Source organism: Desulfosalsimonas propionicica (genome assembly GCF_013761005.1).
GTDB lineage: Bacteria > Desulfobacterota > Desulfobacteria > Desulfobacterales > Desulfosalsimonadaceae > Desulfosalsimonas > Desulfosalsimonas propionicica.
Genome location: NZ_JACDUS010000001.1, coordinates 517109 through 747794, shown reverse-complemented (window position 1 = coordinate 747794; position 230686 = coordinate 517109). Strand labels below are relative to the sequence as shown.

Genomic DNA, 230686 nt, shown 5'->3' with positions numbered 1-230686 from the left:
CAGATATGCTCGTCAGAGGTGTGGTTTAACACAAAATCAAGCACCAGGCTGATGCCGTTGTCGTGCAGAATCCGGGCCAGGGCGGACAACTCCTCCATGGTGCCAATGTCTGCGTTGATGGCCCGGTAATCGCTGACCGCATAACCGCCGTCGCTGTTTCCGTGGGGCACGGCAAACAGCGGCATCAGATGCAGGTAGGTCAGGCCCATGGTCTTGAAATAGGCAATATGATCATGCAGACCCGCCAGGTTCCGGCTGAACAGATCCACGTAGAGAACCCCGCCGACCATCTCCTGGGACTGGAACCACCGGGGATCGGCCTGCCGCTGCCAGTCCAGTTCCTTTAAATATTCCGGCCGGTCTGCCCAGCGCCGGGAGGCCATGACCAGAATCTGCTCCAGGTGATAAAAAAAGTCATACTGCCACCCGTAAAGCTGCAGAAGCACGCGGAACAAACGTTCCCAGTGTTGTCTGAGCCTTTGTTCAAAACCTTCCCACATTTGATCATACCTGGCATCCATGGGCCCCATGGCCGCGCGCACCCGGGGCAAAAGGCGCATGAGGGTCTTTTCGGCATGACGGGAGATCCAGTCGTTGTTATCACTCATGATCTGTTCATTGAAATCCGTTTTGGTTTGCCCTGCCGGGCTGAAAACAATTTTCGTATAATGGTCAGCCTGCCGGAAGTTGTCAAGAACCAACCGTCAATATTTGTGACACCGGGTCCGGGCATGTGCAATGTTGGTGGTTACCATAAAAAAATCCACACCATAAAACAACCCGTCTTTTGAAAATGATCTTTTATTTTCATACAGTTAAACAAATTTATTTTTTTTCATACCCGGTCTGTATAAATATATATCAAACAGTATCAAGATTATGATTGACAGAATTATACTGGAGCCTTAATTTAGTTTTGGGGTTTTATTTAAAAATGAGACTTTAACAAAAATTTTGACTGCCGGGCCGGAAGCCGCTGCTTCGGGCTTTTCGCACAAAGACACCATCCAAGACAACCGGAGGAATAATGAGAACCAAACAGGAGTACATCGACGGCCTTAAAAAAATGCGGCGCAACCTGTATTTCAACGGCGGCAAAATCGACCGCGACGATGAAGTTCAGATGAATGCCTTAAACGTCATGGGCGTGACGTTTGATGAAGCCGCCAGCCCCGAGGGAAAGGATCTGTGCACGGCCACCTCCCATCTCACCGGAGAGACCATCAACCGGTTCTGCCATGTGCACCAGTCCCCTGCGGATCTGCATAAAAAGCAGGACATGACCCGGTATCTGTGCAAAAAGGTCGGCGGCTGCATCCAGCGCTGCATGGGCGTGGATGCCATCAACGCCATTAACGCGGTTTCCTTTGAGGCCGACAAGCTCAACAACGGCAACAGCGAGTACCATCAAAACTTTTTGAAATGGCTGGAAAATTTCCAGAAAAACGACCTGGTGGGCTGCTGCGCCCAGACCGACATGAAAGGCGAGCGCCTAAAGCGCCCGGCCGATCAGGCCGATCCGGACATGTACCTTCATGTCAAAGAGAAAACCAAAGACGGCATTGTTGTCAAGGGCTGCAAACTGCACATCTCCGAGGCCTCCATTGCCGACGAGATCCTGGTGGTGCCCACCCGGGCCCTGGGGCCCAATGAAAAGGACTACGCCGTGGCCTTTGCCGTCCCGGCCGACCACGAGGGCCTCATCCAGGTGGTCCACCCCCACAGCTCCCGGCCGCGGGAGGCTTACCAAAGAGGTTTTGACGGGGGATACACCGACTCCTACCTGTTGTTTGAAGACACCTTCATTCCCTGGGATCGGGTGTTTCTCTGCGGGGAAAACGATCACGGCGGCATCTGCGCCCTGCTGTTTGCCCTGTTTCACCGCCACAGCTACTCGGGCTGCAAGCCGGCCCTGGGCGATGTTTTGCTGGGCCTGGCCGCCACGGCCGCGGAATACAACGGCATTGAAAAAACCTCCCATGTGCGGGAAATGTTTGCCGAGATCATCAAGGTCACCGAGCTGGGCTATGCAGCCGGCTACACCGCCTCTGATTTTGGCAAACCCGAGGTCTACATCCCGGGCATGGGCCGGGCCCCTTACGGGCCGGGCAGCTGCATTCCCGATTCCATCTATGCCAACGTTGGCCGCTGCCTGACCGGGGAAGCCGTGTTTCACGAACAGGAAATGCTGTGCAACATCGCAGGGGGTTTTCCATCCACGTTTCCGTATGAAAGCGATATCACCAACCCGGAACTAAAGCCGATTCTGGAAAAATACCTCAAGCGCAACCCCAATATACCCGTGGACGACCAGATCAAGTTCTGGCTGTATTTCATCGAAAACACCTGCACGGGTGCAGCCGGCACCACCAACTACGGCAACTACCACGGCGGCGGATCCCCCATCATGGAGCAGATCGCCATCACCTCCCAGTATGACGTCAAGGCCCGCAAGCGCCTTGTAAAGGAACTGGCGGGAATCAAGGAAAAATAAGAGCCTCTGTTGCAGGCAAGTCCGGAGCCGGGGTTTGTTTTTGAACTCACCCCGGCCGCTTGCCTTTTTTCCTGCAAAAAGCTTTTGGGAAATGCCGCAAAAAGCGCCTGTCACAACTGATGGATCAGGGCCTGGCCCGGATACGGCACCGGGAAATACGCAATGGACTGGCTGTCCAGGCTCCCGATAAATGCGGTTTTTCGATCTTTTCCGCCAAAACAGATATTGGTGGGCCGCCGGAGCACTTCCATCCGGCGGTCTTCGGCAACCATGCAAAGCCGCCTGTCCGGATCAATATACCCGACCGCGCCCCGGGCGGGAAAGGTGACCCAGAGATTGCCGGCTTCATCCAGGGCGCATCCGTCCGGAAACCCCAGATCACAAAGCGGCTCCGGGCCGTAAGTCTGCCTGTCGCCCAGACTGCCGTCTTTTCCGATGGCAAACCGGGAAATGGCCTGCCGGGTGGTCTCGGCCACGTACAGATACTTTCCCTCCGAATCCACTGCCACCCCGTTTGCAAAATACAGGCCTTCTGCGGCAATCCTGGCCCGGTTGTTCTCGTAGACCATCACACACCCGTCCGGGGCGGGCTGCCGGAGGGATTGCTCCAGATCACCGGCCGTGGAGTTTGATACCCAGAGCCGGCCCTGCAGATCCAGAAAGGGAAAATTGGGCGCAGGCATGGCCCGCCCGTCGGCTTTGTCAAACAGGACCGTGTGGGTGCCGTCGGCAGCCAGGCACTGGACCTGCCCGTTTCCGATATTGGCAATGATGCAGTTGCCCTGTTTGTCCAGGCAGATACCGTTTGGCACGCCGCCCACATTCCCGTAAAATTGCGTTTGCCCGTCAGGGGAAATTTTTGCGCAGCAGCCCCGGGCATCTGCGGCCACCAGCCCGCCGCCGGGTTCGGCCATAACCCCCTCGGGACGGGCCAGCCCCGAGCCCAGGGTTTTGATTTCCGATATATCCATTTTTTCCATCTTATCCCTGATGCTCCCTGCGCAGCAGATCATTGACGGTTTTGACGGGATTGAACGTGATCAGCGGCACTTCCACAAACACCGTATTCCACCCGGCCATTGCCCCGTTCCACAGGCCCGGATGCTCCAGGGCCTTTAGCTCCCTGCCGTCTTTGGATTTAACGGAAATAAACACCGCCTGATCATCCACATACCGGTGCAGGTCAAAGGGCCGGTTATTGGCATCCCTGAGGCTGGCAACAATATCCACGGGATTGAAATGGGTCAGGGCCTTTGCGATTTCCTGCTGCCGGGGGGAGTCCGGATCAATCTGGGCGCTTTCCACGATCTGGATGGAAGCCCCGCCCTCTTTGTCTTTCACCCAGAACGGGCCGCCGCCGGGCTCGCCCGTGCTGGGCACCATGCCGCACACACGCAGGGGACGGTGCAGCCGATCTGTTAAAAACGCCTTTTTGCGATCTGATGAAGCATTTCTAAAATAATCCGGCAGCCGAACCCCGAGCTGGTCTTCCACGAATTCGGCGGCCTCGTCAAGATCCGGGTTCCGGGGGCTGTCTCCTGCCAACTGCTCCTGAAACCGCCGAATCTGCTTTTCCAGCTTTACCAGATATCCGGCCAGGGCTTTTTTCCAGCGAAAGGTTTCGTTTTTCAGCCGGTCAGGCACGACATTGTCAATGTTTTTGATAAAAACCAGGTCCGCATCCAGGGCATTGAGATTGTCGATTAAAGCCCCGTGGCCGCCCGGTCTGAACACAAGCCGTCCGTCTGAATCCCGGAAGGGGCGGTTTCCCATGTCCACGGCAATGGTATCAGTGGCCGGCGACTGCTGGGAGAAACCCACATCATAGGCGGCATTGTATGCCTGTTCATAGTCGCGGCGCCTGGCCCGCAGCAGGGCTTCAAATCCCGACCGGTGCTCCGGGGACACGGTTAAATGAAGCCGGCATCTGCTGTCCTGATCCTTTGCATACGCGGCCGCCTCCACCAGATGCTCCTCAAATGCGGTGCGGGCGCCGTCTGGGTATTTGTGAAACAGAATCAAGCCCTTGGGGGTTGAGGCATAATCCAGGCCCTTGTCCGTGAGCAGGTATTCAAAAATTTGGGTAAAATCCCCCTGCTTGCGCAGTTCTGCCGCATCCAGGCCGTCTTTTCCCATTTTTTGGGCCAGGTCTTCATAAAAGGCAAACTGCTGAACCTGATCCATGAAGCTGCAGGCTTCGGCATAGACGCCCCCCTCTTTTTGGCCTTTTGCACAGATCTCTGCATATTCCACGGGCGAATGGCTGTGGGAAATTTGGAGCAGGGCCTTAAACATTCGCGTGGCCGCACCGGAAGCCGGCACGAATTTCACCGCCTCCCGGCGGGAAACCGCCTTTTCAAAGGCCCGGATATATTCGTCAAGATCCTCGTCTCCCAGCCGCTTGATGCCGTCGCCCACCGTGCACGGCCGGTCCAGCTCGGCATAAGGTGCGCCTTTTTCAAAAACGGCAACCTGTTCTTCCACAACTTGCTCAGAGAGTCCATGCTCCCGGATCTGTTCCAGGTCCTTGCTGCTCCATTGCGTGCGCTTCATCAGCCACCCCCTGTGGTGTTTTTTGTCAATACCCGTACTTGATGCGCCTGTAAAAAGTCTTTTTTACAGGCAGTGTTAAGTTTTAAGTGATTAAGTGTTAAGTAAAATCAAAAAGTTGTCTCCTTAGTGGTTGATGATGATATCCGTTTTAGGACTTCCAAGGAAGTCCAAGGGCGGGGTCGGTTTTTGAAGCGACATTGAGCGTTTACGGAAAAATTCAGCAAATGCCGGAGCTAAAAAATTTCAAACTGTTTGAGGCCGACAGGCCGGGTTTTTGAAATTTTAAGCGAAGGCATTGGCTGAATCCGTAAACGGTCAGGAGCGAAAAAACTGACCCCGGCCGCAGGGCTTCCTTCCTGCAACAACAGCGGACGCGGTAAAAAGCTTTTTACGGCACCATTATACTTGGGAAAAATATACATCAAACCCTCTGAAGCGTCAAACCACAGCAAGACTCAATGCATGTTTTGGCCCATGACCGGCCGGGGAAACCCCGAAAAACGCTTCATGGCTGTGAACTTCTCAATAATGCCCGTTGTCAGGACATTATAAAAGCCTTGGGGCAACGACGGCTTGCAATTGCGGCAAACAGAAATTATGCTTGGAATGTAAAAAAATATCCACACAACTCATTTGAAAACAGGAGAACGCGCCTTGGCAGACACGGTCAAACACCCGGAAACCTATTTTTCTCAACTTGTCCCGGAGCGGGATGCGGTTTTGCAAAAACTCGAGGCCGAAGCCAAAAAGGAAGGCATCCCCATTGTGGGACCGGTGGTGGGACAGCTGCTGTTTGTCCTGGCCCGTGCCACCGACGCTGTCAATATCCTGGAACTGGGAACGGCCACCGGATATTCGGCCATCTACCTGGGCCGGGCATGCCAGCCGGCCAACGGCCGGGTCCTGAGCCTCGAAAACAATGCAGACATGGCCCAGAGAGCCCGGACCCACCTGGATCAGGCCGGGCTTTCCGAAGTGGTGACCGTCATGGAGGCAGACGGCCTTCAGGTTCTGCCGGAACTTGACGGCCTGTTTGATTTTGTATTCATGGATATTGAAAAAAAGGACTACCACGCGGCGCTTGCCAAACTGACACCCCTGGTGCGTCCCGGCGGCCTGCTGATTGCCGACAATACGGCATTTGTGGATGCAAAAAAATTCAACCAGGCCATTTACACCGATTCCGGCTGGCAAAGCGTTCAGATCCTTTCCTACCTGCCCATGCACTCAGCCCTACATGACGGGCTGTGCTTTGCCGTCCGGGCATAACAACCTTGATGTATTGATTGAAAGCGGGCCGGATCAGATAGCGCCCCGGTCTATTTCCTTGAGCCGGGCCAGAATCTTCCTGGGAGAATCGGATTGCGCCAGGCGCAGCATTTCGTTGATTCGTTTTTCCTCGATCTTGTTTTTGTTCATGACCTTTTTTTTGTAGGCATTTTTCAACACTTCCAACAGGTCATCGATGTGGCAGGGCTTTTGAAGGTATTCATAAGCCCCGCTTCGAGTGCACTCCTTGGCCGAATCAATACTGCCGTGCCCGGTAAGGATTACAATTTCCAGCCACTTATGCTCATCCTTGAGCGCCTTGAGGGTCTCTTCTCCGTTGATGCCCGGCATTTTCAAATCCACCAGGGCCACATCCACGGGAACGGCGCGGGCTACCTCCAGGGCCTTTTCACCCCGGTTGGCGGCAATGACATTGAAATCCCGAACCTCAAGCTGCTTTGTCATTGACTTGAGGAACTGTTCTTCGTCATCCACGAACAACAAATTGATTTTCCGTTCCATTCATCTAACTCCTTGATTGATGGGTCCTCTGGGTCGGCCCCATCTGTCTGCCGGTCTGCCGGTGGAAGACACAGGGCCGCTTTGTTTTTTTAATCTCTGAACAATCCTCAATTAACCCATACCCTTCAGTAAACCTCCCCGGACTTGCGGATCATGGCCCGCTGCTCGGCTTTCCGAATACGTTCTTCCTGCTCGTCTTTTCGCTTTCGGGCCCTTTCCAGCTTGGTCTTGAAATCCTCAAAATCCGCCGGCTTGAGCAGATAATCATAGGCCCCCAGCCGCATTCCCTCCACAGCGGTTTCAATGGTGCCATGCCCGGTCAGCAGGATGACTTCCACAATGGGAAATTTCTTCTTGATCTGCTGCAGGGTCTCGATGCCATCCATGCCAGGCATCTTGATATCGAGCACCACCACATCAATATCCGGTCTTTCGGTCAGCATATCCAGGCACTCCTTGCCGCTGTAGGCCTCGAAGACTTTCTGGCCGGCTTCCTGAAGCCGAAGGGAAAACATTTCCACAAAATCTTTTTCGTCGTCAACGATCAGAACTTTGGCCGGTATCTGAATCATCGTTTTTCATCTCCTTGATTTTTTGCAGGATATCGCGGCACACATCCTCATCTTCCGTGCATTCGGATCCTCCCGGTTGGCATTTGGGCAGTATCACCCGAAATGTGGTGCCTCGGCCCACTTTGCTTTCCAGGGAAATGTCGCCGCCGAGTTTGTTGACAATTCCGCGTGTTACATACAACCCCAGGCCTGTGCCCTTGTCCGGCGATTTCGTAGAGAAAAAGGGTTCAAAGATCTTGCTCATGTTCTCCCTGGGAATGCCGTCACCCGTGTCCGCAATAAAGAATTCCACCTGCTCGCCCTTGTCGTGCAGACCGATGGTGATGGTGCCCTTCCTTGAAATGGCATGCACCGCATTGGTCAACAGGTTGATAAACACCTGGCGAATCTGATAGGGATCGCTGTAAATGATGCCATCGGCTCCCGCCATTTCGCGCACGAAAGTGATCTCCTTGTCTTTGGCCTCCCGGCCCACCAACTCAAGGCTTTCTTCGATCAGATCCTTCAGCCGGGTTTCGGAAAACCGCTGGTCCTGCTGACGAACGAATCCCAGGAGCAGATGGGTAATGCGCCGTATCCTTTCAATGCCCTTTTCAATCTTGTCCAGCCCCCGCTCCAGATCTGATTTGCGGGGCACAGCCGCCATTTCCTCCTTGCCGAGCACCAGCCGCATGAACCCGGCGGATTCGCGCATCATGGCCAGGGGATTGTTGATCTCGTGGGCTACGCCCGTGGACAGGGTCCCCAGGGCGGCCAGCCGTTCGGTGGCGATCATCTGCTGCTCCATTTTGGCCCGGAATTCCTGCTCCCGCTTCTTCTCCTTGATTCTGCGCCGCCGGTCATGGGCCTGCCGGATCTTTTCCAGCAGATGATCAAACTCGATGGGCTTGGTGAGATAGTCAAACGCCCCTTTCTTGATTCCTTCCACCCCGTCCCGGGCGGATGCATGGCCCGTGAGCAGGATGACCTCGGTTTCCGGGAAACGCTCCCTGATCACCCCCAGGGTTTCAATGCCGTCCATGCCGGGCATTTTGACATCCAGCACCACCACCCGATCGGAACCGGATTCCAGCAACCCGATGCACTCTTCGCCGGTGCCGGCCTGAGCCACTTCAATACCCCGTCTGTTGAGCCGCTTGGCTGCCGTGCTCCGGAAATCAACCTCGTCATCCACCAGCAGAGCACGAATGCCTTCCTTGTCCTGTTTTTGGCCGGAATCTGTCATGATGCCTTGTCCCAATATATTATACAAGCCCCAGAATATGCCACCAGACCGCGGCCACCAAAACCAGAACGCTCAGCAGAATCGGCATGACAACCAGACCCAGCCTGGTCAGGTCAGATGATTTGAAATACCGGTAACTGTAGGCAATGGCATTGGGCGGGCACCCGATCACCAGCAGGTAAGCAAACGAACAAGCCATTCCCAGGCACAGGGCCAGTACCCTGGGATCCACGCCCTCCATCTGAGCCATGGGAATGACGATGGGCAGAATCAGGGCCGCGGCTGCCACATTGGCCATGGCATTGGTGACAATGGCCCCGAACACGCCCACCCCGATAAACATCACCAGCCAGCCCTTGCCCTGAATCAGCGGGAAAAACAGGTTGGCGAAGAACTCGCCGGCCCCGGAATAGCCCATGGCCAACCCCAGGGAAATACCACCGCCGAAAATAAACAGGGCCGTGCCCCATTCCAGGTTGTCATTGATGTCCTCCCACGTAAGACAGCGTGTCACCGCCAGCAGGGCCACGGCCAGCATACCGGTAATGGAGTAGTGTATTCCGTGAATCCCCTTGGTCAACCAGGTCAGAAACGCCAGGCCCACAATGATCAGGGTAACAATTTCATGTCGGGTCCAGGGCCCCATCTCCTCATCGAATTTGGGCAGCGCAATGGTGGGATCCGGCCGGTAGACCAGATACACCACAAAAACCGCAATGGGCACGGTTAGCATCGCCGCGGGCATGGCATAAAGAATCCAGTCGAAAAAGGTCAGCTCAATGCCGGTAAATTCCTTTAAAAAGGCAGCGGCCACCATATTGCGTCCGCCGCCCACCAGGGAACCCATTCCGCCGGCTGAACAGGCAAAGGGCAGAGACAGCATCATAAAGCGGGCGGTCCGGGTGTTGGGATCAATGCCGGCTGCCCGCATCAGCGGCAGCATGGTGACAATGCCCACGGCGCAGGCAGCAGCATCATGCATGAAGGATGACGCCAGCCCCAGTCCGATGGCAATAATAAAGGTAAACCGGGTCACGCTGGTGCCGGCCTTTTTGATGATAAACATGCCCAGCCGCCTGGTGATCCCGGCCTTGTCCAGGGCAATGGCAAAAATCAGGCAGCACATGATAAACAGGACCACCGGATGCATGTAGGGCGCCCAAGCGCCTTCGACGCCGGAAACGCCCATGATCACAAGAAACACGCCGATCAATATGGCCGTAATTTCCAGGGGGATGGGCTCCACGATGAATAAAAAGATCAGTCCCGCAAGCATGGCCAGAAATCGTTTTCCCTTTGGCGCAAGCCCGTCCACATAGTCCATGGAAACTCCCTCCAGATCCATTTTCTTCAACTGCTCATTGAGATGGACCCCCGGGTTTTCAATGGGCTGCTCCGGCCGGACTTTCAGAATATAGGCGCCCTGCTTCAGCTTTTTGGCGGCTGCGAGGGAAAAATGGCTGTCAACCGCTGCCAGAACCTGCTGACCGGGATCTCCGTTTATCCGGAACTGGGTCCCTTCCGGTCGGGGCAGCAACAACACGATGACACCGAGCAGTATGGCCATGCCCAGTTTGAATATATTGGATTTGAAAAACATATTCGGCTCCTTGTCCGCAATGGCCGGTTCATCCATTATCGATTCCGCCTGCCTTTTTCGGTGCAGCCGGGGCTGTAATTGTCATTCTGAATGCACGCAAATCTTATTTTTGATCTTTCTTATTTTTCTTGTGCACACAGGCATCCCGGATTTTGTCCAGCAACTCATCGAGTTCGCAGGGTTTGGTCAGATAATCAAAAGCTCCGTGCTCCAGTCCGGCCCGGGCCGCTGCCTGGGATCCGTGGCCGGTGAGCATGATCACCTCCATACCCTTATCCAGTTGCTTTAAAATCTGAAGAACTTCCAGACCATCCATGTCTTCCATCTTCAGATCCAGCACCACCACGTCAAAATCCCTGGAACGCACGGCCTGGAGGGCATCGGCACCGCAGTAGGCTTTTGCCACATCCATGCCCCGTTTTCCAAGACGGTTGGCCAGGACATTGACGTAACCCTCCTCGTCATCCACAAGCAAAAGATGGATACAGTCTTTCGGGATGTTTGCTGAATCAGACATGGCAGCGTATCCTGACTGTTAGATACCCCGGGTGGATACAACTTTTTCCATCCGGGCTTTTTCAATTTTTTCTTCCTGGGCGCGGCGCTTTTCCACCGCCTCCTGGACCTTCTGGCTTAACTGTTCAATATTGCAGGGTTTCATCAGATAATCAAAAGCACCGATTTTCATCCCGTCAATGGCCGACTCGATGGTGGCATGCCCGGTAAGCATGATCACTTCGATCAGGGGATAACTCTTTTTCATTTCCCTGAGGACTTCAATGCCGTCCATACCCGGCATTTTCACATCCAGGATCATCACCTCCAGATTCCGGTTCTTGCCCACCAGTTCAAGGGCTCCCTTGCCTTCGGTGGCTGTGAGGACTTTGAAACCGCGCTTCTGCAGACGCTTGGACATGGTTTCGATAAAATCGGACTCATCATCGACCAGCATCACAAATGGATTTGCCATGTGTTTCTCTCCTTGTTCATTTTTTTTCAGATGAATCTTTTCCGGCTGCCTGGATTGGAATCCATATCCGGAACCGGGTGCCCTGGTTGACAGTACTGGTGACATCAATCTTGCCGCCCATCTTCTCGATAATTCCGTAGCAAATAGACAATCCGAGTCCCGTGCCCTTGCCCACGGCCTTGGTGGTGAAAAACGGATCAAAAATCCGGTTCAGGTTGGCTTCCGGAATTCCCGGACCGTCGTCTTCTACTGTGATGACAATATGATTTTCTTCCAGCTTGCTGATCTTGGTGCTGATATTGATGGTGCCGCCGGTTTTGTCCATGGCGTCGATGGCATTGTTGATCAGGTTGAGCATTACCTGCTGCATCTCTGAAGGCGCCAGACAAACATAGGGCAGACCCGGCTGCAGCTCGGTGGCAATGATGACTTTGTTGTACCTGGCCATCTGGGCCGAAAGATCAACAATCTCCGTGATCAGATCATTGATCTGCACATCCTTTACTGTTGCATCGGTTTTGCGGGCAAAGCTGAGCAGTTTATGGGTGATTTCCTTGCAGCGCCGGCCCTGGGTGGCAATCTGCCGCAATGCCCGCCGGAATTCTTCCAGGTTTTCGCTTTGGGCAAACTCTTCTTCCTGCAGCAAGTCTTCAATCCAGCCGGCCTCCTCCACCATGATGGCCACAGGATTGTTGATTTCATGGGCAATTCCGGCTGCCAGTTCTCCCACCGATGCCAGCTTTCCGGTCTCAATCATCTGTTGATTGAGCCTGGCCTTTTCTTTATCGGCGCTCATAATTCTTCTAACCATTCGTTTCGTCAGTAAAAATGCCATGAGTCCAATACCGGCGGCGCCTACCAGAAATATGATGCCGGCAAATTGAAACATCCGGTAAATATCAGAGAAGGCATCAAACTTTTCCTGTTTGAAAATCATCAGCCAATCGCCGTTCTTTAAGCCGGCAATGGCATATATATGGGTCGTTCCGGACTCGTCCGGCAGTTCAATAACTTCGACCAGCCGGTCGCTGGCATCCATGCGCCGGATAAAATAATCATAGGTCTTTTCCCACAAAGCTTTTTCAAAAACCGGCCTTGTCTGAAACCGGCCCTCGCTGTTGAGGATAAATGCATACCCGGTCCGGCCCACGCGCAGATTTTCCACCAGCGTGTTAAAATACTGGAAGTCAATGGTGGTCCGCAGAATATAGGTCTTATCCTGCCGCTGCCAGCGCACTGTAATAATGAAGTGCGGAGTTCCGCGAAAGCCCATGAACACGTCGCTGATATAAAAATCTTTGGCAATGGCCGCCTTAAACCAGCTGGCCTCAAAATAACCCACATCCTGAAGCTCGTATGGCCCGGCATAGGCCAGCTGTTTTCCGGTTTCATCCACCACACCCAAATCCACAAACACATCCCCGTATTGCTCCTGCAGATACCGGAGCTTGGCCTGAAGGATGGAACGGTCCGTCAGCCGTTCAAGGCTGCTGCTCTGGACCAGAAACTGAATATTGGCCAGTTTTTCATCCAAAAACGTGTCAATATTCTGCTTGTGCTTCTGCACCAGCTCCTGGAGATGGGCATAGGTTTTTTCGAAATAGGAAAGATGAAATTGATACAAAAGAAAGACAATCACCACGATCATGGGTGCAAAAGACACCGTGACCATGGTGGCGATCATGTTCCGGGTCAGGTTCCTGTAATAGGCCTTTGCGTTCTGGCTGTTTTCTTTCGGTGATTCTTTGTTTGTCAAAATACGTTCCCCTGCAATGTTATGGGAGCAGTCAGCAGATATTCACCCGGCAAACAAAACCGTAAAAACGCTTTTGCCATCCCGGTACATTCAACAGATTCTGTTTTTGCTGCAATCCCGTACAGGTCCGCATATTGGGCCGCAGAACAGACAGACTGCAGCAGCACAAAGCCGGGTCCTGAAATCACAGAAAAGCAAAAGACATGCCGGAAGATGTGATTTTTGGGAAAAAACGGTCTGTCTATTGATTTTTTCCCCCAAAACCCATGAAACAAAGATTTTGCAGAAGAATCCAATACTGAAGAAAAAAGGAAGGGTGCAGGTTTCCTTTACAAGGTGTAAAAAACCATCGCTTATGAACATAAAAGCAACTATTGGGCGCGCCAAACACCAACGATCATCAAACCGCACGGCCTTTCCGGCCATTTTTGCAGCAGGTCTCCGGAGAGGCATGACAACACTGATAAACGATTTGAAATCAAAGGAGATGGCCTGTCCGCAATATTTTTGGAATTGTTCCTACTTCTTCCGGGCTCGCAGGGATATGGGCGGGGCACTGACTTCGATTACGGAATTGCGGGTACCAAAGGAATTATCACAGCTCTGCCTGTTTGCCGGGTCCAGGCACCATTTTCCATCAATCATAAACTTGTATTCATATCGGCCGGGCGGCAGCATCACGATTTTTTCCCAGAATCCTCCGGGTTTTTTCTTCATAAGATGTTTTCTGTTGTTCCAGTTGTTAAAACTTCCGCCCAGGCTTACCTCTGCAGCATCCGGAGCCGCCAGACGAAACGTCACTCTCCTTCGGCCTTTATTGGTCTTATCCATAACCCGACTCCTGCTTGATGTTATTTTTTACCGGCATTGAAAAAGCCCCGGCATTTCCGGGTCAACCGAATCCGGGGCCATCATTTTCAAGAATAAGTCCGCCGGTGATGGTAATCAAATTTTTGACGGTAAGCCGTTGCCACGACTTCTGCGGCAGCATCGGCGCTTTCCAGATAGTCGCGATTGATCACCATATCAAATTCATAAGCAGCGGCGTCTTTTTTATTGAAATTTTTCCGGAAAAATTCCTTCTGCTCCCGATCCACCCGGTCGAGTTCCTTTGCTGCTGCATCCTCTGTCACTTCCAGAATTTCTGCAATCCGCCGGACCCGGAAATCCCGGGAAGCGATAAAGCGCACAGCCAGAACCCGTTGGCGGGGCAGGATCAAATGAACCGCCCGGCCCACAAAAATCGTGGGACCTGCGTCGGCCATGGCAAACACAGCGCCGGTCAAGTAGCGCATGTAATCGCCCATGGTAAAGGATTTCTCCCCGAACAGAAGAGCGGCGAAATCACTCATGGCCCCGGGATAACGTTCATCAAAGGAATCAATGGTTTTTTCTCCGAGATGCTTGTTCTCTGCGATCTTTTCCAGAATCCCGCGGTCCACAACGCGCATCCCGCCGAGCCGCGATGACATTAGATCCGCAATTTCAAGGGCGCCCAAGCCGATTTTCCGGGAAAACGCAATGCAGTTGGTCACCCGGGCTTCAGCGTCTTTTTTCTTGATGGCCTTAAGCCGCCTGCGCTCCCATTCCAAAATCACCTCCTCTGCCTTGGCTGCGCCCCCGGGAATACGTTTCCCGTAGGTTCCGGGAATATATTTGTTATAGTGGTGGGTCATTGGCGGCCTCCTTTTTTTAACGGGCAGAACCCGCATAAGATGGTTTGTCCGGTTCTCCTCCGGAATTTTGAAAACGCAGGGTTGCTTCATACTCTCCGGTATTGTCTTTCCGGATATCAAAGCCAAGCTTCCGGGCCAGGGCCAGCATCTTGGTATTGTCCGGCAGAATCAGACCCCAGATCTTATCCGTGCCCCGGCTCCGGGCAATATCCAGGCAGCGTTTTAACAAAATTGCACCAATACCCTTTCCATGCCACTGGTCAGCCACAAGAACCGCAAATTCAGCTGTTTTTCCATCCGGCTCCCCGATTACCCGGCTGACACCAAGCATTTTTTCTATTCCTCCGGCTGTGGATATTGCCACCATGGCAATCTGCCGATCATAATCGATCTGGGTAAACCGGGCCAGCATATAGTGCGGCAGGCGCTTGATGGGGCTAAAAAACCGGTAATAAATACTCATGGGAGAAAGTTCGTTAAACATCTCCTCCAGAAGCGGGGCATCTTCGGGCCGGATGGGCCGGACTGTCAACACGCCGACGTCTTCCAGATCCAGTTGCTCTTCATACTCATTGGGATAGGGGCTGATCACCAGATGCAGGGGCGCTTTGACCTCAGCGGGACTGACGATCACCCTGGCATCAACGGCGATGATCCGGCCGTCATGAACCATCAGGGGATTGATGTCGATTTCGGAAATTTCCGCAAAATCCGTCATCAGCTGGGAAAGCCGGATAAGCAGGGCCTCGAACTGAACCAGATCCAGGGCATCAAGATTGCGATATCCCTGCAAAACCTTGTAAATTCGGGTTTCTTCCATCATTCTGCGGGCCAGAAGTCGGTTCAGGGGGGGCAATGCGATGGAACGGTCTTTGAACACCTCCGTTAATACCCCCCCTGTCCCGAACAGCACTACAGGTCCAAATTCACGGTCTTTTCTGGCACCCGCAATGATCTCATAACTTCCCTGCGGCAGCATTTTCTGCACGCTGACACCATCAAACCCTCCGGGACAGCGCTCGTCAACACGCCGGGCCATCTGTCCGAAAGCCTCGCTTACCGCTGTGGCATCGCAGAGGTTCAGCGCCACTCCGCCTACGTCACTTTTATGAACGATCCGACTGGAAGCCACCTTCAAAACCACCGGAAACCCGGTTTTTTCAGCCATGTTTGCCGCCTGCTCCGCAGTGCCGGCAAACATGGTCGGGTTGACCGGGATGCCATAGGCCGCCAGCAGATCCTTGGCCTCGATTTCCGGCATATGACCGGTCTCCCGTGCCAGCGCCGTGTCAATCAAAGCCTTTGCCTTCTGCCGGTCAAAGTCGAGCCGGTGCGGCAGTTTTTCCGGAATCTGCTGAAGCATTTCAATATTGCGGGAATAACGGTAAAGATCCATAAAAGCCCGCACCGCCCGCTCCGGAGAGTCAAAGGTCGGAATGCCGGACTTGTGAAAGACAGCCCGCCCGCCTTCCACATCACTGCCCCCGAGCCAGGCGGTAAAAACCGGATAGGATTGTTTCTTTAACTGTTCGGCCAGCACCTCGGCCACCCGGGTGGGCTCGGCAATGGCCTGAGGCGCCAGCATGATCAGCAGTCCGTTGACCTCCCTGGCGCCTGCAAGAATTTCGGCCGCCCTCGCGTATCGTTCTGCTGTGGCATCGCCCAGGATATCCACGGGATTGGCCCGGCTCCAGTGGGGCGGAAGGATCGCATCCAGCTGCCGGATGGTTTCAGGCGCCAGCGTCACCGGGAAAAATCCATAATCCCACAGGGCATCAGCAGCCATCACACCCGCCCCCCCGGCATTGGTCAGGATGGCCAGGCCGTGGCCGGCGGGTTTGGGCTGCTTTCCGATAAACTCGGCACAATCAAACAACTCCGCAAAGGTCTTGACCCGGACAATACCCGCCCTTTTAAAGGCAGCGTCATATACGGCATCTTCACCTGCCAGGGCCCCGGTGTGAGAGGCCGCTGCCGCAGCCCCGGCCCGGGTGCGGCCGGCTTTGAGGGCAATAATGGGCTTGACCCGGGATACGGAGCGGGCCGCGCTCATGAAATTGCGAATCCGGGCAAGATTTTCCACATACATGACAATGCTGCCCACCTGCGGATCATTGCCCAGATAATCGATTACATCGCCGAAGTCCACATCCAGCATGGACCCGAGGCTGACAAAATAACTAAATCCGATCCGGGACTTTTCGGCAAAATCCAGAATGGCGGTGCAAATGGCCCCGCTTTGGGAAATAAAGGCCATTTTGCCCCTTTGTGCCATACGGTTGGCAAAAGTGGCATTCATGCAATGCCGGGTGGAAATGATTCCCAGACAGTTGGGGCCCAGCACCCGAAATCCGCTGGACTGGATTTGGCTTTTGATTTCCTCTTCCATGGCAGCGCCTTTTTTTCCAGTCTCCCGGCCGCCTGCAGACAGCACCATTGCCCCGCCTGCGTTTTTTTCCATACATTGCCGGACAATTTCGGCAACTGTTTCAATGGGGGTGGCAATCATGACCAGATCCGGGGCAGCCGGCAGGTCTCCCACCGACTTGAAGGCAGGCAGGCCGGACACATGGGTATATTTGGGATTCACAGGGTATAGCCGGCCTTTGTATCCGCCGTTTACCAGGTTGTTTGTGACCATGGTGCCCACGCTGCCGCTTTTTTCACTTGCGCCGATAACGGCAATGGATCTTGGTGCAAAAATCTTATTCAGATTCAATACACTCATAACGATTCCTTCCCGCAGGTCTCTGCGGCGTGTTTGTGCCCCATACCTGGTTAGCAGCTCCCATGATCAATGCCGGCAAGTGGTCTTATGGCCCGCACAGGTCGACGCAGCCGGCAGGATTTTTCCGGATATGAGACAACCGAGTCAATGGCCTGCTTCAGGCTCCGGAAAGCATGGAAGCTTTTTTGCAGATAGACCAGCACTGGCAAATCCGGATATTTCTTTTTCAAACCCATGTAAAAATCCCACGTCCCCGCGGCATCCGGATAAAAATTGACAATCACAAGATCAAACTTGGAATAATCATTCTGATGGCAATATTGCGCTTCACTGATCCCGCATACGTCATAGCCGGCCTCACAAAGATAGCGAACCAGCAGTTTTCTGCGATACGCCTGGCTGTCGAGAATCAGTACAGATCTCATCTTAATGCCCCTGCCCCTGGGTTGTGTGTTAAACGACTTGCAGTGAGTTATAGAGAAGCAATATGCGTGCCATTTTCAGTTATAACCAAAACATGCAAAAATCACCGGCAAAACGTTGTTTTGCTTACCCTGTGGCCCGGCCGGGTGCAGGTTTTCTTTACATGATGCACGCAATTCATGCAGGCTTGTATTTTTTCCGGAAAAAGGGTCTGCCCGGACAAGGGCAAAAACCGGATATTTCGAAGGTTGAGGCTTATGCCGGTTTTGCGCGCAGAATTTTCTCCATCTCAAAAAACAGATCCTGCTCCCGGATGATACCCAGCACCTTATCTCCGGTCTTTACCAGCAGGCGCCGCACCCCATAGGTACTCATCTGAAAGGTGGCCTCCATAAGCGATGCATTGGCATCGATATCATAGGGGACAGGCGACATCACTTCTCCGATGGGCATCCGGGCATGCAGTTCAATGGCCCGCTGGAATTCGCCCTTCCAGAAAAGGGGAGAATATTGAATGCTGTCTGCAGTGGAGGGTTTGGGCGCTGAAAGATAGGCCGGCAGAATCATCTGCATCAAATCGGTAATGGACAAAATGCCAATGACCTGCATGGGCTTTTCCACAACAAGCACGGAGCGATGCCCGGTTTCCATGATCCTGGAGGTGGCCCGCGCGGCAAATGTCTTTTTGAGTTCGAAAATCGCTTCTTGCACCGTGACATCCGAGTTCAGGGTGGTATATTCATCAATGGGAATCATAACCCCTTTGACCCGATTTTCCCTGTATGCTTCGGGCATCTGCCGGCTTTGGATGGCCTCCCGGATTTTTCCGGTGAGCACTTCGATGTCACAGGGCTTGGCCAGGTAATCAAAAGCCCCCTGATCCCTTGCCTGTTTGGCTGAATCCAAGTCCCCGTAGCCGGTAAGCATGATCACAGGCAGATCCGGGTTGCGCTTTTTGATCTCCGCCAGTGTCTCATGGCCGTTCATGCCTTCCATCCGGATATCCAGGATGACCACGTCAGGATGCTGAGCCAGTTTTTCTATGGCTGCCGGACCGCTTTCAGCCATAATGGTCTCAAATCCCCGGCGCGTTAAAATTTTTTCCGTTGTTTCCCGGAACCGTTTTTCATCATCAACCATTAATACCTTGATTTTCTGGCTCATAGACGATCTCCTTTTCTCCCGGCATCATGCCGAATACCCATATATTCTATGTCCATTGCACTGACAACCATTGATATGCGTAAATCATGGCCGCCAGGGTCAACACCACCACCAGCATGGCCTGCCAGCGCCTCAATCCGCATACAATCATCAACCCCGTACCAATGAGCCACCACCGCCAAACCTCTGCGAACAGCACCAGATACGGCACCCATGCCAAAGGCAGGACAACGGCTGCAGCCCAGGCGTAAATGCCGAAAAAGCGCACGAAACCAATCCGGCTTCCCAGGATCAAACGGCTTACGACATAACCCATACCCGCTGCCAGAACCGGCATGCCCGCGGCATTGATGAAAAATATCATCAATGCCGCCATGGGCTCCTGGCAGGCATGGACCAGCAGGCTTGCACAGGCATAAAACCCGCCGGAGAGAACCAGGGCAAATACCGGCAAGAGCAAATGACCGGATTCGGCGTATTCCCGGAAAAACATCCGTGGCGCACTTACAATCCGGGCCGTCTGTGCCACATATGTCCGCAGCCCGAAAAACTGCTTTGCATGCGCCTGGCTTAGTTCCATGTCAGATCACCCCCAGCCGGATCATGACACCGGCGGCCAGCATCAGCAGGGTGAGCACGAAAAAGATGCTGCGCTCCGCCTCCCTGGTGAAATAGAGTTTTCCGTCTTCCATGCGAAAAGCCCGGTTGCGTGTTTTTTTCTGGTTGATCTGCATATTGCCTCCCTGTGTGGCAATCTCAGTAATTTGATTTTCAGTGCTAAAATCCGGCAAGATCCCCGAACCCCCTAAAACTCCAGTAGCCCAAAGTCAGAACCAGCAGGATGATATTGGCGATAACCCAGACGGGAATGCCAACCCGGAGATAATCCTTGGGTTCCAGGTAACCGCTGGCATACACGATGGCATTGGGCGGCGTGCCGATGATCAGGCAATATGCAAAGGATGATGCCACTGCCGTGGACATGGCCATAAACGGTAGAAAAGTGGTGCCCGGATGGACCAGCCCGGCCATGTTCAGTGTAATCGGCCCCACCGAGGCCGCTGCCGGGCCGTCGGCCATTAAGTTGGTTAAAATCCCGGTCAGGCCGTTTGACACGGCCAACAGCGGCAGGCCGGAATCAATGCCCAGGGGCTTGATGGCCTCTATGACGCTTCGGGCCACCCAGTACGCAGCCCCGGTTTCATCCAGGATGCGCCCGAAAATAATGGCGCCGGCATACAGCCAGACCACCCCCCAGTCCACCTTTTCCTGGTAATCGCGCCAGTTCACCACACCGGCCAGCAAATAGGCCACCGCACCGGCCATGGCAATCACACCGATGCCCAGGCGGATGGGATATATGCCCATCTGATAGAAACTCTTTTCCGTAAACCAGCCAAACACCATGACCGCAAAAATAATGATGGCCCAGATCTGCTTGCGGTTCCATCCGCCCATCCGGTCAATTTCTCCGCGCAGATGGTCCATGGCCGGAGCCAGGGAGTGGATACGCGGCTTGAAGCGCCAGTTTAAAATCAGCCAGGTTATGGGGATCATGACGATGACAAAGGGCATACAATATGTCACCCACTGAAAATAACCAATGTCGAGTCCGAACATGTCGTTTAAATAGGTCATCATGATCACGTTTCTGGCCCCGCCCGACGGCGCACCGGGCCCGCCGATGTTGCAGGCCATGGCAATTCCGATCATCAGCATTTTGGCAAGCTCGGTGTCTTCGGAAACTTCACTGGTCAGGCTATTTTGATACAGCAGGATGCCGATGGGCAGAAACATGGCCGCCAGGGCATGGTCGGAAATAAAAGATGCCAGAGGAGCAATAATAATGAAAAAAATCAGGGTAATCCATTTCACATTCGGCTTGGCCAGCTTACGAAACATCATCAGACAAACCCGCTTGTCCACCCCGGTTTTGACAAAGGCGGCGGCAAACATCAGGCTCCCCATGATAAACCACACCGCATCATCCCAGTACAGCATGGCCACTTCCTTGCGGGTGACCACTCCGGTAAACACCAGAATCAGTCCGATACAAAAAGCCACGCCGGGCAGGGGAATGCATTCAGTGAAAAAGCAGAGCACCACAAACACCGCCATGGCAATGGCGACCTTGATTTTCCAGGCTGCCTTGTCAGCTGCGGCCTTGTCTTTTCCGGTCAACGACTCGTACTGAAGATCGGTTCTCAACAGGTCAAAAGCCTGCTGCATCAACTGCCCGTATTGCGCATCGGTCAGTCGGGTTTCCACAAAATGCCTTGCTTTTTTAAAATTGGCCGCATCCGCATCCAGACCGTATTTTTTGCACCAGCCCAGATCCCGGCTCAAAAACCGCTTCCGGGAAAGCGCGCCGATGTCCAGATTTTGTTCCATCATCCGGGCGGCCAGCAGCTGCCATTGTTCGACATCCGTACTGTTTTTTTCAAAAAGCGACTGAGTCAGATGATCGACCACAACCCTGGGGCCCACACTGTATTCCGTGCCCACGTCTTTCATCCCATGGGGGGTGGGCAGAAAGAGAATCAAAAAAAACAGGACCACAGGAATGCCAAACATTTTCCAGTCCACATACTTGTCATAGCCCGTGACTTTTTTCTTTTGTTTTCGCACCGCCATATCGGCTCCTTTCATCCTCGTTGGTTTGTCTGAGGGGTTTAACCAGATCTCTCCGAATCCGCAACAGGCAGGGTAATGATAAAAGAGGTGCCCGCCCCGGGCATGCTCTGTACATCAATGCGTCCGCCCATTGATTCAACAATGTTTAAGCTAATGGGCAGACCCAGGCCCGTTCCCTTTCCGGCCTGCTTGGTCGTGAAAAAAGGAAGAAATATTTTTTCAAGCTCCTCCTGGGTCATTCCCTTGCCCGTGTCTGAAACTGTAATTCTCACCTCGTTGCCGGCCCTGCGGGCGGCCAGGGTGATTTTTCCCTCTTCTCCGATGGCGTCCACCGCATTATTGATCAGATTCTGAATCACCTGACGCATCTGGTCCCGGTCTGTAAGGATATGGGGCAACTCAGGGTCGTAATCCCTTACCAGTTCGATATTGGAAACCTTTAATTCCCGCTCCATAAACCCATCGATCACCTCGTCGATCAGATCATTCATGTGGCATTTTTCCAGTTTCGGCTCCGTGCGCCTGGAAGATTGCAGCAATTTTTCGGTGATACCCCGGGCCCGGTAAACCGCCTCTTCAATAATTGCAACCTCCTCGCGCACCTGTTCGCCGGTTTCCGGGCCGGCAGCCTGTGACCCCCCGTACTCCGGATCAAAAATGTCATTGACCACCCGGCACTGAGACAGGATAATCGCAAGGGGATTGTTGATTTCATGAGCCACACCGGCAGCCAGTTCACCAATGGAAACCAGCTTGGCGGCATGAAAAAGCTGGGACTTGAGTTCCCGCCTGGAGGCCTCGGTTTCTTCAGCCTTGCGCAGAAGCCGGGAGGTGGTCAGCCAGATGGCGGTAAACACAACCAGCACGATCAGAACCCCAGCCGCGATCATCACCCTGCGGGTCTGATACATCTTGGCATATGCAATCTCCTCCGGCTGCCCCACTATAAGCAGCCAGGGGACCTCGGTAAGTCTGGCGGACGCCACCAGGTGTTTTTTGCCCTCAAAAGAAAACTCCACCACGTCACTGGCCATTAACGCCAAAGGGTTATACGGGCTTTTGGCCAGAAGCTCGCCCTGATCCGGATCCACGATCTGGTAATTTCCCTCCATATTGATCAGTGAGCACTCCACAGCCTTTCCCTGGGCAATGGTGCGAAGAAACATATAAAACTTGTCCGGATCCAGGGTGGCGCGCATCACATAAGTGCCCGGGCCCACCGGCTGCTTGACGGCGATGGTGAAGTGAGGCTTGTTGCGGAATCCCAGGTAAATATCACTGATATAATAATTGCGCTCCGCCTTCATCAGGCTCTGATACCAATTTTCCTGACTGTAGTCTTTTCCGCGCAGATGGGGATAAGGGCCGGCATATCCGATCTGCAGACCCTGCGGATTCATAAAGCCCACATCCACAAATGCATCACTGAATTCACTCAGGTGCATGAGATAGCTGTTCATCCGCGCCTGATTGGGGGTGAGATGAAATTCACTGCGGTGAAACAGGCTCAGGATATTGGCCACCCGTTCCTGAAGAAACAGGTCAATGGTATTGCGCTGGCTTTCGGCAAGCGACATCAGATGCAACTGACTGCTTTTTTTAAGATTGACGTTGAACTGAATGTGGAAATAAACCGAAAGCAAAATCAGGGGAATCAGAAATGCAATGCAGCTGGCAGCAAAAAGACGTTTTCGAAGTTTCCTGTAATATTCCCGAAAATCTTCTTGCGCCGGGGCTTCCTTTGTTTTTTCTGTATGATTATTCAATGGTTCCTCCTGATACCGGATTTTGCCGGATACGCGGATCGCCCGGTGCGTTTGCCCATGGGTTTGACCGCTCCAGCAGGTTCCGGGCTGTCTGTATGAGCAGCGCCGTATCAGGGGCCTTTTCAACAATGGCATCAGGACCTGAAAGCTCCTGATTTCCCACGTCTTCTGCATATGGAGTATAAAGAATAACCGGAATCCGGGGGGCTTTGCCGCGGATATGGGCAATGGCCAAATCCCAGTCTATAAAGGGAAGGTTCGGATCGAGGACAATCAGATCCGGTTTCTGCTCCGCCTGGAGCAGGTGCTGCACTTCCGTGTGAACACTGGCGGCAACAACATCAAAGCCCGCAGCCGTAAATTCCCGTTTCAGAAAAAACCGGATGTGGGCATTTGCGTCGGCGATTAAAATAAGGGGATTTGGCATGATCAAAAACTTTCTGTTAACGGTTTACATCCGTTTAAGCAAAAAGAATGCCAAACATCCCGGAGAAGCGATAACTTACTGAAAAATTCATTATCTCCGGCTTTTCCAGCCGAAGCAAAAAAAGCGGCCGGCGCAAATCCCAAAACCCGGCCCCGGGAGGGTCGCCGGTTTTTTTTACAGGATGTAAAAAGAGATGTTTAAAGAAACAGAATCAGGAGCTTTTGACAGATGTTTCCAGGGAAAGGTTGTATTTTTCAATCCGCGCCTGCAGAGTGGGACGGGACATGCCCAGCAGCCTGGCAGCCCGGCTGCGGTTGCCGCCGGTGAGATTCAGGGCCTCTCCCACGACCATGCGGCCGAACTGATCCATCAAAAAATTGAACATATCCGGGTTCTCTTCAGAAGCCAGCATTGCACGGATCCAGTTCCGGCCGGCGGTTTCCAGGTCCGTGCCGCCGCCATCATTGTCATCCCGGCTTTCTCCGGCAATGGCCTGGTAGATGTTACCGGCCTGAATGGGATATCCCCGGCTGAAAATCAGGGCTTTTTTGATGGTATTGCCCAGCTCCCGGACATTTCCGGGCCAGAAGTGTTGCTCGACTCCCTGGCGGGCTTCGTCACTGATGCCCGGATTGTTGATCTGCATTTCCCTGGAAAAACGAGAAAGAAAGTAATCGATGAGAAGAGGAATGTCTTCTTTTCTCTCTTTTAGCGGCGGCATCTTAATGGTCACCACCTTAAGGCGATAATAAAGATCCTCCCGGAACCGCTCATCTTCAAGCGCCCGTTCCAGGTCCCGGTTGGTTGCGGCGATAATCCGGACATCCACGTCAATGGGGCGCTGTCCGCCGAGACGTTCAACGCTTCGCTCCTGGAGAAGGCGCAGGATTTTGGCCTGGATGGACATGGGCATATCCCCGATTTCATCAAGAAATACTGTGCCGCCGTGGGCCTGCTCAAACTTGCCCACGCGCCTGCTGGCCGCTCCTGTAAAAGCCCCTCTTTCATAGCCGAACAGCTCGCTTTCCAGCAGGGTCTCGGGAATGGCCACACAATTGATCACCAGAAAGGGCTTGCCCGCCCTCTGACTGTGCTGGTAGATGGCCCGGGCCACCAGTTCCTTCCCGGTACCGGATTCTCCCCGGATCAGGACCGTGGCATCGGTGGGCGCCACCCGGCCGATGGCCTTGTAAACTTTCTGCATGGACGGGCTTTGGCCGATAATGGCATCAGCGCCCCCGGTTTCCGGGCCGGCCCCCATCTGCACCTGCTGATGCATCATCCGCCCGGCACTCACCGCCTGCTCAATGATTTTGAGCATGTCCCCCACATCAAACGGCTTGAGAACATAATCAAAAGCCCCCTGCTTGGTGGCTTCAATGGCGGTTTCCGTGGTGCCGAAGGCGGTCATGATCACCACAGGCAGCTTGGCATCAATGGCCTGAATGCGCTGCAGGGTCTCAATGCCATCGATTCCGGGCATGCGCACATCCATGACCACCAGATCCGGCAGATGGTCTTCAACTGCCTGAATTCCGGCTTCCCCGGAGGAAGCCATCCGCACGTCATATCCTTCCTCACCCAGGAGCCGGGCAAAGCTTTGCCGCAGTTGAACATCATCGTCGACAATCAGAATTTCAGCCATTTCCATCCTCCTCCGGCACCGGCAGGGTAACGATAAAGTTTGCCCCCTGACCCTCAGCCGAGTGAATGCTGAGCTGCCCTCCGTGCTCTCGGATGATGCGCCCTGTGATAAACAACCCCAGCCCGGTTCCCTGGATCTTGGTTGTATGAAAAGGCTCGAGAATCTTCTGCCGGGCTTCATCCGGAATACCCGGGCCGGTATCCCGGATGCTGATTCTCACAGCGCAGCCGTTCCGGTCACCTACCACCTGGTTTTCTTCGATAAAAATCCGCCCTCCGTCCCCCATGGCCTCGCAGGCGTTGACAATCAGATTGACAAAAACCTCCTTCATCAATTCCGTATCAGCCTCCACAGGCGGCAGGTTTTCGGTCTGCTGCCGTATGATTTCCACATCATGGCGTTTTAGCCGGTATTCGAGCAGCTCCAGGGTCATGTCGATGATCCAGGATATATTGACCCTTTTCTTATTGAGTTTCGGCGGGCGGGAAAATTCCAGGAAATTGCGCACGATGTTATCCAAACGACGCATCTCTTCGGCCACCACCTCAAAATCCTCTTTCTGGTTGTCGGTCAAATCCAGATTTCTTTGAAGGGAAAAAAGCCGCATGTTGATCGAGGTCATGGGACTGCGGATGCTGTGGGCCACCTCAGTGGCGAGCTTGCCGACCAGCGCCATTTTCTCTGAATGCATCAGCAGTTGCTGGCTTTGCTGCAGTTCGCTGTGGGCCTTGTCCATGTCCGCAATCATGCCCCGAACCCGGTCATCGAGCAAAGCCACCTCATTGGCCGGCCCTGTATGCTCCCGGGCCTCGGGAGCCATTGCAGCAAGCCGGCGGATGGGGCCGATGACCTGGACAATGAGCAAAAAGGCCATAAAGACCCCCAGCACAACCGAAACAATCAGTCCTGCCACCACAAAGGAGCTCATGACGGCTGATTTTTCCCTTACGTTTTCCCGGAACCGCTGGATCTCCTCCTCATTTAACCGGTTATACACCCGGCACATCCGGTTTAATTCAAAAAACTGACTGCGCACATCCCAGTGCATCTGCTCGCCCTTTTCCCGGTCGCCGCTTCGATACATTTCAATGATACGGTCTTTTTTGCTCACATACTGATCATACTGGCGGCCGATCTGTTGCACCAGTTCGGCATGGGACGACGGCTGCTCCATTTTCTCGGCGACCTCGAACCATTTGCGGAAAATCTCACGGTAATGGGACAGTTCCTTTAGCCATTTGGGATCACTGTCCAAAAAATAATAGGTTGCAAAACCTTTCTGGTTGGCCAGGGCGCTTTCCATCTGCCGGGAGGCTTCCATGACCTTGAGCTGTCTGTCCACCAGTGTGTTGACCGTATCGCGGAACCCCACAGCATACCAGATGGCCATTGCACCGATCAGGAGGGTAATCAGCTCAAGCAGGGCAACGTGTGCGACAATCCGCTTGGACAAACTGATTTGCTTCCACCAGCTCACTGTATCATTCTCCTTGTGCCGGGCAGGTTGATCCGGAAATGAAAAGTTTTTTATATCACCTTCGACCAGGAGACACAAGGATTGCACCCTGGGCCGTGAGTGCATGGTATCTGTTGACCGTTCTGGCCTTGCACTTTATATTGGGCAAACCAAATGTTTCCTGCACTCTTTTTGCAGCAAACAAAGCGTTTGATCAGAAAAACACGGGCGATCCGGGAGAAAAGCAATGCAGATAAAACAATTCCGATACGGGGCTGACAACCTGGGCTATCTGGTTTACGGGGACAAAACCGCAATGGCGGTTGACGGGGGTGCACCAAAAAAGATCCTGTCTTTTGTCAAAGACCGGAACCTTGCGTTACAATATGTCACCAACACCCATTCCCACATGGATCACACCACGGGCAACCGGCAATTGCTTTCCGGGACAAACGCAGCATTTCTGGATTTTGACACCCTGATTGACCAAAAAGAAATCCAAATGGAAGGTCAATTGATCCGGGTTTTGCACACCCCCGGACACACAAAAGATTCTGTCTGCTTTTACTTTGACAGCATCCTGATTTCCGGCGACACCCTGTTTAACGGAAAAGTGGGCCGGTGTTTTACCGGAGACCACCAGCGGTTTCTGCAATCCATCAAGACCCTTTTGCAGCTGCCCGGCGACACCGCCGTGTATGCCGGCCATGACTATGTGGAGGAATACGTGGCACTTGCCAGAAGCCTGGAGCCGGACAATGCGCATCTGGCCGGATACGACCCAGACCATGTCCGGGCCACCTTAAACGAGGAGCGCCGGGTGGATCCGTTTTTGCGCTTTAATGACGAGAAAATCACCGCCATTTTAAGGGCCCGGGGTCTGCCGGCGGAAACCGAGGCGCAGCGGTGGGAGTCGCTGATGTCTCTAATGTAGAAACGTTCTATTTCGGAAAGAAGATGAGAAAGGGCTTTTTCCAAGGGTTTGAAACAGCAAAAGCCCTGTTCTTGGCAGGGCTTTTTTCTGTCTGGTGGCTGAGGGTCCAGGATTCGAACCTGGGTTAACGGGGCCAGAACCCGTCGTCTTGCCACTAGACCAACCCTCAGCAGCAAAATTGTATTAACGTAAGATAACAAAAAACCAAATGGTGTCAAGCCAAAATTGATAAGCCTGTAAAAAGTCTTTTTCACAGGCAGTGCTAAGTTTTAAGTGATTAAGTGTTAAGTAAAATCAAGAAGTTATTTTTTTATTGTTGGCGATTATATCAGTTTTAGAACTTCCAAGGAAGCCCAAGAACGGGGTCGATTTTTGAAGCGACATTGAGCGTTTACGGAAAACTCCGTAACCGCTCAGGAGCGAAAAAACTGACCCCGTTCTTGGGCTTCCTTCCTGCAAAAACAGCGGGCGCGGTAAAAAGCTTTTTACGGTACCATCTAAAATCAGACTTTTACGAAAGCATTCAATTCTATACGCGGATCACGCCGGTTTTTCAGCCTGATCACGGATAAAGGCCGCGGCTTTTTCCAGCCGTGCAATGGTTTCATCCCGGCCCAGAATCTCGATCATTTCAAATATGCCCGGGCTCACGGTTTTGCCGGACAGTGCCAGGCGCACCGGCTGGGCGATTTTGCCGAATTTCAGGTCATGGGCCTCCATGACCTTTACAAACGCGGGCTCCAAATGCTTTTCATCAAAGGTTTCCGTGTTTTTCAGCTCCGCGATCAGATCCCGGATCGGCGCGGCCACTTCGGGTTTGAAAAACTTTTTGACCCCTTTTTCCTCGTAGTTTTCCGGGGCCGAATAATAAAACACCGCAGCCTCAGCCATTTCCACAAAGGTCTTGGACCGGGGCTGCAGGGTTTGGATCACCCCGTGTAAAAACGGGTTGTCTTCGGCTGAAATCCCGTGTCCGCTCAAAAACCCAATCAGGTGAGGCGCCAGTTTTTCAGGCGGTGTGCTGCGGATATGCTCGGCATTTAACGCCAGGAGTTTTTCCGGGTTAAACACCCCGGCAGACCGGCCGATATGTTCGATATCAAATTTTTCAATAAGCTCTTCACGGGTAAAAAACTCCTGGTCTCCGTGGGACCAACCCAGGCGCACAAGGTAGTTGAGCAGGGCGTCGGGATAATAGCCCATATCCCGGTAGGCGGTCACGCTCATGGCCCCGTGCCGCTTGCTCAGCCGCGACTTGTCCGGGCCCAGCACCATGGGTACATGGCCAAAATCCGGCACCTCCGCGCCCAGGGCCCGGTAGAGCAGAATCTGCTTGGGAGTGTTGCTGATATGATCATCGCCGCGGATAATGGTGTTGATCCCCATGGAGATGTCATCGACCACCACGGCCAGGTTGTATATGGGCATGCCGTCGCTGCGGCGGATAATGAAATCATCAAGTTCGGCATTGGGAAAAACAATATGGCCCCGGATCTTGTCTTCCACCACGGTGTTTCCCATCCGGGGGGATTTAAAACGCACCACAGCCCCGGGTGTGGGCGGAAGATTTTTTTCCCGGCAGGTGCCGTCATATTTGGGCTTGCCACCGCTTTGAGCGGCCTGCTGCCGCATGGCCTCGATCTTTTCTTTGGAGCAGGTGCAGTAATAAGCACTGCCCGTGTCAATCAGGTGCTGAATATATTTTTCATATACATCCAGGCGCCGGGACTGATAAAAGGGGCCTTCATCCCAGTCAATGCCCAGCCACTCAAGGGCGTCGACAATGGCGTCCACATATTGCTGAGTGGATCTTTCCGCGTCCGTGTCCTCGAACCGGAGAACGAACCGTCCCCCGGTTTTCCGGGCGTAAAGCCAGTTAAAAAGGGCCGTGCGCGCGCCGCCGATATGCAAAAACCCCGTGGGGCTTGGCGGGAAACGGGTGATGATGGCTTCCATATACAAATCTGTCCTGTGGTTTACGGGTTACGGATTGCAAAGCTCAATAGCGTTATAAAAGAAAACTATTTAATTTAGCCGAAAATATGATAAAAATCAAGAATGGTTTTTTCCGCCCTGCAAAATCCCTTGACATGAAACAGATTTTACCCTATTGATTTTAAATGATCATTTACCGGCAGTTAATATATTTAATAAATTATTTCAAATAGTTGGGAGATTATTCAAATGGCAGTACCCAAACACAAGGTATCCAGGTCCAAGCGGGACAAGCGCAGAACCCACCAGAAAGCCCAGGCCCCGGCTTTAAGCCGTTGCACCCAGTGCGGGGAGACGGTCATGAGCCACCGGGCATGTCCGGAATGCGGCAATTACAAAGGCCGTACCGTTATTGAGACCGAAGCGTAAGGGGATCGGCGACTATGACAATCGAAGACAAGGTCAAAAAGCTCATTTCCGAAAAGCTTGAGGTGGACCCGGCTGACGTGGTACCCAAGGCATCATTAATTGATGATCTGGGGGCCGATTCCCTGGCCATCGTGGAAATGATCATGACCATGGAAGAACAGTTTGATATCGAGGTGCCCGACGAAGACGCCGAAAACTTGCGAACCGTGGAAGACGCCATCAACTACATCATTAAAAAAACCCAGTCGTAATCCCTCGGCAATATTGCCGGTTCGCCCTGTACGCACCCAAACCCAACCCAATCAAAAGGAAAACGAGGCCCAGGATGCTTCCCCTTGCCATCGGTTCTGACCACGCAGGCTACGAACTCAAGGAGATCGTAAAAAACTATTTGATTTCACTTGACTTTAAAGTCGATGACTTCGGAACGGACTCTGAACAGTCCGTGGATTATCCTGATTTCGGCGCCCGTGTGGCCGGCAAGGTGGACAGCGGCGAATATGAGCGCGCGATTCTGATCTGCGGCACCGGCATCGGCATGTCCATGGTGGCCAACCGGTTTGGCCATGTGCGCGCGGCATTGTGCAACGACCTGTTTTCCGCCATCATGAGCCGCCGTCACAACGACGCCAACATCCTGGTACTGGGCGGAAGGGTGATCGGCACTGAACTGGCCCGCGAGATTGTGCAAGCCTGGATTCAAACCCCTTTTGAGGGCGGGCGGCACAGCCAGCGGCTGGAAAAATTTTGTGGAGGAAACTGACCTTTGAGCGATATTACAGATAAGAATGCAACCGCCGATGATCTGTCCCTGAACCTGTCCATAGTCAAAAAAGCTGACCCGGAAATCGCAGAAGCCATTTCCCGGGAATATGACCGACAGAAAACCACCCTGGAGCTAATCGCCTCGGAAAACATTGTCAGCCCTGCGGTCATGAGCGCCCAGTCCAGCGTGCTGACAAACAAGTACGCCGAAGGATACCCGGACAAACGTTATTACGGCGGCTGTGAATATGTCGACATCGCTGAAACCAAGGCCATTGACCGGGCAAAGGAGCTGTTTGGCGCTGAATATGCCAACGTACAGCCCCATTCCGGCTCCCAGGCCAACATGGCCGTATTTTTCGCCCTTCTGGAACTCGGCGACACCATCCTGGCCATGGACCTTTCCCACGGCGGCCACCTGACCCACGGCGCTGCGGCCAGTTTCTCGGGGCGGTTTTACAAGTTTGCCCATTACGGTGTCACCAGGAAAGAAGGCACCATTGATTACGACCAGGTGGCGACCCTGGCTGAAAAGCACCGGCCCAAAATGATTATTGCCGGAGCCAGCGCGTATTCACGGACAATCGATTTCGAGGCTTTCGCCCGGATTGCCAAATCCGTTGGCGCCTGGTTCATGGTGGACATGGCCCACATTGCCGGGCTGGTGGCAACCGGCCATCACCCCTCGCCAGTGCCGCATGCCGACGTGGTCACATCCACCACTCACAAGACCCTGCGCGGCCCCAGGGGCGGGCTGATTCTGGCCAAAACCGATCTGGACAAGGTCTTAAACAAGGAAATTTTTCCCGGGATCCAGGGCGGACCCCTGATGCACGTGATTGCAGCCAAGGCCGTGGCCTTCAAACTGGCCGCAGGCGAGTCGTTCAAAGACTACCAGGCCGATGTGGTGGGCAACGCCCGTGCCCTTGCCTCCGTACTCCAGCAAAACGGAGTGGATCTGATTTCCGGGGGCACGGACAACCACATGATGCTCGCAGACCTGCGAAACCTTTCCATTACAGGCAAAAAAGCAGAGGAAGTCCTGGGCATGGCCGGCATTACCGTAAACAAGAACACCGTGCCCTTTGACACGGAAAGCCCCTTTGTCACCAGCGGCATCCGCATCGGCACCCCGGCGGTGACCACCCGGGGCATGAAAGAGGCGGAAATGCAAAAAATCGGGGCATTTATCCTTGACGTTCTTAAGCACCCCGATGACACAACCCGCATTGAGGGCATCCGGCAGCAAGTGCAGGAACTTTGCGCCGGGTTTCCGTTGTTTGCGCAAACCCCATAAAGGCGTGCATCGATTGTCCGCTGCCGAAATTTGTCAAAACCAGCGGTCCGGACGCCTTGCAATGAAAAGGCAAAACATTTATGACCCCAACCGGCCAGCGTCCTGCCTGGGATGATTATTTTATGGATATTGCCAATCTCGTGGCCCGGCGCTCCACCTGCCTTCGCCGGGCCGTGGGGGCGGTGCTGGTCAAGGAGCACCGGGTGCTGTCCACGGGGTACAACGGCGCGCCCGCCAAAATCAGGCACTGCGCCGAGGTGGGCTGCCTGCGTGAGAGCATGAACATCGAGTCCGGTCAGCGCCATGAATTGTGCCGCGGCATTCACGCGGAGCAAAATGCCATCATCCAGGCCGCCTATCACGGGGTGGCCATCCGCGGAGCAAGTCTTTACTGCACGAACCTGCCCTGTGCCATATGCACGAAAATGCTTATCAATGCCGGGCTCACCGAAATCTGTTACCAGGAAGGGTACGCGGATGAATTGTCCGCCGCCCTGCTCGAAGAAGCCGGGATCCGGCTGCGGCAGGTTAAAGGAGGCAGCTGATGCGATGCCCGTTTTGCGGTGAAAACGACAACAAGGTCATTGATTCACGGCTGAGCAAGGATGGAAACGCCATTCGCCGGCGGCGGGAATGTCTTTTGTGCGGGCGGCGGTTCACCACCTATGAAACCGTGGAGGAAATCCCGCTGATGATCATCAAAAAAGACAAGCGGCGGGAGGTGTTTAACCGGGACAAGGTCCGCTCCGGACTCAAACGGGCTTGCGAGAAGCGTGAAATCAGCATGAATGTCATTGAGGCCTTTATCGAAGAGCTTGAGCGCGACCTGCGGGAGGCCGAGGAAAAGGAAATCCCATCCCGGGTGATCGGAGAGAAAATCATGGCCCGCCTGCATGAACTCGACAAGGTGGCCTACGTGCGGTTTGCCTCGGTATACCAGGATTTTAAGGACGTCAACGACTTTGTCACCGAACTCAAAACCCTTCTGGACCAAAGATAACAACCATTTTGCAGCACACCAGAAAAACGGTTCCGCGGTCCATTTGCGGAGCCGTTCTTTTTTTCAAAAAATGATTATGTTTTATCTACCCAATAAGGATATTTTTGTAAAAGTCTGATTTTAGATGGTGCCGCGAATCCAATAACAGGTTTTGCCCATGGAACATCCGGATTATCATTACATGAAAACAGCCCTTGAGCTGGCTGAAAAAGGCGCCGGCCGCACGTCGCCAAATCCCATGGTCGGGGCGGTGATTGTACAGGACGGACAGATCATTGGCCGCGGGTGGCACGAAAGAGCCGGCGGCCCGCATGCCGAAGTAAACGCCATTGCCGATGCCGGCAGCCGCACCCGGGGCGCCACCATGTATGTCACCCTGGAGCCCTGCAACCACCAGGGCCGCACCCCGCCGTGCACAAGGGCCATCCTGGAGGCGGGCATCAGCCGGGTGGTCTGCGCCATGACCGATCCCAACCCGGAGGTGGCCGGCGGAGGCGACCGGTTTCTGGCTGATTGCGGGATAGACGTGGAAACCGGGATTTGCGAACCAGAGGCCCGCCGGCTCAATGAATTTTTTATCCATTACATTCAAACCCGGCGGCCCTTTGTGCTGCTCAAATGCGCAGCCACCCTGGACGGCAAAATCGCCACGCTCACCGGGGATGCCAAATGGGTCACAGGCCCGGCCGCCCGGGCCCGGGTGCACCAAATGCGCCACTGCTGCGATGCCATCCTGGTGGGAATCAACACGGTGACAGCCGACGATCCGAGCCTGACCACCCGCCTGGAAAACAGCACCGGCCGGGACCCGGTCCGGGTGATTTTGGACACACAGCTTTCCATGCCGGAAACCGCCAAAATGCTTTCTCAGCAATCCAATGCCCCCACCATGGTGGCCGCATCAGAAAACGCCGACCCCCAAAAGGCCGCCCGCCTGGAGCAGCAAGGCGCACAAATCCTGTATGTGCCGGAAAAACAGAACCGGGTGGACCTTGATTGCCTGATGGCAAAGCTCGGCCAGATGAACATCACCAGCCTGCTGGTGGAAGGCGGCAGCCGGGTTGCCGCCGCGTTTCTGCAAAATCGCCTGGTTGACAAAATCTGCTTTTTTTACGCCCCGAAGATTCTCGGGGGTGACGGCATGGGCATCTGCAGCGGGCCTGGGCCGCAGTTGATGTCCTCGGCGATTTCCGTAACAGACATGGAAACAGAGCAGATCGGAGACGACCTTCTGATTCAGGGCTATATCAAATGATTCAGGCTTGTTATTTAAAAATCCCCCCGAGCGGCAAAACATGTTTGCCATTTGCTTCAACTTGATATAAATAGAAAGTTTTAAGGTTTTAGCGTGTTAGGGTTAACACCTTTTTTAACAACAGGCAGAAAAATGTTTACCGGAATTATCGAAGGTCTGGGCACCCTGGCAAACAGCCAGCCTGCAGGAACCGGCCGGCGGCTGACCATTTCCGTCGATTTTGACCTGGACGGCACCCGCATCGGCGACAGCATTGCCGTCAACGGCGTATGCCTGACAGCGGTGGAAATTTCCGGAAACCGTTTTTCCGCGGATGTTTCCGCCGAGACCCTTTCCCGCAGCACCCTGGCCGAGGCCCGGGCCGACCAGAAAATGAACCTGGAGCGGGCCCTTCGCCTGTCCGACCGATTAGACGGCCACCTGGTATCCGGCCATATAGACGGCAGCGCACAGATCACGCATAAAAAAGACATGGGCGGGTCCATCGTATTTGGCTTTGCCGTATCCGAGCAAATCAGCCGGTATCTGATTGCCAAGGGATCAGTGGCTGTAGACGGCATAAGCCTGACAGTCAACACCTGCGCTGCAGGACGGTTTGAAATCGCGGTGATCCCCCATACGGCAAAAATCACCACCCTGGGGCTGAAAAACCCCGGCGACCGGGTCAATATTGAAACCGACCTGATTGGAAAATACGTGGAAAAATTCTTAAAGGGAGATGACCCCGACGATTCCCGGCAGGAAAAAATTGATATGACGTTTTTGGCAAAAACCGGCTTTCTTTAAACATCAGGGGATTGCAACCTGATTTCACGGGTTTTGCATCAAATAACAAATGGACACGAAATCCACCTGCCGTGTGAACCCCGGGCGGTTTTCGCGTTTCCATGAAATTTACGGAGTATAAAAATGGGACATTTATCGATTGAAGAAGCCATCAAGGAGATCCGGGACGGCAGAATGGTCATCCTGGTCGACGACGAGGACCGGGAAAACGAGGGCGATCTGACCATGGCCGCAGAGGCGGTCACGCCCGAGGCCATCAATTTCATGGCCAAATACGGCCGCGGCCTGGTCTGCCTTTCTTTAAACCCGGAAAAGGTGGAAGACCTGGGCCTTCCAATGATGGTGCAGCACAACACTTCACAGTTTGAAACCGGTTTTACGGTCTCCATTGAGGCAAAAAAAGGGGTCACCACGGGCATTTCCGCGGCAGACCGCGCCACGACCATCCAAACGGCCATTTCCGATGAAGCCGGCCCGGATGACCTGGTCATGCCCGGCCATGTATTCCCTCTTCGGGCCCGCCGGGGCGGGGTGATCGTGCGAACCGGGCAGACCGAGGGCTCGGTGGACCTGGCCCGGCTGGCCGGCATGAAACCCTCCGGGGTAATCTGTGAAATCATGGATGAAGACGGCACAATGGCCCGGATGCCGTCGCTGGAAAAATTCAGCGAAGAGCACGGCATCGGCATCTGCACCATTGCCGATTTGATCGAATACCGCATGCGCACCGAGTCCTTTGTGCGAAGCGTTGTGGAAACCGAGATTCCCACCAGTTTCGCCGGCAACTTCAGGGTCCGGGTGTATGAAAACGACGTGGATGATTTCCAGCACATCGCCCTGATAAAGGGTGACATTGACCCGGAAGCCCCCACCCTGGTACGGGTGCACTCAGAGTGCCTGACCGGTGATATTTTCGGCTCCATGCGATGTGACTGCGGCGAGCAGCTGCACAAGGCCATGGTCATGATGGAAAAGGAGGGATGCGGCGTACTGCTCTATGTTCGGCAGGAAGGCCGGGGCATCGGACTGGTCAACAAGCTCAAGGCCTACGTTCTCCAGGACCAGGGCTATGATACCGTTGAGGCCAATGAAAAGCTCGGATTCAAGGCTGACCTGCGCGATTACGGCATCGGGGCCCAGGTGCTGGCTGATCTCGGGGTGCGCAAAATGCGTTTGATCACCAACAATCCCAAGAAAATCGTGGGCCTGGAAGGCTACGGTTTAAGCGTGGTGGACCAGGTGCCCATTGAAACCGAGCCCAATGACTACAACCGTTGCTATCTGGAATGCAAACAGCTCAAGATGGGCCATTATTTAAGCGTTTCAGCAAAAGACAAAACCAAAGACCAGGGGAAAAAGGCTCATGCCTAAATTCATCGAAGCCAATCTGTTGGCCGAAGGCCGGCGCTTTGTCATTGTGGTCAGCCGTTTTAATGATTTTATCTCTGACAAACTGCTTTCCGGCGCATTGGACGCGCTGGTGCGCAGCGGCGCCAATGATGCAGACATCGAGGTTGTCAAGGTTCCCGGATCGTTTGAAATCCCCCTTATCGCCAAAAAACTGGCCGCTGGCGGCAAATATGATGCCGTTATCTGCCTGGGTGCCGTGATCCGGGGTTCCACTCCTCATTTCGACTATGTCAGCGCCGAGGTATCCAAGGGAATCGCCGCAGCCGGCATGGATACCGGGGTGCCGATTATTTTCGGCGTCATCACCACCGATACCATTGAACAGGCCATTGAACGGGCCGGCACCAAGGCCGGCAACAAGGGATGGGATGCGGCTGTTTCCGCCATTGAAATGGCCAATCTGGCCGATCTGATAAAGGCGTAACCCTTTTCTTATGAAAATTCGCCGGAAATCAAGAGAAATGGCACTTCAGGCATTGTTTTGCATGGACACCCTGGGAGACGATTCCGAGGAGATGATCCAGGAACTGTGTACGCTGCTGGAGCCCCAGGAAAAAGTGCGGCCCTTCGGACTGGAATTGGTGCGCGGGGTGGTGGCCAAAAAGGCGGAAATCGACGGCCGCCTGGCCGAAACGTCCAGCAACTGGAAACTGGCCCGGATGGATTACGTGGATCGCAACGTGATCCGCATCGCTGTTTATGAAATGCTTTTCTGCAACGACATTCCCGAAAAGGTAGCCATCAACGAAGCCATTGATATCGGCAAAAAATACGGAACAGAGAAATCCGGTGCGTTTATCAACGGAATTCTCGACAGCATCTGGCAACGATATGTCCACTGTAACTCAAAAAGGAGCCCTGAATGCGAAACAGACAAATCTTCCTGAAGCCGGAGGAAATTCCCCGGCAATGGTATAACATATTGGCGGATATCAAGATCAATCCCCCGCTTGGGCCGGACGGAAATCCCCTTTCCCCGGACCAGCTCGCTCCTGTTTTTCCCATGAACTTAATCGAGCAGGAAGTCAGCACAAAGCGGTGGATCGACATACCCGATGAGGTGATGGATGTGCTGTCCATCTGGCATCCCACACCCCTGGTGCGGGCCTACAACCTGGAAAAGGCCTTAGACACCCCGGCCCGGATCTATTTCAAAAACGAATCCGTGAGCCCGCCGGGCAGCCACAAGCCCAATACCGCCGTACCTCAGGCCTATTACAACAAGGAGTTCGGGATCAAAAAAATGACCACCGAAACCGGCGCCGGCCAGTGGGGAAGCGCCCTGTCCTTTGCCTGCTGCCAGTACGGCCTGGAATGCAAGGTCTTTATGGTGCGCATCAGCTTTGATCAAAAGCCCTACCGCAAGACCATGATGGCAGCATGGGGCGGCAACTGCGTGCCCAGCCCAAGCATGAGCACCAAGGCCGGTCGCGAAGCCCTTGAATTGAATCCCGACACCCCGGGGACCCTGGGCATTGCCATCAGCGAAGCCATCGAGGCGGCTGTGGCCGATGAAAGCGGCCAGACCCGATATTCCCTGGGCAGTGTGCTCAATCATGTCATGCTCCACCAGACCATCATCGGCCTGGAAGCCAAGCGGCAGCTGGAAAAAGTCAGTGAATATCCGGACGTGATTATCGGATGCGCCGGCGGGGGCAGCAATTTCGCAGGCCTGGCCTTTCCTTTTGCCTATGATAAGATTCATGGCAAAAATGTGGATATCTATCCGGTGGAACCGGCCGGATGTCCGACCCTGACCCAGGCGCCCTTTGTCTACGACCACGGAGACACGGCCAAGTACACCCCGCTTCTGCCCATGTACAGCCTGGGCCACACCTTTGTGCCGCCCCCGGTTCATTCCGGCGGCCTGCGCTACCACGGCATGGCCCCCACGGTGAGCCAGCTGGTGGACGAAGGTGTTTTCGAAGCCCGGTCCGTTACCCAAAGCAAAAGCTATGCCGCCGGAGTGCTGGCAGCCCGCACCGAAGGGATCATTCCCGCCCCGGAGAGCTGTCATGCCCTGGCCCTGGTGGTGGAAGAAGCCCAAAAGGCCAAAGAGGAAGGAAAAGAAAAGGTGATCCTGTTTAACTGGAGCGGACACGGGCTGCTTGACCTGGGCGCCTATGAGGCTTATTTTTCCGGTAACATCAAAGACATTGAGCTGTCCCAGAAAGATTTGCACGGATCTGAAAAAGTGTATGAGGATTATCCCAAACCCCAGCATTTAAAAAGCGTGTAGGTTATGTCCGATCCACAAAAAGACAATCTGGAGATCCGCTGCCCAAGGCTCGGCAGCATCATTCCGTTTCGCTACTGCTTAATCAGCGGTGCTGACAGCCTGCCCTGTTTCAAGATACTGGACTGCTGGTGGGAAATTTTTGACGTGGATGCTTATCTAAAGGAGAATCTTCCGGCTGAAACCTACAACAGCCTGGTCACGGAGCCGCCGAAACCCAAGGTTGCCGCTATCGTGGAAATCGCTGAACAAGCCAAAAGAAAAAAGCAAACAGGAGGTAGCCGTTGATCTTAAAAACCCTTGCCGTAGGCCCCATCATGGCCAACTGCTACATTATAGGGTGCGAGAACACCAAATCCGCAGCCGTGATTGATCCCGGAGAGGAAGCAGACCGAATCCTCAAGGAATTGGCCAAAGACAATCTGACCCTCAAATATATCATCAACACCCACGGTCATTTTGATCACGTGGGCGGCAATTATGATCTCAAAAAGGCCAGCGGTGCGGATATCGTGATTCACCCGGCAGACGAGGCCATGCTTGCCGATCTGGTCAGAACAGCCGCGGCCTTCGGCCTTTCCGCCCAAAACTCGCCGGCCCCGGACCGGACAGTGCAGGAAGGCGACACCATCTCATTTGGCGAAATCACCCTGAAGGTGCTCCACACCCCGGGTCATTCCCCTGGCGGCATCTCCCTGCACACGGACAACATGGTATTTGTGGGCGACACCCTTTTTGCCGGCTCCATCGGCCGCACCGACCTGCCCGGGGGGGACTTTCAGACCCTGATTTCCAGCATCAAAACCAAGCTGTTTCCTCTGGGCGATGACGTCAAGGTTTATACCGGCCATGAGCAGGCCACCACCATCGGCCAGGAAAAACGCGCCAACCCGTTTCTGCGGTAGATATTTCGCACCTGCTGATAAGCCAGCCTGGCGCCGGGTTTTAAAAGGCGCCAAGCTGGCACGGCTTGATCTTGATGCCAAGGGTTTCACAGGCACCGCTGATATCCATTTTGCGCAAACCCATATCCGCTGCAATGGCAAACGCCCTTTTGCACGGCAGGCGCCCGTTTTCCAGATTTTCGCCAATGGCCCGGCGCAGTGCGTCTGAAACTTCAGGCCGGGCCTTGACGATCTTTTTGTTCGGGCTGTAGCCAAACAGCCCCAGCTGGCATTTTACCAGGCGAAGCTTCATTTCATCGGCACACGCGCCAACGGCTGCCGGCAAGGTATTTAGCTGGTTTGCAATCTCAAAGGCCACGGAACAGGGCAGTTCGCCGTCTTTTGCGCGCTGTGCCGTCTGCTTGCGGAGCCGGGCGTCATCTTTTTCCATAAACCCTCTCTATTTCTATTTTCCCATATTTGACTTGAACTAAAATATCCCCTTTGTTAATCAATATCAAATATGCGGGGGTTTTCAACCCCCGATACCGGCAGCATCAGAAATAAACCGACACCAAACGGCCGCAATTCATGCCAACGACCATCAAACGAAAAACAACCCGGCAGATCCACGTGGGCAGTGTGCCGGTGGGGGGAGACGCCTCCATATCCGTGCAATCCATGACCAACACCCACACTGCGGATGTGGCTGCCACAGTGGCCCAAATCCGGGGTCTGGAAGAGGCCGGATGCGAAATTATCCGCGTGGCTGTTCCGGACATGGACGCAGCCCGGGCCATTTCCGAAATCCGCACGCAGATCACCATCCCCCTGATTGCCGATATCCACTTTGACTTCCGACTGGCGGTGGCTGCTGCTGCTGCCGGGGCCAACGCACTTCGCATCAACCCCGGCAACATCGGGGCCAAAGACAAAATCCGGGCAGTGGTGGCCGCGGCAAAAGACAGCGGGCTGTCCATCCGCGTGGGGGTCAATGCCGGATCTCTGGATAAAGACATTTATCAGACCCATGGCGGACCAACGCCTGCCGCCCTTGTGCAAAGCGCCCTGCGCCAGGTGGCCGTGCTCGCGGAAATGGATTTTCACGAAGTAAAGGTTTCTTTGAAATCCTCTGATGTGATGCAAACCATCGAGGCGTATGAACTTTTTTCCGATCAGTCTGATATCCCCCTGCACGTGGGGGTTACAGAGGCCGGCGGACTCTATGCCGGAATCGTCAAATCCGCCATGGGCATCGGCAGCATCCTGAGCCGGGGCATCGGCGACACCCTGCGGGTTTCTTTGACCCGGGATCCAACAGAAGAGGTCCGGGTGGGCTATGAGATCTTAAAAGCCCTGGACATCCGCCGTCGCGGCCCGGAAATCATCTCCTGCCCCACCTGCGGCAGATGCGAAATTGATCTGTTCTCCATTGCCGAAAGCGTGGAAAAGGCCCTTTTGTCCAGCCGGGCGCCCATCAGGGTGGCTGTCATGGGATGTGCGGTAAACGGACCCGGAGAGGCCCGGGAGGCTGATGTGGGCATTGCCGGCGGCCGGGGCACGGGCATTTTGTTTAAAAAAGGCAAAGTGGTCAAAAAATTTCCTGAAGACCGGCTGGTCCGGGAACTGCTGGCCGCAGTGCGGCAGCTGGAGGAAAACCACGAGCCATAAAACCGGCAGGTTTTGCATTGTCCCTTTTCATCTGAAACTTGATGGCGTCGTAAAAAGTCAATTTTGGGACGGCAAAGTAAAAAGTTCAAGATCAAGGCGCGCGAATCTCGAGGAATAAGGCGTACTTGTTCGTACGTCGAATGACGAGGGATGAAGCGCAACGCAGATATTGGATTTTTTACGAAGCCGTCAAACTTGAAACACTTTTCCCAGAGGTTTGAGAATGACGCAAAAAAACGACACCGCAATCCGCCCCACCCGGGCGGAAAATTATCCGGAATGGTACCAGCAGGTCATCCGGGCCTCAGACATGGCTGAACTATCCCCGGTGCGGGGCTGTATGGTAATCAAGCCGTGGGGGTACGCACTTTGGGAAAACATGGTGCGGGCCTTAGATGACATGTTTAAGGCCACGGGCGTGAGAAACGCTTATTTCCCCCTTTTTATTCCCATCTCCTTTCTGGAAAAGGAAGCCGAGCATGTGGAGGGATTTGCCAAGGAATGCGCGGTGGTCACCCACCACAAGCTGGAAAAGGACGAAAACAACCGCCTGGTGCCCGCAGGCAAACTCAACGAACCCCTGATCGTGCGGCCAACGTCTGAGACCATCATCGGCGACGCCTTTGCCCGGTGGATCAAAAGCTACCGGGATCTGCCCATGCTGCTCAATCAGTGGGCCAACGTTGTCCGGTGGGAAATGCGTACCCGGATTTTTCTGCGCACCAGCGAATTTCTCTGGCAGGAAGGCCATACCGTGCATGCCACAAAACAGGAAGCCATTGACCGCACTTATATGATGCTTAATGTATATAAACGGATGGCTGAAGAATACCTGGCCATACCGGTCATCACCGGGGAAAAATCCGTTGCGGAAAAATTTCCCGGCGCGGAGATCACCACCTGCATCGAGGCCATGATGCAGGACAAAAAGGCCCTGCAGGCGGGAACCTCCCATTTTCTCGGCCAGAACTTTGCCAGGGCCTCGGGCATCCGGTTTCAATCCGCCATGGAAACCGAAGAATACGGATGGACCACTTCCTGGGGCGTGTCCACCCGCATGATCGGCGGTCTGATCATGACCCACAGCGATGATAACGGCATAGTCCTGCCCCCTCGGGTGGCTTCTGCCCATGTGGTGCTGTTGCCGATTTTAAAGAAAAAGGAAACCAACGACAGCGTGATGGCATACACCCAGGCAATCGCCGGGCGACTGCGGCAGCAGAACTATCACGGCACGCCCCTGAGGGTGGAAATCGATGACCGCAACATCGGCGGCACCCGCAACTGGGACTGGATCAAAAAAGGCGTGCCCCTTCGTGTGGAAATCGGTCCCAAGGACATGGATGCAGACTCGGTGTTTGTTTCCAGGCGGGACCGGGAACGAAAAGACCGCTTTTCCATCCAAAAAGACGAATTTATCGGAAAAATCACGGAGATCCTTGATGAAATTCAGTCCGGATTATATGAAAAGGCGCTTTGTTTTTTAAAGGAAAACACGCGCGACATTGACGATCCAGATGAATTTAATGCGTTTTTCTCCCCGAAAAACCCGGAGGAGCCGGAAATTCACGGTGGGTTTGCCAGGTCGCACTGGTGCGGCCGCGCTGAATGTGAAAAAGCCGTCAAGGAACGGCTCAATGTCACCATCCGCTGCATTCCCTTTGACCGAAAAGAGCAATCCGGGGCCTGCATTCAGTGCGGGGAAGAAAGCCAGGGGCGGGTGGTGTTTGCAAAAGCCTATTAAAATATCCGGAAAGGTTTTGTCTCAGAAAAAATTATGATCCGCATTACCGATATACTCGATAAGCTCTACGATTATTACCCGGACGCGGATGTGGACATCATCGATCGTGCCTACATCTACTCCGCCCGAGTCCATGCCGGACAAATGCGCCTTTCCGGAGAGCCCTACCTGTCGCATCCCCTTGAAGTGGCCAGCCTGCTGGCCGACATGAAGCTGGATCCGGTGAGCATATCCGCGGGCCTGCTCCATGACGTGGTGGAAGACACCCATGCCACAATTGATGAAATTTATCACACATTCGGCAATGAAGTGGCCCATATCGTGGCCGGGGTCACCAAGATCAGCGCCCTTCCCTTCAGCACCGATCAGCAGCGACACGCGGAAAACATCCGGAAAATGATCCTGGCCATGGCCGATGACATCCGGGTGATTTTAATCAAGCTCGCTGACCGGCTCCACAACATCCGGACCCTGCATTATCACAAAAAGCCGGAAAAACAGCAGTCCATCGCCCAGGAAACCTTAGACATCTACGGCCCCATTGCCGGCCGCCTGGGCATTTACTGGCTGAAAAACGAGCTTGAGGAAACCGCGTTTTATTACGCCAATCCCGAGGAATACAGCCGAATTGACGGGCTGCTGAAAAAAAACCAGGAGGAACGCGCAAAATACGTTGCCACGGTCAAAACCCTTATTAAGGAGAAAATGTCTGAAGCCGGCATTTCGTGCCGGGTGCAGGGCCGGCACAAGCAATATTACAGCATATACCAGAAAATGGTCTCCCAGGAACTGGACTTTGAAGAGGTTTATGACATTATTGCCTTTCGCATCGTCGTGGAAAATGTCTCCCAGTGTTATGCAGCCCTGGGGCAAATCCATGCCAGGTGGAAGCCGATCCCCACGAAATTCAAGGATTATATCGCCGTTCCCAAGCCCAACATGTATCAGTCGCTGCACACCACAGTGATCGGCCCGTACGGGGAAAGAATGGAAATCCAGATCCGTTCCGAGCAGATGGATCACGTGGCCAATTTCGGCATTGCCGCGCACTGGAGCTACAAGGAGGGCAAAACCCAGGAGGATATCAATACGAAAAACACCTTTGCCTGGATTCACAATTTGGTGGAAAACCAGGAAAATTTCGGAAATCCGGAAGAATTTCTGGAAAACGTGCGAATCGATTTGTTTCCAGACGAGGTATTTGTGTTTACGCCCAACGGGGATGTGCGCTCGCTTCCAAAAGGGGCCACGCCCGTGGATTTTGCCTACATGATCCACACGGAGGTGGGCAGCGAGTGCACCGGCGCCAAGGTCAACGGACGGCTCGTACCCCTCCAGTACGAACTCAACACCGGCGATATCGTTGAAATTCTGACCACCAGGGGCCACCAGCCCAGCAAGGACTGGCTCAATTTCGTCAAAACCGTCAAGGCCAAGTCCCGTATCCGGCACTGGATCCGCAAACAGGAAAAGGAGCGCAGCCTCTCTCTGGGCCGGGAACTGTGCGAGAAGGCCTTTCGGAAATACAAACTCAATTTTTCAACCCTGGTCAAGTCCCGGGAGATGGAAAAAGTGGCAGAGGCCTTTAATTTCAAGTCCACAGAGGACCTGATCGCCAATGTGGGCATCGGAAAAATCACGCCCCTGCAGATCATCCGAAAGCTCGACCCCCAGTTTACCGAGAAAAAGGATTCAACCCTCATTGACAAGATCATGGGGCCCCGGGACCGAAAGCAGAAAGAAAAAACCGAAGGGGTGTCTGTCCACGGCCTGGATGACATTCTGATACGTTTCGGCAAATGCTGCCAGCCCGTGCCCGGAGACCCGATTACCGGGTATATCACCCACGGCGCCGGGGTGACCATTCACCGCAGCGGATGTGTCAATGCGTTGAAACTCAACCCGGACCGGCAAATCGACGTGGAATGGAATACAAACGACAATGGTGAGTTTCCGGTGTCCCTGAAGATCACCGCCTCGGACCGCATGGGGCTGCTGGCGGAAATCTCGACTGAAATCAGCAAGGCGGCCGCCAATATTTATGATGTCCGCCTTGAAAACAGAGGCAACAAGTCGATTTACGGAAAATTTACCATCATGGTAAAAGACCGCGGACACCTGGATAGCGTGATCTCCCGGCTGAAAAAAATCCAGGCCGTGCAGGAGGTCAAGCGTCTGTAAAAACAGGGTATCCGGAAAATGAGATTACGGGGCTTTGACCACCAGACCGGATTTAATGCACTGGGTGCACACGGTGATTTTTTTCACGCTGCCGTTCTGCACTGCGCGCACCCGCTGCAGGTTGGGATTAAACCGCCGTTTGGTGACATTATGGGCATGGCTGACATTACATCCCACCATGGCTTTTTTGCCGCATATACTACACATCGTAGACATATCAGAAATCTCCTTCACACAATCAGGACACAGGTTCACATAAAAATCTAATTATATGCCGCAAAAATTTGGATTTGTAAAGCATTTTTTCAGCTTTCGGATCAAGCGGAAAATCGGTCAATTAACCCCTTCCCATCCGACTTCAATGGGCGGCAGCTGCACCCAGCCATCCATGGTTGGCGTCTGTCCGGGTGCGTCGCCGGGCAGATGCCGGCTGCAGCGGTCCATGTACCTTCTGGCTTTGTCGGTATATGCCGTCACTTGCGGATACTGGGTGACCACGGTTTCAAACCGGTTCATGGCCGCCAGGTATTGTTCGGACTTAAAATAAAACTCGCCCACGTAGAATTCATGGCCTGCCAGATTCCTGCGGCATTTTTCAATCTTTTCCCCGGCGTCGCGCGCCCACTGACTGTCCGGAAACCTGGACTGAAGCCGCAGAAACACCTCAAGGGCATTGCGGGTCGGCACCTGGGTCCGGTCAATACTTCGCAGCCGCTCATAATGGCACATTCCCATCTGGTAGGTGGCATACGGGATCTGCGCATCATTGGGATGCAGCTGTTCGTACTGCTGATAAGCCTGCAGGGCCTGATCGTATTGTCCAAGATGAAAATGAGCGTCGGCAATGCGCAGCTTGGCTTCCTTGGCATGCGGGCTGTACGGATACCAATCCCGCAGCCGTTCATAGGATTTCAGGGCCTTGTCATATTTTTCCGCCTCAAATGACGCCGCCCCTTCCTCAGCGAGCTCGCCCGCTGACTTCTCCTCCTTTTTTCCGAACCACCCCGCACACCCTGACGCACACAGGGCAAGCACTAAAGCCAACACGAGAATCCGGATTCCCGGACGCTGCACAGCGCCCGGGCCCGATTCAATCTTATTTTGCCGCATGTTATATTATTCCGGTTTACACTCTGAATCTATAGAACGCTTTTGATCGTATCCTCAAGCTTGGCCTTCTGGACCATGCCAACGACCTGCTCGACGTTTTTGCCGCCCTTGAACAGAATCAATGTGGGAATGGCGCGGATACCATAATTGCTGGGCGTTGCAGGATTGTCATCCACGTTGCATTTCAGAAATTTAACCTTGCCTTCGTAGTCCTTGCTCAGTTCCTCGACCACGGGCCCGATGGCCTTGCAGGGACCGCACCACGGGGCCCAGAAATCCACGAGAACGGGGATATCCGAATTCAATACTTCCTTTTCAAAGGTCTCGTCGCTGACTTCTTTAACGTTTTCCGCCATTTTCATTCCTTCCTGAAAAAAATTTCGTGTTTGCGGTTTCTCATTAGGCTATTACGGATTAACCGTATTCACAAGTGAAAACCGCAGTCTTTATACCTACTACATGCATGCCTTCAATGTCAAGATAACCATCCAGACATTTTTTTCAAAAATTAAATAACCAGGGGGACATTTCTGCATTGCCCCGGCAGCCGTCTTTATCAGAAAATCATTGACGTGCTTTTCTTTAAAGGCTAATATTTTTAGGTTATACTTCTGAAAACAGAAGCTGTGGAATCAAGAAGAAAGGCGGGCGTGACCAAAGCATTGCGGGTCTCCTGCCGAATATATTGTCATTTTTTTTAAAAATTCAGGGACAGTAATCATGGTTGAACTCGACTTTGACAAGGGCGGCGGGCTGCTGCCGGCCATTGCCCAGGATGCGGAAACCGGCGAAGTGCTCATGCTGGCCTACATGAACCGCGCGGCATGGGAAAATACCATCAAAACCGGCGTGGCCACTTATTACAGCCGTTCCAGGGACAAACTGTGGGTCAAGGGCGAAACCTCGGGCCACACACAGCAGGTTCGGGAGCTGCGCTTTGACTGCGATGCCGACACCATCCTGCTCAAGGTGGTACAGCTTGGCGGCGCGGCCTGCCATAAAGGCTATAAATCCTGTTTTTACCGGAAAGTGGAAAATAACGAAGCTGTGATTACAGATGAACCGATATTTGATCCAGACGAGGTGTATAAAAAATGAGTGACAAACTCAAGCTCGGCATTCCCAAGGGAAGCCTGCAGAAATCGACCATTGAACTATTCCGCCGCTCCGGGTGGAAGATCAACGTCAACGGCCGGAGCTATTTTCCGGATGTCAACGACCCATACATGGAGTGCACGCTCTGCCGCGCCCAGGAAATGTCGGTGTACGTGGCAAACGGCACCCTGGATGCGGGCCTGACCGGCAAGGACTGGATTGCGGAAAACAACTCGGATATCCAGGTTGTATCAGACCTGGTCTACTCCAAGGTCAGCGCAAGGCCGGCGCGCTGGGTGGTTGCGGTTGCCAGCGATTCAGAGGTCAAATCCATCGAAGATCTTTCCGGGAAAAAAGTGGCCACCGAACTGGTGGGCTATACCCGGCGCTATTTCGCGGACAAAAATATTGACGTAAAAATCGAGTACTCCTGGGGTGCCACAGAAGCCAAGGTGGTCTCCGGACTGGCTGACGCCATCGTGGAAATCACGGAAACCGAAAGCACCATCCGCGCCCACGGGCTCAAGGTCATCCACGAGATGATGCAGACCAACACCCAGCTCATTGCCAATCACGATGCATGGAAAGATTCGGACAAAAAAAAGAAAATCGAGCAGGTGGCCCTTTTGCTCAAGGGCGCTTTGGCTGCCGAGAAACTGGTGGGCCTGAAAATGAACGCGCCCGAGGAAAAGCTCGACAGCATTGTCTCGCTTCTGCCGAGCTTAAACGCCCCCACCATTGCCAAGCTTTATCACAGCCAGTGGTACTCGGTGGAAACCGTTGTCAGCTCGGATACGGTCCGGGACCTGATCCCGGTGCTGCTGGACAACGGGGCCGAGGGCATCATCGAGTACCCATTGAACAAGGTTATCTGAGACCGGATTTGAAAATTATTTCCGCCGAATTTGAAACCAGCGCTGCAAAACCCGGGCAGTACCCGGAGGCCGTTTTGCCGGAAATCGCCTTTGCAGGCCGCTCCAACGTGGGCAAATCCAGTCTCATCAATACCCTGCTAAACCGCAGGCACCTGGTGAAAACCAGCTCCACGCCCGGCAAAACGCGCCTGATCAATTTTTTTGTCATCAACAACGCCTTTTATTTCGTTGATCTGCCCGGTTACGGATACGCCCGGGTTTCTCAAAAGGAGCGCAAAAAATGGGGCCCCATGGTGGAAACCTATCTTCGTTCCCGGTCCACCTTAAGGGCCGTGGTCCTGCTCCAGGATATCCGGCGCATGCCGGGAACTGAGGAAATCCAGCTGATAGAGTTTCTCGAACACCTCCATCTGCCGGTGCTGGTAATTCTCACCAAGGCGGACAAATTCTCAAAAAGCAAGCAGGCCGCACAGGCCCGGCAGATCCGCGGGCACCTGAAGCTAAAGGAAAACGAAACAGTGCTGTTCTCCGCCAAAACCCGCCAGGGCACAGATGAAATCCACGAAATAATCGGGGGACTGCTCATGGAAGCCCCCACAGACGGCCAGACATTATGAATTTTTCATCCAGTAACACGCAAGACGATTTTCACTCCGGTTTTGCCGCCATTACCGGCGCGCCCAACGCCGGCAAATCCACGCTGTTAAACGCCATGATCGGCGAGAAGATCTCCATTACCTCGCCCAAACCCCAGACCACGAGAAACCGCATTGCCGGCATTGTACACGGCACCGGCTATCAGATCGTATTTCTCGATACCCCCGGGGTGCACAAAAGCGATAAGCTGTTTAACCGCAAAATCGTGGACGTGGCCCTGTCTGCAATGGATGAAGTGGACCTGATCCTGATGATCGCTGATGCGTCTGATCCAAGTCCTGCATCCGAGTCTCTGCTCGTGGACAAAATTGGAGAGAAAAAACCGCTTCCTGCCGTTCTGGCCCTAAACAAAGTCGATCTGGTGGACAAGCCCCTGCTGCTTGAACAAATCCAAAAATGGGCAGCTCTGGATATATTTTCTGAAATCGTGCCCATTTCCGCCAAAACCGGGCTCCAGGTGCCGCAGTTGATGGCGGCCATGGCCGGCCATCTGCCCCCCGGCCCGCCCTATTACCCGGAAGACGCACTCACCGACGCACCCGAGCGGTTTATCGTGGCCGAGATGATCCGGGAAAAGGTTTTTGCCCACACCGGCCAGGAAATCCCCTATTCCACGGCCGTGACCATTGAACGGTTTGCCGGGGATGAAAAAAAGGATATGGTGCGAATTCATGCGGCCATCCACGTGGAGCGCGACTCCCAGAAAGGTATTGTCATCGGCAATCGCGGCCGGATGCTGAAAACCATCGGCTCAGAGGCGCGCAAAGACATTGAAAGCCTTCTGGGTACCCGGGTGTTTCTGGAACTGTTTGTCCGGGTGGAAAAAGACTGGAGCAAAAAGCCCGGGTCCATCCGCAAACTCGGTTACTAAAGATGCTTTTGTCCTTTCATCCCTGCTACGTTGGAGACGAAAACCGGCTTTGCGCCGGCCGTGATCCGGATGATGACGACAGAGCCAGGATGCGGGCTGCAGAAGCCGTAATCCTGCCCCAGGGATGCCGCAAAACCCTGTTTGATGCGGCTGTAAGCTCTTGCCCCCGGGTCTTTCCGGATTACACGGCCCGGTTTGCCTGGCCCGAGAAAACCGGCCAGAGCCGGATGTTTGCCCATTACAACGCCCCCCGCCCGGTTACTGCGGCTTTTGACTGCCTTGCCGACTTTAACCGCCAGTATAACAGTGACCCCGCCGAAGCCGGTTTTGCATTTCCTTTTGTGTTCAAGTACAACGGCTCCGGGGAAGGCGCCAATGTCTGGCTTGCCGACACCCCGAATACACTTGCCCGGCTTCTGAGTCGTTCAGCGGACTGGGAGAAAACCGGGCAATTCGGGTTTTTGCTCCAGCAATACATTGAAACCCGCGGCCGCTGCCTGCGGGTGGTGGTGGTGGGAAACACGCTGGTGTCCTACTGGCGGATCCAGCCCGACAATACCGGGTTCCAGGCATCTGCGGCACGCGGCGGCAGGATCGATCACACGGCAGACCCCGGCCGCAGGACGGCGGCCGAAGAGCAGGTTTTGCACTTATGCCGCCAGACCGACATCAACCTTGCCGGATTTGATTTAATCTTTTCGGAGAATCCGGCCCCAAACGAAGCTGACACTCCCCTTCTGCTGGAGGTCAATTATTTTTTCGGCAGAACGGGCCTGGGCGGATCTGAGGCGTTTTACCGGCTGTTGTGCGCAGAAATTGACAACTGGATTGAGCAGGCATAGAGCGGCAATGTATATTCCGGAAGAAGAAGAAATTCGCAGGGAAAAGGCAAAGGCCCGCGAGCTGCGGGCCTCTCAGTGGTGGAAGCGCAAATGCGCCAGGGGCATCTGCCATTGGTGCGGCAAGACCGTGGCCCCCGGGGACCTGACCATGGATCACGTGCTGCCCCTGGCGCGGGGGGGAAAAACCACCAAAAACAACGTGGTACCTTGCTGCAAGGAGTGCAACATCCGGAAAAAAAGCAGGATGCCCACCCATTGGGACAATCTTTGACCGACGGCAGCGCCCCTCGAAAGCTTACCGGAAGTCGCCCAGAGGCCGGTTGAACGTGTACATGGCCGGCGGCACCATAAGGTTATCAAAGGCCTCGCCGGTGTTTCCGCCCCAGGCTGAAAACGGAAGCGACACCACAAAGGTGGCGGTGCCAAAAATCAGGGAAACAAATCCCAGGGGTCTTGCGGCAAACATATCCACCACCATTGTGGCACCGCTGGGCTCCCCGGAATTGACGGAATAATCTTCCGCCATTGCCGACTGTGCCAGGGGGCCGGCCAAAAATGCCGCCACTGCCACCACTAAAACCAACCGCTTGACATAATGCATGGAAACCTCCTTATGGCCCTGAACTTGACATCCTGAATGATTGGTTTATAAAGAAAGAATCGTATATAAAGATAATATATGCCATTTTACAGGCAACAGTCAATTTTTTTGTAAAAAAATTCAGAATTGATGGTTTCGTAAAAGTCGATTTTTTCGCTCCATGATCCTTTTGCGCGCGGTTTCATTTGTCTGCTTTGTCAGACACCCCAACACAGCCCCAGGATGGATATGCTCCGGGAAATTGCAATTAAAAATTTTGCCATTATCGATGATCTTCGAATCCGTTTTGACCATGGCATGACCGTTTTAAGCGGCGAGACCGGGGCCGGCAAATCAATCATCATCCAGGCCTTAAACCTGCTGCTGGGCAGCCGGGCGGATGCTTCCATGATCCGCACCGGCGCGGAATCCGCAGAGCTTGAAGCCTTGTTTGACATGGATACCCGCGGCCCGGCCGCAGCCGCCCTGGCTGAGCAGGGTCACGAGCCCGGAGAGGAACTGGTGATCCGGCGAATATTGTCCAGAAACGACCGGCACAGGGTTTACATCAACGGCCGACTGGCCACCATGAGCCTGCTGGCCCGGGTCACGGAAAACCTGGCCGGCATTTCCGGCCAGCACGAGCACCAGCGACTGCTCCGGGAATCCGAACATCTGCGCATCCTTGACCAGCTTGCCGGCCTGGACGACCTGCAGCAGTCTCTTGCCGCCTGCTACCATGAAATCACCCCCATGATCCGAAAGCTTGAAGAACTTCAGGCAAAGCGCAAACAACAGGCCGAACGCATGGAGCTCATTTCCTTCCAGCAGCAGGAGATCGAGGCCGCAGACCTCGCCCCGGGCGAGGAAGAAGAACTCAGAGAGCAGCTGGCCCGGCTGAAAAACGCGGAAAATCTGTTTCAGACCGCCGGCCAGGGGGTGGAAGAACTCTATGACCGCGACGGTGCGGTGGCTGAGCGGTTAAAAACCCTGCAAAAAGAACTGGAAAAAGCTGCTGCCATTGACTCCCGCCTCTTCGAGCCCGCGGAAGCCGTGGCGGACGCGGCCCTGCGTTTAGAGGACACAGCAGAATTTCTTCGGCAGTACACAGACGGCATCGAATTTGACCCCGGCCGCATGGAGGAAATTGAAGCCCGCCTCGACACCATCAACAAGCTCAAGCGAAAGTACGGCGATTCCGTGGAAGAAATCCTGGAAACCCTGGCGGCGCTTGAAGACCAGCAATCTGAAATTGAAGGCGTTGAAGAGCAAATCTCCCAAACCAAATCCCGCCTGGCAGAGCTGCACCAGCGGCTGGCCGAGCTGGCCCGGCGGTTGACAGAGAAACGAAAAACCGCGGCAGAAAAGCTCGGCCGGAAAATGGATGCACAACTCAGGGCGTTGAAAATGGCCGACACCCGATTCCGGGTCGATTTCCAGCCCGCCCCGGCTCAGGCCGAGACACCGCAATGGCTGTGGGTGGACGATTTCGCGGTATCGGAAAAAGGCGCAGAACAGGCCAGATTCATGATCGCCCCCAACGTGGGCGAAGATTTAAAACCCCTTTCCAGGATCGCTTCCGGCGGTGAGCTGTCAAGAATCATTCTGGCCCTAAAGGCGCTGCTGGCTGACACGGAACCTGTTGAAACCATTGTTTTTGACGAGGTGGATGCAGGCATCGGCGGAGAAGTCGCCGAAGTGGTTGGCCGGAAGCTGGCAGACCTGGCGAACCGCAACCAGGTGATCTGTATTACCCACCTGGCCCAGATCGCCCGCTTCGGCGATCATCACTACCGGATCACAAAGACGGTGGCCGACGGCCGCACCACCACCTGCATCCAGCCGCTTGATCCGTCAGACCGCATCGAGGAAACCGCCCGGATGATCAGCGGGCAGGCCATTACCGACACCACCCGGGCCCATGCCGCGGAAATGCTCAAATCCGGCCGCCGGACCAGCGAGTCCTCCGGCTAAAATCACTCCGGACCAAAATTGATGGTTTCGTAAAAAGCTACCAATTAAAAACTTGACGCTTTTTAAGCATTTGAAGTATATTTTGTTATTTTTCGTGTGGTCCCCTGATGCTGCAGACAAATCACCGGCATCCATTTTCAGGCACAGACCCAAATACCAATGAATCCAGAAACAATCACGGGGTGGAAGCAATGACGGAATATGCAACCCTGACCATCAACGGTCAAACCATAGAGCTGCCGATCATAGAGGGAACCGAGGGCGAACGGGCCGTGGACATCCGCCGGCTGCGTGCGGAAACCGGCTATATCAGCTTTGACCCGGGGTTTGCCAACACGGGCAGCTGCAAAAGCACCATCACTTACATGGACGGGGAAAAAGGCATTTTGCGGTACCGGGGAATTCCCATCGAGGAACTGGCCGAGCATTCCTCGTTTGTAGAGACCTCCTATCTGCTGATAAACGGCGAACTGCCCACCCGCGAGCAGTTAAACCGCACCAGCGTCCAGTTAAACGACCATTCCCTGGTCCACGAGGACATGCAGAACTTTTACCAGAATTTTCCCAGGGCTTCGCATCCCATGGGGATTTTATCAGCCATGGTCAACGCCCTGAGAAGTTTTTACCCGGAACTGCTGTATACAGACGAGGGATTTGAGGAAACATTTCTGCGGCTTTTGTCCAAGGTGCGCACCATGGCGTCCATGGCCCACAAAATCTCCCGGGGCCACAAAGTGGAATATCCCCGGCCGGATTACACCTATTGCGCCAATTTCCTGCACATGATGTTCAACACCCCGGTCAAGCCCTATATCGCAAGAAAGGAACTGGTCAAGGCGCTCAATGTCTTCTGGATTCTACACGCAGACCATGAACAAAACTGCTCCACCTCGGTGGTGCGAAGCGTTGGCAGCGCCCGGACCAACATTTATGCATCGCTTTCCGCAGGGGTTTCCGCTCTCTGGGGAGCACTGCACGGCGGGGCCAACCAGGCCGTGATCCAGATGCTCACCGATATTCACGAGCAGGGGGTGTCGGTGCAGGACGTGGTCCGCCGGGCAAAGGACAAAAACGACCCGTTCCGGCTTATGGGATTCGGCCACCGGGTTTACAAGACCTATGACCCCCGGGCCAGGATCCTGAAAAAATACGTCGATGAGGTGCTCAACCGGCTCAAACTCCAGGACCCCCTGCTCGACATCGCCCTGGAACTCGAGGAAGTGGCGCTGAGCGATTCCTATTTTGTGGACTACAACCTGTATCCCAACGTGGATTTCTACAGCGGTATCCTGCTCAAGGCCATGCAGATTCCCACCAACATGTTCACGGTGATGTTTGCCATCGGCCGGCTGCCGGGCTGGATCGCCCAGTGGCAGGAAAACCTGATTGACCCGGAACAGCGCCTGACCCGGCCCAGACAGATCTATATCGGAAGCAACACCCGCCCCTACATCCCCATAGACGAACGGCAAAAGGCATAAACATGCCTGCGGCCATCCGACAGATCAGTTGCCGGATGGCCGCAGTGGCCGGCTGCTATTTTGAAAGCTTTTCACGAAGCTGTCCATATTCATGCATGGCCCCAAGGGCCCGGGCCGCCCGGTTGGGTCCGGGCAGCACAGGCGCGCCGGCTTCGTAGAGCTTTTGGATAAAATCGCTTTCCGCTGAATAATAGGAATAACCGATCCAGGGCTTTTTTGCATTGCGCATGGAATCAGCCAGCTGGCGGCTCTGATCGCTGATAAACTGCGCGGCAAGGGTTTTGGCCTCTTCCATGGACACGCCCGTTGTTTCGGCCACCATCAGCACCATGCGCCGGGGCATCATCATGTATACCATCAGGGCATCCACGTTGTTGTCCTGAAGCAAAACATTGGGAATGTCCACGAAATAATCCAGGTTCCGCTTGGTAAAGGTCAGGTCCACGGGATTGTTCATGCTGCCCGTGCTGGGAATGTATTCGGCCAGTTTTTCCCGGGTCTGGTCCTCAATGGAAGGAAGCTCCAGGCCATTTCTTGCGCATGCATCCGCGGCCACCGCACCCGGGCCGCCGGAATGGGTCTGGATGACCACCCGGTTGCCCCGGGGAAGGGCTGTTGTGCCCAGACACCAGCAAATATCAAACATTTCCTCGATGGAATGGGCCCGGATCACCCCGCTTTGCCGGAACACCCCGTCATATACCCGGTCTGCACCGGCCAGGGCCCCGGTGTGCGACAGTCCGGCCCGGCCGCCGGCCTCGGTGCCGCCCACGTAATAAGCCACAACCGGCTTGTGCGGGACAATCTTTCTGGCCGCATCAATAAATTCCCGGCCCCTCCGGATACTTTCGATATACAAAGCAATCACCCGGGTGTCCGGGCATTTTGCCAAATACTCCAGGCAGTCGACAATATCGACACTGGCCTCGTTTCCCACGCTGAACCCGGTGGAAAACCCCAGGTTATATCGGCCCAGATAATCAAACATCTGGGTGATAAAGCTGCCGCTCTGGGAGGCCATGCCGATAAATCCAGGCGGATGGTCGCAGGGCAGAAATGTGGCATTGAACTTGAAATGGGTGTTGACCGCCCCGATGCAGTTGGGCCCGAGAAAACGCATGTTGTGGCGGGCTGCGGCCTCATTTAACTGCTTTTCCAGTGCGGCGCCCTCCGGGCCCACTTCCCTGAATCCGCCGGAAACCACAATGGCATGCCCGATTCCTTTTTGCCCGCAGGCCTCCATCACCTCCGGCACCACCGGGGTGGGCAGCACAATGATGGCCAGATCCGGAGTTTCCGGGAGATCGAGCACCGACGAATATGCCTTGTGTCCCTGTACAGTCTCCTCCCTGGGGTGAACGGGATAGATGGGGCCATCATAGCCCATCTGCTTAATCGAGGATAAAATCCCGGTGCCCATGGCGGTAAACTTGTTGGAAGCCCCGAAAATGGCAATGCTTCGCGGGTTGGCAATCCGGTATAACGGAGAATCCTCAATTCGGTCAGTCATGGCTGCTTTCCTTTAACACCACGAGCGCGTCAACAGCCTTCAGGCCGCCCTCGGGTGTGATAATCAATGGGTTGATGTCAATTTCTGCGATATTTTCCTGCTCCAGTCCAATCCGGCCCAGGGCGCACAGATTTTTGGCCAGCTGATCCATGTCGGCTGAAGCCTCGCCCCGAAACGCATCAAAGACCTTTCCGGCGCGAAGCTCTGCAGCCATATCTCTGGCTTCGGCCTCGTCAAACGGGGCGATCCGGAAGGCCGTGTCGTTTATCACCTCGGTAAGAACGCCGCCCAGCCCCAGCATCACGCACGGCCCGAACTGCGGCTCCCTGTGCAGGCCCAGCACCAGTTCCCGCTTGCCGGAAACCATTTCCTGGACCAGCACGGCTTCAAAACCGGCACCCAGTTTATTGGCAATGGCATCAAAGGCATCTGCCACTCCCTGCTCGTCTGCGATATTGACAAACACCACTCCGGATTCGGTCTTGTGCATGAGTTCGGCGCCCGAGCCCTTGACAACAACCGGAAACCCGATCTGCCGGGCGGCTTCAACGGCCATGTCCCGGTCTGATGCCAGTTGCTCCCGGGTAACGGCAATGCCGCAGTCAGAGAGCAGCCGCTTTGCGTCATATTCGGAAAGGGCCCGCCGGCCGGCGGCCAGGGCCTGATCAATGATTTCCATGGCTGAATCTTCCTTGTCTTGTTTATGCGGGTTCATACAAAATCACCGGCTCTTGCTGTGGCCGTTGGATGCGCTTTTGTATTTCCAAATACCGCAGGTGGGAAATAGCCTCTCCGGTGGCAAACCATTTCTGGGCCACCGGGAAATCCGCCCAGCTTTTGGCGGTCAAATCCCAGCTCATCTGCGAGGCCACCTCAAAGGCGTTTTGGGGGCCGGCCTTGTCCAGTATCTCCAGCACCTCCTCCAGACGCCGGCTGTGATGGGCCTTTAATTCGTCAATGCGTTCAGCAAACCGCTCAAAAAGGTGCCTGTGGCCCGGCAGGGCGCAGCTGACCTCAAGATCGCGGACCTTGTCAAGACTGTCCAGATAATCGCCCAGGGGATCGTCTGTATCTGACCAGCACTGGATATTGGGGGTAATGTTGTAGAGCACGTGGTCGCCTGCAATAAAAATCTTTTTCTCCGGCTCATATAAACAGGTATGGCCCTTTGTATGGCCCGGGGTCTGGATGCAGGTAAAAGCGTAATCGCCCACGGTGAGCGGCTGGCCGTCTTCGATCAGGTTCATAAACGGCATCCAGCCGGTGCCGTACTTAAAGCCCGGGTGCTGGTTCAAGGCGTTTCTCAGCTCCTGTTCGGGAAATCCGCTCTGGCCGCCATAGGCAATCATGGGCTCAAAGCCCTGCCAGTTTTCAATGAGTTCACTGTCGGGACGGTTGAAATAAATCCGGGTATTTTCACCGGCAAGCTCGGGCACCAGCCCGAAATGATCCGCATGCAGATGGGTGATAAAAAGATCAATGGAATCCAGGGCAACGCCGATTTCATCCAGGCCCTCGAGCATGGCCCTTTTGCACACATCCCGGTTTAAACCGGTGTCAATGACAAGATTTCGGTCCCCGCCTTTGATCACATACGAATTTAAATATTTCAGCGGACTTTCGGGCAGCGGGATGTGAATACGATAAAGCCCGGGATACAACTGCTCGGCCATTTGGGGTTTCCTTTTTTGGGGTACGGAAATAAAACGAACGCTCACTCGTTTTTTTGTGAAAACCCATTTTACTCCTTAAAAAATATTTTTCAAGCCCTAAGACAAACCCGGTTTGCTGCATGCCTGCAGACCGGAAAATCCCCGGTGTCTGTAATCGGTTTCATTTCCGGCAGGACAGTTGAAAAACAGCCGGTAATCTTGATTTGTTTATTCCAGGGTCAGGGTATAGACATCCAGTTCGTCCGCATCCGGGGAAAACGGACCCAACAGCATAGCGCCGGGCTGCCCCTTGACCCGAACGTAGACCGATTCGGTCTCTGACACTGTGTTTTGGGCCGCCCAGGCGCTAAACTCCCGATCTCCCAGGGCAAGGGTCATATCCCGCACAGGATATTCCAGGATGGATTTTTCCGGGATTTCACCGGCCGGCCCGATGCCCATGGCGTCTATTGCGGCCCCGTTGCCGCCGGCACCCACAATGACGCCCGCCCATGTGCCCGCAGCCGGCCCGGCCTCAATCCACAGGCCGATTTTGGGCATGGCATGGACGTTTAACCGGTATTGCGCTGCAAGGGGTTTTAAGGGGAGGTTGGCTTTGGCTGTGATTTTGGCGCCCAGCGCCGGGTTGTCCGGAGAAAATACCTGAGCGCCGGCAAGGGGGGTGGGCAGTTTTTCCCCGAGGCCTTCCGGATCATCAGTGAGGATCATAACCGGGAACCAAGCGGCCTTCTGCGCCTGCACGGACAGGGCCAGCAATGACAGGCCCCGGAGCACAGAAGGCGTGAAATCGCCGTTATCGCCCACAATCAGCCAAAGGCCGTTTGTTTTTGCCGCAACTTCCGAAACAGCCCCGGCCCATTGCATGTTTTCCGGATCATCTTTCCAGAAATGACCCGATACCCCCAGTCCGTATCCGGATACCATCTTGTATACCGCCTGTGCTGCGGCTTCATCTTTTTTGATCATGCTGATCCAGACCGATTTGCTCATGATTTCTCCTTATTTTCCATAAATGTCCGGAGCGGTTTTGACTGTGCCGATGATGTCCCGTTACAGGCAACCGCGAGCAACCGGCGGCTCATCGGACTTTTTTGCAGAAGAGCACCACATTGGCGCCGTCTTTTCGCTGATAATCCAGATGATCGGCGAGTTCCCGGACCAGAAAAACGCCAAGGCCGCCAACGGGGCGGTCTTCAATGTCCCGGGTCAAATCGGGTTCCGCGGCTGAAAGCGGATCAAAAGGCTTTCCCTTGTCAGCAATGCGCATGCAGAAGGTCTGCCGATCGGCCATGCCGCATTGCAGATCGATGCCCCCGTCCTCACCGGTACCCGCGTAGGCGTAGTGGATCACATTGACCAGAAGTTCTTCGGCCACCAGGCTGAGCTTGCGGATCAGAGCATCTTCGAGGCCCAGTTCCCCGGCGCTTTGCTCCATGAATTGGATAAACCCATGGAGTGAATCCATGTGTGCCGGCAGTTTCAGCTGGTGGGAAAAATAGGTGTCATCATCTTTCAAGTGCAGCCTCAAGTGTGTCAAAAATATTGAAAATATTTTTAAATCCGGACATGCCGAACACTTCCTCCACCATTCCGTTCATATTGCACAAGGCCAGCTCGCCGCCGGCGGGCTTGAGTTTTTTCCCCACCACCAGGACGCTTCGAAGGCCCGCGCTGCTGATATACTCCAGGTTTTCAAAGTCGGCGATCAGGTCGGTTTCGCCTTTTTCAATCCATTTGTCGCATTCCTTTTCAAACACCGACGCGGTGCCGGCATCCATGCGGCCGGAAGGCTTGACCACGACGGCATCGTCTTGTTTAAAGCTTTCGCACTCCATTGAAAACACTCCTGATTGATGATTATTTGGGGCCGTTACCGGCCGGATTTCTTCTGGGCCTGAATCTGCTCATGGAGCTTGATCTGGGCTTCCTCCAGTGTTTTTTGCAAAGTCTGGATCAATCCATAGGCATTGCCCACGGTCATGACGATACGGTTGGCAATGGTAGCATGTCCGGGCATGGCCCGGTGCTGGTTGCCGAACTCGATGACCACATCCCCGGATCCCACAAAAACGTTAAACACATCCCGGTAGACATAATCCAGATCCGGGGCCACGTGGAACTGAACGTCCCGGGTTCCGGAACCGGGATCCGGACTTTCGTTTTCATCATTTTGGCTCATGGTGTTTGCTTCCTTCTTGGTTGCGCTTTTGAGTCAAACTTTCAGGTTGATACTCCCTGACGTCCGGCCTGGGGGTTACATCAGGTTAATGACCTTAAACTGCCCGGGCACCAGAGTCATGCCGCCGGGCGCATTGACCTGGTTCTGCAGGGAGTTGTCAAGCATGCGGGTTACCGGCATGGCCTGGGTAATGGTCTTGACGCTGCAGCGAACATTGCGCCCCGGGCCCATGATGGTCTGGGACACCAGGCCCATCAAGACCCCGGTGGTATCGCCCATGCTGGTGGGCATCGTGGACATGATGTTGTGGGCCGGCAGAAAGGTCAGCAGGTTGCGCATGTTGGTCGTTGGCGGCAGTCCCATGATTTTCATGGTCATGTTCGGATAGGGAATCGGCGTGGGCACCGGCCCGGTGGGTGTTTTGCAGGGATCGGGCATGGCAAAATCCATTCCCGGCATTGAGCAGTTGGCAAACATAAACGCCTCCTTTAGGCCATATAGATTTTTTCACCGTCGATCTTGGTTTCTTTTTTGCTGATCATCACCGTATTTCTCGAATCCATGGAATAAAGCCCGCTGGTGCGCCGGGTCAGCTGGCCGGCCTGGACCTGGTCGTTGTCCTCGGTATGCCGGATATAGCCTTTGAACTTGTCAATCACCTGCCGGGCCATGGTGTTGATCAGCCCGCTGATGAGCCGGACGGTTTTGTAACTGGCATGAACTTCGGTGCCGCTGGCCGTGATCCGGTCATAGGCAATATAGCCCTGATCGCTTTTATGCACGGCATTTTTTGAAAACGCGCTGATGTCTTTGGCAGCCATGTTGATGGCTTTTTGGGAAAACACGTTTACACTCCCGGAGGCGGATTCCAGTGTGGCATCCGAAGGAAAAACCAGCTTCATGGCCTGGCTCCGGGGCCGGTCCATGATGGCCAGGACAAAAAAGGTGCCGTTGTCATCCCTGCAGCACAAAACCGTGTCCTGCACCTCAGGTTCGATGATGCAGGAAAAGGCCTTGCGGGCCCGGACGGTTTTTCCGGAAACGGCAATGGTAAGCCCGTCTTTTCCAACAGCGGTGACCACGCCCTGCCGGACAGCCGGCGGGGGTTGGTCGGCTATCGGAATGACTTTGGATGTTTGGCTGCTCATTTTTTCTCCCATTTTTCAGCTTTTAAACGACTTTGATTGGTTCCCCAGGACAGGGCGCGGGTGGAGCCGGACCATTTGGTCTTTTCGTCATCTGCGGCATGAAAATTGGTTAAATACAAAGCCGCCCGGGAAAAATCCGAGGCCCTGAGCTTTGCATGAGAAAAGTCCGCATAAGTCAGGTCCGCGCCCGCAAAAGAGGATTGCTCCGCACAGGCGCCTTCCATCTGTGCCTGGATCATTTTGGCGTTTGAAAAATCCGAGCCGGATATCTGTGTGTATTGCAGCCCGGCCCGGGTCAGGTTGGCCTCCCGGAAACTGGCCCCGGACAGGGCGGCTTCGTAGAAATTGGCGTATTCCAGGCTGGCGCCGTCAAAAAGCGAGCCCGTGAGCGCCCCCCACATAAAACCGCTTTTGTCCAGCCGGGTCCGGGCAAAATTGCAATTGTTCAGGCTCGATTCGTGAAACTGGCACTGGGTCAGATCCAGCCCGGAAAAATCGGTTCCGTCAAAATCGGCTCCGTGGAACAAAGACAAATAAAGGGTAATACCGGAAAGGTTGTTGTCCTTAAAACCGCAGTCATGGAAAAAACTTCTTTCCACCCGGGCCCCGGAAAAATCCGCCCCTACCAGCCGGCATCCGGAAAAAGCCGTTGTGGTCAGCTCCAGTCCGCATAAAACCGCGGCTTCAAGATCGGTATGGGTAAAAAAGCAGGTCTCAAGCCTGGAGTTGGAAAAATCCGCCCCTTTCATGGACGATTCAACAAACTTGGCCGAATCCGCCGTGATCTGACAAAACCGGGCCTGATCCATCCCGCATTGGGCAAAGTTGATCTGCCGGATGTCGGCCCGGGCAAACACCGCGTTTTGCATGGAGCATTTGGCAAAGGTGGCTTCTTTGAGCCCGGCTTGTGTAAAATCACAGTTGTCAAAGCACACTTCGCTGAAAATCCCGCCGGAAAGATCCGCGCCCCGGCAGTCCATGTCCGAGAAATCCTCCTGGTAAAACACTTCTCCGTTTTTGACCTGTGCGGCCAGCTCCTCTCCGGTCATTATTCCGGCCTCCAGTGGGCAATCAAAGTGCTGTCGAGATTGCTGCCGTCAAAATCTGTATCCGTTATCGTGGCCCGCAGAAAATCCACCTGGAAAAGATTGGCCCGGGCAAGGCGGGCCCGCACCAGCCGGGCCTTGGCAAGGGAGCCGCCCATGAGATTGATTCCCTCCAGGTTCGCTCCGGTCAGGTCCGCGCTCCGGAACTGGGCGTTTCTGGCACTGGCCCCGGAAAAATCCGCACCCGAAAGATCCGCGCTTTCAAAATAGCTGTTTTCGAGATCAGCCCCGGAAAAGTCGGCCTTTTGAAGAATCATGCGCTGGAAATTGGATTGCTGCAGATTGGCCTTCCGGAAACTCAATCCCTCAAGACAGACTGCTTCAGCATCGGTTCCGGCAAAACAGCTCTGGTTAAATACAGCCCGGTCAAAGCAGACGTTTTTGAGGATCATGTTGGCAAACAAACACCGGGTCATGGCAGCCCCGGCAAAGGTGACATCGCTGAGCCGCCCGTTTAGGAAAAATGACCCGGAAAGATCCGCATCCGTGAAATCCGCACCGCGAATATCGGGTTCCAAAAACTGAATCCCGGAGACATCGGCTCCGGAAAAGCTTGCCTGATCCATGCGCACATACAGTGTCTCGGCTTCTTTCAGGCTGGCAGCGGTAAAATCCGCCCCTGTAAAATCCCCCTTGGACAAAACAGCGCTGCGGCAGTCGGCACGCGCAAAAATACATCCGGCAGCGGCGGCCGCACCCATATTGGCGCCCTGCAAATTGGCGCCGGTGAGATCCGCCCCGGTAAGATCGGCCCGGACAAGAAAGGCCCCGCTCAGGTTTGCGCCTTTTAAGCTGGCGCCGGAAAAATTGACCTGTTCGAAAAATGCCCCGGACAGATCCATTTGGTCCAGCCGCGCCCCCGAAAGATCAATGCAGGCCCAGTCTCCGCCGGCAACCGGCTTGCCGGCGGCCACGGCATCCAGAAATTCCGCCCGGACCTCTTTGACGGGTTTGCTGTGCGGCGGCAATCCCGCCTCCATGAAATGGGCGCCCATGATATAGCCGGCCCTGAACTGTTGTTCCAGCTCGCAGAGCGACTCCCGGATCTCATTGGCCGCCTCTTCCATATCCGCTGTGATCTGCGCCTCCAGATCCCGGGTCTGCTCGTTTTCCATGCCAATGGATTTCAAGCCCTGCAAATGCGCCATGGCGGCCATGGCTTCATCGGGCAGGCGGAGGGGAATTTTTTCCATAAGGGCTTCGGCATTGACCCGGGGCAGGGGCTGCGGGGGCGGGCTTGAGTCTTCTTCCGTTTCCAGAGCGCTTATCTGATCGTCGAGTTCCTGAAGCTCATTGCGGGCATCAGCCGGTATTTCCTGTCCGCTTTCCCGGGTTTCGGCCATTTGGCTTTGCAGGGTGTCGCGGACATTGGTGATCTGTTCCCGAAGTTTTTCCCGGGCCTGCTCATCCTTTTTTTGGCCCATGACCTCTGCGGCATCGGCGATTTCACCGATGCGGTCAAACGGAAAATCCTCCAGGTCCACTTTGCCGCCCTGCCCGGATGTGATCCCGGGCATAATCTCTTCGAGCTTGCGGCTAAATTCGTCCAGATCCGGATCAGAAACCTGGGCAGACCCGGGGTCGGCCGGTTCACTGATCATCTTTTGCACATCAAAAGCGTCGTCTTCGGGCATGGCGGCCGCAGCTGTGTCCGGCATACGGGTTTGGGCCATGGACTGCTCCGCCTGACGGGCGGCTTCGTCAACCTTGTCCTCCACGGTTTTGCTGCAGGCATCTTCCCGGGCGGTAATGTTTTGGGACAGGGCACTGTTGTCATCGAGCTCCACCTCGCCTTTTTCCTGAAAAATGGCCAGGGCGGTGGGATCGCCGGGGGGGATCAGGTCCCGGGTCTGAAAATAGTTGAGAAACGGATTTTCCCCGGTCATCCGCCTTTCCAGGGCCTGGTGGTAATGGGCAAGGCTGCGCTTTTCATCCCGGCGGTTTTCATATGCCAGAAGCACATCACTGATCTGGGTGGCCTCGTCATCGGCCACCTCGGTGATACCCCGGAAAACAAGCAGGCCCAGCTGTTTTCCCGGGAAAAACCAAACCGTGTCCAGGTTCAGGGGCAGCTCGCCGAAATCCGGTGTTTCCGTGCCGATGGTATGGCGGATAAAGGCACGGGCGTAAAGATCCGGCAGCGCCCCGCTGATAACGGGCATCTCCGGGTGCATGTTTCGGATTTCAAAGGATTCGCTGCCCTGAAAATATCCCTGTATCCACTGGTCCTCCGGGCTGTTGAGAAAAAAACGCCAATCCATGTCTTCCGGGTATCCGGGGTAATATTTGAGCTTGTAGTCATCTTCGTAGGTTCCCCGAAAACGCATGCGCTGGGGGCAGTCCAGAACCAGGGGTGCAATGCCGGCAGGCTCTGGCGTATCACCGGGGGAGGTGATCAGGCGGTCCGGATTTTCAATGCAGGGCAGCCGCCCGTCGTTATGCCCCATGCCGTCGGGGTTTTTGGCGTAATCCAAACCGCCGAAGGCATGGGCGTAATCCACCGGCAGGGTTGTGATCGGCTCCGGCGAGGAGGGCAGACCACCGGCTGCCCATCTGCGGGGGCCGAACACATAAAGGGATTTTTCACTCTGCCCCAGCCGGACCCGGACCTCACCGCCGGTGACAGCCCGCCCGCCGGGTGCGAAAAACGCGCCTGTGACCAGAAACTCGCCCCGGGGCTTGGGCATGCCCATCTCCGGGGTGGGGTTGTCTGCCATGGCCTCAAATGCATCCTTTAAAAAATCAACATCCAGACGGGCCTTTCCGGAGCACAGGTCAATGCCCAGCGTGGCCGAGACAACAAAGAAAAAGCGCCGGTTCTGCTCCATCACCCGATGGTTGAGTCCCGCCTGCAGGGGGCGGTATGGTTGGATAACATGCATGTTTTCTGATTTTTTCCTCTACATCCGGACGCGAAGGGTGTCAACTGCGGCCTTTAAGCTTGTCTCCTTGGCAAATTCGAGCAGTCCGCCGGCCTTGACAGACAATTTGCCGTCATTGTTATCAATGTCAATTTTTGCGGTTGTCCGCAGATCGCATTTGATGGCAATGGCCAGACCGGTCTCCACTGAAAGAGACAGGCCCTTAAACGATTCCAGCCCCAGTTTGAGTCCCTGATAGCTTGAAAGGTCTATGGCCGCGGCCTGGTGCATGGCGGCGTTTAGCGACAGTCCCTTAAAGGAGGACAGGCCGATTTTTCCCCCGGTGTAGGAGCCGATTTCTGTCTGCAGCCCCTTGGCAACGGTCAGATCCAGGGTGGCCGCCCTTTTGAAGTCAAAGGCCAGGCTCGAGGCCATTGTAAAATGAAAAGCGGTGCTGGCGGCCATGGTAAAGTCAAGAGAGGTGCTGGCGGCAAACTTCATGTCCATTGACATGGTGTTGGCCCAGTTGAAATCAAAGCTATGCACGGCATTGGGCTGTTTCTGGCTGATGCTGTAAGACAGCATGTTGCCCGTATGGGAGCACCATTTTGTCTCCTCGGTTTTTCCCTTTTCAGAAACACTGTAAAGGGTTTTTTTGCCCTTGCCGTTGTATTTTTCCTCCACGTGACGGCCGCCTACCTGGATTTCCTGAGATGATCCCTTTGTCACGGAAATCGTGCTGCCCTCGGTGTATTCGTAGGCGTCGCCGAAATGTTTTTCCACCCAGATGTTTTTCCAGCTGTCCGAGGCCTCATGGGCAAGATCAATCAATTGGTTTGTGGATCCGCCGTGCTCTTCTGACTTGACCGTGCGCCAGCCGTTCCAGTTCGGCCCGCCCGCATCCAGCAGGTCGTAGTCGTGTTCTTTGTTTAACTCCGGGCTCTGGTCCAGGTGTTCTTCCACGTAGCAGTTGCCCAGGTTATAATTCCAGTAGCCGCCAAAGTCATAAATATTGCCTTCCTGAAGGTTGACCGTATCAAGGGAGGACAGGTGTACATGCGCCTTTCGAAATACATCGCTGAAAAAGTTCGCCTGGGGCTGATGGCTGTTGTGAATATCGATCATGCCGGTGGGGTTGCATCCGCTGCCCTGGCCGAAGTTGGATTTCAAATCTTCGATCTTGGGCTCCCGGCCGTCTGAAAGCGAATCCTGCGGGTCATAGGCATGATACTCCCCGTAACGGTTCTGGGCCTCGCGCCACAAGTCCCCCGGAGAATGGATCCGGATGGCTTCATGCCGGTTTTTGTCCTCGAACTCGATGTAATTGTTGCCCCCCAGCAGGTTGCCGCGCCCGGTCTGAATCATCGACTTGGTCTGGTTGCGCTCGTTTACCGGGCTGATCGCCTGGGGGGTGGGCACGGCCCCGGCAATGACCGGCCGGTCCGGATCCCCTTCGATAAAGGTCAAAAGCACCTCGGTGCCCTTGTGCAGGGGAAAGTGCATTCCCTGGTTGGAGCCGGCATAGGGCTGCATCATTCGAATCCAGGCCGATGCCTTGCCGCCGCTTCGGCCGCTTCGGTCAAAGGGCAGAATCACCTTGTAGCGGCCCTCGGCATCGAGCTCCGCATAAGTGCCGTCGCCGGCCGCATCAATGCGTGCGTTTAGCGTACCGTAAAAACGGGGTTTTTCGGCTTTGCGCTCCGGGCGGAACTGAACCGATGCCGGCAGGGCCGTGACCCGGTTGACGTATGCGGGGCTGGTTTCCTGCTCCGAAAGCTGCCCGGGCAGGCCCGCGAGCATAAATGATGCCTGGTTTCCCTGGTGGGAAACTTCCACGGTCAGATAGTCCTGGTTGAATGCCGCACGGAAATGCTTGTCCAGATGAAAGGTGTAGCCGGGTCTTAGAAACGGGATGGTGGTGTCTCCGAAAAACGTCTGCATCCAACACTGATAGGACTCGGCCCGGATACGGGTCAGCCGGCCGGCCTGCTCCGGGCTTGTGAAGTGATCCCCGTAAAAATAGACCTGGCCGTGGCCTTCTTCAAACACATCCGCGGATCCTTCCAGCGGCAGCTCCGGGCGGCCGAAGTTATGATCCCTGAGATGGACGGATTTGGGCACCATTTTCTGGCGGCAGAAAAAATTCTTGATGACCTCCTCCCGGTACAAGGTATCCAGGCCGCTTGGCGGGGAATAGTAAATGCTCCGGCCTTCTGCCATGTATGTGTGGGCCATGCGGGTATCGGTGATGATCAGTTTTTCGCCGGAAGCGGTCTGCTCAAAGTAATAATACATGCCCTCGCGCTCCATTAGGCGCCGGACAAAGTGCATATGGGTCTCGCGGTACTGGCACACATATTCCCATTTCCGATAGGTGCCTTCCAGTCGGATATCAAAATCATCATTCATCAGGCCCCCGGAGCGAAGGACCTGCCCGATGATTTCCGGCACGCTTTTGTCGAGAAAAACCTGGTTAAAAGGTGTCTGGGTCAGCCACCAGATTCTGGGCACCAGGCGTGCCTTGTAAAAGCACATGGCCCCGACCTGGTGGAGCTGCTCAAACTCCGAGACAATCCCGTTAAAGCAGATATTGCCTTCCTCGCGCAGAAACGTGAGCCGGGCCGGGTTCTGGATGATTTCGTTTAAATCCAGCTCTATATCCGCCGACACAAGCTGGATGTCAAACTCATAGATCCTCGACAGCCCCTCGGTGCCGCTAAAGCGCACCACTCCGAAAATGTCTCCGGGAATACCAAGTGAAACAAAAGAAAACCGTTTTTCATTGGCCGCCATTGGGTTTTTCTCCTTGTCCCCGCCCTTCCCGGGCAGAGTCGCTTGTCACCGGGTGGAATGCTTTCCGGCCCCCGGCCGGGGCCGGAAAGCGGTTTTGCTTATGCAAATGCAATCTCAAACTCTCCCTGTTCGCCGGTAGTCAACGAAATGGTGCCGGGCAGTTCACCGTCTTCGCCCATGCCCTGCAAAAGCGTCTGGGAAATCTGCGGCATGACCTTGCCCTGAAGGATGTAGTCGATGTTTCGGGCACCGGTTTCCACCTCGGCGCAGCGGGCGGTAATCTGCTCGACCACATCATCGCCGTAGGTAAGTTTGATCTTGTTGTTCTGCTGCATGGTCTTTTGCAGCCTGGCCAGCTTCAGCCCCACCACCCGGGCCATGGCCCCGGGATTAAGGCTGTAATAGGGCACCACGGTCATCCGGGCCAGAAGCGCGGGCTTGAAATGCTTGGACAGCAGGGGGCGAACCGCCCCCATCACCGCGTCCATGGGCGGAATATCTTCTTCGCCATGGGTCATTTCCTGGATCACATCCGTGGCCAGGTTGCTGGTGAGGATGATCACGGTATTTTTGAAATTGATGTCCTTGCCCTCGCCGTCAGACAGGGTACCTTTGTCAAAGACCTGATAAAAAAGGTTCATCACGTCCGGGTGGGCCTTTTCCACCTCGTCGAGCAGCACCACGGAATAGGGGTTCTGGCGCACGGCTTCGGACAGCATCCCGCCTTCGCCGTAGCCCACGTAGCCCGGAGGCGATCCGATCAGGCGGCTGGTAGAGTGCCGTTCCTGGAATTCGCTCATGTTGATGGTGATGATATTGTGCTCCCCGCCGAACAAAAGATCGGCCACGCCCAGGCCGGTTTCGGTTTTGCCCACTCCGCTGGGACCCACAAGAAGAAACACGCCCAGGGGCTGGTCCGGATTTTTAATACCCGACTTGGCGGCCTTGATGACTTCTCCGATGGCGTCAATGGCGTGATCCTGACCCTTGATGCGCTCGCCGAGACGCTCTTCAATGTTTAAGATGGTCTGTACCTGATCGCGCTGGATCTTGCCCAGGGGGATGCCGGTCCAGTCCGAAACCACCTTTCCCACCACGTCCGGGCAAACCTCGATGCGCACCATGGGATCGTCTTTCTGGATTCCGGCAAGTGCTTTTGCGGCTTCGGCCAGTTGGACGTTGAGCGCTTCCTTTTCTCCGTTGCCCGATCCCTCCATGGCCTGGATCTGATTGCGGATATCGACGACCGCGGCGGCCTGGTTTTTTTCCTGCTGCCAGCGCGCCGTGATGCGTTCAATCTGCCGGTCCCGGTCTTCCATGGCCGCAAGCAGCTGCTCGTATCGCTCCGCCTCGACTTCAATACCGTTGTCCCGGTCCCGGTCAAGGGCCCGTTTTTCGCGTTCCAGGGCCTGGCGGGCCCGTTCGGCGTCGGTTAAAACCGGCGGCTTGGCCGAAAGGTTAATCTTGATGCGTGCACAGCTCGTATCCAGCAGATCAATGGCCTTATCCGGCAGAAACCGGCCGCTGATGTAGCGGTCAGCGTACTCGGCGGCCGCAACAATGGCGTCGTCTCTGACAATGACATTGTGGGAGGCCTCATAATTGTCCTTAAGCCCCCGCAGAATAAGGGTTGCAACCGATACATCCGGCTCTGCCAGCTTAATGAGCTGAAAGCGCCGGGCCAGGGCCGGGTCTTTTTCAAAGTATTTCTTGTATTCGCTCCAGGTGGTGGCGGCACAGGTTTTGATCTCGCCCCGGGCCAGGGCGGGTTTGAGAAGGTTGGCGGCATCCGAGCTGCCGGCCGAACCGCCTGCGCCGATCAGGGTATGGGCTTCGTCGATAAACAAAATAATGGGTTTTTCCGAGGCCTTGATCTCGCTTAAAACCCCCTTTAGCCGGTTTTCAAACTCGCCTTTCATGCCGGCGCCCGCCTCCAGTGCCCCCATATCCAGGCCCAAAAGGGTTACGTTTTGCAGCATTTCCGGCACGTCGTCTTCGGTGATCCGAAGGGCCAGGCCTTCAATCACAGCAGTTTTGCCCACCCCCGGCTCGCCCACCAGGATGGGATTGTTTTTCCTGCGGCGGGCCAGCACGTCAATGATTTGGTGAATCTCTTCCTCGCGGCCGAATACCGGGTCAATATCCCCGGCTGCGGCCTTGGCGGTAAAATCCTGGCAGTACTTGGCCAGATACCCCTCTGCCCCCGGCGCCCCGGATGCGTCCCCGGCTTCCCCACCTTCCTGCGGCGTCTGCTGCTGCTCCGAGGAACCCTCGGTGATTTTCCAGAAACTGCCCTGCAGGGTCTCGCGGTTGATTTTTTTGAGCAGATCCACAAACGGGCCGCTGCCAAAGTATGTGGGCCGGGTCAAAAAAGCCGTGAGAATCGCGCCGGTACGCACACGCCTGGCGCCCAGGTCAATGGAGGTGATCATCCAGGCCTTTTCAAACAGCTCCACCAGCAGGGGCGAAAATGTGGGTTTTCCCGGGTTGCCGGCCTTCTGGTCCTCCAGTGCGTCGGTTAACGCTGAGCTGACCCGGGCCGGGTCGATTTCAAAATATCGCAGAATCACCTGGATATCACCGGAGGTGTCTTCCAGGCTCTTGAGCAGAAACTGCTCCACGGTGATCTCGTAATTGGTCCGGGATACGCACAGGCCCACGGCATTGTGCAAGACGTTGGTGCTCTGGTCGTTTAGTTTTGAAAACAGGGATTTGATATCATGGTCCATTTCAGTCTCCGTGGTTTGTCTTTTTTTCAGCCAAGGGCCGTTTGCAGCCCGTATGCAGCATTGGGCTCCGGCTCCCACGGGTCGCAGTCCGGGCTGAGCAGCCAGGTGTGGTAGCCCAGCCGGCACCACTGCGGCCCGCCAAGTGTTGTGGTATGAATCTGATCCTTGTGAACAATAAACCGAATGTCCACGCTCAACGGGTGATCCAGGTATGCGTTGACAACCCGGGTCAGCCGGTCAAACTCTCCGGTTCCCGGCGACATGTCGTGAAACCGCGCCGAATCCAGTGGACCGCACCGGATGCGGATTTTGCTGTTGTAGTCAAGAATCCGGGCACCAATGTGGCTGTCGCCGCCCAGCTCGCAACCCTGGCGGCCCAGTTCGCAGCGCTGGTCCGGGTCAATAGCCACCCAGTGGGCTACGCATTGATCGATTTCAACTCCGGGAAGCCGGAAAAAGTCGGCGACCAGGGTTTTGAGTCCGAGCGCGGAGCGAGTCCCGCCCATAAACAATCCGGCATAGCACAGCAGGGCATCGCTTTCCGGAAGGCGGCGACGGATTTCGGGCTCGGTGCGCCCGATGAGGCTGTAGAGACGCTCAAGGCTGACCGGGTCTTTTTCGTCCACGATCTTGACCGGAAGGCGGTACTTGCTCCAGGATTCGTAAAAGAGTTTGAAAATCCGGTCATTGAAGATGTCTAAAAAATCTCGTTTGACGCTTTCTTCTTCAAAGGCCTCGTCAATGATTTCCTCGGTGTAATAGGTGGGCAGCGGCGAGGCCGGGCCGTATAATCCCAGGAAATTGGCCGTGATTTCAAAACAGTCGTGCTCTTGTGTGGAAATATCGCGAATAGCGGCCACGTCCACGTCAGAAAAACCCAGGGACACGGGCGGGCGTATTCTGACGCAGCTGCGCAGAAATTCGGAAAAATCCCCCCCGTTTTCACCGGCACGCCGCAGCAGGCGAATGACCTGAAAATAGCCGAACTGCTTCGGACGGGCCAAAAGGCGACTTTTCAATGTATCCGGGTCTTTCCGATGCGTATGGGCCATTGGGTCCTCTCGCCGCTTAAACCGTCGGTTACGGTCAGGCGGGTGTAACTGTTGATGGCTGCGTATTCGGCGAAAAATCGGTCCAGCAAGGCGGAAAACAGCAGAAAATCCCCCCTGGAGGCAAAGTTTGCCGCATTCATTTTGATTTCAATCTCAAAACCCCGGATCACGCCCCCCCGGATCACCCGGTTGCCCGGACTGCAGGAAACTTGGCTGATGGCCTGAATGCGCTTGAGATTGGCCTGCACCACGCTTTGGTCCTGCATGGCGGCAAACACGTATAAGCGAAGCAATGTCTGCAGGCTGTCGGCGTCCATTATAGAATGCAGGTTCACCGACAGATGCGACAACAGATTCCACAGCAGGTTGCGGTCGAGCGGCGGGTGGGCCATTTTTGTGGGGTAACCGATGTTTTTAAAGGTGCACAGCTCAGGAGAAGTACTGGTGGCCCTGCAGATATCTCCGGCCTGGAGCGCTGCCGGCCGGTCGCCGTTGGTACAAAGCAGGTCAATGGACAATGTCTCCGCCCGGACCCGGTTTTCTTCCGGATAACCCACGCCGATAAACATTTCCGGGGCCCTGGCGTGGATGGAAATGCGCCTGCGGATAAAATAACTGCCCCGGTCTCCGTCGGCTTCCCGGAAATGTTCAAACGGGGCATATTCACGTTTTTGCACGGTTCCCTGGACAATTCCGGTGACTTTTTCCACGGAAAATACGCTGTAGTGATGCCGGTCCTTGCCTGCGGGGATGATCCGGTATTCGCTGTTCCTGTGGTCCAGGGAGATGGGCACGGCGTCATGGGCAAACAGGTTGACCGCGGGCACCACAAACAGGGCAAACCGCTCAGCCTTCAGATCCCGCGGGATTTCGGCATGGCGCTCCAGTTCGAACTCCACTGCAAACCGGTCTCCCGATCCCCGCTCCTGCCAGCTCTCCCAACCGTACAAATCGAAAAACAAAAACTGCTCTGGAAGGATAAAGTATTCCTGCAGCAGGCGGAAAACCGACAGGGACTGGCCCGGATACGGCACCAGAGCGGTTTGATCCTCTTCTATGGCGTTTTTCAGATGGTCCCGGCCCGCAACCGTGACCGCCCGGCCGTCTCTTTCGGGCACAAAGCGGATGTTGACCGTGTGCCGGTCTATCAGGGCATAAAGATCCGCAGCTTCCCCGATGGCCCCGGGCAGGTGCAGCCGGAGCTTTTCCGGCCGCCACTGATCAAGGGTCAGTCCCGAAAGCCGAAAGTGGATGCGCAGTACCGGATTCTGCCCGATTTTCTCCTCCTGGTCCACGGCGGTGATCCTCAGAGGATGAATCTCTGTGTCCCCGCAGGTCCGGAACGTGCAGGGCTGATCTTTTACCGGCACAGAGTCTATTTCGGTTTGCGCGGGGATGGTAAAGCTTTGCATCAGACCGGGTTTGGGTTCAAAGGCCATCATGACTGCTGCGGGAATCGGCTGCAGGTAGTGGGGAAACACCAGCTGCATCAGCCCCTGGATGATTTCCGGGAAATCGTCGTCAAGCTTTTCCCTGAGCATACCGGTCATAAAGGCTGTTGCCTCAAGCAGCCGCTCCACATCCGGATCCTGGGACGTGCCGGTCAGCATGGGCGCAAGGGCGGGATGGGCCCGGGCAAATTCAACCGCCAGTTCCCTCAGGTGCTGTAGTTCCTCCTGGTAATATTTCTGGGTCATAAAACCTTTCAGCCTGTTGGTATAAACGCTTTTCAGAGACCGGCAAGTCAGATCAGATCGATTTTTCCTTCCGGATCCACCACGGTTTCAAAGGAGATGTCCATATCCGAATTGGGCAGCCGGAGTTTGCCCTCGATCTTGAACTTGAGTTTCAGCACCTTGTCATCTTTGGGCAGCACTTCGATCCGGGTCCGGGTCAGCCGGGGCTCATATTTCTCCAGGACTGTTTCGATGTGGCCGGAGAGCTGCTCATAGGTCATGTCGTCAAAGGAGCGGATCATGTTGGTGAAATCCGGCAGTCCCAGGTCATCTGCAATCATGGCGCTTCCCTGGCGGGTGTTGAGCAGGGCCTTTAAATGCCCGAGAACGGACGCCAGAATCAGTTCCGCATTCCATACCCCCCTGCGGTCCGGATCCTGTTCATACGCGCGCAGCCGCTCAAGCAGCCTGAGACCTTCCATGCCGGCCGACCTTTTTTCTTTTTATTCCGGGAAAAAACAGCCCCTGGAGACGAACGCACAGGTTCGTCTCCAGGAGACATACCATCCTTAATCGAGAGGACCATTATTGCATTTTGCTTTCTTCCGTCCTCCGTCCTCCGCCTTCTGACTTCTGACTTCTGTCTTCCGGCCTCCGGCTTATGCCTTGGGCGCTTTCCAGTCGTCTTCTGACTCAATGCCGTCGGGCTCATAAGTCCAGATGATCTTGGAATAAGTGAACTGCAAAACTTCCATGTCCTGGTAGGGCTTGTTTTCCTCCAGAAATGTCATGGGCTTGTAGGCCCGTGTGGAAACCAGAATGGCGCCTTCGAGTTTGGTGGTAAAATAGTGTTCTTCCTGGCCCTTTTCGTTGATCCGGTAATACTGGATCTCCACCGTCTTGAACTGCTCGCCGCTGCAACAGGCCTGGTAGAGCTTCGGGGTGGCCTTGTCAAAATGCTTGGTCACCTTCAGGGGATGATGGATCCGCTGGCCCGTGGGCATGCCGGTATGCGTATCCTTGGGAATTTCGATCTCGTGATCAATGGCATAGAGCAAAATCATGTCTTCCCGCCCGCCCTGGCTGCAGTCGCCGTCAATTTTGCCCTGGTTGTTGCCCTCCAGGGTCATGTAACTTGTCATTGCCATAATGCTCTCTCCTTGGTTCTGGTGAAAGGGTTATCGGTTTGCGGGCAGGCCTTATTCCTTATCCAGCTTGCCCACCAGCGAAAGCGTAAAGCTGGCGCCCATGTATTTGAAGTGAGGCATCACCTTCAGCGAAACCGTGTACCAGCCCGGGTCGCCGGCCACGTCTTCGACGCTGATCTGGGCCCGGCGCAGGGGGCGGCGGGAACGCACCCCGGCCGCGGGGCTTTCCTGGTCGGCCACGTACTGGCGGATCCACTTGTTGAGCTCGTCTTCCAGGTCTCCGCGCTGTTTCCAGGTACCGATGTTTTCGCGCTGAATGACCTTGATGTAATGCGACAGCCGGTTGATAACAAACATGTAGGGAAGCTGCATGCCCAGCTTGTAATTGGTCTCGGCTTCCTTGCCCTCAGGGCTGTTGCCGAAAGACTTGGCCTTCTGGCAGGAATTGGCGGAGAAAAACGAGGCATTGTTGCTGCCCTTGCGCATGGTCAGCCCGATAAAACCCTCTTCTGCCAGTTCGTATTCCCGCCGCTCAGACAACAGCACCTGGGTGGGGATCTTGCTTTGAATCGCGCCCATGGACTCGTAGTTATACACCGGCAGATCATCCACTGACCCGCCGCCCTGGGGTCCGATGACATTGGCGCACCAGCGGTATTTGGCAAAGCTGTCGGTCAGCCGGGAAGCAAAGGCAAAGGCCGTGTTGCCCCAGAGAAAACTGGAACTCCCGCCGGAGACGTCCTCGCTGAAATTAAAGGATTTGGCCGGCACCGTGTCTTCGCCGTAGGGCAGGCGAAGCAGGAACTTGGGCAGGGTAAGTCCCACGTAGCGGGCATCCTCGGATTCCCTGAAGGCTCTCCACTTGGCGTACTGGGGCCCTTCAAAAAGTGAGGATACATCCTTGAGATTGGGCAGTTCCTCAAAGGACTCAATGCCGAAAAATGAAGAGCCGGCCGCGGCAATAAAGGGGGCATGCGACATGGCCGAAACACTGGCGATATTCTGGAGCAGCTTCATGTCCTGGGGCCCGGGCCCGAAATCATAATTGCCGATGATGGCGCCGTAGGGCTCTCCGCCGAACTGGCCGTATTCCTTGGTGTAAACGGTTTGGTAAAGACCGGACTGGGGGATTTCCGGGGCGTCTTCAAAGTCGTCGAGCAAGTCCTGTTTGCTGGCGTTTAAAATCGAGACTTTAATGTTTTCCCGAAAATCCGTATTGTCCACCAGGTATTTGAGCGAGCGCCAGGCCGATTCCAGCTTCTGGAATTCCTCATTGTGGAGAATCTCGTTGACCTGGGCGGAGAGCTTCTGATCCAGGTCTGCAATCATTTCATCCACAATGGCCTTGCTGATCTTCTCACCCTCGCGCTCGGGTTTGAGCAGCTCGTCAATAAAGGCCTGAACCCCGGTCCGGGTAATGGAGTAGGACTCGTCGGAAGGCGAAATCTTTGTTGCCCCGAGGATTTCATCGAGCAGTGAGCCCTCCTGGCCCGACGCCTCCTGGTCTTGCTGTTGTTCCTTTTTTTCTTCAGCCATAATGCGCTCCTTATTCTTCTAATCCGAGTTCTTTGAGCAGGCGCTGCCGGGTGCCGTCGTCTGCAACGATTTCCTGGAGTTTTTTGCGAAACGCGGGCGTGTTGCCCAGCGGGCCCTTCAACGCGGTCAGCGCTTCGCGCAGCTGCTTGAGCTGGGCCAGTTCGGGGACTTTTTCAACGATTTGATCCGGGTCAAAGTCCTTGATGCTTTCAAATTTCATGTTCACGGCCATTTCTCCGCCTTCTTCGGCATCGGCGCCTTCTTTGGCCAGTTTGTTGGGCACGCCGAAGGTCAGTTCCAGATTCTGGGCCTTTAACACATCGTTGAAATTGTTTTTGTCCACATTGATGGGTTCGCGGTCCTCGAGCATCCGGTCGTCTTCTTTTGATGTGAAATCGCCCATCACCATGACCTTCAGGGGCAGCTCCACTTCTTCCTTTGCATCCCCGGTTGCCGACTTGTAGGTGATGTTGACACGTTCCTTGGGGGCCACGGATCCTTCTTTCGCCATAATACTCCCTCCCTTTTGTTATGTTGGATAAGCTTGATGGTGCCGTAAAAAGTCCAATATCTGCGTTACGCGCAATTTCTCAGAATTTCACGTACGAATAACTACGCTGCATTCTCCGAAATTGCGCAAGCCCTGATCTTGAACTTTTTACGGCACCATCTGAAATCAGACTTTTTACGGTGCCATCAAGCTTTTGTCATGCTTTGTTTCCTGTGTTGACAAGTGCGGTCAAATGCCGGAAATCTTGAATGCCGCTGCCGGATTGATCCGCGCAATCCGGTCAAACACCGCCCCGGCCCGGTCCCGGAGCCGCTCCCGGGCGCAGTCCCTGAACCCGGCATAAACCAGTTGAAGTCCCTGCAGGGCAAGTCCTGGCTCCCAGGATTCTATCCCGTGGAGGTCAATCTCGGCTTCCAGGGCTTCGAGCTGGGGCAAAGCCAGTTCCGCCCTGCCGGCATTGATCAGCACCCGGCACAGGCTGATGCGAAACAGCAGGGCATCCCGGCCGGAACTACAGGATGCCAGCTGCTCCTGGAGCAGTTCCACGGCCGCGACCGTTTTTTTGCTTTTCACCAACTCACCGGCCTGCGCCTCTATTTCGGGGTGCCGGCTGCCGGTTTCCGGTCCGGCCTGCCCTGCCGGACCTGAGAGCACCTCCTGTTGAGCGGTATCCGCACCGGTAATCGAATTGAGCCATTGCCGGGTCTGGCTGTCGCAAAACGGGGTGCCGTCTGAAAATGCCAGATTTTCAAGGCCGGGCAACCGTTTGACAAACATGGCCGTCTCCCGGCAGATCATCTCCTGCGCCGGTTCATATTTTGCACCAAGGGCTTCCAGGCCCCGGGCTGCCATGCGGTTTAAATCCAGCCAGAACAGGTGCTCCCGGAGGCGGGCTTCGGCTGCGGCCACAGCGTTTTGACAGTCCCCGGCCGCAAGCTGATCCTCCAGTGCACTTTTAACCGCCGGGTCCGGCGGCGGCAGGGGGGTCTTGTTTTCCTCCTGGACAAGGGGCAGCGCGTCAACGGTCAGCCAGGCGTAAATCCGGTTTAACCGGTAAGCCATGGGGTTGGCGTCATTGATTTTGAGATAATACCGGGCCAGCCGGCCCAGCGTGTCCAGGGATGCGTTCAGGGCCTTTTTTGCATCCCTGTCAGATTCCGGAGCCTGGGTCATTGCCGGGGGAGCCGGCGGTGCGGGCGCTGGTTCAGCAGGCTTCGGAGCCTTTTGTTGGGCTTGTTTTTCCTCAGGCGGCCCTCCGGCATCCCGGACCTTTTCTTTTGCGGCCTCCTGATCGGTGTCGCCGCCACCGGCTTCGGCTGCGGCCCCGGCGGTTTGGGGTTGGGCTTCGGCTTCGGGTTGCGCCTCGGCTTCGATTTCGGGTTCGGGTTGGGGCTCGGGCTCGGGCTGCCGGGCCTCCACCGGAATTTTATCCACATGCTGAATTAACGGGCGCAGCATCGGTGCGTCATCTGCTTTTTCAGCAAGCAGGCCGTCGAGATCCGACAGGGTCTTTTTGATGTCATCAACGGCCTCGGCGGGCTGAGCCGGGGATTGATAATCGTTGATAAATTTTTCCGCACGGTCATACCACCATTTCAGGGCGTTAATGCGCCCCTTTTTGCGCTTTTTGGGCGGAAACAGGGTGTCCCAATAGTTTTCCACCAGGTCTTTTAGCACCTGCGTGCCCTGCTGCAGACCTTCGAACTGCCGGGTTTTGATCAGGGCCTCGGCCATGTAGGCGGCCACAAGAAGATTCTTGGATTTCTCAGCCAGAAGCACGGCACCCAGCTCAAGGACCCGGTCCCAGTCCACCTGGCCGGCCTGTTCCGAGACAACAGAAAGTTTGTCGATTTCATTCTGAATCTCTTCGAACTCCGGCAGATAGGTGGTATCCTCGCCTGTCGGGGCCTCTTGACGGATCGGGGTTTTTCCCAGGGATAATATGTCCATGCCTGCTCTCTGCGACTGATTTGTCTGAAAAAACACTTTTGTATGTTATCGGACAATCCGCCTGAATTTTTAGTGACGGGTTTTGCCCACTGAAGCCTTTAAAAAATCCGCCGCCCCCAGGGGGCGGTAATACAGGTACAGGGCCGTGCGCCCTCCCGTGTTTCGAAAAAATGCGCTGCCCGGCCCCAGGTCCACGGCTTCCCGGATTGCGGTCATCCAGGAGAAAAAAACCTCTTTTTCAGCGCAGTCCGGTATACTGCCGGCTTCATCCGGAAAAAAGCAAAGCATTTTCTCCCGGATAAATCGGTTTTTTCCGGCCGCCAGATTCTGCTGTACGATTTTTCGGATGGCTGCCATACTCCCGGGTTCAGCGCATCCGGGCTGTACGGCAAAGTCCGGCTGCGGGATCCGGCCGAATGCATTTTTAAAGTCAGCAAATGCGTCAAACCGTTGTTCCAAAAAATCCGCCATGGCCTGCCAAGGGGCCATGCACCAGACAGGCAGCATTTGCCAGGCCCCCCGGGCCCTTTTGGGCAGCACCCCCTTCATTGCACACAAAACCGGAGCGGGCCGGCCTTCTGCATCGGTGCTGGCGGCTATGATGCCGCAGGCAAGGTGCACGGCATTTGCAGACATGATCCAAAACCGGGCGCTTGTCCCGGAATTTTTTTCAAACCCGGAAATCCCGGCATTTTGCCACCATCTGTCCAGCCACTGGACAAAGGCGTAAACCATGGGCTCATCAGCGTTGATCCGGATATAATCTTTAAAAGCGGGATGCTTTCCCCAAAATGAGCGTGTCCATTGCATTGCCCGCGCTACCTTTTCGCGATAATGGTTTCAGGCACCTTCCGGGGCACGTCTGTCAACAGCCGGATCACCGGGTCGGCGCCCCGGATTTCGTAAGCCACCCGAATACTTGAAATATCCCAGTTTTTCAGCAGCCGGGATTGCTCTGGAAAATCTTTGGGGGTGAAAGTTCTTACCCCGTCCCGAAAATCCCGCAGAAACCGGGCAAAACCCATTTCACCAGAATAACGGTATGTCAGCTTTGTATCCGGCAGCAGGATGGTCAGTTCCACGTCGCCGCACTGGTTCATCTGCCATGTAAACAACCGGGTTTCGCGAAAATTGTAATTTTTGAGCCGCGTCTGACCGTCTGCACAGGACAGGTTCAGCATCACCGCATACGGGCTTTTCTCCGCCCCTTCATTGACCTGCACCGGCAAGGTGCTGATCTGCACCTTGTATTCGGGTTCGACTTCCACGGTGCCTTCGGCCCCCTGGTCCAGAAACAGAAAAAAATCATTTTTAAAAGCCATGGACCGGTTCAGGCCGGTGGCAGCATAAAAACCTTCTTTTCCCTGCTCCACAAAGGGTTTGGCCGGCCCGTCAAGAAACTTCCAGACCGCGCCGTCGGGCCGCTTGAAAATGGCGTAGGGAACCCGGCCGGGATCCATGCCCCGGGTGTTGGCCAACACCATGGACTCCCATTTTTTCTGCACCACGCCCTGGGCCTGCCGGACGGCGAAATCGGCCATGTAATCCAGGGGCCCTTCAAGCAGCGCCCCGGCAACCGAGGGATCCTTGCTTGCCGCCAGACGCAGGAGCAAACCCGAAAATTCATCCTGGGCGGCATGAAACTCGGATTTTTGCCCCGAAGCCCCGTTTCCGGGGGAGAAAAAATCACCGGCCATCTCAAAAGCGGTTTGAATCCGGTTTGCAGCCGGCTGCAGCTTTTCCAGGGCTTCGAGATAGTTGTGCCACTGCTCAGCGGCAGCCAGCTGTTTTTCCCTTTTTCGGGCCGCCTCGGGCGAAGTCACCGAAAGGGTTTTACCCGCTGCCGCAGATCCCTTGTCCCGAATCCGGTCGACCAGGGAGGCCTGCTCCTGCCGGGATTCGGTACGGGTATTTCGCACTTTTTCGATTTCCAGGACAGTGGCTGCCCAGGCCGGCGGATCATCTATGACCCGGAGCTGTTCGGCCATCTCGGATAACAGCCGGAAATAGGGGTTGTCCGGGGTGCTCATGGATTGGGCCAGTTTCCTGCGCTGCACCCCGGATACGGCAAAATCCGGGGCCCGGGAAAAGCTGAGCGCAAAATTGGCCCATGCCTGCAGATAGTCGTTTTCATAACGCTGCCAAAAGGCCTTTTCAGCGGTTTCAAGCCCGTCGCCCGGATCCAGAATCTGCCGGATCTGACCGATAAATTCATGAATGCGCTCTTTGCCCTGCCGGGTGTAGGCCGCGGGCACATAGGCGGCAATGGACTCGTGGCCGTCGTTTTCAGTCTGACCTGTAAATTCTACCCAGTAACGATCCATGGAAACAGGCGACACATGCGGCATTTTTTTTGCGGTGAGCCAGTTGAGCTCCACCCCTGAACCGTTTTCCCCCGGAGCCCTGATTTTCAGCAGGTCTGAAAAAAGCCCGCCAAGGGTTTTGACCTTTCGGGCCATGGCCTGCCGGTTGTCTGCAAGTTCCAGGTACTTGTAATAGTTGCGGGCGAACTGCAGGGCGATGTCGTTTAAGACAGTTTCATCCATGACCAGCCAGATCTCCGAGGCGACGTCCGTGAGCACGGATTCGGAGTCAGGCCTGCGGCCTTCCAGGTAATCGTTGAGCACTCGTATGCGGCCCGCCATGTGGGCCGCATAGTCGGCGACAACCGCATTCGGGGTATTGGTATCAAATTGATTGATGTTTTTTTCCAGCTGCTTGTCCATGGGCGTTAAGAAGTGATCCCGGAAGCTTTGCACATAACGATCCACGAACCGGTTTTCCACTTCCAGGCTGTGATCCAGGCCAAAGCGGGGAATGCGCCATTTGCGGTTAAATTCGCGAATCTCGCCGAGCTGCCGGCCATAGGCATCCAGCATCAGCACGTCGGTTGCCGCATCACCGGTAAAATCCGGAGGCGCCTGGGCGTGCCGGGCGATTTCTTTTACAGCCTCCGTGTTTTTGATGTAAGACAGGCTGACCATACCCAGAAGACAAAGGCACAAAAGCGCCCAGGCCGTCAGGCCGAACCGCCTGGTGAGCCGCCGCCATTTGAGGTATTCCAGAATCGGCCGGAAAAGGTGGCGGTCTGCGGGCAGGATGCGCTTGAAAAAATCCCTGAGAAAAATGCCGTTGCGGGCCTGTGCCGGCTCCGGGCACGCAATGCCGAACTGCTCGACAAACTCCGAGCAGGGTTCTCCGGTCTGTGTGCCGCTGGAATAGTAAACACCCGTGAGCATGGGGGTTTCCTGGTAGGGGTTTTCCTGAAACGCGCCTTCGGCAAAGGCTTTTAAACCAGCATGCAGCTTTTCGAACTCATCCGGGAACATGAGCACGCCGGGATCGGGCCGGGTGGCGTGCTGGATGATCAGCAGCCGAAAGTCCTTTAACCGCTCGCACACATGACGATGAGCGGAATCCAGAAAGTCCTCCCAGTACTGTCCGGCCTCCGGGCTGCTAAAGCCCATTGCCTGGTTAAGACGGTCTTCGGGCAGAAGCCGGCTGAAAGGGTTGAAGCCGTGGACCCGGTCGGTTTTGGTCACCATGAGATAAACCGGGAATCTGGCCCCGCACACCCGCATGAGCTGATCAATTCGTTTGCGCAGATTCAGTCCGTTTTCCCGCAGGGTGTCTGCGTCCTGGGTCAAAAGCTGATCTGCACCCACAGTGAGAATCAATCCGTTTAACGGCTCTTTTTTCCGGTACCTGGCCAGCAGGCCCAGAAAGCGTTCCCATTCCTCCCGGTCCGGCTCCTGGTCAATGGGGATGGAGTATCGCCCGGCCGTGTCCAGGACAATGGCTTCGTCAAAAAACCACCAGTCAAAATTCCGGGTGCCCCCAATGCCGGTGTTGACTTCAGCCACCGGGGAATTTGCCTTGGCGTTTTTAATGGCCGTTGTCTTGCCGGTGCCCGACTCTCCCATCACCATAAACCAGGGCAGCACATAAAGCGGGTTGCCGGCTTTCTTCAGGTTGGACTGGCGCAGCAGGTCCACGGATTTTTTCCATTTGTCCTGCAGTTCCTGCAGCTGGCGGCGTTCATGCAAAGGCGCCTGGCCGATGGCTTCATCATCCTGGGCAATGATCTGCTTGACGAACTTGCGTTCCCGGCGCTGGAGAAAGTATCTTTTGAGAAAGAAAAAACCGAGCACGAGACCTAAAATGCCGGCTCCCATGGCCACGCCCACCCACCACGGCCATTGTTTGGCAATGACCAGAAATGCAATGCCCGCGGCCAGGGCCAGTAGCAGCAGCGTGTATAAAAAGTATTTCAAAATTTTACGAATCATGGTCCCGGATCCGATTTTTGCAGTTAAAACAATTTTTCCACAAGGCGGCCGAGGCTTTCATAGTAGAAAACATAGGCGCCGATCACGGCAACCGGCGGCAGTGCGAAAAACAACACGGCCTGCCACAACCCCTGTCTGCCGGAAAAACTTTTCCCCGCCCCGGCCCTGTCCTGGTAGGCCTCAGGAAACAACGATTCAGGCAGGTTCATCTCCTGGTCTTCGGAAAAATATTTCAGCAGATTCTCCACCTTGATCTCGGAGAGCTGCATCTGATCGTCATCCGTGTAATACCGGCCCTTGTAGCCCAGCGCCAGGCAGTAGGTGAAGACCTCCCGGATTTCCCGGTCGGTTTCCTTGAGTTTTTCAAGCCGGCTGAAAAATTCCTGCCCGGCCATGGTGGTCTGGAAAAACTTGAGCTGCAGCTGGTTTTGCTGCCATTGCCCCTTTTCCGGCCAGTCCGAGCACATGATCTGTTCATCCACCCAGGCGCAGACCGGGAAACAGGCCTTTTTCCAGTCCGAGCTGGAGATTTTGGCCTGCTGGGCGTAACGGCCCGAGCGTTTTAAAAGTGCGTCATAGTCGGCCTGCACAGTCTGGAAATCCGTCTGGCCGCCGCTGCCGCAGTCCACCCGGTACAGGGTATAGGCAATAATCTCCATAAAGCAGTCAATCAGCCGGACCGCCGTCGGGTTCGGCTTCCGGGCCGGGCTTGCGGAATGGTTTGATTCGTTCATGGCCGTCACTCCGAAAATTGGAATTGATTGGCAAACCGGAGAACAGCAGCCGGTCAGGACTGCTTCTGCAGGACAACGAGTTCCGCGTACAGGTCATCCGGGGGATTTTCCCAGTAAATCTGAATATTTTGACTGCGTTCAACATAACGCCAAAGCCCGTCGGACCGATCAAGCCGGAAATACTGGGAATCTGACCGTCTGGGAAGACCCGGCGGCGGAATTTTTGTCTGCTCCAAAGCAATGCCCGGCAGTGCCCTGGAAATCAAAGTTGGCATATGATCCACGGAGCAGATCTTGACAATATTGGTAAGTGCTTTTTTCAGGGCTGATTCCTTTGTTTTGCTGCGGATCACCAGGTAAAATTCGTTTCTCCGGTCAAGGGCTTCGGGCGGGATTTCCGCCCTGAAACCGATATCATCCTTTTCCAGACGAATAATGTGTTCCGGGCCGATGATGATGTCGTTTAACAGCTCGGTGATCAGGGTAGTGGCATCGGAAAAACAGCGCGTCAAATCGTTGTGGTCATATGCGGGCATCAGCTTGACGTCATTGGCGGTCTCGCCAAGGGCGTTGATCCGGTCGGAAAAGGAGCTTAGCTCTCCGACAATCTGCCGGAAAAGAGCATATACCTGCCAGGGATGCACGCTTGGTGCCTCAAGCAGGTGAAACAGAGCCGGGGCATACCGGTTTAAAGACCGCAGGGCCAGCAAATAAACCATGTATTCGGTGTCAAAACTGGAGGTCTGCATCTCCTTGGGGCTTTTGTATTCCTGGAGCTGTCGGCAGCGGGAGGCGATCTGATCCCGGACAGATTTGATCATTTGAAAAAGGCCGGCAGAACCGGTGACCGAAAGACACGGCGGCACAAACTGTTTTGACAGCAGGATATCTTCACCTTCCCGCCAAAGCTGGGCAATGGGGATAAGGGTGTAATCGTCTAAATCCGTGATTTCATTTTCCCAAAAAATACGCAGCAGAAACTGGAGCTTCCGAACACTTGCCCGGGGGCCGGCCGTGTAGATGTCTCCCACCTCCCCGGCCTCCCTGAAGGCCACCAGCCTGGCGGCAGCACTGCTCAACGCGTCGCTGTTCTCCAGAACCGCCACATTGGCGGCGTTGGGATCGAGTTTTCTCAGGCCGAGATACACCGTAAAAGGCTTGTCCGCCTCCACCCATGCATGGTCAAAGGACCTGGACTGAAGCAGGCTGTTTCCGGGAAATTCCACCCAGGTGCCGTCCTGAAAAATCAGATCCGCCCGGTTGATTTCCATGGTCTGGTTTTTCAGTGCGTCCTTGTTGATCCGGTTTTCGATAATGCCCCAGAAATGCGGGGTGAGTTGTTCTTTCAGAGGAAGCAGCAAAGACTGCTGGTATTGATCAAACTGCTGAAAATGATGGGGCTGTAAAAACAGGCCCTGGTGCCAGTATAACGGACTTTGTGACTTCATGAAGCGTCCCTGCTTGTATGCATCTGGTTGGCGTCAAGCTCAATGTTGATATGCAGATCTGCGGGTTCAACCTTGATTTTTTTTCTGATCAATCCTTCTTCGGTTCGTTTGACGGGAATACGCAGGACCGCACTGCACAATTCCGGCCGGCTGTTGAAATAACCGGCCACCAGCCCGATCCAACGGGCCTCTTTGACCCGGTCAAGGACCAGGGTCTTTTTTGTACCCGGGGAAATCACAAATCGCTGAAGATCTTCCAGGTTTTTCAATGAAACGGTTTTTCGCTCGTCGGGGTCATAGAGGTTTAGCAGGCGTTTGATGCCGTCCGGGCTTTGAATATAATTTTTGAAATCTGAGGCTTCGCTTAACTGGTAGGCCATCAGGATCAAGGTATGGGGGGAATTGTTGTATTCGTTGAGCTCCGGCGAGGCCTGGTAAGTGATTTGAAACGCGCCGGCTTTGAAATCCCAGTTGACCTCCGGGGGCGGGTCGGTCCTTTTGGCCCCGCATGCAAAGCAAAGCATCAGCAGGCCGGCCAGAAAAAAAAAGCATCGCCCAAAACTGCCGGTTGAATATTTATGGCAACAATAACTGTCCATCAAATCCCATTGCGCACGATTATGTAATCTAAATTTCAGGCATTTCGCCATTCACCGGAAATAGCTTCGCAAAAATTCCATAATACCTTTTGTTTGTAAAGAAAAAGTTTACATTTCCTTCATCAAAACGGGGTTATAAAATAGTATCGGTCGGGCAAACAAAATCTTAAGGAAAAATTTTCATTCCTGTTCGGTCTCTGGTTTGTATCGCAGCAAAAGCAGCGTCAAATCGTCGGACTGGGTGGCACCTGCGGCAAACCGGGTTACTGCGTCATGGATGGAATCCACGCCCCGGCCCGCCGAAAGCGAATTGATACCCCGGGCGGCCTCGATTAACCGTTTTTCTGAAAACAGTTCCTGTGCGGGGTTAAAGGCCTCGGTAATTCCGTCGGTGTAAATCAAAAGCGTATCCCCCGGATGCAGGGTCATGGTATTTGAATGGTAATCAATACCCGGCATGGCACCCATGACCAGATCCCCGGTTGAGGCGACAAACTCCGGCTGCTGCTCCCGGCGGATGACCAGCGGCGGGTTGTGGCCGGCATTGACATAACGGATTTCGCCGCTGGCAATGTCCATCACGCCGCAAAAAAGGGTCACAAACATATTGGAGGTGTTGTCCTCGGCCAACTGGTTGTTGACCCGCTCAACGATTTTTGTCAAATCAGCGCCGGCAGCAGCATTGGCCTTAAACAGGGTCATGGTGATGATCATAAAAAGCGAGGCCGGTACCCCCTTATCCGAGACATCACCCACCATGAAAAACAGTTCGTTTTTGTTTTCATCCAGCAGATAATAATCGTATAAGTCACCGCCCACTTCCTTGGCCGGCACCAGTTTTGCGCACAAATCGATCTTGTCCAGATCCGGGAAAGCCGGGTAAATGCGGGGCACGATGCTCATCTGGATTTCCCGGGCCCCCCGCAGTTCGCCTTCGATCATATTTTTTTCAGAGCGGGTTTTGAGTTCAGAGATAAGATTGGTGACAATAAAGAAAAAAATACCCAGGCCTGTGGTGTTTGCCACGATCATGGGAACGGTGATGGCCCGGACAATGGAAACCGCCTCGTCATAGGGGCGGCTTAGCAAAAGCACCAGCCCCATGTGCAAAAGCTCCATTCCCGCAGCAAAACCGGCTGCCGCATAAACAGAGGGGATCTTTTTTTTGTGCAGCAGAAACACGACTCCGCCCAGAAAACCCGCGATAATCGTTGCCGCGGTACAGGGCACCACAGTGAACCCCCCCACGAAAAACCGGTGAAACCCGCCGATGAGTCCGGCTGCGACGCCAACCACCGGACCGGCCAGAAGACCGGCAATGGCCGGGCCAAGATCGCGAATATTGGCGATGCCCCCAAGAATTTCCATGCCGCCGATGGTGCCGTAGATGGAAAACAGCCCGCAGACCAGGACCAGGATAAGCCGGTTTTGCCGGGTAAAGCGCTGTTCCAGGATTTCATTGAAAAACCGGGTCCGGGTCAGAATATAGGCAAAGACCATAATGACGCAGACGTTCGGGAAAAGAGCGGTTATTAACTCAATCATACGCATATGCCTTTTTGCCGCAGAAGATTAATGTTTGATGGCACCGTAAAAGTCCAATATCTGCGTTACGCGCGATTTCTCAGAATTTCACGTACGGCTAAGCACGCTGCATTCTTCGAAATCGCGCAAGCCTTGATCTTGAACTTTTTACGGCGCCATCTGAAAATCGACTTTTTACGAGAGCATCAATGTTTGGCCGAAAGCTTGCTCTTTAAATAATCGCCGACCCGAAAAATCTGTGTGAGGGTGATGGCAATCACGGTTGACAGGGTCAGCGAGGAGCTGAACATGGGTTTTAACCAGGCCGGAATATAGTTATAAAGGTCCGGCAGAATATCGGCGCTTAAGCCGAAGATAATGGCTGCGCCGATGACAAATATTTTTTGGGTATCCATTTCCACGGTCAGCAAAATCTGAATGCCTGCGGTGATCATATAGCATGTGACAAAAATCAGAACCGCGCCCATCACCGGTTTTGGCATCACGGAGAAAACAGCTGTGATTTTGGGCAGGCACGCAAAGAGGACAAACAGGCCGCCGGCAAAAAGCCCGATTTTCCGACTGGTGGTGCCCGTGGCCGCGGAAACCCCGATATTGCTCGAACTGGTGCTGATGCCCACCCCGCCCAGTATACCCGCAAGGGTGGTGCCGATACCGCCGGCCAGAAGCCCGTTGCTAATGCCGGTCATATCCGGTTGTTTCCATTGATCATCGCTGATTTTCTGGCAGGTGATCATGTCGCCGATGGCTTTCAGGCTCGTGCACAACGCAGCGATGATAAAGGGAAAAACCAGGTTTGGATCAAACTGCCAGGCGTTTTCCAGCAGGCCGGGCAGTTTGAAGCTCCGGGCGGCAGCCACCTTGTTAATGTCATAAATTGTCATTACGTCCGCTGTATAGGCCACCAGATAACCGATGACCAGCCCGATAAATACGCAATAGACCCGAACTCTGCCGGTGCCCCAGACACTGAGGCCGATCATGACCGCCAGGGTGGTGGCCCCGACCATGATATCCGGGATTTCGTAAAGGGCCTCGGCGGTTTTGATGCCCATGAAATTGGCCACTCCCAGGGGGATGAGTGCAATGCCCACCATCATGACCACAACCCCGGTCACCTCTGCGGGAAAAAGAAATCGCAGCCGCTTTACAAGGCGGGAAAAAAAAGACTCAAACAAGCCGGCCATTACAAACATGCCCGCCATCATCGACACCCCCCCGGCCCAGGCTGCCTGCATGGAAGCGGCAAAATAGGGCACCCCGGCCAGATAAGGACAGAGGTGACCCATCCCGATCCGTCCCCGGAGGCTTTGCAGCATGGTGGTTATCCCGATGGCGATCATGGTCATGCTCACCACCCGCTGGACCTCCAGCTGCGATCCCCCGACTTCACCGACCACAACAACCGGCAGGATCAGGGTGCTGGACATGACAAAGGTGTGCTGGATGCCGGAAAGCAGACAGATCAGAAAAGAAGGGCTGTCATCGCGCCCGTATATCAGATAGCTCGGTCTGGCCATGGATTACCTCATCCAGATGGGTTTGGGCGGGAAAAAATCCGCAGCCACTATATAGCGCTCGCCGTTTACGGTTACAGCCCGCAGATAGGCCAGCTTTTTGGAAGGGTTGACATCACCCGGCCTGGGACGCCGATAGGAGACCCAGGCGCTTTGCTTTTCCCTGATGCGGCTGATCATTTTTTTGATAATATCGTATTTGAGCAGGTTGCGGCCTTCAAGATAGGGAAACGCGGGATCCACAACAGCCGTGCCGTCATCCCTGAACACGAGAATATAGGAATCCCGAAAGGAAAAAGGGCCGGCATCACTGCGGAAAGCATCAAAGGCGGCTTCTTTTTTCTCCTCAATCAGTTCAACCGCATCATCGACCATTTCAATAATAAACTCTTTTTCCGTGCGGATATTGTAGACGCCGGAGCCAACGAAAACCTCCCGGCCGTCGGGCATGACCGCTTTTTTGGCATATCCGCTTTTCCACGTGGGAATAAACTCCCCGGGCCGCGTCCACATATAATGCACCCAGCCGCCGCCGTTTTCCGCCTTTTCAATGAGAAGGCGGATCAACGGGCGGCCGTTGACATCTTTCATGTCATAAAGATCCTGGCCGACCAGCTGATCCTGCACGGGATGAAAAATATTGACGCCTTCCATGGTATAGATAAACAGGTAGATTTCGCCCTGAAACCAGCGGGAACCCTTTTGAGCAAACGCGTCAAAGGCCTTTTCCCCTTTCTCTTCAAGGACCCGGGCCGCGTTGTTGACCATGGAGACCACCCGTTTGGTTCGCTTGTAATAGTAGGTGGTCTCTTCTGCTTCCGCGCCTGCGGAAATTTCGGGCAGGACAAGCAGGAAGGCGAGCAGCGGCAGAATGATGTATAGCCTCACGATTACTACCGGCATCCGGATTGCGAACTTTTTTGCAGTCATCGGATCGGATGGCTGCTGAAGGCTTTTTCTTAGCATAAACGGCTCATTGCCGAAAGATCCTGGTGCAGGTGAATTATGATGGCGCCACCTGAAGTCAGACTTTTTACGGTGCCATCAATTATCGTTTAAAAAAGGGGCAAAAACCCGCCGGGCACCTTGCTGCCATTTTTCCACCATTGCCGGAAAAATGAATTGCCGAGTGTAGTTATCATTTAACAATACGACATTCAAGCATTTTCGCCGGCACCAGACCAACAGCCCCCGGTTGACATGCCAGGGGTTTTGGATATAGTTATGTTGATTGTACCATATCCTTAACCCATTAAAGAAAGCTGTGGACAATGCCCACTGATAAAGAAATTCTTGAATATCACAACAAGCCCCGTCCCGGTAAAATCGAGGTGGTGCCCACAAAGCCCTGCATGTCCCAGGGCGATCTCTGCCTTGCTTATACACCGGGCGTGGGTCTGCCATGTGTCAAAATCCAGAAAAACCCGGATCTGTCCTATGATTACACGGACAAGGCCAACCTGGTGGGCGTGATCACAAACGGCACCGCCGTGCTGGGACTGGGCAATATCGGGGCCCTTGCCGGAAAACCGGTCATGGAGGGCAAGGCGGTATTGTTCAAGCGCTTTGCCGACCTGGACGTGTTTGACATCGAGATCAAAACCGAGGATCCGGACGAATTTATCCAAACCGTCCGGCTGCTGGAGCCCACGTTCGGGGGCATCAACCTCGAGGACATCAAGGCCCCGGACTGTTTTTACATCGAAGACACCCTGCGCCGGGAGATGAACATCCCGGTTTTCCACGACGACCAGCACGGAACCGCTATTATTTCCGGAGCTGCGCTGATCAACGCCTGCCGCCTGACCGGCCGGGAGCCCGAAGATCTGCAAGTGGTGGTCAACGGCGCGGGTGCGGCCGCCATTGCCACAGCGCGGATGTATGTATCCCTGGGCGTCAAAAAGGAAAACATTATTTTTGTGGATTCCCGGGGCGTAATTTACCAGGGCCGCAAGCAGGGCATGAATCCCTACAAGGAGGAATTTGCCGCTGCCACGGACAAGCGCACCCTGGCCGATGCGGCGCAGGGCGCCGATGTTTTGCTGGGCCTTTCGGTGGAAGGCGCCTTTACAACGGATTTGCTGCGGCTGTTAAACAAAAATCCCATCATTTTTGCCCTTGCCAACCCGGAGCCGGAAATCGGTTATTACGAGGCCAAAGCGGTACGGCCGGATGCCATTATTGCCACGGGCAGATCCGACTATCCCAACCAGGTCAACAATGTGCTGGGATTTCCCTATATTTTCCGGGGCGCCCTGGATGTGCGCGCATCGGCCATCAACGAGGAAATGAAGCTGGCCGCGATACATGCCCTGGCCAAACTGCCCCGGGAGGATGTGCCCGACTCGGTGATCCGGGCCTACGGGGGCACGGCCCTGACCTTCGGACCCGACTATATCATCCCCAAGCCCCTGGATTCCAGGGTGCTTTTGAAAATCACCCCGGCTGTGGCCCGGGCCGCTGTTGAAACCGGGGTGGCGCGCACGGAGATCAGCGATCCAGGCGCCTATATCCAGGCTTTGGAGGCCCGCCTGGGACCGGAACGCGAAATCATGCGCAAGATCATCACCCGGGCCCAGCAGAACCCCAAGCGGATCGTGCTGCCCGAAGGCGACCATCCCGTGATCTTAAGAGCCGCTCATCACGCCGCCAGCGAAGGCATCGCCCGGCCCATTCTGCTGGGCAGTCACGAGGAGATAAAGGACCTGGCCCGGCAGCTCCACGTGCCATTGGACGGCATTGAAATCATCGACCCGGCTCAAAGCCCCCTGTTTGACCAGTATACAGGCAAACTGCACATGATGCGGGCGCGCAAGGGATGGGGACCGGCTGAAACCCGCCATCAGCTGAAAAACCGGTTCGTGTTCGGGGCCATGATGGTCCATGAAGGCATGGTTGACGGTCAGGTCCACGGCATCAGCCGATCCTATCCGGACGCCATCCGGCCGGTGCTCCAGGTCATCTCCCGGCGACCCGGTGTCAGCAAGGTGTCCGGGGTTTATCTGATGGTCTTCCGGGATCGGATACTGATGTTTGCCGATGCTACGGTCAACATCAACCCTTCATCCGAAGATCTGGCCGAAATCGCACTGCTGACCGCGGAAATGGCGCGGTTTTTCGACATCAACCCCAGAATCGCCATGCTTTCGTTTTCCAACTTCGGCGACACGCGTCACCCGGATGCCCAGCGGGTGGAAAAAGCCGTGGAAATCGCCATGAAACGCGACCCTTCCCTGACCATTGACGGCGAAATGCAGGCGGATACGGCACTGGTCTCCGAAATCTTAAACCAGCACTACCCGTTCAACCGCCTGGGCGCGCCGGCCAATGTGCTGATATTCCCGGAGCTGGCATCCGGCAACATCGCCTACAAGCTCATGCAGCGGCTGGGCGGGGCCAAGGCCGTGGGCCCCCTTTTGATGGGCATCAGCAGACCGTTTAACGTGGTCCAGCGCGACACGGACATGGAAAACGTGGTCAACGTCATGGCCATTACCGTGGCCCAGGCCCAGGAATTTGAGCGCAAGCAGCAGAAAAAGCCATCGGTCTTCGGCCATGCCGACCCGGCATAAACAGGTTGAAGTGGCCGTGGCCATGCCGGTGTTCGGCACCTACACCTACCAGGTGCCGCCGGCCCTGGAAGGCCTGGTGGAAGCCGGCAAACGCGTGCTTGTGCCCTTTGGCTCCCGTCGAATCACGGGCTATGTGCTGGGAGATGACAGCCGGGACACCGCGGATAACCTAAAGCCCGTAGACGATGTCATAGATGACGACACCCCGCTGTTTCCGGCTGAAATGATTCCGTTTTTCCGCTGGATTGCCGACTATTACATCCATCCCATCGGCGAGGTCATCTCAGACGCCCTTCCCGGGGGCATCAACCCATCGGAATACGCGGTGTTTTCGCCCACTGCCCGGGGCCGTCGGGCCCTGGAGGAAAACACCCTGGACACTGCCGAGAAAAAAGTCCTGGCCCGGCTTACTGAAAAGGCCTGCAGATGGGCGGCGCTGTGCAAAAATACCGGTGAAGACATTCCCCGCAGCCTTTTGGAAAAAATGCGCCGGCAGGGACTGATTGAAAAACAGCACCAGCTCAAGCGGCAGACCGTGCGCACCAAGACCGAGCGCTGTGCCGCCCTGGCGGATACATCTGCGGACGAATCCGGCCTGTCTGAACCCAAAGCCAAAATTATCCAACATCTGCGCACCAATGGCCAAAGCCCGGTGGCGGCCCTGAAAAAAATCGTCCCCACGGCTGCCGCACACGTGCGCGACCTGGCCAAAAAAGAAATTGTCTGCATTGTGGAACAGGAGGTCTACCGGGACCCGTTTGGCGATCCCGTGACCCCGGACACCCCGCCCCGGCTCACCGCCGAACAGCAGCGTGTGGTGCGCGAGGCCGCAGAGGCGGTCACATCCGGATTCCGCACCTATTTGCTGGCGGGAGTGACCGGATCAGGCAAAACCGAGGTCTACATGCACATTGCCGCCCATGCCCTGGAACACAATCGCACGGCCCTGGTCCTGGTGCCGGAAATCGCCCTGATCTCGGAAATCGAGCGCCGGTTCCGGGCCCGGTTCGGCGCCCGGGTGGCGGTGCTGCACTCCGGGCTGTCCGCCGGCGAGCGCTTTGACCAGTGGATGCGCATTGCCCGGGGCGAAGCCCCGGTTGTCATCGGCGCCAGATCTGCGGTATTTGCGCCCTTGACCCAACCCGGGGTCATTATCGTGGACGAAGAGCACGACACCTCGTATAAGCAGGAAGGCCGGCTGCACTACAACGCCCGGGACATGGCCGTGGTCCGCGCCAAGCTGGCAAACGGGGCTGTGGTGCTCGGATCGGCCACCCCCTCGGTGCAGTCGGTGTATAATGTGGCCGCCGGAAAATTCCGCGAACTTAACCTCACCCGGCGCATCCACCGCCAGGCCATGCCCGAGGTGGCGGTGGTGGATCTGCGGCAACACAAGGGGCTGAAGGGCGCGCGCCGGTTTATCACCCCGCCCCTGGAAGAAGAGATCCGGGCCACTCTTGGCCGAAATGAGCAGGTGCTCTTGTTTTTAAACCGCCGGGGCTTTGCCAGCTACCCGGTGTGCGCCCAGTGCGGCGAGGCCCTGAAATGCCGGCACTGCGATATCACCCTGACGCTTCACAAAAAAGCCAACATTTACAAATGCCACATGTGCGGCTATTTCCGGGCCGCTGTCTCCAAGTGCGACACCTGCGGGTCGGCTTCGATCAAGCAGCTGGGAACCGGCACGGAAAAACTTGAGGACGCGGTGGCCACGCTTTTCCCGGAAGCCCGGGTGGCGCGAATGGACAAGGACACCATCAACCGCAAAGGCGCTTTGCTCAAAATTCTCAAAGACCTGCGGGAGCAGAAAATCGACATTCTGGTGGGCACCCAGATGGTGGCCAAGGGCCATGATTTTCCCAACATCACTTTGGTGGGCATCATCTGTGCGGACCTATCCCTGTCGTTTCCGGATTTCCGGGCCGGGGAGATGACCTTCCAGGTCCTGGCCCAGGTGGCCGGCCGGGCCGGCCGGGGCACAGCCCCCGGAAAAGTGGTGCTCCAGACGTACAGTCCGGATCATTTTGCCATCAGGGCAGCCCGGATTCAGGATTTTATGTCTTTTTACAACCAGGAAATCAAATTCAGAAAAGCCCTGCAATACCCGCCCTTTGCCCGCATGACCCAGCTGAAAATCTCCGGCCGGGACAAAACCAAAGCCCGCCAGCAGGCAGAAGACCTTGGCCGCCTGTGCCAGCAGATCCAAAACAGCGGTGATCCGAACTTAAAGCAGGTCCAGGTCCTCGGCCCCATTGAGTCCCCGGTCACCCGCATCGCCGGCCGCTACCGCTGGCAGATCCTCCTAAAGGCCCCGGAAGCCGGGGCTGTCCGAAAAATGCTCAATCTTTTGCGCACCCAAAACCCTTCGGCCTTCCCGGGCCGAGAAATCCACACCGCCATTGACGTGGATCCCTTTTTCATGATGTAGGCCCGCCGGGCCCGCCCCACAACCGGCAAAGAAAAGAATCGCCTGCCGCATTAAACATCTGCCCAAACGCACCGAAAGGTAAACACAGAACCGGTGACGGGTTTGGAAAAATTCCCGTGAGCCGGTGGCGCGTTTCATCCTAAACAACATTGTTGCTTAGAAACAATGTTTACAAGCAAACCCGGGAGGTAGCAATGAGATCAATCCGGAAAATGAGCCTGAATGCCAAAATTGTCGCCATATCCGTGGTTCCCGTGCTTGTGGTGGCCCTTGTTTTATGGGTTGTCAGCAGCCAGTCCCTGGAAAAAAGCATTTACAGTGAAAAAAAGGAAAAAACCGGAGAACTGGCGGAAGTGGGGCTTTCAGTTCTGAAAAACTTTCATGAAAAGCAGGAGTCGGGCCAAATGTCGCGCCAGGAGGCGCAGGCGCGCGCAAAGGAAACCGTGCGCGCCATCCGTTACGGCCCGAAAATGAAGGATTACTTCTGGATCCAGGATTTCACCCCGCGCATTGTCATGCATCCGTTCAGCCCGGACCTGGAAGGAAAGAATGTTTCTGATATCACGGACCCGGACGGACGCAACCTTTTTGTTGAATTCGCCAAAACGGCAAAACAGGAAGGCGCCGGCCACGTACCCTACAAGTGGCAGTACTATGACAACGAAGGACAGATCGAGCCGAAACTGTCCTATGTGGCGGAATTTAAACCCTGGGACTGGATCATCGGCACGGGCGTCTACGTTGAAAGCATTCAAAAAGACATAGCGGCCCAGACAAGGCTGCTGATGTTGATTTCCCTGGCCCTTGCCGGTATATCCATTGCAGTTGCCTTTTTCTTCAGCCGCCGGACCAGCCGGGCGCTGGCCGGAATCGTCGAAGGCCTGGGCAAAAGCTCCGAGCAGGTGGCCTCCGCCTCCGGCCAGATTGCCTCTTCAAGCCAGTCCCAGGCTGAAGGCTCAAGCGAGCAGGCTTCAAGCCTTGAACAGACCTCTGCGTCCCTGGAGCAGATCGCCTCACAGACCCGGCAAAACGCGGACAATGCCGAAATGGCCGACGGGGCGGTCAAGGAAACGGCATCCGCGGTGGACTCCGGCGTTGCCTCCATGCAGCGCATGAACACGGCCATAAACGAAATAAAAGAGTCTTCCAACGAGACCTCAAAAATCATCAAAACCATTGACGATATCGCATTTCAGACCAATCTGCTGGCATTGAACGCCGCTGTTGAGGCCGCCAGGGCCGGGGAGGCGGGCAAGGGCTTTGCGGTTGTGGCCGAAGAGGTCAGAAACCTGGCCCAGCGAAGCGCCGAAGCCGCCAGCAACACTTCCCGGCTCATTGAGCAGTCCCAGCAAAACGCGGGCAACGGCGTGAACGTGGCAGAGGAAGTGGCCGCGCAGCTCAATTCCATCAAGGACAGTTCGGGCAAGGTCAACACCCTTATCGGCGAGATCGCCGCAGCATCAAAGGAGCAGTCCCAGGGAATCGAGCAGGTCAACACCGGGGTTTCGGAAATGGACAAGGTGGTTCAGCAAAACGCGGCCAATTCCGAGCAGTCGGCCAGTGCAGCCCAAGAGCTTTCCTCCCAGGCCGCAGAACTCGAGCAGATGGTGGCCCAACTGCAGGCCGTGGTGGGCGGCAAAAGCACCCGATGATTGGAGTTTAACGCACCAGCCCCGGTCGCATGCGGTCTTCAAGGGATTTGCGCCAGGTTTCAAGGGCGGCCGTATCGCTTGTGCGCGGGATCTGCGGGAGCATGTCACCAAAGCGGATCCGCACGCGGGACAGCGGTTTGGGCACAAAAAACCGGTCCCAGGAGTTAAAGATCCATTTGGCATCGGCTTCCACATACACGGGCACCAGCCGCGCCCCGCTGTCCATGGCGATTTTGACGGCCCCGTTTTTCACCACCCCGGCCGGGCCCCTGGGGCCGTCTAAAATATGGGCCCCGAGCCGGTTTTCCTGCAGATGCCGGATCATCTGCGACATGGCCGTGCGCCCGCCCCTGGAAGAAGATCCGCGCACCGTGTGCCATCCCGTGTAATTGGCCACCGCTGCAATCATCTCCCCGTCCCGGCTCCGGCTGATCATCAGCCCGGGCCGGTATTTCGCATAGGCTTTAAAGGGACGGATCAGGGAGAAAAACTGCTGGTGCCAGACGCATAGCAGTACCTTCCCGCCGGCCTCAACATGCTGCTGCCAGGGCGCTTCATTGATCACCCGCAGCCGCAAACAGGCCGAATATACCCGGATGAACCGGTAGACCAGGTATGCAAAGCGTTTTGAATAAAGCAGTTTTTTGGTATTCATGGTTATAGCCGTTCCTTTCCAATGCCTTTGCAGGCATGCAGGGTTTCTGCCGCGGTTTTTGCTTTCATGTTCCGGCCATACCCGCTTTTGCCCAAGGCGTCAAGGGTTGTGCCGGCTCTGGTCACTTCCCGATGGGCGGCATCCTGCATCAGCTTTGGCCCAAAAAAGAAGAAATCATTTCGAATCTATTGCATTGTGGCATCATTGCCGGTAAGCTTATTTATTGTCCGCTGTTTGTCAGGAAGGAAGCCCTGCGGCCGGGGTCAGTTTTTTCGCTCCTGACCGTTTACGGATTCATCAAATGGCTTCGCTAAAATTTCAAAAACTCGGCCTGTCGGCCTCAAACAGTTTGAAATTTTTTTAGCTTCGGCATTTGCTGAATTTTTCCGTAAACGCTCAATGTCGCTTACAAACCGACCCCGCCCTTGGACTTCCTTGGAGGTGTTCCCACGGGCCGCAGCCCAGGACCGAGCTATAACAGTAACTTTTCCTGAAGTTACTTCCAAGACTTGGATGTGTTGCTCCGGATTCCTTGGTGTGAAAATTTGCACACAGTCGGCCATGATGCCGGCCCGGGGGTGGTTTGCGAGTCGCATTGAGCGCGCAAGCGGTCAGCAGGGAGCAAACCGCCACCGGGTCGGCATCATGCGAAAATTATAGAACCAAGCACGAACAGCAACTTTTTTGAAGTTAGAAGCGCATCCTGCATCCTGACTCCGGCCCCTGGCCCCACCTGCTGTGACACTGCCATAAGAATTTGAAACGCCTAATTTGGGAATCAAATTTTCTTGACAATAGACGACCGGTCTACTAATATGCATGGGCATGAAATCCCAGACCCGAAAAACAATCCTGACTCAGGGAGCCCGGCTGGTGTATGAAAAAGGGTTCAATCACACGGGCATCGGCGAAATCCTCAAGGCCGCCAACGTCCCCAAGGGCTCATTTTATCATTATTTTGCCAGCAAGGAGGACTTCGGCCTGGCCCTGATCGATCACATGGCCGCCTGGGCGGCGTCGGTGGGCGATGCGGCCCTACACGACCCGGACGCCTCCCCTCTCACCCGGCTGCGCAACTATTTTCAGGCCTATGCAGACAGGCTTGAAAATAACGGTTTTCATGGCGGCTGCCCGGTGGGCAACCTCTGCCAGGAAATGAGCGATCAAAACGAGCGGTTCCGGCAGCGGCTGGAATCCATTCTGGAACAGATGCGCGAAAAAATCGGCCAATGTCTCCAACAAGCCCGGCAGTCCGGTGAAGTGAGCCCGGGTATAGACATTGACACAACCGCCGGTTTTATCCTCAGCGCATGGCAGGGCACCCTGCTGCAGGCCAAGGCCTTAAAAAGCGCCGCCCCGTTGGCGGCCTTCAGACAGATGGTATTTGACCATTTGCTGAAATCCGGCCCGCCCTGTCACCGCCAATCATAAGCAAAAGGAGGGAAACCCATGGGAAAATGGCATAAAACCGGATGCGTGCTGTGCGCCCAGAACTGCGGGCTGGAACTGCTGGTGGAAAATGGCCGCATCGTGCGCGCCCGGCCGGACAGGGACAACCCCCGCAGCCGGGGCTATGTGTGCCGCAAAGGGCTGAACATCGCCTATCACCAGTATCCCAAAGACCGCGTCACCGAGCCCTTAAAAAAGGTCAACGGCCGGTTTGAGCCCGTCACCTGGGATCAGGCCATTGGCGAAATCGCTGAAAAAATGCAGGCCATCTCCGAAAAGCACGGTCCCCAAAGCCTTGCCTACATGGGCGGAAGCGCCCAGGGCGGCCACATGGAGGCCACCTTCGGCCTGACCTGGCTGCGGGCCATGGGTTCGCAGTATTATTATTCATCCGCCGGCCAGGAATTTTCTGACGCATGGTGGCTTTTCGGCCGGATACTGGGCAAGCAATACAACCTGGCCATCCCGGATGAGCATGCAACCGAGATGCTCGTGGCCTGGGGATGGAACGGCATGGCAAGCCACCAGATGCCCCGGGCCAGAAAGACCCTGACGGAAATTTCCCGGGATCCGGATAAAATACTTGTGGCCGTGGATCCCCGCAAAAGTGAAACCGCTGCTGCCGCAAACATTCATCTGCCGGTAAGACCCGGGGCCGATGCCCTGCTGATAAAGGCCATGATCGCCATTATCGTAAGCAATGGCTGGGAAAAATCCGATTATATCCGCAATCACGTGGAAGGCTGGGACCGGATCCGGCCCTGGTTTGAAAATTTTGATGACAAAGCGGCGATTTCCGCATGTGAGCTGGAATTTGAGCCGGTATATGAGCTGTGCCGCCTCATGGTAACGAAAAAATGGTGCGTGCACCCGGACCTGGGGCTTTACATGGGCCGGAAAAACGTTTTGAGCCTTTATTTTCTCATGATCCTGGAGGCGGTGTGCGGCAACTTCATGGTCCGGGGCGGAAACGTGATCCCGGGATTTGTCGTGCCCATGGGGTTTCATGCAGATGAAAGAAACCCCAAAACCTGGCGCACGGCCGCAACCAACATGCCCCCTGCGGCCGCCGGCTCCTTTCCTCCGGCGGTGATGCCCGAGGAAATCCTGTCCGATCAGCCCAAGCGGCTGCGCTGCGTGTATGTCAGCGCGGTCAATCCCCTGCGTTCCTATCCCGATACCCATGCCTATGAAAAGGCCTTTTCCAGCCTGGACCTGCTGGTGGTAAACGACATTGTCATGAGCGAAACCGCCCGGTTTGCCCATTATGTCCTGCCCTGCCGGAGCTTTTACGAATCCTGGGACACCACCTTTTTCCCCAACACCTTTCCGGAGGTTTTTTTGCAGCTGCGGCGGCCGGTGGTTCAGCCCCCGGGATCATGCCTGGAGTCCTCCCAGATTTCCACCATGATCGCCGACCGGATGGGCCTGATCCCGCAAATACCGGATTCGCTTTACCAGGCCGCCGCGTGCACCCGGTTGGATTTCGGCGCCCGGCTTATGGAGTGGGCGAACGAAGAGCCTGCGGCCATGGCCGCCATGCCCTTTGTGCTGGCCAAAACTTTGGGCCGTCAGTGGGATTCCGCGGCCCTGGCCGCCGTCTGGGGCCTTTTGATGACCGCGCCCAAAGCATTCCGGAAAAACGCCGCACGGGCGGGATTTGAACCGGGCGCCGACCAGGGGGACCGGATCTTTCAGGCACTGCTCGACCACCCTGAAGGCTTATGGGCGGGGATCGCAGACCCGGATGAAAACATGAACCTCCTCAAAACCGAATCCGGCAAACTGGAAATTTTTGTGCCTGAACTGGAAAATCCGGCAAAGGCCCTGGCGCCTGAAGCGGAAAAAGCAGAACTTCGCATGCCGCCGGACTTTCCCCTGATTCTGCACGCGGGCCGGCATTTTGACTGCAACGCCAACACCCTCATACGAAACCCCGAATGGAACATAGGCAAACGCGACTGCACCGTGGCAGTGCATCCCGATGAAGCACAGGCACTGGGCCTGGAAGACGGCCGGCTGGTGGAAGTCACCACAGCGGCGGGCTCGGCCCGGGGGCCACTGCAGATCAGCAAACAGGTGCGGCCGGGCATGGTGATCATCCCCCACGGTTTCGGCCTTCAGTATGGGGATGAAACCCATGGGATCAACGTCAACGAGCTGACGCAAAACACCCACCGCAGCGACCTGGGCACCCCGATCCACAGGTTTGTGACCTGCAGACTGACCGCGGTCTAATGATGATAGCCTGTAAAAAGTCTTTTTTACTTGCAGTGTTAAATTTGAAGTGATTAAGTGTTAAGTAAAATCAAGAGGTTATTCTTTTTATTCGTTGTCGGTTATAGAAGTTTCTGAACTTTACGGTGCAATCAATGATGATGGTTTCGTAAAAAGCTTTTTACCGCGTCCGCTGTTGTTGCAGGAAGGAAGTTTATAGATGGCGCTGTAAAAAGTTCAAGATCAAGGCTTGCGCGATTCCGAAGAATGCAGCGTACTTATCCGTACGTGAAATTCTGAGGAATTGCGCATAACGCAGATATTGGACTTTTAACGGCGCCATCAATGATGGGGGGAAATCATGTCGCTTGTATCCCTTGTGGAGTGCAGCAGTTACGATAAAGTGACAATCCGGAGGGCCATTGAAGACAGCCTTTCTTTGATCCGGTTTTCACCCGCGGATTTCAAAGGCGCCCGGGTGGCTGTAAAGCCAAACCTGCTTACCGTGGCAGACGATAACAGCGGAGTGATCACCCATCCGGAGTTTTTCCGGGCCGCGGTCAAAATTGTCAAGGACAACGGCGGCATCCCGGTGCTGGTGGAATCACCGGCCGTACATTCCCTGGACCGGGTGATCAGGAAAACCAGCTACAAGGCAGTGCTCGAACAGGAAGGGATTTTGACCGCGGATCCTTCAGACGTACAGACCCTGCATTTTGACGGCGCCCGGCGATATCCGCACATTGATATCGCCAGGGCCTATTTTGACGCGGACTTGATCCTGTGCCTGCCCAAATTCAAAACCCATGGCATCACCGGCATTACCGGCGCGGTCAAGCTGTTGTTCGGGGCCATGGCCGGCATGGAAAAATCCAAGATGCACCTGCGCCTGCCCCGGCATTCGGATTTTGCCGATTTTCTCCTCGACCTTTACGGCGCCATGAATTTTGGATTTGATCCGCCCAAACCCCTGATTCACGTCATGGACGCGGTCTGCGCCCTGGAAGGCGAGGGCCCGGGCCGGGGCGGCCGGCCCAGGCAGCTAAACACGGTGATTGCCGGCACAGACGGCATTGCCGTGGACTATGCGGGAACCCGGGTGGCGGGCCTGGATTTCAGAAACATTCCCACCATTGCCAAGGGTTTTGACAGGGGCTGGGGCGCAAAATCGGCCAAAGGCATTGACCTTGTGGGCGAACCCCCGGAAAACCTGCAGGTTGCCGACTTTGTGCCGGCAACCGGAGACTCGCTGTTTTCAAATGCATTTCGATGGCCGTTAAACACCCGTACCTTTAAAAACCTGTGCGTGGAGCGGCCCGTGCCAAGAGCGGATTTGTGCACCGGCTGTCTTGAGTGCATGAAAATTTGCCCGGCCGGCGCCATCAGCCCGCCCCAAGGCAAAAAAAGGGCCGTTCCGGCATACGATTATGGCACCTGCATCCGCTGCTACTGCTGCGTGGAAATCTGCCCGGAAGGGGCCCTGGAAAAAAAGCCGGGCCGGCTTCAGTGGATGTTTGACCGAATGGGCAGATGATTCCGTGTCTATGGTGTTTATGTCACCACCACCGCCTGACTTTGCCCCCTGCCCAAAAACTATACAAGCCCGGATACGTCCCTGTCTTCGAGCTGCACAAGCCATTGGGCCAGCACCATACCGATCATGGCAAGGCACTCCATGTCCAGATACTGCGCTGCCCCCCGTTGAAACAACAGGGTGGTGTCTGCGGGAAAATCCTCGTCCGCGTCATTGTATAACAGGCAGACCGGCACTTGCGGCAGCGCCTGAAACCGATAAGACAAATCACAGGAAATCCCCGAATCCCAGGATTGTCCCCCCAGGCGTGTGCAGGCATTCTCAAGGGCGCTGATCTGCCCGGAAAACGCCTTGGATATGGGTTTTTCAGCGGTATTGCCAAATCCTGTCACATAGGGAGCGGCATCCCTGAAATCCTTGTATGTCACAAGATCGCTGTCCGTGCCCGGATCTTTCGGGCACAGCAGCAGATATTTGCACAAAATCACGCTCACCGCGTGAGACGGGGCATTTCCCCGGGGATCGGCGATCCTGTCAGGGGAAATGGTGTAGATTTTGCCGAAAAAGGGAATTTCAATGGCATTGTTTTCCACCCGCACACCCAGAATTTCGGGCCTGCCGGTCAAATCCAGGGCAGCCACCGCTGCGAGATAATCATTTAAAATTTTACCAAAAATGGGGGCTTCTGAGGCCATGTCACCTTCCTGTATTTTCCTGAATTGTTTCTCCAGCTTGGCTCAAACACTTTGCCGCGCCATGGTCTTTGCACGTATCTTCAGCTCCGCCGGCATCATTTCGCCTTTGCCTGATCCTGTTCCATCTTTGTCCCGTAAACCGCGTAATAAGCCACCGGCACCACCAGAAGGGTAAACAGGGTGGAGGCAATAAGCCCGAAAATCAGGGCCCAGGCCAGCCCGGAAAATATCGGGTCAAGGGTTATGGGCCAGGCACCCAGCGCCGTTGTGGCGGCTGTCAGGACAATGGGGCGCAGGCGGATGGCTCCGCTCTGGACGATGGCTTCCCTTACCGGCATTTGCTCTGCCAGAGAATCGCGGATAAAATCAATGAGCACCACGGAATTGCGAATGACAATACCGCCCAGGGCGATCATACCGATCATGCTCGTGGCGGTAAAAAACACCAGGTCCTGATATCCGCCCACCTCGCCGCCGGCAACCAGATTCAGCAGCCAGAACCCCGGCATGATCCCGATCAGGGTCAGGGGGATGGCCATCATGATCAGCACAGGCATGAGAAAGGAATTGGTCTGGATGATCATGAGAATATAGATTCCGGCCAGGGCTACGGCAAAGGCAATCCCCAGGTCCCGGAACACCCGCAGGGTGATTTTCCATTCCCCCTCACCGGCCCACTGCGCCCGGATTCCTTCCGGAAGCGGGTTTTCGGCAAGCCGGGCCTGCATGTCGATAATGCCCTCGGCGGGCGCACGGCCTGCCATTTCTGCAGTCACATAAACCACTGGATCGAGATTCTTGTGATAAATGGTCTGCTCGTTGGGTATCCGGCGGATCTCCACAATTTCGGCAAGCGGCACCATATGCCCGGAAGCGGTATCCATGGGTATTCGGGTGAGATCCGAGAGATTGCTTCGGGCCTGGCGGGGCAGAATCATTTTTACATGCAGGGGCTGGCGCTCGTCTTCGTCGTGAACCCGGGCCGGTGTCGTACCGCTTACAGCCATCTGCAGGGTCTGAATAATCTCCCGGGTGGACACCCCGTGCAGGGCGGCCTTTTCCCGGTCCACCACAAAATCATACCGGTCGTGTACAGATTCGGTCATGTCATCGACATCCACCACAAAAGGCTCCTCGCGCATGAGCTGCTTCATGGGTTCGGCCGCGGCAATCAGCTCCTCATACGACTTGTCCGGACTCCCGTAGAGTTCGGCCACTATGGTGGCCAAAACCGGAGGGCCCGGCGGGACCTCCACCACCTGTATGGCCGCGTTGTTTTTTTCAGCAATCTTCATGAGGTCTTTTCGCAGGCGCAGGACAATGGCATGGCTTTGCATCTCGCGTCGGCCCTTTAATACCAGGTCAACACGGATATCTGCCTGGTGGGAGCCCTGGCGCAGATAATAATGACGCACCATGGCATTGAAATCCATGGGCGAATGGGTTCCCACGTAAGCCGTATAATGGGTGACCTCGGGCACGCCGCGCAGGTATTTTTCAAAATCGCGCACCACCGCATCCGTGCTTTCCAGGGTGGTGCCCTCGGGCATGTCAATGACGATCTGAAATTCGTTCTTGTTGTCAAAGGGCAGCATTTTGAGCGGAACCATCCGGAAAACCACCAAAAGCATCGACACTACAAGCAGAACAAGAATTGCGGTCAACAGCAGCCATCGCCGGATCCGGGATTCAAGAAACGGGGTGACCAGCTTCCGGTAAAACGTAAAAATCCATTCAGGGGGGCCCCTGGTTATGTGCTCTTCGGGGTCGGCTGTTTTTTGGCTTCCGGCAGCCGGGTGGTTGCGCAAAAGCCTGTAGGTCATCCAGGGAACGACGGTTAACGCGGCCAGGGTGGAAAATATAACGGTTAAGGGTACGTTAAGCGACATCGGAGCCATGTAAGGGCCCATCATGCCGGTGATGAAAAAAAGAGGGGCAAAGGCAATAATAATGGCCACTGTTGATATGAGCACCGGCGGCAGCACCTCCTGGACGGCAAACAGCGTGGCCTTAAACGGGTTTCGCTTTCCCATGAAAATGTGGCGCTGGATGTTGTCCACGTTGGTGATGGGATCATCAACCACCAGGCCAAGAGACAGAATCAGGGCAAACAGGGTGACCCGGTTGATGGTATAGCCGAGCAGGTAATTGCAAAACAGTGCCAGGCTGAAGCTGATGGGAACGGCCACGGCCACCACCAGTGCCTCGCGCCGCCCCAGGGCAAAGGCCAGCAGCACCACTACCGTGGCAATGGCGAAAAACAGGGAATTGAGCAGGCTGTTGACTTTCTCCTGTGCGGTGTATCCGTAATCCCGGGTGACTTCAATATGGACGTCATCGGGAATGACGCTTTTTTTGAGCTCCCCGAGCTCGGCCATGATACTGCGGGAAACATTGACTGCATTGGTTCCGGATTTTTTCGCAAGGGCCAGGGTAACGGATTGATGGGTAAGGGGCCGGTCCTGGAGATCGTGGGCTTCCCGGTAGCGGTGAGATTGGCCGATGCGGGTATAACATGTGGATTCGGCCGGGCCGTCTGTTATCTTTGCAATATTGCTGAGATAAACCGGACGGCCGTTGTCCACCCCCACAACCAGGTCCAGGACCTCCCGGGTTGAACGAAGAAACGAATTGGTGGTCACCGTGAAATTCTGGTTGTGCCGGTCGATATTACCTGCGGCAGAAGCCACATCCGCCCCCTGAAGCGCCCGGCTGACCTGCATCAAAGAAACATTATACCCGGTCATTTTTCCGGGAAGCAGCTCAACGCGGATTTCGCGCTGACAGCCGCCGACAATGTGGGTCCGGGAAATGTTTTTCAGTTTCGAAAGCCGCCAGAGGACTTCCTCGCCGATGCGCCTGAGCTCATGATCGTCGTAGCGTTCGGAATGCAGGCAGAGATTGACAATGGGCACATCATCGATGTCAACGGGCTTAATGGTCCAGCCCCTGACCAGCGGCGGCACCTGGTCGCTGTGCATGGTGATTTGATCATGGAGCTTGACCAGGGATTCAACCTGATTTTCGCCCACGTAGAACCGCACGGTGACAATGGCCATTCCCCGCCTGGAGATGGAATAAACGTATTCCACCCCGTCGATCTGCCAGAGAAGCTGTTCCAGGGGGGTGGCCACCAGTTTTTCAACTTCCCCGGGACCGGCGCCCGGTGCCTGGACATAAATATCGGCCAGGGGAACCACAATCTGGGGATCTTCTTCCCGGGGGGTAAGAAAGATGGCCGCCGCGCCCAGGCAAAGGGCGATCACCAGGATGATAATCGCGGGTGTGCCGGAAAGAAACGGCCTGACAATACCCGGAATCAGCCCTTTGGGTGGGTGCCCGTTATCGGCCATTGTTTCCCGGCTCCTGTGTGAGCACGGTTTCATGGCCGCTTAGCCCGGAAAGCACCTCCACTTGGTCGCCATAAACCTTTCCGGTTTTGATGTAACGCCGTTGCCAGCCGTCTTTGGTTTTCACCGAAACCAGCTCCAGCTGCCCGACCCGGCGCACAGCATTTTGCGGAATCAGGATGGCTTGGATTTCCATATAAGGAACCAGCAATTTACCGTACATCCCGGGATAAACCCCCTGGACTTCGGGCAGGCCCGCCTTGACCCGAAAGGTCCGGGTCCGGGGATCAACAGAGGGAACGATTTCATCAATCACCGCCTCCACCGTCGTGCCGGCGGCAGACAGCCGGACATTGCGAACGTCTCCGGGCCGGACCGCATCCATCAGTCCTTCGCGCACATTGGCCTCCAGCTGCAGTCCGCCTGCGGCGTGGACAATCAGCACCGGCTTTCCGGGCGCTGCCATGTCTCCGGGGTCAACCAGGCGCTTTAAGATGCGGCCATCTGCCGGCGCGCGGATCCCGGTGTAGCCCAGGGCAATTTCAGCCTCATGGACCATTTCTTTGGCCAGTTTCACCCCGGATTTTGCACCGGAAAAGGCTTTGCGGGAGCGCTCCAGGGCTGCTTTTGCCCGGAGAAATCCGGCCTGGGCCGCTTCCAGATCCTGTTTTGTAGCAGCCCCGGATTGGTAAAAATTTTTTATCCGGTTGTAATCCGATTCTGCCCGGGAAAAGGCGGCTTGCGCTGAGTTCACCGCCTGGGCGGCCTCCCCGCGGCGGGAAATGGCCGTCTGCAGCTGCTGCCGGGCCTGGGAAAGCCGGGAGTCAAGACGGTCGTCGTCTATTCTGACCAGCAGATCACCTTTTTTCACGTGATCGCCCGCCTTCACCCGGACTTCCATCACCGGACCCGCCACCCGGGGTTCGATGCGGGCCTGGTTTTTGGCAGCCACCGTGCCCACGGCCTCATACCACTCGGTCACAGTGGTGAGCGAGGCTTGGGCGGTGGCGGCTTCCGCAACGGCGGCGGTTTTTTTGGGGGCGACTATGCCGGGCCCGATCTTATCACCGGATAAAAGCCAGATCAGCAGGACCACCCCTGCTGCTGCCAGACCTGCGCCCATACTCATGTAAATGTGTTTTTTCTTCATTGCGGCTGCATCTGCAAAAAAGGTTTAGTTTCCTGATTGGCCCACAGACCCATGGCCCGGGCCGCCTCTGCCCTTGCCTTGATCTTGTCATACCTGGCCGCAGCGGCCCGGATACGGGCCCGGCGCCGGTCAAGCTCGGCCTGCAGGTATCGGGTGATGGTCACCGCCCCGCCCTGATAATGCTCCCGGACAAGACGGAACGATTCTTCTGCGCTTTGCACACTTTGCTTTGCCGCCTCATGGCGGGCTGCGGCATCCTCAAGGTTGAACCAGGCGCGCCTGACATCGTGCTGCACTTGAAGCAGGGTTTTTCTGTCTGCGGCAAGAAGCTCTTTTATCCGGGCCCTTGCCCTGGAAATCCGGGCCGGGCGTGAAAAACCGGTAAACAGGTCCCAGTTGAGCACAACAGCTGCGGTCCAGTTTTCCCGATCCAGGTCATATTCCATGTCCGGATCATCCACATAATACCTGGCCATCAAATCAAGGCTGGGCAGGTAAGACGCCTTTGCAGCGGCCAGTGCATATCTGGATTTCACCACTTGCTGACGAATCCGGGCCAGTTCGGGCCGGCTTTGCAGGGCCTGTTCAAAACCGGCTGCATAGGATGCCGGCAGCTCCGGGATGCCGGCATCCGCACCCGCAAAAACCTTATCACCGTCTGTAAGCGCGGAAGCTTCCAGCCCCATGAGATTGGCCAGGGCGGCAGCGGTGAGTTTGGACCGATTCCGGCCGGAGATGAGTTGCTCCCGGGCCCGCGCCAACCGGGCCTGCATGGAGAGAATATCGGATTTGAGCACGGCACCGCCCTCATAGCGGACCTGCAGGCTCTGGAGCTGCCGGGACACGGTGTCCACTGATTGGCGGGCAATCCGGACAAAATCCCGGGCAGCCAAAACATTGTAAAACGCGCGAATCACCTCGGCCACGAGGTTATTTTGCACCTCTGCCCGGTCAAACTGTGAAATGTCCACATCAATGCGGGCCATCTGCAGCTCCAGGTAGTCGCTGCCGCCATTAAACAGATTCATCTGTGCGTTGAGCCCGGATTCAAAATTTTCAAACCAGCCCGGGTCATTGAAATTTGCATCAGGCGGCAGCATGCGCTGATCGATCTTTTTGAAAAGATAGGCGGACGGGGCATCACCCTGCATGTATTCAGTGTAAACAGAGGCTTTGGGCCAGAACGCCGTTTCTGCCAGCGACAGCATGGCCCGGCTCTGCTCGGTTCGCCAGACGGCCTGCACCAGGTCGGGATTGTTGTTTAGGGCGGTTTCAAGGGCGAAAGAAAGCGTTAACGGAAATTCAACCGCGCCGGACAAATCCCGGCGATGCGTTTTTTCTGCCGCTTTTTGTCCCAACAGCCCGGGGTTTTCCCAGTCGGCATATTCAGAGACAACACCCTGGTAGGAATAAGAACTGAAAAACCCGCACCCGGGTAAAAAAAGGCAGCTCAAAACGATAAGAAGAAAAAACGTCTTTTCCATTCCAACCCTATACCCAAATTCAAATGGGCTGTCAAACCGCAATCCAACCTCAAACACGCTTAAATCCCAACAGTTTGCTGTTTGATTTTTGCTGCAGCAGGGCTATAATGCAGTATTATGCGATTACATGCAAAACAGAGTCAGAAGAAAGCCCCGATGATGCGCCTTTTGGCCATATCACTTTTATCGGCCCTGCTGCTTGCCGCCTGTGAAAATCCCCCACAAAACCATACACGGCAGCCCCTGCAGGAAAACCCGCCCGGAAAAACCGTGATTCTCGTGCATGGTTATGCAAAAGACGCCGATGACATGCAACGCCTTGCCGGCTTTCTTGAAAAGCGCGGATACAAAGCCATTGCCGTTGATCTGCCCCTTACCTTTGATCACGTGCATGAGGCGGCGGGAGTTTTTGCCAATCAGGTGGAAGAAATTTTATCCAAACTGCCGGACAACGCATCTGTGGCCATGGCCGGACACAGCACCGGCGGCCTGGTGATCCGTTATTTTCTGGCCCACAGCCCGGATTCCAAACGGGTGAGCCACGCCGTGCTCATTGCCACGCCCAACCAGGGAAGCGCGCTTGCCGATATTGCCGGAGATGTTTCAGATCTGCTGGTGGAAACATTTGCCACCCTCGACTCCCTTCAGCCGGAAAACATCCCTGAACTGGGCCTGGCAGATCCCGATGAAACCAGAATCGGCGCCATTGCCGGAAACAAAAGCACCCTTGCCCTCGGCCGGCTCCTGGAAAAGGAAAACGACGGCCGGGTTGAAGTAGAATCTGTCTGCTATCCCGGGCTCGACGATTTTGTTGTGGTGCCCTATCATCACAATCAGATCCATCACACAAAGAAAACCGCTGAACTGGTGATCCGGTTTCTGGAAACCGGGTCATTTGACAAACAGCCCGATCCGGACACCGGCTCCATAAACTGATTACGGCTTTGCTGATATGAAACTCTATCGTGTCATTGTATGGCTGCTTCGCGTTTTCAGCCGCCTTTATTTCATCGAAGTCCGCAGCCAGCACCCGGAGCGGATTCCCGACTCCGGCCCGTTGATTCTGGCGGCCAATCACCCCGCATCCGTACTCGATGCCATCCTGCTGGCCGTTCAAACCCGGCGCCAGATCCATTTTCTGGTGCGAAGCAGCCTGTTTCAAAACCGGTTCGTGAGCGGCCTGCTCTATCGGCTCGGGGCGATTCCGGTGTATCGTTCCCACGAAACCCGGGATTCCGGAAAACGCAACATGGTCGCGTTTGACAAGGTTTACGAACTGTTTGAAAGGGGTGGCTGCCTGGGGCTGTTTCCCGAAGGAAAAAATTCCCCGCCCGGACAGGTGGCCGAGCTGCGCACGGGCGGGGCCAGAATGGCCCTTGGCGCAGAGGAACGCAACAACTACCGGCTTGGGTTGACCATCGTGGCTGTGGGCCTTAATTACGAGCACAGGGAATTGTTCATGTCATCTGCGCTGCTGCGCTTCGGCCCGCCTGTGCGGGTGTCGGATTACGCCCGCATGCACAAAATTGATCCGGAAACCGCAGTTCGGCGGCTGACCGCGGATCTGCAGGAATCGCTGCGGCAGCAGACCCTGCACGTGGAAGACCAGCAGGTGGACCAACTGGCCAAAGACCTGGCAGAAGCCCTGGATTACAGACTCGAACCCCTTGCCGCAGATGAGGACACATCCGACACCCAACAGGCAAAACCCCGCTCCCGGATCAAACAATGGGTGTGGAAACTGCTGGAATGGTACAGACCCGATCCGGCCGCAGGCGCCGACCCCTTTGAAACCCGCGAAAAAACCCGCAAGCAGATCAGCACGATTCTGTTAAGAGCTGCCGTACGCAATTCTTCGGCCATTGCTCCGCTCCGGCGCCAGGTGGACCGCTACCAGGACCATCTGCGTCAGGCGGAGCTGAGCCATGCCGTAAAAAGACTGCTCAACAAGCCGGTTCACCAGCGGCTCATCCGTCTGCAAATGACGTTTTACGCCATCGCCATGGCCCCGGTGGCCTTGTTTGGCCTGGTACACAACATTGTGCCGTACATGCTGACAAAATACACCGCCCGCCTTGTCCGGCAGGAACCCATCCGGGCATTTGCCTATTTCGGAGTGGGATTTCTGGCATTTACGGTCACGTATGCCGGCTTCGGGTTCTGGCTGTGGTATTTTGCCGGCATGACCTGGAAATGGACGCTTGCCTACCTGGCCCTGCTGCCGCCGGCCGGATTTGCCGCCCTGCACTACAGGCGCAATATTCTCGTATACCGCGACAGGATTCTGGTGCGCTCTTTTTTTTGGAACCAGGAGGAACTGCTCAGGCTCCTTCGCCGGGAGCGCCAGGAGGTGATCAATCGTTTCAGGGAACTGGAAGCCGGCCTGCGCACAGATCCCCAGCAAAATCCGTCTGCCGGGGACACGGAAACATGATTGGTTCCATCTTTGGAAAAGCCCCCTGCGGCAGTCATGATTGTCTCGTAAAAAGTCGGTTTTCAGATGGCGCCGTAAAAAGTTCAAGATCAAGGCTTGCGCGATTTCGAAGAATGCAGCGTACTTAGCCGTACGTGAAATTCTGAAAAATCGCGCGTAACGCAGATATTGAACTTTTTATGGTGCTATCAGTCATGAAAAACAGAAAAAGGATCGATGAAGCCATGGAAAAAAAACAGATACAGACAAACGCATTTGGAACAGCCCCACAGACGGTCACCCGCGTGGGCCTGGGCGGAGAAGGCGTGCTCAGAACCACCGGCCGGTTTGAAGAGGCCGGCGAAGTCATTGATGCCGCTTATTTACAAGGCATCACTTACTTTGACAGTGCCCGGGTTTATTCAGACTCTGAGCTTTATTACGGCAGGAAGTGGAAATCAGACCCAAAACAGCGAAGCCGTGTCTTTCAGACCAGCAAGTCCGCATCCAGGGACAAAAAGGGCGCGCAAAAAGATCTCGAAGAAAGTCTGAAACGGCTTGAAACCCATTATCTGGATCTCTGGCAGGTCCATGACGTGCGCACCATGCAGGATCTGGAAACCATTGAAGGTCCGGGCGGCGCACTTGAAGCGTTTCTGGAAGCCAGACAGCAGGGAAAAGTGCGCTTTATCGGAGTGACCGGCCACCACGACCCGGATGTGCTCACCCGGGCGGTACGGCAATGGCCCGTGGATTCGGTGATGATGCCGGTCAATCCGGTTGAGGAGATCCTTGGCGGTTTTCTGACCCAAACACTTCCGGCAGCCCTGGAGAAAAAAATCGCCGTCATCGCCATGAAGATACTGGGCGGGGGCCATTATGTTGCCCCGCACCTGGGTGTGACTCCTGAATTGCTGTTGCGCTACGCCCTTGGCAAAGCAATAACGGTTGCCATAGTGGGTTGTTCAGGCATCACCGAAGTCAAAACCTTAGTTGATGCAGGATGCAACGCACAACCCCTTGAAAAGATCGAATTGGAAAAACTTCTCGCCCCTTTCAGGGAAAATGCCCGGCAGCTGGCATTTTATCGCGGGGTGATATAAAACCTTCGCACATGCAATTACTGATGCATGCATAAAAAATCTGATTATAGATGGCCTTATAGATGGCGCTGTAAAAAATTCAAGATCAAGGCTTGCGCAATTTCGAAGAATGCAGCGTACTTATCCGTACGTGAAATTCTGAGAAATTGCGCGTAACGCAGATATTGAATTTTTTACAGCGCCATCAGCTACTCTGTTCCCACAAAAAAGGGCCGGAAACTGCCTTCCGGGCGTTTTAAGGCATCGTCTATCATGCCCAGCAGACGGGTTTTATCCCGGGGCAGTTCGCCGGAAAGATTGACATAATTGGTGTAGTGATCGCTTCGAAGGCTTGTGGCCGCCTCCAGATTTTCCAGAAGCAGCCGGGTTTCGCTGAGCACTTCGTGCGGGCCGGCCATGACAAAGTCGCCTTTCTCCACTTTGCGCAAAAGGGGCGTACCTTCCTTGGGCACAAAGGTGCGCAGCCGCACATACTGCGGGGCGATTTCATTTAAAGCAGAAGCTGTTTCCAGGGCATGCTGCCGGCTCAACGCCCTTGCCCCGATTCCCAACATGACATAGGAGCTGTTTTCAATGCCGGCTTTTTTCAGCAGCCGGCCGGCGCGGATTTGCTCTTCACGGGTGGCCCCTTTCCGGATATCTGCCAGCACCGCATCGCTTCCGCTTTCAAGCCCCACGTGAATCCGGCTCAGGCCGGCCGCGGCAAGGCGCCGGAGATTTTTTTCCCCTTTTTCCAAAATATAGCGGGAGGATCCGTACACGGTCATGCGCCGGACCTCGGGAAAAATCCGGGATGCGGCACGGAATATGACTTCAAGGGTGTCGGTGGGTGCGGCAATCGTATTTCCCGCAGGAAAAAAAATCGTTTGGATGCGGCTGCCATACTGTGCCCTTGCGGCCTCCAGGTCTTCGATGACCTCGGCGGCCGGCCGGACCCGGTATTTCGGGCCTTTTTTGTAGACCATGCAAAAGGTGCACCGGTTGTGGGGGCAGCCCGCGGTGGCCTGGATCAGCAGGCTGCCCGCTTCGGACGGCGGCCTGTATATGGGTCCTTCATAGCGCATCCCATTCTCCCCGCAAAAATTTCAAGACAATCATCAAGGTTTAACCCTCATTGTCTCACCTTTATCATTTGCGAAAGGCAAAAATCAAGGCTGCCGCTCCCCCCCTCTTTGACACTGCTGTTTGCAGGTTTAATTTTATCAATAACAGGCAAAACGGACAAAACCCGTTGAAAATCCATCATTTGACGGATTGCAACCCGCATGCGAAAACAAAGGGGATACGCAAATGAAAGATACCGGAAGTTTCCATAAAAAGATGCAGGAGCATATTGACTGCTATGCCCAGACCGACTACCTGACCGAACTGGGCCGGATCCGGGAAGAGTCTGACATTGAGCAGGCCGCATTAAACTGGCTGGCCTTGTCGGTTCTCCACGGTCTGGACCGGAACGTGGAAAAAATCAAACTGACCAAATCCGCTGACGGCTCCGTGGAAATGACAGCAAAATACCGGGAGGCAAAGCTGCCCGCACCGCCTGCCCAACTGGCCGACAAAATCATCGAAATCATGCGAAACATCACCCACATCGAAACGGATAAGGGCGAACTGCCCTTGTCTCTGGGGGTGCGCGACAGCAATGTGGACCTAAAGATCAAGATGAAAAAAAAGGATGACAAGGAAAAAATCACCCTGAAATTTCCCGAAACCCGGTAACACAAAAGCCGTGCCCATGTCTTTTTTTCACACACATGGGCACGGCTGCCCATAAGGACAGTTTTTCCCATCGCAGCACATAGGCCGCGAAAAAATCCTCGTGGGTTTCTAAGTCCATGATGGTAAGCGTCAGCCGGGAGCCGGCACCGGCTCAAAATTGACGCAGGCGACCGGGTATGGACCCTGTTTAACGGCTATGCCGTGGTGCTGTATGCGGATTGATCCATGAAAACGGTTTTTCTTCCCCCGCAGGGCCGGACCAGAGCCGGCAGGCAGCCTTGTTTGCGTTTTGCGCACACGGCGGTTAAATTTGAAATCAGCACGGAGTTTCCGCAGCCACTTGAAACCCGCTACAGCCTGTTAAGAACTTTTTACAGGCCTATAAAAAATATTTAAGGAGGATTTTCAAATGAAAAAGATTGCATTTATCGCAGCTGGTGTTTTCTTTCTTGTATGCATGACCGCCAATGCCCAGATGGATTCGCAGCAAAGCATGAAACCGGGCATGATGCGCGGCGGCATGATGCAAGGCGCCATGGGCGCAATGCATGGCGGAATGATGAGTTCCAGTCCGATGCAAAGCTCCATGATCATGGTCAATCTGCTTCCTGAAATGCAAAAGCAGCTTTCGCTTTCCGAAAACCAGACCGATGAGCTGATCGGAATGCGCTCAGCGTTTAAGAAACAACAGGTGGATTACCAGGCGAAGATGACAAAGCACAACAGGAAACTGCAAGACCTGATAGACAGCAGTGCACCTGTCGACGAGGTACGAAAACAGATGAAGGCATGCGCTGATATAAGAATTGATATGCATTCAGACGCCTATGAAACCGAGCAGAAAATGAAGGCGGTACTCACAGATGAGCAGCAAGAACAGCTGGAGGTCATCATGGCTGAGCATGACGACATGATTCAAAAGGCAAAACCCAAAAGCCGCAGCAAGAAAATGCAATAGGCGGCATTTTCACCCCGAAAAATTCTTTTCCGGAAAAGAACCATGCCCCTGGCACGCAAAAACCGTTTTCCATGACAGGGGCATGGTCTGCCGGAGCCCGATACAGCCTAATCCAAAAACCCGAAAATACAATTTCCCGCCGCCGGCCCGCCCCATTTTCTTATCAGCAGCCATGATGCATTGCGATATGACTGCGGTCTTTCAGACACATATCCCGGAAAAGCATTCACTTTCCAACTTGAAATCCCCTGGCGCGGCCTTATCTTTTTTATTACGCCTTTCTGTTCGGAGTGGCCTGAATTTTTGGCACGCCTAACGTATCCAAACAGATTCAGGCGGACAAACAATTTTGGAGGTGCTGAAATGAAAACAAAAAACATGATTTTAACAATGGTTGTTTTTGTCTCCGTACTTGTCCTGCTGGTTGCCGCCGGTCCTTCGCCGGCCGGAGAGTACAAAGCGCTTCAGGGCACAGACAGCGTTGACACGATATTTGATTTCAGGGAAGGCGATCCCGCAGGCGCGCTGGTTCATTTATCCCTGGCCCATAAGACCTTCACCGACAAAGCCATTCAGAACGTATCAGAAAAGCCCCGGTTTGTTGTGGTATTTATGGGCGGTGCCGTCAAGCTGCTGTCCTCGGATAGAAGCGCATTTACACAGGAACAGAGAAAAACTCTTGCAAAGATGGACAATGTCATCTCAAAAATGGTCAAGGACGGAATCAAACTTGAGGTCTGCCTTTATGCGGTTGACTTCTTTGGCGTGGATCCGGAATCCATATCCCCGGAAATCGACGTTGTTCCCAATGGCTGGATTTCCTCCATCGGATACCAGACCAACGGATACGCACTGGTTCCCATATATTGAATCACGCATATACTACAATGCCGGTTAATGGCAATTGGCCATTAACCGGCCCTGCCTGTCTGCCCCAATCACTCCGCAATCCCTTTACAACCACAGATCCCCGCCCGACCGCCCGGCACCGGCAAGCCTTTGGCTGTTTACAGATGGCAGGATAAAGGCTATAGGACTTGTTTTGTCCTGAAACGGAAAAATACAGCAAAACCCAAAACCTTTTGAGAAAAGACCGAAATCCAAAGGATGATGCCTTCGTAAAAAGTCTGATTTCAGATGGTGCCGCAAACCGTTCAAGATCAAGGCTTGCGCAATTTCGAAGAATGCAGAGTAGTTAGCCGTACGTGAAATTCTGATAAATTGCGCGTAACGCAGATATTGGACTTTTCCGACGCCATCAAAGGATAAATCCTGAAAAAGCAGCCAATGGCCAGCCCTTACGCAATACGAAAGCTTATCAACAAAATTTATGCAACCCGGTTTTTCTGGTCCGGGCTCACGCGTTACCGCGTGATCGGATGGCTGATTGAGCGGATATTTTTTAAAAACGACGATGTTGTGTTTCTGCCCAAAGACTCTGTATTTGCCATCAATGAAACCATTGCCCCGCCCGAAAGCCTTGCGGTGCCTTCCGGGGTGGTGGAGCATTTCATAAGGGCAGCCGGCGTGATATGGATCATGGATTTTTGTATCTGCCGGGACTCGGAAGGGTGCAAAGATTATCCGGTTGAATACGGCTGCATTTTTCTTGGCGCGGCCGCTGGCGGGATCAACCCGGCTTTCGGCCGGCGGGCCACCGCGGAAGAAGCCATCGCCCATGCCCGCAAATGCCGCGAAGCCGGCCTGGTGCAAATGATCGGGCGCAACCGCATTGATACGCTCTGGTTAAATATCGGCCCGCCCGGCAAACTCATGACCATCTGCAACTGCTGCCCCTGCTGCTGCCTCTGGCAGACGCTGCCCTACATGCACCCGGATATCAGCAGGAAAATATCCCGCATGCCGGGCATTCAAATGGAAGTGAACGACAACTGCACCGGCTGCGGCATTTGCACAAACGGCACCTGCTTTGTAAAGGCAATTCACATGGAAAACGGCTGCGCGGTCATTGATCAGAGCCAGTGCCGGGGCTGCGGCCGCTGCGCATCTGTCTGCCCCCGCCATGCCGTGTCCATGGTTGTCAAAAACCCCGCATTTATCCAAAACGCCATTCGCCAGATATCCAGATCAGTGGATGTCAGCTGAGAAATTCGCCCTGGTGCGGAACAAATCCTGTTTCAAGCAAAGAGGCAAGCGGCGGAAACAAGGGCTCGGGCAAATCAGACCAGTCAAACCACTGCCAGGCTGCACAGCGGGCGGGCTCACAAATTTGTGCCTCACCGCTTCCGCTTCGGGCGGTTACAAAAAGGGTGACATAATGCTTGCCCGCTTCCGGAAACACGTCGCTGGTATACGGCCCGCGGGTAATGGAATGGATGTCAAGCCCGGTTTCCTCCTTTACCTCCCGCGCAGCGCAAGCCTCCACGGTTTCCCCATACTCCAGGTGTCCGCCGGGAAGCGCCCAGGTGCCGGCCCCGTGGGCGCCCCTGCGCCTGCCGAGCAGAACAAGACCGTTTCGAAGCACGATCACCCCGACGCCCACCATGGGCATGTTTGGTTTCATCAACCGCCTTTTTGCTATCCTCATAAAAATCGCTTATTCACATAAAAACCTGCTGACATCCCCGGCTGTTTCGCCCGGCAGCTCCTCCATGGGCACATGCCCCGCCCCGGGATAAGTGATAACCTGAAGATCGGAGACATCGTTTTTCCATTTCTCAACATGGGCCGGCGGCACCCAGCGATCCCTTTCCCCCCACATCAGCAGCACGGGCACGGAAATCTGCTTTATTTTTTCACCCGGATCAAACCCGCGAGCCTTTTCATTCATGGCCCGGAAAATCGCCACCATTGCCGTGCGGTTGCCGGGCCTGAGCAGCAGCTCATGGTAGCGGTCCACCACGGATTCAGACACCAGATCGGGATTTCCGTATGCACTTCGCACATTTGCGGCAATCATAAACCTGGGCGCCCAAACCCGGGCGATGCCGCCCACCACCGGCAGACTCACCCGCTTTATCACATCCGGAGGCTCCTGCGGGTAACCGGCAGGCGCAATCAGGATCAGCTTTTTGACCTTATCCGGATGCTGCACTGCATAATTCCAGGCCATGAACCCGCCAAGGGAGTTGCCCGCCAAATAAAACCGGTCAAGGGCCATGGCATCCACAAATGTCTCCAGAAAATCCAGCAGCCCCTGCTCGGTGTGGGCAAATCCGGGCACCGGACCTGTCAGACCGTTTCCGGGCAAATCCACCCGTATGATCCGAAAACTCTCCCGCAGCGCGTCTGCCCAGCCGTCCCAGGTGTGAAGCGATGCCATGGCGCCATGAAGCAGCAGCAGGGGCGGCCCGTTTCCCTCCTCCCGGAAGTGAACCCTTGCCCCGTTTATCTCCAAAAACCGGGAGTTCTCATTGGCATATTTCTTTTCCAGCTCACCAATCGGGATGGAGCGGAATCCCGGTTTGGAGAACCCCTTGAAAACCGCTGAGCAGAGCACTATCGACTTTTTAACAGGATCCATGTCAAAACCCAAAGCTCACTCGCAGTCCGTAAGAAAGGGTTTCATTGGCCGGCTCATAGACCCGACCGACAGGCACCCCCTGGAATCTCAGTGTAGCGAGATCAGAGTCATCAATATCCCAGTAGGTGATGTAGGGCTCGATTACCATGGAATAACGGTCTGAAAATTTTCTGGTAAAATCGGCTGAAAACCTGAGCCCGTAGCCATCACCAAAATCCTGGCTCACGGAAGGATCATTAAAGCCCGGACTGACATCGCTCAGATGGGACTTTACCCGGCCGGTCCAGAAAATATCGTATTCTGCGGACAAACCCAAAGTCCATTGATCTGACAAACGACTCAGGGTCTGAACACCAATCGGGGAATACCAGTACTGAATTTCCCTTTCATAGCCGCCGATCCCATCGATTTCATCGTTCCAGTACCGATAACCGATCCCCACAAACGGGGTGATCAAATGGTTTCCCTTTACAAAAAAATCATAACCCAGCAATTCCCGGGCCTGAAATATCCAGTCATCCGTGTCCGCTTTTACCGAATCTCCGCCCCATGTGCCGCCATCATAATCCATCTCGCCGGCGAGCAATTCAACACTGAGAATGGACATCAAAGGGGCTTTGCCGTCGCTGATGCCGTGATAGGCAATCTCTCCGGAAACCCCGTACATGAAACCATCGATCTCAATGTCAATGGAATCTTCCTCATAACTGACATATCTCATATCAGGTCCAATCTTAAAGCTGTAGGCATTCACCAGGGCTTTTGCCTGGGTCGCTGTTCCTTTAGCCCATGAAATATTGACAAACACAAAAAGGAAGAAAATCAACAATAAAAAACTTTTCAGAAACACCTTCATTTTTTTCTCCTTTCCACTTTTTGCGGATGCGGGTTGCAATGCATGGGTATGCATTTTTGAGGAAAAACAAGGCGCATATATTGACATACAACTGAATCGGTCCGGAATGTCAACAGCAAATGGGATAGGATCAAAAATACACGCTTCTCCCTTATCCGAACACAACTCCCGGCTTATTTTTTCACCTATGCCGCAATCACGTCATTGGGCGGCAAAAGATTGCTCAGCACCCGGGCACGGCGCATAAAAAACCGGGTCGCCGCTTTTGCGGAAGCCCGGTGACTGTTTTGCCCATAACGTTCCAGAGCAATAAAACATTGATGCCTAACCTGCCTGTTCCGGACGCTTATAGCCTGGCATGTGGTATTTGGGATCGTTGAGCTGTTTGGAGCAGAAGGCGCAGATGACATCCTCGACTTCCCCGGCAATGCCGGCGATCGGGTGGATATGACAGCTTTCCAGCATTTTAAACATACTCTCGCTCACACCACAGCAAATCACCGTGGAAACTTCAAGCTGGCGAAGCAGCTTGATCCGCTCGGACAGTGCCAGTTTATTGATAAAAATTTCCTTCCGGTCCATCTCGTTTTCCTTCTCAATATCTATGATCAAAAGCCGTTCGCACGAGTCCAGGACCGGCGAAATGCGCTTGTGAAAAATCGGCAAGGCCAGACGAATCATTTGCTGTCCTGATTGTTAAAGGGTTTTAAAAATCAGTGGCAGCCGCAGGATGATGCCAATTGACAGGTATGGATTGCTTCTGCCATTTTCCACCATTTGGGATTCAGGCCAACGGGCAGCCGCTGTTCCATCTCTCCGAAATGGAAATGATTTCCGGAAAAGACCTGATCGTAGAGAAGCGATGCACCTGCGGCATGATAAAGTTCCGGCAATATATCCGGCACCCTTTCAGATCCATGATTTCCAACGCCTGTACAATCCACAACCAGATGATAACCGGTTGCAAGGTCAGACGGCTGCCAGCAGGCCGCGGCCCTGTCCGCCAGGCATTCAAAGCCCGGTGAGCGGTAAAGCCGAATCCGGGCGGGCCCCTGTTTTTCGCAATGCATCAACATGCACACCAGTGTGTCAAACAAAGGATATCCTACGGTTATGCCCGGCACATCCCGTTCGATTCTTTCTTTATCACTGCTGCTGAACGCAATCAGCCGGTCAAAACTTTCAAATGAAAAGGTGTTAAAGCAGTGATCCCTGTCGGTGCACAAGGAAAAGGCAGCGACATTGAAAAGATCGTCAGGGATATTCTTGCGCGCTTCAAAAGCCGGCGAATGTGTTTTGTCAAATGCCGTGCTTTGCACCAGTTCCCGCTCCCGGGCAGCGAACAGGGAAAACAGCGAATGTTCCGGATAGGGATAGCATTTGATGACAAATGCGGCGGAAAGGATCTCCCTGTTGTCCACAACCCGGAGATCCACCCCGGTCAACGCGAGAAGATAGACGCCGGGAGCATGGTTAACCCAAAAATACCAGGCCGGATGATCGCACCACACCTGGCTGACCCCGCTTATCCCCAGTTCACTTTTCAGATCCTCAAACCAGGAGGTGACCACCAGGGCGCTTTCCATTTTATTGCGGAAAAAAGCTTCAAGATCGATTTTCGTATCCTCCGTTTTTTAAAAACAGTTCCCTGACAATTTCATTTTTGGATCGGCCCTCTGTTTCAATGTTGTGCTTTCTGGCGGTTTCAATGAGAATATCATCCGGGTAAGCCAGGGTCAGGGCATAACTGGATTCATAGGATTCAAAAAACTTATCGAATTCGGCTTCGTGCCTTGCCTCTTCGGCACCCTGAACAAATCCCCGCAAAACCCGCCCGGTCAGTTGGGAGATATAGCGGGTCAGAAAATCCCGTCTGTCCTGGTCCACCATCAGGATTGCACCTTTTGTTTTTGATTCAGGGGCCACCGGTCGAAAAACTCATTATGGACCAGGATGATGCTCAAAAACAACAGCACCCATACCAGGGGGGTATCCCCCGGTTGGGCAAAACCTTGTACCTTGGCCAGAAAAAAAGTGGCCAGCGGTGAAAAATAGAATAAGTAGATCAGCATCCCCCCGGCAACTGCAATCACGCTCCGGGCGGCAGCCCTGGCCCAAAGGCTTGAGAAATTGGGAAAATTATTGAAGTAATGCCTGAGAATAAAGGCGGCCAGAATAAAGAAACCGGCAACTTCAGCAGCATGAATCATCCGCCAGTCCGGTCCGTCCGTGTATTGCCCGCCCATAAACGCCTCATCCCAGACCACGGTAAATATCTGCAGCAGAATGTAGAGGAAAACAAAGCCCAACACCAGGGTTCCGACAAATGTGACAATGCCTTTGACAAATGTTGAATGGCCGTTTTTTTCAAGCTTTTTCCACGGGTATCCCTCCCACAGCAGATCTGAGAAAACGATCCAGACAAGACTGCTCAGGACTAGGCCCAGGCTGAAAAAGGCACTGCCGGTTCCGGCGAATCCTTCCCACCAGGGCGCCACACCTGCCTTGTCCTGGGCAGGGTAAAAAAGATGACACACATGCGGATGAAAGAGGAAAATGTAAATGAGGGTGGTAAAAAACAAAATGGCGATGAACTTGGATCCCGTCCGTGTGGACCGGCTGGTTTTCTGCCAGGGCCATTGATTGAATCCGAGATTCCAGAAAAGCGCCAGCCACAGGAAGGCGGCACAGAAGTATACGATGGCGGTGGAGGCATTTTCACGTGCCACAAAGGGTTCAGCGCCGATGCCCCCGCTGGCGACAATGGATTCCGGGCTGAAATAGGCAACAGCGAATTTGCCGATAATGCCCCAGAAAATCAGGTAATGGCCTACATACATCAGGACGACTGCTGCAATGGTTAAGGCGATGCCCTTAACAACGGATGAGTGTGAAAATTTTTCATCATAGATTCCCGGCACGTCAAATACGTTTGTCAAAAGGACGATGCCGCACAGAAAAGAAGCGATAAGGGCAAAGCCGTACATGGGGGTGTAGAGTTTCATCACGGCGCTGGGATTCATGAAAATATACCAGAGAAACCAGACAATACAAAAAATGCCGATTAAATTTGCAAGTCCTTTAAGATAAGGAAAACTGCCTGCTGAGGCCTCAAGGGATCGGGAGTTTTCCGTGGGTGGGTCACCCCGGGTAAATCCCGGGGGCTTATCATTTGCTACCGCGTGGTTTGACATGGCGTCCTCCCTGGATGCGGATGATCGGAAGGGAAAAGACGGAGACTTCTCCGCCCGCCTTTTCCCTGTTTGTTAAACGCTGTTGGTGGCCCCGGCCGGCATGTCAGTTAAAATGTGACGTAATCCCCGTTGGTGAGAAACACGTTGCTGGCCTTGGCAACAGTCGAATATTTCTTATACTCCTTATACTTGTCGGTGCCCTTGACGACCGGAACACCGGAAGCCGCCGCCTTTTCGGCCCAGATCCATCCCGTGCAGTGGTTGCACCCCAGCTTTTGAATCTGAAATGCGTTGACGCCCTTGATAATGTCGTCAAATTTCGGCTCCCAGGTTTCAAACAGGCTGATATGAAGCCCGCCATAACAGCCGTAAGGCTGGTAGTCCTTGAAGTTTTTGCGCGCGTAGGAAAAAAGCGAAAGAATCCCGGGGTGGCAGCAGCCCGTGACAGTCACAATTCCCTTGTCTTTGACGTTGAAGTAAAGCACGTTTTCTCCCCGCACCCGCAGCAGGATGGGCACATCAAAGTTGCGGATGGCCACCCCGGGCATGAGCCGATAGATGCCCTCCTTGTTTTCACCGGCCGGATCGCACATCACAAGCTTGCCGGTGTGCGGCACATCGTTTTTGCAGATATGAACCATTTCTCCGGTATCTTTGTTTTTGGCCTTGTGATGGGCCTTGTCTTTCAGAAGGGCCATGTCCTCCGGGTAATAGGTCTTGGGCACATATAAGGTAACGTCTGGTTTGTGCTTCAGGCTGGACTCGATGCCCCAGTAATGATCCAGATGCCAGTGGGACAACACCATAAACTCAATGTCGCCGTTTTCAAGCATCTTGCCCACATTGCTTTTTTCCTCATAGATGTAATCCATCCACTCGTTGTTCCAGCCGGTATCCAGCAAAAATTTGCGCTCATTGCCCTCCAGGGTGGTGACCGTGATCAGGGCGCTGTAACCCCCGGCATTGTCCCATTCCCATGGAATGGTGTACTGGTTGGTCATGGCGCCGCCATAATCCATGATGTTTTTTTTGAAAACATCATTGTCAAACCAGCTGGTCTCAGTGAGAACGTCAATCCGGAGGTCTTTGATGGCTCCGATATCGACTTTTTTGGCAGCTTCAGCTTTTCGGGGAAGCATAACGTTGCCGGCCATGGATGCAGCCAGCCCGGAGGCGGCTATGGATTTCAGGAAGGTGCGTCGTTTCATAACTTCTCCTTTTTATTGATTATATGTTTTAATCAAAAATAAACCCACGTCCCGCTATCCTGCTTCTTTTTCCAGGCCCTGGCGCAGATCGTAGAGCAGGTCGATGATCATTTCGCTTTCTGCATTGCTCAGATCGAGTCCATAGCCGTGCATGATGTTGACCACCAGGTGCCAGTCATCCCGGGTCCGGCCGGGCTTTTCCGGGTCTGCAATCGAATCGTGGCAGGACAGGCAGTTTTGGGAATACACACCAAAGGCTTCCTGGTGGGATGCTTTCTTTTTGGCCGCCGAACCGGCGTTGCTGAGGGGGGTCAGTAAAAAAACACCGGCCAGAAAAAACAACACGAATATACAGCTGCAGATTTTCATCACGGAAGATTGCTTTTTCATCGCATTGGCTCCTTTGAAAAGGTTGACATAAAAACAAAGTTTTATATAATAAACGGTGATTACCCCATCACCCTGAAAAAGACCTGCTCGCTGCCCGGACGCTGGTGTGTTGAGAAATAAAGAAAAGACAAAGGAGTCGGAGGTCCACAGGAATTGTGCCTGCTTGCAGATCCGGCTGAAAAAATAATAAAGCAAAATTGGTGCCATTTGCAGCCTGCAACCTCTTTAAACCATAACCTATTTATTTTATAAACTATTTAGTGTTATCTTAGCTTTTTGCCCGATGAAATAAAAATTGAATAGGGAACCATTTGCACCCATCTCTCCGGGTTGAATCCGCAAATTGCACCCGGCCCATACGGACGGGAGTTCTGGAAAAAATGGACAGACACGGATCTTCGATGCCGACACGACTCCGGAATGAACCGGAAAAGTCAAAACCGGCTCTTTTCCCCTGAGAGGAGGGACTGTTAATGGCAACCCGCAATGATGCCTTTTTGTTTGAATGCCCAACCATACTGGACAGCATCAACGATGGAGTGTTCACTGTGGATCTGGGCTCGCGGATCATGACATTCAATCGTGCGGCCGAACTGATCACCGGAATCAACCGGACGGAAGCCATCGGGAGGTTCTGCTACGAGGTTTTCCGGGCCAATATTTGTGAAACCGGATGCTTTGTGCAAGAAACATTGAAAACGAAAAAGCCGATTTTCAATCAGCCGATTCATATTATCCGCGCTGACAAAAAATGCATTCCCATCAGCATCACCACCTCTCTTCTCAAAGACGGCAGCGGTCGTGTTATCGGCGCTGTTGAAACCTTTCGGGACTTGTCGGCTGAAAAAGAACTGCGCCAGGAGTTGCGCAAACAGCATTCATTTGACGATATTGTCAGCAAAAACAGCCAAATGCTCAAATTGTTCGGCATTCTGCCGCAAATCGCGGAAAGTGCCAGCACGGTCCTGATCGAGGGAGCCAGCGGTACCGGCAAAGAACTCGTGGCTCGCGCCATCCACAACCACGGGCTGACCCACAACGGCCCTTTTATTGCCATCAACTGCGGCGCTTTGCCGGATACCCTGATCGAATCCGAACTGTTCGGTTATAAGGCAGGTGCGTTTACCGATGCCAGGAAAGACAAGCCGGGCCGGTTTGCAATGGCCCGGGACGGCACGATTTTTCTCGATGAAATCGGTGATGTTTCCCCGGCCTTCCAGGTTCGACTGCTTCGGGTCCTGGAAACCAAAGGCTATGAGCCCCTCGGTTCAAATGAAACCATCCGGACCAATGCCCGCGTGGTTGTCGCCAGCAACAGGGATTTAAAGGAGTTGGTACTGCAACAGCAATTCCGGGAAGACCTCTACTTCCGCATCAATGTCATCCGGCTGAAACTGCCGTGTCTGGCTGAACGCAAAGAGGATATCCCCCTGCTGGCTGATCACTTTATCGAAAAGTTAAACCATCTTGCCGGAAGACAAATCGCGGGCATTTCCCGGGAAGCCCTGGCCACTTTGCTGCTATACGACTGGCCGGGCAATATCCGGGAACTTGAAAACGCCATTGAGCATGCCTTTGTTTTATGCCAGGAACAAGTTATTCAGCCCGGTCATTTGCCGGATCACCTTATACCGAACGTAAAAAGCAAAACCATCCCCGCGGCAATGACATTGAGGGAACTTGAGAAGCGGGCCATTGAGGAAGCATTAACCCGCAATCACTGGAAAAAGCTGGCCACAGCCCGTGAACTCGGCATTGACAAAAATACCCTCCGCCGTAAGATTCTGCACTTTGACATCCGGGCGCAACATCACTCTTGACCGGCACTCTTCATCTGCTTCGCATGTTTGTTTTTTCCCAACTCCCGGATCACAGCCCGCGATGATTTTCCGGCCGCAGCGCGGCCATGTCCTGTTTTGCCAAAACCCCGCTGACCAGTGCCAGCATCCGGCCCTTGTCCTTTTGCAGTTCTCCGCTCACCGGCAGATAGTTTGAGGCATGGGCGCCGATAAACTTCAGGTTGTCGATGGTGATGTTTTCCATCATGATCTTCATTTCTTCTATGGTCTCAAGCGGGCCGGGCAGTTCAAACGTCTGGTTTTCCACCTTTTGATACAAAGGGGTGTTTGGCACCGGCGTGTAGGTCAGGGCGGCCAGGTAGCGGGGCTTCATCTGGTTGGTGATTTCTGCTGTGGCCTCTGCGTGCCGCCGGCTTGCATCGCCCCGGCCGGCAATGCCCAGCAATACCATGGAAGAAAGATTGATATCCGCCTCCACAAGGTCCTGCCCGGCCCGGAGCATTTCTGCGGCGGTCACCCCTTTTTTGATATCCGCCAGAACCCGTTCATCTCCGGATTCCACCCCGAGATAGGCCTTGGTCAGCCCCGCTGCCCGCAGGGCGGTCAGTTCGCTCATGTCTTTTTCAAGTATGCTGCCTGGCCCGGCATAGGTGCCCACGTGGCGGATAGACGGAAATTTGGCGTAAAGGGTGTTTAAAATTTCAAGCAGCACTCCTGTGTCCATTGCCAGGGCGTCGCCGTCGCACAAAAACACCTTTTCAAGGTCGCTGTAATAATCTTTGGCCATTTGGATATCCGCCTTGATATCGGCCAGCGACCGGATCCGGTATCTGCGGTCCTTGTACATGCCGCAAAAGGTGCAGCGGTTATGGGAGCAGCCGATGGTGCATTGCAAAAGATAGCTGTTGGCTTCGCTAAACGGGCGGTAAATCTGTCCTTCATATCTCATGTCATCTCCGAAAAAAATTATCCAGCCGGCTTTGACCGCCGGTGGTTATGGGTTGGTCAAATATGATGGCACCGTAAAAAGTCTGATTTCAGATGGTGCCGTAAAAAGTTCAAAAAAACAGTTTCATGAATCCAAATGGATGTCAACCCGGGCTGTGCCGGGATTTACCGGATCAGGGTTGTGTAAAAAACCAAATGGTTGTATCCATTTTATTTGTTTATTATGGACAAACCAAGGCGCCGGCTCAAAAGCGACTTTTTACGCGTCCATCAATCTTTACCAATGCATACAGACCCAAGGAGACACACAAATGGAATACCCCCAGCGCAACCTGGCCCTTGACCTGGTGAGAACAACCGAAGCCGCAGCCCTGTCATCGGCCCGCTGGCTGGGCAGAGGCGAGAAGGAATCCGGGGACAAAGCCGCAGTGGAGGCCATGCGGCTGTCATTTGGGGCCATTGACATCAACGGCACGGTTATTATCGGCGAAGGGGAAAAAGACAACGCCCCCATGCTGTTTAACGGCGAAAACCTGGGCACCGGATCCGGGCCCCGGGTGGATGTGGCCGTTGATCCGGTGGAAGGCACCAATCTTCTGGCATACGGCCGGCCCAATGCCATTTCCGTTGTGGGGGTCTCACCTGCGGGCACCATGCTTGATCCCGGGCCCAGCTATTACATGGAAAAACTGGCGGTTTCAGCAGCGGCCAGAAACGCCGTGGACCTCAATGCACCGGTTGACACAAATCTGGCACACATCGCAAAAGCCCTGGGAAAAGACATTGCCGACCTTGTGGTGTTTGTCTTAGACAAGCCCCGGCACGCGGATCTGATCCAGGCCATCAGAGAAGCCGGCGCCCGCATTCAGCTTCACTCAGACGGTGATGTGGCCGGTTCCCTGATGGCCATTGACCCCAATTCTGAAGTGGATGTGATGATGGGCACAGGCGGCACGCCCGAAGGGGTTTTGTCGGCCTGCGCGATCCGCGCCATTGGCGGGGAGATGCTCTGCCGCCTCAATCCCCAGAAAGACAAGGAGAAAAAGGCCCTGGCCGAAGCCGGAACAGATCTGTCCCGAATATTTTCCGTCAAGGATCTGGTGAAAAGCGATGACGTGTTTTTTGCCGGCACCGGTATTTCAGGCGGAAGTTTTCTATCAGGGGTGAGATATACCGGAAACGGCGCCACAACGCATTCCCTTGTCATGCGGGGCAAAACCGGCACCATCCGCTACATCGACTCCCACCACAACTGGAACAAACTGATGCGCTTCAGTGCCGTGAAATACGATTGATTTTTCTTCCCTGATGTCTTTGAATCATGAACAGGACGGAAACCGCGGCGTCAAACGCGTCTTCAGAATGGATTGCATGGGATGCCGGTTTTGGCTGCTCCGGCTCCGCCGATTTGAAATACGGATTTGGGCCTGATCTCCTCAGTCCCCCCTAAGGTCCCCTTCACGGGTTTATTCACAATCGGTTGTCACGCAATTCCGGCCGGCTGATTTGCTTTTGTACAAAAGTTCATCTGCTCTTTTTATAAGGCTTTCAATGTCATCGCCTTGGCCGACGAGCGTAGCGCCTACAGAAACTGTGACCTGTAAAATTTTGCCGTCATGATTGATGTATGACTTTTCCACAAGGTTACGCACTTTGTTGCCAATAGTGACGAGGCCTTGCCCGTTTATGTTGCGTATAACACCAATAAACTCTTCGCCTCCCCAGCGCCCGTACATGTCAAAGGGCCTGGAATTGGCCGTAAAATTATTTGCTGTAAATTGAAGGACCTTGTCACCCAGATCATGGCCATATGTATCATTGAACGCTTTGAAATGATCAATATCAATAAAAAGTACACCAAAGGAAAGGTTAAATCGTTTTTTCTCCTCCAGTCTGTTATTTATTTCGCTTTCAATATATCTCCTGTTTGCCAGTTGCGTAAGATTGTCCAGAAGGGCCAGCTTTTCAAGCTCCTTTATCCTCAATTTATTGGTTTCATGATTGCTGATATCTGTAAACAATTCTATCCCGCCGATAATATTGCCGTCTTTGTCGGCCAATGTGCTCACGCGCACAGAGACCGGTATTCTGTGACCGTTTTTGTGATGCATGTATACTTCAGCATCACGAAGCTTTCCGGCAACCATGCTCGCTGCAAGAGGGCAGCCCGCTATGCATAGGTTGTTAAAGTCGTCATCAAGATGGGTAAGTATATTGTCGGAACAGGATCTGCCGACAACTTCAGAAGCGGCAAATCCGGAAATCTTTTCCGCGCCTTTATTCCAGTATGTAATCACCCTGTCCCGATCCACCAGATATAAACCGTCATGGAGGTTTTCAATAATCTTTTCATATGAATCATTTTCTAGTTTCATCGGCTTTTTTGCAGCATCCTTTTTGTTTGCTGTGTATTTCACGGCAGAGTCGGTCCTTATTGACTGTTTTTTAGGGTATCATATATTTGAGTGATTCAAAGATTTTAATCATGATATTTTAAAACAGTGGACCAATCCCCAAATATCGCTTTGCTCCCTGTGATGGATTGAGCAGACACCTTGACGCTGAATCAAATCCGGATAAAATTTGATAGTATCCGGAAAAACCCTTGCCGGCACGGGCGATGATTGACAGGGAGGCGCTTTTGGATGACCAGCAGTTTGCAAGGCTTCTGGCGTTTCTGAATTATTCATGGAACGGCTACCGAAAGGTCCGCAAAGGGGTCAAAAAACGTGTGGCCCGGCACATGCAGGAACTGAAATGCCGGAACATGGACGAGTATCTGGCGCGGCTGCAAGCCCACCCGGGCCACCGGGCCGAATGCAGGCGGCAGATGACTGTTTCCATTTCCCGGTTTTTCCGGGATCTGCGGCTGTGGGAAATTCTGGAAGCCCGCGTTCTGCCCGAGCTTGCAGCACAGCACCCGGAAACGGTAAAAGTCTGGTCCGCCGGATGCGCCGGGGGCGAGGAAGTCTACAGCTTCCGGATATTGTGGGAGACATTTACCGAAAAATACAGCACCCCGCCCCGGCTGAAATTAATCGCCACAGATCTTGCGCCCCAATATCTGGAGCGCGCGAAAAAAGGCATATACCCCAACGGCGCCCTGCGGGATGCAGATGCAGCAAGGCGAAGCGACTGGTTTTTCAATTTCAAAAAAGACCGCTATATTATCAGGCCCTGGCTGAAAAACACAATCGACTGGCGGGTGCAGGACCTGCTCACAGATCCGCCGCCGGCACAAGACCTGGACCTGGTGTTTCTGAGAAACAGCCTGCTGACCTATTATCTGCCGGATCTGTCCGCAAAACCCCTGCAGCGGGTTATAGAATCGCTAAAGCCCAACGGATTTCTGGTGATCGGGGCAAAAGAACAGATCCCGGAGCCCGCCCGGAGTCATCTGATGTCCTATGACCGCTATGTTTTCCGGAAAACATAACCGGTTCTATTACCATGCTCCCGGAAGTCTGCATAAAAAGGTTTGTTCGGGACTGTCCGGGACTTCACAAACGCCTGATAATCTGTTTAATTGAATTTACTTTCACAATATCTGATGCTCTCGTAAAAGGTCCCAAAACTGATATAACCGCTAAATGATAAGAAAACAACCTCTTGATTTTACTTAACACTTAATCACTGCCTGTAAAAAAACTTTTTATAGGCCCATCATCTCTGCCGACCAAAAATCATCCTAAAAACTTGCAAAGCGCCTGTTATATGCCCGAAGACATATCTGAGCACCGCAAAAACAACAAAACATTTGATAGCAATGGCCCCATTGACGTGATCTGCGCTATTATAGAAAAAAACGGGCAGGTTCTGGCCGCCCGGCGCGGCGCCGCAATGACAATGCTGCTTAAATGGGAGCTTACCGGCGGAAAAATCAATCCTGGAGAAACCGCAGAAGAATGCGTAATGCGGGAAATCAAGGAAGAACTGGGCATCGCAATTCAAATCAAAACCATGCTGCCGCCGTCAAGCCATTCTTGCCCGGATCTCCATGTCCGGGAATTTGTTCCTTTTGACCCGGCAGACCCGGCCCCATTGCGCAGCGCCATCCGCCGTGCACGGCATGCGCAGCCGCAATCGGCTGTTTTTTTTGCCGGCAATGCTTACAAGAGGTAGAATGGCCGTATGTTGACACATTTCCATAACAAGGAATAATTGCAGTAAATATTGTTTAGGGTATTGACCGTCAAAGCCGATGAATACAGAACTCCATACACAGAAGCGGGCGCGGTTGGGTTTTGTTGAATATGCGCATCCGCCGGATGCCCCGCAGCCGCGTCCTTATTCGTTTAAAAACCTGGGGTCTGAATGGCGGCTGACTGTTTCTGTGGCAAGGCTGATTGCTTCAAGAAAATCCCTCCTCTCCGAGGCGCCGGGAAGTGCCACGGTTTATCTGATCCCCGGATGGAAAGCCCCGGAGGCGACCATGGCGCCATTGCGCAGATACCTTGCCAGGCTCGGATACGACGCGCGTCATTGGGGATTCGGCACGAATAAGGGCGATCCTGAGCGCGACTGTGCATTGTTTTCAGATAAGGTGATTTCACATACGCCGCCCGGAGAAAAGGCGGCGTTGATCGGATGGAGCCTCGGCGGCGTGATTGCAAGAGAAACCGCACGGGCAGTTCCAGAGGTTGTTTCCGTGGTCATTACATACGGCACGCCGGTTATTGGCGGGCCGGCCTACACCCCTGCGGCCAGGGCATGGGGGGCAGCGGAGTGCCGGCGGCTCAGTGCAGAGATTGCGAAACTGGACGCAGAAAATCCGATTCAGGTGCCGATCGCGGCGATATTTTCGCGTAAAGACGGCATGGTGTCATGGCCGGCCTGCATCGACCGGACAAGCCCGAAGGCGCGCCATTTCGAAGTCAGGGCGCCGCATCTCGCCATGGGTTTTGATCCGGATGTCTGGCGCATCGCGGCCGACCAGTTGAATCGGTTTGCTTCAAGCTGACAAGCCGCGCCACTGACACCGTCCTCCTGAAAATCCACCAGCGACTGAAAAATTTACTTGACTCATTCATTGAATAAACTAAAATTGTCGACAATCGACAAAATGCAAACCTTATTCAAACCTAAATTGAGCGATTTTCAAGTTTGCCGCAGATACAAGGAAGATGCAGACGAGCTATAGTGGACTATGCGAGGCTGCATCTGACGCAGTAGATGCGGCAGAATTGGAAATCCCGCAGGGTTTCAGATTTTTAAATACAAATTGGTATAATCCTTTACAAAATCCTGCTTTTAAAAATCTGAAACGCTCAATTTAGGTCAAAGGAGTCTTACCGTGGAAACAAAACGCAATCATTTCGACGTGATCGTGGTTGGTTCCGGGCCCGGCGGCGCCACTGTGGCCAAAGAACTGGCAGCCAGAAACCAATCGGTTTTGATCCTGGAACGGGGGGATAACTGGCGGGTCATGGGCACCAACTGGCAGGCAATCTTCACGGGCGGCATTCCCGGCCGAAGCCTGCTGGTGACCAACAACATGCTGTCCATGGTGCGCGGAATCACCACCGGCGGCAGTTCCATGCTGTATTACGGCACGGCATTTGATCCGCCGGTAGAAATGCTTAAATCCCACGGCATAGACATCAGCGCCGAGGTTGACGAAGTCCGGGCGGAGCTGCCCACCCAGCCTCTGAAAGACGAGCTGGTGGGGCCCATGGCCAGGCACATCATGAACAGCGCCAGGGAACTGGGCTATGACTGGCACAAGCTGCCCAAGTTTATCTACCAGGACAAGTGCCGGGCCGGCTGCTGGCGCTGCAATTACGGCTGTCCTTACGGCGCCAAGTGGAACGCCCGGATGTTTGTGGATGACGCATGCGAAAACGGCGCCACCCTTGTCAACAGGGCAAGGGTATCCCGGGTTATCACGGAAAACAATAAAGCCGCGGGCGTGGAATACACCCGGTGGGGAAAATCCCATACTGCATATGCGCCCAGGGTGGTTTTGTCCGCCGGCGGCATCGGTTCTCCCGCCATTCTCAGAAAAAGCGGCATTGCCGGGGCGGGTTACGATTTCTTTTACGATCCCCTGATCGCGGTCATGGGCACGGCAAGCGACATCAAAGGCGGCAAAGAGATTCCCATGGCCACGGGGGCTCTGATGGAAGAAGACGGCTATGTCATGACCGACATGGTGGTGCCCCGCAGTCTTTACATGCTGTTTGCAGCCGAGGTGTTCCGGTTCCACAAGCTGCTGTCCCACGGCAAGACCCTTCAGATCATGATCAAGGCCAAAGACAGCCTCGGCGGCCGAATCACGGACAAAGAAGGCGTGCGCAAAAAACTGGCGGACAACGACAGGCGCAAACTGCTGCACGGTTATGACCGGGCGAAACATATCCTGAAAAACGCGGGCGCGAAAAATATTTTCAAAAGCTGGTATATCGCCGCGCATCCCGGCGGCACAGTCAAGGTGGGCGACATCATCGACGCCAACCTGGAAACCGAATACGAAAACCTGTATGTCTGCGACTGTTCCGTAATCCCCGAAGCCTGGGGCCTGCCGCCCACGTTTACCCTTATTTCCCTGGGAAAACGCCTTGCCAGGCATATCAGCCAATAAGGAGGCCCTAATGACAAAGCCCACGGAGAATAACGGGCGCGCGGCAGCTGCCGCCCTGTTGTCCGAAATACTGCGCACGCGGGAAGTCCGGACCATTATCGCCGATGCCGTGCCGGAAGTGCTCAACCTCTGGGCCGGAGACCGGTTCACCCGGAAACACATCGCCAAGGCATTGGCCCGCAACATTCAAAAGGGACTGGCCCGGCCCGGAGACGATCAGAAGCGCAAGGAGCTGGCAGAACTGTTTTCGGATCCGCGTCATCTGGACACCCTTACGGATATGCTGCCGGGGGTGCTGGACACGGCAGGCCAAATCGCCGCAAAAACCGGGGAAACCCTGGCCGAACTGCCCCCGGATCAACGGGAAAAGACCCTTTCGGCCATCCTGTCGGCCGTTTCCAGCGGCCGGTCTGCGACGGTGATCACCACCTGGGCAAAAGTGCTGGCCGAGGTTCAGTCCGAATCACCCGATTTCCTGGCCCGGAGCCTTGAACCGGGCATCCGGAAATGGATCGAGGACACCGACTTCGGCGAACTCAAGGAGTTCCTTGACGCCGCGGCCGGTTCCGCGGGGCCGCTGGCCGCCATGGTCAACGACCTGCTCTGGCGGTATCCCGCAAAAGTGGTGCTGCTCGTCTCGTTTCTGCCCTCCCTGGCCAATATGCTGCTGGAAGCGGTCAACGAAAGCCTCGGCCGGTTTAACCGGCTTCCGCCGGACCTGGTCGCGGATGTGGTGCTTTCCTGCTTCCGGGAGATGGACGGCGAAAAAATCGGGCGCACCATCAACGAACTCGCCGAGCTCGGGAGAAAAATCCATACCGGCAGCGCCCTGACCGGCGACGGGGGAGTGACGGGATTTTCCCGGGACCTTCATGATTTTCTGACAACGGTGGTCACCGCGGTTGGCGGCAAAACCCTGTTTCAGGCAAAAACCGCCCTGGCCGGCGGCAGGGAAACACTGGCCGCGTCACTGACCGACACGCTCGAGGCCAATCCCGACCTGGTGTACGAATCCCTGCGCAGCCGCCACGCCGGCTGGAATGCCGCCATTAAAACAAGGGCTCGCAATGCCGCCATGCTGGCAGACATGCCGGCAGAGGAATTCACAAACGCGTATTGCCAGAGCCTGTCCCAGCTGGATGCCGGCGAAGCCGCAGAAATCGTTAACCTCGTCTTTCTGCTGATAAACCGCATCCGGGACCTGAACCCGGCGGTGCTGCCCTCGGTTGCGGCCCAGATCGTAAACGGCCTGGACCTGTCTGAAATCGAAGATGCTGTCGAAGGCATGACCCGGGATATCGGGGATATCATCAAACCCCTGGGCCGGGCTGTCCTGCCCCATCTGATACAGACCGGCTGCCAATGGCTCATGCCCGAAGGCGATGAGACGGACGAAAGTGCAGCGGCAGCACGTGATGCCATACTTTCCTTTCTTTACCCGCAGGAGGTGCCCTCATGATAACCCCCTTCCGGGAAGCCGCCGCCCGTATCTATAACCCGCATGCAGCGGAATGGTTCGCCGGCGGCGGGCAGATCGCCGGCTATACCTGCTCTTTCATGCCGCCGGAAATCTTTCACGCCGCCGGGATCCTGCCCTACCGGCTCCGGGGCATTGAAACCGAAACCATGGAGATCGGGGATGCCTATTACGGCCCGTATGTCTGTACATTTCCCAAATGCCTGCTGCAGCTTGCCGGCCAGGGAAAATACGGATTTTTAAGCGGCGCGGTAATCTCCACGGGATGCGACGCCATGCGCCGCCTGGACGAATGCTGGCGCATGGCCGGAAAAGATTACCCGGATGCGCTGCCTGAATTTTTCCATTACTTTGACGTGCCCCACAAAACCGAGCCCCACGCCCTGGCCTGGTTCAAGGACGAAATCCGCCGGCTGATCACGGCGGTAAGCAACCATTACGGTGTGCTCATCACAGACGAGAATCTCAAGTCGGCCATTTCTTGCTATAACCGCGGCCGGGAGCTGCTGCTGGAGATGGAATCCCTTCGCGCGGCAGAAGATGTGGTGATTTCCGGCACTGATGCGTTCACCGTGGCAGTGGCCGGCACTGTCATGCCCCGGCAGCGCTTCAACGAGCACCTGGAAGCATTAGTGCATGAGCTCAGGGCCGCTGCGCCGGAACCCGCAAACGGACGCAAGCGCATCCTGGTCACCGGCAGCATCAACGATGACACGGACCTGGTCGGGCTGATAGAGGACGCCGGCGCAGTTGTGGTGGCGGATAATATCTGCTTTGGCATCCGCAGCGCGGCCGACATGGTGCGCACGGACGGCGATCCCGTGGATGCGCTGGCCGGGGGGTATCTGTCCAATTCGGTCTGTCCGCGGATGTTCGGGGCCTATGATCAGCGTTTTGCCAACCTTCGCGAAAAAGCCGCGCGCACCGGCGCCGAAGGGGTGATTCTCCAGAACATCCGGTTCTGCGACATGCACGGGTCGGAAAACAGTCTGATCGAAAAGGACTTCGAGGCCATGGGCATTCCCTGCCTGAAGCTGGAGCGCGAATACGGGCCGCTGACCGAAACCGGCAGAATGAAAATGCGCATCGAGGCATTTCTGGAACAGCTATCATAGTGCCCGAACGAAAACCAGGATTTTTTGTTAAGATCAAGGAAGGCGAAAATTTTAACCGCAGGCATACTGAAGTATTCTGAGGATTAAAATTTGAGCCTGACACAGATATTGGCGAAAAAGACGGTTTTCGTTCAGGCACTATCATAACCCGGGAGGCAAGGCATGAGACCTGAAATATACCAATACAATTATGACTGGATGCTCTGGCGCGCCATTCAGGCCGCCGGAAAACTGGCGGACGGCTCGGAAAAAGAGACCCGGAAAATGATGAGCTACATTCCCTATTTCAGGAAAACCGCGGAAGTGTTCATCAACATGGGCAAGCCGGGCATTTCCTACCTGAAACGGATCGAGCAATACCTGGACAATATTGTTACCGCCCACGAGAAGGGCAAAAAGATCGTCATGACCACGTTCTGCTTTTCGCCTTCCATCTTCTATGCCATGGATATCGTGCCCGTTACCCTGGAGGTAATGACCGTGCTCGGCTCGGCACTTTGGAAACGGGGCACAACGGACTACATGGACTATTGCGTGGAGCTGGGATTTACCGAGACCTCGTGTTCGTCCCAGCGCGGCTGCCTGGGCGCATACCTGGCCGGCCTGGGCGAAGAGATCGATCTTATCGTCACCAACACTGCCGGGGTCTGCGACACCAATGCCAACGCATTCGCGTTTGCCCAGAAATACCTGGACAAGCCATTCTATTCGCTGAACTATCCGTCGGGCCTGACCGACAACCCCGCCAATCAATACCACCGGGACGACTTCAGGGAGCTGATCAGGTTTCTGGAATCCCATACAGGGACCACGCTTGACCCGGACCGGCTGCGGGCGGTGCTGGATGAAACCGCAAGACAGGAGGCCATTGTCGCCGAAATCGAGGAACTCCAGCGGCTGGTGCCCAACCCCCTGCCCGTGACATACAACTTCGTCATCTACGGCGGCCGGTTTTTCTTTGCCGGTATGCCCGAATACACCGAACTGCTGACCGACATGGCCGAAGTGGTCAGGGACAACGCGCAAAACGGCCGGTCCGGCATCACCTCGGGCATTGAAAAAAAACGGGCGTTTTTCTTTTACATTGATCATTACACCCTGAACCTGAGTCTCTGGGACTGGCTGGACCGTCACGGAATCAGCCACATCGGAAGCATTCTCAGCCGTTCGTTCAAAGACGACCAGCCCTACATGAAAGGCATGGAAGACGCGGCCTACAGCATCGACACCACCGACCTGGACACCATGATCGACAGCATCGCGATGATCAATTCCCGCATGCCCATGGTGCGCTCCATCCGCGGCCCCTACGACCGGCCCAACATGTGGAAGGAAGAGTCCCTGGCCCTGGCCAGGATCTATAAGGCCGACTGTCTGATTTACAACGGCACGCCGGGATGCCGGAACACCTGGTCCAATGTCAAGCTGCTTGCCGGCGATCTGGAAAAGGCGGGGTATCCCACCCACATCATGTACGGGGATGCATTTGACGAACGGGTGGAGTCCTGGGAATCCACGGCGGCAAGACTGGAAGAATTCTTCACCATCAGGGGGTTATTATGAGCATGGTTGCGGGATGCGATGTGGGCTCGCTCACATCCAAGGCCGTCATCATGAATAACGGCCGGATCAAAAGCTGGGCGCTCCGGCGCTCGGCAGGCAAACCGGAACAATCGGCATCAGCGGTCATGGCAGCAGCCCTGGAAAAGGGGGGGCTTTCCATGGCCGATATTTCATACTGCGTGGGCACCGGCTACGGCCGGAAACAGATTTCCTTTGTTGACAAGGCGGTCTCGGAGATCGCCTGCCACGGCAAAGGCGCGCGGTGGCTCGTGCCAACGGCCACCACCGTCATTGATATCGGGGGACAGGACTGCAAGGCCCTGCGGCTGGACAAAAACGGCGAGGTCCTCAAGTTCGTGGCCAACGACAAGTGCGCATCCGGCACCGGGCGGTTTCTGGAAGTCATGGCCCGCCTGCTTCAGATCTCCTTAGAAGAAATGGGCAAACTCTCCGCCCGCGCCAGTGCTCCCGTGACACTGGCCTCCACCTGCACGGTCTGGGCCCAGGCCGACATCATCCGGTTTCTGAACTCCGGCCGCAAGGTGCCGGATATCGGGGCCGGGGTGAACAACGCCATGGCAAAACGGGCGGCCATCCTGGCCAACAGCGTGGGCGTGGAACCCGACATCTGCATGACCGGCGGGGTGGCCAAAAACATCGGTGTTGTCAGCGATCTTGAAAAACTCCTGGGCCGGAAGATCAAGCGGGCCAGAAAAGCCGACCCGCAGATCGCCGGCGCCATCGGCGCGGCCCTGTTTGCCGCGGAAAACCGCAGATGAGAGTAACCGTCCGATATCGTTTCAATCAACGCATCAGGAGGTCCGGCATATGATTACAGCGGGATGCGACATCGGGTCCCTTTCGGCAAAAGCCGTTATCATGGACGACAACACCATTGCGGGGTGGGCCGTTATCCCGGCCGGCATATCGCCCGCTGATTCGGCCGCGCAAGTGCTGACCATGGCCCTTGAGACAGCCGGGAGAAGAAGGCAGGACATTGCCGCCATCGTTGCCACGGGCTATGGCAAGGAGATGATTGCCTTTGCCGATCACCGGGAATCGGAAATCCTGTGTCACGCAAAAGGCGCGGTCTGGAGCCGGCCGGAAACCCGGACCGTCATCGATATCGGCGGACAGGACGCCAAGGCCATCCGCATCGATGATACCGGCGCGGTCACCCGGTACCTGTACAACGACAAGTGCGCCTCGGGCACGGGACGGTTTCTGGAGGTCATGGCCGAGGCCCTGGGCGTTGCCCTTGAAGACATGGGCACCCTTTCCGAACAAGCAGCCGAAAAGGTGGTGATCTCAAACCAGTGCGTGATTTTCGCAGAAACCGAGGTGGTGTCCCTGATCAACGACGGCAGGGAAGTGCCCGACATCATCAGGGGGCTTCACAACGCCATGGCCGGCCGGGTGGCCGCCATGGCCCTGAGTATCGGCGTGGAAGACGCCATTGTCATGACCGGCGGGGTGGCCAAGAACCCGGGCCTGTTTGCAGCCCTTGCCGCGGCCCTGAAAAAACCGCTGATCGCCCTTGACGGCATCGATCCGCAGATCAACGGCGCGCTGGGCGCGGCCCTGATCGCCGGTCAAAAGAGATGAGGCAGCCAAATCATGCAGCTCTTTGACACCATTATCGCGGATACGCAGCAGCTCATCGCTAAATGGTCTGATCAGCAAGCCGGCGGCGGAATTCCCGTCCGAACCGTCCGGGCATTGGATTGTCCTTCATGGCCGCCAGCCGGAGACCGGGACATCGTGTTTCAATCCGATACCAGGGTGGAGCTGGGCAGCCCGAAAGACGAATCCGTGTGCTTTCTGGCGTGGACGGCCGATGCCGGCCGGGTTCATGACGGCCGGATCACGCTTGTGGGCCCGGACATAACGGAAGCCGCCGACGTCCGCCTGCCCTTCGGCAAGGTGGTGCTGGTTCACGGCGCCGGGTTTACCGAAGAAAACGGCTATGAGCGATTCCGGGAAATGGATCTTAGCCGCTTTGATGTCTCTCTGAAAGGCTACATGATTCGGGCGGTCTCCCAGTACATGCGCGAATGGAGCCGGATCAGCCGCAAGGCGGCAGAAAACGGCCTGAATTTCAATGTTCTGGGCAGCGCCATGCTCGAAAAACTCTATGCACACGACTATGTCAATGCCGCGGAAATCATCTTTGTCACGGCCTCCCCGGATCATGTCCGGCAGCTCAAACCCATGGCCGACCGGTTCATGCAGTATATCAACGCCATGACAAAGATGCACCAGGAAATGGATTTTGACTGCGACAGCTGCGAATATCAGGAAGTCTGCGACGAAGCCGAAGAGCTTCGGGGCATGCGGGAAAAATTAATGGCGCAAAAGGATTGACCCGGATGACAGAAACAAGCCAATCGCCGGTTATCATCGCCGTCTGCGGCAAGGGCGGCGTGGGGAAAACCAGCATCAGCGCACTGCTGACGCGTATGCTTTTAAAGGACTCGGCAAAGCGCATCCTTGCCATTGATGCGGACCCGGCCATCGGCCTTTCCTACCCTCTCGGGGTGCCTGTACACAAAACCGTGGACGAAATCCGCAACGCGTTTATCGCAGACGTTGAAAAAGGAAAGACCGCAGGCAAGGAAGAACTGATCCGGCGACTGGATTACGAAATGCTCAATGCCATGGCGGAGACCGAAAACATGGCATTTCTCGCCATTGGAAGACCGGAAGGCGACGGATGCTACTGCCAGGTAAACAGCCTGCTGCGGGACATCATCAAGGGCATCGCGCGGAATTTCCATATGGTGGTCATTGACGGGGAAGCCGGCGTGGAACAGATCGACCGGCGCGTCATGGACATGGTGACCCACCTTTTGCTCGTATCCGATGCATCAGCCAAGGGCAGGAATGTGGCGGCCACCATTGACCAGGTGGCAAAAAACAAACCCGGCCTGAAAAAAACCGGGGTTTTCTTTAACCGGCTGCAGGACGCGGCGGAAGCAGACGCCCTTTATGCGCAGACCCGGCTTTCCGCGATCGGATGGATGGGGGAAAACGCGCTTATCCGGGATCTGGACAGGGACGGAAAGCCGTTTCCGGATATTGCCGACAGGCGGATACCGTTTCCGGAAGAAGCGGTTTACCGGTTTTTAACAAATTAGTACCCTGGTAAGGCAACATTAATGCAGATCACCCCGGCCTATTTTGAAAACCTTGTGCAGTCGCCCTGCAGCGACCTGCTGGCAAAGGCCATGGAAAACGGCAGAATTCCCGTGGGCTATACGTGCAGCTACGTCCCGGAGGTGCTGCTCTCAGTGGGCGATCTGGTGCCGGTCCGGGTCCATGCACCCGGGGTATACGGCACTGAAATGGCAGATATCTACCTGTCCGGTGTGACCTGCTCCTATATTCGCAGCCTTCTGGAATTCGCACTGGACGACCAATACGAATTTCTTGAAGGATGGGTGTTTGCGGCGAGCTGCGATCACCTGCGCCGGCTTTGCGACAACCTGGATTACCTGTTGCAGCCGGACTTCATTCATATACTGGATGTGCCCCACCGCATCGGCGATGCCGCGCTGGCCTGGTACACCGACGAACTCGGGGAACTGACAAGGAAGCTGGCCGGCCATTTTCATGCAGACTTCAGTGAAACGGCCCTGGCCCATGCCATCCGGGACCACAATGAATTCGCTGCCCTGGTCTCCGAAATCGGCGATCTGAGAAAAGCACCTCATCCGCCGATTTCCGGGTCGGAATTTCACGCCCTCATGATGGCCGCACAAACATCGCCCAAAACACTATTAATGGATCCCGTGCGCCGATTCAGGGACGCCCTTTCTCAAAAGGCGTTGTATCGCGATTACCGCGCCAGGCTGCTGGTCGCCGGCGGGCAGATCAATGAGCCCGCGTATATCCAGGCCATTGAATCGGTGGGCGGTCTTGTTGTCGCAGATCATTTCTGCACCGGTTCCATACCCGGGCTCACGCCCATCTCCATGAACGGTTCGCCCCTGGACGCCATTGCTGCCCATTATCTGGGCAGGACGGCCTGCCCCCGGATGATGGAAAATTTCAACGACCGCGTGGATGCCATTCTGGCAGGCGCATCCGCATACAACGCGGACGGCGTGATTCTCGAACACATCAAGTTCTGCGACATATGGGGGATTGAGGCCGCCGCCATGGCCGGGCGGATCAAGGCCGCGGGCATACCGGTTCTCAACCTTGAACGAGAATACAGCGCAACCGGCGAAGGCCAGCTCAAAACCCGGGTTCAGGCATTTATAGAAAGTATGGGAAAATAAAAACAAATATGAAACAAGCAATTGGATATTACTGGACGGACTATCGCTTCAGACTGATGACATGGCGGCACATACTGGTGCTGATGTTAAAAGTCGGCCCGGTGAAAATGCTCCGGCTGCTTTTTCAATACCCCTGGATGGTTACGCTGCTCAAGGCAAACCGGTTACATAAAAAATTATGCACAGGCCGCCCCCCGGCCTACCATAAAGCCACCGCCATGGTGATCAACGGTGCCGTTGCCGGCTATACCAATATGCTCGGCCCGGTTTTGCGTTATCCGGACCGGGTCATCATCAACCAGGACATGGTCCCGCCGGAAATATTTCATGCCATGGGGCTGGCGCCCTTCATGGCCGAGCTAAACGGCATCATGCTCCCCATGATCGATCCCCATGTGATGGAGGATTATATTGATGCCTCGGAAAATCAGGGGATTCCGCCGGATATCTGCAGCCTTCCCAAGAGCACCATGGGACTTTTCATGAAGGGGGAGGTGCCGCCGGCAAAGGCCATTGTCACCTCGAACCTGCCGTGCGACGGGGGAATGAGTTCGTACACGGTGATGGAGAACCTGCTGCAACTTCCCACCTTCCGGCTGGACATCCCCTTTGATGTGAACACGCCAAAAGCCCTGGTTTATTTTCGTGAAGAGCTAAAGCGCATGATTCAATGGCTGGAAGCCCATACACCCGGCCGCATGGACTGGGACCGGCTCCGGGAAATCTGCGAGGAACGCAACCGGATGGTGGAAGCGGAACTGGAATTGTGGGAAATGCTCCGGGTCCGCCCGGCGCCGCTGGCCGCTGAGGCGATGTATCTCACCCATCTGTGGTATTTCAACCTCTTTCCCGGCCACCCGGACGCGACCCGGACGATCCGACGCATCGTGGACCTCGGCCGAAAAAACCTTGAAGCGGAACCCCCCGTGGTCAGGCCGGAAAAATACCGGGCGCTGCTGTGGAACCCGCCGCTGCTGCATTTCATCGATCTGTTCAACTGGGCGGAAAAGGCATACGGCGTCTCGCTGATCATGGACAGCATGAGCTTCAACCGGCTGCCCTACATTGACACCACCACCACCCGGGACACCATGCTCGAGGGCATCGGCCGCAACATCATGAACGGCCCCATGGCCCGGCATACCCGGGGCCCGGCCGACAATTACCTCGACGACATTTTTTACATCCACAAGCATTTTGGCATTGATATGCTGTGGGTGGCCGGCCACATCGGGTGCAAAAACACCCAGGCCATGAACGGCATATTGCGGGAAAAATGCCGGGAGGCCGGTCTTCGCCTGCTGATCATCAACTACGATCTGTCCGATCCCCGGGTCGTATCCCGGGAGGCCATCATTGAACAGGTCAATCATTTCATGGAAAACATTATGCAGGCAAAACGACAGGATATTTAACCCTTTACAGGAGATCCCCATGGCACATCGATACGCTGCCGGCTGCGACGTGGGCTCCACCACCGGAAAAGCCGTCATCCTGGAGGAAAACAAAATTGTCGCCACGGCCATCGTCCCTTCGGAACTCGACCCCGAGGAAACCGCCACCATTGTTTTGAACAAGGCCTGCCAGCAGGTGCCCGCGCTGGGGGGCATTTCAGACCTGAGCGGCCTTGTGGGCACCGGTTACGGCAGAAACGAAATCCCTTTTGCCGATGAAAACATATCGGAAATCAGTTGTCACGCACTGGGCGTGCATTTCTGCGATCCGTCGGTCCGCACCATCGTGGATATCGGCGGCCAGGATGTAAAGGGGATATCTCTCAACCCGGACGGCGCTGTACTGGATTTTGTCATGAACGATAAATGCGCCGCAGGCACGGGACGGTTTCTGGAAATGATGAGCCGGACCTTTCGGATGAGCCTGTCGGAATTTTCGGATATTTCCCTGAAAGCGCAGCGGGTGGTGCCGATAACCGCCCAGTGCAGCGTGTTTGCTGAAACCGAAGTCATCAGTCTTCTGGCCAAAAAGACACCTCCGGCGGACATCGCCGCCGGCATTCAGGCGGCGGTGGCCAAAAGAAGCTTCATTCTATTAAAAAAAGTCGGTATAATACCGAATGTGGCCGTCACCGGGGGGTGCTCGAAAAACAAAGGACTGCTGCAGGCGCTGGGGAAAAAGCTGCGGATGCCGGTGACGCCGCTGTCGGTTGATCCCCAGCTAATGGGCGCGCTCGGGGCAGCGGTGGCCGCACAGCGAAAGAACGCCGGCCAGCCGGTGCAAACGGCATAAGGCCGCTTATCAAATGAATTTTCAACGTTTAACGGGCAGAGAGGGAAGCAGACCATGGATTTCAGCGTATCCAGCGGCCTTGCCGAACAGATTGCCGCCTACCTCGAGGACAGAATCATTCGCCTGGAGATAAAACCCGGCCAGCGGATCCGGGAAGCGGCTGTGGCCGAAGAGCTGGGCGTAAGCAGAAGCCCGGTGCGGGAAGCATTGCGTATTCTTGAAAACAACCTGGTGGTGGAGCTCATCCCGCGCCGCGGCGCACGGGTAACGGTGATTTCAGAAACATTTATTTGTGACCTCTGCGACGTGCTGGCCGAACTGCTGGGGCTTGTCGGCAGCAAATGCCCGGTAAACGGCATTGATGAAGAACTGGCTGTTATCGACGAGGCGGCCAAAAGAAGCTGGACCTGCGCAAACAACGGCGATCTGGACGGGTACTACACGGCCGTATTGGACTTCTGCATGGCGTGCCTGAAAGCCGCCAAAAATCAGCTGCTCGAGCAGATGATCACGGAACTGCTGCCCAATCTCCGGCGGATCATCTACGCCTCTTTCCTGGCAATGGGCGATACCATCAAAACAAACGCCGACACCGTAATCACCGGCAACAATTACGTGCAGCAGCGAAACCCTGAAATGGCGGAAAAGACCGTTCGCGATTACATTATGCGGATGCGGGCTTTTGCCCTTGAAAACAATGCCGCAGCGATCCTGTTCGACGACCATCTGAGCAGACATTGAGACTCCCTTGTTTTGACGAATAACAACCGCCAGAACCCGGCGCCGCCAATGAACTTTCCGCAAAGCGCCTCAAGCCTTTCCGGCATCCGGTTTACTGGCTGTTCATTCCGGATGATACAGGCCTGGCTGGCAATTTTGGGGGCAGGCCGGGTAGCGGGCATCAAGGCAGTTTGTATTTTCCGATCCGGTCGTTATGCAGGCTGCCCAGGTAAAGATATCCCCCGTATTGCCGGGCGGAGGTGATTTCCTGCAGGTGTCTGCCGGTTGGGTCATGCAGGCTTTGGGTGATCTCTCCCTGTTGATTTAGCGCCAGAACCAGTCCGTATGGCTTTGGCGAAGGCCACACAGCCCTGGGCAGTTTGGCCAGTTGCGCCTTTAAAAAAGGGTGCGGATGAATTGCGTCCAGGATTTTGTTTCTGACCGTAAAAAGCGCCAGCCAGAATGTTCCCTTTTGGTTGCCTGAAATATTATCCGGAAATCCCGGCAGATTATCCATGAAGATTTCCTGCGTTCCGGCCCGCGGGCCTTTTAACCAGTAGCGGATGATCCGGTAGCGGTAGGTCTCATTTATCAAAACAAAGTCTTGGTTTTGGGACAAGGCCACACCATTGGCAAAATAAAGATCATCAAGCAAACAATAATCCTGGTCCGCTTTTCCATGTGCCGACACCTTTCTTTCAGACCGGCATTGGGGTCTAATCCGGATTGCCTTTCAGCCCGATTTCTTCTGCCACCGGTTTCATGCCTTCAATGGTTTCGGCAATCACCCCGGAGAGGTCCATTTCGAGCCACTGGCAGCCCTGTTCGATAATCTCCCGGTTCACCCCGGCGGCAAACCGCTTGTCCTTCCACTTCTTTTTGACCGACTTGGCTTTCATGTCCAGGATGCTTTTGGAGGGGCGCACAAGGGCGGCTGCCGCCACCAGCCCGGTCAGTTCGTCAATGGTATAAAGGGTTTTTTCAAGAAGCGTCTCCGGCTGGATCTCATTTACAATGCCGTAGCCGTGGCTGACCACCGCCCGGATATATTCTTCCGGCCAGCCCTCTGCGCGGAGAATCTCCTCTGTTTTACGGCAGTGCTGGTCCGGGTACTGTTCATAATCCAGGTCATGCACCAAACCGATGATCCCCCACTGATCCGGGTCTTTTCCGAATTTTTCCGCAAAATGCCGCATGACCGATTCAACGGCCAGTGCATGGGCAATCAGGCCGCTGCTGTGGTTGTATCGTGTCAGCAGTTCCCATGCACTGTCTCTTGACGGCAGAGATGAACTCATAACTTGTCCTCCATTGTCAGTGGATCCATACGCCGGACCGACCACGCATCTGATTCGGCCGCATACCGAAGGATAAAAACACGGCCCTGCCCGGTTTTGACCTTAAAATAATTGACCACCGGCTTATCTGCGGCCAGACCGCCTTCATACCAGCGGTCCAGGATTTCGGATATTTCCCGCCGCCTCCCCTGGCAGGTAAAGGCCAGGGGTCTTTCACAGGCCTTGTATCCGCTGTGGCATTCGACCGCCGCCGGGTGGAAAATTCTGTCTTCAACGGAATCGTTTTCAGCCATGGATAACATTGCACTCATATTTTATTTACAGTTTAAATCTTTGATACCATAGTATACAATACAATTTTATGGCACCAAACCGTAACGTTTCAGAAATTGCATGAACCTGAGCCTTTCAAAACAGCCGATGACCTTACCGGACTATTACACCACCCATTGCAGAGAGTACCACGAAAAGACATTTCACATTGACCCGTCCCCTTTTCTTTTGCCGTTTGCAGAAAACCTGCAGCCCGGCGCCCATGTGCTCGATATTGGATGCGGTTCCGGACGCGATCTTTTGTGGCTGACAAAAAAAGGACTTCAGGCAACCGGATTTGAATCCTCTAATGGCTTGGCAGCGCTTGCCAGACAAAACAGCGGCTGCAAAGTAATTATAGGTGATTTTGAAACCTATGATTTTTCAACGCTTCAGGCAGACGCCCTGCTGCTTTCCGGCGCCCTGGTCCACCTGCCGCAAAACCGTCTGGAGCCAGTTTTCAAAAATATCCTCCAATCCCTGCGCGCCCGCACAGAGGCGACAGTTTATCTGTCCCTCAAACAGGGGCAGGGATCATTTACAGACCAGCAGAACCGCACTTTTTACCTCTGGCAGGACAAAGACATCCGCCAGGTTTTCAAGAACACCGGTCTCAAGGCAATCCATTTTTCGCGCACGCCATCCCTTCTGGGAACCGGCGAAGCATGGCTCGGTTATGTGCTGAAAAAAGAGGCGGTAAAATGACCGGCGGCCGGGACAATAAGGACAATAACGCGATTGTTTACGGTAAACTGGTGCGGGACCGGATTCCGGAAATCATTGAGAGCCACGGAAAAAAACCATTTATCCGCCGGGTGGAAGGCAGGGAACGAATCTCTGCCATCAGTGAAAAAATCCTTGAAGAAGCCATTGAACTCTACAGCGAACTAAACAGCGGCAACAGGGACGAAATCCTCAAAGAATCTGCTGATGTTTTCGAAATTGTCCTTGCAGCCCTTCAGACCCAGGGCTTTACCCTGGATGATCTGCTGCACCGGGCCCAATCCCGGAGGCGCCAGCGGGGAGGGTTTGAAAAGGGGCTTTTTCTTAATCAGGTCAACGGAGGGGAACTTTGTGAGATTGAATTTCAAAAATTTCCCATGTTTGTTTTCAACCCCTACGCCAACGGCAAACTGATACATACCATCCGCACTGAGCTGGCCCAAAGCAGATCTGCATGGATCGCATCAGCCTTTTATTCCCCGGGTGCAGCCAATCTTTTGATTTCCGAGTTTTCAAAATTTCTGGAAACCGGCGGGAGCATGAAAATCATGCTTTCAACCATGGGCAACATCACGCGGCCGGAATATCTGGAACATCTTGCAGCCCAAGTGCCGGAAGAAAGCCTGAAGATATTCCACCCCCCGGATATTGCCTTTGACAAAGAGCCGCCCCATTTTCACGTAAAAACATGGCTTTTTCAACACTGCGACGGCCAGGGGGCCATGATCATAGGCTCATCCAACTTCACAATGGGCGGCATGGTAAACAACATAGAATGGAATTATTTTTCCCCGCGTGAGGTAAACGTTTCATACGATAACCAGACTCCGCCGTTTCAGGCTGCAGTGGCAGAGTTTGAACGAATGTGGAAAGACATGGCCGTTCCGGTTTCCCGGGAATTTATAAACGGCTACAAACAACGCTTTAGCAAAAATCAAAACTGGGGCCTGAAGCCTGAAAATAATACAGAGATCTTTGACCCCGAACATGCCTATGGCCGAAGCGATTTTACTGTTTCCCCCAATGACGCACAAAAAGAAGCCCTTGAGAATCTGGCTGCCCAAAGAAACCTCGGGGTCTCCAGGGCAGCGGTGGTGGCAGCAACAGGGATCGGAAAAACCTATCTTGCTGCATTTGACTTTAAACAAAGCCAGTGCAAAACCCTTTTGTTTGTGGCCCACCGGGAAGACATTCTTGCCGGTGCCCTGGAAACCTTCAGAAATGTCATGAATGACCCGGACTTTGGCGTAATCTACGGAAGAGGCAATACAAATATCGGCGATGGCAAAGCGGTTTTTGCCATGATCCAGACCCTGAGCCGAAACAGCCGCCTGGACAATTTTTCCCCGGAACAATTTGAATATATTGTTATTGATGAATTTCACCACGCTGAAGCAGACGGCTACCAGAGGGCACTGTCCCATTTCCGGCCTGGGTTTCTTCTGGGCCTGACCGCCACACCCGAGCGCATGGATGGAAGAGATGTCCTGGCCCATTGCGATTACAATGTTGCCTATGAAATACGGATACTGGAGGCGGTCGACAGGGGCTGGCTGGTGCCTTTCCAGTATTTTGCCGTTTATGATCAAACCGACTATGAACAGATTTCCTGGCGTGGCACCGATTATGACCAGGAAGCTTTAGACATTGCCCTGAAAGATGATACCCGCACTGCCATTGTGGCCGGCAATCTTAAAAAATACCTGCCTGCAACCGGCAAAATAAAGGCGCTGGCATTTTGCAGCTCAATCAGCCACGCCCGGTATACTGCTGAAAAGCTCACAGAAAACCACCATATTCCGGCAGCTGCACTCTGGGGAGAGGCAACAGATACACAGCGCCATGATGCAATAGCACGGCTCCAGGATGAACATGATCCCCTAAATGTTATATGCACTGCAAGCCTGTTTAATGAGGGCACTGATATCCCGGGCCTGACACACGTGCTTTTTTTGCGCCCAACGCAGTCGTTTACCCTGTTTCTCCAGCAGCTCGGGCGGGGTTTGCGCAAATATCCGGGAAAAGAGTTTCTGGTCGTATTGGATTTTGTGGGCAACTTCAAAAAAGCACACACAGCACCCCTTGCCCTTGCCGGATATACTTCCATAGCGCAGCTTGCAGCAAGCCCGGATGCAAAGCCCGGAAAAATGTTAACCCAAAACCTTCCCCAGGGCTGCTATGTCAGTGCTGAGCTTGAAGTCCAGAGGCTCTGGGATGCCCGGATAAAACAGATTTTTCAACGGGAAATGTCTGTTGAAGACCGCCTGAAGATGATTTACCAGGATATTAAGGCAGACCTTGGCAAAATCGATCTGCAGCTGCGTGATATGCTGCATAATGCCTATGACATCGACCCTTATGTTTTCCTGAAAAAATTCGGCAACTGGCTCCGGGCAAAAAAATTCTGCGAAAATGGCAATATCACTGAATTTGAAAAAAGCCTGATCAACACCCCTGGCGAATATCTGCTTTCCCATATCGAATCGGGCCTCAATCCGGTAAAATCCTATAAAATGGTTGTGCTCCTGTCTCTTTTGGAACTGGAGGGAACCCGCTGGAAAACAGATGATATCGCCAGCAAGTTTTTATCCCATTATTTGAATCACCCAAACCAGATTTCAGATTATGATGCACTGGCCAAATCTTCTGACCCTGAAAATTTTCGCCTTTCTTCAGTATCCTCCCACCTCAAAAGAATGCCTCTGGACAAACTGAGCAACGCCCCGGAGGATTGTTTTGTGCTGGACCGGGAAAACGATACTTTCAGCCTGAAGCCGGAATATGAGCCCTACTGGACTCAGGAAGCATTCAGAAACCTTGTAAAAGACCGGGCTGAATTTGTTCTGGCACGTTATTTCATGCGGGCCAGGCTCCAGCAGGTTATATTTTTCCACCCGTCCATCTGCACCCACGGTTTTAAGGTGAATCAGAAATTCATCAACGCGTTTTTTGAAGACAATCCGCCTGAACCCGGAGAAAACCGTGAGATTAAAATCGTTGCAGATGAAAAAACATTTAATGCGCATGTATCCAGGAATACGGGTGAAAATGAATACCGGATTTCCTACAAGGAAGAAAGCCAGATAGCCAGGTTTTTCCAAAGAGTTTTCACCCCTGCCCCGGAAACCGGACAAAAGGCTTTTACCCTGATCGCGGAAAAGAAAAAACTGCGGCTTGAACTGCCCCAAAAAAGCGCAGACCTTCGTGGCGTGGTTGTGGACATTCCATACACAAAAAACCCGGATACAGGAATAACGGCCAAATTCCGTAAGCTTTTGAAGGAAAATCCCGGGCAGTCACAGTGGGAGCTTGCTTTTGAAAAACCAGGATATGATGGATTAATGGAAATTGAAATCGTGGTCGGAAATGCGTTCAAAGCCTATACAGGCACCAAATTCAAAGACAAAACACGATTTCCGGCACGAATCAAGGCTGCAGCCACAGCCCTTTTAAAAGAAGGGTTTCGCGGGGAATTTCATGTAGCGGCAAAAGGAAAACGTGTTGTGATCAGCAAAGCATAGGTTATAAACGCGCTAAAGCCCAACGGATTCCTTGTGATCACGGCAAAAGAGCAGATCCCGAAATCCACCCGGAATCATTTGATGTGCTATGACCGCTATGTTTTCCGGAAAAGCTTAGCCGGTTCTATCACCATGCCCCCGGAATTCTTCCGGAAAGGGTTCGTCCGGAACTTTACAAACACCGGAGAATCTGCGAGATTGAATTTACTTTCGCAATGGCTGCCGACCAAAAATCACCCTAAAGATTTGCAAAGCGCCTGTCACATGCCTGAAGACATATCTGAACGCCGCAAAAACAGCAAGGCAGTTGATAGCAATGGCCCCATTGAGGTCACCTGCGCAATTATAGAAAAAAACGGGCAGGTTTTGGCGGCCCAGCGCGGCCCGGCCATGGCAATGCCGTTTAAATGGGAGTTTCCCGGAGGAAAAATCAATCCAGGCGAAACTCCGGAAAACTGTATCATCCGGGAGATCAAGGAAGAACTGGGCGTTGAGATCCAAATTAAAACCATGCTGCCGCCATCAAGCCATTCTTATCCGGATCTTTATATCCGGCTTCATCCCTTTGTTTGCCGGATAACCCATGGCCGCATTAAACCCGCAGAACACCATGCCGTTCAATGGACCGCCCATGACCGGTTATTGGCCCTGGAATGGGCAGAAGCAGATGTGGCTGTGGTCAAATCCTACCTGAATTATCGCATTGGAAAACAAGGGATATAATGCGCATCAACAACAAGCATAGCTGCCTGAGAGAATCCGCCCGATGACATCAAAGCCTGCTTTCGGCATGTATGACGCGCTTATCGACAAACATCTCCAGGATGTCCTGCGGCAATACCCGGAACTGCGACCCGTGCTCGGAAAGCTGGATGCAGAAGAGCAGCCCGCGCGGTATGCCGATTTTGTCGCAAAAGTTTTAGAACAGGTGCTGCGGGAAGAATCGGATCCGGAAAACCGGCTTGCCCTGTGCAATTTAATTCTTGAGCAGCTTTCAAACAGCCCTGATGCAGACACGAAAAAACTGGTTTCAACAAAAAAATCCCTTCTCCTTGAAATCACCCCGCCGCATTACGGCACATCCCACATGCCCCGGCCGCATACGCCTGTTTCAGAAAGCAGTCTTTTTACCGGATCGCCTTCAGATCCCCAGCTCGTGCACGAACTGGCCGCTGAAATGCGCTCTGCCGATGGCGTGGACATTCTGGTATCTTTTATCAAGTGGTCCGGCCTGCGCCTGCTGATACCCGCATTTGAAGATTTGCGGGACCGCAATATCCCTGTCCGCCTGATCACCACATCCTACATGGGGGCCTCGGATGCGCCGGCAATCGAATGGCTTGCAGCACTGCCCAATGTCAATGTGCGCGTATCCTACGATACCGAGCGCACCCGGCTCCACGCCAAGGCCTATCATTTCAGGCGCGATTCGGGTTTTTCCAGCGCCTATATTGGTTCGGCCAACATGTCCCATGCCGCCATCACCAGCGGCCTGGAATGGAACCTGAAAGTGACTGCACAGGACATGGCGCATATCCTTGAAAAATTCACCGCCGAGTTTGAAACCTACTGGCACAGCCGGGAATTTGTTCCTTTTGACCCGGAAGATCCCGCCCCCTTGCGCAGCGCCATCCGCCGCGCACGGCATGCGCAGCCGCAATCGGCTGTTTTTTTCGATCTCCGGCCCCATCCTTTCCAGGAACGCATTTTGGAAACCCTGGAAACAGAGCGTGAAGTGCGGGGCCTTACCCGCAATCTCGTGGTGGCCGCCACCGGCACCGGCAAAACTGTTATCGCCGCATTTGACTTTCAGCGCTTTTATGAACGGAAAAAAAGACAGGCGCGATTGCTTTTTGTCGCCCACCGCGTGGAGATTTTAACCAAGGCGCAGGAAACTTTCAGAAATGTTTTACGGGATGCCGGTTTTGGCGATGTCCTGGGCGGCACCTACCAGGCAGAACGGTTTGATCATTTGTTCTGCACCGTGAGCATGCTCACCTCCAGGCGGTTATGGAACCAAGTGGGACCCGGATTTTATGATTTTATCATTATCGACGAGGCTCACCACGGCACTGCATCGAGCTATCGCCCGGTTTTTGAAGAATTTTCCCCTGAAATTATTCTGGGCCTTACCGCCACACCGGAACGAATGGACGGCGGCAATGTACTGGCGGATTTTGACAACCGGTTTACAGCAGAAATCCGCCTGCCTGAAGCATTGGAAGAAAAGCTTCTCTGCCCGTTTCACTACTTTGGCGTGACTGATCCGGTCTCGCTTTCAGATGACCGGTTCTGGAAAAACGGCCAATACGATACACATGAACTGGAAAAAGTTTATACCGGCAATCATATCCAAGCCCGCCAGCGCCTTGATGCCATCCTATCCGCCCTACATCGCTATGAGCCGGACATGGAAGGGGTAAAAGGCATCGGCTTTTGCGTTTCCATCGAGCACGCGGAGTATATGGCGGAAATGTTTCACAAGCACGGCCTTGCCTCCGCAGCCTATGTCTCCGGCAATCATCCCGGCCATTACGAACCTTTGCTGAACCAGCTAAAATCCGGCCAGCTTAAGTTTTTGTTTACCGTGGACAAACTCAGCGAAGGGGTGGATTTGCCGGATATCAACATTGTTTTGTTTTTGCGCCCCACCCGGAGTCTGACCGTATTCTTGCAGCAGCTCGGCCGGGGCCTGCGCCATAGTCCAGGCAAGGATTGCCTTACCGTGCTCGATTTTGTGGGCCAGGCGCACCGCAAATACCGCATTGACACCAAGATTAAAGCGCTTTTGCCCAAACATCGCTTTTCCATTGACCGGGAAGTAGAGCAGGATTTTCCCCACCTCCCGCCCGGCTGCGCCATCCAGCTCGACCGCCTTTCCCGGCGCCATGTTCTGGAAAATATCCGGGAGAATTTAAAAAACCTGGCCGTGCAGGTGCCGGAGCGCCTCCGCGCATTTTCCCATGAAACCGGCCAGCCCCTGACCTTTGGCAATTTTATCCGCCACCATGATTATGAACCGGAGCGCCTACTGATCCGGGAAACCTGGTCGACCTGGAAGGCAAAAGCCAGGCTGACAGAATTTCCGTCAGACCCGGATATAACGCGCATGAAAAACGCCCTGATTCGCCTTGCATTGACCAACGGCCCCGCTGAGATTGCCCGGCTGCAAGAAATTGTGGGGCTTTTGAAAACTCAACAGGTGGATCGGGCAATATCGGCAGCCGGCAACACAGCCATTATGATCCACTACCGGATATGGGCGGAAAGAGGAAACACCCTGGGCATGAACTCCCTGCGGGAATCCTTTGACAGGCTTTCCAGAAACCCGGCAACGCTTTCGGATATAGAAGAAATACTGGCATGGGCTGAATCCGAAACACCGGTTGCCGGCATCCGGCCGGATCTGCCCCTTTTGCCTGCCCCCTGGAGCTTCATGCCCAATACGGATTCAAAGACATTCTGGCTGCCCTGGGCCAGGCAACCTTTGAAACAGCCGGTCAAAGGGGTGTCGGCATCGTTCATCTGCCGGATATAAAAGCCTACGGTGTCATGATCACCTTTCAGAAAACCGAAAAGGAATTTTCACCGTCCACCATGTATGCTGATTTTCCGATCAGCCGGGAGCTTCTGCATTGGGAATCCCAGTCCAATACCCGGCAGAATTCAAAAACCGGCCAAAACCTCATCCATCATATCCAACGCGGATATACGATTTTAATCTTTGTCCGCAGCCATAAGAAGCAAAATAACTGCACGGTTCCATTCACCTACCTTGGCCCTGCAGCCTGCCAAAGCTATCAGAGCGAACGTCCTATACAGATGGTCTGGAAACTTCAACACCAGATGCCGGTGGAAATGTTTGAGGATAACCGTAAAGGGGGATAGGCAGGATATCATCGCGCTCTAAAAGGGCATTTTCATGCGCCGGCGAAAACGGAGCGCAACAGATTTCTTGTCCGGGCGAAAGGCCTGGCTCTGCTGGGTTATTCGTAATGAGTCCACATGCGGATGATCTTTACCCTCTTTTCATTATCGATGATCTGGTAAACTAACCGATGCTGAATATTGATACGTCGTGAATATGCACCGGCTAAATCACCCAAAAGCTTTTCATACGGGGGCGGCGTTTGATAGGGATTATCACAAAGGATTTGTATTAATTCTTCCGCTTTGGATCTGAGCCCGGATGCTGATAATTTTTTCGCATCTTTTTGAGCCTGCTTCGTGAAAATGATTCGCCAACTCACCAATCAATTTCCTCAGTACAATCCTCAACCGGGGTCGCCAGGCCTTCACGAATGGACTCACGCATACCGGGAATATTTAAAAGATACATGGTCTCCTGAATGGAACGCCAGTCATCTTCTGAAATCAGAACCGCATTTCCCCGTTTCCCGGTGATCACAACTGGTTCATGCGATTTGGATGCTTGGTCGATAAGGCGGTACAATTTGGACCGCGCCTCTGTTGCCGATAAAGTAGGCATATTTCACCTTATTATTTTTTATAATAATGTACGGCATGGCGTACGTATTGTCAAGGCCATATTATAGCAGATCAAATTTTTACCCCACACCTGAAAACCAAATAGTCGCCGCCCTTCAGAAATGCCGATTCATTTAACTTCCGTTGCGGGACCATATTTGTTTTGGCAAACCCTCGTCTTTTTTAACGAGCTTGCTTTTTTATAATGGGTACGCCCTCCAGGCTGTCGAGAACCTCCATCAGCCGGGTTTTGCAGGCATGTTTCTCTCTCAGTTTCTGCAGATATTTTTGCCTTTGCTTCTGCCACTTCATTATTGTCAACGCCCGGCCGGTCATATTTTCTCTCCGGCAGCCGGTCGAACCAATACAGGACACGTTCCGGATCTGCTTCAAGCAGGGCGATTTCAATGAGCTCGGCCGCCATGGGAAAACGCTGTTTTCGTTCTGTTTTCGGGACCTCAAGACCAGCCTATGCCTTTTTATTTTTGATACTATCTTTTAAAAATTGAATTCACAACTTCTTTAGCCTTTTGGTCGGCAGCCGGAAAGGCGTGGAAAAAGCCTGTGTTGTCATAACCGCTGGTTCCGATCATTTTATCAGTTTCATTATCATAGACCGTCACATTTAATGAGGAAAGATACATGATCATATCCCACCTCTAGTTATCTGAACACTCAACGTAAATATCCATATGATCAGGTTTTTCTGATAAAGGCCCGCTCCAGGTTGCAATCCCCAGATCTGAGATGGCTTTTTGAACCGCCAACCGCATTTCGGCAGAGGATGTGTCTGCTTCGACAACATATGCAGTTTCTGCTGAAAATATCGGCCCGGAGTCTGTAATTGTCGGCGGTTTCATACTTGCACAGCCTGACAGGGCTATCACTATAAACCCGATAACTGCAAATTGAAGCTTTATTTTCATCTTTGCTCCCGTTCTTGTTCTGATTTATCCCTGTGAATTTTATGCAGTAAATTAAACTGACCCTAAGTCATACCCCAAAAAACACATTTTGCGCCGAAAAATCTGACAGGCTGCCCTTCCATGCATGATAGATTTCCATCAATCTCGGCGAAAGCAACAACTGCTTGATTTTTATTAGAATTTTAATAGTTTTTTTCAAGCGTAGAATAAAGTGACTCTGTAATCTTCGTGCTCACATATCTTCCGTAATTGGGAGAAACTTCAGAAATAAAAGGCTCGGTCACATCCGGATCATATTGAGTGAAAACAAATCCGCCAATCAAAGGGATAATGCCTACTTCCAACCATCCTATCTCTGTCCAGGTCCGGTCTATTTCAGCCTGGCGGAAAGTGTATGTCAAATGTATTTCAGAATGTTCAGATTTCTTTAAATCCGGATATGAAATATCAACCATGGTTGCAATATCGGCTTGGTAGCCATACCCCCATATAGCGGGAGCGAAAATAAGAAATCCGGGAAAATTTACAAAGAAATTACTGGCATTCCCATCGTATTCAGGCAAAATACTTATTTGTACAATAGCTTCAACCTCTGATCCATGGGAGGAATGGGAATAAGGATAAATAACTCTGTCAAAATTGCCTGATCCTCTCAGAGCAGAAACTACCGAAAAAAGATAGCCACTATTGACCGGATCATTCATTTGGGCGCCAACAACTCCGATAGTAACCGTTTCCTGAGGTGGACTCACAGGGTGTGTGAAATTTTCATTTAAATTCGTAATCCGCAAATTATGCGAACAACCTGTGAAAAGTATTAACATTACGAATAAAGCGAATAATTTTTTCATTTACTGTCTCCATAGAATCTTTATTATTTGGTCAAAAAACAGGGCCTTTCCATTTTCCAATCAAAACCTGGAAGCAATGGCTATTTGTACATGATTGGTCGACTCAATCCTGAACGATTAGGCACTCCCCTGTGTTTCAAAAAGCTTCCTCATAGGTCACTCCGAAAATCGTGTCCGCCAGCCACTTTTTAAAATCCGGATTATCGCTGAATTGTTTGAACAATTCCGTGTGGTCGGAGAGCATTTCAATGACCACTTTTTCCAGCGCCCGGTCGTGCTCCAGGCGAGCCGCAGACTTGCTGCTGTTCTTCATGGCATTCTGATATGCCTGATCCGCCGCAACCTTGGCGGGAATGTCTTCTGTAATCACCTTGCGGATGCGATCTTCGTCCTCCCAGTCGATGTTTCCAAAGCGGTCGTTGAATGCCTTTATGATGTTGCTCAGCGCGTCGAGTTCAGGTTCGGGCTTGCGACCACCCCCGCTTGTGGGTACGGGGGCGATTTCAGAATCCTCGTCTGGCAGCGTAAGTTTCATTGTTTCCTGTTTTTCTGCTCGATAGCTTTCCATGTCAATGGACTCGAGGATGCCTTTTGACAAGTCCTCTTCCACGGGAGCGGGCAACTTCGGGGTTAAAAAATCAAGAAATATTGACAGCTTCTCCCACTCGGCATTCGTGTATGGCAAAACAGAGGCCAGGAACTGATACGTCCGGCCAAATGCCTTGGCTTTGCCCTTAAAATCCACCTGTTCATCTTCAACCAGATCCTCATTATACACCCCGACACAGGCATCGAGTATCGGGTCCAGCTTGTCGCGGTCCTCGCCGCCGAGAAAAAGCCTGACCAGTTGATCAACCTGCTCGTCACTGTAGACCTGATAGCCATCCAACGTCGCCTTGAGGTCGTGCAGCTTATTCGGATCCGTCTCTTCGCTGAGCACCGTCGTGCGGTAGTAATCGGAAAATGCCCTGGTGATCGTGTCCGCGTCATTCATGAAGTCCAGCACAAAGGTATCGGTCTTTTGCGGGTGCGCCCGGTTCAGGCGCGACAGCGTCTGCACCGCCTTGATACCGGAGAGCACCTTGTCGACATACATCGTGTGCAGCAGCGGCTCGTCGTAGCCGGTCTGGAACTTGTCGGCCACGATCAGGAAACGGTACGGATCTTTGCCGGAAATCCCTTTCACTTCCTCCGCCTTGAAATACGCCTCGATCTTGCTGCTCGGGAATCCGTTCAGGGAGGCCTCGGTGATCTTCTTGCCGTCCTGCTCAAAGTCGGAAAAAGCCACGATGGCGTGGTACGGGCTTTTTCGCTCCTTGAGGTACGCCGATACTGCCTCAAAGTACTGGATCGCCCGCTTGATGCTGCTGCAGATGATCATGGCCCGCGCCCGCCCCCCGATCTTTCGACGTGCAATCACCTGCTCATGGAAGTGGTCGACCATGATCTCGGCCTTGGTCCGGATGGCGTGATCGTGCGACTCAACATACCGACGCAGCTTTTTACCGGCCTTCTTTATGTCGAACTCCGGGTCGTCCTCCACGGTCTTGGCCAGGCGATACCAACTGTTTACCGGCGTGTAGTGCTCCAGCACATCCAAAATAAAACCTTCCTGGATCGCCTGCTTCATGGTGTAGCTGTGAAACGGCCGGTGCGGTATCTTGCCGCCCACCGGCTTGTCCGGGATACCGAAGATCTCCAAAGTTTTGTTCTTGGGCGTGGCCGTGAAGGCGAAGTAGCTGGCATTGGTCAGCATCTTCCGTGACTCCATGATTTCGTTGATCATGTCCTCCAGAGTTTCTTCTTCAGATGGTGCGGCCTTGTACTCGGCCCGCTCCTCTGCTGCCATGAACCACTCATCGTTATTATCCGGCTCGGTTTTGGATTCTTTCCGGTCGGCCAGCGCCATGTGCATCTTCGCCGAAGTCTTGCCGCCCTGGCTGGAATGGGCCTCGTCGATAATGATGGCAAACCGCTTCCCGCGATGCTCATCGTCGATCTCGTCCAAAATAAACGGAAATGTCTGCACCGTGGAGATGATGATTTTCTTACCAGCCTTGAGAAAAGCGCTGAGCTGCTGCGTCTTGCTGACCGAGTCACCCGTCACCGCTCCGATCACCGAAGACACCTGGGCGAACTGCTTGATCGTGCTCCGAATCTGCTTGTCCAGCACCCGCCGGTCGGTGATGACCACCACGGAATCAAAAATCGCCTTGCCCCCGTGCTCCAGGCCGATCAACTGGTGGGCCAGCCATGCGATTGAGTTGCTTTTGCCGCTGCCCGCAGAGTGTTGAATGAGGTATTTTTTGCCCGCTCCCTCGGCCTCAGCGTCGGCCAGGAGCTTTCGCACCACGTCGAGCTGGTGATAGCGGGGAAATATCTGCTTGGGGGGCTTCTTTCGGCCGCGCTCGTCTTTCTCCTCAACCACCTCGGCGTAGTTTTCCAGGATGTCGGTCAGCCCGGGCTTGGTGAGAATCCGCTTCCAGAGGTAATCCGTCTTCAGTCCAATCGAATTCGGCGGGTTTCCGGCCCCATTGTCCCATCCCTGGTTAAAAGGAAGGAACCACGAGTCCTTACCCTTGAGATGCGTGCACATCCGTACCTCGTGGTCGTCCACGGCGAAATGCACCATGCAGCGGCCGAACTTAAACAGCGGCTCGTTCGGGCTTCGGTCCCGCTTGTATTGCCGCACAGCGTCAGCGACCGTCTGCTTGGTCAGCGAGTTCTTCAACTCGAAAGTGGCCACCGGCAGGCCATTGATAAACAGCCCCAGGTCCAGGGCAAGCTGCATCTCGTCCTGGCTGTAGCGGAGCTGCCGGATCACGCTGAAGATGTTCGCCGCGTGCAGCTCCGCCGCCCTGGTGTTACTCGGCGTCGGCGTGCCGTAGAACAGCTCCAGGCTGATCGGGCCGTGCTTAACACCCTTGCGCAAGACGTCAATCACGCCGCGTTTGGCAATCTCCGCATCCAGGCGATGGAGAAACTGCGTTCGCTTCGGGCAGTCCTGATCCATGGCCAGGGCCTCAGCCGTCTTCGGCTGGGTGGCCTCCAAAAACATCCGCAGCATGGTCAGGTCGACCACGTGCTCGCGGCTGTAGTCGTCGTTTGTGCCCTGAACATAGCCCGCCTCGTCCACGAGGGATTCGACAATCAGCGTTTCCAGGCCTTTTTCGCTTGTGTCGGTCGGATTCATAAATCCTCCAGCAAATGGGCGATCTCCTGCGGAGACGGCAGTTGCCCTTGCAACGATTTCGGCAAAGTCCTGGTGATTTCATAGGTCGCCACGCCCATGGGCTTTCGGGCGTCGTGCAGGGCATATTCCACAATCGTGCGATTCTTCTCCTTGCAGAGAATGATGCCGATGGAGGGGTTTTCATCCGCCTGGCGGACCTGCCTGTCCAGCGCCGTCAGATAGAACTGCATCTTACCGACGAACTCCGGCAGAAATTCACCGATTTTCAGCTCAATAGCCACAAGACAACGCAGGCGCCGGTGAAACAGGAGAAGATCGATGAAAAACTCTTTCCCTTCCACTTCCAGCCGGTACTGACTGCCCATGAAGGCGAACATGCCGCCCATGCTTCGCAGGAAATCCTCGATCCGGGCGATGAGGGATCGTTCCAGCTCACGCTCGCTGTGATCTTCACCCAGCTCCAGAAAATCAAAGGTGTACTCGTCCCTTACCGCCAGTTTGGCCTGAGCGCGCAACTCCGGCGTCAGCGCCCGGTCAAAATTGGTCTGGCCCAAAAGCGATTTTTCATAGCTCTGGTTGTCGATCTGGTGGAGGAGGACGTTTTTCGACCAGCCGAACTTGCGGGTCATGCGAAGATAAAATTCCCGTTCCAGGGGGTCCTTGCATTTGCTCATGATGACAAGATTATGCGCCCAGGCGATTTCTCCAACCAGCGGTTGGAGTCTTTCGTTGCCATGGTACTCCGAATAGAACTGGCGCATATACCAGAGGTTTTGGACTGAAAAACCGCTCACACCGGGGAATTCCTGCCGCAGATCGGCGGATAACCGCTTTACCACAGATTTGCCCCAGCCCTCGGTCTCCTGGCGCTCTGCGATCATCCGCCCGATGTCCCAGTACAAACCCACCAGTTCCTTGTTGACCGCCTTGAGGGCTTCATACTGGGCGGAGCGGATGCGCTCCTTGATTTCGGTCAGCAGGCGCGGGTAATCCCCCTGTTTGCCGAGACTGTTTCCGTTAGGGTTATCAGTCGGGTCCATTGACGCGCTCCTCATCATCAATCACGGCATCAGCGATGTCTTCTTCCAGTGGTTCAAGAGATTCAACCGTCTCTTCCAGGTCTTCACTGCCCGGCGTCGGGGCCAGATGCCGCACATCCACCTTGCCGGTGACCACGTCGGCAATCAGGCGAGTTCGGTATTCGCGGATGAGGCCGATTTCGCGTTGAGCCTTGGCGATAGATTTATCCACGAGAGCTGACTCCCGTTCAATCAACATTGTTATCTGCACTTGCTCCTCGATTGGTGGCAACGGCAAAGGAAGACGGCTTAGTATTCCGGTATTCAAGCTCTGCATGGTTGCACCTACCGACATTAGCGAGAGGTACTCGGCAACCCACCAACCATTAAGCGCTGCAATGAGGAAGTCATGGTTGATCATATTGGGGATTAGTCTTGCCCGAATGCTTCCCGTTCCGATCAGACAACCAGCCTCCTCTTTCCGGACTAAGGCGCAGCGCCCGAGTTCACCTCTGCGCGAGAAAACGATGTCTCCCTCTATTAAGGCATATTCTCGTAGCCGATGGAACGTTGCACCGTCAACGGCGCAATTCACATCAAGTGTAATGCGTCCCCCCGACATGTGTACAGGATTAACCAGCGGCGTGCCGCCGGGAATGTAGTCCGATTGATGCAATATGCTACCGAACGGACCTGTTTTAAATGTAGTGACGAGCCTCCCAAGCGTCGTTGCTTCCCAATGCTCTGGGATATCCCCTATCCATTCGGTGCCTGAGGGTTTAAGGGGCACGTCGGGATCAAGACCACGGGTCACGGCCCGGTTGATGATGGCTTGCTTCTGCTCGTTCAACACCTCGATCAGCCGCCGCCGATTTCGGATGAAGCGGCGGACGTGCCGGTCAAGTCCACTAAGAAATCCAACGATCAGTTCTTGCTCGTCGAGCGGCGGCAGGCATGAATAGATCATCTTGAAGTGTTGCGGGCGCAGGCTCCATTGGTCTGAAGTAATGCCATACGACCAACGTTCCGCTTCCTTGGCGAAGCCGGGCGTTCTCAACAGATAATGGAAGTATTCTGATCTGAGCTCGCCCCGCAACCGTTGCACGATATAGGCTGGACTGACGATCCCTCGATACTTTGATGCTCCCACCGCGCCCTGCCAAGCGCGCATCTTGTTGTAGGCTATGTCGCCAGGGAGGACGAGTTTGTACTTGGACTTGTCGAGATTTGAGGAATCCTTCTTCGAGGAGTCAGCCAAAAGATCTTCTTGGCGGATGATGCCTCTGCCGATCGTGACCGAAAGCAATTGCTCATCTAAATGCCCTTGTTCCTTGACCTCTTCGAAGATGGCCCGATGTGGCAGACATTCCCAATGTTTCGGCACCCGCCCCAGCCACGGCAGGCCGGAGTCCTTGTATTCGGGGTAGGGCTTCAGTACATCACTCATGCCTTCTGACCTCCGACTATTTCCTCAAGCAGCCCCTCGCCTTCTTCCTGCAATTTAAGCAGGTCGGCCTTGATCTCATCCAGCGGCCGCAGCTCCGGCGGCTTGTAGAAGTGTCGGGTAAAGGAAATCTCATAGCCCAGCTTCGTGGCGGTTCCGTCGATCCAGGCGTCAGGTACGTGGGGCAGGACTTCACGGCTGAAAAAGGCCTCGATCCCGCCTTCCTCCAAAAGCGGCACCTGTTCGCTGTCCCTCAGTTCGGAGTCGGGTTCGTATTCCAGGACGAGCCCGGGGTCGCCAACGGGATTGGCGTACAGGCCGTGGAGCGGATCGACTTCAGCCTTGCCGAGCTTGTGGACCTTCTTGATCACCGGTGGCGCGTCCTCCACCCGCCAGCTCACGGCATTGAGAATGCTCTTCTGCTCGGCGGCGGAGAGCTTGATGCCCCCCTTCTCCAGCGCATCGGCCACGGCGTCGCGGAAGCGGTTGTGGTCGGTGAAAAGGCCCTCTCCCACCTCGGCCCGCAGGGCACGGGCAGCGTCATACAGCTTTTTGTCCCGCTTCCAGGTGTCGGGCTTGAGCAGCTTCTTGCGCTTCTTCTCCGGAATGGCTTTTCGCCTGGGCGTGTCGCTGTCCTCGTCCACCCCGGAGTCCTCATCACTGTTGCCGCCCCAGTCACGGAGGGTCTTCTCCACCTGCTTGCGCACGGAGGAGAAGTTGTCAAAGATCGCGTCACCGAATTCCTCGTGCAGGGCCTGGCGGATGTCCTCGTCGCCCGAGGCGTACCTTAGGGACCGAATCGCTCGGCGAGTCAACTGGCTGTGCAGGCGCAAGGGCCGCTCAACGCGAATCTTCCAATAGCCAAAGGCCTCATTCGAAAAAATTTTCGATTGCTCTGTTTCCTCAAAGGCCAAAAACATCTCGCAGATCCGTTTGATCTGCTCCTCGGAAAGCTCGCTGTTCTTTGCGCCCATGTTCTTGCGCAGGGGCTGGTAAATCTGCGTGGCGTCGATGAGCTGGACCTTGCCTTTGCGGTTCTCCGGCTTGGCGTTGGTGAGCACCCAGATGTAGGTGGCAATGCCGGTGTTGTAAAACATGTTCAGCGGCAGCGCGATGATGGCTTCCAACCAGTCGTTCTCAATAATCCAGCGACGGATGTTGGATTCACCCGAACCCGCGTCACCGGTGAACAGGGACGAGCCGTTGTGGACCTCGGCGATACGGCTGCCAAGGGGGCTTTTGCCCGTTGGATCGACCATTTTGGTCAGCTTGTTGACCAAAAACAGGAGCTGGCCGTCACTGGAACGCGTGATCAGTGAAAGCTCGTCACCGTCATGCTGAACGATAAAGCGGTGGTCAGACATATCCTTCTTGCCGCCCATGCGCTCAAGGTCCATTTTCCAGCTCTTGCCGTACGGCGGATTGGATAGCATGAAGTCAAACTCGCCCGAGGGAAAAGCGTCGCGGGAGAGAGTGGAGCCGAACTTCATGTTTTCCGCGCCAGCCCCCTCACCCTTGAGCAGCAGGTCGGCCTTGCTGATGGCATAGGTCTCGGGGTTGACCTCCTGGCCGAACAGGTGGATGGAGACGTCTTTGCCCCGGCTATTGGCAAGATCTCGAAGGGTATCTTCAGCCACGGTCAGCATGCCACCGGTGCCGCAGGCGCCGTCGTAGACCCGGTATGTAGCGGACTGAATATGGTCGGCAATAGGCCAGAAAATCAGATTGGCCATCAGCCGGACAACGTCGCGGGGCGTAAAGTGTTCGCCGGCTTCCTCGTTGTTTTCCTCGTTGAAGCGGCGGATCAGCTCCTCGAAGATGGTGCCCATGGCGTGGTTGTCCAGGCCGGGCAGGCGGATGGAGCCCCCGGCGTCGCGGACGGGATGGGGGCTTAAGTTGATGTCCGGGTCGAGAAATTTTTCAATAAGGGGGCCGAGTGCGTCGGCATCGATCAGTGTGGAAATCTGATTGCGGAATTTAAACTTGTCAAGGATCTCCTGGACATTGGGTGAAAAGCCGTCCAGGTAGGCCTCAAAGTCGGCCTTGAGCTGCTGCTGCTTAGCGCGGGCCTGGAGGTCGCGGAGGGTAAACGGCGAGTCATTATAAAAAGCGTGATTGGCGTCCGGACCAGCCGCCTTGGACAAAGCGCCAACCTTGTTGGCAACGCCCGCCTTGTCAAGCTGTTCGCTCATCTTGAGCACATCCTGCTTAGTGGCCTCCAGGCAGGCATCAAGACGGCGGATCACCGTCATGGGCAAAATCACATCACGGTACTTGCCCCGTACGTAAACATCCCGCAGAACGTCATCCGCGATGCCCCAGATAAAATTGGCAATCCAATTCAGTTGCCCGTTTTCCATTCAAACTCCCGTCATTTGCATTTTCATGTGTATATTATTGGCCGAAGGTGAAAATCACCGGTTTTATCCGGCGAATTTTTCTGGTTAGAATTGAGCAAGGTGCCCCCGAATTCCTTCTCCAGATTTTCCGTGAAGAATGTCACCGAGCATTTGTGCATGATCTGGATTGAATTTAGTCAATATATGCTTTATTTACCTAAGCTATGCACAACCGGCCCATCACGACCAATGCTCTCAAATTTGTAAAATTTTGCTCCTCCTTCTAAGCTTCTAAATTTCTTTATCATTAAGTCGAACAAGCGCTGTTCACAAGTGGAGATGAAAAATTGTCGCCTACCCGGGGACGTACTCACAAGGCCTCTTATGAGTTCCACAAAACCAAACGCATTGAGATCATCAAAATGAGTAACCGGATCATCCATTAGGATCGGCGCAAAGCCGGACCAGGTCTGGGTCAGTCTGCCTGCGAGAAACATACTGAGCATGAGTATCTGTTTCTGTGAGTCGCTGAAATAGTCGGCAGGCTTGACTTTCTCGCTTTCCCATCCAACCGCGACACGGATCTCCTTTCCTTTAGCATCAAGGGCAATGTCGCCGAATCCGTACACAGTGCGAAGTCGCTTCTGGATTAACGTTGTAAGAGGGCCAAGCGTCTCAACATGATTGGCGACAGCACGGGAACTCTGCCTATCAAGCACCTCTCTTACTCTCTCAAACCAGTTCTTAATCTTTGATAATTTAGAGGTTTCTTCTCTGAGAACGCTCTCCTGGTTTGTCAGTGATTTGACTTGAGACTCGAGTTCCGACCGTATCGCAGTTCGTTGAGCGGCATCCAGTGATAGCTCGAGCGTCGAACAGCGTCTCTGGATCGCATGCAGCTGATCAACGCGCTCCTCTGTTAGTTTTATCTTCTCGCTAATGGCTTCAGGGGTGAGTGCATCACGATCAAGTACAGCCGCTGCCCGCTCAACGAAGTCTCCCATATCCTCTTCCAACCGTTCTTTTTCTTGATATAGAGTGCCAATTTTTTTTCTGGCCTGACTGATCTTTGTTTTAATCATACTCAAATCATTCGTGAGTGCATCCTTCTGAGGAGAGAAATGACCAATGCGTTTGATAGCCTCTGCTTCAAGCGATGCGGCCTGTTTGCTCTCCGCCGCCAGTTCCTGAGAGGTCATTTCAAGGGATAGATCCAATTCATCAGCTTTAACATGGAGGTCATCGAGCTGTTTTTCCAGAGACGCAATAGTTGCCGTTGCCTGCTTCCGAATTCCTTCCTTCTCCACACGATTCTGCTCTAATTCCTTCATGCGTTTGGTGCTACTATCCAACTCGGATTCGAGCCGAGTGAGATCGGCCCGTGAACGGTCAAACGCCTGCTTCTCCTGTGTAGTTTTGCGTGATATAGCGTCTGCGAGATCTTCGTTCACTGAAAGCCCCGTACTTACCACCCTGCTCTCGAATAGGACCAAAGATTGACGTGCATCCGCAAGCTTTTTTTCATTTTCCTGTAGTTCTTTGGTCTTGTATGAGTATTTCGTGGTGGCCGTCGCAAGGGATGTTTTGTCCTTTTTCAGGTCATTTCGGAGTTCGTCACAGCGTTTCGAGAGCTCGTCTACAAAAGCAGGCCTTGCTTCCTTTTGAGCGTGAATTCGTTGGATCAACGTCCTCTTTGATTTATGATCAGTGCCACATGTGGGACAGATCCCGTTTGATACGTGGGCCTCCAGTTTATCAAGTAATTGAGAAATTTCAGCTCGGTTTGCCGAAAACTCTTTATATTTTTCCTCGCACGTGGCAAGTTCCTGCTCCTTTTCAGTCATTCCAGATTTGAGCTCGTCAATATCGGCATTGACGCTTCGTAGGGTTGATTGCGCCTTAGCAATAGATTCCTTAAGACTGATTATGAATCCCCGATTCTCCCGCCATGCCGGAAGACCATCTTGAATTTCCGATAAAGCTTGTATTTTTTGAGAATGGTCTCGAATCGTTTCGTTATGCTTGGCAATTTGAGTTCGCAGATTTTCTGCGACAGTCAACAACGGCTGAAGCTCAGTATCAATCTTCTCTATTTCCCCAGATATTCGATTCAGCTCCTCGTGCCAATGACGGAGCGAGCTATCAGTCTTCCGATAAATCTGTTGGAGGCGGTCAAGCTTTGTCAAACACTGCTGACGTGACTTTGCGCGCGCCAAAATGGTGCGTTCTTGTTCTAAATTGGTTGAAAGTTTATCCAATGCCTCTTTTTGTTGCTCTTGCTCATTTTTTCTCTCTTTGAGTGCCTCCTCGAGCTTTGCAATCTGAGCCACGGTTTCTTGATGTGCGTGTTTGTTCTTATCGTATTTTGCCAAGTCGGATTCTATCACCTGAAGGCGTCGAAGACTGTTTTGGGCATTTTTGAGGGCCGATTCAGCCATGGCTCGCCATTCACGGGCATTCTCTGCAGTTGGTTGGGTTTCATCAATTTCCATATCAGTAAGGCGTGGCAGTTCCTTGATCAGTTCGACGACAATCTTGGAGATTTGCCTCTCACCTTCAACCTCCCCCCGAATTTGCGGCAATTCCTGTAGCCGCAAATTTACCTGGCTCACTTCCTCCTTAAGATCGTCTATCTGTTGTTTTTTCTGGGTAATTAGTTTTTCCAGCTTTCCCAATACCGCTTCTGCTTTTGCCAATCCTGAGGCATAATCATCTAGGGCCAGCATCCGTGATACCAGATCGGAAGAAAGTGTGGAATTTTGCTCAAATTCAACCATTAGTTCCGGGTCGGTTTGACTAAAAAGGTGTGTCGCTCGAAAGAGACGTTCGAGGTGCTCGATCCGCGCTTTTTTGGGGCCCCACTGGGCTGCAGTCAGAAATTGCAATGTGCTCGCTCGATCATGCTCCTCCCCATCAATTAATGTAGCACCCCATTCGGCAACCCTTCGTGCCACTGAATGATCTGCGCTCCCTTGGCTCAGGTAGCCTGAAACCAAACCGTCACTGGTTGTTGAGGCCAAATGACGGGCGATATTGATGAAGCGCTTTTGACTGATTCGCTGACGGCAAAGACGCCCTATTCTCCCTGTACATAAGTAGTCAATTGCATCAAAAAAGGACGTCTTCCCAAGACCATTAGGTCCATAAAGAACAACAATATCCGCGTCCACATCGAATACTTGCTTTTTTTTGTATGCTCGAAAGGCTTCAATCTCAACTGTCCTGACTCGCATGCGCTCTACAGGTTGAACTTGCTGCTGCATAACTGGTTCTGCCCCGTAATTAATTTGGGGTAGTGTTTCCTTTTTAGCAAGAAGTTGTTCAACAATATGGGATGCGGAATACTCTCTGGGAACCACTATCTGGCGCGATAGTACAGCGCTTACATTCAGGTCCTGCAGAAGCGTCTGTGCAGAGGGTGGTCGCACGAGCATGCCCACCTGATCTTCTGGGAAAGGGAGGAAAGGGAGCCGAAGCAGTTCTCGCTCAAGTTCATCTGGGGAGTGCGATAAATTGATAACGTATTTTCGGCAAAAATATACATCTGTCTCCAATGAACCAAAAAATGCATCACTCGCAGGCTTCGGCTCTGACCGGCAGATAACGAAAGACAGGTTGCGATTTCTCCAATAAGTATGTTTCTCCCGGTAGAGCTTCTTGAAGGTATCATACGCGCGGGCAAACGATGATTCGGAAGTGCCATTGATAATCGCAAATGCCGCTGAATCAGAAGAAGTTTCCAGCAATAGCAGGGGATAGTCATCATCTGGTGAGGCAGTCAATTTAGTACCCTTTTCGAGAATACGATCTTCGAGTACTTTTTTGAGTCTGTCATATGATTTGACGATGTCCTGGTAAGACTGCATCAAGCTGCTCCTTTAAGGTATGAGTATCGGAGAGAGCGCGGCAACTATTAATCAGTGTCTGGAAGTCGAGAAATGCCAAGCCGCTTTCACCATCAATTTCATCAATTCTCCAAAACTCTTCCGGTACTGGGGGGACGTTATGACGATCACGAGCTATTATCAGGACCGGATCTGGGCTTTGTTGTCGGACTAAACGGTCATAATGGAGGCGACAATCCTGATATGTATCACCGCGAATTGCAACAACTTGCACAAATCCATTATCTGTTTGTATCGAGCAGTGAAGCATGGCGCCTGAAATTTCTAAACTGTAAGCAAGGCCGATTGCAGTTAGCGAATGGAGTAAGTGCTCCAAGGCGTCGGCCTCAGGTTCTGACCACAAATCAGCATTATCGCGGCGGTTCAAATCTCGCGACACCATGCCGTTTGAATAAGAACACGTAGCCCAGTTGACTTGGTCCAAGGACATCGGTCCATTTATTGCGCGAATCCCGGCTATAATGAAGGGCTCAATTTCTTCAGCCGAAATTTTAAGAGGGCGCCCCGAAAGCATGGTTGCCGATAGATGACGCATAATATCAAGAGAATCATTGATCCATTTGACTGCAGCTGGAACTGGACCGTTACAAAGTCTTGGATCACTGGTGTCGCGAGTTGCATAAACGCCAGCCGTTGGTAACGGATAAGTTCTATCGGTTGCGTCATATCCCGCGAAACGAGGGACTCTGACGCTAAAGACATGAATGCATTCTCCCATTTCCCTGAAGACAACATCTTTGCAGCGTTCAAGTATATCGCTACCTCTGAGCGAGCTAGGTTGTGTGCATACCGTGGGCCGGCGACAATTGCATTCAAACTGCGCGGTAGGCGATAATACACACGCCGAAAATCCTCCTAGCCCAGTGCGAACCGGCTCTCGGGAAACCGCAGTGTTTGCATGAATGATTGTAGCCTTGTCTCTATGGATGAATGCATACGATGTATCTGTTAAAAACTGGTATGTGTTGTTGAGAAATGAGGAGTGGTTTGGCCCTGTGTTGTGTTGAATAACGAAAACCCAATCCAGGTCGGATGGTGTTTTAATCTCGTTAAGCTGCGAAAGGAATTCACGCCAAACAGTAGATCCAGCCACGGCAGCAACCCAGTCGAAACATATAAAAGTCACGATCCTGCACGGATAGTCACTCGGTTCGTATCGACCCTCAAAGACGTAAATGGTGCTGCCACGAAACATATCGCTGCAAGGGACATTCATTTCCGGCCAGGCAGGCCGGACCTTCGGCTGCACCCACTTTCCAATCGTACCGCCGTAGGCCTTGACCCATATCACAGCGCAATTTACCCATTGGTCATTCGGGACCGTGTCCGGCGCGTTCGACTCGCTGACTACAGCGCCAAGCATGTTACACAAATCTGCATATTCGGACTTCGAGATCCCGTGAACGCCGGCAATTATGATGCTCTCATTGGGCCAGTCAGTTTCTGAAATCCGATCATTAATGGTCGATACACCCTTAACTCCCGGCACTGCATATTCAGGAAATAACGTGAAGTTGGCACCCCGCCCACCGAAGCTGCCTTGCGAGATATCCAGAGTGTGATTAATCGCATTCAGCTGTTCATTGACAGCGGTATAAGACCATCTGAACGGCTCTTTAGGAGAGGAACCAGGGGTTGAGTGAAACTGGATAAAAGGCTGCATCATTACTATCCGCATTTCATCCTGTGGTATGCGAATATCAATTTTTATTTGTTCAACATTTATCACTATTATCCCTCAACGCCCGGCATAAGGCGCGGCGGCTTTTTGCCGACGCTCTTAATGTCGTTGTTGGCGCATAATTTATAAGTTTGACCCCAATATGCACAAAAATTAGAAAGGTGGGGGCTCTATCTCATGTGATTGTGCAATATCCCTTAAGTAAATAATGGATGCTGCTATAACAGTAATTGTCCATTCCGTAGTGGCAGCAGTAGCGCTTCCGCCAGTGGTTCCGCCATGAGCTACACCCTGTCCAGCACCTCTGAAGCGGTATGGTGATAAAATTCCGTTTACTATTGTGGGAGGAATAGCCTCACCGTTAGCGTCAGTAATATATTTTATTATTTTTTCAAAATCTTTTTGTTTTGTTGGGAACAAGGCCTTTGTGGCCGCCTCCATAGCAGAAACAGCTTCTTTAATTGCATTCGGAAAATCGGGTTGTGGTACCTTTTCAAAAAACAATTTTGCTTTTGTAAAATGTCGACGTGCTTCATTTAATTTTGGATCTTGTAGTATCCTGTAAGCTTTGGAACTGATTTTCTGCGAATGGTACCGGCCTGGCCGATAAAACTCACCATCCTTCATTCTATAAACGATTGATTCCTCAGCGAGAAGTTGGTTGACATCTTTTTCAAAATCAATGCGCACTGCCTCTATTTCAAGTATCGTCCCTGGATTTCCGTTGAAGTCATATTCGATTTCTTCCTTCAGTAACCTATCGTATACCCGTTCACAAAAAATATAAACTTTCGTCCATGCAAGTTTCTGGAGAATATCGTATGAAAGATCAGATGATTCATCATCGCTGTAGGATTGCTTGATTCTATGAAGTCGAAGCAGTTCTTCAGCGATTCGATACCACCCCTCAGATCGATTAAGCTCTACAGTTCTTCTGAGTACAAACCATAATGCGGTTCTAGCTGATTCAGGGAAATCTGAGTCGATTAAAGATTTGTTCTCAAAACCGAAGCGGCCTGGGAAAAGAATTTTTTCAGTATCTGACATAGACATAATCCCATCTTTTTGTGTTCAGAAATGGGGAAGAGCCAACGTTGGAAGCCAGGAGCAGCCAGGGCTTCCACTGACTTGATTAAAGTTGTTTGATGTTCAATTTACCTCGGCTTATCAAAAAAACGCCGGCCCTGGCTGTCACCTGGGCTGACTGGTTATATCTATCTAGTTTTCTGGTATCTAAGGGTGCGCCAGGGTTTAATACCAACCTGATCTTCAATATATTTGACAACTCTATTGTTTGATATAATAGCCAACCGGAAAATAAAGGCTTTGCTATCTTTCACATGTGTTTTTGTTACTTTTTTTGCTGACTGAACCCTATGTGCAATACTCCCCCTTAGCTCGATAAGTTCTTCAAGCTTCTTTTTGGAATTTTCAATAGACATAGCAGGCCAATACCAGGTTCTTGAAATAGATTTATAACCGATTAAATTAGAAAATAGAGCATCAATGTTTTTAGGACTTGGTGTATTGAATGCCCCTTGAACAGTGTATTTTTCTAGTATTTTATTTTTATGGTCTTGCATTACTGTCTTCCATCCCATGTTTGCTAAGCTCCAAACATCACTGTTACTTTTTTTAATTTCTTTAGCAGCATTCGAAAGTACATGGTCTGGAAAAACTTGTGGTTGCTTTGATTTTGAAAGCATGAAATAGAATGAGTTATCTGCAAGGTCTTCAATATAGGCTTCCCAGCATGCAAGAAGCAAAACAACAGCACTTTTATTAAGCACCTGGACATTATGTTTGTATCCGGGTCCACTTCCTGAAATTTCACCATGAATTTCAAGAATTCTATCGATTTCCTGAAAATTCGTTTTAAGTGAATCTATATGAGGTGGCTTTTTTGCTCTTCTTCGCATTTTATTTTTGAGTGCCATATTTATGACTTAAGATCTTATTTTATTTTTGGATATAATCTCTGCAATCACACGCTTGTCGCGTGGATCGCCTCGTTATACTGATGATATATCGATTCCATTTTCTCTTGCATGCCGAACCTTTGGATCCCTAATTTCATATTAGAGCGATTACGAACCGGTCTACGGATGGCTACCGGAAAATCCGGGCTTCCACCACCAGCTCGAGCGATACACAGTCAAATTATCACCTAAAAAGTTCCACGATCGGCTCTGCCACTTATTCTCCCAATTAGGCCCGTACTTCGCATTGTCGTTAAGCTTGTTGTAGACACGCGCGGTTATGAACGTTTGATATGGCGCCTCACGGAGGGAGCTGAGCTTTGCGGCCAAATTGGGTGCACGCTCGATCCATACTAGGTCGTTCTCGCCTCGCACGCCTCCGCGGACCGATAATACGGTGCCCGTATCGATCCCGATGCCATGATCTATCGAGAAGGATGCGTTCTTAATGGAATTGTACTTCCTTTCGAACTTCGGTTTGATTAGATAATGCACCACATACTTGATCTGCTGAGCACATTTTGCGGCATTACTGTTCTTGAAATCGCCATGGAAGATTCCCATAACCCGGTCACCATCAAAGCTCCTTATTGCGCCGCCATTCTGCTGAATTACTTTTGAACCAGACGCCAAGAAACACTTGATCAATTTCGCCGCGACTCGGCGATCTAACTCTTTGGCCATTTTCGATGATTGAGCGAGATCCGCGTACAAGAACGTGGCCTCAATCTCAACCGCACCCCCACCAAGTGCGACTTCCGTAGTTTTTGGCACTTTCGTTCCGCGCCTAGTCTTCCATGGCGTATCGATAATATCTTGGATCTGGTGGTTGACCTCTTGGTATTTGCCCATTGCTATCCCACTTGGTACATGCTGTAGATCGATAGAAACCATGGAATTGCGGCGATGAATACGCTTAGAAGCGATAGCTTGATCCATCTGAACTTCTTGACCGCGATTACCGCGTTCACATGGCATTGGCTTATCAAGTCTTCGGCGTATCCGGCCTCATCTACTGCCTGCACCGCATCTCGAAATTCACGTTCGGTCCGATTGGCAATACCGCCAAAGAAGACAAGCGAATTTCGAGGGCCGTCAGTGCGCGGGAAAGTCGCCAAGGCAAGGAAGACAAGGCTTGCTGTGAGCGGAATCACCGATAGAAGCCCCCAAATCACTTGCCATGTGTTCCAGCCACATGTATCTGAAGCCACCGCCGCCAGAGCTCCCAACATGGCGGTGTCAAGTGGGAGCACTAACGTCACACGAGTGTCGGCGGCGCGAACCCAAGTTAATAATCGGTCGAGTTCGCGTTCCATTTGGTCGATCGTCTGCATTGCACCTCACCTAAGACGCGCTCTAACGTTGCCCCTAAGCCGCGCGAGGTACGGGCGTCGGCTTGAGGGGCTGGTTGTGCGAACTGTGCCGTTGATTAGGCATACGCAAGACGGCCTTTCGGTTGAGGAATAGGCCTGCCGAGTCTTGTAGCAGTTTCGATCCACTCATCGATAATTTGTTCCGCATTGCTTAGGGCCTCTTGGTAGGTTTTCCCGTCCGCCATGCATCCTGGGAGTTCCGGCACCTCGGCCACAAATGAATTGTCCTCAGAGCTCCAAAAAATGATGATTTCGTATTTTTTTTCCAGGGAGCATAAAGTCTCGAACGAGACATTCGCATTTGATCTTCGCATCAAAATGTGCTCGGACAGCTTTTCCAGTTTGCTCATAATCGTATCCTATCATTTCCATTCAATTGGGCCAAGTTGCTCTTTACATCTCTCGCACAACGATGAGTAGACGCCTGAAGAGGCGTAAAATAAAACGCCCTTTTGACATGAATATTGGCATATCCTTTAGTTTCCGCAGTTATGGCGCTGCGTTCTGCAATATCCGGGTGAAGTAAAGGATGTTTGTTTTTGTTGTTTTTGGTGATATGGGCCTCGCTGGTGATTTTTGGGTTCAAGCCTGGTGCGGGCATGGGGTGACTGTATTTTTGACTGCGTTTCCGCTTTTTTCGGGTGTGGTGTGCAATGCATTATACGGCTTTTGGAAAAAGCAGGGTGAATTGATTTATATACACCTTAAAGCGGCAGGGATGTCAAGGGCAAATGGGATATGTTTTAAAACCAAGGAATTGGATGGTCAATACCGGCCGTAAATTTTGGTGAGGTTGAGCTGGCGGGTGGCCTCTTCGGCGGTGAGCTGGTTTGGGGTGAGGCGCCAGAGCCAGTTGTTTTTTTGTGTGGCCGGGTGATTGATCCGGGCCTCCTGGCCCAGGGCGAGGATATCCTGGATCGGGAGAATGCAGAGGCGGGCCGGAGACATCATGGCCGCGCGCACCAGCAGGCGGGCAAAGGCGGCGGGGGTGAGATTTGCGCCAAAATAGGCAGAGGCGCGTTTTTGGGCGATTTCTGTGGCCTCGTTTTCAAACCAGCCCGCGGCGGTGTTGGTATCATGGGTGCCGGTGTAGACCAGGCCGGCCGGGTCCACATTGTGGGGGGCGTTGGGGTTGTGGGAGGGATCATCTGTGAACCCGAACACGAGCACGCGCATGCCGGGCAGATCGTATTGGGCCATGACTTCGCGCACGTCTGCGGTGATATGGCCCAGGTCCTCGGCCACCAGGCAGAGAGAAGAAATGCGTTGGTACAGGGCCTTAAAAAAAGAATGCACCGGCACTGGATGCCATTTACCGTTTAAGGCACTGGTATCTGCTGCGGGCACCTCCCAGGCGGCCACCAGGCCCCGGAAATGGTCGATGCGCAGGATGTCAAACAGATCCAGATTGTGGGAGATGCGGGAAATCCACCAGTCAAAGCCCTGCTTTTCATGGGTCTGCCAGTCATAGACCGGATGGCCCCAGAGCTGGCCGGTGTCGCTGAAATAATCCGGAGGCACGCCCGAGACCACCACGGGCTGAAAATCCGGGTCCAGCTTGAACAGTTCGGGCCGGCACCAGACATCTGCGGAATGCAGGGGCACGTAAATGGGCATGTCTCCCATGATGCCGATTTCGTGCTGAGCGCAGAAATCCCGCAACTCTGTCCACTGGCGGTAAAACAGGTACTGCAGAAAGCAGATCCAGGCAATGGGTTCAGCCATCTGCCGGGATGCGGCCGCCAGGGCGTCGGGCTGGCGACGGACCAGACCCGGAGGCCACTGCTGCCAGAAGCGGTCCCTGTACTGGCGGGTGAGCACGGTAAACAGGGCATAGTCGTCGAGCCAGTGGGCGTGTGTCCGGCAGAATGCCTCAAAATCCGGCTCTTTGCGGTGGAGTTCAAATGCCCTGGCAAAAAGGTCCTTTCTGACCTCCCAGGCCGCGTCATAGGCGATTTTGCCCGGGGATGCGGTGATCTCCGTGATGCCATCGATATCGGCTTTGCCGATAAAGCCGTGTTCGGCCATCTGCTCCGGGCTGATGAGAAGCGGGTTAAAGGCAAAGGCCGAAGGGCTGTGATACGGGGAATGGCCGTGTTCGGCCACTGTGGGGGTCACGGGCAGGATCTGCCATACGTGCTGGCCTGCGGCGTGCAGAAACTCAACAAACTCCCGGGCCGCAGGGCCCAGGTCGCCGATGCCATACTTTGATGCAAGGCTCTGGACGGGCAGCAGAATGCCGCTTGAACGGATTTTGATCATGTTGATTCCTCCATGGCCGGGTTCTGATACAGCACTGCCACGCAGTCGCCGGGCAGTTCAATGCCGGCTGCGGTGATTTGCGGATCTTTTTCCGGACAAAGCCTGATCTCCATCCGGTCTGCCCCGGAGAGGGGCACAAGCTGTGTCTGACCAGACAGATTGCAGGCCACTGTCAGAGCTCCCCGGGTCATGACCAGCCAGCCGGCAGCGTCGTCTGCTGCGGCCTGCACCCGGCCCATGCGGCCGTCTGCGGCATCGGGCAGGTTTTTGCGCAGCGCAATCAACTGCCTGTACCACTCCAGGATCTCTGCATGGGACGATTTTTCTTTTTCCGCCCAGTTTAACACGCAGCGGGCAAAGGTGTCACTGGCCTGGGGATCCGGGATCTGATCCGGGTCCCAGCCGAATGCGGCAAATTCTTTGCAACGGCCCTTTTTGACCGCCTCGCCCAGGTCCGCATCCGGGTGATTGGTGAAATACTGAAACGGTGTGGACGCCGCCCATTCCTCGCCCTGAAACAGCATGGGGACAAACGGGGACAGCAGCATGATGGCTGCGCCGGTTTTCAGGCGGCCCGGGCTGATCAGGTGGCTTAACCGCTCGCCCAGGGCCCGGTTGCCCACCTGGTCGTGGTTCTGCAGGTATCCCAGAAACCGGTGCCCGGAAAGGCCGTGCACAGGCCGGCCGTGATAACGCCGGCGGAAGGCGGAAAACCGGTTGTCATACACAAACACCCGGGTCAGGGCCCGGGCAATATCTGAAATTCTGCCGAAATCCGAATAATAGCCGCCCTTTTCACCGGTGAGCACGGCATGGAGGGCATGGTGGAAGTCATCGCTCCACTGGGCGTCCATGCCATGGCCGCCGGCCGCCGTGGGCCGGACAGTGCGGGGGTCGTTTAGATCGCTTTCTGCAATCAGGATCTTGTGCCGGCCGGTCTCTGCCTGGATTTGATCGGCGGTCTGACGGAGATCTTCGAGAAAATGAATGGCCGAAAGGTCGAAAAACGCGTGGACCGCGTCAATACGCAGGCCGTCCACATGGTAGTCGCGCAGCCACATGGCCGCGTTGTCGCAGAAAAACCGGCGCACCTCATGGCTTTCTGCGCCGTCGAGGTTCACGGCCCGGCCCCAGGGCGACTGGTAGTGATCCGTGAAATACGGCCCGAACCAGTCCAGGTAATTGCCGGCCGGGCCCAGGTGGTTGTAGACCACATCCAGGATCACGGCCAGTCCTTTGGCGTGGCAGGCGCTGACCAGGCGCTTGAATCCGTCCGGGCCGCCGTAGGCCTCGTGGGGGGCAAACAGGTTAACCCCGTCATATCCCCAGCCCCGGGTGCCGGAAAATCCGTTTATTGGCATGATTTCCACGTGGGTGATGCCCAGGTCCAGCAGATGGTCCAGGTATGGGATCACGCCGTCAAACGTGCCCTGTTGGGAAAAGGTGCCAACATGGAGTTCATAAATCATAGCAGATGACAGGGGCCGGGGCTGAAAATGCGCATCATCCCAGGCAAAGGGGCTGTGATCCAGTATTTGGGACGGGCCGTCAATGCCTTTGGGCTGGCGCATGGAGCGGGGATCGGGCACCGGGTCTTTGCCGTTGACCGAAAGGGCGTAGCCGGTGCCCGGAGAAATCGCCTCTGCCAGGCGCCACCACCCTTCGGAGGTTTTTGCAAAGGGAACGGTCCGGCCGCTGATGCGGGCTTCCAGGCTTTGGGCAAAGGGTGCCCAGACTTCAAGGCGGCTCATGAAACAGTTCCTTTTCCATGCTCCGGCCCGGTTTTGACCAGCAGGGCCACGGGAAACCGGTTTAAAATGGACTCCAGGAAAAAATCCGGGCCGGTGAAAGTTTCGTTTGTCAGGATGTTTTTCCATTCGCCTTCGGGCAGATCAATCCGGGTGTCAGCCCAATGGCCGGCAAAATTCATGACCCTTCGCGGGACGATCACTGCGGCCTGGTTTGCCCGCAGATAAGCCAGGGCGTGGTCCGGGTGCCGGCCGGCCAGAGCCATTGGCTGGTATGGGGCCTTTGGGGAAAACAGGTGCGGGTGCTGCCGGCGAAAGTGCAGCACCCGGGAGATCAGAAAGAGCTTGGGCAGGCCGGAGTCCATTTCTGCCATGACCTGTTTTGGGGTCATGTCTGCCAGTGCGTCCAGCATCGCCCGGCGCCGTGCAAAATCCACGGGCCTGCGGTTGTCCGGGTCCACCAGGCTCAAGTCCCACAGCTCGGTGCCCTGGTATAAGTCGGGCACGCCCGGGACCGTGAGCTTGAGAAGGGTCTGGGCCAGGGAATTGATCCGGCCCGGAAAAATGAGCGGGTCCACAAAGGCTTGAAAATCAGACACAAAAAAAGAATCGGCCAGCAGGTTTTGGGCAAAATCCAGCAGGGCCTGCTCATAGGCCTCATCGGGCTGCTCCCAGCAGGTGAACTCCCGGGCCTCCCGGGCGGCTTTTTGGATAAAGGCACAGACCCGGGCCGGATCAATGGGCCAGGCCCCGACCAGGGTCTGGTAGAGCAGGTATTCGATGTTGGCATCCGGCAGGTGCTGGTTTTTGTACATGGCATTGTGGGCGGCCCAGCGGCGCACGGCAGCCGCCCACTGGTCCGGGATTTCGGATAACAACGCCAGGCGGGCGCGCACGTCCTCGCTTCGCTTGGTGTCATGGGTGGCGGTGGCCAGCATGGCTGCCGGGCATTTTTCCTGCCGGGCAATCATGGCCTGATGAAAGGCCTCAGCAGACAGGCCGAACGTGTCCGGGTCCCCGCCCACCTCGTTTAGGCAGATCAGCCGGTGATACCGGTAAAAGGCCGTGTCCTCAATGCCCTTGGCCGTGACCGGGCCGGATACCTGCTGAAACAAAAGCATCCAGTCGGCTTCGGCATCGCCTGCCACCCGGCCGCAGCAAAGCGCTGCCAAAAAGTCAAAAAGCCGGGGATCGGTGTTCGGCTGCCGGGATTTGGCTTCGGCTGCGGCACGGGCGATGATTTGCGCGTCTGCGGGCCGTGCCGGGGTGTTTTTGCGCACATAGGTGCGGTAGACCGGCATGCAGGCCAGCATCTGCCGGATCGCCCGGGCAAGCTCTTTGCGGGCATGATCCCGGAAACAGCGGTGGTTTTCGCAGATGCCCGCCAGCCGGTGGGTCAGCCGGGAAATTTCGGCGCCCAGCAGATCTTCCATGACCTTATGCTTGCACGTATGCGCGAGGTCTGGGTAGCTGATTTTGCGGCTGGTGAATTTTTCATAAATCCCGGTGAAAGCGGTTTTGTTTGCAGCATCCACAAACAGGCCGGTAACAAGGTTTAAAAAATCATACCCAGTGGTGCCCGCAGCCGGCCATGAACCGGGCAGGTCCTCTCCGGGATGCAGGATTTTTTCCACAACCATCCAGGCCCCGGGGGCGGCGGCTTCAAGCCGGTTGAGGTATTGTTCCGGGTCCTTTAACCCGTCGGGATGATCAATGCGAACCCCCTGGATCACGCCCCGGTCCAGCCAGTCCAGAATCCGGACGTGGGTGGCTTCAAACACGGCCGGGTCTTCCACGCAAACCCCGGCCAGTGAGTTGATGGCAAAAAACCGGCGGTAGTTGATGTCTTCGGATGCAGCGCGCCAGCAGGCCAGGCGGTAGTGCTGGTTTTCCAGGAGGCTGTCTAACGCGTTGACGTTGGTGTTGAAATGATCGGCCAGAACCGCGCTTTGGCAGGCCGGGTCTGCATGGTCTGCGATATTTTCTGCAGAACCCGGCCGCAGGGGCAGCACGTGATCGTGATATTGACACACAAGGCCATGTTCCGGGCAAACCGCCACCCGGATTTTTCCGGCTTCCAGGACCCGGCCGTACTGGTCTTCCAGGATGGGCAGCAGGATTTTGCCGGCCAGGCGGTTTTCCGGGGGTTCCCAATCAATATCAAAATATCCGGCATAAGCGCTGGCCGGACCGTTTTTGAGCACGTCCCACCACCATTTGTTGGCGGCCGGGTGGGATACGGCCATGTGGTTGGGCACGATGTCTGCGACCTGGCCCAGGCCGTTGTTTTCCAGGGCTTTGCAGAAACGCTTGTGGCCCTCTTCGCCGCCGAGTTCGGCATTGACCCCGGCGGGGTCAGTGATGTCATAGCCGTGGGTGGAGCCGGGGGCGGCCTGGAGATACGGGGAGGCATACACGTGGCTAATGCCCAGGGCGCTTAAATAATCTGTGATCTGCGCGGCATGGTCAAAGGTAAAACCGGGGTGGAACTGGAGGCGATAGGTGGCCTGCGGGACGTGTTTTTCTATTTGCGCCGTCATTGCGCGTTGGGCTCCTTTTCCTCAACCTGGAACAGCACCACAGAGCGGGCCTCCACCCGGATTTCGCCGCCGGGTTCGATCCGGCTTTCCTCTTCCACAAAACCGCCGGCTGCGGTGTCGATTATCCGGAACCAGCCGCTGCCCCATTTTTCCCCGGGCAGGTTCACGTCCAGGGCTTCGTGATAGGCGTTTAAAATAATGTAGAAACTTTCATCCGTTACCGGATCGGCCTTGATATAGGGGTTGGGAATGGTCTGGCCGTTTAAAAACACCCCCAGGGTTTGGGCCGAGTTGTCGGCCCACTCCTCCTCGGCTTTCTGTTTGCCGTCCATGTTAAACCAGGCAACGTCCTTGACCTCACTGCCGTGGATGGGCCGGCCCTGGAACCAGCGGCGGCGGCGGAACACCGGGTGATCCCGGCGGTATTCGATCAATTTCCGGCAGAATTCCTGCAGATCCGAATCCGCGTTTTCCCAGTCATACCAGGAAATCTCGTTGTCCTGGCAATAGGCGTTGTTGTTGCCCTGCTGGGTGCGGCCCATTTCATCTCCGCCCAAAAGCATGGGCACGCCCTGGGACAAAAACAATGTGGTCAAAAAATTGCGCTGCTGACGGGCCCGCAGCGCCAGGACATCCGGGTCGTCTGTGGGCCCTTCGGCCCCGCAGTTCCAGGAGCGGTTGTGGTCCTCGCCGTCGTTGTTGTCCTCGCCGTTGGCCTGGTTGTGCTTTTCATTGTAGGAGACCAGATCGTTTAAGGTAAATCCGTCATGGGCGGTGATAAAGTTGACGCTGGCATAGGGCAGCCTGGAGGTGTTTTCATAAAGATCCGAGCTGCCGGTGAAACGGGAGGCCAGCTTTTCCAGCACCTGGTCCTGGCCGCGCCAGTAGTCGCGCATACAGTCGCGGTATTTGCCGTTCCACTCCGACCAAAGGGGAGGAAACTTGCCCACCTGATATCCTCCCTCCCCCACATCCCATGGCTCGGCAATGAGCTTGACCTGGCTGATCACCGGATCCTGCTGGATGATGTCAAAAAACGATGACAGCCGGTCCACGTCGTGCAGCTCCCGAGCCAGGGCAGAGGCCAGATCAAAGCGGAATCCGTCCACGTGCATCTGCTCGATCCAGTAACGCAGCGAGTCCATGAGCAGCTGCAGGGCGTGGGGGTGGCGCATGTTTAAGGTATTGCCGCAGCCGGTGTAGTCCATGTAATAGCGGGCATCGTCTGTGAGCCGGTAGTAATAGGCGTTGTCAATTCCCTTAAAGCAGAGCATGGGCCCTTCGTGATTGCCTTCTGCGGTGTGGTTGTAGACCACATCAATGATTACCTCGATGCCGGCCTGGTGAAAGGCCATGACCATCTGCTTGAACTCGGAGACCACCCCGCCGGGGCGGCGGTCTGCGGCATACTGGTCGTGCGGGGCAAAATAGCAAATGGAGTTATACCCCCAGTAGTTGGAAAGCCCGTTGTCCGCGAGCTGCTTGTCGTGGATGAACTTGTGCACCGGCATCAGTTCCACGGCCGTGATGCCCAAATCCTGAAAATACTCAATGGCCGCCGGGTGGGCCAGGCCGGCATAGGTACCGCGCAGATTTTCCGGGATATCCGGGTGCTGCATGGTAAAGCCCCTGACATGGGTTTCATAAATGATGGATTCATGCCAGGGAAGATGCAGGCGGCGGTCGCCGGTCCAGTCAAAATGGGGCTGGTGAACCACGCACTTGGGGACAAAGGGCGCGCTGTCAACATCGCTTTTCACGTCCGAACCGTCTGCAAATGGATAGGGAAACACAGCCTCATCCCATTGGACATGGCCGGCAAGGGCCTTGGCATAGGGATCAAGCAGAAGCTTTGCCGGGTTGCAGCGATGGCCGTTTTCCGGCTCCCAGGGACCGTGGACCCGGTAGCCGTACTCCTGGCCGGGCTCTGCTGCGGGAAGATATCCGTGCCAGCAGAATCCCGTGACCTCGGGCAGATCCACCCGGGTCTCGCCGCCGTTATCGTCAAACAGGCAGAGCTCCACCCGGTCAGCGATTTCTGAGAAAATGGAGAAATTGGTGCCGGCCCCATCATAAACGGCACCCAGGGGAAACGGTGTTCCGGGCCAGATTTTCATGGTTTATGCAATCCTTTTGCTTTTATGCGGGTTTGACCTCGTATGATCCCGTGACAATCAGATCCGCCTTGTCTTTTATGGAAGCCACGGCCCGGTGCTCCTGCTCCAGGACGGTCATGCGCCAGTCATCGACCTTTTCCTTGCCGCGCACAAGCTGGGCCTTTTTGGTCTCGTGATAGGTAAGATCGATGAAAACCCGAACATGGACGTTTTTGGCGGCAATGGCGTACAGGCCGTCAAGCACCAGCATGTCCATCTGTGAAAAATCCGTGGTCAGCGTGTCCACCTGGCCGGTGATCAGGTCGATACAAGGCATCTGTGCGGTGCGGCCGCGCCTGAAATCCTCCAGGCTCTGGTGGATGCGGGCCCAGTCGTACTCATTTAGCCCAATGGCTTCTGCCCCGTGGGCCTTGCGCCAGTCGTTGCGGTCTTTGGGCAGGGTGAGGTAATAATTGTCCGAATGCACCAGCTTGGCGGCAAAGCCCCTGTCTTTCAGTTCCCGGCCCAGGCAATGGGCCAGTTCGGACTTGCCCGATCCGGACTCCCCGGAGATGGCAATGATGGTTCCGGGCTGGCGGTTGTCCAGGATGTAATCTGCAATCCGGGCGGCTGCCTGCTTATGTTTTTCCTCGATTAACAAGACGTCTCCGAGCATGGGGCAAATCCTTGGTTGAGGGTTCAAGGTTCAATGTTCAAAGTTGATAAGCCTGTAAAAAATCTTTTTACCGGCAGTGTTAAGTAAAATTAAAAAGTTATTTTTTGGGTGAAGGGTCGGGGTGACGGCTGCTCCCGGGGCTTATAAAGGAAATTCGGTTTTGACGCCGCAGGAGACATGGTGTGTCTTTCCTTTCACTTCCACGGGGATAACCCCGCCTTCAGATCCTTCTATTGTGAGAATAACCTTGTTTTTTGTGATTTCAAACGCATAGCGGTGTTTTTGAAACCAGAGGCCGAAGGTGATTTTTTCCCATCGCCCGGGCAGAGCCGGATCAATGGCCAGGATGTCTTTGTCCGTGCGCAGGCCGCCGTAGAGGCTCATGGCCATGAGCACTGTGGCGGCCATCACCCCGGTGTGAATGCCCTCTTTGGTGGTGCCGCCCTGAATGTCAATGTAATCGCTTGAAAGCGCCTCCTGGTAAAACTGCCAGGCAATGTCTTTGCGGCCTAGGCGCCGGGCCAGGGCTGCGTGCACCACCCGGCTCAGGGTGGACCCGTGGGAAGTGCGGGCCATGTAATAATCGAAATTTTTCTCCAGAAGATTGTCCAAAGACCCATAGCCCATGGATGCCAGCATTTTTTTGACCGCATCTTCGCCCAGGGTGAAAAACGCCATGAGCACGTCGGCCTGCTTGGCTGCCTTGTAGGCGTCCGGGTTTTTGCCCTCTTTTTTCAAAATCCGGTCCATGCGGTGGATATCGCCGTAAATGCTGCGGTAATGATCCCAGTCCAGCTCCTTTAAGGAGAAATACCCGTCAAATTGGGCGATCAGGCCGTCGCGCATCACAATGTTGAGTTTTTGCGCCATCTGCGCCCATTTTTCTATCTCATCCACGGACAGGCGGATTTTTTCACAAAGGGTGTCTCCGGCCTCGCCGCCCAGGTACCGGTAAATCTCTGCAGCCCGGGTCAGGACCCAGTGGACCATGAGGTTGGTGTAGGCATTGTCTGTGAGCCCGCCCTTGTCTTTGTCCGGGTATTTTTCGTGAAATTCGTCCGGGCCCATGACTTCGTGGATTCGGTAGCGGCTGAGAGCGTTGTCCCACCGGGCTTTGGAGGCCCAGAACCGACAGATCTCAAAAAACATTTCAGCCCCGAAGTTTTCCAAAAACGCCAGATCATGGGTGATGTGGAAATACTGCCAGGTATTGAAGGCCACGGCCAGAGACACGTGCCGCTGCAGGCTGCTGTTATCCGGGCCCCATTGGCCGGTCATGGGATTTAAGTGCACGGTCTGGGTCTGCTCGGTGCCGGTGCGGCCGCTTTGCCAGGGAAACATGGCCCCGGAAAATCCGTGCTCGCGGGCATAGGCGCGGGCGGCATCCAGCCGGCGGTAGCGGTACATGAGAAGGGACCTGGCAATATCGGCAAAATGCAGGTCATAAAAGGGCATTACAAACAGCTCGTCCCAGAAAATATGGCCCCGGTAGGCCTCGCCATGCAGGCCCCGGGCGGGCATGCCCGCATCAAGGCCGGTGTTGTGGGGTGATGCCGTGACCAAAAGATGATACATATGCAGGCGCAGCATTTTCTGGGAAAACCGGTCCCCGGATACGCGGATATCCATTTCCTTCCACAGGCGGGACCATGCATGGATGCTTGCCGATTTGAGCGCATCAAAGGAAGTTGTGTTTTCCAGGGCGGCAAACACGCGCGTGGCCGGGCTTTCTGTGCTGCCATCGGCCGAGGTGCAGAAGGCGGCCAGTTTTTCCATGCACACGGGCTGATTTTTCCGGGCAGGAACCGAAAACCGCAACTCTCCCCGGCCCTCTGCCAGTTTGACCTCCGAATGGATTTTTTCGCCGCAGACCACAGCCGCCCTAGTGCCGGCGGCAATCTCAATGTCTGACTCGGCGGTGCGCACCCGCACCAGGAGGGTATCTTCGCCTGCGGTCTGTTCCACGGGCGTGAGGTGCTGCTGCTCCAGATCCCGGTAGCGCTCCACTCCGTCATTGATGACGTCCCCGTTGACGGCAGCGGAAAAGGTGATGGTTTCATCGTAGTTGATGGGGGTGAGGCTATAGCGAAGGCCGCAGACATGGGGATCGGCCATGCTGATGATTCGCTCGGACACGATCCGGGTTCTGCGCCCCATGGCATCGGCCACGGTCATATCCCGGTGCAGGATTCCGGTTTGAAAATCCAGGCGCCGGCAGATGGATTCGATTTTGACCGCGTTGATGTCCATCCACGGCCCGGAGCCGATGCGGAAATTAACCGGCAGCCAGTTCGGACAATTGACAAAGTCCTCGTTTTCAATGTCTTTACCGCTCACCGTTGATGTCAGACAATTGAAAACCCCGGCCATGTAGGTGCCCGGGTAGTTGATTTCCCCGGCTGCGGATTCCTCCATGGCCCCCCGGGTGGCAAAATACCCGTTTCCAGCGGTCAGCAAGGTCTCCCGGGTTTTTTCCAGGGACGGATCATAATCGTGGAACGTCACAGACCACAGATCTTCCGGCAGGCCGGTTTCAAACCAGGTCCGGATATCAGCCGGTGAGATTTCACCCATATCCCGGACCACCCGGTCGGCCCCGTTTTTGAGCAGTACTGCGGGATCGGTTTCCCGGGCCACGCCGATGACCATGCCGAAACCGCCGTTTCTGCCCGCCTGCACCCCGGACACGGCATCTTCCACCACCACTGCATCAACGGGCGCCACGCCGAGCCGTTGGCAGGCGGTAATAAAAATATCCGGGGCCGGCTTTCCCTTCAGACCCAGCTCGGCAGACACCACCCCGTCAACGCGCACCTCGAACAAATCAAGCAGTCCCGCGGCCTCAAGCACCTGCCGGCAGTTTTTGCTCGATGAGGCCACCCCGAGACGGGTCCCGGATTGTTTCAGTTTCTTTATCAACGTCACTGTGGTGTCAAACACCTCCACCCCGCCGGCGCGGACCAGGTCGTTGAACCGTTCATTTTTTTTGTTGCCCAGCCCGCAGACGGTCCGGTCTCCGGGCGGATCATCGGGATCGCCGAAGGCAAGGGATATGCCCCTGGATTCCAGAAAGGAACTGACCCCGTCATACCGGGGCTTGCCATCCACGTAGGTCAGGTAATCTTTATCCGTAAACGGGGAAAAATCTTTGTCCTGCTCCTTTAAAAACGCGTCAAACACGTCCTTCCACGCCCGGCCGTGAACCGCTGCAGTCCGCGTAATCACCCCGTCGAGATCCAGCACCACCCCCTGCGGGCCCAAACCTTGATTTTTGTCTTCCATTTCCCCTCCATTCAATAGAGGAGCCAAACCCTTATTTTTGCTCTTGACCCGGACAAAGAACAATCATAAGGGTTTGACCCCTGAGCCGGCAAGATCCTGCTGTCAATAATAACAGTTGATTGATTTTTTGCATGAACAAGGGCAGGACCTCTCCCATTTAATCGTTTGACATTAAAAGCAGGGCGTTATTATTATAATACAAAGATCATCGAACATGCCCGATACAGAAGCTGCACCGGGTGTAACTGGCTATTTATCAGAATACAAGAAGAACGGAGGAAATTTCATGGCCATTATCACCATTTCCCGCGGATGCTTCAGCCACGGCAAGGAAGTTGCGGAAAAAACAGCGGAAATTCTTGGCTACAAAATCCTGAGCCGGGAGACCCTGATCGAAGAAGCCAACCAGCGCTACAATGTTCCTGAAAAGGAACTGATCCAGTCCATTCACGATGCGCCATCGGTTCTTGAGCGCTTTACGCGGGGCAAGGAAAAATACCTCTCCTATATCCAGGCGGTTTTACTGGAACACGCAAAAGACGACAACATCGTCTATCACGGCCACGGCTCTCACATCCTGCTGCCTGACATCTCCCACGTATTAAACATCCGTATCATAGCCGATCTTGCCGACCGAATTGACTTTATGCGGGAGAAACACAATATCAGCGAAAAAGAGGCCATCAGCTATATTAACGAAGAAGACAACACCCGGGCGCGATGGGCCCATTACTTGTACAAGGTGGATCTGACAAACCCGCACAGCTATGCTATGACCATCCGGATCAAACGGATGAAAGTTACCGACGCAGCCGAAACCATCTGCCACGCCGCCCGGCGAAAAACTTTTGTCGCAACCCCGGATTCAAGAAAAGCCATCGGGGATCTGGCGCTGAGCTCCCGGGTGAAAGCAGCCATTGAAAATTACTGCAAGCCCGATTTAAAAGTATCGGTAAACGCCACCAGCGGAATTGTCTATATCAAGGCCGAAACCCAGAATGTCCGCAAAAGCGGTTACACCAGCTTTAAAACCGAAGAATATCTCAGGGAAAAAACCAAAAAGGAAATCACCGATGAAATTGGTACGGCAATAAACGGCATACCAGGCATTGAAAACGTGCTCTATGACATAGAGCCCCCTTCCTATACTTAGGCCGGGACCAACGGGATTTTCCCACATGAGCCCACCTGCAGCAGGAGATAAAAAAGCCGGAACGCTGGGCACCTTTTCCGGGGTTTTTACGCCGAGCATCCTGACAATTCTCGGCATTATCCTGTTTCTGCGCCTGGGCTACGTGGTGGGCAGCGCAGGCCTGATCCGGGCCCTTGTCATCATTGCCCTGGCCAATCTCATCTCGGTGCTCACCTCCCTTTCCCTGGCGGCCATCTCCACTAGCCTCAATGTCAAGGGCGGGGGAGACTATTACCTGATTTCCCGGACCCTGGGCCTGGAATTCGGCGGTGCCATCGGCATTGTCCTGTTTCTGGCCCAGTCGGTCTCCATTGCCTTCTACAGCATTGGCTTTGGGGAGGTGCTGGCTGCACTGCTGCCTTTTGCAACAAGGGCGCACGCCCAGATCATTGCCGCAGCCGCGGTGGTGCTGCTGTTTGTCTTCGCCTGGCTGGGGGCGGACTGGGCCGCGCGCTTGCAGTCGGTGATCATGGTGGTGCTGTTTGCCGCGATCCTTTCCTTTTTTGTCGGCGGCATTCTGCGCTGGGATACGGCGGTGTTGACACAGAATCTGGCCACCCCGGAAAACGGCCCGCCCTTCTGGGTGATTTTTGCCATTTTTTTCCCCGCTGTCACCGGATTCACACAAGGAGTCAGCATGTCCGGGGATCTGAAAGACCCGGGCAAAAGTCTTCCCAACGGCACGTTTGCCGCAGTGGGGCTTTCCATTGTCATCTACCTGGCCGCCGCGGTTGTTTTTGCCGGCAGCCTGCCCGGAGATATCCTGGCAACGGATTACAACGCCATGAAGCGGGTTGCCGCCATTGACGCCCTAGTGCTGGCCGGGGTGATTTCCGCGACCCTGTCTTCGGGGATGGCATCGTTTATGGGCGCTCCGCGGATTCTCCAGTCACTTTCCAAAGACCGGATTTTTCCAATTCTGCTCCCGTTTGCCAAGGGCTCCGGGCCGGCTGACAATCCCAGGCGCGCGGTTCTGCTTTCTGCAGCCATCGCTTTTGCCACCATCGCCCTGGGCAACCTCAATGTGGTGGCCCCTGTGGTGTCCATGTTTTTTCTGATTTCCTACGGGCTGCTCAACTATGCCACCTTTTTCGAGGCGCGAGCCGCAAGCCCGTCGTTTCGGCCCACGTTCAGGCTCTACGACAAGCACCTGAGCCTGGCCGGCGGCCTGGCCTGCCTGGGGGCAATGCTGGCCATTGACCTGACCGCGGGCATCGTGGCCCTTGCGTTTTTGTCTGCCATCTACCAGTACCTCACCCGCACCGCAGGCCCGGCACGCTGGGCTGACAGCAGAAGGTCCTACCGGTTCCAGCAGATCCGCAACCACCTGATCCGGGCCGCTGAAGACCCGGAACATCCCCGGAACTGGCGGCCGGCCCTGCTGATTTTCTCAGATGACCCGGACCGGCGCAAACCCCTGCTGCAAATGGCCGACTGGATCCAGGGTGACAGCGGATTTGCCAGCATGGTGAAAATCCTGCAAACCGAAGGACCGGAGGCCGAAAAACAGCGCCAGGAAACTGAAAAACAGCTTCTGGAAGACATCCGGGAGCTGGAAGTGGACGTATTTCCCCTGGTGCTCACCGGCTCCAATTTCCGACTCACCATGGAAACACTTATCCAGGCCTACGGCATCGGCCCGCTGCGCGCCAACACCATGATCACCAACTGGCTGGACATGAGCCAATCCAGCCCGTCCGCCCATCGAACCAAACGCTTCGGCCTCTACCTGCAGGCCGCCTTTGCCCGGGGATGCAATATCCTGCTGTTTTCAGCGGAAAAGACCCAATGGGAAAGGCTGCTGAAAATTCCGCCGGAAAAGCGGCGCATGGACGTGTGGTGGCGCGGGGATGCCACCAGCCGGCTGATGATTTTGTTTGCCCACATGATCCGCCAGAACCCGGGATGGGAAAAATCCAAAATCCGGGTGCTGGATGTGAGCGAAGACGCCCTGGCAACCGGCAAAACCGTTTCAGACATCCATGAAACCCTGACCGAAATCCGCATCGAGGCCGAGCCGGAAATCGTGGCCCGGGCCGACAGCGATGCTGTGGCTGCTTACAGCAAGGATGCAAGCATCGTGTTTCTGCCGTTTCAACTCAGGCAGCAGCAGCCCGTGGACCTGTTTGACAGCCCGCTTTCGGATCTGCTTTCCCGGCTGCCGGTTTCCGCAGCCATGCTTGCGGCAAAAGACATTGACCTGGCAGCCGAACCCGAGGCCGGGACAGCCGGCGATATAGCAGCGGTTTTAGACAGGCTTACAGACATCCGCAAAAAAGGCAAAGCAGCCGAGCAGGAAGCCCAAGAGGCCTCATCCGCGGCAGAGGAAAAAATGGATGCCTGGCGCCGGGCCATTGAATCCGGCGATGATCCTGAAAACATCCGGCAGTTTTACAACGACTCGGTGGAGGCCAAAAACCGGGCAGTGGAATCCGGCCGCAAAGCCGCAAAGCTGGCTGCCGTGTGCGAACATCTCACGGAAACCGCCCAACGGCTGGGCGCTGATATGAGCGAGGAAACAGAAGACCGGCCGGATGCGAAAAAAACCCGGGATGTGCCCGGGGACCCGTCAACCCCCAAAGCCGGAGACAAAAAGGATGCAGACCAAAAAGACCGAAAAAACTGATCCGGACCCAACCAGGGGCGCAGGCCCTGACATGGCCGCGGCCCTGGATTCTTTCCGGGGGCAGAAGCATGCCGTGGTGCTCCAGGAATTTCCGGATCCTGATGCCATTGCCTGCGGGTTTGCCCACCAGATCATCAGCAGAGAATTTGATATCCAGGCGGATATCTATTACTGCGGCCGCATCAGCCATCAGCAAAACATTGCCCTGGTCAAACTCATGGGCATTGAACTGATCCGATGCGAGGGGTCAATAGATCTCAAGTCCTATGACGGAGCGGTTTTTCTCGACAACCAGGGAACAACGGCCGGCCCCCTGCTCGATTCCCTGGAAAAGGCCGGCGTTTCACCGCTGATCATCGTGGATCACCATGAGCCGCAGGATCGGCTAAAGGCGCAGTTCAAGGATATCCGCCCCAAAATCGGGGCGGCCTCCTCCATTTATGCGCAATACCTGGAAAACGGCATCATGGAGATGAACACCTCGGACAAAAACCACATTCTCATGGCCACCGCCCTGACCCACGGCATTATCACGGATACAACCGGGTTTATCAACGCCCGGGAACAAGATTTTCATGCAGCGGCATTTTTATCTGCATATCAGGACCGGGACCTGCTTTCCCGGATCATGAACCAGGCCCGGTCCAGGCAGACCATGAAGGTGATTCACAAGGCCCTGGGCAGCCGGGAAATCGTCCAGAATTTCTGCTTTGCCGGCGTTGGCTACCTGCGCGCAGAAGACCGGGACGCCATCCCCCAGGCCGCGGATTTTCTGCTCACAGAGGAAAACGTACACACTGCCATTGTCTACGGCATTGTCACCGGGGACAGCTGGGAGGAAGCCGTGATCGGCTCCATGCGCACAAACCGGATCACCATTGACCCGGACCAGTTTATCAAGGAAGTGTTCGGAAAAGATGCCAGCGGCAAGTATTTCGGGGGCGGAAAAATGTCTGCCGGCGGATTTCACATCCCCGTGGGATTTCTTTCCGGCAGCGGGGACCAGGATTTCCAGCAGCACAAGTGGAACGTGTTCAACGAACAGATCAAGCAGAAAATCTTTGATAAAATCGGGGTCAAGGCAGACGAAAAAAAAGAGGAATAGCCGGCGGCAAAGCTATCCCCGCATGACCACGTATACCAGGTAGGCCGCATACAGCACCAGCAGTACCGCCCCCTCCCAGCGGTCCAGGCTGCGGCGCCGGCCGGAAAACATGGTGGCAAAAAGAATCAGGCTGGCCACCACCACCATGCCGATGTCCAGGTTGGCCCCCCGGTGAAAGGGAAGCGGCTTGATCACCGAACTGATGCCCAGCACGAAAAAAATATTGAAAATATTGGAGCCCACCACGTTGCCCACGGCGATTTCCACATTTTTGCGCCAGGCGGCCATGGCCGAGGTGGCCAGTTCGGGAAGGGAAGTGCCCACTGCCACGATGGTCAGGCCGACCATCTCCTGGCTCATGCCAAAGGAGAGGGCAATATCTGCGGCACCGTCCACGATCCATTTGCCGCCCAGGGCCAGGCCCGCCAGTCCGGCGGCCACAAGGCCCATGGACGCGCCAATGCTTCGCTGCTGCATGGGAAGGTCCCGGCCGTTGGCAGAGATATTTCCGGCAATGCTGGCCGAGTAATACAGAAAAATGGCAAAAAACAGCAGAAACACCAACCCGTCGGAACGCGACACGTCCGAATAGGCCCAGCCGTCTAACAGCCGGTCATTGGCGGCGATCCAAAGCACGGCCGCCGCCAGCAGGCTGAAGGGAATTTCCCGCCACACCGTGCCCCGGGACACGGCCAGGGGATAGATCAGCGCGGAGACGCCCAGGATCAAAAGGATATTGGCGATGTTGCTGCCCAGAACATTGCCGATGGCAATACCGGCATTGCCCTGAAGGCTTGCGGTGACATTGACAAACAGCTCAGGGGCGGAAGTGCCGAAAGACACGATGGTCAGACCGATCACCAGATCCGAGATCCTGTATCTCCGGGCAATGGAACCGGCACCTTCCACCAGGAATTCCGCCCCCTTGATCAGGAGCAAAAGACCGATTACAAGAAGCACAACAGGCAATATATACGACATTCGCCACCTTTTTCCGGAAACCGGTTACCATAAGCTGACCATTTTTTGGCACTACCGCAGAATAACCCGAACCGGATATAAAATCAAACAAGAGTTGCCGAGCATTTGGTTGAAGCGGCCGTAAAGCTTGGATGTGAATTTGAAGATTTTCAAGAGAGGAAAACCGGGCAGGAAAAAAACACATCATCGTGGTCCGGGAGTTTCCCGGCCCGGACGCTGTTGCCTGCGGCTTTGGCCACCATATCATCTGCCGGCGTTTTGCTATTGACGCTGATATATGTTATTATAACAAAATAATTCATAATCGTGTTACGCGCAATTTCTCTTCATTTTTTCCCACAAGGTGGAAAGATGATTGTTTTTTTAAAATATCTGAAATTCTTGCTGCCGGTAATAACTGCGGCCCTGATTTTCTTCGGCTGCTACCCCAGGCCCGTGGGTCCGCCCGGGCCTGAAGGAAAACCGCTGGCCTGGACTGAAATGAATTTTGAGCAACGCAAAGCCCACATGCGCCGGAAGGTGCTTCCCCCGGCGTCCGAACTGTTTGAATCCTGGCGGCCCGGGCGCTATGCAGACGCGAACTGCACCCTGTGCCACGGACCGGACGCCCGGAAACAAAAATTCAGCATGCCCACAAAGCATCTACCCCGGCTCAGCGGCGCCCTTCTGCTCGGGCCGGAGTTTGCCCAACATCCGGAGACCACCCGACTTAAGCTGAACCGGCTTGTGCCCCTGATGACCGATGCCCTGGGGGTGAAACCCTTCAGCATCATCACCCGGCGCGGATTCGGCTGCTATTCCTGTCATCTGGGTCCGGACGGTCCCGTGTTCGGCAACTGAGCCGGAAATTTTATACCACCCGGCAATGGCGCCGGCACCTCCAAAACCGGATATAAAATCAAATCAGTTAGTGGATGACACAGCTATATTCGTTCAGGCACTATATCAGCAGATGCGGGGAAGCTGACCGCCGATGAGCATATCCACGATGCGCCGGCCGCCGATGGCGGTTTCCATGACCACCCGGCCGGGGTGGTCGGCCGTGACCTGGCCGATAATGCAGGCATCAGCGCCAAGGGGGTCCTGCCTGAGCACGGCAAGCACGGCATCGGCACAGGCTCTGTCAACAATGGCGATGAGCTTTCCCTCGTTTGCCGCATACAAAGGATCAATGCCAAGAAGTTCGCACAGGCCGGATACGGATTTGCGAACCGGAAGGCTTGATTCATTGATCTGAATGCCCGCGCCCGAGGCAAGGGCAATTTCATTTAAAACCGTTGCCACCCCGCCCCGGGTGGGGTCCCGCAGCACCCGGATGCCGTCCGGGGCGGCGGAAAGCATGCGCGCTACAAGGCCATTTAACGCGGCGCTGTCGCTTTTCACGTCCGCATCAAAGGTCAGCCCCTCCCGCTGGTTTAAGATGGTCATGCCGTGATCCGCCATGGTGCCGCTTAAAAGAACACAATCCCCGGCCCGGGCATTGGCGGCGTTAATTTCAAGATCCCCGACAATCCAGCCCACGCCCGAGGTATTGATAAACAGCTTGTCCGCCGCCCCCCGGGGCACCACCTTGGTGTCGCCGGCAACAATGCTGACCCCGGCCTGCCGGGCGGCAGCGGCCATTGAGGCGATGATCGCTTCCAGATCGCGGATTGCAAAGCCTTCCTCGATGATCAGCCCGGCACTTAAATACAAGGGCACTGCCCCACTCATGGCAATGTCGTTGACCGTGCCGTTGACCGCCAGATCCCCGATATTGCCCCCGGGGAAAAACAGGGGATCCACCACAAAGGAATCCGTGGAAAACGCCATGCGCCCTTTTTGGGACTCGATCACGGCGCTGTCGTCGAGCCGGGACAGCACGTCATTGTCAAATGCCGGCAGCATGATCTTTTCCGTGAGCTCATGGGAAAGCAGGCCTCCGCTGCCGTGGTCCAGCACAATGGTATCGTTTTTCATCTACCCAACCCGTCTGATTATCGGTTGTATTTCCAGTATGCCGCACATGTTCCCTCGCTTGAAACCATGCAAGGCCCCAGCGGGTCGGCCGGGGTGCAGGCGGTGCCGTAAAGCCGGCAGTCAGGGGGCAGGCATCTTCCGGTGAGCACTTCGCCGCAGGCGCACCCGGCCGGGGCTGCGGCCGGGCGGGGATCTATGGAAAACCGCCGGGCCGCATCAAAGGCGGCAAATTCTTCCCGGATGGACAGGCCGCTTTTGGCAATTTCCCCCAAACCCCGCCAGCGGGCATTCGCGGTTTTAAAGACCCGGTCCATGACCTTTTGCGCCCGGGGATTGCCCTGCCAGGACACAGCCCGGCCATAGGCGTTTTCCAGGCCCGGGGTATTCGAAGAAATCATTTCTGTCAGTTCCTGGATGCCCATGAGCATATCTGCGGGCTCAAATCCGGCAATGACGCATGGAATCCGGTGTTTTTCAAAAAATGACGCATAAGCCTGCCCGCCGATGATCACCGAAACATGGCCGGGGAGCAAAAACCCGTGGATTTCAACACCGGAAAGCCCCATCAGGGCTTCAAGTGCCGGGGGCACCAGTTTGTGGGCGCAGTACACGCTGTAATTGCTTAGGTTTTCCGCATGGGCGGCCAGAATCGAGGCGGCAATGGTGGGCGCGGTGGTCTCAAATCCCACACCGGCAAACACCACCTGCCGGTCCGGGTTGGCCCGGGCCAGCGCCAGGGCGTCCATGGTGGAATACACCATCCGGATGTCTTTTCCCCGGGCTTTTTCTTTCTCAAGAGAAGAGCCGGTGGCCGGCACGCGCATGAGATCCCCGAAGGTGGCCAGAATTGTATCCGGCATGTTGGCGATTTCTATAAACGCATCCAGTTCTGCCTGGTCTGTGACGCAGACCGGGCATCCCGGCCCGGAAATCAAAGACAGGGACCGGGGAAGCAGAGTGCGGATGCCGTGGCGGAATATGGACACCGTGTGGGTGCCGCAGACCTCCATGATCCGCATGTCTTCTGTGCACATTGATGTAATCTGTCCGGCAAGACTGGCGCAGAGTTTGCCGTCCCTGTACTGTTCCGTGTGTTCCATGGCGACCTATCGCATTTTTGCCGCGGCGCAAACAGCCTGGCCCAGGCTGATGCCCCCGTCGTTTGCCGGCACAAGGCTGTGAGTATAAACCGAAAAACCCATGAATTCAAGATTTGCCGCCATGATGCTAAGCAGGTAGGCATTTTGAAACACCCCGCCGGTGAGCACCACCCGGCTGAAGCCCTGACGGGCCCGGATCTGATCGCAGATTTGCGAAAACAAATAAACCAGGGTGGAATGAAACCGGCGGCTGATTTCTGCTGCCGATCGGCCGGCCTGCACGTCATCAACAACCGCTTGGATCAGGGGCCGGAGTTCAATGGCGCCGTGGGTGTCTGCCGGCAGGGCATAAGGATAGCACGCCTTTTGGTCCAGCAGGCCGGGATTTGGACCGGCTGCGGCTTCCAGCTTTATGGCGGCCTGGCCCTCGAATTCCACGGACCCGGAATGGATGCCGGCAATTGCGGCCACGGCATCAAAAAGCCGGCCCATGCTTGAGGTCAGGGGAGAATTGACCTGTTTTTCAATCATGCGGGAAATCACGGCCCGTTCTTCCGGATCCCGGCTGCGGACGCATTCCAGTTCCAGGTTCACCCACTGGTTTCCAAATGCCTGATGCAGCCACCCGGCGGCCATGCGCCGCGGGTCGGCAACTGCGGCATTGCCGCCGGGCATGGGCACATATTGGAGGTGAGCTGCGCGGACAAATACGGCGGCATCTGCCACCAGCACCTCACCGCCCCAGATCCGGCCGTCTGTGCCGTAGCCGGTGCCGTCAAAAGCCAGGCCGATGACCGTGTCCGAAATCCGGTTTTCCGCCATGCAGGACACCACATGGGCATGGTGATGCTGGACTGCCACGTGTTTGACTGCCGATTGAACCAGGGCATAGCGGGTGCTCATGTAATCCGGGTGCATGTCATGGGCCACCACCTCCGGGGTGATGTCGAAAAGACCCCGGATATGATCGATGGTGGATTGGAAAAAATCAAAAGCCTCGGGATTTTCCAGGTCCCCGATATGCTGGCTTAAAAACGCGTTTTTATTCTTTGTCAGGCACACCGTATTTTTCAGCTCCGCCCCGCAGGCCAGGATTTGCGGGCACCGGAAATTCAAAGCCAGGGGAGCCGGGGCATATCCCCGGGACCGGCGGATGACGCGCTGTGTGCCGGCCACATGGCGCACAATGGAATCATCTGCCCGAACACAGATACCCCGGTCATGGATAAGAAAAAAGTCAGCGATACGGCAAAGAGCAGAAAATGCCCGCTCATTGTCCAGGACAATGGGCTCTTTGGCTGCATTTCCGCTGGTCATCACCAGGGCGGCAAACCCGTGATCCAGCAAAAGGTGGTGCAGGGGCGTATATGGCAGCATCACGCCGAAACAGGGATTGTCCGGAGCCACAGCATCGCAGAGAACATCAGGCGCTTTTTTTTCCACCAGGACAATGGGCCGCCGGCTGGAGGTGAGCAAATCCGCTTCTTCCGGGCGGATCCGGGCAAATGTCCGGACCTGTTCAAGACCCGGGGCCATTACGGCAAAGGGTTTTTCCGCCCTGCCCTTTTTCCGCCGCAGCCCGGCCACGGCATCCCAGTTTGCTGCATCCGCAGCCAGGTGAAAGCCGCCCAGGCCTTTTATGGCCACAATAGCGCCGGCTTTGAGCTGGTCTGCGGCATGGGCAATGGGATCTGCGCACGGGATTTTTTGGCCCGTGCTGCCGCAAACCACCGCCCTAGGCCCGCACGCCGGGCAGGCATTGGGCTGGGCATGAAACCGCCGGCTGGAGGGATCATGGTATTCGGCCCGGCACTGATCGCACATTTCAAAGGGCTTCATGGTGGTATACGGCCGGTCATAGGGAAGATCATAGACGATGGTGTAGCGGGGCCCGCAGTTGGTGCAGTTGATAAACGGATACCTGTAGCGGCGGTCCCGGGGGTCATGCATCTCCCGCAGGCAGTCGGCGCAAACAGCCGTGTCCGGGCAGACAAATGTGTTGACCGAAGCCATGCCCCGGTCTGTTTGGCCGATGGTAAAATCCGAAAACCCGGCAGGCGGGCTCTGGTGTTCAGTGATTTCCGTGATCCGGGCCATGGGCGGCCCCTGGCCGCCCATGGCCCGGCAGAACCCGGCCACCTTCTCCGGCCGGCCTTCCACATGCACCCGGACCCCGAAACCTGTATTGATAACAGATCCTTTCAGATCATGGGCGGCTGCCAGCTGATAGATATAGGGACGGAACCCCACGCCCTGGACAATGCCTTTGATATCCAGTCTGAGCGCGGAAACCACCGGAGTCATGTAAACACCTGCTTCATGAGCTCCAGGGATTCTTCGGCCGCATCCGCGTCTAACCGGCTGATGGCATAGCCGGCATGAACAATCACGTAATCACCCACGCAGACGTCTTCCACCAGCATCAGGCTGGCTTCGCGCCGCACTCCGTCCACATCAATGACGGCCGTATCACCGTCAACAGCAACGATTTTCGAAGGAATGGCAAGGCACATGGGCGTTTTTTCTCAATTACTGAAGGTTTTAATAACATTGCCGTCCGCATCACGGATGGTCATTTCCATTGCGACACCGCCGTCCAGGCTGTGTGTGGCGCAGGAGACTCATGGATCATAGGCGCGCACCGCCATTTCCACCTTATTTAAGATGCCCTCGTCCACGTGGCCGTCTTTAATCAGGGATCTTGCGGCCTGATCCACGCTCATGTTGATGGGACCCAGGTTGTGGGTGGTGCCCACGATCATGTTGGCCCGGGTGATAAGGCCGTTGTCATCCGTGGAATAATCATGGATCAGGGTTCCCCGGGGGGCTTCCACGCAGCCAACGCCGCGGCCGGCTTTGGGTTCGGCCTCCGCGCGCACGTTTGGATCGGTAATCTCCGGATCTTCGAGCATTTCAATGGCGTGTTCGCAGGCATAGACCTCCTCGATTAACCGGGCATAATGGTACAGCAGCGTGGCCTGGGCCGGCCGGCCAAAAAGCTGCCGGAATTCCTCGAGTTCCTCCTGGGCCGCAGGAGTGGCCATGTGGTCGGCCACGTTGATCCGGGCCAGGGTGTTGGAGCGGTAAATGCCTTTGGGGTTGTCAATGTCCAGGGAGAAACCCTCTTTCCAGGATTTGGCATAGGGAAATTTTCCATAGGACCAGGAGGGGACGTGTTCGCCCAGATAATCCGTGTAATCCTGGACGTCAAAGTCGGTATAGGAGCCGTCGGCCTTCATGAGCCGGATTTTTCCGTCATAAAGATTCAGAGCCCCGGCACTGTCCACCGTGCCGATAAACCCGGTATTGATCACCCCGAGACTCTGGATCGCATCCATGTATTTGGGGAAAATATCCTTTTTGGCAAAATCAATGGTGAAACGGGCGAAATCATAGATCTCGCGCATGCCCTCCAGCATCAACTTGCGGTCTTCTTCGGTCATGGCCTTGGCAAACCCGCCTGTGACCGCAGCAACAGGGTGAATGGCCTTGCCGGCGAATTTCTCAATCATCATCTTGGCCTTGTAGCGCATCTGCACCACTTTTTTGGCCAGATCCGGGTTGGCCTTTGCCACGCCGATGACGTTTCGCACGGCGTAATCCGCATCCGGGCCGATCACAAAGTCGGCCGCTGCCAGGAAAAAGAAGTGCAAAAGCTTGTCCTCGGCCTGGGCAATGGTCTGGATGAGCTCCCGCAGTTTTTGGCCCGCCGGCGGGGGTTTTACGCCAAAGCAGCGATCCACTGCCTTGTTGGCGGCCACGTGATGGTGCCAGGGGCAGATCCCGCAGATCCGGGTTACAATCCTGGGCAGTTCTTCTGCGGGTTTTCCCTCAACGAATTTTTCAAAACCCCGGATGGACTGAAAATGAACCTTGGAATCCGCCACGTTGCCGGCATCGTCCAACTCAATGGCAATGGAGGCATGGCCCTCGATCCGGGTGATAGGCGAAATTTTGATGGTGCGTGTTTCGGTCATAAAACCTCCTTTTATCTGCGGGCCGGTTTCAGCATTCCGTGCCCGCCGGAAAACCGGAGCATGGAAACGGTTTCCGGAAGCGATGCCGGGTCAATACCGTTTGACGCCAGGGCGTTTAACATATCCAGCCGCTGGTTGCCCCCGGGCTGCACAGGGCCGTAGCATCCCCGGCACGGCACCCGGGCGGAAATACACCGGGGCACAACCCCGTCGCCGCCGCAGCCGGCGCGGGTCACCGGGCCCATGCACAAAATCCCCTGCTCCAGCAGACAGCGCATTTGGTCCAGGGGCTCATCTGCACCTTTGTATTGCGGGGCCTGCAAGAATCGCCGCAGCTTGCCGATCTTGCCCTTGCCCTCCCGTTTGGTGGGGCAGGTGTCGCAAACGCTTTTTGTCGGAAGCTCCGGGGTCTTTCCCTCCAGAAACGCAGCCAGGGCGCCAAACACCTGGTCGGGATGGGGCGGGCATCCGGGCAGGTAAATGTCCACATTGATTTTTTCATCCAGGGCGGATACATTTTCCAGCAGGGGCGGCACGCCGTCTGCGGGAACGGCATCGCAGGGATCGGTGGTCTCGGTGGAATAATAACGCGTAAACAATTCGTCATTGGACCAGGAATTGGCCAGGGCCGGGATTCCGCCATGGGTGGCGCAGGTGCCCAGGGCAATAATGGCCCCGCATTTTTTGCGCATTTCCAGGGCCACCTCAAGATGTTCTTCGTTTTTGATACTCCCGCTGATAATGCCCAGATCGGCTTCGGGAAAGCTCAGGTGTGCCCCGTCTCCCATCTGGCCGTAATACTTGTGATCCATGAGCGCTGGCAGATGCACAAACTCCACGAGATCCAGCACGGTCAGCAGCCGCTCGCCCATATCCACAATGGCGATCTCGCACCCGGAACAGGCATTGAGCCAGTCGCTTGCCACTTTTGCTGCCATATGATTTTCCTCTCAAACACGTTTGGATATTGTTTTGAAGCACTTTACCCCTTGATGTTCACCGGCTTTTTGCCCAGTTCCTTGCGGTTGTCCCGGGCGGCTTTCTTTTTTTTGTCCGCCGCCTCCCGCATTTCGGCCAGGGCCCCGGATGCATAGCCCGGGTTTTGCCGTTGGTCAAGCTCCTCCACGGCATTGCCCCGGGCGTCTGCCAGCACAGCCCGGCCCAGGGGGGTGCGGGTGATCACCGTGGTCCAGCCCTCGGGCGCGCCGATGCCGCCAAAGGAAATATCGGCAAATTCAGCTGAATAATCCGGGCAGTACCGGCAGGCCACGCGCTTCATGAACTCCAGGTCTTCCAGGGCAATCGAGCGGATTTCGCCATTGTCCAGGTGGATTAAAAGCGAATCCTTGATATTGATTTTTTTGACATTGTCCCAGGCAAAACCATGGGTATCCGCCAGTTTTTTCCGGCTCTCCGGATCAAAGGTGAAGTTGCCCGAGCAAAACAGCCCCAGGCAGTACTGGATTGAATCCGAAGGCACGATACCCAGCACCTCCATGCGGCGGTAAGCCTTGATCTGGCAGGGGGTGCCCACCAGGGCGACCCGTCGGAGGCCCTTTTTCATCATGGGCGCAAACTCCTCAATGGAGGAATAGGTGACGTACCGGTCGCTTAGATGCTTCATGCCGTGGGATGTGTCAAAATAAAATCCTGCGGCGTCTTCTATCTCCTCCCGGGTTACGGCCAGGCTGGGCCGGCGCATGAAAGGCCCGGCCGGCTTGGTGACAATGGCACCGTCAATGCGGCCGTTGTCAAAAAGATGCAGCAGCAATGCCGTTACCACCCCGCCGTCTGTTCCTCTTTCCCGCACCGCAGTGTCGGCGGACCGGACCACGCTGGTTTCAATGATGCGGCCGTTCGGTGCGCTCCAGGCCACCTTGCGCCGGGTTTCTTCCTCGAACTCCTCGATTTCCGGGCAAATACAATAACACAGCCCGCATTCGATGCATTTTTCCATATCCCCGTAGCGGGGCTTACCATCTTGGTCCAGCTCCAGGGCGCCGAAATTCACGGCTGTGCAAAAGGTGACGCATCCGCCGCACCGGTGGCACAATCCCGGTTTCTGAACCTGCTGAACCAGGTCAAAAAAAGTTTCCATATCCCCTCCTGTGGACTATAGGCCCCATTCGGCCGGACAAATCTATTTAACAGGCAAAGGTCTCAATTGGCCGCCTGCTGCAGGGCGCCGGCTTCACAGGGCCCCATGGCCCGGATCTTTTGGGTAAATTCCGTGACCACTTCAGCAAATCGCGGGGCCTCGGCCGAAGACACCCAGTCAATGGCAAAACGCCCGGGATCAATGCCCGAATCTTCCAGGACCGCCTTGATAACGGTGCTTCGGGCCAGTGCTTTTTCATTACCTTCCAGGTAATGGCATTCCCCGGGGTGTCACCCCATGACAATGACGCCGTCAGCCCCGCTGCAAAGGGCCTCCACCACCACTTCCGGGTGCACCATGCCCGAGCACATCACCCGGATGGCCCGGAGGTTTGGCGGATACTGAATGCGCATGACCCCGGCCAGGTCCCCGCCGGCATAAGCGCACCAATTGCACAGAAAACCGATAATTTTCGGCTCAAATGATTCAGACATGGCTCTGTCTCCCGTTATTGCATTTATCCGTTTTAATTGCGCAGATCCAGTGCCGCACGCACCTGGGCCCGGAGTTGATTATTGGTAAAGCTGTAAACCTGGATGCCCTGCTTTGGACATGTTGCCTCGCAAAGCCCGCAGCCCTTGCACAGGGCCGCTTCCGTGCTGACCTTTTTGACGCTTCTGCCGTCTATGGTTTCCTCAGTGAGGGAGATGGCGTCATAGGGGCACACATCCAGGCATACGGCACATCCGTCGCACTGCTCGGTGACATAGGACTTGACCGCATCCAGATACATCCGGTTTCTGGAAAGAATCACCCCGGCCCGGGACACCGCGGCACGGGCCTGGGAAACCGAACCTTCTATCATTTTCGGATACGCGGCCATACCGGCCATAAACAGCCCGTCCACCGCCAGATCCACGGGCCGAAGCTTGGGATGGGCCTCATTTAAAAACCCGTCCTGGTTGGTGTCGCACCGGAACAGGCTCAGCAGGTCAGAGATCTCATTGGCCTCAATGGCTGCGGCCAGAACCAGGTAATCGGTGTCAATGGCCACGGGCAGACCCAGGATGGGGTCTGTGACCCGGATTTTTAAGCCCGCATCCTCCTGATAGACCTCTGGATCGTTGTCTTTTGGGTCATAGCGGATAAATTTGACCCCGAGTTTTCTGGCCTTTGTATAAAAATCCTCCTTGGCGCCGTAGGTGCGGATATCCCGGTAGAGCACATAGACGTTCATATCCGGGTTCTGCTCCTTTAGCTCAATGGCGGACTTGGCTGTGTGGGTGCAGCAGATACGGCTGCAGTAATTGCGTTTTTCGTTCCGGGAACCCACACACTGGATAAACACCGCAGTATTGGCCTGCTTGACCCGGCCGGCATGATCGGCCAGTTCCCGGTCAAATTCCAGGTGGGTCATCACCCGGCTGTCTGTTCCGTACAGGTATTGCTCGGGAACGGTTTCCCGGCCGCCGGTGGCCAGAATGGCTGCGCCGTATTCAATGTGCTCGGTTTTGCCGTCTGCTTCCACATCACTTGAAAAACTGCCCACAATTCCATTAACAGTGGTCAGGCGGGCGTTTTTCAACACCCGGATTCGCTGGTTGGCCTCCACATTCCGGATCATTTCGCGCAGGGCCGGGCCAACATCCTCACCTTTTGCGGTTTTGCGGATGTTTAACGCGTTTCCGCCCAACTGACCGGTTTTTTCCACCAACACAGTTTCATATCCCTGCTCAGCCAGGCCCAGGGCTGCGCTCAGGCCGGCCGGGCCGCCGCCCACCACCAAAGCTTTTTGGGTCACCTCCACCTCAAGCTTGTCCAGGGGCTGTACCATGCGGGCCTTGGCCACGGCCATGCGCACCTGGTCCATTGCCTTCTGCGTGGCTTTTTCCGGCTCCTGCTGGTGCACCCAGGCATTGTGGTTGCGGATGTTGGCCATTTCCAGCAGATACCCGTTTAATCCCGCCTCCTTTAGGGTGTCCTGAAACAGGGGCTCATGGGTCCTGGGAGAACAGGCCGCCACAACAATCCGGTTTAATTCGTTTTCCGCCACGGCCTTGGCCATCATGTGCTGGGTATCCGTGGAGCAGGAAAACATGTTGTTTTCCACAAACACCACGTTGGAAAGGCTTTTGGTGTATTCCACCACCGCCTCCACGTCAACAGTGCTGGAAATGTTGACCCCGCAGGAGCAGACAAACACGCCGATGCGCGGTTCCTTGCCGGCGATGTTTGTTTCAGCCGGGTATTTCTTTTCCCGGGTCAGGGTGTTTTTGGATGAGACCAGGCCCCGGGCGGCTTCTGCAGCAGCGGATGAGGCCTGGGCCACAGCCGTGGGGATATTCATTGGCCCGCCAAAGGCGCCGCCGATAAAAATCCCCTCCCGGGTACTGGCAGCCGGTTTAAAGCTCGAAGTTTGGGCGAATTGATAATGGTTGAGTGAAATTCCGGTTTTTTCAGCCAGCCGGCGGGCATCATCAGAGGCTTCCATGCCCACGGAAAGCACGGCCATGTCAAAATCTTCCTTCATTGTCCGGCCGTCTTCGGTGACATAACGCATGGTCACCCCGGAATTGCCCGGGCCTGGATCAATGGTGTGGGGACGGGCCCGGACAAACCGGACATTGTGCTCCAGGGCATACTGGTGATAGCGCTCAAACTCCTTGCCGTGTGCGCGCAGATCCATCATGAAAATGGTCTGCTCGCCGCCGCCGGCAATGTGGGTATCGGTGATAATGGCCTGTTTCATGGCATACATGCAGCAGACACTGGAGCAATACCCGTTTTCACATTGATTGGTGTTGCGCGATCCCACACACTGGATCCAAGCGATGGATTTCGGCTCCCTACCGTCCGAGCGCTTCTCCAGATGTCCCTGAAACGGCCCCCCGGCCGAAAGCATCCGCTCATATTCCATGCTGGTGACCACATCCGGGATTTTTCCGTATCCGTAAAAATCCAGCCCGGACGGATCATAGGATTCAAAACCCGGCGACAGAATCAGGGAACCCACGCTGAAATCCAGGATTTCCTCCTTGTCCTCGAAATTGACGGCCCCGGTGGGACAGAATTTTTCGCATGCCCGGCATTTGCCCTTGGTAAAATAAAGGCAGTTGACCGGATCAATGACATACTTGAGCGGAACGGTCTGCCCGTAAGGGATGTAGGCGGCCTTGCGCTTGGCAATGCCCATGTTGAATTCATCATCGACTTTTTTGGGACAGCGCTGGGCACAGATGCCGCAGGCAATGCACTTGTCCATGTCGATGTAGCGGGGATTCTTTTTTACGGTGACTGTGAAGTTGCCGGCCTGACCGGCCACGTCCACGATTTCGGATAAGGTCAGAAGTTCAATATTCAAGTGCCGACCGCACTCAACCAGTTTCGGTGAAAGAATTCACATGGCGCAGTCATTGGTTGGAAAAGTTTTGTCGAGCCGGGCCATGTTGCCGCCAATGCCCGGGCTTTTTTCCAGCAGGTAGACGAAATAGCCGGACTCGGCCAGGTCCAGGGCCGACTGAATTCCGGCGATGCCGCCGCCCACAACCATCACGGATCCCACGGGTTTGTCTGACATGGGCACCTCTTTGTCAATATCTGGTTTTTGGTAACGGGTTTTCCCCGCACCGGCAGAAGCTCCGGACTGCCGGTCTGTCAACTCTTGAATGACCCCGGCCGAAACCTGTCTGGCCCGGAGAAATTCGGCCAGTTCCGATCGGGAAATCACATACCGTTTGCCCACCCCGGGCTTTGCCGAAAGCTTGCCGCTCCTGATCCAGTTGCGGACCGTGTTGCGGTGTACACCCAGAAGGCTGGCCAGCCGGCTTGGACGGATTTCGATCATAACGGCTCCTTTTCAATGATATCCATGATATGCTGGCACATTTCCGGCACCGCGCCCATCACAGACGCGGAAATGCCGGGAGCAATCTCATCCGGAATATATTCGGGCTGGACCACCAGCACACGGACTTCCACGTTGGTTCCAGTGCTGAGTTCCGTGAGCATATTGGTGGTTGGAAACTGGTGCAGGGAAAAATCGCTGGTTTTTTCCGGGGTGATCCCATCCACGGCAATCTCTGAAATCTCGCCGGGAGCCCGGCCTTCCTGCCGGGAGGCATCAATGATGAGAATCCGGCGGGGCTTGTTTTCCGCAAGCAGAATATCAAAAAGCAGGTCTCTCACCGCGGTACCGGCGTCCATGCACCCCACACTTTCCGGAAGCTGATGGTGCTGCCGGAGGTGCTCAATGACTTTCGGACCAAATCCGTCATCACCGAAAAGCGGATTGCCGCATCCGAAAATCAGACACGGCCTGGAATGAATAAGCTCAATGCCCATGGCCTTTTCCTGTGCAATTATGATGGCGCCGTAAAAGTCCAATATCTGCGTTACGCGCAATTTCTCAGAATTTCACGTACGGCTAAGTACGCTGCATTCTTCGAACTTGCGCAAGCCTTGATCTTGAACTGTTTACGGCACCATCTGAAATCAGACTTTTTACGGCGCCATCAATTATGCAAAATGTGCAAAGTGTGCATTTACTCAAAACCCTTGCACAGAAAATTTCCCGTGTCAATAACATTGTTTTAAAAAATAATATCTGTTCGGAAAGCGGATGAAATGCTCTCCATGATCCCATAACGCCTTGTAAATCGGCAAAAAATATGTTTTCCATATAAATGACAGAGAAAAAGGTGCCCCGCCCCTTAAAACAACCAAAAGGAGCCGGCAAATGAACCGGAACACATTGATCCTGATCATTGTCCTGATTTCGGTCTGCATTGCGCATACGGGAAAAATCAGCGCACAAACATCTTTGTATCCGGGTTCAGAGGCTTCTGTTTTTGAATCCAGGACCGGCGATTCGGATTTGCAGACCATGGATTCCATGTTTTCGCTTTATCAGCCGTATCTTGAAAACATTTCAGCCTACAAACCCATGTATTTTCTGGCCGGGGTGGATCCTGAAGAAAGCAAATTCCAGATCAGCCTGAAATACCGGTTTTTCAATCCCAAGAAACAAATTGCGCAAAAACACCCCTGGGCCCGGCAGTTTTTTCTCGGCTATACCCAGACCTCTTTCTGGGATCTGGGCTCGGCCTCCCAGCCGTTTAAGGATACCAGCTACAAGCCCGAGATTTTCTTTTTTTCCCCCAATCTGCTTGGAGACCAAAACGGCATTCCCCGGCTGTTTGTCCAGACCGGATTTCAGCACGAATCCAACGGCCGCGGCGGGCTTGAGTCGCGCAGCACCAATTACGCCTACATCCGCCCGGTTTTTATCTGGTTTCATGAAAAAACCCGGCTGGGAGTCCAGGTGGCGCCGAAGCTGTGGGTTTACGCCGGAAACGATGATGATACCAACAGGGACCTGTACCGCTACCGGGGCTATTTTGACCTTGAAATCAAGGCCGGCCGGGCAGAAGGTCTGGTGCTGGGCTCGCATTTCAGGTGGGCGGAACAAGGCGCGTCCGTGCAGCTTGATGCAACATACCCGCTTCATCGCCTTTTGCCCGTGGATATTGATGTTTACCTCCAGGCCCAGTACGTCAATGCCCTGGCCGAAAGCCTGCTGGACTACCGGGAACGAAACCGGGCCGTGCGCATCGGCATTTCCATTGTCCGATAGGCCGGGGGGTTTGCATTCTTTTTATTTGGCGGTTACAATACCAATTATATATTCCGGGTCAATGCACAACAAAATGAACACGTAAAAAATCTGAAAGAGAGTATAATGGAAAGACTTGACGCGATTTTCTCCCCCAAATCCGTTGCCGTGCTGGGCGCCTCATCAACTCCCGGCAAAGTGGGCCATGACATTTTTGCCAATATCTTAAGGGGCGAATATACCGGGACCCTCTACCCGGTCAACCCCAAGGCCCGATCCATTCTTTGCGTGCGGTGCTACGAATCCATCACGGAAATCCCGGATCCGGTGGACATGGCCATGATCATCCTGCCGCCAAAACTGGCTCTTCAGGCCGTACGCGACTGTGTGGAAAAAGGGGTCAGGGGCATTGTCATTGTGTCGGCCGGGTTCAAGGAAGTCGGGGGCGAGGGCGCGCAGATCGAAACGGAAATTGCCGATGTCTGCCGTCGGGCCGATATTCCCCTGGTGGGCCCCAACTGCCTGGGGGTCATCAATCCCCACCCGGATGTGCGGTTAAACGCCAGCTTCTCCACCCACTTGCCCGAATACGGCAACATCTCGTTTATTTCCCAGAGCGGGGCGCTTTGCACGGCCGTGCTTGACTTTGCCATGTCCCGGGGATACGGATTTTCCAAATTTATCTCCATCGGCAACAAGGCGGACGTGGATGAATTCGACCTGCTGCAGTACTATCACAAGGACCCGGAAACCCGGGTGATGATGGTCTACATGGAAGAACTGCGCATGCGGGAAAATTTTGTGGACAAGCTCAAGCACATCACCTCGGATCACCGCCCCACGCCGATTCTGGTGATCAAGTCCGGCAAGACCGCCTCAGGGGCAAAGGCCGCGTCTTCGCACACCGGCTCGCTGGCGGGATCAGAGGCCGTTTACAACGCCATTTTTGATGAAGCCGGCATCATGCGGGTGGACACCGTGGATGAACTGTTTGACTACGCGGGCGTGTTTTCCGCAAACCGGCTGCCCGCGGGAAACCGCACCGCCATTATCACCAACGCCGGCGGTCCCGGCATCATTGCCACGGACATGACCGAGGTATCCGGCCTGAAACTGGCGCAATTCTCTGATGAAACCGATGCAGCCCTGCGCGAGCACCTGCCGCCCACGGCCAACTTCAGCAACCCCGTGGACGTCATCGGCGACGCGCCGAGCAAACGCTACGAGCACGCCCTGGATGCGGTGATCAAAGACCATGGCGTGGACTGCGTGCTCATGATTTTAACCCCCCAGTCCATGACCGATGCCATCGGAACGGCCAAAGCCATTGTCAAAACCTATAAAAATACGGACAAGCCCATTATCTGCTGCTTTATGGGGGTGGTGGACGTATCTGCCGGCGTACAGTACCTGCAGGAACACCATGTGCCGGTCTATTCCTTTCCGGAAAACGCAGCCCGGGCCATGGGCAGACTCTATGAGGCCACCCGCTGGCTGACACGAACCATCCTGCCCCAGTATGATCTGACCTTTGACCGGGAGCGGGCCCGGCAGATCGTGGACGAATGCCTGAAAAGCGGCAAAACCGTGCTGGGCGAGCACGACGGCGCCCGCCTGCTGCAGTGTTACGGTTTTCCCACCCTGCCCGTGGAAATTGTCGGGTCTGAACAGGAAGCCGGCCAGGCAGCGGATAAAATGGGCTATCCCGTGGTCATGAAAGTGGTGTCCCCCCAGATTCTGCACAAAATGGACGCAAAGGCCGTGGTTTTAAACATTGAAACCACCCAGGAAGCGCAGCAGGCATATACGGATATCGTCAGCAACGCCAAAGCCTACCTTCCGGATGCGGAAATCCAGGGGGTGATGGTCACCAAAATGGCGCCCAAAGGTGAAGAAGTCATCCTCGGCGTCAACCGGCACCCGGGCTTTGGTCATCTGCTGATGTTTGGATTCGGCGGCATTTACGTGGAGCTGTTTAAAAACGTTTCCTTCCGGCTGGCGCCCATCGGCCGCAATAACGCCCGGCGGATGATCCGAAGCGTACGGGGATATCAGATCCTCACCGGCTACCGGGGCAAAGCCCGGGCCGACATTGAAACCATTGAAAAGCTGCTGGTGGGCCTGTCCGGCCTGGTCACAGACTGCCCCCAGGTAAAGGAACTGGACATCAACCCCCTGCTCGTGCATGAAGAGGGCAAGGGCGCCACAGTGGCCGATATCATCATTACCCTGGAACAGGAATGATCAATTGGTCACTCGCATCTTTCACACCGCACCGGGCAGGCCGAAAGGCTCTGTCCCTGGCGGGAATTGTCCCGGTAGACGGTTACGCCCTTGAGCTGCATGGCAGCGGCCTGATCAAAAAGCCGGCGGATGTCTGAGATGGTGGCATCCGCCGGAAAATTGACAGTTTTGGAAACCGCGTTGTCCGTATGCTTCTGAAAGGCCTCCTGGATTTTGAGGTGCCACTCAGGGGCGACATTCCAGGCGGTCTGAAAAATCTCTTTTGGCGGGGTCTGCCCCTTGTCCAGGCAGGCCTGATACAGGGGATGGACCTGTTCGATAACCTTGTCGACCACCTTGCGCTGCAGCTCAAATGCAAATACCGGCTCGATCCCGGAGCTGACCCCGGCAATCAGGCTGATGGTGCCGGTGGGTGCGATGGTTGTCACGGCCGCGTTCCTGCGCCGCATAACGCCTTTTTCCGGAAACACGCTGTGTCCGAATGCAGGGAAGCTGCCCCGGGTTTCTGCCAGTCGGGCCGAAGCCGCGGCAGCGGTCTGCTGAATACAGCCCATGATCTGTTCGGCCAGGTCCAGGGCTTTTTGGCTCTGGTAGGGCACGCCCATTGCGATCAGCGCATCGGCAAACCCCATAACCCCCAGGCCGATCTTTCGGTTGGTGCGGCTCCATTCCTCGATTCGCCGCAGGGGGTAGCGGTTGACCTCTATCACATTGTCCAGAAAATGCACGGCCAGGGTCACGATCCGCTCCAGGCCCTCATAATCAATTCCCTGATCAGAGACAAACCGGGTCAGGTTCACCGAGCCCAGGGTGCAGGATTCAAACGGCAGAAGGGGCTGCTCTCCGCAGGGATTGGTGGCCTCGATACGGCCAAGCCCGGGTGTGGGATTTTCCCGGTTGATCCGGTCGATAAACAAAACTCCCGGATCTCCGCATTCCCATGCGCTTTCAGCGATCATGTCCATGATTTTCCGGGCGGGTTTTTCCCCCACCACCGCCCCGGTGCGCGAATGAATCAGGGGATAATGCCCCCCTCTTTCCAGGCTGTCCAAAAACCGCTCATCCACGGCCACGGACAGGTTGAAATTCTGCAGCCCCTGCTGCCGGGTCTTGGCCCGGATAAACTCCTCGATATCCGGATGGGAAACATGGAGCACGGCCATGTTGGCCCCGGGTCTGACCTGGTTGCGGTCAATGATATAGGTGGCCGAGTCAAACAGCTCGATAAAGGAAACCGGCCCTCCCGAAGCGCCGAATGCGGGAAAAATGGTATCGCCCCGGGGTCTGATCCGGGAAAAGGAAAACCCGGTGCCGCCCCCGCTCTGGTGGATCAGGGCCGTGTCCTTAAGGGTCTGAAAAATGGATTCCAGGTTATCGTCCACCGGCAGTACAAAACAGGCCGCCAGCTGTCCCATGGGCCGGCCGGCGTTAATCAGGCAGGGCGTGTTGGGCAGAAAGGCCAGAGATGTCATGGCCGCTTCAAAGGCGCCGGCTGTTTTGCGCACGGATGCGCCCGGGTCAAACATCCGGTCCGCCTCGGCCACAGCCCGGGCCACCCGGTGAAACAGCTGCTCCGGGGTTTCAATGATATTGCCCTGGTTGTCCCGGGCAAGATAGCGCTTTTCCATCACGGCCCGGGCCACCGGGGTTAATTCCAGATCCGGCATATCCTGATTCCTGACAATATTTTTACTGATATCATTTTCATCATATCAAGTCACTGGCGGCCCCGTGGGCTTCTGCCCGCCTTTGTGGGCCCGATCTCCCAGAAGCATGGCCAGATGTTCCCGCAATTCCTGGATGGTAAACGGCTTTTGGAGAAACGCGGCTTTTTGCCTGGGCATATCGGTCTTTTCCAGTACATTTCCGGAATAACCGGACATATAGAGAACTTTCATTTCCGGATGCCGGGTCCTGATCCGTCTGAAAACCTCCGGGCCTTTCAGACCGGGCATGACCACGTCTGTTAACAGCAGATGGAGGGGCTCTTCCAGAGCTTGGGCCTTTTCAACAGCATCGGATCCATCCCGGGTTTCAACCACCCGGCAGCCCTGATCCTTTAAAATTCTTATCGCAAGCTCCCGCACCGACGGATCATCCTCGACAACCAGCACGGTAACCGGAGCGTTGAGTCCCCTGGATTCTGTTTCTTCTTGGGGCCCGGCCGCATCAGAAGCCCGGGCCGTTTCCACCAAAGGCAGATAAATCAAAAACCGTGTGCCCTGCCCGGGCTGGCTGGAAACCCGGACTTTTCCCCCGTACTGCCCCACGATACCGTAAACCGTGGAAAGTCCGAGCCCTGAGCCGTTCTCCCTGGACTTGGTGGAAAAAAATGGCTCAAAAACCCTGTCCAGGGTATCGCGGTCCATACCCTCGCCGGTGTCTTCCACGGTAATCAGAAGATAAGAACCCGGCCGGAGTTCCCCGATTTCGGCTTCTTCATTGTCTTTTTCAATCCGGGCCGCCCTGGTGGCAATAAAAAGCCGGCCCCCGGAGGGCATGGCGTCTCTGGCATTGACCGCCAGGTTCATCAGGATCTGCTCGATCTGGGAGGCATGGGCTTTGACATAACCCGCCCCGGCACCAAGGCTGACCTGAATTTCGATGTCCTCGCCGATAAGTCTGACCAGCATGGGTTCAATGCCGCCAATGACCCGTTCAACGTCGATGATCTCCATTTCCGGCATTTGCCTTCTGCTGAATGCCAGTATCTGGCCGATCAGATCCCTGCCCCTGTCCGCTGCATTGTATATTTCCCTTACCGGGCCCTGCATGTCATGGGTTTCCGGCAGGTCCTGGAGCATCATCTCTGAATAGCCCAGAATGACAAAAAGCAAATTATTAAAATCATGGGCAATGCCGCCGGCAAGACGCCCCACCGCCTCCATTCGCCGGCTCTGGTGAAGCTGCTTTTCAAGCCTGCCGTGTTTTTCCTCTGCCTTTTTTCTTTTGGTAATATCGGAAATAAAGCCTTCAATGATTTCAAGGCCGTTATCCGTCTGCCCGGTTGCCACCCCCCGTTCCCAAACCCACCGAATATCACCGGAGGCCGACACAATCCGGTATTCAACCTCAAAGTGACGATTCCGGGCAAGGCACTGCTGCACCGTCTGCCAGACATAGTCAGCGTCTTCCGGGTGGATGAGTTCCCCGTAGGCAATGCCGCCTTCTCCGGTCAGATGCCCGGATTCATATCCGGTCAAAGCAAAGCATCCCTGGCTGACAAATTCCATGGTCCATTTTTTTTCATTTCTGCACCTGTAAGCCATGCCCGGCAAATTCTGCAGCAATGTGCTCATCCGGCGCCTTGAAACCAGCAGTTCCTCATATTCCCGCAGCAGCGCGCGGACTTCATTCTCCGGGGCTATGCTGTTTTCCAGAATCCATTCCAGACGGGACAACTCATCAGACATGATCATGTTTTTCCGTATGTCACACGTTGTGCCGGCTGCCCGGCAGGCAAAAACCCATGGCAGCGGAGCCTTATTAAAAGGTTGTCATCATTAATTGCATAGCATATTATAATCGATACATACAATACCGCAAGCACTGCATCTTTTTTCAGCCGGTGCCCATGACAGACGCATGACACGATTTCATTGAAACCATGACAACAATCAAAAAAACAGGCCGGGTCACTGACCTGTCAGCGCAGCTGCAATGATCCGGCGGCTTCTGAAAATTTTAACAATTACCGCGGCAGCCGCCGCCGTTCTGGCGGCTGCTGCTGTCATTGCCGCACAGGTGTTTCTCGGCACAGACACCGCCGGGGCCATGATCCGAAAGTATGTCAACGCTGCCATTCCCGGCAAAGTTCACTGGGAAAGCCAGGAAGTTTCAGTGCTTACGGGCAGTGTCCGGGTGCGGGGAATCGAAATCCTGGACCCGGACGCCCGGCCGGTGATCACGGCTGAAGAAGTGTTTGTGGACATGGGTCTGACAAAACTTTTTTCCGGCCTGATACTGGTGGAAACAGCCACTGTCCGCAACCCCGGCATCTTTGCAGAAACCGGGGCGGACCAAAGACTCAATATTGTCAGCGCATTTGTCTCCCCCGGGGACAAAGCCGCCCCGGAAACCCCTCCGGAAAAAACCGGTGCCCGGCAATGGAATGTCCGCATCAATGAACTGGCTGCACAAGACGGAACCTTTCGCCTGCAAACCCGGGAGCCGGACCAGCCGCCGGATGTTTTTTTCGAAAATTTCACCATTTCTGCCCGGGATGCCGACATTGCCGGACAATCCGGGAGCCTGCGGTTTTCCATCCGGGACGGACGGATCAACACCGCGGGTATTAATGCGCCCATTAACCGGTTTGTCCTGGAAGCCACCCTTTCAGAAGACCTGCTCGACCCCCTGGAACTGGAGTTGCAGTCGGCAAAATCGCAGATTTCAGTATCCGGAAGCGTTGCCGGGCTTTTTTCCGAGCCCGTCCCAAAACTGCAAATACAGGCCCTGGCCGATCTTTCGGAAATCCGGGAGATCCTGGGCCTTGATCCTGAATTTTCCGGCCAAATCAGGCTTTCTGCGCAAGCTAAGGGAAAAATCCGCAATCCCGATGTTTTGCTTGAGCTGGATTCAGACGGCTGCCGCCTGCCCGGCGTGGACCTGGGAAAAATTGCCGTCAGGGCGGAGATGCGCGACCGGCAGGTGGATATCAGCCGTCTTGAAACCGGTATTTACCAAGGCCTTGTGAGTGCTTCCGGCACCTTAAACCTCAAAAAGGCTTTTCCCCGGGGATTGACAACTCCACCCTTTGAACCCGGGGCCATGACCGCAGACCTGGCCGTCACGGTTTCAGATCTCTTGCTTTCGGCCATACCGGGCATGAATTCTTTTCAGGGCAATGTTTCCGGCCGGATCGACCTTAACAGCACGGCCATATTGCCAAAAAACCTGATTGCCGACATGGACGCACAGCTTAAGGCCGGCGGGATTGCCTTTAACAGCCACACTACTGGCCCTGACGTTAAAATCTCGGCCCGGGGCCGCATGAAAAAAGGCGTTGTTCATCTTCGGAGCATGAAGGCAGAATCCGCGGACTTTTCCCTGGAAGGCTCCGGCGCCTATGACATTTTCCAAAACAGCCTGGATTTTCAGACCCGTGCCGAGATTTCCGGGCCGGGCCGGCTTGCAGCGCAATTCGGCGTGGATGGCGTAACAGGAAAAAGCGTCACACTGGCGGCAGACATTTCCGGGCATGCGGCCCGGCCCGCTGTTGACGCCGAAATAACCGCCCATGGTCCGGGTTTCATGGATGCGGCCGTTGACCGCATAGAGGCAAAAGCGGAGTTTTCCCAAGGCCGCCTGGAATTGTCCAGGATGCAGGTGGAAAGCCTTTCTTCAAGGGCGGAGATTACCGGCCGTATCCAGCTTTTGGACCCGGAAACATTTCTGCCCGAGCCGGATCCGGCATTGGATCTTTCCGTGCGCACAAACCAAGTACAGATCAGCGGCTTTTTCCCGCAGGTTTCGGGGCTGGCGCAGGTATCGGCAGATATCAGCGGAAGCCTGAAAAACCCGGAAGGCCGTATTACCGCATCAGCCCGGGATATTCAAACCCCTGTGCAGGACCTGCACGCAATTGAGCTTCAATCAGAAATCCAGGGCCGGCAGATCAACATAGCGCCTCTTGAAATTTTTGTCACACCGCAGCAGTCCCTGCAGGCCCGGGGCCGGATCTCCATGAACCGCAAATACGAACTGCAGATCGGCTCCGATGCCATAGATCTTGCAGCCCTGAACCTGCTGTCGGATATGGATATCCAGGGCAAAGCCCAAATTTCCGCCCAAGGTGCAGGCACCCTGGATGCACCCGGCATGGATGCCCGGATCAGCCTCTCGGATCTGACTGCGGAAGGCAGGAAAATCCCGGACATGGAGATAAGCGCCGGGCTGACCGATTCAAAGGCAAGCTTCAACATATCCGAACCCTTTGCCTTAAAGGGGCGCTACGCGCTTTCCACCCGGGATTTTTCGGCTCAGGCACAATTTTCCGGAACACGGCTGGCACCCTTTTTCAGACTGGCCGGTATGGACGGTTTTTCCGGAGCTGTCACCGGCAGCCTGCGGGCAGAGGGAAACGCGGCAGATATTGAAAACGCGCGCGCAGATCTAAATTTGTCCGATATTGAACTGATTTTCCATGAAAAACAAATCCTTTCCGCCGCAGGTCTTACCGCCTCACTTGAAAACAGGCAAATAACCCTGCCGGAAAACCGCATCACCCTGTTTCAGGAAGGTTTCCTGACAATCCGGGGCACCGGCGGGCTGGACCGGAACATGCGCATCACTGCGCAAGGCGTTCTGCCGGCAAAGGTTGCCACGCAACTCTACCCTGAGTTCGAGGCGCCCGAGGGACAGGCCCGGCTTTCGGCTGAAATCAGCGGCAGCATTGGTGATCCGGAAATTTTTGCGGAAATCAATCTACAGGACGCGGGCTTTGCCATTTCGCAAACAGCACAGCGTGTGCATTCGCTAAACGGCCGCATCCGGCTGACACAAAATGCCCTTACAGTCTCCGGACTCTCAGGCCGGATCAACCAGGGCGAGTTTTCCGTGAACGCAACAGCCGAGCTTGACAACTACGCACCTATCAGGACAAACGTGGACATCCGGGCCCGGGCGCTGCCCGTGGAAGTGCCCGGCACCCTGGACCTGAAGCTCAATGCGGATCTCAACTTTTCCGGCACCCCGGATCAGGCGGCCCTGACCGGCGATGTGGTGCTGCTGGAAGGCATCTATTACAAAGACTTCAACCTCAGCCTGCTTCATGCAGCAGGCGAACTGGGCAAGCGAAGACGCCAAAGTCCGGTCCGCAGCCGGATGCCGGATATGGACGCAGCTTTTGTCAAAAACCTCTCCTTTGACATCTCCCTTGGGCACAGAAACCCCTTTATGGTGGACAACAACGTGGCCCTGCTCACCGTGCGCCCCCAGCTTTCCCTGGGCGGGAGCCTGAAAAATCCTGTTCTCACGGGCCGGGCCGAGGTCACGCAGGGTACAGTGTCTTACCGCAACACCGAGTTTGACGTTCAAAAAGGCGTGATCGACTTTGTGGACCCCTACCGGATCGAACCGGAGGTGGATATTCGGGCCGAAGCCGAGGTCAGACAGTGGATCATTGTCCTGACAATCACGGGAACACCTGAGAATCTCGACTTTGCACTTTCCTCCACTCCGCCAGAGGAAGACGAGGATATCATTTCCCTGCTGGCCACCGGCAGAACCACCCGGGAAATCGGCAGTGGCTCCGGGGGTGCGGCCTCACCGGATCAAATGCTGGCCCGTCTGGTCACCGGCCCCCTGGAAAACCGCTTAAGGCGGGGCACCGGCCTGGACATAGTGGAGGTGGAATACAGACGAAACGCTACAGAAGCCGAGGAAAGCGAACAAATGCAGGTGACGCTGGGAAAGGAGCTTTCCCGGCGCCTGACTGTCAAATACGGGGTGGAGCGCAAAAGCGGCGAACTGGTGCAGCAGAGCACCGGAATCTACAAGCTTCTGGAAAACCTTTCGGTGAATGCCTTCCAGGACACTGAAGGTGATTTTGGCGGAGAAATGCGCTATCGACTGGAGTTCCGATAAGGGTGAAAAAATGGCAATGACACAATTTTTCCGCCAATGTTTTCCTTTTTTCTTTATATGCGGCATTTGCGTCCTGGCCATCTGGATGACGGAATCATCGGCGTTTTGCGCGCAGCCGGCTGCTCTGCCCGAGCCGGTGGTGGATGCGGTGAAAATTGAACTCACCGGAGACCCGGAAGATGCGCAACAACTCTCCGGCATCGCCCGGGGCATAATCGCCGTTAAGGCGGGAAAGCCGCTTTCAGACCAGCGCCTGTCCCGATCCATAGAATCGCTCAAGCGCTCCGGGCTTTTTGCCGCCGTGGATATCCCGGACCCGGACTGGACAGCCGATCCCATGGAAGTGGTCTTCCGGCTGACCCCGCGTGAACGCATTCAAAACATCCGGATCAAGGGGGGCTTTCCCCTGCTGGAGCGCGAGATCCGAAACGCCATGACCATTGCCGAAGGAGACCCCTGCGTGCCGGAAGATCTCCCGGACCAGGAATCCCGGGTGGAATCTTTGTTTGCCAGAGAGGGTTATATCCGGCCCAAAGCTTCTGTTTCGGTGGAAAAGGATCCGGACAGCAATCATTGCATACTGGATCTGACAATTGACAAGGGACCGTTTTACCACGTGGAAGCAGTCCGTTTTGACGGAAACCAGGCATTTTCATCCGCCCGGCTCAAGATGCGGCTTTCCACCTGGCAGTCTTCCCTGCTGCTTGGCGGGCCGTCGCGGTTTGTGGACGATAAGCTCCGGGACGATATCAAAGCCCTGAAACAGTTTTACCACGGCAAGGGTTTTGCCGAAGCCGAAATTGACGCCGAAGTGAAAAAAAAACAGAAAAACGGCAATGTGCGGGTGCGGTTTACTATCCATGAGGGCCCGTTGTACGAGGTTTCGTTTAAGGGCCATCAGGCCTTCTGGAACATGACCCTGAAAAAGGACCTGGTGCTTTTCACAGAGGGCAACAAAAACGGCATGGGCCTGCGCAAAAGCGTCCGGAACATCAAAAAACGCTACAGGGCCCGCGGATATCCGGAGGTGCAAATCCGGACTGAAGAAAACCAAATCCGGCAAACCCAACCGCCGGTCAAACCCATTGTCTTTGAGATCACCGAAGGCCCTTTTCACATGGTGGATTCTGTTTCCGTTTCCGGAAACCGCCAATTTTCAGACCAGCGCATACAAAACCAGATGCTGACGGCACTGCCGGGACTGCTTTATTCCGGCGCCTACTCAGAAGATGTGCTCAGGGAGGACCTGCGCGCGATCATTGCCCTGTACACGGAGGCCGGCTACAGAAACGCGCAAATCGATTACAGCGCGGACACCCGCAAGGCCCCGGACAAACCAGACACCATCCTTGTATCGGTGAAGATCAAAATTGATGAAGGCCCGGCGACCATGGTCAAGCGAGTCAAGGTGGAAGACAGGGGCCTTATTGGCAGCGACCGGGCCGTGGACCTGCTGGAGATGAAGCCCGGCACACCGTTTCGGCAGTATCTGGTCAAGGAGGATCAAACCGCTCTGGCAGAGGCGGTTTCCGAGCAGGGGTATCCCCATGTAACGGTTGAACCCAAGATTTCAATCAACGAGGACAAAACCGGGGCAGACATTGCCTACACCATTGATCCGGGGCCTGCGACAAAAATGGGTGAAACCTTTTTTGCAGGCGATTTTCACACCCGGCGCCGGATCCTGGCCCGGGAAATGACCATCAGCCAAGGCGAGCCCTTTTCCCTGTCCGATCTGCTGGCCTCCCAGCGCAACATCCGCAGCTTAAACGCCGTGGATACCGCCCGTTTCAAAACCTTCGGCCTGGAGGAAAAGGCGGAGCAGATCCACATGATCGCCGAAATCCAGGAGGTCAAACCCTATTTTGCGGAACTGGCCCTGGGATATGACACGCGCCGGCAGTTCTATACCAATGCTGCGGCCGGAAACCGCAACCTTCTGGGATTAAACAAAATCCTGCGAGCTGAACTGGAACTTTCCCAAATCGGCTACCGGGCCGACCTGGACCTGACCGAACCCCGGTTTTTCGGCACCCGGATTTCCGCGGGAGCCAGCCTGTACACGGAGGAAACAGAGGAATTCAACAAAGATTTCGGCACCCGGATGTACGGCGCATCCCTTGGATTTTCCAAGGCCCTGACACCAAATTTAAACGCCGGGCTCAACTTTCGCTACGAATCCCGGGAGCAGTACAGAACCGATGACCAGCCCATACCTGAAGACGAAACCGAAGAATACAGATCCCGCTCCATTGTCACGGCCTCGCCCAACCTTCTCTACAACACCACAGACTCGTTTCTGCGCCCCACCCGGGGGGTGCGGATCTCAGCATCCGTGGATGCATCCCGGGGCATTGACAACGACCTGGACAACTTCTTCAAATACCGGCTGGATGCGCGCTGGTATTATTCCCCGGCAAACCGGCTGACCCTTGCGGTCCACGGGCGCATGGGCCATATAGACCCTTACGGGGACAATGACCGGGTCCCGGAGGATCAATTGTTTTTCCTGGGCGGAACCGCTGACGTGCGGGGATTTTCCGAAAACAAGCTGCGCATTGACGAAAACAGCGACCCGGTGGGCGGCCGCACAGCAATCCTGGGCAGTGCAGAGGCGCGCCTTGCTCTGGGGTTAAACCTGGAAGCCGCGGTTTTCTTTGACACCGGTGTTGTGCAAAACCCTCTTTCAGATGCCGGAGATGATGATTTCCGCTCCTCTGCCGGCCTGGGATTGCGCTATATCACCCCTATCGGCCCCGTGGGCGCCATGTACGGCTGGAAGCTCGACCGCCGTGAAGGCGAAAGCCCGGGCGCGTTTCATTTTGCCATTGGATATACATTTTAATACAGGAGAAGGCCTTATGCAGTCAAAGCAGGAGTTTGGCGGCAGCAATCTTCAAAAATTTTATTTCCCAGGCTTCACCCTGGTTTTTGTGCTGGGCGCGGCTGTCTTTCTTGTGATGCTGGCAGCCGGCATCACCGGCCCGGCCCGGACCGCGGCAAAGGCGGTACCCGTGGCCACACTGCTGGTGCTGGTCATCGGCGACATGGACGGCTTTGTCCGGATCTGCCTTGCCGGGGCCCTGTTGGGATCAGTGGCCGGCGACATCCTGCTGGACCTGCCCTATGATGCCTTGTTTGTCTTCGGACTGGCCGCGTTTCTGGCCGGACACCTGTTTTACACCCTGCTGTTTTTCCGGTATGCCCGGCTGCCCGGCGGGTTTGAAACCGCCGTGACCGGGGCCATGATGATTTTTGCCGCGATCATGATATGGTTGTTTTCCGGCATTGAACCGGCCCTTTTCAAGCCCGTGGTGCTCTACATTGTGGTGATTGTGGCCATGAGCATTGGCGCGCTTCTGGTGCCGGCCGCAGACCGGCTCCTGTTTTACGGGGCTTTAATCTTTATCGCCTCGGACGTGGTGCTTGCAGTCAACAAGTTTCTGATCCCCATCCCGGCCGGCCGGATCATCAACATCACCCTGTATTTCAGCGCCCAGTACATCATCATCACCGCCGCCCGGGCCATATGGAAACCATCCCGGCGCGTCAAATAAAAAAACAAATCTAGTCCGGCAAAGAGATCAGGTCCATGAGTTCGTCCCTGGAAAAGGTCTTGAGCAGGCCCGGATCATCTTCTGCAATCACGTCGGCCATGAGGTTTTTCTTCCGGTCAATGATGGCTGAAATCTTTTCTTCCAGGGTTCCTTCAGTAACCAGCTTAAACACCTGCACCCCCCGGTTCTGACCAATTCTGTGGACCCGGTCCGTGGCCTGATCCTCCTTGGCGGCATTCCACCACCGGTCGTAATGAATCACCACGGATCCGCCGGTGAGGTCAATTCCGCTGCCGCCGGCCCTGAGACTGCCCACAAACACCCGGCAGTCGGGATCATTGTTAAACCGATCGATCTGCTGTCCCCGGTCCCGGGTCTGTCCGGTAATACCGGCCGATTCCACGCCAATGGATTGAAGGTGAGAGGCGATCATGCGGATCATGGGCAGAAACTGACTGAAAACCACCACCTTTTGACCGTTTGCAAGGCAGGCATCCAGCAGTTCCACAAAAAGCTCCCATTTTCCGGAATCCATGACCTCCTGATCCGTTTTGAAGCTTTTGGGGACCGACCGCCGGTCCACTGAAGCCGGATGATTGCAGATCTGCTTTAACAAAGAAAGCAGGGCGAAAATATGAATGTAGGGAATATCAGCATCTCCGCGCGCCAACTGTTGTTGCAGCTTTTTGCCCCGGCCTGCCACCGCATCCCGGTAAAGCCGCACCTGGGTATCTGTGAGACGGCAGTACCGGATGTCCTCTATTTTTTCCGGAAGTTCGTGGAGCACCGCATCCTTTGTCCGGCGAAGGGTAAAAGGCCGAATCAGCCGCTGCAGTTCCTTGCGCCGGTGTCTGCCCGCGTTTTCATAGCGGCGGGCAAATTCCTGGTCTGTTCCCAGGTATCCGGGCAGCACCAGATCCAGAAGGGCCTTTAAATCCGTGAGCCGGTTTTCCACCGGCGTGCCCGTGACCGCAATTTTCAGATCCGCCCGGATCGCGTGTGCTGCGGCATGGGATTTGGTGTCCGGGTTTTTGATCAAATGGGCTTCGTCAAATGCCGCCGCAGCAAACCCGATGCCCTGCAAAACCGCCGCATCCCGCAACAATATACCGTAGGAAGTAATCATCACCATGCCCGGAACCGAAAGGTCGGCCATCTCCCGGCCGGCACCATAGTACACCGAGGCCTGCAGGCCCGGGGCATGCTCCCGGATTTTGCGCTCCCAATGAGAGATCACCGTGGTGGGGCACACCACCAGACAGGGCACCGGATTTTGCCGGTTTTCCGCAAGCCATGCCATTAGCGCCATGACCTGGTGGGTTTTGCCCAGGCCCATTTCATCGCACAAAAGCCCGCCCATGCGGTTTTCCGCCAGAAACCCCAGCCACTGAAGTCCGTTTTCCTGGTAACCGCGCAGACCGGTGGCCATTCCAGACGGCCGGGTGACGGGGGTTGCCGGCTGCATATCCAGGATTGCCGAAAGGCTTTTGGAAGGTGCATCCCCCTGGGGCCGGACCCGGAGATTTCCGCCGGATGCGGCCTGGATCCGCAAAAGATCCATCCGCGACAATTGCAGGGTTTTTCTGCCGTCTCCAAGCTGAGCGGAAACCGGGCTTCCCGGCAGCTTTACAACCGGCCCCAGGTCCAGATCCCGGATTTCCACCCATCCGTCGTCCACGGGAAGATATTTCTTCCCAGCCCTGCGGGCTTCATAAATATCGGCCAGCCGGACGGTCACACTTTCCCCAAACCCATAGGATACAGCCAGCCAGCACCAGTCCCTGTCCACGGCCTCGGCCGTAATCTCCATGTGTTCCCATTTCCGGTGCAGCCTGAGCCGTTTTGCGCTGGGATCAATGATATTGGGAGGTGAAAAAATATCTCCCATTTTATCGATGAGTTCCGGCACCCGTTCGGGTTTGATCCTTTTTGTGTACTGCCGGCCAAAGACCGGGCCGAACTTGTCGGTTGCCTTCCATGTGGCCAGCACATTTTTGTCCGGGATATAAACCGCATCCCCGTACCAGTATTTTTTCAGGCGGCTGCGTTCAATGGCCTCAGTGGCGCCGTCCGGCAAATGCAACAGCAGATAGAGGGTCAGGCGCAGATAATTGTTCTCATCCGCCGAAACCTTGACAATGGATTCCAGGGATTCGGGCCGTACCACCTGGCCGGTGCCGGGAAAAATACCCTGGATCTGCTTTTGCACGCGCATCACCCCTTTTCTGGGAACAACAATGCGAAGCGCCCGGCTTCGGTCTGTACAGGCGATGATATAACGGCCGGTTTCCTGTTCCAGTTCAGTGACCAAACCCGGCCCTGCATCCGCAGACACGTTTCGAAAATGATAAAGCAGGCGAAACCAGAAACTCTGCTCAAGGGCCTGCCGGCGGCTGATCACCTCCTGCAGCGCCATGAGCCGCTCGGTTTCCGTAAGGGTCAACCGGGCCAGCATATCCATGACCCGGCCCCGGTGAAAGGGATTGTCCTTTTGGGGCCAAAGATTGGTGCGTTCCAGGAGCAGCTGCTTTTCCAGGGCCGCCTTTTCGGAGTCTTCCGGATCGGGTGAAAATGAAGCCAGAAGCTCTGCGTCCGGACCCCATACCCGGATTTCACCGGTATCAGAAACTTTTTCCGGACTGATTTTCAGGGATTGGGAACTCACCGGGCAAACCTGGTGAAGGGCTGCTGCGGTCTCATACCACGGGGTTTTCCGGAAAAGGGTATCCAGCCAGGACCGGGAACCCGAATCCGGGACCTTTCGCAGTCCTTCTGACAACTGTTTGATATGCGGACATCTTGATTTTCGTTTATTGCCGGTGGGGGCTTTGCAACTGCAGCTTAACGTATGATATCCGGTTTTGGGATCCATGAGAAAAACCGCCGTCCCCGGATCCGGATCATTATTTTCCGGCACCAGGGCAAGGGCGTTTCTGTGGTGTTCCAGCCGGTGTGCGGGCAGATATGCAAACAAATCTTCAGCGGTCATGTCAATGTTCTCCCGGCTGTTTTTCCGGGATAGCCGGCTGTCTGAATTTGCGCAGGGTCAGCACCACGTTGGCGGTGAAAATCAGCAAGGCACCCAGCCAGCCCGCCGGCGACAGGGCCGGATCCGCGGCCACCACCGGGCCGAGCACCGCAGCCAGCAGAATCCGGGTGGAGGACAAAATCCCGCCTTCCACGGCCGTGACATATTTAAACCCCAGGGTCAGCAGGTACTGGCCCCCCACGCCGAGCACCGAGCAGAGGGTCAGGTAATACAACTGTTTGGCGTCGGGCACGGAAATCTCCCGGAAAAACATGGCATAGATGATCACCGATCCCAGGCCGAACATATAAAACAAAATCGTGTCTGAATCATGGTGCAGCCGGCTGATGTTGAGATAAATAATGGCAAAAGACGCGCTGATGCCCGAAGCCAATCCCCATAGGCTTTCCAACCGCAAATCCAGCTTTCCCGGCGACAGAATCAGCCAGATGCCGGCAAAGGCCACCACTACCATGGCCGCTGCCACGTGATCCCGCTGGTGTTTGAGCAGTATCCAGGAAAACAGGGCCAGAAAAACCGGATAGGTCATATTTAAAATATTGCCTTCCGCCAGGGAGGTCACGGAAACCGCCTGGTAGAAGCAGTACACCGCCAGGCAGTTAAACACCGTGCGCCCCACCAGCAAATGCAGCCGGACAGGCCGGGGGCCCTTTCGCCGGACCGCCAGCAGGGCACAGATCACAAAAAAACCCAGCAGAAACCGGGCAAACACGAAATACGAGGCCGCGATCACCACCTCCTGCTGCGCCCAACGAATCACGGCCGTGGCCAGGTAAAAGAAAAAAGCCGAGGCCAGAACGCTCAAACTGCCCGTCAACTGCAGGGCCCGGGAGGCCTGACGCCGGTCATAGGGCCCATCAGCAGAAGTCTCGCGGGACTTGTTTTCTGGATTATTTCTGGGAGAATACGGTTTCATGGCCTTTTAAAACAAACATCCCTTTGTTGAAATTTTCCTTAAAAGCCATTATCATTGACACATGAAGACGAAAAAATAAAGATTTGATAGAATTGTGAAAAAGTTTTTCAAAACGACCATAGAACCGGACCGGCGGAGAAAAAAATACGCTTATGAAATTTGCGGTACTCAGCGACACCCACGACAATATCGAAAACGTCGGCAAGGCCATAGACATTATCGGCAAGCAGCAGGCTGAGGCCATCATTCACTGCGGAGACATTATTGCCCCGTTTATGCTAAAGCAATTTCAGCAGGTGCAGATACCCCTTCATTGCGTATTTGGCAACAATGACGGGGACAAATATCTGCTCACAAAAACCGCGGCAGCCTCAAACGGCCTGATCACGCTTTACGGACTACTCGGGGAAATCGATTTTCAGGGTTTTTTTGTCGGCTTCACCCATGAGCCCCAAATGGCTGAGGGTTTGGCCGCCACAGGCAAATACGATCTGGTGTGTTTTGGTCACACCCACATGCCCCGGCAGGAACAGATGGGAAAAACCATTCTGCTCAACCCGGGTGATGTGATGGGAAAAGAGGGCAATCCCGGTTTCTGCATGGTGGATACGCACCGGCATTCCATAACCCGACTGACCATCTCCTGAAGGGCGCCGCCATGAAAACGGATTGCCTGCGGGCTGCCTGCGCTGCCGCGCTTTTTTTTCTGATCTGTACCGGTACGGCCTTTGGTGCGGCTTTCCGCTATGAGATACAAATGATGGCAGATGCCCAAACACCGGTCATGAACCGGGTGGGCTATGAACAGATCCATGTTGTCAGGTCCGGGGAAACCCTGCTCGATATTGCCCGGAACCATGAGCTTGGATACAATGAACTGGCGCTTGTGTATCCGGACATGGACCCCTGGCTGCCACCCCGGGGAAAGGAAATTTTGATTCCCCGGACCTGGGTGCTGCCGCCCACCCGATACCAGCAAGTGGTGGTCAATATCCCGGAAATGCGGCTTTACCGTTTTTTTCCGGAGCACAAACTGGTCAAAACCTATCCTGTGGGTATCGGCAGGCAGGGGGCGGCCACACCAAAGGGAGACACCCGGGTTGTCTCCAGGATAAAAAGTCCGGAATGGACCGTGCCCGAGGGCTCCAGACAAAAAGTGGGCCGTGCCGTGGTGCCGCCGGGACCGGACAACCCCCTGGGAGACTACTGGATCGGCCTGGCTGACGGGCAGATCGGAATTCACGGCACCAACTTTGCCTGGGGTATCGGCAGAAGGGTCAGCCACGGATGCATCCGGATGTATCCGGAGCATGTTGAGATCTTTTTCAATGAAGTGGCTGTGGGCGACCGGGTGGAAATCCTCTATGCGCCGGTTAAGGTGGGAATTCAGCATGATAAAATTTTTCTGGAGGTCCACCCGGATATTCATGATATAATCCCGGACATGCATGCTCATGCCGAAGCCCTGTTAAGGCAAAGGGGCTTGTTTTCAGGCATTGACCAGCAGCGGATGCAACGTGTGGTGACAGCCCGGAGCGGCGTACCCGAAGCCGTGGGCAGTATCACCGATCTGAACCAACCATAAAAAAAGGAGGTAGCAAATGACAAAAAGCAACCGGAAAAAGACTGTCTGGACCCTGATGGCCGCATTTATCGCAGTGGCCGCCCTCATGGTGTCGGGCTGTGCCACCACGGCCCAGTTCAATGAACTCCAGGAGCAGGTCAACGCCAACACGGCAAAGATTGATCAGGCGGTGGGAGACGCCGAGGAAGCCAAGGCAGCAGCCGGCCAGTCCTCCGCGGATGCCGAGAAGTATGCCAACGAAGCCAAGATGGCTGCTGACGAGGCCGAGCAGGCAGCCCAGAAGTGTGAAGCCATTTTCAACCAGAAAATGCAGAAGTAGTTTTTTCACAAAAACCCCCGGCAAGCACACCCCTGCGGGTGAGCTGCCGGGGGCTGTTTTTTTCTTATCATCTTTGATGGCACCATCATCTTTGGGCGGCGGCCAATTTTTCCCGCAGATAGGCTGCGGTCAAGGATTCCGCCGAGGACGCCACCATCTCAGGGGTGCCCCGGGCCACCACTTTTCCCCCCATTTCCCCGCCGCCGGGGCCCATGTCAATGACACAATCGGCCGCGGCAATCAAATCCATGTCATGCTCGATCACCACCACTGTATCGCCCCGGTCCGCCATCTGCTGAAGTGCGGACACAAGCTTTGCCACATCCGCCATGTGCAGGCCGGTGGTGGGCTCGTCGAGCACGTAAAATCCGCCGCCGGCCGACCTTGTGGTGAGTTCTGCCGCCAGTTTCATACGCTGGGCCTCGCCGCCGGACAAAGTGGGACTGGGCTGGCCCAGTTTCACGTAGCCCAGGCCGATATCGGATAAAAACTGCAACGAACCCAACAGCTTCGGAAACGCGCTGAAAAAATCCAGGGCCTCATCAACGGTCATGTCCAGCACACCGGCAATGGAGCGATCCTTGAACCGCACGGCCAGGGTTTCGGGGTTGTACCGCCGCCCTCCACAAACATCGCACGGGATATGCACAACCGGCAAAAGCGGCATTTCCACCCGGTGCCGGCCCTGACCGCCGCAGGCCTCGCAGCGCCCCCCGGACACGTTAAAGGAAAACCGGCCGGCAGTATAACCCCGGGCGCGGGCCTCCGGGGTCATGGCAAAAATCCGCCGGATTTCATCCATGATCCCCACGTAGGTGGCCGGAACCGATCTGGGAGTCCGGCCAATGGGCGATTCATCCACTTCTTTGGCGCTTTTGATCCATTCCATCCCGGAAAGCCCGGCCGCGGTCTTTGGCAGGGGCCGGCCGGCCAGGGCCGCCCTGACGGCCCGGAAAGTGACATCCCTTACCAGGGTGGACTTGCCCGATCCGCTCACCCCGGTGACACACACCAGCCGGCCCAGGGGAAAATCCACGGATACATTGGACAGGTTGTGACAGCTGGCCCCGGATACGGTCAGGCAGGGGCAGTTTTCAAGACTTCTGCGCCGCCACAAATCTTCGGCAGCACTGGCACCGAGCCATTGTCCGGTGACAGAGGCGCGGTTTTTTTCCAGGGATTTGGGGGTTCCCGCAGCCACCACCCGACCGCCGTCAACACCGGCACCCGGGCCAAGGTCAATGACATGGTCTGCCGCCCGGATCACCGGCTCCTCGTGCTCCACCACGACCACGGTGTTGCCCCGGTCCCGGAGCTCGCAAAGGGCGGAAACCAGGGCCTGCGCGTTTTTGGGATGAAGCCCCACAGTGGGTTCATCAAGCACATAGCAGACCCCGCGCAGATTGGAGGAAATCTCGGCTGCGATCCGCACCCGCTGGGCCTCGCCCGTGGAAAGGGTGTTGGAGGGCCGGTCCAGTGTCAGGTAACCCACGCCCAGATTCTCCAGCAGCTGCAGTCGGGCGTTGATCTCCGGCAGCACCCGCTGGCTGACCTCTGCTGAGACCGCGTCAAGCCCATGGAGCCATTTCCGGACGCCGGATATGGTCATGGCGGCAACTTCGCCGATATTGCTGTTGTTGATTTTCACGGCCAGGGCTTCGGGCCGCAGCCGGGTGCCGGAGCAGGCCGGGCAAACAGGCACGTCTGTATCAGGTTCGGAATCACCGGTTTTCACCCGGCCCGTGCCCTGGCAGACCTGGCAGGCCCCGAACTGCTGGCTCCAGGTAAACAGCCGGGGATCGGCCTGGGGCAGTCCGGCCCCGCACTCGGGACAGGCCCGGCGGGTTGAAAAGAAGTGATCCCGGCCCCGGGATTTTTGATCTGCCGCGGTGACAATAACTGCCCCGGCCCCGGCCTCCAAACCGGTTTTCACCCCGGTGCGGATCTGTTCCGGCCGCTTCCGGTCCACCATCACCTCGGCTGTCATTGCCTCCACGTCATGGATACCATAGCGGTCCAGCTTGGGCGGGGCTGCGGACTCATAAAATTTTCCGTCAATTCGCACAAATGCAAAACCGTCTGCTAAAGCCCGGGCAATCACGTCTGCATGATAGCCCTTGCGCTTGCGTACCAGGGGGGCCAGAATTCTGATTTTTGCACCATCAAACCGCCGCAGGATCTGGCGGGTGATTTCCGCGGCATCCGCTGTCTGGCCGGCCACCCCGCAGCCGGGACAAAATGGCGACCCAAGGGCGGAAAACAGCAGGCGCAGGTAATGATACACCTCAGAGGCGGTGCCGGCCGTGGACATGGCCCCGGCCCGGGAAATTTTCTGCTCCAGGGCCACGGTGGGCGGAAGCGATTCCACCCGGTCCACGTCCGGCCGGGAAAGGGGCTGCATGTACTGGCGTGCGTAAACCGGCAAACAGTCCAGAAACCGCTCCCTTCCCTCTGAATACAAAACATCAAAGGCAAGGGTGGATTTGCCCGAACCGCTCACCCCGGTGACGCACACCAGCCGGTTTTTGGGAATTTCCACGGAAATATCGGCCAGATTATGCTCCCGGGCGCCGCGGATGGAAATGCTTTTGCCAAAAACCGCTTTGCCTCGCCGGCCGGCGGATTCGGGAATTTCTGAGACATCCGGTGCAATGTTTTGCATGGCCCGGGCCGTGAGGGTGTCAAGGCCGGCGATATGCTCCGGCGTGCCCTGGCCCGTGATGCGACCTCCATCATCTCCGCCCGCAGGTCCCATGTCAATGATCCAGTCCGCAGACCGGGCCAGGTCCATGTCATGCTCGATGACCATCACTGAATGGCCCTGGTTTGCAAGCTGCTGCAGACAGCCCGCCAGATCGGCCACGTTGTCCGGGTGAAGGCCGGTTGTGGGCTCATCGAGCAAAAACAGGAGGTTTTCCGCGTGCCGGGCCCGGGCCAGATGCCTTGCCAGTTTCAGGCGCTGGGCCTCGCCGCCGGAAAGGGTAGGAGCGGACTGGGACAATGACAAATATCCCAGACCGATGTCGATCATGGGCACAAGTGCATCCACCACGGCCGGCCGGTCAGAAAACAGCTCAGCCACGTCCCGGGCCGGCAGAGACAGCACATCAGCAATATGATAGCCCCGGAAATGCACATCAAGCACGTAAGGCCGGAATCGCCGGCCATCGCATCCCGGACACCTCACATACACGTCCGGCAGAAACTGCAGCTCCACCCGCTCATATCCCGCGCCCTGGCAGTGGGGGCATGCCCCGGCCGGGGTGTTAAAGGAAAAAGCCGACTTTGTCAGCCCCATCTGTTTGGCCGCCCGGGTGCCGGCAAATGCAGTGCGGATGGGATCAAGCACGCCCATGTAGGTGGCCGCATTCATCCGTGTGTTTCTGGAAAGCGGGGACTGGTCCACCAGCACGGCATCGGAAACATGGTGATGGCCGGCAATCCCGTTGCACGCGCCCGGCTCCATGATTTCCAGTCCCTTTTGCCGCCGGAGATTGCGGTACACCACGTGATCCACCAGCGTGGACTTGCCCGACCCACTCACCCCCGTGACACACACCAGAAGTCCCAGGGGAATTTCAAGATCAATGTTTTTGAGGTTGTGCTCCCGAGCCCCGGTGATGTGCAGCTTTTTTGCCCCGGGTGGCCGCCGGTGTTCCGGCCGGGGAATCTGCAGGTCACCCCGGAAATATGCGGCTGTTTTCGAATTTTTGCGTTTGAGCAACCCGGCCGGGGTTCCCTGGTGCACCACATGGCCGCCCTGGATGCCCGGGCCGGGGCCCAGATCAATGATCCGGTCCGCGCCCCTGATAAACGCCGCATCATGCTCCACCACCACAACGGCGTTTCCGGCAGCGGCCAGCTTTGACAGCACTCCGGCCAGGCGCTGCTTGTCACCAGGATGAAGCCCCACCGAAGGCTCATCCAGCACATACAGGGTGCTGGTCAAAGACGCTCCCAGAGCCGTAGCCAGTGTCACCCGCTG

193 protein-coding genes, 1 tRNA gene and 1 pseudogene (2 of these 195 cut by a window edge) are annotated in these 230686 nt (G+C 54.9%); 77 read left to right on the top strand and 118 right to left on the bottom strand.

All coding sequences use genetic code 11. The features are described from left to right. Positions 1-608, bottom strand: partial view of an alpha-amylase family glycosyl hydrolase gene (locus HNR65_RS03225; protein ID WP_181549984.1) — the 5' end (the start) only. It extends 1351 nt beyond the left edge of the window; 608 of the gene's 1959 nt are visible here — the first part of the coding sequence; its start codon is at positions 606-608; its stop codon lies off the left edge, out of view. Between the two features lie 419 nt (positions 609-1027). Between HNR65_RS03225 and HNR65_RS03220 the strand changes: the two genes are divergently transcribed. Next, positions 1028-2494: a 4-hydroxyphenylacetate 3-hydroxylase family protein gene (locus HNR65_RS03220; protein WP_181549983.1), complete on the top strand. Its 1467-nt coding sequence runs from the start codon at positions 1028-1030 to the stop codon at positions 2492-2494. Between the two features lie 110 nt (positions 2495-2604). On the opposite strand, the gene HNR65_RS03215 is transcribed toward HNR65_RS03220, so the two are convergent. From HNR65_RS03215 to HNR65_RS03205, 3 genes are all read right to left on the bottom strand, one after another. After that, positions 2605-3465: an SMP-30/gluconolactonase/LRE family protein gene (locus HNR65_RS03215; RefSeq protein WP_181549982.1), complete on the bottom strand. Its 861-nt coding sequence runs from the start codon at positions 3463-3465 to the stop codon at positions 2605-2607. Between the two features lie 10 nt (positions 3466-3475). Continuing rightward, positions 3476-5047 carry a DUF4301 family protein gene (locus HNR65_RS03210; protein ID WP_181549981.1) on the bottom strand — a complete coding sequence of 524 codons (1572 nt, stop codon included), beginning with the start codon at positions 5045-5047 and terminating at the stop codon, positions 3476-3478. A gap of 233 nt (positions 5048-5280) precedes the next feature. Further along, on the bottom strand, positions 5281-5469 hold the full coding sequence (locus HNR65_RS03205; RefSeq protein WP_181549980.1) for a hypothetical protein: 189 nt from the start codon (positions 5467-5469) through the stop codon (positions 5281-5283). 232 nt (positions 5470-5701) lie between these two features. On the opposite strand from HNR65_RS03205, the gene HNR65_RS03200 reads away from it, so the two are divergent. Further along, positions 5702-6316, top strand: coding sequence for an O-methyltransferase (locus HNR65_RS03200; protein ID WP_181549979.1), 615 nt, complete (start codon positions 5702-5704; stop codon positions 6314-6316). 33 nt (positions 6317-6349) lie between these two features. On the opposite strand, the gene HNR65_RS03195 is transcribed toward HNR65_RS03200, so the two are convergent. The 19 genes from HNR65_RS03195 to HNR65_RS03110 all read right to left on the bottom strand — a co-directional run bounded on the left by HNR65_RS03195 (position 6350) and on the right by HNR65_RS03110 (position 26901). Next, positions 6350-6838 (bottom strand): response regulator, encoded by a 489-nt coding sequence (locus HNR65_RS03195; protein WP_181549978.1) that lies wholly within the window; start codon positions 6836-6838, stop codon positions 6350-6352. A 125-nt stretch (positions 6839-6963) separates the two neighbouring features. Beyond that, complete coding sequence (locus HNR65_RS03190) at positions 6964-7410, bottom strand: response regulator (protein ID WP_181549977.1); 447 nt, start codon at positions 7408-7410, stop codon at positions 6964-6966. Beyond that, positions 7376-8635, bottom strand: coding sequence for a sensor histidine kinase (locus HNR65_RS03185; protein WP_232364623.1), 1260 nt, complete (start codon positions 8633-8635; stop codon positions 7376-7378). Before HNR65_RS03185 ends, HNR65_RS03190 begins: the two co-directional genes overlap by 35 nt. Before the next feature lie 19 nt (positions 8636-8654). Further along, a complete protein-coding gene (locus tag HNR65_RS03180; RefSeq protein ID WP_181550075.1) occupies positions 8655-10235 on the bottom strand; it encodes an SLC13 family permease in 1581 nt (526 codons plus the stop codon). Positions 10236-10338: 103 nt separating this feature from the next. After that, the gene (locus HNR65_RS03175) at positions 10339-10752 is read right to left on the bottom strand and encodes a response regulator (protein WP_181549976.1); all 414 of its coding nucleotides are present in this window, start codon (positions 10750-10752) and stop codon (positions 10339-10341) included. 18 nt (positions 10753-10770) lie between these two features. Beyond that, on the bottom strand, positions 10771-11205 hold the full coding sequence (locus tag HNR65_RS03170; protein ID WP_181549975.1) for a response regulator: 435 nt from the start codon (positions 11203-11205) through the stop codon (positions 10771-10773). Positions 11206-11221: 16 nt separating this feature from the next. Further along, complete coding sequence (locus HNR65_RS03165) at positions 11222-12961, bottom strand: sensor histidine kinase (protein ID WP_232364622.1); 1740 nt, start codon at positions 12959-12961, stop codon at positions 11222-11224. Between the two features lie 519 nt (positions 12962-13480). Beyond that, complete coding sequence (locus HNR65_RS03160) at positions 13481-13792, bottom strand: glycogen-binding domain-containing protein (RefSeq protein WP_181549974.1); 312 nt, start codon at positions 13790-13792, stop codon at positions 13481-13483. Between the two features lie 86 nt (positions 13793-13878). Further along, complete coding sequence (locus tag HNR65_RS03155) at positions 13879-14637, bottom strand: cytidylate kinase-like family protein (protein ID WP_181549973.1); 759 nt, start codon at positions 14635-14637, stop codon at positions 13879-13881. 16 nt (positions 14638-14653) lie between these two features. Further along, positions 14654-17365, bottom strand: coding sequence for a bifunctional acetate--CoA ligase family protein/GNAT family N-acetyltransferase (locus HNR65_RS03150; RefSeq protein WP_181549972.1), 2712 nt, complete (start codon positions 17363-17365; stop codon positions 14654-14656). A 50-nt stretch (positions 17366-17415) separates the two neighbouring features. Continuing rightward, positions 17416-17790 (bottom strand): DNA-binding transcriptional response regulator, encoded by a 375-nt coding sequence (locus HNR65_RS03145; RefSeq protein WP_181549971.1) that lies wholly within the window; start codon positions 17788-17790, stop codon positions 17416-17418. Positions 17791-18043: 253 nt separating this feature from the next. After that, entirely contained in the window at positions 18044-18952 is a 909-nt protein-coding gene (locus tag HNR65_RS03140) for a response regulator (protein WP_181549970.1), read from the bottom strand. Positions 18953-18998: 46 nt separating this feature from the next. Further along, positions 18999-19532 (bottom strand): YIP1 family protein, encoded by a 534-nt coding sequence (locus tag HNR65_RS03135; protein ID WP_181549969.1) that lies wholly within the window; start codon positions 19530-19532, stop codon positions 18999-19001. Between the two features lies 1 nt (position 19533). Next, positions 19534-19686 carry a hypothetical protein gene (locus HNR65_RS03130; RefSeq protein WP_181549968.1) on the bottom strand — a complete coding sequence of 51 codons (153 nt, stop codon included), beginning with the start codon at positions 19684-19686 and terminating at the stop codon, positions 19534-19536. Between the two features lie 43 nt (positions 19687-19729). Continuing rightward, positions 19730-21586, bottom strand: a complete 1857-nt coding sequence (locus HNR65_RS03125; protein ID WP_181549967.1) for an SLC13 family permease — start codon at positions 21584-21586, stop codon at positions 19730-19732. 38 nt (positions 21587-21624) lie between these two features. After that, the gene (locus HNR65_RS03120) at positions 21625-23352 is read right to left on the bottom strand and encodes a sensor histidine kinase (RefSeq protein WP_232364621.1); all 1728 of its coding nucleotides are present in this window, start codon (positions 23350-23352) and stop codon (positions 21625-21627) included. Continuing rightward, a complete protein-coding gene (locus HNR65_RS17950) occupies positions 23345-23779 on the bottom strand; it encodes a response regulator (RefSeq protein ID WP_232364620.1) in 435 nt (144 codons plus the stop codon). Before HNR65_RS17950 ends, HNR65_RS03120 begins: the two co-directional genes overlap by 8 nt. A gap of 211 nt (positions 23780-23990) precedes the next feature. Continuing rightward, a complete protein-coding gene (locus HNR65_RS03115) occupies positions 23991-25424 on the bottom strand; it encodes a sigma-54-dependent transcriptional regulator (protein ID WP_181549965.1) in 1434 nt (477 codons plus the stop codon). Beyond that, positions 25417-26901: an ATP-binding protein gene (locus HNR65_RS03110; RefSeq protein ID WP_181549964.1), complete on the bottom strand. Its 1485-nt coding sequence runs from the start codon at positions 26899-26901 to the stop codon at positions 25417-25419. Before HNR65_RS03110 ends, HNR65_RS03115 begins: the two co-directional genes overlap by 8 nt. Positions 26902-27127: 226 nt before the next feature. Here HNR65_RS03110 and HNR65_RS03105 point away from each other — a divergent pair, with 226 nt between their 5' ends. Beyond that, positions 27128-27814, top strand: coding sequence for a hydroxyacylglutathione hydrolase family protein (locus tag HNR65_RS03105; protein ID WP_181549963.1), 687 nt, complete (start codon positions 27128-27130; stop codon positions 27812-27814). Positions 27815-27909: 95 nt separating this feature from the next. Here the strand turns inward: HNR65_RS03105 and HNR65_RS03100 are convergent. Beyond that, positions 27910-27983, bottom strand: a tRNA-Gln gene (locus HNR65_RS03100). A 371-nt stretch (positions 27984-28354) separates the two neighbouring features. After that, positions 28355-29770 (bottom strand): glutamate--tRNA ligase, encoded by a 1416-nt coding sequence (gene gltX / locus HNR65_RS03095; protein WP_181549962.1) that lies wholly within the window; start codon positions 29768-29770, stop codon positions 28355-28357. Between the two features lie 228 nt (positions 29771-29998). Between gltX and rpmF the strand changes: the two genes are divergently transcribed. The 14 genes from rpmF to HNR65_RS03025 all read left to right on the top strand — a co-directional run bounded on the left by rpmF (position 29999) and on the right by HNR65_RS03025 (position 39832). Further along, positions 29999-30178 (top strand): 50S ribosomal protein L32, encoded by a 180-nt coding sequence (gene rpmF, locus HNR65_RS03090; protein WP_181549961.1) that lies wholly within the window; start codon positions 29999-30001, stop codon positions 30176-30178. Between the two features lie 14 nt (positions 30179-30192). After that, positions 30193-30429, top strand: coding sequence for an acyl carrier protein (locus HNR65_RS03085; protein ID WP_181549960.1), 237 nt, complete (start codon positions 30193-30195; stop codon positions 30427-30429). 74 nt (positions 30430-30503) lie between these two features. Then, entirely contained in the window at positions 30504-30941 is a 438-nt protein-coding gene (rpiB, locus tag HNR65_RS03080; protein WP_181549959.1) for a ribose 5-phosphate isomerase B, read from the top strand. 48 nt (positions 30942-30989) lie between these two features. After that, a complete protein-coding gene (glyA, locus tag HNR65_RS03075) occupies positions 30990-32240 on the top strand; it encodes a serine hydroxymethyltransferase (protein WP_332309008.1) in 1251 nt (416 codons plus the stop codon). Positions 32241-32320: 80 nt separating this feature from the next. Next, positions 32321-32785, top strand: a complete 465-nt coding sequence (locus HNR65_RS03070; protein ID WP_181549958.1) for a deoxycytidylate deaminase — start codon at positions 32321-32323, stop codon at positions 32783-32785. After that, complete coding sequence (gene nrdR, locus HNR65_RS03065; RefSeq protein ID WP_181549957.1) at positions 32785-33240, top strand: transcriptional regulator NrdR; 456 nt, start codon at positions 32785-32787, stop codon at positions 33238-33240. The genes HNR65_RS03070 and nrdR overlap by 1 nt, the downstream gene beginning before the upstream one ends. Positions 33241-33397: 157 nt before the next feature. Beyond that, positions 33398-34495, top strand: coding sequence for a bifunctional diaminohydroxyphosphoribosylaminopyrimidine deaminase/5-amino-6-(5-phosphoribosylamino)uracil reductase RibD (ribD, locus tag HNR65_RS03060; protein ID WP_181549956.1), 1098 nt, complete (start codon positions 33398-33400; stop codon positions 34493-34495). Between the two features lie 132 nt (positions 34496-34627). Further along, positions 34628-35281 carry a riboflavin synthase gene (locus HNR65_RS03055; protein ID WP_181549955.1) on the top strand — a complete coding sequence of 218 codons (654 nt, stop codon included), beginning with the start codon at positions 34628-34630 and terminating at the stop codon, positions 35279-35281. A gap of 123 nt (positions 35282-35404) precedes the next feature. Further along, complete coding sequence (locus HNR65_RS03050) at positions 35405-36652, top strand: bifunctional 3,4-dihydroxy-2-butanone-4-phosphate synthase/GTP cyclohydrolase II (protein ID WP_181549954.1); 1248 nt, start codon at positions 35405-35407, stop codon at positions 36650-36652. After that, positions 36645-37115, top strand: coding sequence for a 6,7-dimethyl-8-ribityllumazine synthase (ribH, locus tag HNR65_RS03045; RefSeq protein ID WP_181549953.1), 471 nt, complete (start codon positions 36645-36647; stop codon positions 37113-37115). The genes HNR65_RS03050 and ribH overlap by 8 nt, the downstream gene beginning before the upstream one ends. A 10-nt stretch (positions 37116-37125) precedes the next feature. Continuing rightward, positions 37126-37578, top strand: coding sequence for a transcription antitermination factor NusB (gene nusB, locus HNR65_RS03040; protein WP_181549952.1), 453 nt, complete (start codon positions 37126-37128; stop codon positions 37576-37578). Next, positions 37554-38930: a TrpB-like pyridoxal phosphate-dependent enzyme gene (locus tag HNR65_RS03035; RefSeq protein ID WP_181549951.1), complete on the top strand. Its 1377-nt coding sequence runs from the start codon at positions 37554-37556 to the stop codon at positions 38928-38930. Before nusB ends, HNR65_RS03035 begins: the two co-directional genes overlap by 25 nt. A gap of 3 nt (positions 38931-38933) precedes the next feature. Further along, positions 38934-39215: a hypothetical protein gene (locus HNR65_RS03030; RefSeq protein WP_181549950.1), complete on the top strand. Its 282-nt coding sequence runs from the start codon at positions 38934-38936 to the stop codon at positions 39213-39215. Next, positions 39212-39832 (top strand): MBL fold metallo-hydrolase, encoded by a 621-nt coding sequence (locus tag HNR65_RS03025; protein WP_181549949.1) that lies wholly within the window; start codon positions 39212-39214, stop codon positions 39830-39832. Before HNR65_RS03030 ends, HNR65_RS03025 begins: the two co-directional genes overlap by 4 nt. Positions 39833-39872: 40 nt before the next feature. On the opposite strand, the gene HNR65_RS03020 is transcribed toward HNR65_RS03025, so the two are convergent. Continuing rightward, complete coding sequence (locus HNR65_RS03020) at positions 39873-40262, bottom strand: hypothetical protein (RefSeq protein WP_181549948.1); 390 nt, start codon at positions 40260-40262, stop codon at positions 39873-39875. 140 nt (positions 40263-40402) lie between these two features. Between HNR65_RS03020 and ispG the strand changes: the two genes are divergently transcribed. The 3 genes from ispG to HNR65_RS03005 all read left to right on the top strand — a co-directional run bounded on the left by ispG (position 40403) and on the right by HNR65_RS03005 (position 45407). Next, entirely contained in the window at positions 40403-41482 is a 1080-nt protein-coding gene (gene ispG, locus HNR65_RS03015; RefSeq protein WP_181549947.1) for a flavodoxin-dependent (E)-4-hydroxy-3-methylbut-2-enyl-diphosphate synthase, read from the top strand. Positions 41483-41705: 223 nt separating this feature from the next. Continuing rightward, entirely contained in the window at positions 41706-43226 is a 1521-nt protein-coding gene (gene proS / locus HNR65_RS03010; protein WP_181549946.1) for a proline--tRNA ligase, read from the top strand. Between the two features lie 33 nt (positions 43227-43259). Then, positions 43260-45407 carry a RelA/SpoT family protein gene (locus tag HNR65_RS03005; protein WP_181549945.1) on the top strand — a complete coding sequence of 716 codons (2148 nt, stop codon included), beginning with the start codon at positions 43260-43262 and terminating at the stop codon, positions 45405-45407. Positions 45408-45431: 24 nt separating this feature from the next. Here HNR65_RS03005 and rpmB read toward each other — a convergent pair whose 3' ends face one another. The 3 genes from rpmB to trxA all read right to left on the bottom strand — a co-directional run bounded on the left by rpmB (position 45432) and on the right by trxA (position 46873). Beyond that, entirely contained in the window at positions 45432-45623 is a 192-nt protein-coding gene (gene rpmB / locus HNR65_RS03000; RefSeq protein WP_181549944.1) for a 50S ribosomal protein L28, read from the bottom strand. A 117-nt stretch (positions 45624-45740) separates the two neighbouring features. Next, the gene (locus HNR65_RS02995; RefSeq protein WP_181549943.1) at positions 45741-46517 is read right to left on the bottom strand and encodes an outer membrane protein assembly factor BamD; all 777 of its coding nucleotides are present in this window, start codon (positions 46515-46517) and stop codon (positions 45741-45743) included. 29 nt (positions 46518-46546) lie between these two features. After that, complete coding sequence (trxA, locus tag HNR65_RS02990) at positions 46547-46873, bottom strand: thioredoxin (RefSeq protein ID WP_181549942.1); 327 nt, start codon at positions 46871-46873, stop codon at positions 46547-46549. Positions 46874-47237: 364 nt separating this feature from the next. Between trxA and hisI the strand changes: the two genes are divergently transcribed. From hisI to HNR65_RS02960, 6 genes are read left to right on the top strand one after another with little or no spacing between them, the layout of a single operon-like run. Continuing rightward, a complete protein-coding gene (gene hisI, locus HNR65_RS02985; protein ID WP_181549941.1) occupies positions 47238-47615 on the top strand; it encodes a phosphoribosyl-AMP cyclohydrolase in 378 nt (125 codons plus the stop codon). Continuing rightward, positions 47612-48487 carry an ATP phosphoribosyltransferase gene (gene hisG / locus HNR65_RS02980; protein WP_181549940.1) on the top strand — a complete coding sequence of 292 codons (876 nt, stop codon included), beginning with the start codon at positions 47612-47614 and terminating at the stop codon, positions 48485-48487. Before hisI ends, hisG begins: the two co-directional genes overlap by 4 nt. Before the next feature lie 8 nt (positions 48488-48495). Beyond that, positions 48496-49104, top strand: coding sequence for a ribosome biogenesis GTP-binding protein YihA/YsxC (gene yihA / locus HNR65_RS02975; RefSeq protein WP_181549939.1), 609 nt, complete (start codon positions 48496-48498; stop codon positions 49102-49104). Continuing rightward, positions 49101-50015 (top strand): GTPase Era, encoded by a 915-nt coding sequence (gene era, locus HNR65_RS02970; RefSeq protein WP_181549938.1) that lies wholly within the window; start codon positions 49101-49103, stop codon positions 50013-50015. Before yihA ends, era begins: the two co-directional genes overlap by 4 nt. Positions 50016-50017: 2 nt before the next feature. Further along, positions 50018-50857, top strand: a complete 840-nt coding sequence (locus HNR65_RS02965; RefSeq protein ID WP_181549937.1) for an ATP-grasp domain-containing protein — start codon at positions 50018-50020, stop codon at positions 50855-50857. A gap of 7 nt (positions 50858-50864) precedes the next feature. Then, on the top strand, positions 50865-51128 hold the full coding sequence (locus HNR65_RS02960) for an HNH endonuclease (RefSeq protein WP_181549936.1): 264 nt from the start codon (positions 50865-50867) through the stop codon (positions 51126-51128). A gap of 24 nt (positions 51129-51152) precedes the next feature. Here the strand turns inward: HNR65_RS02960 and HNR65_RS02955 are convergent, their stop codons facing one another. Beyond that, complete coding sequence (locus HNR65_RS02955) at positions 51153-51458, bottom strand: hypothetical protein (protein WP_181549935.1); 306 nt, start codon at positions 51456-51458, stop codon at positions 51153-51155. A 228-nt stretch (positions 51459-51686) separates the two neighbouring features. On the opposite strand from HNR65_RS02955, the gene recN reads away from it, so the two are divergent. Continuing rightward, on the top strand, positions 51687-53411 hold the full coding sequence (gene recN, locus HNR65_RS02950) for a DNA repair protein RecN (RefSeq protein ID WP_181549934.1): 1725 nt from the start codon (positions 51687-51689) through the stop codon (positions 53409-53411). Between the two features lie 191 nt (positions 53412-53602). Further along, entirely contained in the window at positions 53603-54892 is a 1290-nt protein-coding gene (locus HNR65_RS02945) for a citrate synthase (protein WP_181549933.1), read from the top strand. Positions 54893-54947: 55 nt separating this feature from the next. Here the strand turns inward: HNR65_RS02945 and HNR65_RS02940 are convergent, their stop codons facing one another. The 28 genes from HNR65_RS02940 to HNR65_RS02805 all read right to left on the bottom strand — a co-directional run bounded on the left by HNR65_RS02940 (position 54948) and on the right by HNR65_RS02805 (position 89784). After that, the gene (locus HNR65_RS02940; RefSeq protein WP_181549932.1) at positions 54948-56402 is read right to left on the bottom strand and encodes an acetate--CoA ligase family protein; all 1455 of its coding nucleotides are present in this window, start codon (positions 56400-56402) and stop codon (positions 54948-54950) included. Further along, positions 56395-57117, bottom strand: a complete 723-nt coding sequence (locus tag HNR65_RS02935; protein WP_232364617.1) for an acetate--CoA ligase family protein — start codon at positions 57115-57117, stop codon at positions 56395-56397. The genes HNR65_RS02940 and HNR65_RS02935 overlap by 8 nt, the downstream gene beginning before the upstream one ends. After that, positions 57104-58075, bottom strand: a complete 972-nt coding sequence (locus HNR65_RS02930) for an MBL fold metallo-hydrolase (protein ID WP_181549931.1) — start codon at positions 58073-58075, stop codon at positions 57104-57106. The genes HNR65_RS02935 and HNR65_RS02930 overlap by 14 nt, the downstream gene beginning before the upstream one ends. A 207-nt stretch (positions 58076-58282) precedes the next feature. Continuing rightward, positions 58283-59065: a hypothetical protein gene (locus HNR65_RS02925; RefSeq protein ID WP_181549930.1), complete on the bottom strand. Its 783-nt coding sequence runs from the start codon at positions 59063-59065 to the stop codon at positions 58283-58285. An 88-nt stretch (positions 59066-59153) separates the two neighbouring features. Further along, on the bottom strand, positions 59154-59591 hold the full coding sequence (locus HNR65_RS02920; RefSeq protein ID WP_181549929.1) for an ATP-binding protein: 438 nt from the start codon (positions 59589-59591) through the stop codon (positions 59154-59156). Further along, positions 59581-59910 carry an STAS domain-containing protein gene (locus HNR65_RS02915; RefSeq protein WP_181549928.1) on the bottom strand — a complete coding sequence of 110 codons (330 nt, stop codon included), beginning with the start codon at positions 59908-59910 and terminating at the stop codon, positions 59581-59583. The genes HNR65_RS02920 and HNR65_RS02915 overlap by 11 nt, the downstream gene beginning before the upstream one ends. A gap of 35 nt (positions 59911-59945) precedes the next feature. Further along, positions 59946-60254 carry a hypothetical protein gene (locus HNR65_RS02910; protein WP_181549927.1) on the bottom strand — a complete coding sequence of 103 codons (309 nt, stop codon included), beginning with the start codon at positions 60252-60254 and terminating at the stop codon, positions 59946-59948. A 75-nt stretch (positions 60255-60329) separates the two neighbouring features. Continuing rightward, entirely contained in the window at positions 60330-60731 is a 402-nt protein-coding gene (locus HNR65_RS02905; protein ID WP_181549926.1) for a DUF4150 domain-containing protein, read from the bottom strand. Between the two features lie 11 nt (positions 60732-60742). Then, the gene (locus HNR65_RS02900; RefSeq protein ID WP_181549925.1) at positions 60743-61402 is read right to left on the bottom strand and encodes a DUF3540 domain-containing protein; all 660 of its coding nucleotides are present in this window, start codon (positions 61400-61402) and stop codon (positions 60743-60745) included. After that, positions 61399-62451 carry a pentapeptide repeat-containing protein gene (locus HNR65_RS02895; RefSeq protein WP_181549924.1) on the bottom strand — a complete coding sequence of 351 codons (1053 nt, stop codon included), beginning with the start codon at positions 62449-62451 and terminating at the stop codon, positions 61399-61401. Before HNR65_RS02895 ends, HNR65_RS02900 begins: the two co-directional genes overlap by 4 nt. Then, entirely contained in the window at positions 62451-65390 is a 2940-nt protein-coding gene (locus HNR65_RS02890; RefSeq protein ID WP_181549923.1) for a DUF2169 family type VI secretion system accessory protein, read from the bottom strand. The genes HNR65_RS02895 and HNR65_RS02890 overlap by 1 nt, the downstream gene beginning before the upstream one ends. Positions 65391-65408: 18 nt before the next feature. After that, positions 65409-68162: a type VI secretion system Vgr family protein gene (locus tag HNR65_RS02885; protein WP_181549922.1), complete on the bottom strand. Its 2754-nt coding sequence runs from the start codon at positions 68160-68162 to the stop codon at positions 65409-65411. A 98-nt stretch (positions 68163-68260) separates the two neighbouring features. After that, positions 68261-70891 carry a type VI secretion system ATPase TssH gene (gene tssH, locus HNR65_RS02880; protein WP_181549921.1) on the bottom strand — a complete coding sequence of 877 codons (2631 nt, stop codon included), beginning with the start codon at positions 70889-70891 and terminating at the stop codon, positions 68261-68263. Positions 70892-70917: 26 nt separating this feature from the next. After that, positions 70918-71943, bottom strand: a complete 1026-nt coding sequence (gene tssG, locus HNR65_RS02875) for a type VI secretion system baseplate subunit TssG (protein ID WP_181549920.1) — start codon at positions 71941-71943, stop codon at positions 70918-70920. Beyond that, positions 71907-73640 carry a type VI secretion system baseplate subunit TssF gene (gene tssF, locus HNR65_RS02870; RefSeq protein ID WP_181549919.1) on the bottom strand — a complete coding sequence of 578 codons (1734 nt, stop codon included), beginning with the start codon at positions 73638-73640 and terminating at the stop codon, positions 71907-71909. The genes tssG and tssF overlap by 37 nt, the downstream gene beginning before the upstream one ends. Before the next feature lie 47 nt (positions 73641-73687). Next, the gene (tssE, locus tag HNR65_RS02865; protein ID WP_181549918.1) at positions 73688-74101 is read right to left on the bottom strand and encodes a type VI secretion system baseplate subunit TssE; all 414 of its coding nucleotides are present in this window, start codon (positions 74099-74101) and stop codon (positions 73688-73690) included. 177 nt (positions 74102-74278) lie between these two features. Beyond that, positions 74279-74767, bottom strand: coding sequence for an Hcp family type VI secretion system effector (locus HNR65_RS02860; RefSeq protein WP_181549917.1), 489 nt, complete (start codon positions 74765-74767; stop codon positions 74279-74281). Between the two features lie 51 nt (positions 74768-74818). Next, positions 74819-76303, bottom strand: a complete 1485-nt coding sequence (gene tssC / locus HNR65_RS02855) for a type VI secretion system contractile sheath large subunit (RefSeq protein WP_181549916.1) — start codon at positions 76301-76303, stop codon at positions 74819-74821. A 10-nt stretch (positions 76304-76313) separates the two neighbouring features. Then, entirely contained in the window at positions 76314-76814 is a 501-nt protein-coding gene (gene tssB / locus HNR65_RS02850; protein ID WP_181549915.1) for a type VI secretion system contractile sheath small subunit, read from the bottom strand. Between the two features lie 228 nt (positions 76815-77042). Next, on the bottom strand, positions 77043-78764 hold the full coding sequence (gene tssA / locus HNR65_RS02845; RefSeq protein WP_181549914.1) for a type VI secretion system protein TssA: 1722 nt from the start codon (positions 78762-78764) through the stop codon (positions 77043-77045). A 69-nt stretch (positions 78765-78833) separates the two neighbouring features. Continuing rightward, positions 78834-79574 carry a TagF domain-containing protein gene (locus tag HNR65_RS02840; protein ID WP_181549913.1) on the bottom strand — a complete coding sequence of 247 codons (741 nt, stop codon included), beginning with the start codon at positions 79572-79574 and terminating at the stop codon, positions 78834-78836. Positions 79575-79582: 8 nt separating this feature from the next. Then, complete coding sequence (locus HNR65_RS02835; protein ID WP_181549912.1) at positions 79583-83053, bottom strand: type VI secretion protein IcmF/TssM N-terminal domain-containing protein; 3471 nt, start codon at positions 83051-83053, stop codon at positions 79583-79585. 23 nt (positions 83054-83076) lie between these two features. Next, positions 83077-83787, bottom strand: coding sequence for a DotU family type IV/VI secretion system protein (locus HNR65_RS02830; RefSeq protein ID WP_181549911.1), 711 nt, complete (start codon positions 83785-83787; stop codon positions 83077-83079). Positions 83788-83840: 53 nt separating this feature from the next. After that, the gene (gene tssK, locus HNR65_RS02825; RefSeq protein WP_181549910.1) at positions 83841-85235 is read right to left on the bottom strand and encodes a type VI secretion system baseplate subunit TssK; all 1395 of its coding nucleotides are present in this window, start codon (positions 85233-85235) and stop codon (positions 83841-83843) included. After that, entirely contained in the window at positions 85232-85759 is a 528-nt protein-coding gene (locus tag HNR65_RS02820; RefSeq protein WP_181549909.1) for a type VI secretion lipoprotein TssJ, read from the bottom strand. The genes tssK and HNR65_RS02820 overlap by 4 nt, the downstream gene beginning before the upstream one ends. A gap of 255 nt (positions 85760-86014) precedes the next feature. Next, positions 86015-87379 carry a PP2C family protein-serine/threonine phosphatase gene (locus HNR65_RS02815; RefSeq protein ID WP_220128261.1) on the bottom strand — a complete coding sequence of 455 codons (1365 nt, stop codon included), beginning with the start codon at positions 87377-87379 and terminating at the stop codon, positions 86015-86017. 185 nt (positions 87380-87564) lie between these two features. Then, the gene (locus HNR65_RS02810; protein WP_181549908.1) at positions 87565-88899 is read right to left on the bottom strand and encodes a uracil-xanthine permease family protein; all 1335 of its coding nucleotides are present in this window, start codon (positions 88897-88899) and stop codon (positions 87565-87567) included. Between the two features lie 3 nt (positions 88900-88902). Beyond that, positions 88903-89784 (bottom strand): cache domain-containing protein, encoded by an 882-nt coding sequence (locus tag HNR65_RS02805; protein ID WP_181549907.1) that lies wholly within the window; start codon positions 89782-89784, stop codon positions 88903-88905. A 383-nt stretch (positions 89785-90167) separates the two neighbouring features. On the opposite strand from HNR65_RS02805, the gene HNR65_RS02800 reads away from it, so the two are divergent. From HNR65_RS02800 to HNR65_RS02790, 3 genes are all read left to right on the top strand, one after another. Then, entirely contained in the window at positions 90168-92468 is a 2301-nt protein-coding gene (locus HNR65_RS02800; protein ID WP_181549906.1) for an NADP-dependent malic enzyme, read from the top strand. Next, positions 92452-94896 carry a replication restart helicase PriA gene (priA, locus tag HNR65_RS02795; RefSeq protein ID WP_181549905.1) on the top strand — a complete coding sequence of 815 codons (2445 nt, stop codon included), beginning with the start codon at positions 92452-92454 and terminating at the stop codon, positions 94894-94896. Before HNR65_RS02800 ends, priA begins: the two co-directional genes overlap by 17 nt. 194 nt (positions 94897-95090) lie before the next feature. Continuing rightward, on the top strand, positions 95091-96548 hold the full coding sequence (locus HNR65_RS02790) for a methyl-accepting chemotaxis protein (RefSeq protein WP_181549904.1): 1458 nt from the start codon (positions 95091-95093) through the stop codon (positions 96546-96548). A 7-nt stretch (positions 96549-96555) separates the two neighbouring features. On the opposite strand, the gene HNR65_RS02785 is transcribed toward HNR65_RS02790, so the two are convergent. Further along, positions 96556-97203 carry a lysophospholipid acyltransferase family protein gene (locus HNR65_RS02785; protein WP_181549903.1) on the bottom strand — a complete coding sequence of 216 codons (648 nt, stop codon included), beginning with the start codon at positions 97201-97203 and terminating at the stop codon, positions 96556-96558. Between the two features lie 35 nt (positions 97204-97238). On the opposite strand from HNR65_RS02785, the gene HNR65_RS02780 reads away from it, so the two are divergent. The 4 genes from HNR65_RS02780 (at position 97239) to HNR65_RS02765 (ending at position 102403) form a co-directional block, all read left to right on the top strand. Then, the gene (locus tag HNR65_RS02780) at positions 97239-97517 is read left to right on the top strand and encodes a hypothetical protein (RefSeq protein ID WP_181549902.1); all 279 of its coding nucleotides are present in this window, start codon (positions 97239-97241) and stop codon (positions 97515-97517) included. A 511-nt stretch (positions 97518-98028) separates the two neighbouring features. Then, positions 98029-98634 carry a TetR/AcrR family transcriptional regulator gene (locus HNR65_RS02775; protein ID WP_181549901.1) on the top strand — a complete coding sequence of 202 codons (606 nt, stop codon included), beginning with the start codon at positions 98029-98031 and terminating at the stop codon, positions 98632-98634. Between the two features lie 18 nt (positions 98635-98652). Beyond that, positions 98653-100890 (top strand): molybdopterin-containing oxidoreductase family protein, encoded by a 2238-nt coding sequence (locus HNR65_RS02770; protein WP_181549900.1) that lies wholly within the window; start codon positions 98653-98655, stop codon positions 100888-100890. A gap of 340 nt (positions 100891-101230) precedes the next feature. Beyond that, positions 101231-102403 carry a DUF362 domain-containing protein gene (locus HNR65_RS02765; RefSeq protein WP_181549899.1) on the top strand — a complete coding sequence of 391 codons (1173 nt, stop codon included), beginning with the start codon at positions 101231-101233 and terminating at the stop codon, positions 102401-102403. 59 nt (positions 102404-102462) lie between these two features. Here the strand turns inward: HNR65_RS02765 and HNR65_RS02760 are convergent, their stop codons facing one another. The 4 genes from HNR65_RS02760 to HNR65_RS02745 form a co-directional block, all read right to left on the bottom strand. Further along, positions 102463-103098 carry a DUF3786 domain-containing protein gene (locus HNR65_RS02760; RefSeq protein WP_181549898.1) on the bottom strand — a complete coding sequence of 212 codons (636 nt, stop codon included), beginning with the start codon at positions 103096-103098 and terminating at the stop codon, positions 102463-102465. A 95-nt stretch (positions 103099-103193) separates the two neighbouring features. Next, positions 103194-106451 (bottom strand): efflux RND transporter permease subunit, encoded by a 3258-nt coding sequence (locus HNR65_RS02755; protein ID WP_181549897.1) that lies wholly within the window; start codon positions 106449-106451, stop codon positions 103194-103196. Continuing rightward, positions 106441-107598, bottom strand: coding sequence for an efflux RND transporter periplasmic adaptor subunit (locus HNR65_RS02750; RefSeq protein ID WP_181549896.1), 1158 nt, complete (start codon positions 107596-107598; stop codon positions 106441-106443). The genes HNR65_RS02755 and HNR65_RS02750 overlap by 11 nt, the downstream gene beginning before the upstream one ends. Next, complete coding sequence (locus tag HNR65_RS02745; RefSeq protein ID WP_181549895.1) at positions 107595-109082, bottom strand: TolC family protein; 1488 nt, start codon at positions 109080-109082, stop codon at positions 107595-107597. The genes HNR65_RS02750 and HNR65_RS02745 overlap by 4 nt, the downstream gene beginning before the upstream one ends. A 156-nt stretch (positions 109083-109238) precedes the next feature. Here HNR65_RS02745 and HNR65_RS02740 point away from each other — a divergent pair, with 156 nt between their 5' ends. The 3 genes from HNR65_RS02740 (at position 109239) to HNR65_RS02730 (ending at position 112598) form a co-directional block, all read left to right on the top strand. Then, positions 109239-110018 (top strand): alpha/beta fold hydrolase, encoded by a 780-nt coding sequence (locus tag HNR65_RS02740; protein WP_220128260.1) that lies wholly within the window; start codon positions 109239-109241, stop codon positions 110016-110018. A 16-nt stretch (positions 110019-110034) separates the two neighbouring features. Beyond that, the gene (locus tag HNR65_RS02735; RefSeq protein WP_181549894.1) at positions 110035-111516 is read left to right on the top strand and encodes a 1-acyl-sn-glycerol-3-phosphate acyltransferase; all 1482 of its coding nucleotides are present in this window, start codon (positions 110035-110037) and stop codon (positions 111514-111516) included. 194 nt (positions 111517-111710) lie between these two features. Then, positions 111711-112598: an aldo/keto reductase gene (locus HNR65_RS02730; protein WP_232364616.1), complete on the top strand. Its 888-nt coding sequence runs from the start codon at positions 111711-111713 to the stop codon at positions 112596-112598. Positions 112599-112786: 188 nt separating this feature from the next. Here HNR65_RS02730 and HNR65_RS02725 read toward each other — a convergent pair whose 3' ends face one another. Further along, positions 112787-113662 carry a radical SAM protein gene (locus HNR65_RS02725; RefSeq protein ID WP_181549893.1) on the bottom strand — a complete coding sequence of 292 codons (876 nt, stop codon included), beginning with the start codon at positions 113660-113662 and terminating at the stop codon, positions 112787-112789. A 226-nt stretch (positions 113663-113888) separates the two neighbouring features. Here HNR65_RS02725 and HNR65_RS02720 point away from each other — a divergent pair, with 226 nt between their 5' ends. From HNR65_RS02720 to HNR65_RS02705, 4 genes are all read left to right on the top strand, one after another. Continuing rightward, complete coding sequence (locus HNR65_RS02720; protein WP_181549892.1) at positions 113889-114317, top strand: hypothetical protein; 429 nt, start codon at positions 113889-113891, stop codon at positions 114315-114317. 409 nt (positions 114318-114726) lie between these two features. Then, positions 114727-115275 carry a Spy/CpxP family protein refolding chaperone gene (locus HNR65_RS02715; RefSeq protein ID WP_181549891.1) on the top strand — a complete coding sequence of 183 codons (549 nt, stop codon included), beginning with the start codon at positions 114727-114729 and terminating at the stop codon, positions 115273-115275. 363 nt (positions 115276-115638) lie between these two features. Then, the gene (locus HNR65_RS02710; RefSeq protein WP_220128259.1) at positions 115639-116145 is read left to right on the top strand and encodes a DsrE family protein; all 507 of its coding nucleotides are present in this window, start codon (positions 115639-115641) and stop codon (positions 116143-116145) included. 417 nt (positions 116146-116562) lie between these two features. Next, positions 116563-117381: a 4Fe-4S binding protein gene (locus HNR65_RS02705; protein WP_181549890.1), complete on the top strand. Its 819-nt coding sequence runs from the start codon at positions 116563-116565 to the stop codon at positions 117379-117381. Here the strand turns inward: HNR65_RS02705 and HNR65_RS02700 are convergent. The 9 genes from HNR65_RS02700 to HNR65_RS02660 all read right to left on the bottom strand — a co-directional run bounded on the left by HNR65_RS02700 (position 117374) and on the right by HNR65_RS02660 (position 124407). Continuing rightward, positions 117374-117799 carry a nucleotide triphosphate diphosphatase NUDT15 gene (locus HNR65_RS02700; protein ID WP_220128258.1) on the bottom strand — a complete coding sequence of 142 codons (426 nt, stop codon included), beginning with the start codon at positions 117797-117799 and terminating at the stop codon, positions 117374-117376. The genes HNR65_RS02705 and HNR65_RS02700 overlap by 8 nt on opposite strands. 33 nt (positions 117800-117832) lie before the next feature. Further along, positions 117833-118759, bottom strand: a complete 927-nt coding sequence (locus HNR65_RS02695) for an alpha/beta fold hydrolase (protein WP_181549889.1) — start codon at positions 118757-118759, stop codon at positions 117833-117835. Between the two features lies 1 nt (position 118760). Continuing rightward, complete coding sequence (locus HNR65_RS02690) at positions 118761-119480, bottom strand: autotransporter outer membrane beta-barrel domain-containing protein (RefSeq protein WP_181549888.1); 720 nt, start codon at positions 119478-119480, stop codon at positions 118761-118763. A 459-nt stretch (positions 119481-119939) separates the two neighbouring features. Further along, positions 119940-120296 carry a NifB/NifX family molybdenum-iron cluster-binding protein gene (locus HNR65_RS02685; protein WP_181549887.1) on the bottom strand — a complete coding sequence of 119 codons (357 nt, stop codon included), beginning with the start codon at positions 120294-120296 and terminating at the stop codon, positions 119940-119942. Positions 120297-120328: 32 nt separating this feature from the next. After that, positions 120329-121201: a hypothetical protein gene (locus HNR65_RS02680; protein ID WP_181549886.1), complete on the bottom strand. Its 873-nt coding sequence runs from the start codon at positions 121199-121201 to the stop codon at positions 120329-120331. A gap of 19 nt (positions 121202-121220) precedes the next feature. Next, positions 121221-121505, bottom strand: a complete 285-nt coding sequence (locus HNR65_RS02675) for a hypothetical protein (protein WP_181549885.1) — start codon at positions 121503-121505, stop codon at positions 121221-121223. After that, entirely contained in the window at positions 121505-122809 is a 1305-nt protein-coding gene (locus HNR65_RS02670) for a hypothetical protein (RefSeq protein ID WP_181549884.1), read from the bottom strand. The genes HNR65_RS02675 and HNR65_RS02670 overlap by 1 nt, the downstream gene beginning before the upstream one ends. 107 nt (positions 122810-122916) lie before the next feature. Beyond that, complete coding sequence (locus tag HNR65_RS02665) at positions 122917-124017, bottom strand: MBL fold metallo-hydrolase (RefSeq protein WP_181549883.1); 1101 nt, start codon at positions 124015-124017, stop codon at positions 122917-122919. Between the two features lie 54 nt (positions 124018-124071). Further along, positions 124072-124407 (bottom strand): c-type cytochrome, encoded by a 336-nt coding sequence (locus tag HNR65_RS02660; protein ID WP_181549882.1) that lies wholly within the window; start codon positions 124405-124407, stop codon positions 124072-124074. Positions 124408-124880: 473 nt separating this feature from the next. Here HNR65_RS02660 and HNR65_RS02655 point away from each other — a divergent pair, with 473 nt between their 5' ends. Next, entirely contained in the window at positions 124881-126227 is a 1347-nt protein-coding gene (locus tag HNR65_RS02655; protein ID WP_181549881.1) for a sigma-54 interaction domain-containing protein, read from the top strand. 49 nt (positions 126228-126276) lie between these two features. Here HNR65_RS02655 and HNR65_RS02650 read toward each other — a convergent pair whose 3' ends face one another. Next, positions 126277-127155, bottom strand: a complete 879-nt coding sequence (locus tag HNR65_RS02650; protein ID WP_181549880.1) for a radical SAM protein — start codon at positions 127153-127155, stop codon at positions 126277-126279. 310 nt (positions 127156-127465) lie between these two features. Here HNR65_RS02650 and glpX point away from each other — a divergent pair, with 310 nt between their 5' ends. Beyond that, the gene (gene glpX, locus HNR65_RS02645) at positions 127466-128449 is read left to right on the top strand and encodes a class II fructose-bisphosphatase (protein WP_181549879.1); all 984 of its coding nucleotides are present in this window, start codon (positions 127466-127468) and stop codon (positions 128447-128449) included. Between the two features lie 171 nt (positions 128450-128620). On the opposite strand, the gene HNR65_RS02640 is transcribed toward glpX, so the two are convergent. Beyond that, a complete protein-coding gene (locus HNR65_RS02640; protein WP_332309007.1) occupies positions 128621-129571 on the bottom strand; it encodes a sensor domain-containing diguanylate cyclase in 951 nt (316 codons plus the stop codon). Between the two features lie 188 nt (positions 129572-129759). Here HNR65_RS02640 and HNR65_RS02635 point away from each other — a divergent pair, with 188 nt between their 5' ends. The 15 genes from HNR65_RS02635 (at position 129760) to HNR65_RS02565 (ending at position 145160) form a co-directional block, all read left to right on the top strand. Then, entirely contained in the window at positions 129760-130590 is an 831-nt protein-coding gene (locus tag HNR65_RS02635) for a CheR family methyltransferase (protein WP_181549878.1), read from the top strand. A gap of 278 nt (positions 130591-130868) precedes the next feature. Next, on the top strand, positions 130869-131276 hold the full coding sequence (locus tag HNR65_RS02630) for an NUDIX domain-containing protein (RefSeq protein ID WP_181549877.1): 408 nt from the start codon (positions 130869-130871) through the stop codon (positions 131274-131276). 115 nt (positions 131277-131391) lie between these two features. After that, complete coding sequence (locus tag HNR65_RS02625; protein ID WP_181549876.1) at positions 131392-132114, top strand: alpha/beta hydrolase; 723 nt, start codon at positions 131392-131394, stop codon at positions 132112-132114. A 333-nt stretch (positions 132115-132447) separates the two neighbouring features. Further along, positions 132448-133734 carry a GMC family oxidoreductase N-terminal domain-containing protein gene (locus HNR65_RS02620; RefSeq protein WP_181549875.1) on the top strand — a complete coding sequence of 429 codons (1287 nt, stop codon included), beginning with the start codon at positions 132448-132450 and terminating at the stop codon, positions 133732-133734. Between the two features lie 10 nt (positions 133735-133744). Beyond that, positions 133745-135193, top strand: a complete 1449-nt coding sequence (locus tag HNR65_RS02615) for a hypothetical protein (RefSeq protein WP_181549874.1) — start codon at positions 133745-133747, stop codon at positions 135191-135193. Then, positions 135190-136326: a 2-hydroxyacyl-CoA dehydratase subunit D gene (locus tag HNR65_RS02610; RefSeq protein WP_181549873.1), complete on the top strand. Its 1137-nt coding sequence runs from the start codon at positions 135190-135192 to the stop codon at positions 136324-136326. Before HNR65_RS02615 ends, HNR65_RS02610 begins: the two co-directional genes overlap by 4 nt. A 162-nt stretch (positions 136327-136488) precedes the next feature. Continuing rightward, complete coding sequence (locus HNR65_RS02605) at positions 136489-137889, top strand: 2-hydroxyacyl-CoA dehydratase subunit D (RefSeq protein WP_181549872.1); 1401 nt, start codon at positions 136489-136491, stop codon at positions 137887-137889. Further along, complete coding sequence (locus HNR65_RS02600; RefSeq protein WP_181549871.1) at positions 137886-138668, top strand: acyl-CoA dehydratase activase; 783 nt, start codon at positions 137886-137888, stop codon at positions 138666-138668. The genes HNR65_RS02605 and HNR65_RS02600 overlap by 4 nt, the downstream gene beginning before the upstream one ends. 49 nt (positions 138669-138717) lie before the next feature. Next, positions 138718-139494, top strand: coding sequence for an acyl-CoA dehydratase activase (locus tag HNR65_RS02595; RefSeq protein WP_181549870.1), 777 nt, complete (start codon positions 138718-138720; stop codon positions 139492-139494). Positions 139495-139506: 12 nt separating this feature from the next. Continuing rightward, the gene (locus HNR65_RS02590; protein WP_181549869.1) at positions 139507-140253 is read left to right on the top strand and encodes a hypothetical protein; all 747 of its coding nucleotides are present in this window, start codon (positions 139507-139509) and stop codon (positions 140251-140253) included. A gap of 5 nt (positions 140254-140258) precedes the next feature. Next, on the top strand, positions 140259-141026 hold the full coding sequence (locus HNR65_RS02585) for a nucleotide-binding protein (protein ID WP_181549868.1): 768 nt from the start codon (positions 140259-140261) through the stop codon (positions 141024-141026). A gap of 21 nt (positions 141027-141047) precedes the next feature. Continuing rightward, the gene (locus tag HNR65_RS02580; RefSeq protein ID WP_181549867.1) at positions 141048-142172 is read left to right on the top strand and encodes a 2-hydroxyacyl-CoA dehydratase subunit D; all 1125 of its coding nucleotides are present in this window, start codon (positions 141048-141050) and stop codon (positions 142170-142172) included. 8 nt (positions 142173-142180) lie between these two features. Beyond that, the gene (locus HNR65_RS02575; RefSeq protein WP_232364615.1) at positions 142181-143587 is read left to right on the top strand and encodes a 2-hydroxyacyl-CoA dehydratase subunit D; all 1407 of its coding nucleotides are present in this window, start codon (positions 142181-142183) and stop codon (positions 143585-143587) included. 19 nt (positions 143588-143606) lie between these two features. Continuing rightward, positions 143607-144419, top strand: coding sequence for an acyl-CoA dehydratase activase (locus HNR65_RS02570; protein ID WP_181549866.1), 813 nt, complete (start codon positions 143607-143609; stop codon positions 144417-144419). A gap of 54 nt (positions 144420-144473) precedes the next feature. Beyond that, positions 144474-145160, top strand: a complete 687-nt coding sequence (locus tag HNR65_RS02565) for a GntR family transcriptional regulator (protein WP_181549865.1) — start codon at positions 144474-144476, stop codon at positions 145158-145160. Between the two features lie 160 nt (positions 145161-145320). On the opposite strand, the gene HNR65_RS02560 is transcribed toward HNR65_RS02565, so the two are convergent. The 3 genes from HNR65_RS02560 to HNR65_RS02550 form a co-directional block, all read right to left on the bottom strand. Further along, positions 145321-145794, bottom strand: a complete 474-nt coding sequence (locus HNR65_RS02560) for a hypothetical protein (protein ID WP_220128257.1) — start codon at positions 145792-145794, stop codon at positions 145321-145323. 61 nt (positions 145795-145855) lie between these two features. Then, a complete protein-coding gene (locus tag HNR65_RS02555) occupies positions 145856-146437 on the bottom strand; it encodes an HDIG domain-containing metalloprotein (protein ID WP_181549864.1) in 582 nt (193 codons plus the stop codon). Continuing rightward, positions 146434-146748, bottom strand: coding sequence for a hypothetical protein (locus HNR65_RS02550; protein ID WP_181549863.1), 315 nt, complete (start codon positions 146746-146748; stop codon positions 146434-146436). The genes HNR65_RS02555 and HNR65_RS02550 overlap by 4 nt, the downstream gene beginning before the upstream one ends. Before the next feature lie 82 nt (positions 146749-146830). On the opposite strand from HNR65_RS02550, the gene HNR65_RS02545 reads away from it, so the two are divergent. The 5 genes from HNR65_RS02545 to HNR65_RS17785 all read left to right on the top strand — a co-directional run bounded on the left by HNR65_RS02545 (position 146831) and on the right by HNR65_RS17785 (position 154881). Next, positions 146831-147454: a class I SAM-dependent methyltransferase gene (locus tag HNR65_RS02545; RefSeq protein WP_181549862.1), complete on the top strand. Its 624-nt coding sequence runs from the start codon at positions 146831-146833 to the stop codon at positions 147452-147454. Then, positions 147451-150993, top strand: coding sequence for a DEAD/DEAH box helicase family protein (locus HNR65_RS02540; protein ID WP_181549861.1), 3543 nt, complete (start codon positions 147451-147453; stop codon positions 150991-150993). The genes HNR65_RS02545 and HNR65_RS02540 overlap by 4 nt, the downstream gene beginning before the upstream one ends. A 264-nt stretch (positions 150994-151257) precedes the next feature. Then, positions 151258-151716 (top strand): (deoxy)nucleoside triphosphate pyrophosphohydrolase, encoded by a 459-nt coding sequence (locus tag HNR65_RS02535; protein WP_181549860.1) that lies wholly within the window; start codon positions 151258-151260, stop codon positions 151714-151716. A gap of 43 nt (positions 151717-151759) precedes the next feature. Beyond that, positions 151760-154531, top strand: coding sequence for a DEAD/DEAH box helicase (locus HNR65_RS02530; RefSeq protein ID WP_220128256.1), 2772 nt, complete (start codon positions 151760-151762; stop codon positions 154529-154531). Further along, the gene (locus tag HNR65_RS17785) at positions 154420-154881 is read left to right on the top strand and encodes a DUF3427 domain-containing protein (RefSeq protein ID WP_220128277.1); all 462 of its coding nucleotides are present in this window, start codon (positions 154420-154422) and stop codon (positions 154879-154881) included. The genes HNR65_RS02530 and HNR65_RS17785 overlap by 112 nt, the downstream gene beginning before the upstream one ends. A gap of 98 nt (positions 154882-154979) precedes the next feature. On the opposite strand, the gene HNR65_RS02525 is transcribed toward HNR65_RS17785, so the two are convergent. The 17 genes from HNR65_RS02525 to HNR65_RS02445 form a co-directional block, all read right to left on the bottom strand. Further along, positions 154980-155243, bottom strand: a complete 264-nt coding sequence (locus HNR65_RS02525) for a Txe/YoeB family addiction module toxin (protein WP_181549859.1) — start codon at positions 155241-155243, stop codon at positions 154980-154982. Beyond that, the gene (locus tag HNR65_RS02520; protein ID WP_181549858.1) at positions 155240-155482 is read right to left on the bottom strand and encodes a type II toxin-antitoxin system Phd/YefM family antitoxin; all 243 of its coding nucleotides are present in this window, start codon (positions 155480-155482) and stop codon (positions 155240-155242) included. The genes HNR65_RS02525 and HNR65_RS02520 overlap by 4 nt, the downstream gene beginning before the upstream one ends. 129 nt (positions 155483-155611) lie before the next feature. Next, complete coding sequence (locus HNR65_RS02515; RefSeq protein WP_181549857.1) at positions 155612-155905, bottom strand: hypothetical protein; 294 nt, start codon at positions 155903-155905, stop codon at positions 155612-155614. A gap of 67 nt (positions 155906-155972) precedes the next feature. Then, positions 155973-156125, bottom strand: a complete 153-nt coding sequence (locus tag HNR65_RS02510; protein WP_181549856.1) for a hypothetical protein — start codon at positions 156123-156125, stop codon at positions 155973-155975. 15 nt (positions 156126-156140) lie between these two features. Next, positions 156141-156407 (bottom strand): hypothetical protein, encoded by a 267-nt coding sequence (locus HNR65_RS02505; RefSeq protein WP_181549855.1) that lies wholly within the window; start codon positions 156405-156407, stop codon positions 156141-156143. Positions 156408-156589: 182 nt separating this feature from the next. Continuing rightward, positions 156590-157258 (bottom strand): hypothetical protein, encoded by a 669-nt coding sequence (locus tag HNR65_RS02500; RefSeq protein WP_181549854.1) that lies wholly within the window; start codon positions 157256-157258, stop codon positions 156590-156592. 136 nt (positions 157259-157394) lie between these two features. After that, positions 157395-160451 (bottom strand): type I restriction endonuclease subunit R, encoded by a 3057-nt coding sequence (locus tag HNR65_RS02495; protein WP_181549853.1) that lies wholly within the window; start codon positions 160449-160451, stop codon positions 157395-157397. Further along, complete coding sequence (locus tag HNR65_RS02490; protein WP_181549852.1) at positions 160448-161491, bottom strand: PDDEXK nuclease domain-containing protein; 1044 nt, start codon at positions 161489-161491, stop codon at positions 160448-160450. Before HNR65_RS02490 ends, HNR65_RS02495 begins: the two co-directional genes overlap by 4 nt. Continuing rightward, positions 161478-162917: a restriction endonuclease subunit S gene (locus tag HNR65_RS02485; protein WP_181549851.1), complete on the bottom strand. Its 1440-nt coding sequence runs from the start codon at positions 162915-162917 to the stop codon at positions 161478-161480. Before HNR65_RS02485 ends, HNR65_RS02490 begins: the two co-directional genes overlap by 14 nt. After that, the gene (locus tag HNR65_RS02480; protein ID WP_181549850.1) at positions 162914-165274 is read right to left on the bottom strand and encodes a type I restriction-modification system subunit M; all 2361 of its coding nucleotides are present in this window, start codon (positions 165272-165274) and stop codon (positions 162914-162916) included. Before HNR65_RS02480 ends, HNR65_RS02485 begins: the two co-directional genes overlap by 4 nt. Before the next feature lie 188 nt (positions 165275-165462). Further along, positions 165463-169119, bottom strand: coding sequence for an AAA family ATPase (locus HNR65_RS02475; RefSeq protein WP_181549849.1), 3657 nt, complete (start codon positions 169117-169119; stop codon positions 165463-165465). Beyond that, positions 169085-170887 carry a hypothetical protein gene (locus HNR65_RS02470; protein WP_181549848.1) on the bottom strand — a complete coding sequence of 601 codons (1803 nt, stop codon included), beginning with the start codon at positions 170885-170887 and terminating at the stop codon, positions 169085-169087. Before HNR65_RS02470 ends, HNR65_RS02475 begins: the two co-directional genes overlap by 35 nt. Before the next feature lie 105 nt (positions 170888-170992). Continuing rightward, complete coding sequence (locus HNR65_RS02465) at positions 170993-171886, bottom strand: hypothetical protein (RefSeq protein ID WP_181549847.1); 894 nt, start codon at positions 171884-171886, stop codon at positions 170993-170995. 167 nt (positions 171887-172053) lie between these two features. Next, a complete protein-coding gene (locus tag HNR65_RS02460) occupies positions 172054-172776 on the bottom strand; it encodes a HEPN domain-containing protein (RefSeq protein ID WP_181549846.1) in 723 nt (240 codons plus the stop codon). A gap of 162 nt (positions 172777-172938) precedes the next feature. Then, positions 172939-173670, bottom strand: coding sequence for an adenylate/guanylate cyclase domain-containing protein (locus tag HNR65_RS02455; protein WP_181549845.1), 732 nt, complete (start codon positions 173668-173670; stop codon positions 172939-172941). A 2-nt stretch (positions 173671-173672) separates the two neighbouring features. After that, a complete protein-coding gene (locus HNR65_RS02450) occupies positions 173673-174152 on the bottom strand; it encodes a Pycsar system effector family protein (protein ID WP_181549844.1) in 480 nt (159 codons plus the stop codon). A gap of 95 nt (positions 174153-174247) precedes the next feature. After that, positions 174248-174541 (bottom strand): type II toxin-antitoxin system HicB family antitoxin, encoded by a 294-nt coding sequence (locus tag HNR65_RS02445; RefSeq protein WP_232364613.1) that lies wholly within the window; start codon positions 174539-174541, stop codon positions 174248-174250. 179 nt (positions 174542-174720) lie between these two features. Between HNR65_RS02445 and HNR65_RS02440 the strand changes: the two genes are divergently transcribed. Beyond that, positions 174721-174972: a hypothetical protein gene (locus HNR65_RS02440; protein ID WP_181549843.1), complete on the top strand. Its 252-nt coding sequence runs from the start codon at positions 174721-174723 to the stop codon at positions 174970-174972. Here HNR65_RS02440 and malQ read toward each other — a convergent pair. The 6 genes from malQ to HNR65_RS02410 all read right to left on the bottom strand — a co-directional run bounded on the left by malQ (position 174957) and on the right by HNR65_RS02410 (position 186795). Further along, a complete protein-coding gene (malQ, locus tag HNR65_RS02435; protein WP_181549842.1) occupies positions 174957-176453 on the bottom strand; it encodes a 4-alpha-glucanotransferase in 1497 nt (498 codons plus the stop codon). The two genes, HNR65_RS02440 and malQ, sit on opposite strands and share 16 nt — an antisense overlap. After that, a complete protein-coding gene (gene treZ, locus HNR65_RS02430; protein WP_181549841.1) occupies positions 176450-178204 on the bottom strand; it encodes a malto-oligosyltrehalose trehalohydrolase in 1755 nt (584 codons plus the stop codon). Before treZ ends, malQ begins: the two co-directional genes overlap by 4 nt. Further along, positions 178201-180741: a malto-oligosyltrehalose synthase gene (treY, locus tag HNR65_RS02425; protein WP_181549840.1), complete on the bottom strand. Its 2541-nt coding sequence runs from the start codon at positions 180739-180741 to the stop codon at positions 178201-178203. Before treY ends, treZ begins: the two co-directional genes overlap by 4 nt. Further along, positions 180738-182858 (bottom strand): glycogen debranching protein GlgX, encoded by a 2121-nt coding sequence (gene glgX, locus HNR65_RS02420; protein WP_181549839.1) that lies wholly within the window; start codon positions 182856-182858, stop codon positions 180738-180740. Before glgX ends, treY begins: the two co-directional genes overlap by 4 nt. 22 nt (positions 182859-182880) lie before the next feature. Next, positions 182881-183513, bottom strand: a complete 633-nt coding sequence (locus HNR65_RS02415; protein ID WP_181549838.1) for a uridine kinase family protein — start codon at positions 183511-183513, stop codon at positions 182881-182883. 141 nt (positions 183514-183654) lie between these two features. After that, positions 183655-186795: a beta-phosphoglucomutase family hydrolase gene (locus HNR65_RS02410; RefSeq protein WP_181549837.1), complete on the bottom strand. Its 3141-nt coding sequence runs from the start codon at positions 186793-186795 to the stop codon at positions 183655-183657. Between the two features lie 286 nt (positions 186796-187081). Here HNR65_RS02410 and HNR65_RS02405 point away from each other — a divergent pair, with 286 nt between their 5' ends. The 3 genes from HNR65_RS02405 to HNR65_RS02395 are packed head-to-tail and all read left to right on the top strand — an operon-like array spanning position 187082 to position 191718. Next, positions 187082-187948 carry a cytidylate kinase-like family protein gene (locus HNR65_RS02405; RefSeq protein ID WP_181549836.1) on the top strand — a complete coding sequence of 289 codons (867 nt, stop codon included), beginning with the start codon at positions 187082-187084 and terminating at the stop codon, positions 187946-187948. Positions 187949-187973: 25 nt separating this feature from the next. Beyond that, positions 187974-190613: an amino acid permease gene (locus tag HNR65_RS02400; RefSeq protein WP_181549835.1), complete on the top strand. Its 2640-nt coding sequence runs from the start codon at positions 187974-187976 to the stop codon at positions 190611-190613. Beyond that, positions 190585-191718: a DHH family phosphoesterase gene (locus tag HNR65_RS02395; protein WP_181549834.1), complete on the top strand. Its 1134-nt coding sequence runs from the start codon at positions 190585-190587 to the stop codon at positions 191716-191718. The genes HNR65_RS02400 and HNR65_RS02395 overlap by 29 nt, the downstream gene beginning before the upstream one ends. A gap of 12 nt (positions 191719-191730) precedes the next feature. Here HNR65_RS02395 and HNR65_RS02390 read toward each other — a convergent pair whose 3' ends face one another. Continuing rightward, complete coding sequence (locus HNR65_RS02390; RefSeq protein WP_181549833.1) at positions 191731-192699, bottom strand: calcium/sodium antiporter; 969 nt, start codon at positions 192697-192699, stop codon at positions 191731-191733. 351 nt (positions 192700-193050) lie between these two features. On the opposite strand from HNR65_RS02390, the gene HNR65_RS02385 reads away from it, so the two are divergent. Next, complete coding sequence (locus HNR65_RS02385; RefSeq protein WP_181549832.1) at positions 193051-193539, top strand: hypothetical protein; 489 nt, start codon at positions 193051-193053, stop codon at positions 193537-193539. Positions 193540-193644: 105 nt separating this feature from the next. On the opposite strand, the gene hypE is transcribed toward HNR65_RS02385, so the two are convergent. From hypE to HNR65_RS02325, 11 genes and pseudogenes are all read right to left on the bottom strand, one after another. Continuing rightward, complete coding sequence (gene hypE, locus HNR65_RS02380) at positions 193645-194658, bottom strand: hydrogenase expression/formation protein HypE (protein WP_181549831.1); 1014 nt, start codon at positions 194656-194658, stop codon at positions 193645-193647. Positions 194659-194675: 17 nt separating this feature from the next. Continuing rightward, a complete protein-coding gene (hypD, locus tag HNR65_RS02375; RefSeq protein WP_181549830.1) occupies positions 194676-195758 on the bottom strand; it encodes a hydrogenase formation protein HypD in 1083 nt (360 codons plus the stop codon). A gap of 6 nt (positions 195759-195764) precedes the next feature. Then, positions 195765-198062 (bottom strand): carbamoyltransferase HypF, encoded by a 2298-nt coding sequence (gene hypF / locus HNR65_RS02370; protein ID WP_181549829.1) that lies wholly within the window; start codon positions 198060-198062, stop codon positions 195765-195767. After that, on the bottom strand, positions 198059-198271 hold the full coding sequence (locus HNR65_RS02365) for a HypC/HybG/HupF family hydrogenase formation chaperone (protein WP_181549828.1): 213 nt from the start codon (positions 198269-198271) through the stop codon (positions 198059-198061). The genes hypF and HNR65_RS02365 overlap by 4 nt, the downstream gene beginning before the upstream one ends. Positions 198272-198379: 108 nt before the next feature. Next, positions 198380-199735 carry a Ni/Fe hydrogenase subunit alpha gene (locus HNR65_RS02360; protein WP_220128254.1) on the bottom strand — a complete coding sequence of 452 codons (1356 nt, stop codon included), beginning with the start codon at positions 199733-199735 and terminating at the stop codon, positions 198380-198382. A gap of 11 nt (positions 199736-199746) precedes the next feature. Further along, positions 199747-200673 (bottom strand): NADH-quinone oxidoreductase subunit B family protein, encoded by a 927-nt coding sequence (locus tag HNR65_RS02355; RefSeq protein WP_181549826.1) that lies wholly within the window; start codon positions 200671-200673, stop codon positions 199747-199749. 44 nt (positions 200674-200717) lie between these two features. Next, positions 200718-201833 carry a Coenzyme F420 hydrogenase/dehydrogenase, beta subunit C-terminal domain gene (locus HNR65_RS02350; protein WP_181549825.1) on the bottom strand — a complete coding sequence of 372 codons (1116 nt, stop codon included), beginning with the start codon at positions 201831-201833 and terminating at the stop codon, positions 200718-200720. A gap of 62 nt (positions 201834-201895) precedes the next feature. Then, a complete protein-coding gene (locus HNR65_RS17780; RefSeq protein ID WP_220128253.1) occupies positions 201896-202327 on the bottom strand; it encodes a hydrogenase iron-sulfur subunit in 432 nt (143 codons plus the stop codon). Between the two features lie 32 nt (positions 202328-202359). Next, a complete protein-coding gene (locus tag HNR65_RS02335) occupies positions 202360-205410 on the bottom strand; it encodes an FAD-dependent oxidoreductase (RefSeq protein WP_181550061.1) in 3051 nt (1016 codons plus the stop codon). A gap of 120 nt (positions 205411-205530) precedes the next feature. Further along, a pseudogene (locus HNR65_RS18100) lies at positions 205531-205677 on the bottom strand (helix-turn-helix domain-containing protein); the annotation flags it as partial. Further along, positions 205674-206174, bottom strand: coding sequence for a hydrogenase maturation protease (locus tag HNR65_RS02325; RefSeq protein ID WP_181549823.1), 501 nt, complete (start codon positions 206172-206174; stop codon positions 205674-205676). The pseudogene HNR65_RS18100 and the gene HNR65_RS02325, both read right to left, overlap by 4 nt. A 394-nt stretch (positions 206175-206568) precedes the next feature. On the opposite strand from HNR65_RS02325, the gene HNR65_RS02320 reads away from it, so the two are divergent. After that, the gene (locus HNR65_RS02320; RefSeq protein WP_181549822.1) at positions 206569-207465 is read left to right on the top strand and encodes a phospholipase A; all 897 of its coding nucleotides are present in this window, start codon (positions 206569-206571) and stop codon (positions 207463-207465) included. A gap of 105 nt (positions 207466-207570) precedes the next feature. Beyond that, positions 207571-209688: an acetate--CoA ligase alpha subunit gene (gene acs / locus HNR65_RS02315; protein ID WP_181549821.1), complete on the top strand. Its 2118-nt coding sequence runs from the start codon at positions 207571-207573 to the stop codon at positions 209686-209688. Between the two features lie 8 nt (positions 209689-209696). On the opposite strand, the gene HNR65_RS02310 is transcribed toward acs, so the two are convergent. Both HNR65_RS02310 and HNR65_RS02305 read right to left on the bottom strand, forming a co-directional pair. Further along, positions 209697-211355, bottom strand: a complete 1659-nt coding sequence (locus HNR65_RS02310; protein ID WP_181549820.1) for an adenosylcobalamin-dependent ribonucleoside-diphosphate reductase — start codon at positions 211353-211355, stop codon at positions 209697-209699. 45 nt (positions 211356-211400) lie between these two features. Next, the gene (locus tag HNR65_RS02305) at positions 211401-213101 is read right to left on the bottom strand and encodes a PAS domain-containing hybrid sensor histidine kinase/response regulator (protein ID WP_181549819.1); all 1701 of its coding nucleotides are present in this window, start codon (positions 213099-213101) and stop codon (positions 211401-211403) included. 247 nt (positions 213102-213348) lie between these two features. On the opposite strand from HNR65_RS02305, the gene HNR65_RS02300 reads away from it, so the two are divergent. The 3 genes from HNR65_RS02300 to HNR65_RS02290 all read left to right on the top strand — a co-directional run bounded on the left by HNR65_RS02300 (position 213349) and on the right by HNR65_RS02290 (position 220832). Then, the gene (locus HNR65_RS02300; protein ID WP_181549818.1) at positions 213349-217275 is read left to right on the top strand and encodes a translocation/assembly module TamB domain-containing protein; all 3927 of its coding nucleotides are present in this window, start codon (positions 213349-213351) and stop codon (positions 217273-217275) included. An 85-nt stretch (positions 217276-217360) separates the two neighbouring features. Then, entirely contained in the window at positions 217361-220120 is a 2760-nt protein-coding gene (gene bamA, locus HNR65_RS02295; protein WP_181549817.1) for an outer membrane protein assembly factor BamA, read from the top strand. A 16-nt stretch (positions 220121-220136) separates the two neighbouring features. Further along, positions 220137-220832, top strand: a complete 696-nt coding sequence (locus tag HNR65_RS02290; RefSeq protein ID WP_181549816.1) for a lysoplasmalogenase — start codon at positions 220137-220139, stop codon at positions 220830-220832. Positions 220833-220842: 10 nt separating this feature from the next. Here the strand turns inward: HNR65_RS02290 and HNR65_RS02285 are convergent, their stop codons facing one another. Both HNR65_RS02285 and HNR65_RS02280 read right to left on the bottom strand, forming a co-directional pair. Then, the gene (locus HNR65_RS02285) at positions 220843-223821 is read right to left on the bottom strand and encodes a DEAD/DEAH box helicase (protein ID WP_181549815.1); all 2979 of its coding nucleotides are present in this window, start codon (positions 223819-223821) and stop codon (positions 220843-220845) included. A 1-nt stretch (position 223822) separates the two neighbouring features. Then, positions 223823-224797, bottom strand: coding sequence for a DMT family transporter (locus HNR65_RS02280; protein WP_181549814.1), 975 nt, complete (start codon positions 224795-224797; stop codon positions 223823-223825). A gap of 152 nt (positions 224798-224949) precedes the next feature. Here HNR65_RS02280 and HNR65_RS02275 point away from each other — a divergent pair, with 152 nt between their 5' ends. The 3 genes from HNR65_RS02275 to HNR65_RS02265 are packed head-to-tail and all read left to right on the top strand — an operon-like array spanning position 224950 to position 226701. Continuing rightward, positions 224950-225444, top strand: coding sequence for a YfcE family phosphodiesterase (locus tag HNR65_RS02275; protein WP_181549813.1), 495 nt, complete (start codon positions 224950-224952; stop codon positions 225442-225444). An 11-nt stretch (positions 225445-225455) separates the two neighbouring features. Then, positions 225456-226382: a L,D-transpeptidase family protein gene (locus HNR65_RS02270; protein WP_181549812.1), complete on the top strand. Its 927-nt coding sequence runs from the start codon at positions 225456-225458 to the stop codon at positions 226380-226382. 16 nt (positions 226383-226398) lie between these two features. Then, entirely contained in the window at positions 226399-226701 is a 303-nt protein-coding gene (locus HNR65_RS02265; protein WP_181549811.1) for an Lpp/OprI family alanine-zipper lipoprotein, read from the top strand. An 85-nt stretch (positions 226702-226786) separates the two neighbouring features. On the opposite strand, the gene uvrA is transcribed toward HNR65_RS02265, so the two are convergent. Beyond that, positions 226787-230686 carry the 3' portion of an excinuclease ABC subunit UvrA gene (uvrA, locus tag HNR65_RS02260; RefSeq protein ID WP_181549810.1) on the bottom strand. Its footprint extends 1410 nt past the window's final position, so 3900 of the gene's 5310 nt are visible here — the last part of the coding sequence; its start codon lies off the right edge, out of view; the stop codon is at positions 226787-226789.

Excerpts from the sequence above, each read along its gene's own strand:
- HNR65_RS02905 (WP_181549926.1), bottom strand. The coding sequence starts at position 60,731 with ATGTTTGCCAACTGCTCAATGCCGGGAATGGATTTTGCCATGCCCGAT.
- HNR65_RS02570 (WP_181549866.1), top strand. The coding sequence starts at position 143,607 with ATGGCACATCGATACGCTGCCGGCTGCGACGTGGGCTCCACCACCGGA.
- HNR65_RS03050 (WP_181549954.1), top strand. The coding sequence starts at position 35,405 with ATGGGACATTTATCGATTGAAGAAGCCATCAAGGAGATCCGGGACGGC.
- treY (WP_181549840.1), bottom strand. The coding sequence starts at position 180,741 with ATGACGGCGCAAATAGAAAAACACGTCCCGCAGGCCACCTATCGCCTC.
- HNR65_RS02475 (WP_181549849.1), bottom strand. The coding sequence starts at position 169,119 with ATGCAGTCTTACCAGGACATCGTCAAATCATATGACAGACTCAAAAAA.
- HNR65_RS02575 (WP_232364615.1), top strand. The coding sequence starts at position 142,181 with ATGAAACAAGCAATTGGATATTACTGGACGGACTATCGCTTCAGACTG.
- HNR65_RS02925 (WP_181549930.1), bottom strand. The coding sequence starts at position 59,065 with ATGAGCAAATCGGTCTGGATCAGCATGATCAAAAAAGATGAAGCCGCA.
- HNR65_RS02775 (WP_181549901.1), top strand. The coding sequence starts at position 98,029 with ATGAAATCCCAGACCCGAAAAACAATCCTGACTCAGGGAGCCCGGCTG.
- HNR65_RS02515 (WP_181549857.1), bottom strand. The coding sequence starts at position 155,905 with ATGGCGGCCGAGCTCATTGAAATCGCCCTGCTTGAAGCAGATCCGGAA.
- HNR65_RS03070 (WP_181549958.1), top strand. The coding sequence starts at position 32,321 with ATGACCCCAACCGGCCAGCGTCCTGCCTGGGATGATTATTTTATGGAT.
- hisI (WP_181549941.1), top strand. The coding sequence starts at position 47,238 with ATGGTTGAACTCGACTTTGACAAGGGCGGCGGGCTGCTGCCGGCCATT.
- HNR65_RS02495 (WP_181549853.1), bottom strand. The coding sequence starts at position 160,451 with ATGAATCCGACCGACACAAGCGAAAAAGGCCTGGAAACGCTGATTGTC.
- HNR65_RS02730 (WP_232364616.1), top strand. The coding sequence starts at position 111,711 with ATGAAAAACAGAAAAAGGATCGATGAAGCCATGGAAAAAAAACAGATA.
- HNR65_RS02505 (WP_181549855.1), bottom strand. The coding sequence starts at position 156,407 with ATGAAAATAAAGCTTCAATTTGCAGTTATCGGGTTTATAGTGATAGCC.
- HNR65_RS02830 (WP_181549911.1), bottom strand. The coding sequence starts at position 83,787 with ATGAACGAATCAAACCATTCCGCAAGCCCGGCCCGGAAGCCGAACCCG.
- HNR65_RS03170 (WP_181549975.1), bottom strand. The coding sequence starts at position 11,205 with ATGGCAAATCCATTTGTGATGCTGGTCGATGATGAGTCCGATTTTATC.
- HNR65_RS02400 (WP_181549835.1), top strand. The coding sequence starts at position 187,974 with ATGAGCCCACCTGCAGCAGGAGATAAAAAAGCCGGAACGCTGGGCACC.
- proS (WP_181549946.1), top strand. The coding sequence starts at position 41,706 with ATGACGCAAAAAAACGACACCGCAATCCGCCCCACCCGGGCGGAAAAT.
- nrdR (WP_181549957.1), top strand. The coding sequence starts at position 32,785 with ATGCGATGCCCGTTTTGCGGTGAAAACGACAACAAGGTCATTGATTCA.
- HNR65_RS02265 (WP_181549811.1), top strand. The coding sequence starts at position 226,399 with ATGACAAAAAGCAACCGGAAAAAGACTGTCTGGACCCTGATGGCCGCA.
- HNR65_RS02415 (WP_181549838.1), bottom strand. The coding sequence starts at position 183,513 with ATGCTCGGAGACGTCTTGTTAATCGAGGAAAAACATAAGCAGGCAGCC.
- HNR65_RS02445 (WP_232364613.1), bottom strand. The coding sequence starts at position 174,541 with ATGAGCAAACTGGAAAAGCTGTCCGAGCACATTTTGATGCGAAGATCA.
- HNR65_RS02405 (WP_181549836.1), top strand. The coding sequence starts at position 187,082 with ATGGCCATTATCACCATTTCCCGCGGATGCTTCAGCCACGGCAAGGAA.
- HNR65_RS02285 (WP_181549815.1), bottom strand. The coding sequence starts at position 223,821 with ATGACCGCTGAAGATTTGTTTGCATATCTGCCCGCACACCGGCTGGAA.
- HNR65_RS02585 (WP_181549868.1), top strand. The coding sequence starts at position 140,259 with ATGACAGAAACAAGCCAATCGCCGGTTATCATCGCCGTCTGCGGCAAG.
- HNR65_RS02895 (WP_181549924.1), bottom strand. The coding sequence starts at position 62,451 with ATGACCGGAGAGGAGCTGGCCGCACAGGTCAAAAACGGAGAAGTGTTT.
- HNR65_RS02310 (WP_181549820.1), bottom strand. The coding sequence starts at position 211,355 with ATGCCGGATCTGGAATTAACCCCGGTGGCCCGGGCCGTGATGGAAAAG.
- HNR65_RS02395 (WP_181549834.1), top strand. The coding sequence starts at position 190,585 with ATGCAGACCAAAAAGACCGAAAAAACTGATCCGGACCCAACCAGGGGC.
- HNR65_RS02680 (WP_181549886.1), bottom strand. The coding sequence starts at position 121,201 with ATGGAAAGCGCCCTGGTGGTCACCTCCTGGTTTGAGGATCTGAAAAGT.
- HNR65_RS02630 (WP_181549877.1), top strand. The coding sequence starts at position 130,869 with ATGCCCGAAGACATATCTGAGCACCGCAAAAACAACAAAACATTTGAT.
- era (WP_181549938.1), top strand. The coding sequence starts at position 49,101 with ATGAATTTTTCATCCAGTAACACGCAAGACGATTTTCACTCCGGTTTT.
- HNR65_RS02965 (WP_181549937.1), top strand. The coding sequence starts at position 50,018 with ATGCTTTTGTCCTTTCATCCCTGCTACGTTGGAGACGAAAACCGGCTT.
- HNR65_RS02735 (WP_181549894.1), top strand. The coding sequence starts at position 110,035 with ATGAAACTCTATCGTGTCATTGTATGGCTGCTTCGCGTTTTCAGCCGC.
- HNR65_RS02530 (WP_220128256.1), top strand. The coding sequence starts at position 151,760 with ATGACATCAAAGCCTGCTTTCGGCATGTATGACGCGCTTATCGACAAA.
- HNR65_RS02360 (WP_220128254.1), bottom strand. The coding sequence starts at position 199,735 with ATGACCGAAACACGCACCATCAAAATTTCGCCTATCACCCGGATCGAG.
- HNR65_RS03215 (WP_181549982.1), bottom strand. The coding sequence starts at position 3,465 with ATGGATATATCGGAAATCAAAACCCTGGGCTCGGGGCTGGCCCGTCCC.
- HNR65_RS02700 (WP_220128258.1), bottom strand. The coding sequence starts at position 117,799 with ATGAAACCAAACATGCCCATGGTGGGCGTCGGGGTGATCGTGCTTCGA.
- HNR65_RS03035 (WP_181549951.1), top strand. The coding sequence starts at position 37,554 with ATGCGAAACAGACAAATCTTCCTGAAGCCGGAGGAAATTCCCCGGCAA.
- HNR65_RS02600 (WP_181549871.1), top strand. The coding sequence starts at position 137,886 with ATGAGCATGGTTGCGGGATGCGATGTGGGCTCGCTCACATCCAAGGCC.
- HNR65_RS02710 (WP_220128259.1), top strand. The coding sequence starts at position 115,639 with ATGAAAACAAAAAACATGATTTTAACAATGGTTGTTTTTGTCTCCGTA.
- HNR65_RS02770 (WP_181549900.1), top strand. The coding sequence starts at position 98,653 with ATGGGAAAATGGCATAAAACCGGATGCGTGCTGTGCGCCCAGAACTGC.
- HNR65_RS03130 (WP_181549968.1), bottom strand. The coding sequence starts at position 19,686 with ATGCAGATCAACCAGAAAAAAACACGCAACCGGGCTTTTCGCATGGAA.
- HNR65_RS02510 (WP_181549856.1), bottom strand. The coding sequence starts at position 156,125 with ATGTATCTTTCCTCATTAAATGTGACGGTCTATGATAATGAAACTGAT.
- HNR65_RS02300 (WP_181549818.1), top strand. The coding sequence starts at position 213,349 with ATGATCCGGCGGCTTCTGAAAATTTTAACAATTACCGCGGCAGCCGCC.
- HNR65_RS02800 (WP_181549906.1), top strand. The coding sequence starts at position 90,168 with ATGCCCACTGATAAAGAAATTCTTGAATATCACAACAAGCCCCGTCCC.
- HNR65_RS02440 (WP_181549843.1), top strand. The coding sequence starts at position 174,721 with ATGTTTGTTTTTGTTGTTTTTGGTGATATGGGCCTCGCTGGTGATTTT.
- hypD (WP_181549830.1), bottom strand. The coding sequence starts at position 195,758 with ATGGAACACACGGAACAGTACAGGGACGGCAAACTCTGCGCCAGTCTT.
- HNR65_RS02935 (WP_232364617.1), bottom strand. The coding sequence starts at position 57,117 with ATGAACCCGCATAAACAAGACAAGGAAGATTCAGCCATGGAAATCATT.
- ribD (WP_181549956.1), top strand. The coding sequence starts at position 33,398 with ATGGAACATCCGGATTATCATTACATGAAAACAGCCCTTGAGCTGGCT.
- HNR65_RS02910 (WP_181549927.1), bottom strand. The coding sequence starts at position 60,254 with ATGAGCCAAAATGATGAAAACGAAAGTCCGGATCCCGGTTCCGGAACC.
- HNR65_RS02995 (WP_181549943.1), bottom strand. The coding sequence starts at position 46,517 with ATGCGGCAAAATAAGATTGAATCGGGCCCGGGCGCTGTGCAGCGTCCG.
- HNR65_RS02815 (WP_220128261.1), bottom strand. The coding sequence starts at position 87,379 with ATGATTGAGTTAATAACCGCTCTTTTCCCGAACGTCTGCGTCATTATG.
- HNR65_RS02410 (WP_181549837.1), bottom strand. The coding sequence starts at position 186,795 with ATGGAAGACAAAAATCAAGGTTTGGGCCCGCAGGGGGTGGTGCTGGAT.
- HNR65_RS02780 (WP_181549902.1), top strand. The coding sequence starts at position 97,239 with ATGCAGGGTTTCTGCCGCGGTTTTTGCTTTCATGTTCCGGCCATACCC.
- rpiB (WP_181549959.1), top strand. The coding sequence starts at position 30,504 with ATGCTTCCCCTTGCCATCGGTTCTGACCACGCAGGCTACGAACTCAAG.
- HNR65_RS03125 (WP_181549967.1), bottom strand. The coding sequence starts at position 21,586 with ATGGCGGTGCGAAAACAAAAGAAAAAAGTCACGGGCTATGACAAGTAT.
- trxA (WP_181549942.1), bottom strand. The coding sequence starts at position 46,873 with ATGGCGGAAAACGTTAAAGAAGTCAGCGACGAGACCTTTGAAAAGGAA.
- HNR65_RS02695 (WP_181549889.1), bottom strand. The coding sequence starts at position 118,759 with ATGGATCCTGTTAAAAAGTCGATAGTGCTCTGCTCAGCGGTTTTCAAG.
- HNR65_RS02605 (WP_181549872.1), top strand. The coding sequence starts at position 136,489 with ATGAGACCTGAAATATACCAATACAATTATGACTGGATGCTCTGGCGC.
- HNR65_RS02650 (WP_181549880.1), bottom strand. The coding sequence starts at position 127,155 with ATGAGATATGAAGGACAGATTTACCGCCCGTTTAGCGAAGCCAACAGC.
- tssK (WP_181549910.1), bottom strand. The coding sequence starts at position 85,235 with ATGAAGTCACAAAGTCCGTTATACTGGCACCAGGGCCTGTTTTTACAG.
- HNR65_RS02460 (WP_181549846.1), bottom strand. The coding sequence starts at position 172,776 with ATGGCACTCAAAAATAAAATGCGAAGAAGAGCAAAAAAGCCACCTCAT.
- HNR65_RS02455 (WP_181549845.1), bottom strand. The coding sequence starts at position 173,670 with ATGGGCAAATACCAAGAGGTCAACCACCAGATCCAAGATATTATCGAT.
- HNR65_RS03115 (WP_181549965.1), bottom strand. The coding sequence starts at position 25,424 with ATGGCTGAAATTCTGATTGTCGACGATGATGTTCAACTGCGGCAAAGC.
- HNR65_RS02610 (WP_181549873.1), top strand. The coding sequence starts at position 135,190 with ATGATAACCCCCTTCCGGGAAGCCGCCGCCCGTATCTATAACCCGCAT.
- hypF (WP_181549829.1), bottom strand. The coding sequence starts at position 198,062 with ATGACTCCGGTGGTTTCCGCGCTCAGACTGGATATCAAAGGCATTGTC.
- HNR65_RS02790 (WP_181549904.1), top strand. The coding sequence starts at position 95,091 with ATGAGATCAATCCGGAAAATGAGCCTGAATGCCAAAATTGTCGCCATA.
- HNR65_RS03030 (WP_181549950.1), top strand. The coding sequence starts at position 38,934 with ATGTCCGATCCACAAAAAGACAATCTGGAGATCCGCTGCCCAAGGCTC.
- HNR65_RS02270 (WP_181549812.1), top strand. The coding sequence starts at position 225,456 with ATGAAAACGGATTGCCTGCGGGCTGCCTGCGCTGCCGCGCTTTTTTTT.
- HNR65_RS02755 (WP_181549897.1), bottom strand. The coding sequence starts at position 106,451 with ATGGCCGATAACGGGCACCCACCCAAAGGGCTGATTCCGGGTATTGTC.
- HNR65_RS02660 (WP_181549882.1), bottom strand. The coding sequence starts at position 124,407 with ATGAAAAAGCAATCTTCCGTGATGAAAATCTGCAGCTGTATATTCGTG.
- HNR65_RS02555 (WP_181549864.1), bottom strand. The coding sequence starts at position 146,437 with ATGAGTTCATCTCTGCCGTCAAGAGACAGTGCATGGGAACTGCTGACA.
- HNR65_RS02535 (WP_181549860.1), top strand. The coding sequence starts at position 151,258 with ATGCCTGAAGACATATCTGAACGCCGCAAAAACAGCAAGGCAGTTGAT.
- rpmB (WP_181549944.1), bottom strand. The coding sequence starts at position 45,623 with ATGTCTACGATGTGTAGTATATGCGGCAAAAAAGCCATGGTGGGATGT.
- HNR65_RS02365 (WP_181549828.1), bottom strand. The coding sequence starts at position 198,271 with ATGTGCCTTGCCATTCCTTCGAAAATCGTTGCTGTTGACGGTGATACG.
- malQ (WP_181549842.1), bottom strand. The coding sequence starts at position 176,453 with ATGATCAAAATCCGTTCAAGCGGCATTCTGCTGCCCGTCCAGAGCCTT.
- HNR65_RS03155 (WP_181549973.1), bottom strand. The coding sequence starts at position 14,637 with ATGACCCACCACTATAACAAATATATTCCCGGAACCTACGGGAAACGT.
- HNR65_RS02350 (WP_181549825.1), bottom strand. The coding sequence starts at position 201,833 with ATGGAAACTTTTTTTGACCTGGTTCAGCAGGTTCAGAAACCGGGATTG.
- ribH (WP_181549953.1), top strand. The coding sequence starts at position 36,645 with ATGCCTAAATTCATCGAAGCCAATCTGTTGGCCGAAGGCCGGCGCTTT.
- HNR65_RS02540 (WP_181549861.1), top strand. The coding sequence starts at position 147,451 with ATGACCGGCGGCCGGGACAATAAGGACAATAACGCGATTGTTTACGGT.
- HNR65_RS02675 (WP_181549885.1), bottom strand. The coding sequence starts at position 121,505 with ATGGTGGACCAGGACAGACGGGATTTTCTGACCCGCTATATCTCCCAA.
- HNR65_RS03175 (WP_181549976.1), bottom strand. The coding sequence starts at position 10,752 with ATGTCTGATTCAGCAAACATCCCGAAAGACTGTATCCATCTTTTGCTT.
- HNR65_RS02280 (WP_181549814.1), bottom strand. The coding sequence starts at position 224,797 with ATGAAACCGTATTCTCCCAGAAATAATCCAGAAAACAAGTCCCGCGAG.
- HNR65_RS03140 (WP_181549970.1), bottom strand. The coding sequence starts at position 18,952 with ATGAGCCAGAAAATCAAGGTATTAATGGTTGATGATGAAAAACGGTTC.
- bamA (WP_181549817.1), top strand. The coding sequence starts at position 217,361 with ATGACGGAATCATCGGCGTTTTGCGCGCAGCCGGCTGCTCTGCCCGAG.
- HNR65_RS02565 (WP_181549865.1), top strand. The coding sequence starts at position 144,474 with ATGGATTTCAGCGTATCCAGCGGCCTTGCCGAACAGATTGCCGCCTAC.
- HNR65_RS02945 (WP_181549933.1), top strand. The coding sequence starts at position 53,603 with ATGACGGAATATGCAACCCTGACCATCAACGGTCAAACCATAGAGCTG.
- HNR65_RS03205 (WP_181549980.1), bottom strand. The coding sequence starts at position 5,469 with ATGTATATTTTTCCCAAGTATAATGGTGCCGTAAAAAGCTTTTTACCG.
- priA (WP_181549905.1), top strand. The coding sequence starts at position 92,452 with ATGCCGACCCGGCATAAACAGGTTGAAGTGGCCGTGGCCATGCCGGTG.
- HNR65_RS03185 (WP_232364623.1), bottom strand. The coding sequence starts at position 8,635 with ATGACAGATTCCGGCCAAAAACAGGACAAGGAAGGCATTCGTGCTCTG.
- HNR65_RS02900 (WP_181549925.1), bottom strand. The coding sequence starts at position 61,402 with ATGAGCAGCCAAACATCCAAAGTCATTCCGATAGCCGACCAACCCCCG.
- HNR65_RS02480 (WP_181549850.1), bottom strand. The coding sequence starts at position 165,274 with ATGGAAAACGGGCAACTGAATTGGATTGCCAATTTTATCTGGGGCATC.
- glpX (WP_181549879.1), top strand. The coding sequence starts at position 127,466 with ATGGAATACCCCCAGCGCAACCTGGCCCTTGACCTGGTGAGAACAACC.
- HNR65_RS02745 (WP_181549895.1), bottom strand. The coding sequence starts at position 109,082 with ATGGAAAAGACGTTTTTTCTTCTTATCGTTTTGAGCTGCCTTTTTTTA.
- hisG (WP_181549940.1), top strand. The coding sequence starts at position 47,612 with ATGAGTGACAAACTCAAGCTCGGCATTCCCAAGGGAAGCCTGCAGAAA.
- HNR65_RS02725 (WP_181549893.1), bottom strand. The coding sequence starts at position 113,662 with ATGCGCTATGAAGGACCCATATACAGGCCGCCGTCCGAAGCGGGCAGC.
- HNR65_RS02390 (WP_181549833.1), bottom strand. The coding sequence starts at position 192,699 with ATGTCGTATATATTGCCTGTTGTGCTTCTTGTAATCGGTCTTTTGCTC.
- tssA (WP_181549914.1), bottom strand. The coding sequence starts at position 78,764 with ATGGACATATTATCCCTGGGAAAAACCCCGATCCGTCAAGAGGCCCCG.
- glgX (WP_181549839.1), bottom strand. The coding sequence starts at position 182,858 with ATGAAAATCTGGCCCGGAACACCGTTTCCCCTGGGTGCCGTTTATGAT.
- HNR65_RS02705 (WP_181549890.1), top strand. The coding sequence starts at position 116,563 with ATGGCCAGCCCTTACGCAATACGAAAGCTTATCAACAAAATTTATGCA.
- HNR65_RS03195 (WP_181549978.1), bottom strand. The coding sequence starts at position 6,838 with ATGGAACGGAAAATCAATTTGTTGTTCGTGGATGACGAAGAACAGTTC.
- HNR65_RS02785 (WP_181549903.1), bottom strand. The coding sequence starts at position 97,203 with ATGAATACCAAAAAACTGCTTTATTCAAAACGCTTTGCATACCTGGTC.
- HNR65_RS03085 (WP_181549960.1), top strand. The coding sequence starts at position 30,193 with ATGACAATCGAAGACAAGGTCAAAAAGCTCATTTCCGAAAAGCTTGAG.
- HNR65_RS02810 (WP_181549908.1), bottom strand. The coding sequence starts at position 88,899 with ATGGCCAGACCGAGCTATCTGATATACGGGCGCGATGACAGCCCTTCT.
- HNR65_RS02520 (WP_181549858.1), bottom strand. The coding sequence starts at position 155,482 with ATGCCTACTTTATCGGCAACAGAGGCGCGGTCCAAATTGTACCGCCTT.
- HNR65_RS03160 (WP_181549974.1), bottom strand. The coding sequence starts at position 13,792 with ATGGATAAGACCAATAAAGGCCGAAGGAGAGTGACGTTTCGTCTGGCG.
- hypE (WP_181549831.1), bottom strand. The coding sequence starts at position 194,658 with ATGAAAAACGATACCATTGTGCTGGACCACGGCAGCGGAGGCCTGCTT.
- HNR65_RS02500 (WP_181549854.1), bottom strand. The coding sequence starts at position 157,258 with ATGAAAAAATTATTCGCTTTATTCGTAATGTTAATACTTTTCACAGGT.
- HNR65_RS03005 (WP_181549945.1), top strand. The coding sequence starts at position 43,260 with ATGATCCGCATTACCGATATACTCGATAAGCTCTACGATTATTACCCG.
- HNR65_RS02275 (WP_181549813.1), top strand. The coding sequence starts at position 224,950 with ATGAAATTTGCGGTACTCAGCGACACCCACGACAATATCGAAAACGTC.
- HNR65_RS03210 (WP_181549981.1), bottom strand. The coding sequence starts at position 5,047 with ATGAAGCGCACGCAATGGAGCAGCAAGGACCTGGAACAGATCCGGGAG.
- HNR65_RS03105 (WP_181549963.1), top strand. The coding sequence starts at position 27,128 with ATGCAGATAAAACAATTCCGATACGGGGCTGACAACCTGGGCTATCTG.
- HNR65_RS02615 (WP_181549874.1), top strand. The coding sequence starts at position 133,745 with ATGACAAAGCCCACGGAGAATAACGGGCGCGCGGCAGCTGCCGCCCTG.
- tssF (WP_181549919.1), bottom strand. The coding sequence starts at position 73,640 with ATGACCCAGAAATATTACCAGGAGGAACTACAGCACCTGAGGGAACTG.
- nusB (WP_181549952.1), top strand. The coding sequence starts at position 37,126 with ATGAAAATTCGCCGGAAATCAAGAGAAATGGCACTTCAGGCATTGTTT.
- treZ (WP_181549841.1), bottom strand. The coding sequence starts at position 178,204 with ATGAGCCGCCTTGAAGTCTGGGCACCCTTTGCCCAAAGCCTGGAAGCC.
- HNR65_RS02940 (WP_181549932.1), bottom strand. The coding sequence starts at position 56,402 with ATGACTGACCGAATTGAGGATTCTCCGTTATACCGGATTGCCAACCCG.
- tssE (WP_181549918.1), bottom strand. The coding sequence starts at position 74,101 with ATGGAAGGTCTCAGGCTGCTTGAGCGGCTGCGCGCGTATGAACAGGAT.
- HNR65_RS03180 (WP_181550075.1), bottom strand. The coding sequence starts at position 10,235 with ATGTTTTTCAAATCCAATATATTCAAACTGGGCATGGCCATACTGCTC.
- HNR65_RS02835 (WP_181549912.1), bottom strand. The coding sequence starts at position 83,053 with ATGATTCGTAAAATTTTGAAATACTTTTTATACACGCTGCTGCTACTG.
- HNR65_RS02290 (WP_181549816.1), top strand. The coding sequence starts at position 220,137 with ATGCAGTCAAAGCAGGAGTTTGGCGGCAGCAATCTTCAAAAATTTTAT.
- HNR65_RS02840 (WP_181549913.1), bottom strand. The coding sequence starts at position 79,574 with ATGCAATGGACACGCTCATTTTGGGGAAAGCATCCCGCTTTTAAAGAT.
- HNR65_RS02860 (WP_181549917.1), bottom strand. The coding sequence starts at position 74,767 with ATGGCAATGACAAGTTACATGACCCTGGAGGGCAACAACCAGGGCAAA.
- tssC (WP_181549916.1), bottom strand. The coding sequence starts at position 76,303 with ATGGCTGAAGAAAAAAAGGAACAACAGCAAGACCAGGAGGCGTCGGGC.
- HNR65_RS02550 (WP_181549863.1), bottom strand. The coding sequence starts at position 146,748 with ATGAGTGCAATGTTATCCATGGCTGAAAACGATTCCGTTGAAGACAGA.
- HNR65_RS02885 (WP_181549922.1), bottom strand. The coding sequence starts at position 68,162 with ATGGCGGCCAATGAAAAACGGTTTTCTTTTGTTTCACTTGGTATTCCC.
- HNR65_RS02765 (WP_181549899.1), top strand. The coding sequence starts at position 101,231 with ATGTCGCTTGTATCCCTTGTGGAGTGCAGCAGTTACGATAAAGTGACA.
- HNR65_RS02690 (WP_181549888.1), bottom strand. The coding sequence starts at position 119,480 with ATGAGATATGTCAGTTATGAGGAAGATTCCATTGACATTGAGATCGAT.
- tssB (WP_181549915.1), bottom strand. The coding sequence starts at position 76,814 with ATGGCGAAAGAAGGATCCGTGGCCCCCAAGGAACGTGTCAACATCACC.
- HNR65_RS02590 (WP_181549869.1), top strand. The coding sequence starts at position 139,507 with ATGCAGCTCTTTGACACCATTATCGCGGATACGCAGCAGCTCATCGCT.
- rpmF (WP_181549961.1), top strand. The coding sequence starts at position 29,999 with ATGGCAGTACCCAAACACAAGGTATCCAGGTCCAAGCGGGACAAGCGC.
- HNR65_RS02720 (WP_181549892.1), top strand. The coding sequence starts at position 113,889 with ATGAAAGATACCGGAAGTTTCCATAAAAAGATGCAGGAGCATATTGAC.
- HNR65_RS03135 (WP_181549969.1), bottom strand. The coding sequence starts at position 19,532 with ATGGAACTAAGCCAGGCGCATGCAAAGCAGTTTTTCGGGCTGCGGACA.
- HNR65_RS02465 (WP_181549847.1), bottom strand. The coding sequence starts at position 171,886 with ATGTCAGATACTGAAAAAATTCTTTTCCCAGGCCGCTTCGGTTTTGAG.
- HNR65_RS03190 (WP_181549977.1), bottom strand. The coding sequence starts at position 7,410 with ATGATTCAGATACCGGCCAAAGTTCTGATCGTTGACGACGAAAAAGAT.
- HNR65_RS02960 (WP_181549936.1), top strand. The coding sequence starts at position 50,865 with ATGTATATTCCGGAAGAAGAAGAAATTCGCAGGGAAAAGGCAAAGGCC.
- HNR65_RS02715 (WP_181549891.1), top strand. The coding sequence starts at position 114,727 with ATGAAAAAGATTGCATTTATCGCAGCTGGTGTTTTCTTTCTTGTATGC.
- HNR65_RS02320 (WP_181549822.1), top strand. The coding sequence starts at position 206,569 with ATGAACCGGAACACATTGATCCTGATCATTGTCCTGATTTCGGTCTGC.
- HNR65_RS02485 (WP_181549851.1), bottom strand. The coding sequence starts at position 162,917 with ATGAGTGATGTACTGAAGCCCTACCCCGAATACAAGGACTCCGGCCTG.
- HNR65_RS02955 (WP_181549935.1), bottom strand. The coding sequence starts at position 51,458 with ATGCATTATGTCAAGCGGTTGGTTTTAGTGGTGGCAGTGGCGGCATTT.
- HNR65_RS02665 (WP_181549883.1), bottom strand. The coding sequence starts at position 124,017 with ATGAAACGACGCACCTTCCTGAAATCCATAGCCGCCTCCGGGCTGGCT.
- recN (WP_181549934.1), top strand. The coding sequence starts at position 51,687 with ATGCTCCGGGAAATTGCAATTAAAAATTTTGCCATTATCGATGATCTT.
- HNR65_RS02670 (WP_181549884.1), bottom strand. The coding sequence starts at position 122,809 with ATGTCAAACCACGCGGTAGCAAATGATAAGCCCCCGGGATTTACCCGG.
- HNR65_RS03020 (WP_181549948.1), bottom strand. The coding sequence starts at position 40,262 with ATGGAAAAAGATGACGCCCGGCTCCGCAAGCAGACGGCACAGCGCGCA.
- HNR65_RS02305 (WP_181549819.1), bottom strand. The coding sequence starts at position 213,101 with ATGTCTGATGAGTTGTCCCGTCTGGAATGGATTCTGGAAAACAGCATA.
- HNR65_RS02760 (WP_181549898.1), bottom strand. The coding sequence starts at position 103,098 with ATGGCCTCAGAAGCCCCCATTTTTGGTAAAATTTTAAATGATTATCTC.
- tssG (WP_181549920.1), bottom strand. The coding sequence starts at position 71,943 with ATGGCCCATACGCATCGGAAAGACCCGGATACATTGAAAAGTCGCCTT.
- HNR65_RS02750 (WP_181549896.1), bottom strand. The coding sequence starts at position 107,598 with ATGAAGAAAAAACACATTTACATGAGTATGGGCGCAGGTCTGGCAGCA.
- HNR65_RS02820 (WP_181549909.1), bottom strand. The coding sequence starts at position 85,759 with ATGCTTTGCTTTGCATGCGGGGCCAAAAGGACCGACCCGCCCCCGGAG.
- HNR65_RS02450 (WP_181549844.1), bottom strand. The coding sequence starts at position 174,152 with ATGCAGACGATCGACCAAATGGAACGCGAACTCGACCGATTATTAACT.
- HNR65_RS02655 (WP_181549881.1), top strand. The coding sequence starts at position 124,881 with ATGGCAACCCGCAATGATGCCTTTTTGTTTGAATGCCCAACCATACTG.
- HNR65_RS02890 (WP_181549923.1), bottom strand. The coding sequence starts at position 65,390 with ATGCATGTTATCCAACCATACCGCCCCCTGCAGGCGGGACTCAACCAT.
- HNR65_RS02490 (WP_181549852.1), bottom strand. The coding sequence starts at position 161,491 with ATGGACCCGACTGATAACCCTAACGGAAACAGTCTCGGCAAACAGGGG.
- HNR65_RS17950 (WP_232364620.1), bottom strand. The coding sequence starts at position 23,779 with ATGCCAAATCCCCTTATTTTAATCGCCGACGCAAATGCCCACATCCGG.
- tssH (WP_181549921.1), bottom strand. The coding sequence starts at position 70,891 with ATGGACCATGATATCAAATCCCTGTTTTCAAAACTAAACGACCAGAGC.
- HNR65_RS02545 (WP_181549862.1), top strand. The coding sequence starts at position 146,831 with ATGAACCTGAGCCTTTCAAAACAGCCGATGACCTTACCGGACTATTAC.
- HNR65_RS02685 (WP_181549887.1), bottom strand. The coding sequence starts at position 120,296 with ATGATTCGTCTGGCCTTGCCGATTTTTCACAAGCGCATTTCGCCGGTC.
- HNR65_RS02325 (WP_181549823.1), bottom strand. The coding sequence starts at position 206,174 with ATGGGCATTGAGCTTATTCATTCCAGGCCGTGTCTGATTTTCGGATGC.
- acs (WP_181549821.1), top strand. The coding sequence starts at position 207,571 with ATGGAAAGACTTGACGCGATTTTCTCCCCCAAATCCGTTGCCGTGCTG.
- HNR65_RS03145 (WP_181549971.1), bottom strand. The coding sequence starts at position 17,790 with ATGAGATCTGTACTGATTCTCGACAGCCAGGCGTATCGCAGAAAACTG.
- HNR65_RS02595 (WP_181549870.1), top strand. The coding sequence starts at position 138,718 with ATGATTACAGCGGGATGCGACATCGGGTCCCTTTCGGCAAAAGCCGTT.
- ispG (WP_181549947.1), top strand. The coding sequence starts at position 40,403 with ATGCCAACGACCATCAAACGAAAAACAACCCGGCAGATCCACGTGGGC.
- HNR65_RS02580 (WP_181549867.1), top strand. The coding sequence starts at position 141,048 with ATGCAGATCACCCCGGCCTATTTTGAAAACCTTGTGCAGTCGCCCTGC.
- HNR65_RS03055 (WP_181549955.1), top strand. The coding sequence starts at position 34,628 with ATGTTTACCGGAATTATCGAAGGTCTGGGCACCCTGGCAAACAGCCAG.
- HNR65_RS03220 (WP_181549983.1), top strand. The coding sequence starts at position 1,028 with ATGAGAACCAAACAGGAGTACATCGACGGCCTTAAAAAAATGCGGCGC.
- HNR65_RS02915 (WP_181549928.1), bottom strand. The coding sequence starts at position 59,910 with ATGGAGTGCGAAAGCTTTAAACAAGACGATGCCGTCGTGGTCAAGCCT.
- HNR65_RS03150 (WP_181549972.1), bottom strand. The coding sequence starts at position 17,365 with ATGAGTGTATTGAATCTGAATAAGATTTTTGCACCAAGATCCATTGCC.
- HNR65_RS02740 (WP_220128260.1), top strand. The coding sequence starts at position 109,239 with ATGATGCGCCTTTTGGCCATATCACTTTTATCGGCCCTGCTGCTTGCC.
- HNR65_RS02930 (WP_181549931.1), bottom strand. The coding sequence starts at position 58,075 with ATGGCCGAGCAGTTGTATCCCGGGCTTTATCGTATTCACATCCCGCTG.
- HNR65_RS02385 (WP_181549832.1), top strand. The coding sequence starts at position 193,051 with ATGATTGTTTTTTTAAAATATCTGAAATTCTTGCTGCCGGTAATAACT.
- gltX (WP_181549962.1), bottom strand. The coding sequence starts at position 29,770 with ATGGAAGCCATCATCACCCGTTTCCCGCCAAGCCCCACGGGGTTTTTG.
- HNR65_RS02355 (WP_181549826.1), bottom strand. The coding sequence starts at position 200,673 with ATGGCAGCAAAAGTGGCAAGCGACTGGCTCAATGCCTGTTCCGGGTGC.